This is a genomic window from Streptomyces sp. NRRL S-920 (assembly GCF_000717945.1).
In the GTDB taxonomy this organism is placed as follows: Bacteria; Actinomycetota; Actinomycetes; order Streptomycetales; family Streptomycetaceae; genus Streptomyces; species Streptomyces alboniger.
Genome location: NZ_JODF01000018.1, coordinates 1 through 214,977, shown reverse-complemented (window position 1 = coordinate 214,977; position 214,977 = coordinate 1). Strand labels below are relative to the sequence as shown.

Below are 214,977 nucleotides of genomic sequence, written 5' to 3'. Positions count from 1 at the left end.
TCTCGGCGCGGGGCAGACGGGCGGGTGGGTGGGATAGCGATCCGCCGCGAAGCAGGCGGAAAACCCTCACAGCACTCCCCGGCGGAAGCTGAGCGCACCGTTCCCGCAGAGAAACAACCCGGCCCCGACAGGGAAACACCCACCCCGCAGGCTGCGGAGCATGACATCCACGGCAGTGGTGATCGGCGCGGGCCTGGCCGGCACCCGCGTAACACAGCGCCTGGCCGCAGAGGCCATCGACACCGTACTCATCGGCGAGGAGGAGCACGCCCCGTACAACCGCGTCCTCCTCGCGGAGGTCCTCGCGGGCCGCTACGGCGCGGACGTGATCACCCTGCCCGCCCCCGAAGCCACCACCCTGCGCACCCGCGCGGTCCGCGTCGACCGCGCGGAGCGCCTGGTGCACTGCGAGGACGGCACCGTCGTCCCGTACGGCACCCTGATCCTCGCGACCGGCTCCAACCCGGTCCTGCCGCCGCTGCGCGGCCTGTTCGCGCCGGGCGCCCGCGAGCTGCCCCGGGGCGTGCACGCCTTCCGGACGATGGACGACTGCCTGGCCCTGTCGGGGGCCGTGGCCCCCGGCACCCGCGTCGTCGTCATCGGCGGCGGCCTCCTCGGCGTCTCGGCGGCCCGCGCCCTGGCCCAGCGCGGCGCGCAGGTGGTCCTCACCCAGCAGGCCGAGCGGCTCATGGAGCGCCAGCTGGATCCCGCCTCCTCGGAGCTGGTGCGCCGCCACCTCACCGGCCTCGGCGTCGAGGTGCACACGGAGTGCCGGGTGCGCGGCGTCGGCGTCACGGACGGCGCCGTACGCCATGTGGAGCTGGCCGACGGCTTCGAGCTGGAGACCGAGCTGACCGTCCTGGCCTGCGGCGTACGCCCCCGTACGGGTCTTGCGCTGGCCGCCGGGCTCGACGTGCGCAAGGGGATCGTCGTGGACGACCGGCTGCGCACGTCCGATCCGCACATCAGGGCCGTCGGCGACTGCGCGGAGCACGCGGGCCGCGTCTACGGTCTGGCGACCCCGGCCCTCGAACAGGCCGACGCGCTCGCGGAGGCCCTCATCGGTGGGAAAGACGCCCCCTACACCGGCAGCCGCATGCTCACCCGCCTGACCCTGCCGGGCCCCGGCCCCCTGGACCTCGCCGCGTTCGGCGACCCCGAGCCGCACCCCGACGACGACGTCATCCAGCTCGCGGACGCCACCCGCGGCACCTACCGCAAGGTCGTCGTCCGCGGCGACCGCCTGGTCGGCGGTGTCCTGCTCGGCGACCTCGCCTCGGTGGGCGCGCTGGCCCGCGCCTGGGAGGCCGATGCCCCGCTGCCCGACGACGACAGCCCGCTGCTCCACCTGCTCACCCAACCCCAGGCTCTCGACTTCGTTCGAGCAGGGGAGACCCCTATCGGAGGCCGCTGAGATGCCGAAGCCGAACCCCGCACAGACCCCGGACCGCCGCCCCACGATCGTGCTCGTCGGTCACGGCATGGTCGGCCAGCGCTTCCTGGAGGCCGCCGTCGAGCGCGGGCTCGCGGCGAGCCACCGCATCGTGGTGCTCTGCGAGGAGCCGCGCCCCGCCTACGACCGGGTCCAGCTGACCTCGTACTTCTCGGGCCGCACGCCCGACGAACTCTCGCTCACCGACCGGGCGTTCCTCGACGAGCACGGCATCGAGCTGTACGTCGACGAGCCCGCCGAGAGCTTCGACCGCGCGGCGAAAACGGTCACCGCCCGCTCCGGACGCGTCCTCACCTACGACACGCTCGTGCTCGCCACCGGCTCCTACCCCTTCGTGCCGCCCGTGCCGGGCAAGGACGCGGCGGGCTGTTTCGTCTACCGCACCATCGAGGACCTCCTCGCCATCGAGGAGTACGCGAAGAAGCACGCCACGACGGGCGCGGTGGTCGGCGGCGGTCTGCTCGGCCTGGAGGCGGCGGGCGCGCTGCGCGGGCTCGGACTGGCCACGCACGTCGTGGAGTTCGCGCCCCGCCTGATGCCCGTACAGGTCGACGAGGGCGGCGGCGCGGCGCTCCTGCGCACCATCACCGGTATGGGTCTGACCGTCCACACGGGCACCGGCACGCAGGAGATCGTGACGGGCGAGGACGGCGCGGTGAGCGCCATGAAGCTGTCCGACGGCAGCGAACTGGCGACCGACCTCGTGGTGTTCTCCGCCGGTGTCCGCCCGCGCGACCAGCTCGCCCGCGAGCACGGCCTGGCGGTCGGCGAGCGCGGCGGCATCACCGTCGACGAGCGGTGCCGCACCAGCGACCCGGACGTGTACGCGATCGGCGAGTGCGCGCAGGCCGTGGACGGCCGCGTGTACGGCCTGGTCGCGCCCGGGTACGAGATGGCGCAGACGGCGGCCGCCGCCATCGCCGCCGAGGAGGCCAGCTTCACCGGCGCCGATCTGTCGACCAAGCTGAAGCTCCTCGGCGTCGACGTCGCCTCCTTCGGTGACGCGCACGGCACGGCCGAGGGCTGCCTCGACGTCGTCTACTCCGACTCGCGCTCGGGCACGTACAAGAAGCTGGTGATCGGCGCGGGCGGCGAGCTGCTCGGCGGGATCCTCGTCGGCGACGCGGAGGCGTACGGCCTGCTGCGGCCGCTCACCGGCACCGTCCCGCCGCTGCCCGCCGAGCAGTTGGTGCTGCCCGAGGGCGCGGGCGCTCCCGTGGCGCTCGGCCCCGAGTCGCTGCCGGGCCACGCGGTGATCTGTAGCTGCCACAACGTCACCAAGGACGCCATCCAGGCCTGCGCCACGCTGCCCGAGGTGAAGAAGTGCACCAAGGCCGGTACGGGCTGCGGCAGCTGTGTGAAGGTGATCGGCCGGCTGCTTCCGCAGTCCGGTGACACGGGGCTGTGCGGCTGCTTCGCCCAGACCCGTCAGGAGCTGTACGAGATCGTGCGCGTCCTGCGGATCACGTCGTTCCGAGCGCTCCTCGACGGGCACGGGCGCGAGGCGGCGCGCGGCGGCGAGGGCTGCGAGGTGTGCAAGCCGGCGGTCGGCTCGATCATCGCCTCGCTGGCCCCGACGATCGGCGCCGAGGGGTACGTCCTCGACGGCGAGCAGGCCGCGCTCCAGGACACCAACGACCACTTCCTCGCCAACCTCCAGAGGAACGGCTCCTATTCGGTGGTCCCCCGCATCCCCGGCGGCGAGATCACCCCCGACAAGCTCATCGTCATCGGTGAGGTGGCGCGGGACTTCGGCCTCTATACGAAGATCACCGGCGGTCAGCGCATCGACCTCTTCGGGGCCCGCGTCGAACAACTGCCCATGATCTGGACGCGGTTGGTGGACGCAGGCTTCGAGTCCGGGCACGCGTACGGCAAGGCGCTGCGGACGGTGAAGTCCTGCGTCGGCCAGACCTGGTGCCGCTACGGCGTGCAGGACTCCGTGCGCATGGCCATCGACCTGGAGCTGCGCTACCGGGGCCTGCGCGCCCCGCACAAGCTGAAGTCGGCGGTGTCCGGCTGCGCCCGCGAGTGCGCCGAGGCCCAGTCGAAGGACTTCGGCGTGATCGCCACGGCGAGCGGCTGGAACCTGTACGTGGGCGGCAACGGCGGCGCCACCCCGCGCCACGCCGACCTGCTCGCGCAGGACCTGGGCGACGCCGAACTGGTCCGTCTCATCGACCGGTTCCTGATGTTCTACATCCGCACCGCCGACCGTCTTGAGCGCACGGCGGCCTGGCTGGAGCGGATCGACGGCGGCCTCGACCACGTACGCGACGTGGTCGTCCACGACTCGCTGGGCATCTGCGCCGAACTGGAGGCGCTGATGGCCGACCACGTCACGCACTACCGCGACGAGTGGGCCGAGACCCTCGACGACCCCGAGCGCCTCGCCCGCTTCGTGTCCTTCGTGAACGCGCCGGGCGTGCCGGACCCGACGGTCGGCTTCGTCCCCGAGCGGGACCAGATCAAGCCGGACCTGCCCCTGCTCTCCATCAGCCCCCGGCCCCTGGAAGGAGCCTCCCAATGAGCACCGCCACCGCCACACGTGTCCAACTGCGCCTAGCGGACGACTGGTTCGAGGTCTGCGAGCACGCCCGGCTGACCCCGGGCCGGGGCCTCGCGGCGCTGCTGCCCGACGGCAGCCAGGCCGCGCTCTTCCTCGACCGCGAGGGCCGCGCGTACGCGATCGACAACCGCGATCCGTTCACGGGCGCCGCGGTGCTCTCCCGGGGCCTGCTCGGCTCCCAGGACGGACGGCCGTTCGTCGCGTCGCCGCTCCTCAAGCAGCGGTTCGACCTGGAGACGGGGCGGTGCCTGGACGACGACGAGGTCGCGGTCACCGTCCACCCCGTACGCATTGCCTGATCGGTCACCGTACGCATTACTTGACCGTTCGTTCTGGAAAGCCGTAGAGTCCTCGACGTGGCCAGGACCAAGGAATTCGATCCGGACGCCGCGTTGCAGTCGGCCCTTGAGCTGTTCTGGCGGCGCGGCTACGAGGCGACGTCCATGGCGGACCTCGTCGAGGCGCTCGGCATCGGGCGCGCCAGCATCTACGCGACCTTCGGCAACAAGCACGACCTGTATCTGAAGGCCCTGGAGCGGTACGGCGAGCAGCAGCGGCCCCTCCTGCTCGCCGAGCTGGCGCAGCCCGGCCCGGCACTGCCCGCCGTCCGCGCGGCGGTGCGGCGTTTCGGCGCCGAGGCCACCGCCGACCAGCGCCGCCTGACCGGGTGTTTCGTCACCAACACGGCGGCCGAGCTGGCCCCGCACGACGAGGCGGCCGCCCGGGGCGTCGAGCGCAGCTGGGACCACATCGAGACCCTTCTGCACTCCGCGCTCGTCCGTGCCCGGGCCCAGGGCGAGCTGCCCGAGGACCGCGACCCGCTGATGCTGGCCCGCATGCTGCTCGTCCTGCTCCAGGGTCTGCGCGTGGTCGGCAAGGCGTCCGCGGATCCGGCGCGGGTGCGGGACGCGGTGGAGCAGGCGCTGACCCTCCTGGACTGAGGGACCCGCGCCCCGGCCACGCTTTCGCATGTCTTCGACGCTGAACTTCTCATGCCCTCATACTGAACCGATCAGTCAAGAAAAGAGTTTCTGTCATGACGGTAGTCACCCGTGCCCGCTTCACCGGCCGTACCGCTCTCGTCACCGGCGGCGGATCCGGTCTCGGCCGCGCCATAGCCCTCGCGTTCGCCGCCGAGGGGGCGAACGTCGTCGTGGCCGGCCGCACCGAGGCCCCCCTGAAGGAGACCGTGGCCCTCATCGAGGAGGCGGGCGGCACGGCCCTCGCCGTCACCGCCGACGTCTCCCGCTCGGCCGACCTGGCCGAGCTGGTCGCGGCGGCCGTGGACCGCTTCGGCTCCCTGGACGTCGCCGTCAACAACGCGGGCATCCTGCGCGCCGGGCAGCCGGTCGCCGATCTGCCCGAGGAGGACTGGCGCACGATGCTCGACATCAACGTCACCGGCGTCCTGCTGGCGCTCCAGGCGGAGGTCAGGCAGATGCGTACGCAGGCCGGGGGCGGCGCGATAGTGAACATCGGTTCGACGCTGGGCGCCCACAGCAGCATCCCCGGCATGGCCGCCTACGGCGCGACCAAGGCGGCCGTCTCCGCGCTGAGCCGCGCGGCCGCCGCCGAGCACATCCGTGACGGGGTCCGCGTCAACACCGTCAGCCCGGGCTCCTCCGACACCTCGATGTCGCTCAGGAGCGGCGAGACCGAGGAGGACCGTGCGGCGCGGATGAAGGAGCAGACGCCGTTGGGCCGGGTGTCGACGACCGAGGAAATCGCCGCGGCCGTGCTGTATCTCGCCTCGGACGACTCCGCTTCCGTGGTCGGCGCGGACCTGCTGGTCGACGGCGGCGCGGCGGCCTGAGAGCCCGCCCACCGCAGGTCCGACGCGCCCGCCCACCGCAGGTCCGACGCGACCGCCTACCGCAGGTCCGACGCCTCGAACACCCCCCGCGCCGCCGCCCCGTCGACGCGTGCCGTGAGGCGGTGCAGCTCGGTGCAGCCCGTTCTGAGCAGCCCCGCCTCCCGGGCGTCGCGGGCCCCGCGGTCCAGCCGGTGCAGCAGCAGCGGGTTGTCGACGAGGACGCGCGGGTCCAGTTCGACGCGGTTGCCGAGCGAGTCGCACAGGACGAGGCGGTCGGCGACGCCCTCGTTGTGCCGTACGGCGGTCAGCAGACCGGTGCAGACGTGGCGGCGGCGCACGAGGCCCCGTACGGCGAGCCAGCCGGGGCCCGCCGTCACCCGCGCGGGGTGCAGCACCACGTACAGGAGTACGGAGAGTCCCGCCCACAGGGCGAGGCGGGCGCGGCCGAGCGTGCCGTTGGCCAGGTCGAGGAGGACCACGAGCACGAGCAGCCCGAGCGAGCAGAGGACCGCCGCCCGCACGTCCGCCACCCAGTTCCGGTCGATCACGGTCTGCGCCGCGCCCACGTAAACGCCCTCGCCCCGCGCCGTGCCGCGCCCGGCGGGCTCCCGTGTCGTCCCGTTGTGTCCCATGTGCGGCACGCTAGGGCGGCCGTGCGGCCCGGGGCCCCGGCGTTGACGCGCCGCATACACCCGGGCGGCCTCCCTTGACGGAACGCTGACACTCGGCCGCAACGCCCCTGTCGTAATCACCCCGCATGGTTGATCGTTGGGCCGATACGTACGAGAAAGACATGTACGGCAACTCCGACCTCACGCAGGGGGACGACGGGCATGACCATCAGCCGCAGGACACTGCTCGCAACCGGCGCCGCGCTCGGACTGCTCACCGCGTGTGGGTCCAACACCGGCCGTGGCGGCGGGGGTTCGGGCGGCAACGGCCCGCGGCTCGCGCAGTGGTACCACCAGTACGGCGAGGCGGGCACCGAGCAGGCCGTGAAGCGGTACGCCGCCGCGTACGACAAGGCGGACGTCGCCGTGCAGTGGCGGCCCGGCAACTACGACGAGCAGACCGCCGCGGCGCTGCTCACCGACTCCGGGCCCGATGTCTTCGAGGTCAACGGCCCCAGTCTGGACCAGATCCGGGGCGGCCAGGTCGTCGACCTCACCGACCTCTTCGAGGGCGTACGGGACGACTTCAACCCCGCGGTCCTCGCCCCGAAGACGCACGACGGGAGGATCTGGGCCATCCCCCAGGTCGTCGACATGCAGCTGCTCTACTACCGCAAGAGCCTGCTCGACGACGCCGGGGTGCGGCCGCCGAGGAGTCTGGACGAGCTGGTCGACGCGGCGAAGGCGCTGACCACGAAGGACGTGAAGGGCCTCTTCCTCGGCAACGACGGCGGGGCGGGCGCGCTCGGCGTCACCCCGCTGTACGCGGCGGGCCTGTCCTGCGTCACGAAGGACGGCGAGGTCGGCTTCGACGACCCGGCCGCCGCCCGCGCCCTCGGCAAGCTGCGCCAGCTGTACGCCGACAAGTCGCTGCTGCTGGGCGCGCCCGCCGACTGGTCGGACCCGTCGGCGTTCACACAGGAGCTGACCGCCATGCAGTGGTGCGGCCTGTGGGCGCTGCCCGCGGTCAGGAAGGAGCTGGGTGACGACTTCGGTGTCCTCGCGCTGCCCGCCGACGGTCCGGACGGCAGGCCCGCGCTGCCCGTGGGGGCGTACGGCGCCGCGGTGAGCGCCCGCAGCGACCACAAGAAGGAGGCGAAGGACTTCCTGAAGTGGCTGTGGATCGACAAGGAGGAGTACCAGGAGGACTTCGCGCTCTCCTACGGCTTCCACATCCCGGCCAGGCTCTCCCTCGCCAAGAAGGCCGACGAGCTGAAGGAGGGCCCGGCCGCGGACGCCGTGCGCTACTCCACCGAGTACGGCTACGCCGAGCCGCTGCTGTGGACGCCCGCGAGCCGCACCGCGTACCAGGACGCGCTGAGCCGGATCATCAAGTCCGGCGCCGATCCGGACAGCGAGCTGAAGTCCGTCGTGCGCACGGTCCGCGCGGAGCTGGCCCGCACCAGGAAGAAGCCGTGAGCCGGTTGCTCGGCACCCAGAACCGCACGCTCTGGTTCTGGGTGTTCGTCGGCCCCTTCGCGCTCGGCCTGGTCCTCTTCACGTACGTACCGCTCGCCTGGAGCGTCTACCTCAGCTTCTTCGACGCCCACAACACCGTCTCGCCGACGGACTTCGTCGGCCTCGACAACTACACGTCGATGCTGCGGAACGACGCGTTCACCGACAGTCTCGTCACCTTCGCGGTCTTCTCGGCGTTCATCGTGCCGACGACGTTCGCGCTGTCGCTCGCGCTCGCGCTGATGGTGAACAGGACGCGCCGCGCTCAGGCGTTCTTCCGGTCGGTCTTCTTCCTCCCCGCGGCGTGCAGTTACGTCGTGGCGGCCCTGATCTGGAAACTGTCGATCTTCAACGGGGTGCGGTTCGGGCTCGCCAACACCGTCCTCGGCTGGTTCGGCGCCGACCAGGTCGCCTGGCTCTCGACCACCCAGCCGCCCTGGTACTGGCTGGTCATCGTCACCGTGCGGCTGTGGCTGCAAGCGGGCTTCTACATGATCCTGTTCCTGGCGGGCCTCCAGCGGATCCCGCCCACCCTCTACGAGGCGGCGGCGGTGGACGGGGCGCGGCCCGGCTGGCAGGTGCTGCGCCACATCACGCTCCCGCAGCTGCGCGCGACCTCGGTCGCCGTGACGCTGCTGCTCGTCATCAACGCCTTCCAGGCCTTCGACGAGTTCTACAACCTGCTCTCGGACTCCCGCGGCTACCCGCCCTACGCCCGTCCGCCGCTCGTCTACCTCTACTACACGGCGCTCGGCCAGGGGCAGAACCTCGGGCTCGGCAGCGCGGGCGCGGTGATCCTCGCGCTGATCATCGCGGTGGTCACGGTCGGCCAGGCACGCTGGTTCGGCCTCGGCGGGAAGGAGGACTGAGCACGATGGACGACGCCCTGGTCCGGGTGGGCCGCGCGCTGCGGGTGGTCCTGCTGGTCACCCTCGCGCTGCTCTTCCTGATCCCCTTCTACCTCCTCGTACGCAACGGCCTCGCGTCCGAGGACGACATCACCTCCCCCGACTGGACGTTCTTCCCGTCCACCCTGCACTGGTCGAACCTCTCGGAGCTGTTCGCCGACCCGGCGGTGCCGATGGCGCGCGCCCTGCTCAACTCGACGCTGATCGCGGTCGCGACGACCCTCGGCACCCTCCTCCTCGCCTCGCTCGCCGGGTACGGCCTGGCGCGCATCCCCTACCGCCACGCCGACCGGGTCTTCTACGCGATCCTCGGCACGATGATGGTCCCGGCCGCCGTCACCTTCGTCCCGAGCTTCGTCCTCGTCTCGTCCCTCGGCTGGGTCTCGACGCTGCGCGGCCTGATCGTCCCGACGCTCTTCTCGGCCTTCGCGTGCTTCGTCTTCCGGCAGTACTTCCTGGGTTTCCCGAGGGAGCTGGAGGACGCGGCACGCGTGGACGGCCTCGGCTACTGGCGTACGTACTGGCGTGTGGTCGTCCCGAACTCCCGCCCCGTCTTCGCGGCCGTCGGCACGATCGTGTTCATCGGCGCGTGGAACTCCTTCCTGTGGCCCCTGGTGATCGGCCAGGACCGCGACGCGTGGACGGTCCAGGTGGCGCTGGCGACGTTCACGACATCGCAGGTCATCCGCCTGCACGAACTGTTCGTCGCGGCGGCCGTCTCGATCGTGCCGCTGCTGGTGGTGTTCCTGTTCTTCCAGCGGTGGATCGTGGCGGGGGTGGAGCGGTCGGGGATCGACGACTAGCGGAGCCCGTCAGGCGGGTTCCGTCATGTCCTCCATGAGTTCGGGGAGCTTGCGCAGCCTGGAGACCGTCTGGTTGAGGAGGCGTACCGTCGCGTCGGCCTGCTGCCGCCCGATGGGTCGGCCGACGGAGGTGGCACGGGCCTGCTCCCTCAGCTTCTCCAGGAGGTCGCCGGCTTCGGCGGACGCCTGGTGCAGCCGGCGGATGCGGTCCTCGACGCGGATCACCAGGGCGTCGACGGTGGGCTCCTCGGCCGGGTCCGGGGTCGGAGTCGGGTTCGGGGTCGGGTCCGGCTCCTTGGCCTCCGCGGGTTCCAGGGCCCCCACCGGCTCCTCGACCGCAGGCTCCTGGAGCGACGACGGCCAGCGGCCGGGCGTGGGAAGGGTGGCCGGTGCCGAGGGGGCCGGGGCGGGGCCCGACGGCGCCGCCGACTTGCGGCGCCGCGTGCCGTTCTCCTTCGGGAACTCCCTGTCGAACCAGAAGGCGGACATCTCCCGGCCCGGCATCGCCTTCCCCGAGACGCTGACCTGCCACGGCATCCGGTCACCGTCGTCCATCGCGGCGACCAGCTCCTTCAGCACCCCCACCGCCATCATGCGGCTCTTCTCGTACCGCAGGGCCTGGAGCGAGTTCGTCACGCCGCGCCGGGAGCGGCGCATCCGCTCCCCCGTGTCGCCGATCATCTCCTGGCCGTCGAGCGAGCCCCGGTCGGCCTCGATGATGCCGAAGGAGGCCAGCCAGTGGGCGGCCCGGTAGGAGACCAGTTCCTCGAAGGCGGCGTCGTCGGTGTCCGCGGTCGCGAGCAGGTCCGGGAGCCTGCGCCCGGAGAGGACGATGCCCTCCCGGGCCTTGGTGCCGAAGATCTGCCCGATGCGCGGGTTCCAGGGCTTCGGGTAGCTCTCGGAGGTGAGGGCCGACCAGGTCGTGGCGCGCTGATGGATCTCCGTCTTGCTGAGCTGGGAGGGCGGGTTCTCGCTGAGCGCGCGCCGCAGCAGGTGCCGCCTGGTCGCGTCCGCGGGGAACAGTTCCTGGAGCAGCTTCATGGACCGCAGGTCGCGCAGTTCGGAGACCGCCATGTCCGGGGTGGCGTCGGGGAGTTCCCGGATGGGGGCGAGACCGGACAGCACCTCCGCCGTCTTCTCGCCCATCACGCCCTGGGCCACGTACATGCCCAGCACGCTGCGCCCGAGCGCACGCGAACGGTTGATGGGGTCGAACTCCAGCGGCGGATGCACGTGGTCGCGGCGGTTGTTCATCTGCACGATGCGGTAGAGCCGCTGCGGGGTCGGTGTGCCGATCACCAGATGGGCGTCCACCACGGCGATGGCCGCCGCGCGACGGGCCCGTGAACCGCTCGTGGGGTCGAGGTCGTCCGCCGCCTCCCCGTACTCCTTGTTGAGCAGAGCGGAGAATTCCGTGAGCCAGACATGGGGGTCGTGGATGACGTCGTCGCCGTCCCTGCCCAGCTTCTCCGCGGGGACACCGGCCAGCACCTCACCGGAACTCAACCGGAAAATCGACTGACGCTTTTGCGTTCGATTGTTTCCGCGGACGGCCATCCAGCCCCAATAGGCGGAAGGGTGCCGCGGATTGCCGTCGGAGTCCTTCTCCGGTTCCTCTTCCAGGCGCACCTGCTGGGGGACGTACATTCCGGGGTCCTGCTGACCGTTGAGGACGAGATCCTCCTCCAGGTCGTAGGGTCGGACCCGGTCCACGCGCATGAGGGCGTTCGCCGCGTCCTCCGCGTTCATCATCAGCGCGTGCCGGTTGGGGACCACGCTCTCCAGGGCGGCGAGATAGGTCTCGCTGCCGTCGCCGACGACTCCCTTCCAAGGCCGCACCGGGGCCAGCGTCCGCTCCGTGGACTGCCCCACTGTCGGGTCGGCCATGGAGCGCCAGATCGAACTGATCCGTTCGTTGTGCCCCCACTGCACGCCCCCGACGCCGTGCATGCGGACCAGGGCGAGGACCATGTCACCGGCGTCGGTACGCACGCGGCGCACCGCGCTCCCCTTGAGCCTGCGTACGCCATTGGCGTCCGCCTCGCTCAGTGTCTCCTCGGGGTCGACGATGAACGGGGCCACGTTCTCCAGCGCCCCGCGGGGCAGGTTGACCCCGTCGGTCGCCAACACGGCCTCGATCCAGGCCTCTTGCCGGTCCCGTGACACCGGCGCCGGAAATGGCCTCTCGGCGGTGAGCTGCCCCATACCGCGTCTCCCCTGCTGTTTCTTTTCGGCCTCCGTCGATCGGAGACCGGTGAGGGCAACACGCTCGCAGGGTCAACTCGCCATTCATAGCATGGTGTTATTAGCAAAACCCTTCGAGCGGCGGCATGACGCGCTTACGGCGGCATGACGCGCTTAGGAAAACAAAGGGAGGGGGGCGAGGAGCGGACAATTTCCGAACACATTTACGCCATTGACTATGCGCCCCTGACTATGCAAAGGCCCCGCGATATTCGCTCACGCCCCACCCACCGCCGTCAGCAACGCCAACGGCGCCGCCGCCGACCGCGACTCCAGGACGCACGCGTGCGGATACGGCACCGGCACCGGGTACGCCCCCTTGTCGTAGCCCGCGAGGACTTCCGGGAGGCGCCCGTCCGCCGTACCGGCGGCACAGATGAGGGCGCGGGCGACCGTGCGGGCCTCGTCGTGCAGGCCGTAGCGCGCGAGGCCCAGCGCGATCAGCGCGTTGTCGTGCGGCCACACCGAGCCCCGGTGGTACGACAGCGGGTGGAACGCGGGCTGCCCGGCCGCGACCGTCCGCACGCCCCAGCCCGAGAAGAAGTCGGGCTCCAGGAGGCGGCGGCCCACCGTCTCGCCGTACTCCTTGTCGAGCAGCCCGGACCACAGCAGATGCCCCGCGTCCGAGGCGAGCGCGTCGGCCTGGCGGCCCTCGCCGTCCAGGGCGAGCGCGGGAAAGCCCTGCCCCGGCATCCAGAAGTCCCGCTGGAAGCGGTCCCGCAGATCGCCCGCCGTCTGCGCGAGCAGATCCGCGTACACCGTGTCGTCCCAGACGGTCCGCGCCAGCCAGGCGGTGCGGCACAGGGCGTCGTACGCGTAGCCCTGCGCACCCGCCGCCATGACCGGCCCGCTCGCCCGGGTGCCGTCGGCGGAGCAGATCGCGCCGGGCGAGTCCTTCCAGTTCTGGTTGGCGAGGCCGCCCTCGTCCGCGCGGTAGACGAGGTAGCCGCGCGAGGTGAGCCCGCCGTGGTCGAGCATCCAGCCGACGGCGGCGCGGGCGGCGGGCTCCAGGCGGCGGGCGAGCGCGCGGTCCCCGGTGTGTTCCGTGTACGCGCCGAGCAGCACGAGGAAGAGCGGCGTCGCGTCGACCGAGCCGTAGTAGCGCCCGAACGGCACCTGCCCGAAGTGCGCGAGTTCGCCCTGCCGCACCTCGTGGACGATCTTCCCTGGCTGGGCGACGGCGCCCGCGACGGCCTCGGCGGCCTGCGTCGCGGCCAGCGCGGGCAGCGTCGCGGCGGCCAGGCGCGGCACATACGGGAGCGTGAAGAGCGAGGTCAGCAGGGCGTCGCGGCCCAGCAGCGTGAGGAACCACGGCACGCCCGCGCCGGGCACGCGCAACTCCTCGCCGTCCGGTCCCGGCGCCGGGACCTGGAGCACGGCGAGGTCCGCGAGACCGCGCGCGCAGGCGTCGGCGAGCGCGGGCCACCGGGTGGGCAGGGTGACGCCGGACACGAAGTCCGCCTGGCAGGCGGCCTGTTGGCGTACCGCCTCGGCGGGCGAGCCCGGTACGCGGGGCCCGGCCGACTCGTGCGGATAGGCGGCGGCACTCAGTGCCACCTCGGTCGAGCCGTGCGGTTCCAGCTCCAGCGTCCATACGAGGCGACGCGCGCCGCCGCCGGTCTCCTCGACGGCGTCGGGGCCCGGGTCGGCCGTCACCGCCGTCCGCGCCCGCCATTCACCGCGCCGGTAACGGAACTCGACCCCCGCGAGACCGGCACCACGGCGCCCCTCACGTCCCTCGTCCCCGCCGCCTCCCTCGACTTCCTCGTGGATCGGCCGCCGGGACCTGACCGCGCCCTGTTTGGCGTAGGTCCGGTGGTCGGCGCGCAGTTCGAACTGGTCGGTGAAGTCGGCGTCCACGGTCAGCGCGATGTGCACCCGCGTCGGCACCGGCCGGTTGCTCACCACCCGCAGGGCCTCCACGAGGGCGCCGTCGGACACGGCCTGTTCGCGCAGGATCGTGTACGCGGGCGGCTCCTGGCGGCCGCCGCGCGGCACGAGTACGCAGCGCGCCGCGCCGGCGCCTGCCTCCGAGGTGTCCACCGGGGCGAGGACCTCGGGCACGGCCCCGTCGACGGTCAGCTGCCAGCGGCTCAGGTGCCGTGCGTCGCGTACGAACAGGCCGTCCGGGCCCGCGCCGCCCCCGCGCACCCCGCCGACCCCGCTGATGTCGCCGCCCGCGCCGACGGCCGCGAACGTCCGCCCCCGCACCAGCAGCCGATGCCGGTCGCTCATGTCCGCACCTCTTCCTTCCGCAGCAGATCGAGGGTGAGCGCGGCCGTCCAGCCGAAGCGGCGTGCGCCGCGGCCCGCGCCGGTGTACGGATCCACGTACTCGGCGAAGTCCGACGCGTCCGCCGCATCGAGCATGGCCGCGCGCAGCCCGTCCGCCAGGGACAGCTCGCCGTGCAGCCGAAGGCCCTTCGCCACCAGCCAGTTGGTGTTGAACCACGCGGGCCCGCGCCAGTAGCGGCGGGGGTCGAAGGCGGGTCCGGTCAGGTCGTAGCTGGGCACGAGCCGCGTCGCGCCGCCGAGCCCGAAGTGCGGGCCGCACGCGGTGCGCACCAGCGCCGCGGCGACGGCGGGCGGCAGGGCGGGCAGCACGAGCGGGATCAGGCCGGTGACGCCGCGCTCGGTGATGAGCCGGTCCGAGCGCAGGTCGCGGCAGAGGAAGAGGGCGCGGGCCGGGTCCCACAGGCGGGCCACCAGGGTGTCCGTGAGGGCGCGGGCCCGTTCGCGGCGCTCGCTCGACCCGCGCTCCGTGCCGTCCAACTCGGCCTCGATCAGGGCGAGTGCGTACTCGGAGGTGATCAGCAGGGCGTTGAAGGCGGGGTCCTCGACGGAGAACGCGCCGGGGTCGCGTCCCGCGTCCTCGTAGCCCTGGTCGCGGTACTGGGCGGCGAGCCGCACATACCGTCCGTAGTCCGTGTCGGTCGGCCGGTCCCCGGGCGCCCCGTGGTCGAGGTCCGCGCGGCGGAAGGCGCCCGGGTCGGCAGGCTCGACGCGGCTCAACGGACCGTCCCAGCAGGGGCTGTTGTCCATGCCCTGCTCCCACGGGTGCAGCACGGCGGCGAGTCCCGCGCCGCCCGCGTCCCTGGCGGTCATGAGGTAGCGGTGCCAGGCGGCGAGGCGGGGACGGAGGCGGGCGAGGAAGGAGCGGGCGCGGGAGAGGCCGGGGTCCGCGCGGTGCACGAGCCAGGCGGCGAGGGCGTGGACGGGCGGCTGCACGATGCCGGAGGTCTGCACGCCGCCCGGCGCCCCCGCCCGGCGGCCCGCCGTGGTGGAGCGCCAGAAGTCGGGGCCGGGGAAGTAGGCGCCGAGCGGGACGGCGTCGTTGAACACGATGTGCGGGACGCGTCCGTCGCCCCACTGGGCGGCCAGCAGTGTCTCCAGCTCCAACTGGGCGCGCAGCGGGGAAAGGTGACGCAGTCCGATCGCGATGAACGCGGAGTCCCAGGACCACTGGTGCGGATACAGCGCCCGGGACGGCACGGTCGAGGTGCCGGTCCAGTTGGTCCACAGGACCTCGGCCGCGCGCTCCCGCAGCGGGTCCGCGGTGCGGTGAGCGGTCGGCTGAGTGGTGGTGCCGCGGTCCACACGGATCTCCCGAAGGCTGTCGACGTCTCGTCAGTTCGGTGGCGCTCACCCTAGGGTTACGCGTACTTCACACGCAAAACCCAATATGTAACGCTGAGTTGAGGAGCACAAGGGGTGCGGCCGGGCGCCCCCGGGGAGGCTCTCGGCCCGGACCGCCCGTACGGTGAGCGCCAGCGGAGACATGTTCGAACGGGAGACCCGTATGCCCACGAGAGGCCCCGCCCACGGGGAGGGACCCGTGGGCGCGCGCCCGCGCGCCCACCCCGGCCACCAGCCCGGCGCCGGTGAGCTGCTGGAGCTGGTGCGCAGCGGGCGGGCCACCACCCGAGGCGCCCTCCAGGAGGCCACCGGCCTCTCGCGGGCCACCGTGGGGCAGCGGCTCGGGCGGCTGTTCCGGGCCGGGTGGGTGCGGGAGGGGGCCGGCGGGCCGGTGGAGTCGCCGCTCGGGGGGCGGCCCGCGATCCGGCTGGAGTTCGACGAGACGCACGCCGTCGTGCTGGCCGCCGCCCTGGAGACCCGGCACGCCCGCGCCGCGCTGCTCACCCTCGGCGGCGGGATCCTCGCCGAGCGGTCGGGCCCCCTCGCCGTCGAGGACGGGCCCGACGCCGTCCTCGACGCGCTGGGCGCCCACTTCGGCGCACTGCTGCGGGAGACCGGGCGGCCCGCCGCGACGGTGTGCGGCATCGGGCTCGCGGTGCCGGGCCCGGTGGACACCGGGACGGGCCGCGTGGTCCAGCCGCCGATCATGCCGGGCTGGGACGGCTACGACATACGGGGCCGCCTGCGCGAGGCGTTCGTCGTACACACGGACGCGACGGGAACGCGGCCCGCCCCATCCACCACCGCCCCCTTTGATGCGGCCGCCCCCTCCAGCCTCTCCGACCCCTCCGACCCCTCCGCCCTCCCCGTCCTCGTCGACAACGACGCCAACCTCATGGCGTACGGCGAACAGCACACGCACTACCCGCACTGCTCCGCCTTCGCCCTGGTCAAGGTCTCCACCGGGATCGGCGCGGGCGTCGTCGTGGGCGGCTCGGTCTACCGGGGCGTCGACGGCGGCGCGGGCGACATCGGCCACATCCGGGTGCCCGAGGGAGCGGACGCACTGTGCAAGTGCGGCTCCTACGGCTGTCTCGCCGCCGTCGCCAGCGGCCGTGCCGTGGCCCGCAGGCTGACGGAGGCGGGCGTCCCCGCGGCCTCCGGGTCGGATGTGCGGGCGCTCCTGGAGGCCGGGCACCCGACGGCCCTCGGGTTCGCGCGTGACGCGGGGCGGCACGTGGGCGAGGTCCTGGCGACCGTCGTCACCCTTCTGAACCCGGGCGTTCTGATGATCGCGGGAGATCTGGCCGGAACCGCCTTCCTGACCGGCGTACGCGAGCTGCTCTACCAGCGGGCCCTGCCCCGCTCCACCGCTCATCTGGACGTGGTCACCTCGCGCCTCGGCGACCGCGCGGCGCTGATCGGCGCGGGAACGCTGGTGGTGGAGCACCTGTACGCCCCGGAGCGTGCGGAGGAGCGGCTCGCCGCGCTCGGCGCGTGAGGCCGACCCGGCGGACCCGGCGGACCCGGCGGACCCGGCGGACCCGGCGGACCCGGCGGACCCGGAGCGCCGTCTCCCGCAGTGAACGACGCCGTCCGGATGCTGACATCCGGGCCCTTCAAACGGCGTGATTCTCGCCACCCCTGATAGCCCTTGCGCTCAGATGAGCGCTCTCGGGGCGACTGCACTTCTCCAAGGGGTGGCACTCAGTGCCAATGCTCGATCATTCATGAAGTGAACTCACATCTGAGATCTGTCCGCTCGTTTGAGCGTTTCTCGGGGTCTACGGGGGTTGAGAGTTCAATACTTGAACACAAGCCACTCCCCCTCCCTACCGCTGAGTCACTTTCGATCTAGCGGCGGACGGGTGGTTACGGCCGCATGACGCGCAAGTGGACGTACCCAGGTGCCTTCGATCTGGGTATGTTCCTCGCCGTCAGGGCAGCCACCGAGTCCTCGAGGAGTCGAGACCCGTGTCGGAAAACAAAGATCTCCACGTAGCTCACACGAGTGAGACGACCGAGGCGACCGAGGGGGTGAAGTTCGTTTACGACTTCACCGAGGGCAACAAGGACCTCAAGGACCTTCTCGGCGGCAAGGGCGCGAACCTCGCCGAGATGACCAACCTCGGGCTGCCCGTCCCTCCGGGCTTCACCATCACCACCGAGGCGTGCAAGACGTACCTCGACAGCGGTGAGGAGCCCGGCGAGCTGCGCGACGAGGTCAGCGCCCACCTGGACGCCCTTGAGCGGAAGATGGGCAAGAAGCTGGGTCAGGCCGACGACCCGCTGCTCGTCTCCGTCCGCTCGGGCGCCAAGTTCTCGATGCCCGGCATGATGGACACGGTCCTGAACATCGGGCTCTCCGACAAGTCGGTGACCGGGCTCGCCAAGCAGTCCGGCGACGACCGCTTCGCGTGGGACTCCTACCGCCGGCTCATCCAGATGTTCGGCAAGACCGTCCTCGGTGTCGACGGCGACCTCTTCGAGGAGGCGCTGGAGAAGGCCAAGGAGGCCAAGAAGGTCACGGTCGACACCGACCTGGAGGCCGCCGACCTCAAGAAGCTGGTCACCAAGTTCAAGAAGATCGTCAAGACGGAGGCCGGGCGGGACTTCCCGCAGGACCCGCGCGAGCAGATGGACCTCGCGATCCGCTCGGTCTTCGAGTCGTGGAACACCGACCGCGCCAAGCTCTACCGCCGCCAGGAGCGCATCCCCGGCGACCTCGGCACGGCCGTCAACGTCTGCTCGATGGTCTTCGGCAACCTCGGCCCGGACTCCGGTACGGGCGTCGCGTTCACCCGCGACCCGGCCAGCGGCCACCAGGGCGTGTACGGCGACTACCTCCAGAACGCGCAGGGCGAGGACGTCGTGGCGGGCATCCGCAACACCGTCCCGCTCGCCGATCTGGAGCAGATCGACAAGAAGTCGTACGACCAGCTCATGCAGATCATGGAGACCCTTGAGACGCACTACAAGGATCTCTGCGACATCGAGTTCACCATCGAGCGCGGCCAGCTCTGGATGCTCCAGACCCGCGTCGGCAAGCGCACCGCGGGTGCCGCCTTCCGCATCGCGACGCAGCTCGTGGACCAGGGCCTGATCGACGAGGCCGAGGCGCTCCAGCGCGTCAACGGCGCCCAGCTCGCGCAGCTGATGTTCCCCCGCTTCGACGAGAGCGCCAAGGTCGAGCAGCTCGGCCGGGGCATCGCCGCGTCGCCGGGCGCGGCCGTGGGCAAGGCGGTCTTCGACTCGTACACCGCGATCAAGTGGTCGCGTTCGGGCGAGAAGGTCATCCTGATCCGCCGCGAGACCAACCCCGACGACCTCGACGGCATGATCGCCGCCGAGGGCATCCTGACCTCGCGCGGCGGCAAGACCTCGCACGCCGCCGTCGTGGCGCGCGGCATGGGCAAGACCTGTGTCTGCGGCGCCGAGGACCTGGAGGTCGACACCAAGCGGCGCCGGATGACGGTCGGCTCCACGGTCGTCGAGGAGGGCGACGTCGTCTCCATCGACGGCTCGACGGGCAAGGTGTACCTGGGCGAGGTGCCCGTGGTCCCCTCGCCGGTCGTCGAGTACTTCGAGGGCCGCATGCACGCGGGTGCCGACGACGCCGACGAGCTGGTCGCCGCCGTGCACCGGATCATGGCGTACGCGGACCGGGTACGCCGCCTGCGCGTACGCGCCAACGCCGACAACGCCGAGGACGCGCTGCGCGCCCGCCGCTTCGGCGCGCAGGGCATCGGCCTGTGCCGCACCGAGCACATGTTCCTCGGTGAGCGGCGCGAGATGGTCGAGCGGCTGATCCTCGCCGACGCGGACGACGAGCGCGAGGACGCACTGAAGCAGCTGCTCCCGCTCCAGAAGCGGGACTTCGTGGAGCTGTTCGAGGCGATGGACGGCCTCCCGGTCACCGTCCGCCTCCTGGACCCGCCGCTGCACGAGTTCCTCCCGGACATCACGGAGCTGTCCGTGCGGGTCGCGCTCGCCGAGTCCCGCAAGGACGCCAACGAGAACGACCTGCGCCTGCTCCAGGCCGTGCACCGCCTGCACGAGCAGAACCCGATGCTGGGCCTGCGCGGGGTGCGCCTCGGTCTCGTCATCCCCGGCCTGTTCACCATGCAGGTCCGCGCGATCGCCGAGGCGGCGGCCGAGCGGAAGAACGCCAAGGGCGACCCGCGCGCGGAGATCATGATTCCGCTCGTCGGCACGGTCCAGGAGCTGGAGATCGTCCGCGAGGAGGCCGAGCAGGTCATCGCGGAGGTCATCGAGTCCACCGGCGTCGACCTGAAGCTGGCGCTGGGCACGATGATCGAGCTGCCGCGCGCCGCGCTGACGGCCGACCAGATCGCGGAGGCGGCCGAGTTCTTCTCCTTCGGTACGAACGACCTCACGCAGACCGTCTGGGGCTTCTCCCGCGACGACGTGGAGGCGAGCTTCTTCACCGCGTACCTGGAGAAGGGCATCTTCGGGGTCTCGCCGTTCGAGACGATCGACAAGGACGGCGTGGGCAAGCTGGTGAAGGACGCGGTCAAGGCCGGCCGCGCCACGCGCCCCGACCTGAAGCTCGGCGTCTGCGGCGAGCACGGCGGCGACCCGGAGTCCGTGCACTTCTTCCACGAGGTGGGTTTGGACTACGTCTCCTGCTCCCCGTTCCGCATCCCGGTGGCCCGCCTGGAGGCCGGCCGCGCGGCCTCGCACTCGGTGGGCAGCGACCACCGGTAGAGCCCACCACGAACCCCGGGACCGCCGCCGTGTCCCCGACCCTCAGTACCGATGCGGCGACGGTCCCGGTCCACGATGAAGGGGCGGCACCCTGTGCGGGGGTGCCGCCCCTTCGGGCGTCCTCAGCGGAGCCGGATTCCCGCTCTGTTCCTCGCGACGTTCCGCGTCTTCCTGGTGTGGGCCGACTCGGCGAGCAGGGCGAGTAACGGCGGGGACTGCGCGTTCTCGGCGAGGAGGCGCTGCATCCAGTCCGTGGCCTCCGCCAGCTCGGCCGGGGTCGGCATGTGACCGTCCTTGACGGACAGGTAGAACAGCCAGTCGTGGACGCGGCGGCGGATGAATGCGCGGAACCCCTCCGTCTTGAGCCGGTCGATCTCCGGCAGCAGTCCGTCCGACCACTGCCGGAATTCAGCAGGACCGCTCACCTTCATCGCGATCCTGTCCACGAAGGCGACCACCGCCGTCTTGGACGCCTGCTCGTTGGGCTCGCGCAGGATCGTGGCGACGATCGCGCGGTCCCGGTCGCGGCTCCGGGAGTCAGCGGTCACCGAGACGACGCGCTGGTACGCGGCCGATCGGACGTGCTCGTCCGCGACGGCGCCGTCGACGTCCACGTCGAGGATGCCGGCCTCCGCCAGCAGCCCGGCCACATCCGAACGCAAGGTCATCGCTTCACCCCTCCCCGCGGGGTGCCGTGCGGCCCCGCGTTACACGATCTCCGGCATCGTCTCCAGCGCGTGACTGGAGGATTCCACCATGTCGCGGACCATGTCGTCCGGGTGCCTGGAAGGAGGGGGCGGGGGGCAGGGCCCGCGCGAGTTCGTCCGGGGGTACGCCCGTCGCCTTCAGGATCGCGTGCGCCGAGGCCGACTCCACCTCGGCGAGCGCCGCCAGCCTGCGCTCAAGCACGGGGTTCGGGAGGACCTTTTCGGGCCTTGGCCGCCTCGCGCAGGTAGCGGTGCAGGAGCAGGTGGAGCGTGGCGCCCGGCGGCGGGCGCGCGGGATCGAGCGCACGAAGGATCGACGTCAGCCAGTCGGTCAGGCCCCGTCCCGCCAGGCCCAGTTCGGGCCAGGTGGTCGAGCGCAGCTGCTCCCCGAGATAGTGGGCGCGCTCGAACACCTTGCGGCCCGGCGTCATGGGGTGGGGGGCGTCGACCGGCCCGTACGTGCTCTCCAGCGCCGGAGCACGGCGTTCCGCCAGGGTGCAGAAGAGCGACAGATGGACGTGGGTCACCCTGACCTTCGACCACCCCCTGACCTCGACGGAGGTGGACCGGCTCCAGCGGAGCACCGACGCGCAGGCCGCCGTGCGGGTGCCGCCCGGCGTCGCCCAGGCCCATGACCGCGAACGGAAGCTGGCGTTCGACAAGTCGTCGGACCCCGAGGTCGGCGCGCTCCTCGCCGTACTGGCGGCGGCGGTGCCCGCGGGCGGGCGGATCCTGGAGACGGGCACCGGGGCGGGCATGGGCCTCGCCTGGATCGCGCCCGGGCTCGGGGACCGCGAGGACGTGGAGGTGCTCAGCGTGGAACTGGACGCCGAGCGCGCCGCGTCGGTGCGCGCCGCGGGGCTGGCGCCCGGGACGTCCGTCCTGGTGGGCGACGCCCTTGAACTCATCGGCTCCCAAGGAACGTTCGACCTGGTCTTCGCCGACACCCCGAGCGCCAAGACGACGGGCCTCGCCGACATCCTCGACGCGCTGCGGCCCGGCGGCGCGCTCCTGATCGACGACATCGCCGACGCCACCCACCCCGAGAGCTACACCCGGATCACGACCCTGCGCGAACGGCTCTTCGGCGACCCCCGCCTGGTCGTCGCCGAACTCACCTGCTCGACAGGGATGTTCCTGGCCACGCGACGCCGGACGCAGGACTGACGCCGAAGGGACCTCAGCCCCCCGACGTGTCCAGCTCCGCGTCCTCGCTCACGCCCGCGCAGTCGTAGGGGTCCTTCAGCCAGCCGTCCGGCAGGACCACGCGGTTGTTGCCCGAGGTGCGGCCGCGGGGGCCGTCCGCGCCGGCGGGCCACTCCTGGTCGAGGTCCAGCTCACCGAGGCCGTCCTCCAGTTCGGCCAGCGAGGAGGTGACCGCGAGGCGCTTGCGCATCTCCGAGCCGACCGCGAAGCCCTTCAGGTACCAGGCCACGTGCTTGCGGAAGTCGATGACCCCGCGCGACTCGTCGCCGATCCACTCGCCGAGCAGCGTCGCGTGGCGGAGCATGACCCGGGAGACCTCGCGCAGGCCGGGGGCCTTGGGAGCGCCCGTGCCCTCGAAGGCGGCGACGAGGTCGGCGAAGAGCCAGGGGCGGCCGAGGCAGCCGCGGCCGACGACGACGCCGTCGCAGCCCGTCTCGTTCATCATGCGGACCGCGTCGGCGGCCGACCAGATGTCGCCGTTGCCGAGCACCGGGATCTCGGGGACGTGCTCCTTGAGGCGGGCGATGGCGTCCCAGTCGGCCGTGCCGCCGTAGTGCTGGGCGGCCGTCCTGCCGTGCAGCGCGATGGCGGTGACGCCCTCCTCGACCGCGATGCGGCCAGCGTCGAGGAAGGTGATGTGGTCGTCGTCGATGCCCTTGCGCATCTTCATGGTCACGGGGAGGTCGCCCGCGCCGCTGACGGCTTCCTTCAGGATCGCGCGCAGCAGGTGGCGCTTGTACGGGAGCGCGGAGCCGCCGCCCTTGCGGGTGACCTTGGGGACGGGGCAGCCGAAGTTCAGGTCGATGTGGTCGGCCAGGTCCTCCTCCGCGATCATGCGGACGGCCTTGCCGACGGTCGCCGGATCGACGCCGTACAGCTGGATCGAGCGCGGCTTCTCCGTCGCGTCGAAGTGGATCAGCTGCATCGTCTTCTCGTTGCGCTCCACCAGGGCGCGCGTGGTGATCATCTCGCTGACGAAGAGGCCCTTGCCGCCGGAGAACTCCCGGCACAGCGTCCTGAACGGCGCGTTCGTGATGCCCGCCATGGGGGCGAGCACGACGGGCGGCTGGACGGGGTGCGGGCCGATCGTAAGGGGCTGGGACGGCATCGGTGATCTCCGGGACGGACGACGGGACCCTCTATTGTCCCTCACTCTCCCGGCTCCCCCTGCCCCTCACTCCCCCGGCTCCCCCGACAGCTCGGCCAGCCGCTCCAGGCGGGCCTCCGTCTCGTCGTCGGCGGGCACGTACGCGATGAGCCGGTGCGCCTGCGTCAGCGGGGCCATCCACAGCATGCGGTGCTCAAGGCGCAGCAGGCCCACCCGCGGGTGCTGGTACCGCTTGACGTGCGGGACCATCGTCGCCACCTCGTGCCGCTCCCACAGCTCGCGGAACTCCGCGGACACCCCGAGCAGCCGGTCCCGCAGCTCCTTCCAGGCGGGCTCGGCGCCGTGCTCGGCCATGGCCCCGCGGAACTTGGCGGTCAGGTCGCGCAGCATCTCGTCCCGGTCCAGGAACGTCTCGCGCCAGCGCGGGCTGGTGGCGAGGAGCCACAGGCAGTTGCGGTCGCGCGGCTCCATCGCGTCGAAGTCGCCGAAGACGTGCGTCCAGGAGCGGTTGTGGGCGAGGACGTCGTAGCGGCCGTTCTGCACGGTGGCCGGGTAGGGGGCGACGCGGTGCATGAGCCTGCGGACCGGCGCGGAGAGCGCGGAGCACTCGGCCTCGGGCCGCGGGTCGACGGCACCGGCGAGGGCGAAGAGGTGGGCGCGTTCGCTCGGGTCCATGAGCAGCGCCCGCGCGATCGCGTCGAGGACCTGCGCGGACACCTTGATGGGGCGGGCCTGCTCCAGCCACGTGTACCAGGTGACGCCCACCGCGGAGAGCTGCGCGACCTCCTCGCGGCGCAGCCCCGGCGTGCGGCGCCGGGTGCCGCGCGGCAGCCCCGCCTGCTCGGGCGTGACGCGCTCGCGGCGGCTGCGCAGGAAGGCGGCGAGTTCTTGTCTGCGGATGTCCGCACCGGCGTCCGGTGCCGCGGCCGTCATGGTCATGGATCAAGGCTGCCGGATGCCGCAGCCTGTTTCCAGGTGCGCCTGGTACCAGGATAAGGAGACTCTGGTACCCCCCTGGGGCCGGGAAGATCGTCGTAGACGTGACTCTTACGACTACCGACGAAACGCCCCGCGCAGCCGGACCGACCACCCCCGCCACCCCCTCCCCCCTCACCCCCCTAGGCCTGCTCACCGTCCTCCTCGGCGCCTCCCTCTCCAGCATCGACTTCTTCATCGTCAACGTCGCCCTCCCCAGCATCGAGCGCGACCTGCACGCCTCGCCCGCCACGCTGGAGATGGTCGTCGCCGGTTACGCGGTCGCGTACGCCGTGCTGCTCGTCCTCGGCGGGCGGCTCGGTGACACGTACGGGCGCGGGAAGCTCTTCCTGTGGGGCGTCGGCGCCTTCGGCCTGACCTCGCTGGCCTGCGGGCTCGCACCCGGCGCGTGGTGGCTGGTCGGGGCCCGGATGGCACAGGGCGCGGCCTCCGCGCTGATGCTGCCGCAGGTCCTCGCCACCATCCACGCCACGACGCGGGGCGAGCGGCGCGCGCGGGCCGTCGCGCTGTACGGCTCGGTGAGCGGGCTCGGAGTCGTCCTCGGGCAGGTGCTCGGCGGTGTCCTGGTCGCCGCCGATCTGGGGGGCACGGGCTGGCGCATGGCGTTCCTGGTGAACGTGCCGGTCGCGGTGGCCGCACTGCTCTGCGCCGTGCGTTCGGTTCCGGACAGCCGGGCGGAGCAGCCCCGGCGCGGCGACCTCGGCGGCACGCTCCTGCTCGGCTCCGCGCTGACCGCTCTGCTGCTCCCCCTCTCCGAGGGGCGGGCCACGGGCTGGCCGCTCTGGTCGGTCCTGCTGCTCGCCGCCGCGCCGCTGCTCGGCTGGGCGTTCGCGGCCGTCGAGCGGCGGGCGGAGGACACCGGGGGCAGCCCGCTGCTGCCGCCGTCGCTGCTGCGCGAGCCCGGCGTGCGGCTCGGCTTCGCCCTCGGCCTGCCGATCTTCATCGGGTTCAGCGGCTGGATGTTCGTCAGTGCCGTAACCCTCCAGCAAGGGCTCGGTTACGGCGCGCTCAAGGCGGGCCTGACGCTGATCCCCATGGGTCTGACGCAGTTCGCCGCGTCGATGCTCGCCCCGCGCGTCGCCGCGCGGCTCGGCGGCCGGGCGATGACAGTGGCCGCGCTGGTGCACGGCTCGGGCCTGCTGGTGCTCGCGCTGACGGTCCTGTGGGTGCCGTGGGCCTCGCTCACCCCACTCGCCCTCGCGCCGGGCCTCGCCCTGTGCGGCCTCGGCCAGGGAGTCGAACTCGCCCTCTACTACCGGATCGTCCTCGCCGCCGTCCCGGCCGCCCGCGCGGGGGCGGGCAGTGGTCTGGCGGCGACCGTGCAGCAGTCGTGCCTCGCGGTGGGCGTGGCGACGGTCGGCTCGCTCTTCCTGTCCCTGATCCCGGCGCTCGGCATGAGGAGGGCCTTCACGGCCGTGCTCGGCGTGCAGCTGGCGGGCCTGCTCGGTCTGGCGCTGCTCAGCCTGCGGCTGCCGCGCCGCCTCTCATGAGCCCACGGGCCGCCCTCGGGCGCCCCGCGGCGCCCACCCCGCCGAGAGCTACCGTCGTATACATGCCCCATGAACCTACTGACCGCCGTAGGCTGCTGGTCCTCGCGATCTGCTGCATGAGCCTGCTGATCGTCAGCCTCGACAACACCGTCCTGAACGTCGCGCTCCCCACCATGCGCGAGGAGTTCGACGCGAGCGTCTCGGGTATGCAGTGGACGATCGACGCGTACACGCTCGTCCTCGCCTCGCTCCTCATGCTCGCGGGCTCGACCGCCGACCGGATCGGCCGCCGCAGGGTCTTCCAGGCGGGTCTGATCGTGTTCACCCTCGGCTCGGTGCTCTGCTCGCTGGCTCCCGACCTGGAATCGCTGGTGGCGTTCCGCATGATCCAGGCGGTGGGCGGCTCGATGCTCAACCCCGTCGCGATGTCGATCATCACGAACACCTTCACCGAGCCCCGCGAGCGGGCCCGCGCCATCGGCGTCTGGGGCGGTGTCGTCGGCATCTCCATGGCGGCGGGCCCGCTGGTCGGCGGGCTGCTCGTGGACTCGGTCGGCTGGCGCTCGATCTTCTGGGTCAATCTGCCGGTCGGCCTCGCCGCGCTCGTCCTGACCATGCGGTACGTCCCCGAGTCCCGCGCCCCTCACCCCCGCCGCCCCGACCCGGTCGGGCAGCTCCTGGTGATCGTGCTGCTCGGCGCACTGACGTACGCGATCATCGAGGCGCCCGCCGCGGGCTGGACGTCACCGCTGATCCTCGCCTTCGCGGGTGCGGCGCTGCTGGCCCTGCTCGGTCTGCTGGCCTACGAGCCGCGCCGCGCGGAGCCCCTCATCGACCTGCGCTTCTTCCGCTCGGCGCCGTTCAGCGGGGCGACGGTGATCGCGGTCTGCGCGTTCGCGTCGCTCGGCGGTTTCCTCTTCCTGTCGACCCTGTTCCTCCAGGACGTACGTGGCCTCGACGCGTTGCACGCCGGCCTGTGGATGCTGCCGATGGCGGCCATGACGCTGGTCTGCGCGCCGCTGTCGGGCCGCTTGGTCGGCAGCCGCGGGCCGCGCCTCTCGCTGCTGATCGCGGGGGTGGCGATGACGGCATCGGGCGTCCTCTTCGCCGCGTTCGAGGCGGAGAACACGGGCGGGACCCGTTTCCTCGGATACGTCCTGTTCGGCCTGGGCTTCGGTTTCGCCAACGCGCCGATCACCAACACCGCCGTCGCCGGGATGCCGCGCGCCCAGGCGGGCGTCGCCGCGGCCGTCGCCTCCACCAGCCGCCAGATCGGCCAGACGCTGGGCGTCGCGGTGATCGGCGCGGTCCTGGCGTCGGGCGTCGCCTCGTCGTCGTACGCCACCGACTTCACGGAGGCGAGCCGGCCCGCCTGGTGGATCATCGCGGGCTGCGGATGCGCGGTGCTGCTGCTCGGGGCGGTGACGAGCGGGCGGTGGGCGCGGGGGACCGCGGAGCGGACGGCGGAGCGGCTGGGCGGATGACGGATGACAGGTGACAGGTGACGCACGACGAATGACAGACGACGGGTGACAGATGACGGATGACAGATATTGAAATCTGTCATCCGTCATGTCATGGTGGACGCATGCGTACTCTCACCCTCGGAACCACCGGCCCCCGCACCTCCGCCCTCGGCCTCGGCTGCATGGGCATGTCCGCGCTCTACGGAGAGGCGGACCGCACGGAGTCCATCGCGACCATCCACGCCGCCCTCGAAGCGGGCGTCACGCTCCTGGACACCGGCGACTTCTACGCCATGGGGCACAACGAACTGCTGATCGGCGAGGCCCTGCGCACCGCCCCCGCCGCCCGCCGCGAGCAGGCCCTCACCAGCGTCAAGTTCGGCGCCCTGCGCGACCCGGACGGCGGCTGGTCGGGGTACGACGGGCGTCCGGCGGCCGTCAAGAACTTCGCCGCGTACTCGCTCCAGCGCCTCGGCGTCGACCACATCGACATCTACCGCATCGCCCGCATCGACCCCGACGTGCCGGTCGAGGAGACGGTCGGCGCCATCGCGGAGCTGGTCGAGAAGGGGCACGTCCGGCACATCGGCCTCTCCGAGGTCGGCGCCGAGACGATCCGCCGGGCGGCGGCCACGGCCCCCATCAGCGACCTCCAGATCGAGTACTCCCTCATCTCCCGCGGCATCGAGGCGCGCATCCTGCCGACAGCCGCCGAGCTGGGCATCGGCGTCACGGCGTACGGGGTGCTCTCCCGCGGCCTGATCTCCGGGCACTTCACCCGCGACCGGAAGCTGGCCGCGAACGACTTCCGTGCGATGAGCCCCCGCTTCCAGGGCGAGAACCTCGACCGCAACCTCGACCTGGTCGACGCCCTGCGGAAGATCGCCGACGAGAAGGGCGTCAGCGTCGCGCAGACCGCCATCGCCTGGGTGCTCGCGCAGGGCCCCCGGCACGGCGCGGCCGTCGTGCCGCTGGTCGGCGCGCGCCGCCGGGACCGCCTCGCGGAGGCGCTGGGCGCCCTGGACGTGACGCTCGACGCGGGCGACCTCGCCGCGATCGAGGCGGCCGTCCCCGCGGACGCGGCGGCCGGCGCGCGCTATCCGCAGGCACAGATGGCACACCTCGACAGCGAGCACTGATCCGTCCCCGGTACGGTCTAGCCATGGCAGCGACCACGGCCCCCCTGACCCCCGAGCGCATCCTCGAAGCGACCGAGGAGATGCTGCGCAGGCACGGCGCGGCCAGGGCCACGGTCGTCGACGTGGCCCGCGCCCTCGGGGTGAGCCACGGGACGGTGTACCGCCACTTCCGTACGAAGGCGGAGCTGCGCGGCGCGGTGACGCGGCGCTGGCTGGACCGTACCTCCGAGACGCTCTCCGGAATCGTCAGCGGCGCCGAGCCTCCCGGGGCGAAGCTCCGCCACTGGCTCGCGGGCCTCTTCGAGGCCAAGCAGCACAAGGCGGGCGACGATCCCGAACTCTTCGCCACGTACTCGGTCCTGGTCGCCGAGAACAGCGACGTGGTGGACGACCACATCGCCGACCTCACGGGCCAGCTCACGGCGATCATCCAGGAGGGTGTGGACAAGGGGGACTTCGCCTCCCCCGACCCCGCGGTCTCGGCCCGCGCGGTCTTCGACGCGACGAGCCGCTTCCACGACCCCGCCTACGCCCCGCAGTGGTCCCGCCCGGGCATCGAGGACGCGTTCGCGGCGGTCCTGGACCTGACCTTGCGCGGTCTACGGGCCTAGGGCCTGGCCGTGAAGTCCCGTCGTTCGCCCGGTGGGTGGGCGTCGCGGCGCAGGCGGGATTCGCGGACGCGCCCTAGGGCGTGTCCGGCCCCGACGGATCCACCGTCGCCTGGTGCTCCCGCGCCAAGTGCTCCTCGGCCTTGAGCCACGGCAGGAACCGCGTCTTCCAGCGCCACCCGCAGGTGCCACAGCTCAACTGCCGCCGCACGCCCGCCCTTCGGACCTCGATGACGTGCTCGCGCCCATGCTGGTCCCACCGTCTGACCCTGCTCGTGGCCGTTGGAAGCATGCGCTCAGTGTGCACAGAAGCCCCCGGTTCCATAACCCGGAACCGGGGGCTTCTGGCGGTCTGGCTCAGGTGGAGCGTCAGCAGCCCACGAGACGCGTCGCGAGGTAGCCCTCGATCTGGTCGAGGGACACGCGCTCCTGCTTCATCGAGTCACGCTCGCGCACCGTCACCGCGTTGTCGTCGAGGGTGTCGAAGTCGACCGTCACGCAGTACGGCGTGCCGATCTCGTCCTGGCGGCGGTAGCGGCGGCCGATGGCGCCCGCGTCGTCGAACTCGATGTTCCAGTTCTGGCGGAGAGCGGTGGCCAGGCCCTTGGCCTTGGGGGACAGCTCCGGGTTCCTCGAAAGGGGAAGGACCGCGACCTTCACCGGGGCGATGCGGTGGTCGAAGCGCATGACCGTCCGCTTCTCCAGCTTGCCCTTGGCGTTCGGCGCCTCGTCCTCGATGTAGGAGTCGAGGAGGAAGGCGAGCATGGTGCGGCCGACACCGGCGGCGGGCTCGATGACGTACGGAGTCCAGCGCTCGCCGGCCTCCTGGTCGAAGTAGGACAGGTCCTGGCCGGACGCCTTGGAGTGCGCGGACAGGTCGTAGTCGGTGCGGTTGGCGACGCCTTCCAGCTCGCCCCACTCGCTGCCGCCGAACTGGAAGCGGTACTCGATGTCAGCGGTGCGCTTGGAGTAGTGGGAGAGCTTCTCCTTCGGGTGCTCGTACCACCGCATGTTCTCCTCGCGCAGGCCGAGGCCGGTGTACCAGTTCCAGCGCTGCTCCATCCAGTATTCCTGCCACTGCTCGTCCTCGCCCGGCTTGACGAAGAACTCCATCTCCATCTGCTCGAACTCACGGGTGCGGAAGATGAAGTTGCCGGGCGTGATCTCGTTGCGGAAGGACTTGCCCATCTGCGCGATGCCGAACGGCGGCTTGCGGCGCGAGGTCTGCTGGACCTGGGCGAAGTTGGTGAAGATGCCCTGCGCGGTCTCGGGGCGCAGGTAGGCGACGGAGCCGCTGTCCTGGGTGGGGCCGAGGTGGGTGGAGAGCAGGCCGGAGAACTGCTTGGGCTCGGTGAACTGGCCCTTGGTGCCGCAGTTGGGGCAGTTGATGTCCGCGAGGCTCTCCGGGGCGCGGCCCTTCTTCTCCTCGTACGACTCCTCCAGGTGGTCCGCGCGGAAGCGCTTGTGGCAGGAGGTGCACTCGGTGAGCGGGTCGGAGAAGGTCGCGACATGGCCGGAGGCCTGCCAGACCTCGCTCGCCAGGATCACGGACGAGTCGATGCCGACGACATCTTCGCGCGAGGTGACCATGTAGCGCCACCACTGGCGCTTGAGGTTCTCCTTCAGCTCGACGCCCAGCGGTCCGTAGTCCCAGGCGGCGCGCTGGCCGCCGTAGATCTCACTGCACGGGAAAACGAAGCCACGGCGCTTGCTCAGGCTGACGATGGTGTCGATCTTGTCGGCGGCCACGGTGCTCTCTTCATAAGACGGTGGGCGAGGCGAATGCCTCAGGTTACCGGCGGCCTGACCCCCCTAATCAAATCGGTTCCCCATAAGCGGTCCCAGCCCCTCCGCCGAGGCTCTCGTCGGGACCCCGACCGGGCCCCTCTCCGCACCTCTTGTTGACAATCGTTTCCACATTTGTTGAAAATGAGTGTCATGAACGTACGACGACGCCTCATACCCACCGCCGCCCTCGCCTCCGCGACGGTCCTCGGTCTCACGGCCCTGACCGCCTGCTCCTCCACCGCGGACGGCAAGGACGGCAAGCTCGACGTGGTGGCGTCGTTCTACCCCATGCAGTACCTCGCGGAGCAGATCGGCGGCGGCCACGTCTCCGTCACCACGCTCACCGAGCCCGGCCAGGAGCCCCACGACCTCGACGTCTCCGCCAAGCAGCGCGGGGAACTCGAGGAGTCCGACGTCGCCCTGTACCTCAAGGGCCTCCAGCCCGCCGTCGACGACGCGATCGACCAGTCCGGCATCAGGACCAAGGTCGACGCCGCCTCCCTCACCAGCATGGAGAAGCACGGCACCGAGGTCGGCGGCCACGAGGAAGAGGGCCACGAGGGCCACGACCACGGCCACGACCACGAGGGCTCCGACCCCCACATCTGGCTCGACCCGGTGAAGTACGCCGAGGTCGCCAAGGGCGTCGGCAAGGCGCTGGAGAAGGCCGACCCGGACCACGCGGCGACGTACAAGAAGAACACCGCGAAGCTCGTGAAGAACCTCGATGGCTTGAACAAGCGCTTCGAAGACGGCCTGAAGAACACCAAGGCGGACTCCCGGGTCTTCATCACCACCCACGCCGCCTTCGGCTACCTCGCCGAGCGCTACGGCCTCACCGAGGAGGCCATCAGCGGCCTGGACCCCGAGGGCGAGCCGAGCGCCAAGCGCGTCAAGGACCTCCAGAAGATGGCGAAGGAGGACGGCGTGACCACCGTCTTCTACGAGACGCTCGTCAGCGACGAGACGGCCAGGACCCTGGCGAAGGACGCCCAGCTCAAGACCGACGTACTCGACCCGATCGAGGGCATCACCAAGAAGTCCAGGGGCGAGGACTACATCCAGGTCATGGACTCCAACCTCAAGGCCCTCCAGAAGGCCCTGGGCGCCAAGTGACCCCACCCCCTGTGGCTACGGAGGCACGAGCCATGAGCAAGCACACCGCATCCGCATCCACATCCGCATCCGGTGACACGGAAGCCGTGATATCCCTGCGCAAGGTGACGGCCGAGCTGGGCTCGCGCCCCGTGCTGCGCGGCATCGACCTCACCGTCGGACGCGGCGAGGTCGTCGCCCTGCTCGGCGCCAACGGCTCGGGCAAGTCCACGGCGGTCCGCACGATCATCGGCCAGGTCCCCGTCACCGGCGGCGACGTGGAGATCTTCGGCACCGCCCGCCGCCGCTTCCGCGACTGGGCCCGCGTCGGTTACGTCCCGCAGCGCACCACCGCCGCGGGCGGCGTCCCCGCCACGATCAACGAGGTCGTCACCTCCGGCCGCCTCTCCCGCGCCCGCTTCGGCCTGCTCCGCAAGGCCGACCGCGAGGCCGTGGCCCGCGCCATCGACCTGGTGGGCCTCGCCGACCGCGCCAAGGACTCCGTGAACGCCCTCTCGGGCGGCCAGCACCAGCGCGTCCTGATCGCCCGCGCGCTGGCCTCCGAGCCGGAACTGCTGATCATGGACGAGCCGATGGCGGGCGTCGACCTGGCCAGCCAGGAGGTCCTCGCGGCCACCCTGCGCCAGCAGGTCGCCAAGGGCACCTCGGTGCTGCTCGTCCTCCATGAACTGGGGCCCCTGGAGCCGCTGATCGACCGTGCCGTGGTGCTGCGCGACGGCTGCGTCCTGCACGACGGGCCGCCCCCGCGCGCGGTCGGCCAGCACGCGCTGCCCGGCCACGACCACGTCCACCCGCACGACGCCGACGCCGAGCCGGTCCGCACCGGCCTGCTGACCTGACCGAGGGCGAGCAAGAACGATGGAAATCCTCGAGTACGCCTTCATGCAGCGGGCCCTGCTCGCCGCCGTCCTGGTCGGCATCACCGCGCCCGCCGTCGGCATCTACCTCGTCCAGCGCCGCCAGGCCCTGATGGGCGACGGCATCGGCCACGTGGCGATGACGGGCGTGGGCCTCGGCTTCCTGCTCTCGGCCTCGCCCGTGTGGATGGCGACGGCGGTCGCGATCGTCGGCGCCGTCGTGATGGAGCTGATCCGCTGGTACGGCAAGACGCGCGGCGACATCGCCCTCGCGATGCTGTTCTACGGCGGTATGGCGGGCGGCGTCATGTTCATCAACCTCGCCCCCGGCGGGTCGAACGCGAACCTCCAGTCGTACCTCTTCGGATCCCTCTCGACCGTCTCCGAGGAGGACGTATCGGCGATCTGCCTGCTCGCCGCGTTTGTGGTCCTCGTCACGGTCGGCCTGCGCCGCCAGCTCTTCGCGGTCAGCCAGGACGAGGAGTTCGCGCGCGTGACGGGCCTCCCGGTGCGCGCCCTGAACCTCCTCACCGCCGTCACCGCGGCGGTCACGGTGACCGTCGCCATGCGCGTCGTGGGCCTGCTCCTGGTCTCCGCGCTGATGGTGGTGCCGGTGGCGGCCGCCCAGCAGCTCACCCGCAGCTTCGCGGCGACCTTCGCGATCTCGGTGGCGATCGGCATCGCGGTGACGATCGGCGGCACGGCGACCTCGTACTACCAGGACGTCCCGCCCGGCGCGACCATCGTGCTGCTCACCATCGGCGTCTTCATCGCCCTGACGGTCCTCGCGACGCCACTGGCCAGGCGCAGGGCGCGGGCCAAGGCCGCGGCGGAGGCGGCGGGCGACCCGGCGGAGTGCTCGGTTCCGGCCCAGCCGGTGGCCAGGACCTGACCTGGCCCGTGGCCGACCTGGCACAATGGCCCGGCAGGCCCAGACCAGAGCGCAGACGCGAGGAGACAACCGTGGGAGCCCCGGTTCGAGGCAGGTCCACCCGCCAGCGCGCGGCAGTGGCCGCGGCACTCGACGACGTGGACGAGTTCCGCAGTGCGCAGGAGCTGCACGACATGCTCAAGCACAAGGGCGACTCGGTCGGTCTGACCACGGTCTACCGCACGCTCCAGTCGCTGGCCGACGCCGGCGAGGTGGACGCGCTGCGCACCAGCGAGGGCGAGACGGTCTACCGCCGCTGCTCGACGGGAGAGCACCACCACCACCTGGTCTGCCGCGTCTGCGGCAAGGCCGTCGAGGTGGAGGGCCCCGCGGTGGAGAAGTGGGCCGACACGATCGCCGCCGAGCACGGCTTCGTGAACGTGGCGCACACGGTCGAGATCTTCGGTACGTGCGCGGAGTGCGCGAGCAAGTAGGCATACGTACGTGGATGGGGGGCCCGCGCTGTGACAGCGCGGGCCCCCTCACTCACGTATGCCCGACTAGCTCTCGGCGATCTGCTGCTCGTTCGGGATCGCCCCGCCGAAGCGGCGGTCGCGTGAGGCGTATTCGAGACAAGCGCGCCACAGGTCGCGGCGGTCGAAGTCCGGCCACAGCACGTCCTGGAAGACCATCTCCGCGTACGCGCTCTGCCAGAGCAGGTAGTTGGAGGTGCGCTGCTCGCCGCTGGGCCGCAGGAACAGGTCGACGTCCGGCATGTCCGGGTAGTACAGGTACTTCGCGAAGGTCTTCTCGCTGACCTTGGCGGGGTCGAGCCGGCCCGCCCGCACGTCTTCCGCGAGGGCCTGGGCGGCGTCCGCGATCTCGGCGCGGCCGCCGTAGTTCATGCAGAAGTACAGGGTGAGCTTGTCGTTGTCCTTGGTCTGCTCCTGGGAGATCTCCAGCTCCTTGGCGACCGACTTCCACAGCTTGGGCATGCGGCCCACCCAGCGCACGCGGATGCCGAGATCGTCGAGCTGGTCGCGGGTCTTGCGGATGAAGTCGCGGTTGAAGTTCATCAGGAACTTCACCTCGTCCGGGGAGCGCTTCCAGTTCTCGGTGGAGAAGGCGTAGAGCGAGATCGCGCCGACGCCCATCTCGATGCCGCCCTGGAGGACGTCGAGGACGCGCTCGGCGCCCACCTTGTGCCCCTCGGTACGCGGCAGCCCGCGCTCCTTGGCCCACCGTCCGTTGCCGTCCATGACGATGGCGACGTGCTTCGGCACCAGCTCACCGGGGATCTTCGGCGGCCGTACGCCCGTGGGGTGCGGCTCCGGGGTCTTGTACTCGCGGCGGGACCGGCCGAGGATTCCGCGTCGTGCCATGGGGCTCTCTCTCCTACGTGACTTGAGGGTGGTGCGGGGTGGTACTGGTACTGCTCAGCTTTTCTCCACGTACCGCAGGGAGCGCAACCCGCGCTCCAGATGCCAGTGCAGATAGGCCGAAACCAGCCCGCTGCCCTCGCGCGCGTGCCGCGCCTCGCACGCGTCCGCGGTCTCCCAGTCGCCGGTGAGCAGCGCGCCGAGCAGGGTGAGGGTCTCCGCGGACGGTACGACGCTGCCGGGCACCCGGCAGTCGACGCAGACCGAGCCGCCCGCCGCGACCGAGAAGAAGCGGTTGGGGCCCGGCATGCCGCACTTCGCGCAGTCGTTGAAGCTGGGCGCGTAGCCGTTCACGGCGAGGGAGCGCAGCAGGAAGGCGTCGAGGACGAGGTGCGGCGCGTGCTCACCGCGGGCGAGCACGCGCAGCCCGCCCACCAGCAGCAGATACTGCTGCACGGCGGGCTCGCCCTCGTTGTCGGTGAACCGTTCCGCCGTCTCCAGCATGGCCGTGCCGGCGGTGTAGCGGGCGTAGTCGGAGGCGATCCCGCTGCCGTACGGCGCGATGGTCTCACTCTGCGTACAGAGGGGCAGCCCGCGTCCGACGAGTTCGCTGCCGCGCGCGAAGAACTGCACGTCGACGTGGGAGAAGGGTTCGAGCCGGGCCCCGAACTTGGACTTGGTGCGCCGCACCCCGCGCGCCACCGCGCGTACCCGCCCGTGACCGCGCGTGAGCAACGTGATGATCCGGTCCGCCTCACCCAGCTTCTGGGTGCGCAGCACGATGCCGTCGTCGCGGAACAGACTCATGGGGCCATTCTCGCGTACGGCGGGGGATGCCGGGTGCGTCGGGGCGGTCAGGGCACCTCCCCCCGGCTACGGGCGTTCGCGTACGCCGTCGCCGCGCGCAGGCGCTCCGCGGCGGTCGCCGTGCGGACGGCCTCCGGGTCGCAGTCCCATTCGCGGCCCCCTCCGTAGGGGCGCAGCTGGACGTACGGACCCTCGTGGCCCATCACCCTGCCGACGCGCCCGTTACGGGTGTCGACGACGTACGAGCCGACGGGGAGGTTCGCGGGAAGGTTCACGGCGCACTCCTCAGCGCGGCGGCGAGGCGTGCCGCCACGTCGAGGGAACATCCGCCCAATTCAATGAGCGGACAGGGTGCCTCCCTGGCGATCGTCGCGGGATCGATCCGCAGGGACGGCAAGGTAATTTCCGCTCGCGCGAGTGCGGCGCGCAATTCCCTCAATGTTTCCTCCGCCTGTTCGACGCATGCCACTGCGTGGCGCTTCGATTCCGCCGTCACCTGACTCCCCTTCGCTTCCGGATTTCACTCTTCGCACCCCTACGGTGACGCCCTGCGCCTACACTCGGCAGGGGTCTGCCCGCTACAACTGCGGGGCAGTGGAAGGCGGTTGGCCGTGGCCAATGGTTCACGACAGGCGGCGTGGGAGTTCTTCGGCGCGGAGCTGAAGCGGCGGCGCGAGGAGGCCGGGATGACCCAGTCGGCACTGGGTGCGCTGGTTTTCGTCTCCGGCGGTTACATCGGCCAATTCGAACAGGCTATTCGTAAGCCGCAGCTGGATGTGGCGGAGCGGATCGACGAGGTCCTGCAAACCGACGGCTTTTTCGAGCGAATGTGCCGGAAGCTGATCAAAGAGACTCCTTATGCGGAGTACTTCGCGCACGTGGCGGAACTGGAGCGGCTTGCCACGGAGATCTGCGACTTCGCGCCGGCTGTGGTTCCGGGGCTTCTCCAAACGCCGGAGTACGCACGCGCAGTGTTCCTGGCGAGCCACCCGTTCGCCACGGACGACTACGTCGAGGAGAGAGTCAAGGCCCGCATAGACCGTGCGCACATCCTCAAGGGCGCTACACGGCCCGTGTATTGGGTGATCCTGCACGAAACCGCTCTGCGCACCCCTGTCGGGGGCCCGGCGGCCATGGTCCAGCAGTTGGAGCACATCGCCGCCACGGTGCGTGAGCGCCGGGCGATGGTGCAGGTGCTGCCATTCTCTGCCGGGGCCTACCCGAGCATGGGCAAGATGCTGAAGCTCATGGAGTTCCCGGACGCCCCGCCTACCGCCTATACAGAGGGCGTGCTTTCGGGGAACCTGCTGGATGATCCGGCCGTGGTGAAGCAGGTACAGGCGGCATACGATCAACTCAGGGCCGCTGCGCTGTCACCGGAGGCGTCCCTGGCCCTGATCGGTTCGGCGGCGGAGGACTACAGACAATGCGTGAGTACGACCTGAGCGCCGCCCGCTGGCGCAAGAGCAGTTACAGCGGCGGAGACAGCGGTGAATGCGTCGAGGTCGCCGACGGAGTCCCCGGCGTTGTCCCGGTACGGGACAGCAAGGCCCCCGAGGGCCCCGCCCTGATCATCGGCGCCCCCGCCTGGCAGGCATTCGTCAGCGGCACGCTCAGGTCAGTTCCACGACCAGCATGATCACCGCCCCGGCCAGCACCACCACACCCACCGCCCGCTCCAGCCTGTAGCCGGCGCGATTGGGCTCCGTGGCGTCGTAGTCCTTCACGAACGGCTTCTGGAGAGGGCGGTTCACCCTCCACAGGAGCCGCGGCTTCGCCACCTGGACTGCCGCCACGACGATGAACACGCACAGGAACGCCACAACCATGAAGGGGACCCCTCTCCGGCTCCTTCGGGCTCGCACAGCCCGGTGGAATCCACGCTGCCCCCGAACAGGTCCCTGACACGCCGCAGCTGTCAGGAGAAGCGGTCGGACAGCGCCTGCGTGTCGGCGTAGGACGGGAGGCCCGCCGGGAGGGCGGCGCCGTCCCGCACCGACTCGGCCGCCGCGACAGCGCCCCGCAGCGCCGCGCGGAACAGCAGCGAGCCGCAACTGACGCGCCGCACACCGGCCGCGGCGAGTTCGGGGAGGGACGGCCCCTCGGGCGAGTGCAGGATGTTGAGAGGTGCGGCGAACTTCGAGGCCAGCCGGGTGATGACCCGCACGTCCCGCAGGCCCGGCACGAACAGGCCGTCCGAGCCCGCCTGTTCGTACGCGGCGAGCCGGTCCTCGGTCTGCGCCGCATGGTCCCCCGGCAGCCAGTACGTATCCGTGCGAGCGTTGATGAAGAGGCGGCCGTCCGTGGCCCCCTTCACGGCCCGGAGCACCGCGCACTGCCGTTCGAGGTCGGCGAGCGTGCCGTCTCCGCGGCCGTCCTCGATGTTCACGCCCACGATCCCCGCGTCCGCCAACTCCACCGCGAGCGCGGCGACTTCCTCGGGGCGGTCGCTGAAGCCGCCCTCGATGTCGACGCTGACCAGGACGTCGAGGCGGGCGAGACCGCGGGCGAGCCGGAGGGTCTCCTCGCGGGCGGCGCCCGACCCGTTCCCGTCGGGCAGCCCCGCCGCGGCGGCCACCCCGAGACTGGTCGTCCCGACCGCCCGGAAGCCGGCGGCGGCCAGGGCGGCGGCCGACGCGTGGTCCCAGGCGTTGGGGAGCAGGAGGGGCGCACCGGGCGAGCGGTGCAGGTCGCGGAAGTGCTCGTAGCGAAGTGTCATGGCCCGACCGTACGGGCGCACCCCGGCGACCGGCGCCGTAACCGGCTCAGTAGCCGACGCCGCCTGGCCCTGCGTCCAACGCCTCTACGCGGACAGCGAGTTCAACTGGCCCGCGAGGAACTGGCCGTGCTTGTGCGGTCAATAATCCCATCTGATCCCTTCTATTTAATTCAGGGGTGACGGTTTTCGATGGGCGCGCCGGGGAGTTACGAGGCGCGACGGCATTTCGACTAGTCTGGTCCGAAGGTTCCCGAATGCGGACATCCGACCAGGCCATCTCGGTGCCATTATCTTCATACATGAGGGTCGAATGACAGACTCAGTTGACTTCCGAATGTCCAGGAATCCCCTTGCCGTTGTCGGTATCGCCGGGATGTTTCCAGAGGCACGCGATGTCCGCGAATTCTGGAGCAATGTGCTGGCGGGGCGGGACTGCATCACCGAAGTCCCCGAAAGTCATTGGCGAATCGACGAGCACTACGATCCCGACATGTTCGCGGAGGACAAGACATACGCCCGCCGTGGTGGATTCCTGCCCGCCGCCGTCTTCGATCCGGCCGAACACGCGATTCCACCGGCTGCACTTGACTCCATCGGCCTGGTCCAGCTCCTGAGCCTGGAGGTGGCGAAGGAAGTACTGCGGGACGCCGGTTGCGAGGAGGCGCCCTGGTACGACCCTTCGCGCACCGGCGTCATGCTCGGCGTATGCGGGCAGAACACCACGATGTTCCCGCTCGGCTCACGCCTCTACGGTCCGGTCGTGCGTGAGGCGGCCCTCAGTGTCGGCCTGTCGGAGCGGGAAGCCCTCGAAATCGAGAGGCGGTTCAAGGCGGCGTCTCCCGCATGGACCGAGGACAGCTTTCCCGGAATCCTGCCGAACGTGGTCTCCGGCCGCATCGCGAACCGCTTCAACCTGGGCGCCGCGAACTGCACCGTCGACGCGGCGTGCGCCAGCTCCCTGGCGGCCCTGCGTATGGCCGCGAGTGAACTCGTCGAGCACCGGGCCGATTTGATGATCACCGGCGGCTGTGACGCCGACAATTCACTCACGGCGTTCATGTGCTTCAGCAAGACGCCCGCACTGTCCCCGAGCGGACACATCAAGCCTTTCGACGCCTCGGCGGACGGGACGCTGATCGGCGAGGGAATCGGCATGCTGGCACTCAAGCGGCTTGCGGACGCCGAGCGTGACGGTAACCGCGTCTACGCCGTTCTTCGTGGCCTCGGGGGGTCCAGCGACGGGCGGACGAACAGTATGTACGCGCCCTCCGGCCAAGGACAATTGCGGGCGCTTCGCCGCGCCTATGCCGATGCTGAATTCAGTGCGGACTGCGTGGAACTGATCGAGGCACACGGAACCGGCACAGCCGTGGGGGATTCCGTCGAACTCACGGCCCTGCAAACGCTTTTGGGGGACTCCGCCCGGACCCGCAGCGTCGCGATCGGGAGTGTGAAGTCCCAGGTCGGCCACACCAAGGCGGCGGCCGGGGCCGTGGGTCTCATCAAGGCCGCACTCGCGCTGCACCACAAGGTCCTGCCGCCGACCATCAACGTGGACACCGTCAATGACGCGGCCGACGGCGCGCTGTACGTCAACACGCGGACCCGGCCATGGGTGCTCGACCCACACCGCCCCGTGCGCCGCGGGGCCGTATCGGCCTTCGGGTTCGGGGGCGTCAATTTCCACGCCGTCCTGGAGGAGCACCGCACCGCGGACCAGGAGGCGCTGACGTTGCACAGCGTTCCGCGGGCGCGGCTGTGGCACGCCCCTGACACGGAAGCCCTGCTGCGCCAGTTGCGCGAAGGCACGGAAGCGGAATCCGGCGGGCCCATCCCCGCCCACCACGTACGCCTGGGAATTCTCGCCGCCGACGAGGCGGAACTGGCCGCCCTGATCGCGCGGAGCGCCGAGGCCATCGAGTCCGCCCCGGGCCGCGACGACTGGAGCCTGCCCGGCAAGGCCTACTACCGCCGTGCAGCGATGCCGACGGGTTCCAAGGTGGCCGCGCTCTTCTCCGGCCAGGGCAGCCAGTACGAGAACATGGGCCTGGAAGCGCTCGTCGGCATTCCTCCCGTGCGGCGCGCCTTCGACGAGGCCAACATGCGGTGGCAGGACGAGGAGGAGACCCTCGCGCAGGCGGTCTACCCGCCCCCGGGGCAGCGTGCGGTCCCTGCCACGCTGCAACGCACCTCGTACGCGCAGTGCGCGGTCGTGGCCCTGGCGATGGGGCAGTTCCGGTATCTGCGCGAGGTGGGCCTCCTTCCCCAGGGGCTGCTCGGCCACAGCTGCGGCGAGCTGACCGCGCTGTGGGCCGCCGACAGCCTCACCGACGAGGGGTGCCTCGCCCTGACGCGTGAGCGTGGCCGGGCCATGGAACCGCCGGTGGGCTCCGGGGACGACCCGGGGGCGATGGCCGCGGCACGTATGTCCTTGGAGCGCTGGGAGGACATGGCCGCAGACCATCCCGGCCTGACCCTCTGCAACATCAACGCCGTGGACGAGATCGTGGTCGGAGGCCCGACGGACGCGGTCCGGGCGTTCACCGACTTCTGCGCGACCGTGGACATCGCCTCCCACCGGCTCCCGGTCGCCGCCGCGTTCCACACTCCCCTGGTCGAGCACGCCGTCGACGGCTTCAGCCGGGCCGTGGAGCGTGTGGGCGTCGCCCGGCCGCAGGTCCCCGTCCTGGCGAACACGCCGGGCGCCCGTTACGGCGACGACCTCCCGGCCAACAACCGCACGCTCGTCGAGCAGATGGTGCGGCCCGTGGACTTCGCCGGCCGGGTGCGGGAGCTGTACGCGGAGGGCTTCCGCGTCTTCGTGGAGTGCGGGCCCAAGCAGGTGCTGACGCGCCTGGTCCAGCGGACCCTGGACGGGGCCGACGTGGAGGTCGTCGCCACCGACGCCGGGCCGGGAGGCGACAGCGCGGCCTCCTTGAAGTGCGCCGCGCTACGGCTGGCGGTCCTCGGCATGGACATCCGCGACATCAACCGTTACGACGCGCCTGCCGCCGCGCCCCGTGCCGCTGCCGCCTCTCCCGTGGCCAGGCTGCTGGAGGGGCCGTCGTTCGCGGTGACAGCCTGCCGTGACCGGTACGACGCCGCGCTGAACGAGCCTTTCGAGCGCACCCCCGCCACGCCCGCACCCGCCACACCCGCACCTGCCATGCCCGCACCCGCCGTGGCGGCGCCGCGCTCGGCACCTGCCGCGGGGGAGCACGTCCTGGTGGAGGCGGCCACCAGGCACCTGGAGCTGCATACGCAGTACGTGGAGGGCCAGTTGCACACGGCCCGCAGCCTGACCGGTCTACTGGAAGGCGGGCGGGCCGAGAACTCCGGCAGGTCGCTGCTGCGCGAGGTGGAGGCCGTCCGCGACCACGGCGTGGCACTGAGCCGGGCTCACATCCGCGCGCAGGAAGTGCTCCTCGACTTCGCCCGCCTGGGCCTCGGGACCGCCCAGGAACCCTCACCGCCGCCCCCCGCCACTGGTGCCGAGGAGCCGGACAACTTCGTACCCTCCGCGCCCGAGGCCGTACCCGCCCAGGCACGAGGAGAAGCGGAGGAGCAGACTGCCGAAGCCCTGCCCCAGCCGAGGTCCGCCCCACCCGCCCCGGAACCTCCCGCGCCCGCCGCTCCCGAGGAGCCGCTGGAGCAGATCGAGGTGGAACGGACGCTGCGGGAGCTGGTCGCGGAGAAGACCGGCTACACCTTCGAGATGGTCGACCCCACCCTGGACATCCAGAACGAGCTGGGCATCGACTCACTGAAGCAGGTGGAGATCGCGTCGGAGGCGTGGCGCCGCTACCCCTCCCTGCCGCGCGACGAGATCTACCGCTTCGCGCAGGCCCGCACGGTCCGTGAGCTGTCGGCCGTCCTCATCGAGGTCGCCGCCGCCTCGGCGGATGTCCTGGCCGCCCCCGACACACACACCGGGGAGCCTGCCGCGCCGCTGCCTGTCGGCCGGGCCTGCTGGACACTTGATCCCCTGCCCGCAGCGGACGTCCTCGCCGACGCTTACGGGCCACACCCCGCCGCACTCCTCCTCGATGACCGAAGCGCCCTGGCCGACGCCCTCGCCGACGCGCTGTCAGCCCGTGGGTGGGACGTCCGCCGGCTCGTACTGCCGGGGGCGGGCGCGCCCGGCGACGGCCACTGCGAACTCGCCGACTGGACTGAGGACACACTGCGCGAACAGCTCGCCAAGGCCACCGCCTCCGCGCAGGGGCTGGGACTGTGCGTGCTGCCGGTCGCCCGGGGGCGGAGTGCCGACACCGACGCCGCACTCGCCCGGCTGAGCCATGCCGTGCTGGTCGCCAAGCACGTGGTGCCCGCTCTCAAGCAGACGGCCGCCGCGGGCCACCGGGCCGCTTTCATGGCCGTCACGCAGTTGGACGGGGCGCTGGGGCTCGCGGGTTCGGACGGACTGGGGCACGAGGCGTTGTTCGGCGGTCTGGGCGGCCTGATCAAGGCACTCGCGGTGGAGGAGCCGAGTCTGTACTTCCGCGTCCTTGACTGCGCTCCCCATCTCCATCCGAAGGAGGTGGCCGCGCGGTTCCTCGGCGAGATGACCGATGCCGCCGCCCTGACGGAGATCGGCTGGGACGGCGCGGTGCGGCGCACGCCGACGCTGACCACGGGCCCCAGCGACCTGCTGCCCCTGGGCGCGGCATCGCACGGCGTGGCAGCGGACGACCTTCTGGTGGTGACAGGAGGAGCGCGGGGCATCACCGCCTGGTGCCTGGAGGCGCTCGCCACCCAGCAGCCGTGCGGATTGATCCTGCTGGGCCGCACCCGCCTGGAGGAGCTTCCCGAAGAACCGGGAACCCGCGAGCCGCTCGACGCGGAGGCCGGGGATCTGGACCAGCAACGGGAGATGCACGCCACGCTCGCCGCCCTGCGCGCGGCAGGCGCCGATGTCACCTACCTCGCGGCGGACGTCGGTGACGCGGAGGCGGTCCGGGCCGCGCTCGCCCCGTACGCCGGTCGTGTCACCGGTGTGCTCCACGGCGCCGGAATCCTGGCCGACCAGCCGCTGGCGGAGAAGAAGCCGCAGGACATCGCGCGAGTGGTGGGGACCAAGCTCGCGGGCCTCGCCAACGTCCTGGCCGCCCTGGAGCCGGAGAACCTGCGCCACCTGGTCGTCTTCACCTCGGTGTCCGGGATCTACGGCAACGGGCGCCAGACGGACTACGCGATGGCCAACGAAGCCCTCAACCGGTTCGCCTGCGCCTGGAAGAAGGGACATCCCACCACCCGCGTGGCGGCGATGGCCTGGGGGCCCTGGCGCGGCGGCATGGCTTCGGGACGGGCCCAGGAACTCTTCACCCAGCTCGGTGTGCCTCTCCTGAGCCGCGAGGAGGGCTGTGCCCACTTCGTCCAGCAGATGGCTCCCGCACGCGGCGATGACATGGTGACGGTCATCGGCCCATTGGCCTCGTTCTTCCGGCCCTCTGCGCCACCCCGGCAGATGGAAGTGGTGCGGGAGCTGTCCGGCCTCGCCGCCGAGCCCGTACTCCGTGATCACAGCATCGACGGGCGGCCGGTGCTGCCCATGACCGCGGCCGTCGGATGGGGCATCAACCTGGTCGAACGCGCGTACGCCGACAGGCCGGTGACGCGGATCCGTGACTTCTACGTCCGCAAGGGGCTTGTCCTCGACGGCTCCGAGCCGCCACGCGCACGCGTGACCATGCTCGGCGCAGACAGCCGTACCGACGGCGTCTCGGTCGCGGTCCATGACGACGGCCCCAGCCGACGGCTCCGCTACGAAGGCGCCTTCGCCATGACGGCGGACGGCGCCGCCCCACCCCGTATGCGGCTCCCCGAGGACCTGGAACACCTGGAACACCTGGGGGCCGAGGACGACTCCCACCACCCCGCGTACGCGGACGGATTCCTTTTCCACGGGCCGCTGTTGCGAGGGCTCGGCCGCGTACTGAGTGAGGACGACACCCGCCTGGTCGTCGCGGCGAGGCTCCAGGACCCCTCGCTGGCCCGTGGGGCGTACTCCGGCGCCCTGTACAGCCCGGCGTCGGCCGATCTGCTCCTCCAGGCGGCGGCCCTTCTGGGCAGACGGTTGTGCGGCCACCGCTGCCTGCCGGTCTCCGTCGAACAGGTGGACCTGTTCGACTCGTTGCCCGATGACGAACCGTTCGTCATCGTCGTCGAGTTTGTGGCTCAGGACCCCCTGGAACTCACCTGCACGGTCTCCGCGTGCACTCCGCGGGGTGACGTCCTTCAGCGCTGGAAGGGCCTCAAAGGAATCGTGGCCGTGCCGGAACTCGCCACCCGCGCGGCGTGGCCCGTGCCCGCGCCCGCCGATCTCTGACGGCGAACGCCCCCACTCCGAGCGAAGAGACCATGGACGATCTCCAGTTTCACGGACCCCCTGTCGTAGTCCCCTGGTGGCCGGAAGAGAGTGCCGGGAATCCGGTCGCCCCGGCATGCGCCTCGCCCGCTCCTGTACCGGCCGCCCGGTCCTGCCCCGGGGCCCCGGTGAGCGTGGCGCGGGAACTCGCGGGCCTTGTCCATACCGCCCATGAGACGGCCCTGCGGGCCCATCAAGCACTTGAGGAGTGGGCGCTCGCAGGCGCCGCCCGGGCAACCCCGGGGGCGTCGGCAGCGGTCACCCCGGGGGCGCCGGCACCGGTCACCCCAGTGCTGCCGGCAGCCGTCATCGAAGCCGGGGAGGCGGCGCGGCGTACGCCCGCTCGGGAGGCCGGTGGCTTCCTGCGGGCGAGCGTCACCTATCGGCACGACGGCGAGCTGCCGTCCGCCGCCGTACTGCGTGCCGACACCACGCCCGCCACAGAGGGCGCGGGATCCTGGGGTTGGACCGTGCACCACGGCGCGGCGCTCCTGGCCGAGGCACACGGCCTGGCGGGTGAAGGCGCGAGGCAGGCAGCGGCCTGGCCGGTCCGGCCGGTGCCCGGCGAGAGCCGCCAGTTCCGTGCCCTGGCCCGCGCCACACGCGACCACCTCGGCCCGGCGGACGTGAAGATGATGTCCGCCGAGCGCCCGGGGAGCCTGTGCCGCGTGACGGAGGCCACCCACTCCGGCGCCGAGACGGGCCGGTTCCACCTGGGTCGTCTGACGGCCACCGTCGACCTCGGCCCCGGCGGTTCAAGTGGGGGCTGGCCGGCGCTGCTCGACGCCGCCTGGCAGGCGCTGCACCTCCACGCACTGCACCAGGGGCTGCACACCTGCCTGGTCCGACCCGCTCTGCTGCCCTGGGCGGGCAAGAACACGGAGATCGAAGTCCTGGACACGGCACAACTCACCGGCTCGCTCACGCTGGAGGCGGACATCGCGGCGATCGGCCTTGTCCCCCGCCCCCATGTGGTCGCCGACATGCGCGTCCACACCGCTCGGGGCCTCCTCGCCCGGCTGCACAACGTGGCCGTGATCCTGCGGGAGAGGCCGGGCACCCCGGTGGGGCCCGGAGCCGCCGCACGACAGGGTTCAGGGGATGAGACACCCCCGATTGCCAACGAGCTGCACATGGCGCATGCCGCCGAAGGAGACCTGCACGTCGCCTACGGCTCCCCCGTCGACGCGGCACAGCCGAAGATCCGCCCCCGCCTGCCCCGGGGCGACCTGCTCATGCTGGACCGGCTGCTCACCGCTCCCCCCGCCGATGGCGAGGGCTCGCCGGAATCCGTATACGTCACCGAGTACGACGTGCCGGCGGCCCCCTGGTACGTCCGGGAGAACGGGGGCACGGTCCCCCACCTCATGTACCTGGAGTCCTCGCTCCAAGCCGCGGCCTTCGTCGGGGGCGCGCTGGGTGCCAGCCTTGAGTTCCCCGGCGAGAACGTCACCGTCCGCAATCTTGAGGGCCAGGACCACATGGTGCGCCAGGCCGATCTGCTCGGGCGCACCGTACGTCAGCGCACCAGGATCCTCGCTCGTACTCCGTTGCCCGGCGCGGTACTTCAGCGGTACGCGTACGAACTCAGCGTGGACGACGAGGTGTTCTACCGAGGGGAGAGCGTCCACGGCTTCTTCACCGAGAGCGCCCTTGCCAGTCAGCAGGGCATGGACGGGGGCCGCATCGTCCCTCCGTGGCTGAGACGCCAGGCGCCGGACGCCGTGCACACGGTCCGGCCCGACCTGTCGGCACTTCCCGTGGGACAGGGGCGTTTCGCCTTCCTGTCGGGGACCGAGAGCGAGCTGGTGCGCGACGGCGGCACCCACGGCCGGGGATACCTGCTGTGCACCAAACCGGTGCGTGCGGACGACTGGTACTTCGCCCACCACTTCCTCAACGACCCCGTCATGCCCGGCTCTTGCGGGGTCGAGCTGCTGATCCAGATGGTGAAGGGCTACCTGCTGTGCACCGGCGCCGTCGACGAGAAGGAGCTGCACGCCCTGCGCACACCGCCCGGTGCGGAACTCCGGTGGACCTACCGGGGGCAGATCCTGCCGCGGCACCACGAGGTGCAGGCGGAGATCCATCTGCGCCGGATCCACCGGGCCGGCGAGGGCCTTACGGCCTGGGCCGACGGCAGCGTCTGGCGCGACGGCCTGCGCATCTACGCGGTCGACAACATCGTCCTCCAGGTGGGCGACAGTTCCGGAGAGCAGGTGGGTCACCCATGATGGCGTCGGACCACCCCGGCGTACGCTTCGACCCCGTCGATGTCCGTGCGCTCCTGTGCGAGCTGGATCAGCCGTGTTTCGTCGTCCGCCAGGAGGGACGGATCGGGGTCGTCGCCGAACGTCCCGGCGCCGGTTCCGGGACACAGGTCCTGGCCGCGGCCTCACCGGTCAGCACCCGCGCGCTGGGTGCCCCGCGTTTCCTCGCGCGGCACGGAGTGCGGCAGCCCTACATGGCGGGGTCGATGGCGGGCGGCATCTCGTCCGAGGAACTGGTGGTCGCCCTTGCCCGCTCCGGCCACCTGGCGTCCTTCGGCGCGGCCGGTCTCCCCACCGGCCGTGTCGAGCAGGCGCTGCGACGGCTGCGCCGGGACCTCCCGGATCTTCCCTGGGCCTGCAACCTCATCCACGACCCGGCCGACCCGGCGTCGGAACGCCGGACGGTGGACCTCTGCCTGCACCACCAGGTGGCGTGCGTCGAGGCGTCCGCCTTCCTCCAGCCGACGGCGGAGCTGGTCCGTTACCGCGCGGCGGGACTGCGCTGGGCACCGGACGGAGCCGTGCACACCGGCAACCGCGTCATCGCGAAGGTCTCGCAGCCCAGCACCGCCGAGTTCTTCCTGCGGCCACCCCCCGCCGAACTCCTGACCGAACTCGCCCACCAGGGGCGTATCACCGCCGAGCAGGCAGAACTGGCCGCGCGGGTGGCGCTGGCCGACGACATCACCGTGGAAGCCGATTCCGCCGGGCACACCGACCGGCGCCCGCTGGTCACCCAACTGCCCCTGATCATCGCCCTGCGGGACCGCGAGGCGGCGGCCGGGCGTCCCGGCGGGGTCGTCGGCGTCGGCGCGGCCGGTGGCATCGGCACTCCCCAGGCCGCGTTCGGTGCCTTCGCCATGGGGGCGGACTACATCGTCACCGGCTCCATCAACCAGGCATGCGCCGAAGCGGGCACCTCGCCCGCGGTAAAGACCATGCTCGCCGAAGCCGGGCCCGGCGACTACGCGATGGCCCCCGCCGCCGACATGTTCGAAATGGGAGTCGATGTACAGGTCCTCAAACGGGGGACCCTGTTCCCTGGCCGGGCCGCGTGGCTCTACCGGCTCTACCGCGAGCACGCGAGCCTTGAGGACCTGCCCGCGAGCGACCTCAAGCGGCTGGAGGAACAGATCCTGCGCCGCCCCGTGGGCCAGGCGTGGTCGGACGTGGCCGCCTACCTCGCACAGCACCGGCCCGACCAGGCGGCACTCGCCGCGCACACGCCCAAGCTCCGTATGGCCCTGCTCTTCCGCTGGTATCTGGGACTCTCCTCACGCTGGGCCGCTCAAGGCGCCCCGGACCGTGGCGGCGACTACCAGATCTGGTGCGGCCCGGCGATGAGCGCGTTCAACGCCTGGGTCCGTGGCACGCTCTGGCAGGGCCCCGACCATCGGCACGCCCCGGACATCGCCCGGGCGCTGCTGTCCGGCGCGGCCTACCACAGCCGCCTCGCCCAGCTGCGCTTCGCGGGTGTCGGCCTGCCTTCTCTGTGCGGCACCTACCCCGCCCCCGGTGCGGTACCGCCCGCGGGCGCCTCCCTCCGACCCCAAGGGACGGCGCTCCCCTCACTCGTCACGAGCTGAAGAAGGGCTCTTTCGCTCCCATGCTGCAAATCGACCCGTTCTGGTCCTACGGGATCGGGGCGGGCTGTGCACTGGCCACCGCCACCGGGCTGCGTGCCGCCCATGGTGACGGCACGCGCCAAGAGGCCATCCGGGACCGGGGGCTGCTGGCCACCCTGCTCTTCATGGGGATGCTGTTCATCCCCATGGGCATGTGGCTGGCCACGCGGTTCCCCGACTGGGAGACCATGTACGCCTGGCACGCCGTCCCGCCGTGGGCACTGGCGGCCTTCAGCGCGGGCCTCGTGGTCTGCGCCGCAGCGGGCTACCTGCTCACTCACGGGCTGCTGGTCCGAGGCAAGCTGTGGAGCGCCTGCCTGCAATTCGTCCTGGCCTACGTCGCCGTCTTCTGCACGCTCATCCATGGCTGGGACGGCACCGGTCTGCGCCGCTTCCTCGCCACCGCGCCCGCCGCCTTCACCTCCCCGACGCCGACCACGGCCGAACTCATCCAGTGGCTGCGGTCCCCCATCGCCGAGACGCTGTTCTGGATGGGTCTCGTGCTGATCCCGGCCCTCCTGGCGGTGAACGTCCGGCTTCGAACGGGGGGCACGGGCATGGTCCTGCGGGCGACGATGGTCATCCTGGGCCCGTGCCTCGCGCTCGCCGTCTCGGCATGCCTGGCCGTCACGGTGTTCGGCGCACTCCTCGGCGGTGCGGCGTGGACCGCTCTCGCCGTCGCCGTCCTGCATCCCCGCGGCGCGCTGGCCGCGGTGTGCCGACGTATCGCCCTGCCCGCCGCACCTCCGCCCCGCCGGGAAGAAGCCTTTGGAGGCCAGCATCGTCACGCCGGACGGTGACCGTGATCGCGTCACCGTGACAAGCGCCTTCTCGGGCCTTCCCATGCTCTGCCTTCCCCTCTCCTGCGCGGCGGACGTCCGTCCCACCGTCGACCGGGCCCGTTGCGCCCAGGAGGCGTGGGGGCCGACACCGGCCGCTGAGCGCACGCGGTGGCTCATGCGTCTGCGCGCGGACCTCAGGGCCCACAGCGCCTGGCTGGGGTCCGTCGTCCAGCACGCCGGCGGGCTCGGGCCGCGCGATTGCGTCGCCGAACTCCGCCAGGCGGACAAGGTGTTGCTCCATGCGGTCAAGGTCCTGCGGGCGTCGTCGGGCCTGCGGCAGGCCCTGCACGCCGTACGGCCCCGCCCGGCCCCGGGCCCGTACGGCGGCCCGCACAGACCGGCCGTGATCTCCTCGCGCGTGCATGAGGGGCGGCCCCTGGCCTCCCTCCTCGAAGGCGCCCTGCCCGCCCTTGTGGGTGGCAGCGCCGTCGTCACCGAGGTGGACGTCCGCAGCGCCGTGCCCGCGCTCGCGGTGAGACTCCTGGCGCGGGGGGCCGGTCTGCCCCGGCACGTCTGGCAGTTGCTGCCGAACCAGGGCTCCGAGCGGGCTACCGCGGGGGATCTGCGAGCGGTACTGGACGAACACGCGGACGACGTCGCCCCGCAATGCTGTCTGCGCGGCACCTCGGGGTCAGGGAACGCGGGGACGCGGGCTCCGGGTCTTCTCGTGCTGCGGCACGACGGATGCTCCCGTGCGGCCGCCCAGGCAGCGGTCGACGCCTGCTTCTCGCGTGCCGGCCGGATGTGCTCGACCACCCCGCTCATCGCGGTGCACGCCGATCGACGAGCCGAGTTCCTGCGACAACTCATCGACCGGGCGGCCCGGTTCACCCCGGAAACCACGCTCCCCGGCCGGGGACAACTCACCCTCATGCGCGATTGGTCCGCCACCGTCGCGGCATCCGGTGCTCTGCCTCTACTGCCGAACAGTTATACCGACGGTACGACGCCACCCGTCCCGGAGCCGGTCGCCCTCCTCGACGACAGTGCCTGGTACCAGAGGCTCCCCGAACTCCCTCCGGCCGGCCCGGTCGCGATCGTCACCACCTTCACCCGCTGGTCCGGGGCGCTGGCGCTCGCCCGTCACACCGGTACCCACCTCAGCGTCTTCACCCGCACGCGTGCCGCGCAGCTGGTTCCTCAGTTCGCGGGGCTGCCCGCGTCCCGGATCGGATTCAACCGGGCGTCGTCGCCCACCCCGGCCTGGGGCGGACCGGGCGCGCACTCCTGACCGGGGCCGATGGTCGTGCCGTCGGTGGTGGCGTGATCGGCACGGGCCCACAGACCCGTCGCGTGAACATCGCTCAAGTAGAGGTAGGGCAAGGGCAAGGGAGGCAGTGCGGCCGTGGAGAGGGCCATGGGCAGCAGGCCGAAGACGCGGCCCCTGAGCCACGTCGCGGCGAACCGCACGTCACCGGAGAGGGTGATGCGACGGGCCGCCGTGCAGGAGCCGGGCGCGCGGCCCGAACCCTGGTAGCCGATACGGGCGTTGTCCAGGGTGACACTCGCGGCGCGGCACACGTCGCTCCCCAGGGGGCAGTACATGGCGGTGACGGTGAGGCCGGTGGCACGCAGCGTCGCCCCGCGCGGGGACCGGCCGCCCGGCACAGCGGCCTTGAAGCATGCCAGAACGGCTCGTGCGGCTCTCGCTCGCGCCGCTCTCGCGGGAGCGGCGGCAGGGAGATCCGCTGCCGTACACGAGTCCACGGGCGCGGCTGCCGTCGCGGGGGCCCTGCGCACGGGCGGCACGGGCGGTACGGCGGGATCGGCACCGGCGGAGACGGGGAGGAGACCGAGTACGCAGGTGGCGCAGAGGAGCAGCGCCGCGCGCCGTCGTCTCACTCGTCCACTCACCACGCGGCGTCGACGGCCTCGTCGACCGATACCGGTGCCGCCTCGGATCCGCCCTCGTCCTTTCTCCACGCCAGGGCGAGCGAGCCGCCGAGCAGAGCGAGAAACATGCCGATCAGGAAGCCGCCGAGGTTGGCGAGCGGGTAGGACAGCAGTCCGAGGACGAGGGCGGCCGCACCGCTCGTGGTGGCGTTGGCGGGGCGTACCCATAGGTGTGCGGCGCAGGCCAGCAGGGCGGCGGCCAGGAGGACCGCGCCGGCGCCGCTGATCCCCTGAAGGCCCAGCAGGCTGGGGCGGGCGAGCGGGAAGGACCCCAGTTCGGCGGCGGCCAGGGCGAGCACGAGGCAGGCGGCCACGGGGCGCGGGCGACGAGGCGGGGTGGAAGCCGCGCTCACGTGCATGGCTGCTCCCCCCGGCGGACGGACATGTCGGCGCCCGCGAGGGAGAACATCCCCGCCGTCAGCGACCAGGCCTTCAGGCGCATGTTCTCGATGGACAGCTTGCGGGCCTGTTGCCCGTACGTGCCCGCCGGGCCGGTGACCCCCGAGCCGTTCAGCGTGGCGGCATCTCGGCCCATCTCGACTGATTTGTACGTCATGTCCCCGGTCAGGCGGGTCAGGTCGAGCGCCAGGTGCTCGGCGCGCACCGGCTCGGGCGCGCCGGAGCGGATGACCAGAGTGGCGGTGCCGAACGGGGAGCGTGTCACCGCCGACTGACACAGGCCGCTGATCCGCGCGCTGCGGATGCCGACGACCGCCACCGGGTGGCGGGTGCCTTCTCCGTCGGCGCGGAAGGAGGCGAACTGGGTGGCACCGGTAGCCTCCAGCCGCTCGGCCGTAACGGTGAACGGGCTGCCCGCGACAGCGAAGGAGACCGGGATCTCGGCCGCGGTCGTCGTGACGACGGTCCCGGCTCCCAGCGTCAGCGCCGCACCGAAGACGAGGGTGAAGCGCCGCCATCTGATGCGGCCGCGACGCCGGCCCGCCCGCGCACCCCGGCGCTTCGACGGCGAACGGGATGTCGTTGCTTCCATGGAGTGTGTCCCTCGTGCCGGCGCGTGTGGTGCGAGCGTTCTGCCACCTGCGCAACGCGGTTCCGAGGGCGGGCGTCACCACGGCCTACCCGAACGGCCGTACCGACGGCGGCTGCCGCGCCTCGCGGTCGGCGCGGCCGGTCACGCGGCCCGGCGGGCCCGCTGCTCGTATCCGGCGAGGCGGACGCAGACGGTCAGGCCGTGGATGGCCTGCTCCAGTTCCGCGAGGCCCGGGTAGCTGGGGGCGATGCGGATGACGGTGTCGCGCGGGTCGTCGCCGTAGGGGTGCGTGGCACCGGCCGGGGTCAGTACGATGCCGGCCTCCGCGGCGCGGCGCACGACGTCCTTGGCGCAGCCGTCGGGGACCTGGAGGGTCACGAAGTAGCCGCCCAGGGGCGAGGTCCAGGTCGCGAGGCCGGTGCCGCCGAGTTCCGCGTCGAGGATCCGCGCGACCGCCTCGAACTTGGGCTGGAGCAGCGCGCGCTGGCGCTCCATGTGGGCCCGCACACCGTCGGCGCCGCGCAGGAACATCACGTGCCGCAGCTGGTTGATCTTGTCGGGGCCGATCGAGCGCTTCTGGTTGTTGGCGAGGAGCCACTTCACGTTGGCGGGCGAGGAGCCGAAGAAGGCGACGCCCGCGCCCGCGGCGGTGATCTTGGAGGTGGAGCCGAAGACGAACGCGCGGTCCGGGTTCCCGGCCTCGGCGCAGGCGCCGAGGAGGTCGGCGATCTCGGTGGGCTCGTCGGTGAGGTGGTGGACGGCGTAGGCGTTGTCCCAGAAGATCCGGAAGTCGGGGGCGGCGGTCTCCATGCGGGCGAGCCGGGCGACGGTCTCGTCGCTGTAGGAGACGCCGTCCGGGTTGCTGTACTTGGGCACGCACCAGATGCCCTTGACCGCGGGGTTCCCGGCGGCGAGCCGCTCGACCTCGTCCATGTCGGGCCCGTCGGCCGTCATCGGCACGGGGATCATGTCGATGCCGAACCGCTCGCAGAGCGAGAAGTGCCGGTCGTAGCCGGGCACGGGGCACAGGAACGCGATGGGCTCCTGGTCCACCCAGCGGGACTCGGCGCCGGGCAGCTTCCCGAGCAGGGCGTGCACGAGGCAGTCGTGCATCAGCTCCAGGCTGGAGTTGCCGAGCGCGAGGAGCTGCCCGGCGGGGACCTGGAGCAGCTCGGCGAAGATCTCGCGCAGCTCGGGCAGGCCCTGGAGGCCGCCGTAGTTGCGTACGTCGGTACCGTCGGCGGCGGTGTGCCGCCCGCCGGGCAGGCTCAGCAGGTCCTCGCTGAGGTCGAGCTGCTCCGGCGCGGGCTTGCCACGGGTGAGGTCGAGGGAGAGCCCGCGCGCGGCGAGGTCCTCGTAGTCCTTCCGGGCCCGCTCCAGAAGCCCGTCCAGGGCCGGGGCGTCGGGGCTCAGCTCGGTGGTCATGGTGTTGCCTCTCGCAGGTACGGCTCGGGGGGGGCGTTTCGGTGCGGTCGCTCCGTCGCGCCTGCCGAGAATACAAACCGGTGCCTCGCCGTGCCCCGGACGCCCGCTCCACGAGACCGGCGACCCGGCCCGAACAAGACCCGCGGTGGGCCTTGTCCCCGCCGGACGGCCCCGCTCATCAATGGGGGTGAAATGCCGTGTGCGGGGCCTTGACCGGCCTCCGCGCCCCTCCTATGGTCGCCACGCCACCCACGACGTAGGACGTGGGATCTCTCAAGGGAGACAAGGGAGACACCGTGAGCGACCTGATCCCTCGAACCGCCGCGCGGCACGACCCCGGGCCGGACCGCCGGTCCGTCCTCGGATACGCCGCCGCGCTCGGCGCGGCCACCGCCGTCACCACCACGCTCTCCGCCTGTTCCTCGGGGCCCGAGTCCACCAACGAGTCCGGAGAAGGCGGCACGGGCGGCGACTCCACGCTCACGGCCGTCATCGGCTACGGCAACGACGGCAGCTGGGACCCCACCCAGACCGCCTCCGCCTTCGCCATGGCGGGCAACGAACACATCTACGAAGGTCTGCTCGGCACCGACCCGATCACCCGTGAGCCCTATGCCGCGCTCGCCACCGAGATCCCGGCCGACCTCAAGGCGACCACGTGGGCGTTCGCCCTGCGGCCGGGCGCCCGGTGGCACGACGGCAAGCCCGTCACCGCCGACGACGTGGTGTTCGTCTTCGACCGGATCCTGGACCCGAGGACGCAGACCCTGGCCAAGGGGTTCTTCGCGAGCTGGCTGAAGGAGGTCAGGAAGGTCGACGCGACGAACGTGGAGCTGATCCTGAAGTTCCCCTTCCCCGACGGCGCCGCCCGCCTCTCCCTCGCGAAGATCATGCCGAAGCACGTCTTCTCCAAGCCCGGGGCCTGGGAGGACGCGACGAGGGGCAAGGCGGTGGGCTCCGGGCCGTACCGGCAGACCGCGCACCACCCGAAGTCGAACACCACCTTCGAGGCCTTCGAGGACTACAACGGCCCGCGCAAGGCCGCCTTCAAGAAGATGAACTGGCTGACGATCGTGGACGCCGCGCCGCGCGTCGCGAAGATCTCCGGGGCCGGCGCGGACGCGGAGATCGCCGACAACATCCCGTACGCCAACATCGGGCAGCTCAAGAAGAGCGGCATGAGCGTCGAGGGCGGCGCCGGGATGAACAACCTCTTCCTGCTCTTCAACACCGCGCACAAGCCGTTCGACGACGTACGCGTACGCCAGGCGCTGCACTACGCCATCGACCGCGACAAGATGATCGAGGCCGCGCTGAGGGGCCACGGCAAGGCGGCGACCTCGTTCCTCAACGAGGCCAACCCCTCCTACCGGCCCGCGAGAACCGTCTACGCGTACGACGTGCTGAAGGCGCGCAAACTCCTCAAGCAGGCCGGGGTCGGCGAGCTGAAGGTCAACCTCATGGCCGTGAACGTGAGTTGGATCGTCGACTGCCTGCCCACCATCCAGGACGGCTGGGAGAAGATCGGCGTCGAGGTCACCCTCGACCCGCAGGAGACCACCGCCGTCTTCACCAAGCTCGACCAGAAGAAGGACTTCCAGGTGGTCGCGGCCGCCTCGAACCCCAACCAGTTCGGGCTCGACGCCGACCTGATCATGCACTACAACTACGGCCCCGAGAACCTGTGGATGGGCTACGCCCGCTGGGCCCAGAACCCCACCGCCAAGAAGCTCTTCAAGGACATGGCGCAGGCCACCCGCGAACCCGAGGCGGGCCGCAAGAAGGCCATGATCCAGGAGTACATCGACGTGATCGCCGAGCAGGCGGTGCTCTATCCCGTCGTACACAACGAACTCATGACGGCCTGGGACCCCAAGAAGATCACCGGCGTCCGGGCCCAGCCGTACCCGGGGATCAACCTCCTCCAGGCCAAGTGGGCCTGAAGCAGCACCGGTTCGGGAGGCGCACGCCGTGACCGCAGTCCTCAGAATCCTCGCCCGCCGTATCGCCCTGCTCGTCCCGCTGCTGCTCGGCATCGTGCTCTTCGTCTTCCTCGTGATGCGGTTCTCGGACGTCGACCCGGCCTCCGCGTTCTTCCAGGGCGCCAACCCGACCCCCGAGCAACTGCACGCTTTCCGCGAGGAGAACGGGCTCCTCGATCCGCTGCCCGTGCGCTATCTCGCCTTCGTGGGGGACCTGCTCCAGGGCGACATGGGGATCAGCGTCCTCAACCGCTCCCCCGTCCTCGACCAGGTCACCACCGCCCTGCCGCTCACCATGCAGCTGACGTTCCTCGGGCTCGGCATCGCGGTCGTCCTCTCCCTCACCCTCGGCGTGACCGCCGCGATCCACCGCGACCGGCTGCCGGACCAGCTCATCCGCGTGGTCTCCCTGACCGGCGTCGCGGCGCCCGGCTTCTGGCTGGCGCTGCTGATGATCCAGTACCTCGCGGTGGACCTCGGCTGGTTCCCGACCGGCGGTTACATCAACCCCGCCGACTCCCTCACCGGCTGGCTCAGGACCATGACCCTGCCCGCCCTCGCGCTCTCCCTGCCGGTGGCGGCCGGGCTCACCCGCGTCATCCGCACGGCCGTCGTCGAGGAGCTGGACAAGGACTACGTCCGTACGGCCATCGGCAGCGGCCTGCCCCCGGTGGTGGTCGTCGGCCGGAACGTCCTGCGCAACGCCCTCATCAACCCGCTCACCGTGCTCGGCCTGCGCGTCGGCTATCTGCTGGGCGGCGCCGTCGTCATCGAGACGATCTTCTCGCTGCCGGGGATGGGCAAGCTGATGATCGACGCCGTGAAGAACGGCGACCCGGCCGTCGTCCAGGGCGTCGTCATCACCACGGCCGTCGGCTTCGTCGTCGTCAACCTCGTCATCGACATCCTGCACCTCCTGGTCAACCCGCGCCTGAGGGGGACGAGTTGATGCTCATGTCGCACAAGAGGCTCGCGGACCGGCTCTCGGTCCCCGGCATCCGCCTGCGCTCCCTGCGCAAGCTGCCCGTCCTGTCCCGGGTCGCGGTCGGCGTCATCGGCGTCGTCGTCCTGGTCGCGCTCCTCGCCCCGCTCATCGCCCCGCACGACCCACTGGACCAGCAGCCCCAGGCCGACGGCACCGGACACCCCTCCGCCCGCCACTGGATGGGCCAGGACAGCCTCGGCCGCGACATCCTCAGCCGGCTGATGTACGGGGCACGCTGGTCGCTGGCCATCGGGCTCGGCGCGACGCTGCTCGCCCTGATCGCCGGCGCGCTGATCGGCGCGGTCGCCGCGACCTCCCGCAAGGCGGTCGACGAGACGCTGATGCGCTGCCTGGACGTCGTCATGGCGTTCCCCGGCATCGCGCTCGCCGCCGTGCTCGTCGCGGTCTTCGGCGGCGGCATCACCGTACTGATCTGCGCGATCGCCTTCCTGTTCACCCCGCCGATCGCCCGGGTCGTCCGGGCCAACGTCCTCGACCAGTACGGCGAGGACTACGTCACCGCCGAACGCGTCGTCGGCGCCCGCACCCCGCACATCCTGATCCGGCACGTCGCCGTGAACTGCGCGGCGCCCATCCTGGTCTTCTGCACCGTGCAGGTCGCCGAGGCCATCGTCTTCGAGGCGTCGCTCTCCTTCATCGGCGCGGGCGTCCGGCCGCCCGACCCGTCGTGGGGCAGCGTCATCGCCGACGGCAAGAACATGGTGCTGATCGGCGGCTGGTGGGCGACCGTCTTCCCCGGCCTCCTCATGCTGCTCACGGTGCTCGCCCTGAACATCCTCTCCGAGGGCGTCTCGGACGCGTGGGCGGCACCCTCCACCCGCGACGTGCCGGGCACGGCCCACGAGGAGGACCCCCTCGAAGCCCCCGAACCGGGCACGGGCGAGGTCCTCGAACTCCCCGGCCTCGCCGAGGCCTCGGACCGGTTGCGGGCGCGGGCCCGGCCCCTGCCGTCCGGGGCGCCGGTCCTCGACGTACGCGACCTGCGCATCGCCTTCCCCGGGCGGCACGACGGCGTGGACATCGTGGACGGCATCTCCTTCGACGTGCGCCCCGGTGAGGTCCTCGGCCTGGTCGGCGAGTCGGGCTGCGGCAAGTCGCTGACGGCCCTGACCGTGATGGGCCTGGAACCCAGGGGCGCCCGCGTCCGGGGCGGCGTCACCTTCGACGGCCAGGAGCTGACCGGCCTGCCGGCGCGGGCCCGGCGCCGCCTGCTCGGCCACCACATGGCGATGATCTACCAGGACGCCCTGTCCTCGCTGAATCCCGCGATGACGGTCCGTTCCCAGCTCAAGCAGGTCGTACGGAGAGGTGGCCGCCGCACGCCCGCCGCCCTCCTGGAACTGGTCGGCCTGGACCCGGAACGGACGCTGCGCAGCTACCCGCACGAGCTGTCCGGCGGCCAGCGCCAGCGCGTACTGATCGCCATGGCCCTCTCCCGCGAGCCGAAACTGATCATCGCCGACGAGCCGACGACGGCACTCGACGTCACCGTGCAGGCGCAGATCATCGAGCTGCTGCTGAGGCTCCGCGAGGAGCTGGGCTTCGCACTGATCCTCGTCTCGCACGACCTGGCCCTCGTCGCCGATGTCACCGATCGGGTGGTGGTGATGTACGGCGGTCAGATCGTGGAGACGGGCGTGACCGCCGACCTGGTGGGCGCCCCCTCGCACCACTACACGCGGGGCCTGCTCGGCTCGGTGCTCTCCCTGGAGTCGGCGGCGCAACGGCTCACGCAGATCAAGGGCGTGGTCCCCTCCCCCGCCGACTTCCCCCCGGGCTGCCGCTTCACGGACCGCTGCCCGTTGGCATCGCAGGTGTGCCAGCAGGAGGCTCCGGCGCTGGTGGGCCCGGCGACCCACGAGACGGCATGCCACCATCCGGCGCCCCGCAGTGGAGCGCCCCGAACTGGAGCGCCCCGAAGGGGCGCGGGGAACTGCGCGCCCAGCCCCCACGAGCCCGCACCCGGGGAGCACACGTGACCACCCCCCTGCTCTGCTTGAACGACGTGCACGTCACACACCGGGCCCGCTCCGGAGGGCTGTTCTCCCGGGGCCAGGTCCACGCCCTCACAGGGGCAGACCTGAAAATCGCCCCCGGCGAGACCCTCGGCGTGGTCGGCGAATCAGGCTGCGGCAAGTCCACCCTGGCAAAGGTCCTACTCGGCGTACAGCACCCCACAAGCGGAACGGTGACTTTCAGAGGCAGGGACCTCTGGACGATGCCCCCCGCCAAGAGGCGGACGGAGATCGGCACCCGTACCGGCATGATCTTCCAGGACCCGTCGACCGCCCTGAACCGCAGACTGTCGATCAGGCAGATCCTCCGCGACCCCCTGGACATACACAAACGCGGTACTCCGACCGAACGCGACGCCCGCGTGCGCGAGTTGATGGATCTGGTCGGCCTGCCCAAGGCCCTCGCCGACGGCCTCCCGGGCCAACTGTCCGGCGGACAACGCCAACGCGTCGCGATCGCCCGCGCGCTGGCCCTCGAACCGGAGCTGGTCGTCGCCGACGAACCGACCAGCGCGCTCGACGTGTCCGTGCGCGCCCAGATCCTCAACCTCCTCCTGGATTTGAAGGAACGCCTCGGGCTCGCCCTGGTGTTCGTCTCGCACGACATCCAGACCGTGCGCAGGATGAGCGACCGTGTCATCACCATGTACCTGGGGCGGATCGTGGAGGAGGCCCCCGCCGCCGAGATCCTGGACCGCGCCCGGCACCCGTACACGCGCGCCCTGTTCTCGGCCACGCCGGGCCTGCTCGACCCCATCGACCCGATCCCGCTGGCCGGGCCGGTGCCGTCGGCGACCCGGCCGCCGAGCGGCTGCCCGTTCCGTACGCGCTGCTGGAAGGCGGACGGCGTGTGCGCCGAGGTGATGCCGGACCCGGAGCGGGCGGGCGTCGGGCACCTGTTCCGTTGCCATCACCCGGTGGACGAAGGACAGTCGACCCACGAACTCGCCACGCAGGCCGCCGCCACGGCTCACGGCCCCGCCGACACGGCCAAGGATCCAAGGGAGCGCCCATGACCCTGCCCACCCCGCTGACCGGTGTCGTCCCGCCCGTCTGCACCCCGCTGACACCGGACCGCGAGGTGGACACCGCCTCCCTCGTCCGGCTCGTCGACCACTTGATCGAAGGCGGCGTCGACGGTCTCTTCGTCCTCGGCTCCACCTCGGAGGTCGCGTACCTGACGGACCGGCAGCGGGCCCTCGTCGTCGACACGGTCGTACGCCATGTGGGCGGCCGCCTCCCCGTCCTCGCGGGCGCGATCGACATGACCACGCCCCGCGTCCTCGATCACGTGCGGGCGCTCACCGAGGCGGGCGCGGACGCGGCCGTCGTCACCGCGCCCTTCTACACGCGTACCCACCCGGCCGAGATCGCCCGCCACTTCCGGCTGGTCGCGAGCGCCTCCGCGGTGCCGGTCCTCGCGTACGACCTGCCGGTCTCGGTGCACACGAAGCTGAGCGCGGAACTGGTCCTCGAACTGGCCGCGGACGGCGTGCTCGCGGGCCTGAAGGACTCCAGCGGTGCCGAGGGCGCCTTTCGCAGCGTGCTTCTCGGCAGGCGGGCCGTGCCGGTCCCCTTCAGTGTGCTGACCGGTTCGGAGGTGACGGTCGACGCGGCGCTCGCGATGGGCGCGGACGGTGTCGTGCCGGGGCTCGGCAATGTCGACCCCGCCGGGTACGTACGTCTCTACGCCGCCTGCCGCGAGGGCGACTGGGAGCGGGCGCGGGCCGAACAGGAGCGGTTGTGCGGCCTGTTCGGGATGGTGACGGCGGGCGACCCGGGCCGGATGGGCGGCAGCTCGTCGGCGCTGGGCGCCTTCAAGGCGGCGCTGCACCTGCGCGGCGTGATCGCCTGCCCGGCGACGGCGGAACCGCAGATCCCGCTGTCACCGAGGGAGACGGAAAAGGTGGGCAAGCACTTGGCAGCGGCGGGGCTGCTCTGACCCCGGCTCCGGGGTCCGCGTCTCGTCGTAGCGGAGGCGCCCTCACGCCCCCGGTGAGACCAGCCCCGACTCATAGGCCACGATGACCAGTTGCGCCCGGTCGCGGGCGGCCAGCTTGCCCATGATGCGGCTCACATGCGTCTTCGCGGTGAGCGGACTCAGGCCCAGCGTCTCGGCGATCTCCGTGTTGTTCAGGCCCCGCGCCACCAGCGCGAGGACCTGCCGTTCGCGGTCCGAGAGGCCGTCGGGGCCGCCGGTCGCCCTCAGTCCGGGGGTGTCCGGCGACCGCAGCACCCGGGCGATCAGCCGCGAGGTGGGCCCTGGCGAGAGCAGGGACTCCCCGGCGGCGACCGTGCGGATGGCCTCCAGGAGTTCGGCGGGCCTGGTGTCCTTGACCAGGAACCCGGACGCGCCCGCCCGCAATGCGTCGACCACGTGCTCGTCCGTGTCGTACGTCGTCAGCATCAGCACTTTCACGCCCGCCAGGTCCTCGTCCGCCGCGAGCAGCCGCGTCGCCTCGATCCCGTCGAGGTCGGGCATGCGGATGTCCATGACGACGAGGTCGGCCCGTGCGGAGCGGGCCAGGTCGACCGCCGAGCGCCCCGTGCCCGCCTGCCCCACGACCTCCATGTCGGGCGCCGAGTCGACGAGCATCGCGAACGCCGCGCGCACCAGCGTCTGGTCGTCGGCGAGCAACACGCGGATGGTCATGTCAGGCCTCCCAGGGACGCGGGCGCGAGGGGCAGCACCGCGGACACCAGGAAACCGCCCCCGGGCCGCGGCCCCGCCTCCAGGGTCCCGCCTACGGTACGGGCCCGCTCCCGCATCCCGACGAGCCCGTAACCGGGGGTGCCCGCGGGCTCCTCGGCGCCGACGCCGTCGTCGGCGACCGTCACGCTCAGCGCCGCGTCCGCCGCGCGTATGTCCACCCGGACGGTGAGGTCGGGGCCCGCGTGCCGCACGGCGTTGGTCAGCGCCTCCTGCACGATGCGGTAGGCGGCGGCGCCCACGGCGGGCGGCGCCTGGCACTCGGCCACGGTCAGCTCGACGCGGGCCCCCGCGGTGCGGGCCGCGTCGGCGAGGTCGGGCAGGGAGCCGAGGCCGGGCAGCGGGCCCCTGGCCTCGTCTTCGTCTCCTTCGTCGGTGCCGGACCGCAACACCTCCAGGGTGGCGCGGAGTTCACCGCGGGCGGTGCGGCAGGTCTCGGCGACGTCGTCCAGCGCCTTGGCGACGGCCGCGCGGTCCAGGCGGTCCGGGTCGGCGGCCAGGACGTGCGCGGCGACGGACGTCTGGACGCCGACGAGGGTGATGCTGTGCGCCAGCAGGTCGTGCAGGTCGCGGGCGACCCGCAGCCGTTCCTCGGCGACCCGGCGGCGTGCCTCCTCCTCCCGCGTGCGCTCGGCCCGCTCGGCGCGTTCGACGACGGAGGCGACGTACTGGCGGTGGATGCGGACGTAAACGCCGAGCAGCAGGAAGGAGACGATCCAGCCGGTGATGCGCAGGGACTCGGCGCCCTCGGCCATGCCCTCGGAGAACTTGACGCTCAGCATGATGCCGATGACCCCGGCCCCGATGAGGACGGCGTTGCGGGGCCGGGTGCGGGAGGCCACGGTGAACAGGCCGGCCATCGAGACGGCCATGGGAGCGGTGTGGTTGGCGTCGAGCGAGTGGTAGGTCAGCAGGATCGCCATCAGGACGAACATGACGCGTATCGGGGCGCGCCGGCGCCACACGATGGTGATGTGCGCGGCGAGCAGCAGCGCCCAGCCGAGCGGGCCGGGCGGGTCGCCGTTGTCCCGCACGACCCGCACGACGACGACGGCGCTCGCGGCCATGGCCAGCGCGAACAGGACGTCGGTGCGCAGCCGTTCGCCGGGGGCGGCGGGGCCGAGGACGCGCTCGATGAGGTTGCGGCGAGCGGGGTCCTGCGCGCTGTCCTGGCCAGGGTCGGGTGAGTCCACCGGCCCATCTTCGGGTACGCGGGCGCCCCTCCGGGAGAGGAGGGGCGCCCTCAGCAGGGGCCGGATCAAGGCGAGGGGACCCGAACGCGGTCGGCCCCGGGTGCGGCGGGGGCCGCGGGGCGGGGCCGGGACAGCGGGCCGGGCCACCACACCTTGCGGCCGAGCGCCACGCTCGCGCTCGTCACCAGGTACGTACGCACCAGGAAGGTGTCGAGGAGTACGCCGACCGCGATGACGAAGCCCAGTTCGACGAGTTGGACGAGCGGCATGTTGGTGAGCACGGCGAACGTCGCGGCGAGGACGAGGCCCGCGGAGGCGATGACGCCGCCGGTGGTGCGCAGGGCGGTGAGCGCGGCCGCGCCCGGCTCGGCGCCCTTCAGGCTCTCCTCCCTCATCCGGTGCATCAGGAAGATGCCGTAGTCGACGCCGAGGGCGACGAGGAAGACGAAGGACAGCAGGCCGAGCCCCGGGTCGGTGCCCTCGAACCCGAAAATCGGTTCGAAGACAAGGCCCGCGATGCCCAGCGAGGCGCCCCATACGGCGACGACCGCGGCGAGCAGCAGCAGGGGGGCGACGAGGCTGCGCAGCAGGGCTACGAGGATCAGCAGCACGGCCGCGAGGACGAGCGGCACGACGAGGGCGCGGTCGCGGGAGTTGGTGTCCTTCAGGTCGAGTTGCTGGGCGCTGGATCCACCGACGTACGACCCGTCGAGTCCGTCCCGCAGCGCCTTGATGGTGGCGGTCTCCCCCGGGGTCTCGGGCGCGGCGGAGGCGATCACGGAGATCTCGGTCCAGCCCTTGGCGGTACGTCCCTTCTGCGCGCTGTCGACGCCCTTGGTGCCGCGGATCTCGGCGAGGGCGCCGGGGGCGTCCCGCGCCGGGGTCATGACGGTGATGGGCTGGCTGCCGCGTTCGGGGTAGGCGGCGGCGAGGGTCTCCATGGCCGCCACCGAGTCGGGGGTCTTGGTGAAGGAGTCCTCCTGCTTGAGGGAGCCCGGCAGGTTGAAGGCGCCGAGGGCGAGCGCGCCGAGCAGGACGGCTCCCGAGGCGAGGACCGCGTAGGGCCTGCGTCCGGCCGAGCTGCCCATGGCGGCGAAGAGCGAGCGCCGCTGCTTGGGCGCGCTGCCGAAGGCGGGGATCAGCGGCCAGAACACGCGTCGGCCGAGGAGCACCAGGACGGCCGGCAGCAGTGTCAGCATGGCCACGAGCGCGCTCAGCACGCCGACGGTGCCGAGCGGGCCCATGCCCCGGCTGCTGTTGAGGTCGGCGGCGAGCAGGCAGAGCAGCCCGGCGGCGACGGTCCCGGAGGAGGCGAGCACGGCGGGTCCGCAGCCGCGCAGGGCTGCGACCATGGCGTCGTAGGGCTGTTCGATCCTGCGGAGTTCCTCGCGGTAGCGGGCGACGAGGAGCAGGGCGTAGTCGGTGCCCGCGCCGAAGACGAGGATGGTCATGATGCCGCTGCTCTGCCCGCTGACGGAGGTCCCGAAGGCCTGGTTGAGTCCGTAGGCGGCGGCCATCGCGAAGTAGTCCGCGACGCCGGCGACGGCGAGCGGTACGAGCCACAGGAACGGGCTGCGGTAGATGAGGACGAGCAGCAGCGCGACGACGCCCGCGGTGGTGTAGAGCAGGGGGCCGCCGAGCGCGTTGTAGACCTCGCTCGCGTCGGTGTCGAAGGCACCGCCGCCGCCGACGTCGACGCTCAGCCCGCCGTCGTCCCTGGCGATGTCCCGTACGTCGTTGACGAGGGCGTCCCGCTTCTCCTCGTCCTGTCCCGGCTCGGTGGAGGCGACGGGGTACATCAGTGTGGTGCCGTCCTTGGAGGGCACGCCCCTGGGCTCGGCGACGAGCTTGTGGGCCCCCGCTATCTCGGCGACCTGCTTCGCCGCGGTTTCGCGGTCGGCGGGGGTCAGCCCACTGTCCCGGTGATAGACGAGGACCAGTTCGGTGGCCTCGCCGCCCGGCAACTGGTCCTGGATCCTGGCGACTTCGGTCGAGTCCGCGCTCGCCGGGAGATAGTCGACGGGCCGGTCCTTCTGGACGTCGGAGAGCTTGGCGGCGAAGGGCGAGGCGAGCGCGAGGACGACGATCCACAGCCCCAGGAACACCCAGGGGACGGCTCGTCGCCGCCGATGCGACGTGGTGATGGACGGTGCGGCCCCCATGACGGGCCTCCTTCGGCAAGGGGTGACGTGTCGGGGTCAACCCTTCCGGGGAGCGGCCCCCGTGCCGTCGGGCGCGGGGCCGAGGTGGCGGCTACGCCACGGGGAGGCCGGGGGCGGCGACTACTCCCGGCGGAGTACGCGCGGACTGTGGCGCCCGGGTGTCAGGACGGTGTGCGCGGCGTCAGGACGGTGTGCGCGCCGCCACCAGCAGGCGCGTCACGTCCTCCGCGCAGATCGTCAGCGCGCAGCCCGCGGTGGCGAGGACATCGCGCTCAGCGGGGGTGTAGGGGCCGTCGGCCAGGGCGATCCGCGCGCCCTGGAGGAGCAGCGCCTCACGTCCCGCGGGGGCGAGGTGCGGGGCCAGGGGGCCGAGCGCCTCGTGGAGTTCTATGGCGAGGCCGGGTCCGCAGTCGGGCTCGGTGGCGCGGCCGGTGTCGGCGGCGAGCGCGTCGACGAGGGCGACGAGCTGCTCGCCGGTGCAGTCGTCGTGGCCCGCGGCACGCAGGGTGCCGACGGCCGTGTCGAGGGTGGAGCGCGAGGTGGTGCCGCCCGTGGAGAGGACGGCGACGACGACGGTGTGGACGGCGTCGCGGAGCATCGCGGAGAGCCGCGTGGTGGTGGGGTGGTCCAGGACGTCGGGATCGAAGAGGTCCTGGCAGGCGGCGCACTGGACGACGGGGCCCGCGGCGCCGCGCGGCACCAGGGGCAGGCCGAGCAGGACGAAGCGGCGTCGGCCGGTGAGCCGCTGGTAGTTGCGGTCGCCGCCGCAGGCGGGGCAGAAGAACTCGCCGTCGCCGACGGCGTCCCAGGCGGTGTTCATGCCGATCACCCGCCTGCACAGGGCCCGCCCGCGGGATACCGGTTTGGCCGAGATGCGGGCTTGTCGGCCTTCTCGTCCATGATCTGGCAGCACCACGCACCTCCGTAACTCCCCGGCTGCATTGCCGTGTTGGCGTGATGTTAGCCACATCGATGATGTGGCGTCAGCACCCTCGTACAGGAGAGCGAGCCGGAGGTGGCCGGGAGACGACGCGGCCCCGCCCGCCGAACAGGCGGACGGGGCCGGTGGAGCGCCGGGGTGCGGACTAGCGTGCCGCGCGGTTGACGGCGGAGACGACGGCCTTCAGGGAGGCGCGTGTGGTGTTGGCGTCGATGCCGATGCCCCACAGCACCTTGTCGCCGATCGCGCACTCGATGTACGAGGCGGCCTGCGCGGACGCGCCCTCGCTCATCGTGTGCTCCTGGTAGTCCAGCAGGCGTACGTCGATGCCGATGCCCTGGAGCGCGTCGAAGAACGCGGAGATCGGGCCGTTGCCGGACCCGGTCAGCACGGTGTCCGCGCCGTCCAGCGTGGCCTCGACGGTGAGGGTGTCGACGCCGTCCGTGTCGGTCGTCGTCTGACCGTTCTTGACCTGAATCCGACCCCAGGGATTCTCGGGGTTGGGCAGGTACTCGTCCTGGAAGACGCTCCAGATCGCGCCCGGGGTGACCTCGCCGCCCTCGGTGTCGGTCTTCACCTGGATGATCCTGGAGAACTCGATCTGCATGCGGCGCGGCAGGTCCAGCTTGTGGTCGTTCTTCAGGACGTACGCGACGCCGCCCTTGCCGGACTGCGAGTTGACGCGGATGACGGCCTCGTAGGAGCGGCCGACGTCCTTGGGGTCGATGGGCAGGTAGGGCACGGCCCACTCGATGTCGTCGACGGTCTTGCCCTGGCTCGCCGCGCGCTTCTCCAGCGCGTCGAAGCCCTTCTTGATGGCGTCCTGGTGGGAGCCGGAGAAGGCGGTGTAGACGAGGTCGCCCGCGTAGGGGTGGCGGGGGTGGACCTCCATCTGCGTGCAGTACTCGTACACGCGCCGCACCTCGTCGATGTCCGAGAAGTCGATCTGCGGGTCGACGCCCTGGCTGAAGAGGTTCATGCCCAGGGTGACCAGGTCGACGTTGCCGGTGCGCTCGCCCTGCCCGAACAGGCAGCCCTCGACGCGGTCGCCGCCCGCCATGACGGCCAGCTCGGCGGCGGCGACGGCGGTGCCGCGGTCGTTGTGCGGGTGGATGGACAGGCAGACGAACTCGCGCCGGGAGAGGTTGCGGGACATCCACTCGAAGCGGTCCGCGTGGGTGGAGGGCGTGGACCGCTCGACCGTGGCGGGCAGGTTCAGGATGATCTCGCGCTCGGCGTCGGGCTGCCAGACGTCCATGACGCCCTCGCAGACCTCCAGGGCGAAGTCCAGCTCGGTGTCGGTGAAGATCTCGGGGCTGTACTGGTATCCGAACATCGTACGGTCGTCCAGCAGCTTGTCCGCGTACTCCATGACCAGCCGCGTGCCGTCGACGGCGATCTGCTTGACGGCGTCGCGCGAGCCGCGGAAGACGACGTCGCGCCAGACGGGCGCGGTCGCGTTGTACAGGTGGACGGTGGCGCGGCGGGCGCCCTTCAGGGACTCCACCGTGCGTTCGATCAGCTCTTCACGCGCCTGCGTCAGGACGGAGATCGTCACGTCCTCGGGGATCGCGTCCTCGTCCTCGACGATCGAGCGTACGAAATCGAAGTCGGTCTGGCCCGAGGAGGGGAAGCCGACCTCGATCTCCTTGTAGCCCATGCGTACCAGCAGGTCGAACATGGCGCGCTTGCGGGCCGGGGACATCGGGTCGATCAGCGCTTGGTTGCCGTCGCGCAGGTCCGTGGAGAGCCAGCGGGGTGCGACCGTGATGCGGTTGTCCGGCCAGGTGCGGTCGGGGATGGCGACCTGCTCGTACCGGCCGTACTTGTGGATCGGCAGGGAGGTGGGGCGCTGGAAGTTCGGCATCTGCGGGGCTCCTCGGAAGTGTCCTGAAGGACGGCCGACGGTCTTAGCGCAACGCCGAACTCCGCGGGGAGGGGGTCGGCCTCGACTACAGGCCCTCGCCGCGGCAGCTAAGGAGAAGCAGCCCGAATCGCATGATGTGCCGCAGCCTAGCCGAGCCGCGCTCTGTGCGCGGGCCCGTATCAGTATGCGGGACCGCGCCGGATTAAACGCCTGGTGGTGATCTATCCCTCTATTTCAGCAATCATGGTGGCAGGTAGTGACAGCGGCATGACCCAGTGCCACATTGCCGCCATGACCGCCAAACCGTCGGGCTTCGAGCCCGTCTTCTGCACCATCGTGCCGCCCCACGTCCTGGACCAGCTCGCCCGCAGCCAGGATCCCGCACTCGCCGTCCCCGCCCGCCGCACCCTGGAGCGGGACGCCGCCGAGCGCACCCGCCGCCGGCTGACGACCGTCATCGGCGCGCCCGGCGTCGCCGCGCCGAAGGACGCCGCGGCGGACAAGCCGCACCGCACCATCCACGACGCCAAGCACCGCACGGAGCTGCCCGGCCGCAAGGTGCGCGCCGAGGGCGAGAAGCCCGGCAAGGACGCCACCGTCAACCGCGCCTACGCGGGGCTGGGCGCGACGTTCGAACTGTTCCAGAAGTCGTACGAGCGCAACTCCATCGACGGCAACGGCCTGCCGCTGGTCGCGACCGTGCACTACGGCGAGGACTACGGAAACGCCTTCTGGAACGGCGAGCAGATGGTCTTCGGCGACGGCGACAAGGAGATCTTCCTGGACTTCACGATCCCCGTGGACGTCATCGGCCACGAACTGACCCACGGCGTCGTGCAGTACACAGCGAACCTCACGTACTTCGGCCAGCCCGGCGCCCTGAACGAGTCGATGGCGGACGTCTTCGGCTCGATGATCAAGCAGTACACGCTCGGCCAGACCGCGCACGAGGCCGACTGGCTGATCGGCGCGGGCCTGCTCGCCCCGCGCGTCACCGGCAAGGCGCTGCGCTCCATGAAGGAGCCCGGCACGGCGTACGACGACGACGTGCTCGGCAAGGACCCGCAGCCCGCCGACATGGACCACTACGTCCGCACGGGCCGCGACAACGGCGGTGTGCACATCAACTCCGGCATCCCCAACCGCGCCTTCTACCTGGTGGCCGACGCGCTCGGCGGCCACTCGTGGGAGCGGGCGGGACACATCTGGTACGCGGTGCTGACCGGCGGCGAGCTGGCGCAGGACGCGTCGTTCGAGGACTTCGCGAAGCTGACGGTGGCCACGGCCCGCCAGAAGTACGGCGACGGCGAGGAGCTGAAGGCCGTCGTCGACGCGTGGGCCACCGTCAAGGTGCCGGTGCCCAAGGCCGCCGCCAACGGCTGACGGCGCGCTACCGGGAGCCCGCGCGGTGGAGTAGACAGGACCCATGCGTATCCAGGTGAAGCGCACAGGAGGTTTCGCGGGCATCGACCGGCACGCCGAGGTGGACACCTCGACGCTGGCCGATGCCCCCGAATGGCACGCGCTGGCCGAACAGGCCTTGGCCGACGGCCGCGGCACGCCACCCCTGGGGGTGCCGGACGGCTTCAACTACCAGCTGACGGTGGACGGACGCACGGTGTACTGCGCGGACCCGCGGCTGACCGAGCCGCAGCGGAAGCTGATCTCGCGGGTCCTGAAGGAGGGCACGTAGCGACCCCGCGGGGCACGGAGCGGGGCACACAGCGGACCCGGCGGGAAACCTGAGCTTTGTTCATCTTCTCGCCGCACGCCCATTGACTTCCGTACCCGGCGGTACGGAGGATCCCGCCCATGGCAGCGACCGCGGCGAGCCCGATACCCCCCTTCCCCCGCGACTTCCTGTGGGGCGTGGCCACCTCGGCCCACCAGATCGAGGGCGCCGCCGCCGAGCGCGGCGCCTGCGTCTGGGACGCCTTCACAGCCGTGCCGGGGAACGTGAAGGACGGCACGACCGCCGCCGTGGCATGCGACCACTACCACCGCTACCGCGAGGACGTGGCGCTCGTCCGCGGCCTCGGCGTGGACGCCTACCGCTTCTCCGTCTCCTGGCCGCGCGTCCTGCCCACGGGCGCGGGCCGGGTGAACGCGGTGGGCCTGGACTTCTACGACCGCCTCGTCGACGAGCTGTGCGCGGCGGGCGTACGCCCCGTCCCCACCCTCTTCCACTGGGACACCCCGCTGGCCGTGCAGGAGGCGGGCGGCTGGCTGAGCCGTGACACCGCCGAGCGCTTCGCCGCGTACGCGGCCGTGGTCGCGGCCCGCATCGGCGACCGCGTCACGAAGTGGATCACCCTCAACGAACCCGCGGAACACACCCTGCTCGGCCACGCCCTGGGCGAGCACGCACCCGGCCGGCGGCTCCTGTTCGACGCGCTGCCGGCCGCCCACCACCAGCTGCTCGCGCACGGCCTCGCGGTACGGGCGCTGCGCGCGGCGGGCGCGCGGGACATCGGGATCGCCAACTCGCACGGCCCGACCTGGCCCGCGTCGGCCACCGACGAGGACACCGAGGCGGCCGGCCTCTACGACGTACTCCTCAACCGCCTCTTCGCCGACCCCCTGCTCCTGGGCCGATACCCGGACGGCTTCGGGGAGTTGATGCCGTCGGACGACCTCACGGCGGACCTCGGCGTCATCTCGGAGCCCCTGGACTGGTACGGGATCAACTTCTACCAGCCGACGAAGGTGGGCGCCCCGCTCCCGCACACCACCGAGTACTCCGGCCTCACGCTCCCGCCCGAACTCCCCTTCGCGCCACGGCCGATCGAGGGCTACCCCGTCACGGACTTCGGCTGGCCCGTCGTCCCCGACGCCCTCCCGGAACTCCTCACCGCCTTCCGCGACCGCTACGGCGACCGCCTCCCGCCGCTCGTCATCACCGAGAACGGCTGCTCGTACGAGGGTCTCGACGACCAGGAGCGGATCGCCTACCTGGACGGCCATCTACGGGCCCTGCACCGGGCGCTTCAGGCGGGTGTGGACGTACGCGGCTACTTCGTCTGGTCGCTGATGGACAACTTCGAGTGGGCGGAGGGGTACCGACGGCGCTTCGGGCTCGTCCACATCGACTACGCCACGCTGGAGCGCACCCCGAAGGCGTCCTACCACTGGCTGCGCGAGGTGCTGCGGGCGCAGCGCGCATGACCGCGGGGCAGACGGCCGCCAGCGCCCTGCGGGAGCCCACCGAGCGGGTCGGCGGGGGCTGGACGGGTGCCCTGGCGCTGGCCAACGGCGCGATCTGGGTGGGCTGGTACGGCCCGCTCCAGATCCTGCTCGCCGTGCAGGCCGAGGAGCTGGCCCCGGCGGGCACCTCGAAGGAGACGGTGCTCGCCTGGGTCACCGGCGTCGGCGCGGTCGTCTCGCTCGCCGCGAACCCCCTGTTCGGCGCGGTGTCCGACCGCACCACCGCGCGCTGGGGCCGGCGCACCCCGTGGATCGTGGCGGGCACGGCGGGCGGCGCCGCCTCCCTCCTGCTGCTCTCGGCGGCGGGCTCCGTGGGGGCGATGGCGGCGGGCTGGTGCCTGGTGCAGCTCACCCTGAACGCCGCGTTCGCCGCGGTCACGGCGGCCGTCCCGGACCGTGTGCCGCGCGGCCAGCGCGGCTCGGTGGGCGGCTGGCTGGGGGCGGCGCAACTGCTCGGCGTGGTCGTGGGGACGGGCCTCGCGACCCTGGCGGGCGGCACCGTCGCGGGATACGCGGCGTGCGCGCTCTTCACGGTGGCGGGCGTGCTGCCCTACGTCGTACGCCACCGCGATCTGCGCCTGGCCGCCGCCGACCGGCCCCCGTGGAACGGGCGTAGCTTCCTCGCGGGCTTCTGGCTGAGCCCCCGCCGCCATCCGGACCTGGGCTGGGCCTGGCTGACCCGCTTCCTGATCAACGTCAGCAACTCCCTGGTGCTGCTGTATCTCCTCTACTTCCTCCGGGACCGCCTGCACCACGCGGACCCGGAGGCAGGCGTGCTGGTCCTGACCGCGGTGAACGGCGTGACGATGCTCGCGACCGTCGTGGCGGGCGGCGCCTGGTCGGACCGGGTGGGCCGCCGCAAGCCGTTCGTGATCTGGTCGGGCACGCTGATGGCGGCGGCGACGGGGCTGCTCGCCCTCTGGCAGACCTGGCCGGGGGCGCTCGTCGCGGCGGCGCTCCTCGGCGTCGGCTTCGGCGTCTTCACCTCGGTGGACTTCGCCCTGATGACGGACGTCCTGCCCAGGGCGGCGGACCGCGGCAAGGACCTCGGCGTCATCAACATCGCCAACTCCCTCCCCCAGGTGGCGGCGCCGGCACTGGCGGCCCCACTGGTCACCCACCTGGGCGGCTACCGGGCCCTGTACCTGACGGCGGCGGTGCTCGGCCTGGCGGGGGCGGTGCTGGTGACGCGGATCAAGGGGGTGCGCTGAGCTAGAAGCCGAGTTTCCGCAGCTGCCGAGGATCCCGCTGCCAGTCCTTGGCGACCTTCACGTGCAGGTCGAGGAAGACGGGCGTACCGAGAAGTGCCTCGATCTGCTTGCGGGACTTGATGCCGACGTCCTTGAGCCGCTTGCCCTTGGGACCGATGATGATCCCCTTCTGGCTGGGCCGCTCGATGTAGACGAACGCGTGGATGTCGAGCAGCGGCTTGTCCGCGGGCCGGTCCTCGCGCGGCAGCATCTCCTCGACCACCACCGCGATCGAGTGCGGCAGCTCGTCCCGTACGCCTTCGAGCGCGGCCTCGCGGATCAGCTCGGCCACCATGACCTGCTCGGGCTCGTCCGTGAGGTCGCCCTCGGGGTAGAGCGGCGGGCCCTCGGGAAGCAGCGGCACGATCAGATCGGCGAGCAGGCCGACCTGCTGGTCGCCCACGGCCGAGACCGGCACGATCTCGGCCCACTCGAAGCCCAGCTCCTTGCCGAGCTGGTCGATGGCGATGAGCTGCTCGGCGAGCGTCTTGCTGTCGACGAGGTCGGTCTTGGTGACGATCGCGATCTTCGGCGTCTTCTTGATGGACGCCAGTTCCTTGGCGATGAACCGGTCGCCGGGGCCGAGCTTCTCGTTCGCGGGCAGACAGAAGCCGATGACGTCGACCTCGGCCCAGGTGGTGCGTACGACGTCGTTCAGCCGCTCGCCGAGCAGCGTGCGCGGCTTGTGGAGCCCGGGGGTGTCCACCAGGATCATCTGGGCGTCGGGCCGGTGCACGATGCCGCGCACCGTGTGCCGCGTGGTCTGCGGCTGGTCCGCGGTGATCGCGACCTTCTTGCCGACCAGAGCGTTCGTGAGGGTGGACTTGCCCGCGTTGGGGCGGCCGACGAAGCAGGCGAAACCGGCGCGGTGGACGGCCTCGGACGGCTCGGCTGATGACGGGGTACGAACGCTCATGGCGCCCATTGTCCCTGATCCCGCGAGCCCCGCCGTACCGCGAGGGCGGCGGGGCCGTCGAAAACGGCCTCAGCCCGCCGCGAGCCGCTCCCGTACCTGACCGTCGGAGCCCGCCAGAAACACCGGCGTACCGGCCCCGCCGAGGTCCCGCACGGCGGCCAGATCCTCCGCGGGGAGCGCCTGCGCCCCGGAGACGACCGCGGCGGCCTCCAGCGACTCGGCCCCGGAGGCGACCGCCATCGCCACCGCGGTCCTGAGCGCGGAGAGCTGGAGGGACTCCAGAGCCACGGTCCCCGCCACGTACGTACGTCCTGTCTCGTCCCGCACGGCCGCCCCCTCGGGCACGCCGTTGCGGGCGCGGGCCGAACGGGCGAGGGTGACGATCTTGCGGTCCTCGGGACCGAGGTCGGTGCTCTGAGTCATGGCACGAGCATAAAGAGCCCCGCACCTGCCTCCGGAGTCACCCCGCACTCGCCCCCGAAGGTGACGCCACCCGCCCCCTCAGGGCCGATCGAGCCGCAGCCGCAGCGCCCGCGGCAGCCCCGCGACCACCAGGTCGTACGAGTCCTCGATGAGTTCCCTGAGCTGCGCCTCGGGGAGGTCACCGTCGGCCGTGACGGTATTCCAGTGGCGCTTGTTCATGTGGTAGCCCGGCACGATCTCCGGGTGCGCGGCCCGCAGTTGGACCGCCAGGTCCGGATCGCACTTGAGGTTGACGGTGAGGGGGCGCGCGCCCAGCGCCGAGAGCGCGAACATCTTCCCCGCCACCTTGAAGACCGAGGTCTCCGGATTGAACGGGAAGTCCTCCACCACGTCGTTGAAGGACAGGCAGAACGCCCGCAGCTCCTCGGGGCTCATCCGGCCTGCCCCTCCTCGGTCGAGCCCGCGGGCTCGACCGGCTCCACGAGCACCGTCACGATCTTGTTCCGGCGGCCCGCGGCGGACTCCGCGGTGAGCGCCAGCTCGCGGCCGTCCGGCAGCGGTACGACCGCCGAGGCGCCCGCGATCGGGACGCGGCCCAGCCGCTTGGCGAGCAGCCCGCCGACCGTCTCGACGTCCTCGTCGTCGAACTCGTCGAGGCCGAACAGTTCCCCGAGGTCGCCGATGTCGAGCCGGGCCGTCACGCGGTAGCAGCCGTCGGCCAGCTCCTCCACGGGCGGCAGCTCACGGTCGTACTCGTCGGTGATCTCCCCGACGATCTCCTCCAGGATGTCCTCGATGGTCACGATGCCGGCCGTGCCGCCGTACTCGTCGATGACCACGGCGACGTGGTTGCGCTCCTGCTGCATCTCGCGGAGCAGGTCGCCCGCGTTCTTCGTGTCGGGCACGAAGGTCGCCGGGCGCATCGCCGTCGACACCAGCTCGGACTCGGCGTCGCGGTTGATGTGCGTCTTGCGGGCCAGGTCCTTCAGATAGACCATGCCGACGACGTCGTCCTCGCTCTCGCCCGTGACCGGTATGCGCGAGAAGCCGGAGCGCAGGGCGAGGGTGAGGGCCTGGCGGATCGTCTTGAAGCGTTCGATGGCGACGAGGTCGGTGCGGGGCACCATCACCTCGCGCACCAGGGTGTCGCCCAGCTCGAAGACGGAGTGCACCATGCGGCGCTCCTCGTCCTCGATCAGGGACTCCTTCTCGGCGAGGTCGACCATCGCGCGCAGCTCGGCCTCGGAGGCGAACGGGCCGCGCCTGAAGCCCTTGCCGGGCGTGAGGGCGTTGCCGATGAGGATCAGCAGGGGCGGGATCGGGCCCATCACACGGGCCAGCGGCAGCAGGACGTACGCCGCGGCGGTCGCGGTGTTCAGCGGGTGCTGGCGGCCGATGGTGCGCGGCGAGACGCCGACGGCGACGTAGCTGACGAGGACCATCACGCCGATGGCGATCGCGAGGGCCTCCCAGGTCTTGTCGAACTCCTTCAGGCAGGCGTACGTGACCAGGGCCGACGCGGCCATCTCGCACGCCACGCGGACGAGCAGCGCCACGTTGAGATAGCGGGTCGGGTCGGCGGCGACCTGGGCGAGCTTCGCGCTGCCGCGCCGCCCCGACCGGACCGCCTCGTCGGCACGGAAGCTGGAGACGCGGGCGATGCCCGCCTCGGCGCAGGCCGCGAGCCAGGCCACGACGACCAGGGCGACGGCCCCGGCGATCAGCTGGAAGCTCATGGCGCTAGGAGACGGTGGGCGCCGGGGAGGGGCCGGTCAGGCCCTTCTCCGCGCGCCAGCCGTCGACGATGGCCGCCTGGAGACCGAACATCTCGGCCTTCTCGTCGGGCTCCTCGTGGTCGTAGCCGAGCAGGTGCAGCACGCCGTGGACGGTGAGCAGTTGCAGCTCCTCGTCCATGGAGTGCTGCGTCGGGGCGTCCTTGCCCTGCTGGGTGGCGACCTCGGGGCAGAGCACGATGTCGCCGAGGAGGCCCTGCGGGGGCTCGTCGTCGTCCTTCATGGGCGGGCGCAGCTCGTCCATGGGGAAGGACATGACGTCCGTGGGTCCGGGCAGGTCCATCCACTGGATGTGCAGCTGCTCCATGGCGCCGGCGTCCACGACGATCACCGACAGCTCGGAGAGCGGGTGGATGCGCATCCGCGCGAGGGCGTAGCGGGCGATGTCGAGGATCGCCTGCTCGTCGACCTCGGTTCCGGATTCGTTGTTGACGTCGATCGACATGGTGGTGCTGGTCTACTTCCCGTCGCGGCTGTCGTGCTGCTCGTACGCGTCGACGATACGGCCGACCAGCTTGTGCCGTACGACATCGTGGGACGTGAGCCGGGAGAAGTGGATGTCCTCCACGCCCTCCAGGATCTGCTGGACCTCGCGCAGGCCGCTCTTGGTGCCGCCCGGCAGGTCGACCTGGGTGACGTCACCGGTGATGACGATCTTGGAGTCGAAGCCGAGGCGGGTGAGGAACATCTTCATCTGCTCGGCGCTGGTGTTCTGCGCCTCGTCGAGGATGATGAACGCGTCGTTCAGCGTGCGGCCGCGCATGTACGCGAGCGGGGCGACCTCGATCGTGCCCGCCGCCATCAGGCGCGGGATCGAGTCCGGGTCGAGCATGTCGTGCAGCGCGTCGTAGAGCGGGCGGAGGTAGGGGTCGATCTTCTCGTACAGGGTGCCGGGCAGGAAGCCGAGGCGCTCGCCCGCCTCGACCGCGGGCCGGGTCAGGATGATGCGGTTGACCTGCTTGGACTGGAGGGCCTGGACGGCCTTGGCCATGGCCAGGTACGTCTTGCCCGTGCCCGCGGGGCCGATTCCGAAGACGATGGTGTGCTTGTCGATCGCGTCGACGTACCGCTTCTGGTTCAGCGTCTTGGGGCGGATGGTGCGGCCGCGGGAGGAGAGGATGTTCTGCGTGAGGACCTCGGCGGGGGTCTCCTCCGCGCCGCTGCCGCTCTCGTCCGCCCTCAGCATGGCGATCGAGCGTTCCACTGCGTCCTCCGTCATCGGCTGACCGGTGCGGAGCACCAGCATCATCTGGTCGAACAGGCGCTGGATGAGGGCGACTTCGTGGGCCGCGCCCACGGCGCTGATCTCGTTGCCCCGGACGTGGATGTCGGCCCCCGGGAAGGCCTTCTCGATCACCCGCAGCAGGGCGTCGCCCGAACCGAGGACGGTCACCATCGGGTGCTTCGCCGGAACGGCGAAGTGGGCGCGCGCCTGGTCCTGTGCGGCGGTGTGAGTTGTCGGTGTCTGAGTCATGGGCCGGCTCTGAAGGCCTGCTCATCCTCCTCGTACGGGGCTGGGGGGCCGCGTGAACCTTGCACTGCCAAGGGTACGACGCGGCACTGACAGAGCCGTAGGGCTTTTCTCTGCCGTCCGGGCTACGCGGCGCCATCCTGGGCTACGCGGATCGGAAGCCGATCGTCGGTACCGCCCTGCGCAGGGGCCAGGGGCGGCTCGCCGCCGGGAGCAGGGCCTCCAGGAAGCTGTACCGCCGCAGCGCCGCCGGATCCTGCTCGTCGAACTCCCGTACGCGCCGCCACCACGCCCCCACCTCGGCCCACCCGGGCGCGGACAGGGATCCGCCGAACTCCTGTACGGAGAGCGCCGCGGTGAGTCCGGCGAACGCCAGCCGGTCGGCCAGCGGCCAGTCCGCCAGCGTCCCGGTGACGAAGCCCGCCACGAAGACGTCCCCGGCCCCGGTGGGATCCAGCGCCTCCACCTCGATCGCGGGCACCTCCGCGGTCTCCCCGGTCCGCCCGTCCACCGCGTACGCACCGTCCGCACCGAGGGTCACCACGGCGAGCGGCACATGCTCGGTCAGCGCCCGCGCGGCCGCCCGCGGGCACGACGTACGGGTGTAGCGCATCGCCTCTTCCGCGTTCGGCAGGAACGCCTCGCAGTGCGCCAGGTCGGGCAGTGCCGCGAGGTCCCAGCGGCCGGTGTCGTCCCAGCCCACGTCGGCGAAGATCCGCGTACCGCTGCGGGCGGCCCGCGCGATCCAGGGCGCGTGCGTGCCGGGCGTCAGCGAGGCGATGGCGGCACGCGCGCGTGGCGGGCAGGAGGGGGCGCCGCCGTCCGGCGCGTCGGCGTCCGGCGGCGGCTCGTGGCCGTGGCTGACCATGGTCCGCTCGCCCTCGTACGCCATGGAGACGGTCACCGGGGTGTGCCAGCCGGGCACGGTCCTCGACGAGGTGAGGTCGATGCCCTCGCCCCCTTCGAGGGTGTCCCAGCAGTACTCCCCGTAGTGGTCGTCGCCGAAGGCGGCGGCCAGTGAGGTGTGCAGGCCGAGCCGGGCGAGCGCGGTCGCCATGTTGGCGACGCCGCCAGGACTGGACCCCATGCCGCGCGCCCAGGACTCGGTCCCGCGCACCGGCGCGGAGTCCAGGCCGGTGAAGATGATGTCGAGGAAGACCGTGCCGGTGAGGTAGACATCGCAGTCCGGGTCGCCGGCTCTGCGGGCCGCCTTCAGCGGGTCGACGGTGGGCTGTACGGGTACGACCATGCAGGCAACGTAACGGACGATCCCCACCGGGGGCCGGGCTTACCGGCGTGCCGCCGCGTCAGCGCCCCGTCTCCCCGAGCAGCGCGGCGCTAAAGCTCGGCCTCGATCAGGTCCGCCGCCCGCGAGGCACCTCCCTCGCCCCGCACCTCCGCCCTCAGCCGCGCGCAGCGCTCCGCGACTTCGGGATCCGAGGTCAGCTCCAGGAGCGCCGCCCGTAGCGCGTCCGCCGTGGCGTCCGCGGTGTCGATCCTGCGGGCGACGCCCAGTTGCACCAGCCGGTCCGCGTTCAGCGGCTGCTCGGCCCCCTGTGGCACGGCGATCATCGGGACCCCGCAGAAGAGCCCCTCGGAGCTGCTCCCCATGCCCGCGTGGGTGACGAACGCGTCGGCCTGCTCCAGGACGGCCAACTGCGGTACCCAGGAACGCACTTCGATGTTGGCGGGGATGTCTCCCAGCTCGACCGGGTCCACGTGCCTGCCGACCTGGAGGACGACATGCCAACCCGCGAGCCCCCCGAAGGCGGCCACGCACCGCCGGTAGAACGCGGGTTGGTCGGTGTACGCCGAGCCGAGCGAGACCAGCAGCACCTTCTCGGCGCCCGCCGGACGCGTCCAGCTCCCCTGCCGCGCGAGCCGGTCCCCGAGGCAGGGCCCGACGAAGTCGACGTGCGGGCCGACCGTCTCGGCGTGCGGCTGCATGGCCCGCGGGATCGTGGCCAGCGCCCGCGGCGGTACGCCGGAGAACCGGCCGACGTCGAGCGTGGTGGCCCCGCACCCGGCGAGCCAGTCCTTGAAGCGGGCCTCCAGGGCAGCGGCCCCCGGCAGCCGCGCGAGGGCCGCGCCGATGTCCTCCTGGTAGCCGCCCCAGGCCACATAGGTCGGCGACAGCTGCACGAGCGGCCGCCCCTGGGCCTCGGCGAGCGCACGGGCGACGTACGCGCCGACGTCGTAGAGGTAGAGGTCCGCGGGGTCGTCGTCGTACGCCGCGCGCAGCCGCGGGAGCACCGCCATCGCGTCGTCGAGGAAGAGCGCGCCGACCTCGATGGGGTCGTCGGGCCAGATGTTGTCGCGGTGCGGGAGCGTCGAGTCGTACGGGACGAGTTCGGCGCCGGTGGGCTCGATCAGGTGGGCGGCGGCCGGGTCGTTGGCGTACGTGACGCGGTGGCCGCGTGCGGCCAGCTCACGGACGATCTCCAGGCTGGGCAGCACATGGCTGACCATCGGGACGCCGATCATGGCGATATGGGCACGGCGGCGGGCGGGGCCACGGGATGGCATGAGGGATCCTTCGGCGACAGAAAGCTACGGATGCGGACACGGCGGGCCGCCGCCTCGGCCCCGAAGGGCGGGCGGGGCCACGGGAGGCCGTGTCAGCCGTAGATCTGCGCGATGGTGTCCATGCCGGGACCGTAGCCCCGGGCCCGTCGGTCAGTCGAACGAATAAGCCTCGACCTCGGCGAGGTAGCGCGCCCGCAGCGCCTCGTCGGCGGCGTCCCGGTCGAGGAAGGCCGCCTCGAAGGAGTTCCGCGCCAGGGTGCGCAGCCGCTCCTGGTCGATGCCGAGCGCCTCGCGGACGGCGTGGAAGGTGTCGTCGACGTACCCGCCGAAGTAGGCGGGGTCGTCGGAGTTGACCGTGCACATCAGTCCGGCGTCCATCATCCGCGCCAGCGGGTGCTCCTCAAGTACGTCGATGGCGCGCAGCCGGACGTTCGACAGCGGGCACAGGGTGAGCGGCACCCGCTCGCGGACCAGGCGCTCGACCAGCTCCGGGTCCTCCATGCAGCGCAGCCCGTGGTCGATGCGCTCGACGCGCAGCAGGTCCAGGGAGTCGGTGATGTAGGCGGGCGGGCCCTCCTCGCCGGCGTGGGCGACGAGCCGCAGGCCCAGCGCGGCGGCGGCCTCGTACACCTCCTTGAACTTGGCCGGCGGGTGGCCGACCTCCGCCGAGTCGAGGCCGACGCCGATGATCCGGTCGAGGTACGGCTCGGCGGCCCGCAGGGTCTCCATCGCGGACTCGGCGGACTGGTCGCGCAGGAAGCACATGATGAGCCGGGTGGAGACGCCGTGCCGCTCCTCGCTCCGGTCCAGCGCGCGGGCCAGGCCCTCGATGACGGTGGCGAGGGGCACGCCGCGCGCGATGTGCGCCTGGGGGTCGAAGAAGATCTCCGCGTGCCGTACGCCCTGGGCGGCGGCGCGCGCGAGGTAGGCGTCGGCGAGGTCCTCGAAGTCGGCCTCGGTGCGCAGCACGGCCATCAGGCCGTAGTAGAGGTCGAGGAAGGACTGGAGGTCGTCGAAGAGGTAGGCCTTGCGCAGCTCCTCGGTGTCGGCGTAGGGCAGTTCGACGCCGTTGCGCGCGGCGAGTTCGAAGGCGAGTTCGGGTTCGAGGGTGCCTTCGATGTGGAGGTGGAGTTCGGCCTTGGGGATCGGCATGGTGCGGTCTCGCTCGGGTCGTTCGGGTGGGGGGTTCAGGTCCGCTTGGGCAGCGGGACGCGCAACAGGTCGCGCGCGATGGTCAGTTCGCCGTCGAACCCGGCGGCGCGGGCCTGCTGTTCGTAGCACCCGGGATCGGAGTAGCGCTGGCTGAAATGCGTCAGTACGAGATGCCGCACCCCCGCGTCGACGGCGACGCGCGCCGCCTGACCGGCCGTCAAGTGGCCGTGGTCGATGGCCAGTCGCTCGTCCTCGTCGAGGAACGTCGACTCGATGACGAGCATGTCGCAGCCCTCGGCGAGCGCGTACACGCCGTCGCAGAGCCGGGTGTCCATCACAAAGGCGAACCGCTGGCCGCGCCGCACCTCGCTGACCTCTTCCAGTGTGACGCCGCCGAGGACGCCCTCCTTCTGGAGCCGCCCGACGTCGGGTCCCCTGATGCCGCGCTCGGCGAGCAGCCGGGGCAGCATGCGGCGTCCGTCCGGTTCGGTCAGGCGGTAGCCGTACGACTCGACGGGGTGGGAGAGCTTCATCGCGTCGAGGGTGTACGAGGGGGCGGCGGCCAGCGGCCCGTCGGCGGCGACCGGGGCCTCGGTGAGCGCCACGGTCTCGCGGTAGGCCGTGGCGTACCGCAGCCGGTCGAAGAAGCGCTGCCCCGAGGCCGGGAAGTGGGCGGTGACCGGGTGCGGGACCCGGTCGAGGTTGATGCGCTGGATCACCCCGGCGAGGCCGAGGGAGTGGTCGCCGTGGAAGTGCGTCACGCAGATGCGGTGCAGGTCGTGGGCGGCGACCCCGGCGCGCAGCATCTGCCGCTGCGTGCCCTCGCCGGGGTCGAAGAGGATGCCCTGGCCGTCCCAGAGCAGGACGTAGCCGTTGTGGTTGCGATGCCGGGTCGGGACCTGGCTGGCGGTGCCGAGCACCACCAGTTCACGTGCGGACAAGAGGTGGTGGCCCCGCTATCCGGGAGGCCACTGGAGGCCGCGGCCGCCCAGGACGTGCGCGTGCGCGTGGAAGACGGTCTGACCGGCGCCCGCACCGGTGTTGAAGACGATGCGGTAGCTCTCCGCGCCCTCCTCGGCGGCGACCGCCTGGGCCTCCCGCAGCACGTCCGCGGCGATCTGCGGCTCGGCGGCGGCCAGCGCGGCGGCGTCGGGGTGGTGCGCCTTGGGGATCACCAGGACGTGGGTCGGTGCCTGGGGGTTGATGTCGCGGAAGGCGATGGTCGTCTCGGTCTCCCGCACCACGGTCGCCGGCACCTCACCCACGGCGATCTTGCAGAACAAGCAGTCGCTTCGCGCTTCGCCCGCCATGGGTCCGGCCTCCTCGTGAACAGTGATCGGTACGCACGGAATGCTATCCCTCGCCGCGGCGCGGGGCCTATGGCGCCCCGGGGAGGTCCGGCGCCGTCTTGGCGGGGTTCTCCGCGAGGACGGCGAGCGCGATCCGCACGGCCTCGTCCAACTGCGGGTCGCGGCCCGCCGCGTAGTCGTCCGGGGTGGTCACGACCTCGACGTCGGGGGCGACGCCGTGGTTCTCGACGCCCCATCCGGGGCCCTCCATCCAGAACGCGTACTTCGGCTGGGTCACCAGCGTCCCGTCGACCAGGTGGTAGCGGCTGTCGATGCCGACGACGCCGCCCCAGGTGCGGGTGCCGACGACGGGGCCGATGCCGAGCGCCCTGATCGCGGCGTTGACGATGTCGCCGTCGGACCCGGAGAACTCGTTGGCGACGGCGACGACGGGGCCGCGCGGCGCGTCCAGGGGGTAGCTGAGGGGCCGTGAGCCGCGGGGCAGGTCCCAGCCGACGACGCGGCGTGCCAGCTTCTCCACGACGAGCTGCGAGGTGTGCCCGCCGCCGTTCTCGCGGACGTCCACGACCAGGCCCTCGCGGGCGACCTCGACGCGCAGGTCGCGGTGGATCTGGGCCCAGCCGGGCGCCTGCATGTCGGGGACGTGGAGGTAGCCGAGGCGGCCGCCCGAGCGCTCGTGGACATGGCGCCGCCGGTCGGCGACCCAGGCGTGATAGCGCAGGGGCTCCTCGTCGTCGACGGGGACCACCACGGCGTGCCGCGGGTCTCCGCCGCCCGACGGCGAGACGGTCAGTTCGACGGGCTTGCCCGCGGTGCCGACGAGGAGCGGCCCGGGGCCCGTGACGGGGTCGACGGGCCGGCCGTTGACCTCGATCACCGCGTCCCCCGGGCGGACCGCGACGCCGGGGGCCGCGAGCGGCGACTGCGCGGCGGGGTCGGAGGTCTCCGAGGGGAGGATGTGGTCGATGCGCCACTGGCCGTCGGCGCCGCGCGAGAGGTCGGCGCCGAGGAGGCCCTGGCGGTGGACGGAGCCGCCGCCCCCGCCGGGGGTGACGTACGCGTGCGAGGTGCCCAGTTCGCCCTGGACCTCCCAGAGCAGGTCGACGAGGTCGTCGTGGGTGGCGACGCGGTCGAGCACCGGGCGGTAGCGCTCCAGTACGGCGTCCCAGTCGACGCCGCCCATGTCGGGCCGCCAGAAGTTGTCCCGCATGAGGCGGCCCGCCTCCTCGTACATCTGGCGCCACTCGGCGGCCGGGTCGACGGTGTGGCGGATCCGGGAGAGGTCGACGGTGATGTTCGACTCGCTGTCCTCGTCGCCGGAGGCCCGCCGGTCGCTGGGCACCACCTTCAGCTTGCCGTCCGTCCACAGCAGGACCCGCTTGCCGTCGCCGCTCACCGCGAAGTGGTCGGCGTCGGCGGCCAGTTCCTCCACGTGGCGCTGGGCGAGGTCGTAGCGCTCCAGCTCGCTGTGCGGCTCCGGGTCGGCGGGGGTGGCCCGGGAGGCGCCGAGCACGCCGCGCACCGGGTGGCGCAGCCAGAGCAGGCCGTCCTTGGCGGCGCGCAGCGTGGTGTAGCGGGCGGCCTCGACGGGGAAGGGGACGATGCGGTCGGCGAGCCCGTCGAAGTCGATGCGGGTGACGGGCGCGCCCTCGCTGTCGGGTGTCTCGGCGCCGGGGCTGTCCTGCCCCTCGAAGGGCCTGCCGTGCCGCTGCGGCCCGAAGGGGGAGGGGGTGGCCGCGGCGAGGGTGATCAGGTAGGGCCGTGAGCCCCCGACGAAGGCGAGATCGAACACGTGCTCGTCGTAGACCGGGTCGAAGGCGCGGGCCGACAGGAACGCGAGGTGCTTGCCGTCGAGGGTGAACGCGGGCGCGTAGTCACGGAAGCGCAATGGGGTCGCCTCGGACACCGACAGGTCGGCGGTGTTGGCGAGTCTGAGCTGGCGCAGCGGGCGCGGGCCGGGGTGGGACCAGGCGAGCCAGGCGGAGTCGGGTGAGAAGACGAGCCCGGTGACCTCGCCGTCCGCGCTGCGGTCGACCTCGCGGACCTCGCCGCTCTCCCGCTCGACGAGCAGGACGCGCCCGTCGTGCGAGGCGACGGCGGCGCGGCCGCCGTCCGGTGACATGGCGAGCGAGAGGACCCGGCCGAGCTGTCCCGCGGCGAGCCTGCGGGGGGTCGCGCCGGGCGCGGGGCCGGTGGCGGGGGCGAATTCCAGCGCCTCGTCGCCCTCGGCGTCGGTCACCCACACCACGTGCTCCTCACCGGCCACGCGGAAGGTGCGGGGCAGCCGGGCGCGCACCCCCGGCGTGGCGGCGAGCGCGCGGGCGGGCCCCTCGCGGTGGGTGATCCAGTGCACGGAGCCGCGCACGGATACGGCGCTGCCGCGGCCGGTGTGGTCGGGCGCGGCGGCCCCGAACCAGCGGGCGGCGGACACGGGGTGCGGCTGGAGGTCGGCGCGCTGGCCGCCGAGGCGGATGTCGAGGCGGCGCGGCTCGGCGCCGGACAGGTCGTTGAGGAGCCAGAGCCGACCGGCGCTCGTATAGATCACGCGGGTGCCGTCGGTGGCGGCGTGCCGGGCGTAGAAATCGTCGATGGGCGTGTGGCGGCGCAGGTCGGAGCCGTCGGGCAGCGAGGAGTACAGGGCGCCGACGTCTTCGTGGTCGGAGAGGAAGGCGATGCGGTCCCCCACCCACAGCGGGTACTCGATGTTCCCGTCGAGGTCCGCGTGCAGGCGTACGAATTCGGCGTCCGCCGCCTCGCGGATCCACAGCTTGCCCGCGGTGCCGCCGCGGTACCGCTTCCACCAGGCGGCCTCGCGGCCCATGGGGGCGGAGAGCAGCAGGACCTGCCCGTCGGGGCCGTGCGCGGCGTCGCCGACCAGGCCGTAGGGCAGGGTGGCCGCGGGGCCGCCGTCCAGCGGCACGGCCCGCGCCCAGCTGCGGCGCAGGGAGGCCTGGCCCGCCGCGCTGACGGCGAGGACCTGCCCGTCCGGGGTCCAGCCGCGCACGCCCGTCTTCCATGTGCCCCAGTACGTCAGCCTCTTGGCGGGGCCGCCGTCGACGGGCGCGATGTGCACCTCGGGTGCCCCGTCGCGGGTGGACGTCCAGGCGACGGTCGTGCCGTCCGGGGAGAAGCGGGGGTGGTTCACGGGCATGTTGTCGGCGCTCACCCGCCAGGCGCGGCCCCCGTCGAGGGGGGCGACCCAGACGTCGTCCTCAGCCGTGAAGGCGGTCAACTCGCCGTGGATGTGCGGATACCGGAGGTACGCAGTCTGAGTCACACCACCCAGCCTAGGCAGGCAGCGGGCGGCCCGGCAGCGGTTTGGATCACTTCGTCCCCGGCCGCCCGCCGGTGCCCGCCGGTCACTTCCCCGGGGCGCAGTCGCAGGTCGCGGGCGGCGGCGGGGTGACGGTCACCGTGACGGTGGTGGTGGGGCCGGGCTCCGGCTCGTCGTGGGAGGGCGGCGGGGAACCGGACGGCGGGGAGGGCTTGCCGTCGCCGTCGCCGTCGTCCGCCCCGCAGTTGCCGAGGACGTCGACCTGGAACCACTCCTTGCCCTCGACCTTGGCGGTGAGGTTGCCGCGTACGCACTTGCCGTCGACGACGGCGCGCACCTTGCCCGTGATGGTGATGTCCTTGCCGCCCTCGGACTCGCCCTGGCAGTCCACCTCGACGACGGACTCGGGCGTCGGAGCGCCGCTCTTGGGCGTCACCCGGTCCTGGTAGCGGGCCGTGCAGCTGAGCCACGCCACGTCGAGACGCTGTCGCTCCAGCGCCTTTGTGCCCATCTCGTCGACGGTGAGCGCGACCGCGGAGGTGTTCAACCCCCCGCCTACGGGCTCACACGCGCCGGCCCCCAGCGCGGCGGCGCCGACGAGCCCGACGGCGCCCAGGATGGGCCTTCGCCGTTTCCATACGTTCCGCTGCTGTAACCGCCTCAATGCCCCCATAGGCGGCAGGGTGCCACCCCGTGCGCCGGTGCGGTAGACCGCTTGCGGCCATCTGTCGACCCGCGCCCGCCGGGCGGGTGTCAGGACCAGCGGCCGGTGCGTCCGAGGAGCAGCGCGGTCGCCGCGGTCCCTGCGGTCGACGTACGCAGCACGCTGCGCCCGAGGCGGTACGGCTTGGCGCCCGCCTCGGCGAAGGCCGCCAACTCGTCCGGGGAGACGCCCCCTTCGGGCCCGACGACGAGAACGATCCGCCCGCTCGCCGGCAGTTCCGCGGTGGCCAGCGGCTCGCTGCCCTCCTCGTGCAGGACGGCCGCGAAGTCGGCGTCCGCGAGGAGGGCGGCGACCTGCTTGGTGGACGCCGCGTCCGCCACCTCCGGGAAGCGCACGCGGCGCGACTGCTTGCCCGCCTCGCGCGCGGTGGCCCGCCACTTGGCCAGCGCCTTGAGGCCGCGCTCGCCCTTCCACTGCGTGATGCAGCGCGACGCGGTCCACGGCACGACCGCGTCGACGCCGGTCTCCGTCATGGTCTCGACGGCGAGTTCACCGCGGTCGCCCTTGGGCAGCGCCTGGACGACGGTGATCCGCGGCTGCGCCTCGGGCTCCTCGGCCACGGAGCCCATCGTCACCACGAGCCGGTCCTTGCCCTCCGTCTCCAGGACCACGCACTGCGCCCACCGTCCGGCGCCGTCGGTCAGGACGACGTCCTCACCGGCGCGCAGCCGCTTCACGGAGACGGCGTGCCGCCCCTCGGGCCCATCGAGTACGTACCGTCCGCCGCCGCGCACATGCGCGTCGAACCGCTCGACGACAAACACGGGGGCGGTCACGCCGCACCGTCCCGCGTCGACGCGCCCTGGGCCTCGGCCAGTTCGGCCGCGAGGACCTCCACGAGCTGTCCGGCGGGCAGTTCCCTGGCGAGCCGGTGGCCCTGCCCGGCCCAGAGCGCCATGCCCTGCGCGTCACCGGCCTTCGCGGCGGCCTTGCGCAGGCCGCTGGTGAGGTGGTGCACCTGGGGGTAGGCGGCGGGCGCGTACGGGCCGTGCTCGCGCATGAAGCGGTTGACGAGGCCGCGCGCGGGCCGCCCGGAGAACGCCCGGGTCAGCTCGGTCCGCAGGAACATCGGATTGGTCATGGCCTGCTTGTGCAGGTGGTTGGCGCCCGACTCCGGGGTGACCAGGAACGCCGTGCCGAGCTGAGCGGCGTCCGCGCCGGCCGCGAGCACCGCGGCGATCTGCGCGCCGCGCATCAGGCCGCCCGTGGCGACGATGGGAATCTGCGCGGTCTCGCGGACCTGCGTGATGAGGGAGAGCAGCCCGATCCCGGCGCCGTCGGCCTCGGGGTTGTCCTTGTGGGTGCCCTGGTGCCCGCCCGCCTCTATGCCCTGCACGCAGACGGCGTCGGCACCGGCCCACTGGGCGGCCTGGGCCTCCTCGGGCGTGGTGACGGTGACGACGGTGACGGTGCCGACGCGCGCGAACGAGTCGAGGACGTCGCGGGTCGGGCAGCCGAAGGTGAAGGAGACGACCGGCACCGGGTCGTCGAGCAGGATCGCGAGCTTGGCGTCGTACCCGTCGTCGCGCCCGCTGTCCGGGTCGCCGAGCTGCGTCTCGTACCAGGTGGCCTCACCGGCGAGCTGGCTGCGGTACACCTCGACGGCCGCGGCGTCCGCGTACTCGGGCTGCGGCATGAAGAGATTGACGCCGAAGGGCCGCGAGGTCAGGCCCCGCACCTGCTTGACCTCCTGGTACATCCCGTCGGCGGTCTTGTACCCGGCGGCGAGGAACCCCAGCCCACCGGCCTCGGAAACGGCCGCGACCAACTGCGGACAGGAGGCACCGCCCGCCATGGGGGCCTGCACGATCGGAAGGCGACACAGCTCGGTCAACACGGAGGACATAACGGCATCGTGCCACGCCCCCACCCCCCAACCGAACCACCCCCCACAAGGGGCACGGGGGAAGCCCGTAAGGGCCGCAGGGGAAGCCCCGCAAGGGGCGCACGGGAGGCCCCGTAAGGGGCGCGGGGCTGTGACACAAGCGGCTCCGCCGCGGGGCGCGAGCAGCCCCGTAAGGGGCGCGGGGAACTGCGCGAGCAACCACAACGCCCCCGCAGAAGGCCAACAAAGCGCCCCCGGCACGGGAAGAATCCCGCCACCGGGGGCAGAGCGACACCGCCCAAGGCGCTACCGCCCGTTAAACGCATCCTTCAGCCGAGAGAAAAGCCCCTGCTGCCCCGGCTGAAACTGCCCCGTAGGCCGCTCCTCGCCCCGCAGCTGCGCAAGCTCCCGCAGCACCCGCTCCTGCTCGGGATCGAGCTTCGTCGGCGTGAGCACCTCGACGTGCACGATGAGGTCACCGCGCCCACCGCCCCGCAGATGCGTGATGCCACGCCCGTGCAGCGGGATCGACTGCCCGGACTGGGTGCCGGGGCGGATGTCGACCTCCTCCATGCCGTCGAGCGTCTTCAGCGGCACCTTCGTGCCGAGCGCCGCCGCCGTCATCGGGATGGTGACCGTGCAGTGCAGGTCGTCGCCGCGCCGCTGGAAGACGTCGTGCGGCAGCTCGTGGATCTCGACGTAGAGGTCACCGGCGGGCCCGCCACCGGGCCCGACCTCGCCCTCGCCCGCGAGCTGGATCCGCGTGCCGTTGTCCACACCGGCGGGGATCTTCACCGTCAGCGTCCGGCGCGAGCGGACGCGGCCGTCACCGGCGCACTCCGGGCACGGCGTCGGCACGACCGTGCCGAACCCCTGGCACTGCGGGCACGGCCGCGAGGTCATGACCTGGCCGAGGAAGGACCGCGTGACCTGCGACACCTCACCGCGGCCGCGGCACATGTCACACGTCTGAGCGGACGTGCCCGGCGCGGCACCCTCACCGCTACAGGTCGTACACACCACGGCGGTGTCGACCTGGATGTCCTTGGTGGTCCCGAAGGCGGCCTCGTCGAGGTCGATCTCCAGCCGGATCATGGCGTCCTGTCCGCGACGCGTGCGCGAGCGCGGTCCGCGCTGCGACGCCGTCCCGAAGAACGCGTCCATGATGTCGGAGAAGTTGCCGAAGCCACCGGCGCCGAAGCCGCCCGCGCCTCCGCCGCCCGCCTGGGACAGGGGGTCGCCGCCGAGGTCGTAGACCTGCTTCTTCTGCGGGTCCGACAACACCTCGTACGCGGCGTTGATCTCCTTGAAGCGCTCCTGAGTCTTCGGGTCCGGATTCACATCCGGGTGAAGCTCACGCGCCAGCCTCCGGAAGGCCTTCTTGATCTCGTCCTGGGAAGCGTCGCGGCGCACGCCGAGTACGGCGTAGTAGTCCGTGGCCACTTACGACTCCGCCAGGATCTGTCCGACGTAACGTGCCACTGCGCGTACTGCTCCCATCGTTCCCGGATAGTCCATGCGGGTCGGTCCGACCACGCCTAGTTTCGCGACTGCCTCGCTCCCCGAACCGTAGCCGACCGAGACCACGGAGGTGGAGCTGAGGCCCTCATGGGCGTTCTCATGACCGATCCGTACGGCCATGCCCGAATCCTGCACCTCACCAAGCAACTTGAGGAGCACGACCTGCTCCTCAAGGGCTTCGAGAACGGGCCGGATCGTGAGGGGAAAGTCATGTCCGAAGCGGGTGAGATTGGCGGTCCCGCCGATCATCAGCCGCTCCTCGGTCTCCTCGACGAGTGTTTCGAGGAGGGTGGAGAGGACCGTCGCGACCGTACCGCGGTCCTCGGTCTCGAAGCTCTCGGGCAGGTCCTGCACCAGCTGCGGCACGTCCGCGAAGCGGCGGCCCGCGACCCTGCTGTTGAGCCGCGCCCGCAGGTCCGCGAGCGACGTCTCACCGAAGGGCGCCGGACAGTCGATCATGCGCTGCTCGACCCGGCCCGTGTCCGTGATCAGTACGAGCATCAGCCGGGCCGGAGCGAGCGAGAGCAGTTCCACGTGCCGCACCGTCGACCGCGTGAGCGACGGGTACTGCACGACGGCGACCTGCCGGGTCAGCTGCGCGAGCAGCCGGACCGTGCGCCCCACCACGTCGTCGAGGTCGACGGCGCCGTCGAGGAAGTTCTGGATGGCGCGGCGCTCGGGCGCGGTCATCGGCTTGACGCCCGCGAGCTTGTCGACGAAGAGGCGGTAGCCCTTGTCCGTCGGGATGCGCCCGGCGCTGGTGTGGGGCTGGGCGATGAACCCCTCCTCCTCCAGCGCCGCCATGTCGTTGCGCACCGTGGCCGGGGAGACGCCGAGACTGTGCCGCTCGGTGAGCGCCTTGGAGCCGACCGGCTCCTCCGTCCCGACATAGTCGTGGACGATGGCGCGCAGCACTTCGAGCCTGCGTTCACTGAGCATCGCGCACACCTCCAGCCGTCATCCGTCGCGGTGGTCCCCTGCCTGGCACTCAACGCGGGTGAGTGCCAGCCTGTCAAAAGGTCAGTGTACGGCCGTCGGGTACGGCCCCGGCAAGGCCGGACGCCACCGAACCCCATCGAGCCGTCCGGGCCCGCCCGACCGGCCGTGCCGAGGCGCACCGCAGCGGCTAGCGTCACCGTATGGATGTGGAACCGGCATGGGAAGCCGCGGGCTGGGAACGGCTCGCGCCGCGGGTGGGCCGGTGCCGCCTGCCGGTGTGGGACTGCACGGCGGGGCTCGTCGTCGGCGACGACGCCGCTCTGATGATCGAGGCGGGGTCGAGCCTGGCGGAGGGCGCGGCGCTGCGGACGCGGGCCGGGGAGATCCTCGGCGGGGGCCGCCGCGTGACACATCTCGCGTTGACGCACCCGCACTTCGACCACGTCCTCGGGGCCGCGGCCTTCGCGGGGGTGGAGGTGTACGGCGCGGTGGGCATCGACACGGTGTTCGCCAGGGGCGCCGACGAGCTGCGGGCGGACGCGGTGCGGCACGGCGCGGACCCCCGGGCCGCGGCGGAGGCGGCGGACCTCCTCATCCACCCGCGCCACCTGGTGTCCGGCGAGTGGACGCTCGACCTCGGCGGCGGCGTGCAGGTCCTCCTCGCGAACGTGGGCCCCGGCCATACGGGCCACGACCTGGTGGTCCTGGTGCCCGGCGGCGACGGCGGGCGGGAGATCGTCTTCTGCGGCGACCTGGTCGAGGAGTCGGGTCAACCGCAGGCCGGTCCGGACGCGGTGCCCTCGCAGTGGCCGGCGGCGCTGGACCGGCTCCTCGGCCTGGGCGGGGAGGACGCGCGGTACGTGCCGGGGCACGGCGCGGTGGTGGACGCGGCTTTTGTCCGTGCGCAACGCGCCACACTGGCGGCTCGTTTCGGCGTGTCGTAGCGGGCGGTCCGCGCCTTCTTCCTATCGTCGGCGGAATGCGCCCACCCGTCTCCCGCCGCCACCCCGCCGAGGGCCCTTTGGGCCCGCAGCGCCGTATGTACTCCGCTGATCTCACGCCGCCGTGGAAGAAGCCGAAGCCCGTACCGGAGGTGGCGGCGGAGGCCGGCCTCGTGGTGGAGGAGCTGAGCACGGGTTTCTGCGGGGCGGTGATCCGCTGCGAGAAGACGGCGCAGGGCCCGACGGTGACGCTGGAGGACCGCTTCGGCAAGCACCGGGTCTTCCCGATGGAGCCTCGGGGTTTCCTCCTGGAGGGCAGGACGGTCACGCTCGTGCGCCCCTCGACGGCTCCGGCTTCCCCCGTACGTCCTTCTCGCACCGCGTCCGGCTCGGTGGCCGTCCCCGGGGCGCGGGCCAGGGTCGCCCGGGCCGGCCGCATCTACGTGGAGGGCCGCCACGACGCGGAGTTGGTCGAGAGAGTATGGGGTGACGACCTGCGCATCGAGGGCGTGGTCGTCGAATACCTGGAGGGCATCGACGACCTGCCCGCGATCGTCGCGGAGTTCTCCCCGGGCCCCGACGCGCGCCTCGGCGTCCTGGTGGACCACCTGGTCCCCGGCTCCAAGGAGTCCCGCATCGCGGCCCAGGTCACCGGCGCGCACGCCTTGGTGGTCGGCCACCCCTACATCGACGTGTGGGAGGCGGTGAAGCCGTCCTCGGTCGGCATCGAGGCGTGGCCCAGGGTGCCGAGGGGGCGGGACTGGAAGACGGGCGTGTGCGAGGCGCTGGGCTGGCCGTCGAACACGGGGGCGGCGTGGCAGCGGGTCCTGGGCTCGGTGCGCAGCTACAAGGACCTGGAGCCGGCGCTTCTCGGCCGCGTCGAGGAACTGATCGATTTCGTCACGCTCCCGTAGCGGGACCTGGCCCCTGGGCCTCGGGGCACTTTCACGACGTCTCCCACCCGCCCGTTTACCCCGCATCAACCACTCCCGCAGAGCCCACCCAGAGACCGAGCGGGCGGGTGGGAGAGCGAGCGCCGGGCGCCCCCGACGGGCAGAGGCGGTGGAGGCGCGGAGCTAAAGCCGCAGCCCCCGCGCCGCAGCCTCAGGCGCCCCGCCGGCATCAGTCGACCAGGTCCCGTACCACCCCGTCCGCCAACAAGCGCCCCCGCAACGTAAGCACCGCACGCCCGCCCTCGTAGGGCCCGGGCTCCAGCAGCCCCTCCGCCAGCGCCCGGCGCGCAGCCGAGAGCCCCGCCTCCTTGAGGAGGGAAAGCGGGCAGCCCTCGCGCAGCCGCAGCTCCAGCAGGATCCGCTCGACCCTGCGGTCCTCCGCGGACAGCACCTCCCGCCCGGCCCCGGGCGACCGCCCCGCCGCGAGGGCCGACGCGTACGCCCCGGGGTGTTTCACGTTCCACCAGCGCACGCCCCCGGCGTGGCTGTGCGCCCCGGGCCCGGCCCCCCACCAGTCGGCGCCCCGCCAGTACAGCTCGTTGTGCAGGCACCGGCCCGCCTCGGAGGTGGCCCAGTTGGAGACCTCGTACCACTCGAAGCCCGCGGCCCCCAGCACCTCGTCCGCGATCAGATACCGGTCCGCGTGGACGTCGTCGTCCGTCATCGGGACCTCGCCGCGCCGGATCCGCCGCGCCAGCTGCGTACCCTCCTCCACGATCAGGGCGTACGCGCTGACGTGGTCGGGACCGGCCCCGATCGCCGCGTCCAGCGAGGCCCGCCAGTCCTCGTCCGTCTCCCCCGGCGTGCCGTAGATCAGGTCGAGGTTGACATGGTCGAAGCCCGCCGCCCGCGCCTCGGCGACGCACGCCTCGGGCCGGCCCGGCGTATGCGTACGTTCGAGCACCTTCAGCACGTGCTGTCGCGCGCTCTGCATGCCGAAGGAGACCCGGTTGAAGCCTCCTTCGCGCAGCTCGCTCAGATACGCCGTGTCGACCGACTCCGGGTTCGCCTCGGTCGTGATCTCCGCGTCGTCCGCGAGCCCGAACTCGTCCCGGACGGCCGCCAGCATGCGTACGAGATCGCCCGCGGCCAGCAGCGTCGGCGTACCGCCCCCGACGAACACGGTCCGCACGGGCCGCGGGTCGTCGCCGAGGACCTTGCGGGCGAGGCGCACCTCGTCGACGAGGGTGTCCGCGTAGTTGTCGCGCGAGGCGAGCACACCGCCGGAGCCGCGCAGCTCGGTCGCGGTGTAGGTGTTGAAGTCGCAGTAGCCGCAGCGCGTGGCGCAGTACGGAACGTGCAGGTAGAAGCCGAGGGGGCGGGAGGCCGCGCCCTCCAGGGCGGACGCGGGCAGCGCGCCGTCCTCGGGCATGGGCTCACCATCGGGCAGTGCGGAAGGCATACGTCGATTGTCCCGCACCACGGGCCACCCCCCACCCAGCCCGGCACGAGACACGCCCCACCCGAGCCGCCACGGAACCAGCCCGCCCGAACCGCCACGGAACAAGCCCCACCCAGCCCGCCACGGAACAAGCGCTACCTGGCCGGCAGGGAACAACCCCCACCCGACCCAGCACGGAACACCCCCCACCAGCCCGCCCGAACCACCAGCGACCAGCCCGCCTAAAGCACCAGCGACTACTCCGCCTGAAGCACCAGCAACGCCATATCGTCATCCGGCGGCCGCTCCGAGAACTCATGTACGAGCCGACGGATCCGCTCCGCCACGAGCCCCGCGTCGAGCCCCGCGCAGTCCGCGAAGGCGCGTGCCAGGCCCTCGCCGTCGTCGAACTGGAGACGCCCCGCGCGCCGCTCGGTCACGCCGTCCGTGACGCACAGCAGCGTGTCGCCGGTCCGCAGGTCGAAGCTCTCGCTCGTGTACGTCTCGTCGTCGACGACCCCGAGCAGCATCTGCGGGGACGCCGCCGCCCGCACCTCACCCTCCGGCGACAGGAGCAGCGGCAGCGGATGCCCGGCGCACGCGATGGTGCAGCGCACGCCCCCTTCGTACGGGATCAGCTCGCCGTAGAGGAGGGAGAGGAAGCGGGAGGTGGCCCCGTCGGACGGCACGCCCCGGCCACCCGCGACGGCGACGACCGCGGCCGCCGCGTCCGCCGCCTCGGTCGCGTCGTCGAGGAGCAGTTGGTTGAGGCGGTCGAGGACCTCCGCGACCTGGTAGCCCTCGCGGGCGAGCAGCCGCAGCCAGGGCCGGGCGAGGCCGATGACGACGGCGGCCTCGGGCCCCTTGCCCTGGACGTCGCCGAGCGCGAAGCACCAGCGCCCGTCGCCCGCCTGGAACACGTCGTAGAAGTCGCCGCCGGGCCCGCCCTTGTCCCGCGGCTCGTACACGAGAGCGCTCTGGACGCCGGGGATCTGCGCGACCTTGCTGGGCAGCAGCCCGCGCTGGAGGATCTGGCTGATGTTGGCCTGGCGCTGGTAGCGGCGGGCCGTGCTGACGGCGAGGGCGACGCGGCGGCTGAAGTCCTCGATGAGGCCGGTGACCTCGTCGGGGAAGCGGACAAGGCCGACCCGGCCGATCAGCAGCGTGCCGAGCGTGCGGCCGCCCGCGGTCAGGCGGTACGCGAGTGCCGTGCCGGACGTCCCGCCCGCCGACGTATCGCCGGGCCAGGGGACGGGGCAGGCGCCCGAGCCCAGCGCTTCGGGCAGTAGGGGCGGGTCCTTCTCCAGGACGCGGCGCAGCTCCTCCATGCGGTGCTCGCTGGTGTGCCAGACGCGGGCGAGCCGGGCGCCCGGTGCGCCGGGGACGGTGCGGGAGGGGCCCTCGGAGGCGTCGTCGAGCCAGACCGCGCACCAGTCGGCGAGCCGCGGCACGAGCAGCTGTCCGGCGAGGGCGGCCACCAGGTCCTCGTCGAACTGCCCGGCGAGCAGGTCGGACGCCTCCGCGAGGAAGCTGAGCGCGCCGCGGTTGACCCACTCCATGTCGTGGGTGACCCGCTTGGGCAGCGGCGCGAGGATCTCGGCGGCACACAGCCCGCGCTGGAGCGTCTGCTCGCTCGCGTACGGATCCGGCTCGTGGCCGGCCCGGACGCCCTCGACGGGCAGCCGGGCCCAGACGGTCTTGGTGCCCGTGCGGTAGGTGATGCCCCAGGACTCGGAGAGGGTCGCGACGAGTTGCAGCCCCCGGCCGTACTCGGGGGTGCCGCTGGGCAGCGGCTTCGGCTCGCCGCGCACGGCGCGGGAGGGGTGGTGGTCGGAGACCTCGATGACGAGGGCGTCCGTGTCCTCGCCCGGCCCGGCCTCGTCGAGGCGGCACAGCAGTTCGACGTCCGTACCCGCGTGCACGACGGCGTTGGTGACCAGCTCGCTGACCAGCAGCACGGCGTCGTCGCTGACGCGGGCGGTGAGACCGGCCGCCACGGGGACGCCAAGACCGGACCAGTCGGCGAGGGCCACGCGCACGAACTGGCGTGCGTCGGCCGGCGCCTGGGGGTTTCCGGGCAACGACGTACGCGCTACCGCCGGTGGCCCGGGGCCTCCCGGGTCCTTGGCGGGGGCACGGAATTCGGCCTCCCCTTGCACGGGAAAGAACCCCACGGTACGGCTCCTGAGCAGTTCGGGCGAATACGCCTCAGGCGACACCGACAGGGTGACAGACTGACCGCGCCCATAAGCGCCGAGTCACCGAAGTGGGCCCGCTATGAGTGAGAACAGTGCTACGCCCGCGCTCGGACCCGGCCGGATCCCGGCCCCGGCGCCACCCCCGCCCTCCGCCGGGGCGGCCGGGCCCGCCCCGGCCACCGACCACGATCTGCGCACCTTGCTGGCCGCCATGCGCGCCGCGCGGGACGGGGACTTCACGAAGGTGGCGCCGGCCGGCGAGGGCGTCACCGCCGAGCTGTACGCGGTCTTCAACGAAATGCTCGACCGCTCGCTCCACTTCGACGGTGAACTGATCCGCGTCCGCCGGGAGATCATCCGGCACGGCCGCCTGGACGAACGGTTCACCCCCAGTCCGGGGCAGGGCAGATGGGCCGCCCGCATCCAGGAGGCCAACTCCCTGCTCGACTCCCTGGTGGCCCCGGCCGCCAACGCCACGCGGGTGCTCAACGCGGTGGCGGGCGGCGACCTCACCCAGCGCGTCGACCTGCACGACGGCAGCCGTGAACTGCGGGGCGATCTGCGCCGCCTGGGCCGTGCCGTCAATACGATGGTCGACCAGCTCTCCCTCTTCACCGGCGAGGTCACGCGCGTCGCCCGCGAGGTGGGAACGGAGGGGCGGCTCGGCGGGCGCGCCAAGGTGCGGGGCCTTTCGGGCAGTTGGCGTGATGTGACGGAGGCCGTCAACACGATGGCGTCCCGGCTGACCGCCCAGGTCCGGGACATCGCCCTGGTGACCACGGCGGTGGCGCAGGGCGACCTGACGCGCACGGTGACGGTGGAGGCGACCGGCGAGCTGCTGGAGCTGAAACTGACCGTGAACACCATGGTCGAGCAGTTGTCCGCCGAAGGACCTCACCGACAACGTCAACTTCATGGCGTCGAACCTCACCTCCCAGGTCCGCAACATCGCCCAGGTCACCACCGCCGTCGCCAACGGCGACCTGAGCCAGAAGATCACCGTCGACGCCCGGGGCGAGATCCTGGAGCTGAAGTCGACGGTGAACACGATGGTCGACCAGCTCTCCGCCTTCGCCGACGAGGTCACCCGCGTCGCCCGTGAGGTCGGCACGGAAGGCAATCTGGGCGGGCGGGCCCAGGTGCGGGGCGTGTCCGGCGTATGGAAGGACCTCACCGACAACGTCAACTTCATGGCCGACAACCTCACCTCCCAGGTGCGGAACATCGCGCTCGTGTCGACGGCCGTCGCCCAGGGCGACCTCGGCAAGAAGATCACGGTGGAGGCGAAGGGCGAGATCCTGGAGCTGAAGTCGACGATCAACAGAAGGACCTCACCGACAACGTCAACTTCATGGCGTCGAACCTCACCTCCCAGGTCCGCAACATCGCCCAGGTCACCACCGCCGTCGCCAACGGCGACCTCTCCAAGATGATCACGGTCACCGCGCGCGGCGAGATCCTGGAGCTGAAGGACACCGTCAACACGATGGTGGAGCAGCTGCGCGCCTTCGCCGACGAGGTGACGCGCGTGGCCCGCGAGGTCGGCACGGACGGGCGGCTCGGCGGCCGCGCGCAGGTCCTGGGCGTCTCGGGCGTGTGGAAGGACCTCACCGACAACGTCAACTACATGGCGGACAACCTCACGGGCCAGGTCCGCAACATCGCGCAGGTCGCCACCGCCGTCGCCCAGGGCGACCTCTCCAAGAAGATCGACGTGGACGCGCGCGGCGAGATCCTGGAGCTGAAGACCACCATCAACACCATGGTGGACACGCTCTCGTCGTTCTCCTCCGAGGTCACGCGCGTGGCCCGGGAGGTCGGCTCCGAGGGCCAGCTGGGCGGGCAGGCCCGGGTCGAGGGGGTCTACGGCACCTGGAAGCGCCTGACGACGAACGTGAACGAGCTGGCGCTGAACCTCACCACCCAGGTCCGCGCGATCGCCGAGGTCGCCTCCGCCGTGGCCCAGGGCGACATGACCCGTGCCATCACCGTCGAGACGCGCGGCGAGGTCACGGACCTCAAGGACAACATCAACCTCATGGTCTCCAACCTCCGCGAGACCACCCGCGCCAAGGACTGGCTGGAGTCCAACCTCGCCCGCCTCGCGGGCCTGATGCAGGGCCACCGCGATCTGATGGAGGTCGCCGATCTGATCCTGCGCGAGCTGACCCCGCTGGTGAACGCCCAGTACGGCGCCTTCTTCCTGGCGGACCCCGACACCGCGGAGAGCCCGGCGCCCACCCAGGTGACGGCGAAGGGCCTCGCCTTCATCGCGGGGTACGGCGCGGCGCAGGACTCGGTGATCGACACCGGGGGGATGCCCGCGCAGGGGCTGGTGCGCCAGGCGGCGCTGGAGAAGAAGCGCATCCTCGTGGAGAACGTCCCGCCGGACTACATCAAGATCCACTCGGGGCTCGGCGACGCGGCCCCCGCCACCGTGGTGATCATCCCGATCCTCTTCGAGGACAAGCTGCTCGGCGTGATCGAGCTGGCCACGTTCTCCCGCTTCTCCGACGTCCACCTGGCCTTCTTCGACCAGTTCGTGAACACCATCGGCGTCGCGATCAACACCATCATCGCCAACTCCCGTACGGAGTCCCTCCTCGGCGAGTCCCAGCGCCTGGCCACCCAGCTCCAGGAGCGCTCGGACGAACTCCAGCGCCAGCAGGCCGAGCTGCGCCGCTCCAACGCCGAACTGGAGGAGAAGGCGGCGCTGCTCGCCACCAGCTCCCAGTACAAGTCGGAGTTCCTGGCGAACATGTCGCACGAGCTGCGTACGCCGCTCAACTCCCTGCTGATCCTGGCCCGGCTGCTCTCCGACAACCCGGACGGACACCTCTCCGACCAGGAGGTGCAGTTCGCGACGACGATCCACCGCTCGGGCTCCGACCTCCTCCAGCTGATCAACGACATCCTGGACCTGTCGAAGATCGAGGCCGGCCGGATGGACGTACGCCCGAAGAAGCTCCCGTTGATCAAGGTCCTCGACTACGTCCACGCGACGTTCCGCCCGCTCACGCTGGACCGGGGCCTGGCCTTCGACGTCTCGGTCGGCGAGGACGTCCCGCGCGAGATGTTCTCGGACGAGCAGCGCCTCCAGCAGATCCTGCGCAACCTCCTGTCGAACGCGGTCAAGTTCACCTCGGCGGGCCGGGTCGAACTGCGGGTCAGCCGCGTCACCAACACCGCGGGCGACCGGCTGCTCCACGACAACGACGACCTCCTCTGCTTCGCCGTCAGCGACACCGGCATCGGCATCCCCGCCGAGCAACTGCCGGTGATCTTCGAGGCGTTCCAGCAGGCCGACGGCACCACCAACCGCAAGTACGGCGGCACCGGCCTCGGCCTCTCCATCAGCCGGGAGATCGCGGGCCTGCTCGGCGGCCGCATCACCGCCGAGAGCAACCCCGGTCAGGGCTCCACCTTCTCGCTGTACGTGCCCGTGGTGCACCCGGGCCACGGCGCGGCCGCCGTCGCGTACGCCGCGTCCCACATCCAGCACCTGCCGGAGCCGCAGGAGCACGCCGCGCAGCGGCCGCACACCAGCCTCGAACCCGACGACAGCTGGCCCACCCCCACCAAGCTGGAGGAGTGGAAGGAGGGCCGCGCGGGCCGCTTACTGCCGGGCCGCCGGGTGCTCATCGTCGACGACGACATCCGCAACGTCTTCGCGCTCACCCACGTACTGAGCCGCGTCGGCATGCCCGTCCTGTACGCGGAGAACGGCCGCGAGGGCATCGAGACCCTGGAGCGCAACCCCGACGTCGACATCGTCCTGATGGACATCATGATGCCGGAGATGGACGGCTACGAGACCATGGCCGCCATCCGCCGCAGTCCCCGCTGGCGGGGCCTGCCCATCGTGGCCCTCACCGCGAAGGCCATGCCGGGAGACCGCGAGAAGGCCATCTCCCAGGGCGCCACCGACTACGTCCCCAAGCCCGTGGACGTGGATCAGCTCCTCGGTGTCGTCTGCACCCTGCTGGATCCGGAGAGCGCGACCACCGACGAACAGTCCGTGCCCCCCGGTCCGGCCACCCTCGCCCCGGAGCAGGCCGGCTCTCCAGGAGAGAGCACCGCTTCGCCGGCCACCGATTGAGGCACCCTTGCTATGAGCGCAGAGCCCCTGACCGACCACCGAGCGAGCATCCTCCTTGTCGACGACATGGAGGACAATCTGATGGCCCTCGAAGCAGTCCTCGGGTCCCTGAACGAGCCGCTGGTGCGGGCTCGTTCGGGAGAGGAGGCGATGAAGGCGATCCTGCGGCAGCGGTTCGCCGTGATCCTCCTGGATGTCCGGATGCCGGGCATGGACGGCTTCGAGACCGCGGCGAACATCAAACGCCTCGACCAGACCAAGGACGTGCCCATCATCTTCCTGACGGGCACCGACCACGACGCCGGATACGCCTTCCGGGGCTATGCGACGGGCGCCGCGGACTTCCTCACCAAGCCGTTCGACCCCTGGGTGCTGCGCGCCAAGGTCACGGTCTTCCTGGAACTGCACCGCAAGAACCGCCAGCTGGAGCGGATACTGGCCCGCGAGCAGCTCCAGTTCGACGAGCTGGCCGCGCGCCTGTCCGCGATCGAGGCGCACATGGCGGCGAGCAGCCTCAAGGACGTCCTGGAGCTGCGCCACCATGTGACGCACATGGAGAAGCTGGTACAGGAGATGCGCCACGGACGCGGCCACTAGCTGTGGGCGAGCCCTGGGCCAGCTCTGGGCCGGCCCAGGGCTCGCCCAGGGCGTGTCCGGCGGGACGGGCGGGCCTCAGGCCTCGCGTGAGCCCGCGTACATCTCGTCGATCAGGTGCTTGTACTGCCGTTCGACGACCGGGCGCTTCAGCTTCAGGCTGGGCGTCAGCTCGCCGTGCTCGACGTCCAGGTCGCGCGGCAGGAGGCGGAACTTCTTGATGGTCTGCCAGCGCTGGAGGCCTTCGTTGAGCTGCTTCACATAGCCCTCGACCAGCTCGACCGTGGCGGGGGCCGCGCAGACCTCGGCGTAGGACTTGCCGCCCAGGCCGTTCTCCTCGGCCCAGGCCAGGATCGCGGGCTCGTCGAGGGAGATCAGCGCGGTGCAGAAGTTCTTGTCGGCGCCGTGCACCAGGATGTTGGAGACGTACGGACACACGGCCTTGAACTGACCCTCGACCTCGGCCGGCGCGACGTACTTGCCGCCGGAGGTCTTAATGAGGTCCTTCTTGCGGTCGGTGATCCGCAGGTAGCCGTCGACGGACAGCTCGCCGATGTCACCGGTGTGGAACCACCCGTCGGACTCCAGGACCTCGGCCGTCTTCTCCGGAAGGCCGTGGTAGCCCTCCATGATGCCGGGGCCGCGCAGCAGGATCTCGCCGTCGTCGGCGATGCGCACCTCGGTGCCGGGCAGCGGCTTGCCGACGGTGCCGGTGCGGTAGGCCTCGCCGGGGTTCACGAAGGAGGCCGCGGAGGTCTCGGTGAGGCCGTACCCCTCCAGGACGTGGATGCCGGCGCCCGCGAAGAAGTATCCGATGTCGGGCGCGAGCGCCGCCGATCCGGAGACGGCGGCGCGCAGCCGCCCGCCGAAGGCCTCACGCAGCTTGGAGTAGACGAGCGAGTCGGCGACCTTGTGCTTGGCCCGCAGCCCGAAGGGCACCGAGGCGTTGCCGGTCCTGCGGAAGTTGTCCTGGCTGACCTTCGCGTACTCGCGGGCGACGTCCGCGGCCCACAGGAAGATCTTGTACTTGGCCCCACCGGCGGCCCTGGCCTTGGCGGCGACGCCGTTGTAGACCTTCTCGAAGATGCGGGGCACGGAGGCCATGTACGTCGGCTGCACCACCGGCAGATTCTCGATGATCTTGTCCACGCGGCCGTCGACGGCGGTGACGTGCCCCAGCTCGATCTGCCCGGAGGTCAGCACCTTGCCGAAGACGTGCGCGAGCGGCAGCCACAGGTACTGCACGTCGTCGGGGCCGAGGAGGCCGGTCGCGGCGATGGCCTTCGCCATGTACGACCAGTTGTCCTGCGGCAGACGCACGCCCTTGGGGCGGCCCGTGGTGCCGGAGGTGTAGATGATCGTGGCGAGCTGCTCCTTGGAGATCGCCGCGACCCGCTCCTTGACGGCCTCGGGGTTCTTCTCCAGATGGGCGGCGCCCCGGACCTCCAGCTCGGCGAGCGTGAGCACCCAGCCCTCCGGGTCGCCCTCGCCGCCGCTCACGCCCTCGGGGTCGATCACGACGACGTGCCGCAGCTCGGGCAGCTCGGCCCGCTTCTCGCGCGCCTTGGCGAGCTGGGCCGCGTTCTCGGCGATCAGCACCCGGCTGCCGGAGTCGGCGAGGATGTACGCGGACTCCTCGGCGTTGGTCTGCGGGTAGACGGTCGTGGTGGCCGCGCCCGCGCACATGATGCCGAGGTCGGCCAGGATCCACTCGACGCGCGTGGAGCTGGCCAGGGCCACCCGGTCCTCGGGGCGCAGCCCCAGCCCGATGAGGCCCGCGGCGATGGCGAAGACGCGGTCGGCGGCCTGCGACCAGCTGAGCGCCTTCCAGACGTCGGGGCCCTCGCCGGACGGGGCCGGGACCGGGTAACGGTAGGCCTCGCCGTCCGGCGTGGCCGCCACGCGCTCCAGGAAGAGATGCGCCACCGAGGGCGGACGGTTCTCGATCAAGGTCTGTGTGTCGCTCACGACATCCTCCGGGCCCACGACGGTGCGGCGATCTGGCTGGCGGCGGCTCTGCTTCTTACGTCTGCTGCTGCCCTGTCGGCCACTTGTTTAACTTGCGAGTAACCTGCGGGTGGAGATCAGAGTAGAGCGCCGACGCCCGGCGCGTAAGGGGCAGCTACCCCTCACTTCCTCCGGACACCGAAATCCCCCGGACGCTCACACGAACGGGCCCGGCGCGTCGTACGCACCGGGCCCGTGTGGCAGCGGCAGAGCCGCGACCGGGGAGGCTACCTCTTCACGGAGGGCTACTTCTTCGCCTTGCCCGGACCGCTGTCGTCGCTGGAGAGCACCGCGATGAAGGCCTCCTGCGGCACCTCGACGGAGCCGACCATCTTCATCCGCTTCTTGCCCTCCTTCTGCTTCTCCAGGAGCTTGCGCTTACGGGAGATGTCACCGCCGTAGCACTTGGCGAGGACGTCCTTGCGGATGGCGCGGATGGTCTCGCGGGCGATGACCCGGGAGCCGATCGCGGCCTGCACCGGCACCTCGAAGGCCTGCCGCGGGATCAGCTCACGCAGCTTGGCGACGAGCCGCACGCCGTACGCGTACGCCTGGTCCTTGTGCGTGACCGCCGAGAAGGCGTCGACCTTGTCGCCGTGCAGCAGGATGTCGACCTTGACGAGCTGGGCCGACTGCTCGCCCGTGGGCTCGTAGTCCAGCGAGGCGTACCCGCGGGTCTTCGACTTCAGCTGGTCGAAGAAGTCGAAGACGATCTCGGCGAGCGGCAGGGTGTAGCGGATCTCGACGCGGTCCTCGGAGAGGTAGTCCATGCCGAGCATGACGCCGCGCCGGTTCTGGCACAGCTCCATGATCGAGCCGATGAACTCGCTGGGCGCGAGGATCGTGGCGCGTACGACGGGCTCGTAGACCTCGTCGATCTTCCCCTCGGGGAATTCACTCGGGTTGGTGACCGTGTGCTCGGTGCCGTCCTCCATGATCACGCGGTAGACCACGTTGGGGGCGGTGGCGATCAGGTCGAGCCCGAACTCGCGTTCCAGACGCTCCCGGATCACGTCCAGGTGCAGCAGCCCGAGGAAGCCGACGCGGAAGCCGAAGCCGAGCGCGGCCGAGGTCTCCGGCTCGTACACCAGCGCGGCGTCGTTGAGCTGGAGCTTGTCGAGGGCCTCGCGCAGGTCCGGGTACTCCGAGCCGTCCAGCGGATACAGACCCGAGAACACCATCGGCTTCGGGTCCTTGTAACCGCCGAGGGCCTCGGTGGCGCCCTTGTGCAGGGAGGTGATCGTGTCACCGACCTTGGACTGACGGACGTCCTTCACGCCGGTGATGATGTAGCCCACCTCGCCGACGCCGATGCCGTCGGCCGGGGTCATCTCGGGGGACGACACACCGATCTCCAGCAGCTCGTGCGTGGCCCCGGTGGACATCATCCGGATCCGCTCACGCTTGTTGAGCTGACCGTCGACCACTCGTACGTACGTCACGACGCCGCGGTAGGAGTCGTAGACCGAGTCGAAGATCATCGCGCGCGCGGGGGCGTCGGCGACGCCGACCGGCGGCGGGATCTCGGCGACGACCTTGTCGAGCAGCGCCTCGACACCCATGCCGGTCTTCGCGGAGACCTTCAGGACGTCGGCGGGGTCGCAGCCGATGAGGTTGGCCAGCTCCTCGGAGAACTTCTCCGGCTGGGCCGCCGGCAGGTCGATCTTGTTGAGGACCGGAATGATCTTGAGGTCGTTCTCCATCGCCAGGTACAGGTTGGCGAGAGTCTGCGCCTCGATGCCCTGGGCCGCGTCGACCAAGAGGACCGTGCCCTCGCAGGCCGCGAGCGAACGTGAGACTTCATACGTGAAGTCCACGTGGCCCGGGGTGTCGATCATGTTGAGGATGTGGGTACTGCCCTGGTCCGGGCCCTCGTTCGGGGCCCAGGGCAGACGCACCGCCTGGGACTTGATCGTGATGCCGCGCTCGCGCTCGATGTCCATGCGGTCGAGGTACTGAGCACGCATCTGCCGCTGCTCCACCACCCCGGTGAGCTGGAGCATGCGGTCGGCGAGCGTGGACTTGCCGTGGTCGATGTGCGCGATGATGCAGAAATTGCGGATCAGAGCCGGGTCGGTACGGCTCGGCTCGGGCACATTGTTAGGGGTCGCGGGCACGCAGGGTCCTGTCTCTTGAGGCGCCTGTAGCCTCGGGTCGGATCTATACGTAGCTTCCATCGTCCCATGGGTGGCGCACTGCGCTCGGTTTGGGCCGGTCCGATGGTGGCTGGTACCGTGGGCAGCTGTGTCTCGTAGCCCTCTCAAGCGTCGAGACGCGTGTCATCACACTCATCTGTACCTGAACCTGAGAAGGCTCTTTCGTGGCGAACATCAAGTCCCAGATCAAGCGGATCAAGACCAACGAGAAGGCGCGTCAGCGCAACAAGGCGGTCAAGTCTTCCCTGAAGACCGCGATCCGCAAGGCCCGCGAGGCCGTTGCCGCCGGTGACGCCCAGAAGGCCGCCGAGCTGACCCGTGAGGCCACGCGCCAGCTCGACAAGGCCGTCTCCAAGGGTGTCATCCACAAGAACCAGGCCGCCAACAAGAAGTCGGCGCTTGCGACGAAGGCCGCGTCTCTCAAGGGCTGAAGCCTTTACCCCGGCTAGTACGCCGGGGAGCTGATCAATCCTCCCGCGAGGGTAATTCGAGCCCTCTACCTCGAATCGCGGACAGACCACGCAGTACGCCACGCTGCGACAGTGCCCCCGGCCCACTCCGGGGGCATTGCTGTGTCTGGGGCTCTATCACGTGGGCCTGTCACCTGGGGTCTGTGGCTGGCCTGCGGGGATTGCGGGCGCGGCAGGAGTGCCCGAGGAGTGCCCCGTCAGGGGCGCGGGGAACTGCGCGACAAGCCACGGACTACCCGCACGGACGGGTGCCGGGAACAGCGCGCCCGGCCCCGAGCCGAGCGGAGCCCCCCGCAGACGACTAGGCCCCCCGGCCCGGCAAGGGCGTCAGCGGCGTCCGGCCCGAGCCGCCCGCGCAACGGCGACGACCGCCTTCTCCAAGGCGTACTCGGGATCATCGCCCCCGCCCTTGACCCCCGCATCGGCCGCCGCGACAGCCGCAATCGCCGAAGCCACCCCATCCGGGGTCCACCCCCGCATCTGCTGACGCACCCGGTCGATCTTCCAGGGCGGCATACCCAGCTCCCGAGCGAGATCGGCCGGACGCCCACCCCGCGCGGAGGAGAGCTTGCCAATGGCGCGCACGCCCTGCGCGAGGGCACTGGTGATCATGACGGGAGCGACCCCGGTCGACAGCGACCAGCGCAACGCTTCCAGCGCCTCGGCGGCCCGCCCCTCCACCGCCCGGTCGGCGACCGTGAAGCTGGAGGCCTCCGCCCGGCCCGTGTAGTACCGCCCGACGACAGCCTCGTCGATCGTGCCCTCCACGTCCGCCACCAGCTGCGACACCGCGGAGGCCAGCTCACGCAGATCGCTGCCGATCGAGTCGACCAGGGCCTGGCACGCCTCAGGGGTCGCCGAACGCCCCAGCACCCGGAACTCGCTCCGCACGAACGCGAGCCGGTCCGCGGGCTTGGTCATCTTGGGACAGGCGACCTCGCGCGCACCCGCCTTGCGCGCGGCGTCGAGCAGCCCCTTGCCCTTGGCGCCGCCCGCGTGCAGCAGGACGAGGGTGATCTCCTCGACGGGCGCCCCGAGATACCCCTTCACGTCCTTGACCGTGTCGGCGGGCAGATCCTGCGCGTTCCGCACGATGACGACCTTGCGCTCGGCGAAGAGCGAGGGGCTGGTCAGCTCGGCGAGCGTGCCGGGCTGCAACTGGTCGGGGGTGAGGTCGCGCACATCCGTGTCCGCGTCGGAGGCACGGGCGGCCGCCACCACCTCCTGCACGGCACGGTCGAGGAGCAGGTCCTCCTGCCCCACGGCGAGCGTGAGGGGAGCGAGCGGATCGTCGTGAGCTGTCTTCCTGGCCATCGCGGTCAAGCATCCCACGCGCCACTGACAGCCGGTCCCGGACGCCGTTGCCGGACGCCGGTCCCGGTATCGGAGAATGGACCGGTGAACGACGTACGACATGTCCTGGTGCTGCCCGACCGCGATGCCGCGGAGGAAGTCGCCGAAGAACTCCCCGACCGGTTCGGCGTCGCCGAGGAACCCCAGCTCGTCCGGGACGCGTTGGCCGGTGAGGACGACGCCGAGGACGCCCAGTGGCTGGTCGTGGTCGAGGACCCCGAGTCCCGCCTGGACCGCGCCGCGCTCGACGAACTGGCCGCCGAGCACGAGGGCTGGCTGGAGGCCCCCTAGGCCTTGGGAATCCCTAGGCCCGAGGACGCCCTAAGCCTTGGGGATGACCTGGATGTCGAGGTCGATCGTGATGCTGTGCCCGACAGCGGCGATACCGCGCGCCAGCATCGTCTGCCAGGTGATCGTGAAGTCGTCGCGGTGCAGTTCGGTGGTGGCGCGGCAGGCCACGCGGGTCTCGCCCTCCAGCCCCTGACCGACCCCGAGATACTCGGTGTCCAAGGTGACCGTGCGCGTCACGCCGTGCAGCGTCAGACCGCCGGATATGGCCCAACGGCTGCCGCCCTTGTGCACGAAACGGTCGCTGTAGAACTCCATCGTCGGGAACCGCCCCACATCGAGGAAGTCACCGGAGCGCAGATGGTCGTCGCGCATCTGCACCCCCGTGTCGATGGAGGCCGCGTCGATGACGACGTGCATCGCGGAGTCCTCCATGCGCTCCCCCATCCGGATAGCGCCCGCGAAGCTGTTGAACCGGCCGTGGATCCGGGCGAGACCGATGTGTCTTGCGGTGAAGCCCACGGAGGAGTGCAGGGGGTCGACCTCCCAGTCGCCGGGCTCGGGAAGCGCCGGGGGCTGGGCGACCTGGAGCGTCACATCGCCGAGCGAGGCATGAGCCTCCTCGCCGACCGTGGCACTCGCCCGGTACGGAGTGAACCCTTCCGCCGAGACCATGAGCCGGTAGTCCCCCGCCGGAACGGTGGTGACGAACGACCCGTAGGGATCCGTCCCGCCACCGACCACCTTGCGGCCCATCGCGTCACTGACGGCGAATTCCGCGTTCCGCACGGGCTCGTTGACGGGGTCGAGCACCCGGCAGCTGAGCACCCCCGCGTTCGGCGGAACCGTGAACGCCGACATGGGTCCCGTCCGTCCCACCCGATTCGTACGGTTTCCCAGCCAACGGCCGATCACGCGCGACACACCCCCGCGTTCCTTGACAACACCTGCAAACTGCAACGAAGAGGCATTCGATCACCGTTGCGGCATTCGATGCAACACGGCCGTACATCACGGGAATGCTGACGATGCGCTGGAAGTGTCGCGAGTAGCCCGAATTGGTAGCCCCTCCCTTCTCGTTTTACCAGGTCAAACGGTGTTCCCGGCGGTAGCGGCGCAGGGCACCACAGCTCGGATCAGCCCGGGGCGCCATGGTTCGGATCAGCCCGGGGCGCCATGGCTCGGATCAGCCCGCCTCGGCTAGGGCGGCCGCGTGGCCGCTTCCAGCCGGGGCGACGCCCGCGCGCCGGAAGCCACCACCGCGACCGAGCCGTCCACGTCCGTGCGCAGCACCTGGGCCCCTCCCGCCCGCAGGGCCGCGACCGTGACAGGCGCGGGGTGGCCGTACGAGTTGTCCGCGCCGCAGGAGATCAGCGCCAGCCTCGGCGCCGCCCTGCGCAGCAGCTCCGGATCCTGGTGGGCCGAACCGTGATGGGCCACTTTGAGGACATCCACGGAGGCGAGCGACGCGGCGGCCGGGCTGCGCAGCAGGGCACGCTGGCCGGGCGGCTCCAGGTCCCCGAGGAGCAGCAGACTCAGTCCCGCGGTGCGCACGAGCAGCGTGACGCTCGCGTCGTTCGGTCCCTCGGGTGGCGGCGCCGGGCCCGCCGGGGGCCACAGGACCTGCCAGTCCAGGGCTCCCGCGCGCCGCCGCTCGCCCGCCACGGCCCGGGTCACCGGGACCTTCTCGGCAGCCGCTTGCTCCCTCACGAACTCCGCCTGCTCCGGTGGCTCCTGGAACCCCGTCGTCTGGATCACCCCCACCTCGCGCCCCCGGAGCACTCCCGGCAGCCCCGCGACATGGTCGGCGTGGAAGTGCGTGAGCAGCACCAGCGGCACCCGGGTGATGCCGAGCGAGCGAAGGCACCGATCGGCCGCCACCGGGTCGGGCCCCGCGTCGACGACCACCCCCGTGCCCTCCCCCGCCGCCAGCACCGTGGCGTCGCCCTGGCCCACGTCGCACATCACCATGCGCCACCCCGGCGGCGGCCAGCCCGCGATCACCCGGGTGAGGGGCGGCGGCTGGACGATCGCCAGGAGGAGCAGCAGGGCGCAGGCCCCGGCGAGCCACGGACGCCGCGCGAGTCCCCGGCCTGCCAGGACGAGCACCACAGTGGCGAGCGCGAGCAGCAGGCCGCCGCGCCAACCGCCCGGCCAGTCGATGCCGCTGCCGGGCAGCACCGCGCCGGTGCGGGCGATCTCCGCGATCCACTCGGTGGGCCAACTCGCGCCCCACGCCAGTGCCTCGGCGACCGGCATCGCCACCGGCGCCGAGGCCAGCGCGGCGAAGCCGAGCACGGTGGCGGGCGCGACCGCGAACTCCGCGAGCAGATTGCACGGCACCGCTACCAGGCTCACCCGGGCGGCGAGGACGGCGACGACGGGCGCGCACACCGCCTGCGCCGCGGCCGCGGCGGCCAGCGCGTCGGCACACCGCGGCGGCATCCCGCGTCGGCGTAGCGCCGCACTCCAGCGTGGCGCCAGGGTGAGCAGGGCTCCGGTGGCGAGTACGGAGAGCAAGAAGCCGTAGCTACGGGCCAGCCACGGGTCGTACAGGACGAGCAGCAGCACAGCGGCGGCCAGCGCCGGGATCAGCGATCTGCGTCTGCCGGTGGCGATGGCGAGGAGTGCGATCAGTCCGCAGGCCGCGGCCCTCAGCACGCTCGGGTCCGGGCGGCAGACGATGACGAAGCCGAGGGTGAGCAGCCCGCCCAGCAGCGCGGTCGTGCGTAGTGGGATGCCCAACTTCGGCGCGAGGCCGCGTCGTTCGACCCGCTGTGCCGTGCCGGGCGGTCCGATGAGCAGCACGAGGACGATCGTGAGATTCGCGCCGCTGACGGCGAGCAAGTGCGTCAGGTCGGTGTCCTTGAACGCCTGCTCAAGCTCGGTGGGCAGCCGTGAGGTGTCCCCGACCACCAGTCCCGGCAGCAGCGCGCGGGCGTCGGCCGACAGGTCTTCCGTGGCCTCGCGCAGCCCGCTCCGCAACTCCCCGGCGAGCCGCTGTGCCCCGGACGGCGCCCCGACCACCCTGGGCGCCTGCTCGCCCGACACCCTGAACACGGCCGCGGTCCTGTTCCCCTCCGGCAACGGCGGAGCCAACCTCCCTTGCGCCCGTAGCCGCGTGGAGGGCAGCAGCGTGAGCCAGGGGTCGCCGGGGTGACCAACACCCGCCGGCCGGTCGCCCGGCGCCCTCACCTCCGCTCCCCGGCCACCCGGCAGGTACGGCGGCTTCGCGGGCCCCGAGGCCTCTCCCCGCACCACGACCAGCACCGGTGCCCGTGTCACCGCCACCGTGCCGTCCGCCTGCGTGACACGGACAACGTCGGCGTCCAGGACGACAGTGGGCGGCATCGCGTGGGCGCTCGCGACGCGGGGCCGCACGCGCCGAGGGTCGGACGTGACCTCCAGCTCCGCCTCCACCTCGGCGAATTCGCTCGCCAGGGCGGGGATCGGGCCCCGGTGCAGATCCGCCCCGTGCAAGGCCGCGGAGCCCGCGGAGGCGGCGGCGCAGAACAGGGTCGCGGCCACCGACAACCGCGCCCGGGCATACCGCCGACCGGCGCCCCGCCCGCGCGGCGACCACCCCCGCCGCCCACCCGGAGTCCCGCCCGGGGGCGCGGGCCCGACCCCGATCCCAGTCGTCCACGTGATCAGCAACGCGCCCGCCACCGCCACACAGACCACCACCGTGGCGACCACCCACCGTGGCGGCGCGTCCAGCATGAGCGCCGCCGCCAGCCACGCCGCTAACGCGGGTGGCACCAGGCGGAGATCGACCGGCCCCTCCTGCCGTGGGTGCGAGGCGCCGAGGCGGTGGCCCGATGAGACGTGGACCGCCGCACGCGTGCCTCCGCTCCCAGATCGCGGCGTCATGGCCGTACAAGATCCTGGAGATCGGCGAAGCGTCGGTCGCCGATGCCGTTGACCTCGCGCAGCTCTTCGACGGAGCGGAAACCGCCGTGCTCTGTGCGGTAGTCGATGATGTGCTGCGCCAACACGGGCCCGACCCCCGGCAGTTCGTCGAGCTGCTCCGCGGTCGCCGTGTTCAGTCCGACGGGGCCCGTGGCGGCCGCCCCCGGCCCGGCTCCTACCGGGCCCGACCCCGCCGCGGCACCGGCTCCGCCCGGACCGGTGGCCGCGGCCGGCTCTCCGACCACCACCTGCTCACCGTCCATCAGGAACCGCGCGCGGTTGAGGCCGCCCATGTCCGTACCGGGCCGGGCCCCGCCCGCGGCGCGCAGCGCGTCGGCCACCCGGGACCCGGCGGGGAGCCGGTGCACGCCGGGACGGCGGACCTTCCCACTGACGTCGACGACGATCGCGCCACCACCCGCACCGGTCACCGCACCGGCCGCACCACTCCCGCCCGCCGGTGTGCGCCCCGCCTCGGCCGGGGCCCCCGGCGAGGGAGCCGGTCGCGCCCCGTGCTCGGAGGCCGCGCCCGCCGAGCGCACGACGTCCGGCGCCTCGACGGGCCGCGTCCGCCCCGCCCAGAAGTGCTGCGCGGCGAAGACCACGGCGACGGCGAGGACCACGACGAGCGCGACCACGCCCCGCCGTTCGAGCCCGCACCGCGACTGGAGCCACACCGGCAACCGCTCCCGTACGGCAAGGCCCATCCGCTCCCGCCGCGAGGGTCCGGCCCGCTCCGCCCCCTTCGAAGCCGCCTCCGTCTCCTCCAGGTCCTCCCCGGCAGCCCCTTCCCAGGTCTCCTCCCGCCGGGCCCACCCCGGCACGGGCGGAGCCGGACGCGCCACACCCCCGCCCCCGCCCCCGCTGCCCGGCAACAGCGACATATCCGCGGCCGCCACGTCCAACGGGCGTGAGGAAGGCGGGGGTTGTGGCTCGGTGAAAAGTCTCTCCGCGCGCAACCGCACCGCCTCCGCCGAGGCATGGCCGCGCCGGACCCGGCGGGCGTGACGCCGCTGCGCGCGGCCGTCGGACGCGGGGGCGCGACCAGGGCCGCTCGTCGCGGAAACTGTCCGAGAAGGTGATCGAAGTGAGGTCATGCCGACGACGTTAGGCACTGCCGCGACATTATGTTGATCTTGGTCAATTCCCGTGGACTACCCGGCAGTTGTGGATAACTTCGTCACCCACACGTGGGACAGAGCCGGTTCTCACCGAGGCGAGACCACAACCCCCAACAACCCCGGCCCGGTGTGCGCCCCGATCACCGCGCCCACCTCGCTGACGTGCAGTTCCCCGAGCCCCGGCAGCCGCTCGCGCAGGCGGTCCGCGAGGGCCGACGCCCGGTCCGGCGCCGCCAGATGATGAACCGCGATGTCAACCCGGCCCGTACCGGCGCGTTCGACGACGATCTCCTCCAGGCGGGCGATCGCCTTCGACGCCGTCCGCACCTTCTCCAACATGTCGATGCGGCCGCCGTCCAGCTTCAGGAGGGGCTTCACGGCGAGCGCAGAGCCCAACAGCGCCTGCGCGGCGCCGATACGGCCGCCCCTGCGCAGATAGTCGAGGGTGTCGACGTAGAAGTACGCGGACGTGCCCGCGGCGCGCTTCTCGGCGGCCGCCACCACCTCCTCCACCGGATCGCCCGCCTCGGCGGCCTCCGCGGCCGCGACGGCGCAGAAGCCGAGGGCCATCGCGACCATGCCGGTGTCCACCACCCGCACCGGCACCGGAGCGTCCTTCGCGGCGAGGACCGCCGCGTCGTACGTACCGGAGAACTCGGCGGACAGATGCAGCGAGACGATGGCCGTGGCGCCCGCCTCGGCCACCTTCCTGTACGTCTCGGCGAAGACCTCGGGGCTGGGCCGGGACGTCGTCACCGGCTTCCGCTTCTGCAACGCCAGGGCGAGGGAGCGTGCCGAGATCTCGGTGCCCTCCTCCAGCGCCTGGTCTCCCAGGACCACGGTCAGGGGCACCGCGGTGATGCCGTGCCGCTCCATCGTCCGCTGCGGCAGATAGGCCGTGGAATCCGTGACGATCGCGACATGGCGGGACATGGGCTGGACACTACCCGCCCGGGCCGCCGGGCGGCAGCCCGGCCCCTGCTCGCCCCTTCCCCGGGAGGAGGTGCCCCGCGTCATGGGCGGCTCAGGTCGTGCTCTCGGGCTTGGCCTTCTTCTCCCATGGATACGTGGGCGTCTGCGAAGGCGGCGTGATCGCCGGACGCGTGGGCTCCTGGGACGCCTGCGGTGCGGGCTCGGACCAGGTCTGCTCCGCGTCCTTGCCGGGCTGCGCGGCGGCGGGCTCGGGCCAGGCTTCGGGGGCCCGCGCGGGGGGCGGCTCCGTCGCCCAGTGCCGCAGGGCGCCCGCCTCCATGTCGATCTGCGTGCTCAACGAGTCCAGGTCGTCGCCCGCGAACCGGTGGGCACGGTCGCGCGCCGACCACCGCAGCGAGTCCGCCGCCTTGGTGATCTGTTCCGTACGCTCCCTCAGCTCGGGGAGCCGCTCGGCCAGGGCCGCCTTGTCCGGGTCACGCTCCAGCCGCCGCAGCTCACCGTCCAGCTCGTGCCCGTGCGCGCTGAGCCGGTCGAACAGGCCGAGGGACTCCTTCAGGGAGACATCCTCGACGGCGCCCGCCTTCAGGACGTCCTGCGTGGCCCGCATCGACGTGCGCAACGACAGCCGCAGCTGGGCCAGTTCACCCGAGGCGCCGACCTGGGTGAAGCTCTTCGCGCGAAGGGTGGTGTCCTCCACCGTGCGGCGGGCCTCCGAGATGGTGCGGTCCACACCCCGCTTGGCGGCCTTGACGACCTTCACCGTGGCATACACCCCCAGCACCAGGAACAGCACGACGAGCAGCGCCACGATCACGCCCACGGCTTCCATGACGCCCCTCTCCGAGTCCGGTCCGATCCGCTCCCGCGGTGCCCCCTCCACCGTAAACGGAGAAGGCAGGCCGGAGGTTCCATCCGAACCCCCAACCTGCCCTTAAGGGAAGACCCCTATGCCACTGATCCGCCAGGGGCCGGTCCGCTACGCCGGAACGATGTTCACCAGCTTCGGAGCCCGCACGATCACCTTGCGGATGCCCGCGCCGTCCAGTGCGGCCACGACCTTCTCATCGGCCAGGGCCACCTTCTCCAGCTCCGCGTCGGAGATCGACGGCGGGACCTCCAGACGTGCCTTGACCTTGCCCTTGATCTGCACGACGCAGGTCACGGACTCGTCCACGACGTACGCCGGGTCGGCGACCGGGAAGTCCTGGTGGACGACCGATTCGGTGTGGCCCAGCTTGCGCCACAGCTCCTCGGCGACGTGCGGGGCCAGCGGCGCGATCAGCAGCACCAGGCGCTCGGCGACCGACCTCGGCACCGCGCCGCCCGCCTTCGTCAGGTGGTTGTTCAGCTCGGTGATCTTGGCGATGGCGGTGTTGAACCGCATGCCGTCCAGGTCCTGGCGGACCCCGTCGATCGCCTTGTGCAGGGCGCGCAGCGTGGCCTCGTCGATGTCGGCCTCGGCGACGTCCGTGACGGTGACCTCACCGGTCGACTCGTCGACGATCAGGCGCCACAGGCGCTGCAACAGGCGGTACTGGCCGACGACCGCGCGGGTGTCCCAGGGGCGGGACACGTCCAGGGGGCCCATCGCCATCTCGTACAGGCGCAGGGTGTCCGCGCCGTACTCGTCGCAGATCTCGTCCGGCGTGACGGCGTTCTTCAGGGACTTGCCCATCTTGCCCAGCTCGCGCTTGACCGGCTCGCCCTCGAAGAAGAACGTCCCGTCGCGCTCCTCGACCTCGGTCGCCGGCACCGGGAAACCGCGGCTGTCCCGGTAGACGTACGCCTGGATCATGCCCTGGTTGTAGAGCTTGTGGAACGGCTCGGCGGACGAGATGTGCCCCAGGTCGAACAGGATCTTGGACCAGAAACGCGCGTACAGCAGGTGCAGCACCGCGTGCTCGGCGCCGCCCACGTACAGGTCGACGCCGCCGGTCGGCTGTCCCGCGCGCGGGCCCATCCAGTACTGCTCGACGGCGGGGTCGACCAGCTGCTGGTCGTTGCGCGGGTCCAGGTAGCGCAGTTCGTACCAGCACGAACCGGCCCAGTTGGGCATGGTGTTGGTCTCGCGGCGGTACTTCTTCGGACCGTCGCCCAGGTCCAGGGTGACGTTGACCCAGTCCTCGTTGCGGGACAGCGGGGTCTCCGGGGAGGTGTCCGCGTCGTCCGGGTCGAAGGTGCGCGGCGAGTAGTCGTCGACCTCCGGCAGCTCCAGGGGCAGCATCGACTCGGGCAGCGAGTGGGCGACGCCGTCCTCGTCGTAGACGATCGGGAAGGGCTCGCCCCAGTAGCGCTGGCGGCTGAACAGCCAGTCGCGCAGGCGGAAGTTGACGGTGCCCTCGCCGATGCCGCGCGTGGCCAGCCAGCCGGTGATGCGCGCCTTGGCGTCGACGACGTCCAGGCCGTCCAGGGAGAACTCCGCGTTCGCGGAGTTGATCAGCTTCGCTTCGTGCGAGACGAAGGCGTCGTCCCAGGTGGCGGTGTCGGTGCCGCGGCCGTCCGACGGCTCGACCACGCAGCGCATCGGCAGGTGGAAGGCGCGCGCGAAGGCGAAGTCGCGGCTGTCGTGCGCCGGGACGGCCATGATCGCGCCGGTGCCGTAGCCCATCAGGACGTAGTCGGCGATGAAGACCGGGACCTGCTCGCCGCTGACCGGGTTGGTGGCGTAGACGCCGGTGAAGACGCCGGTCTTCTCCTTGGCGTCGGCCTGGCGCTCGACGTCGGACTTCGACGCGGCGAGGGCGCGGTACTTGGCGACGGCCTCGGCGGGCGTGGCGTGGCCGCCGGTCCACACCTCGTGGGTGCCCTCGGGCCAGGCCGCCGGGACGACCTTGTCGACCAGCTCGTGCTCGGGCGCCAGGACCATGTAGGTCGAGCCGAACAGGGTGTCCTGGCGGGTGGTGAAGACGGTGATCGCGTCGCCCTCGGTACCCACGGGGAAGTTGACCCGCGCGCCTTCGGAGCGGCCGATCCAGTTGCGCTGCTGGAGCTTGATGGCGTCGGGCCAGTCCAGCGCGTCCAGGTCGTCCAGCAGGCGGTCGGCGTACGCGGTGATGCGCATGTTCCACTGGCGCAGCTTGGCCTTGAAGACGGGGAAGTTGCCGCGCTCGGAGCGGCCGTCGGCGGTGACCTCCTCGTTGGCCAGGACGGTGCCCAGCCCCGGGCACCAGTTGACGGGCGCGTCGGAGGCGTAGGCCAGGCGGTACTGGCTCAGCACCTCGGCGCGCTCCGAGGCGTGCAGCTCGCTCCACGCGCGCGTGGAGCCCGGTACCGCACGCTCACCGCCGTCGAACTGCGCGACCAGGTCGGCGATCGGGCGGGCCTTCTTGACGTCGGCGTCGTACCAGGAGTTGAAGATCTGGACGAAGATCCACTGGGTCCACTTGTAGTAGTCCGGATCGATCGTCGCGAACGAACGCCGCTTGTCGTGCCCCAGACCCAGGGAGCGCAGCTGGGCCTTCATGTTCTCGATGTTGGCCTCGGTGGAGACCCGGGGGTGCGTGCCCGTCTGCACGGCGTACTGCTCGGCGGGCAGGCCGAAGGCGTCGAAGCCCAGGGTGTGCAGGACGTTGTGGCCGGTCATGCGCTGGAAGCGCGCGAAGACGTCCGTGGCGATGTACCCCAGGGGGTGGCCGACGTGCAGGCCCGCTCCGGAGGGGTACGGGAACATGTCCATGATGAACTTCTTGGGCTTGGCGACCAGCGCGGCCTGTGCCTCGTTCCGCGCGGCCATGTCACCGCTCGGGTTCGGCGCCTCGTAGGTGCCCTCGGCGTCCCAGAAGTCCTGCCAGCGTGCCTCGATCTCAGCGGCCAGAGCGGCCGTGTAGCGGTGCGGCGCGGCCACCTCGGAGGCGGCAGCAGAATTCGTCTCGCTCATGATCCTCAAAGCTCCATCGATCGTCTCTGCCTACGGAATTGACCGTGCTGGCCAAATGAAAAAGCCCCTCGCACAGGAGGGGACGCCGCGCCGATTCCGACCGCGATTCACCGGCGGTCGGGACTGATCAGCGCGGCCCGCTAAGCAGAAGGCGTACGGCACGCATGGCGTCAGGGTACCGCAGCGCCCGCGCGGCCCGCGACGAGGTCACGCGGGCGGCGGCGAGACCCCTCCCACCGACCCTTGGCCAATGGTTACTCCGCGTACCGCCCACTATCGGGGCAACACCAAGACCACATCGCACTTAGATAACAACGCAATAACTCAAACCCCGTACCCGCTGGTATGGAGCGACTTAGCATGCGGCGGACCGAACCATTTCGGAGCCGCCCCATGAACCCTCTGCACCCTCATCGCCAGAGCCGTCCTCTCGGCACCCGAGCGCAGCTCCAGCGCCGTCTGCTCGGCACCGGAGCCCTGCTCCTGATACCCCTGCTCGTCGTCGTGGGCAGCGACGCCTTCCGGGCCGCCCTGGACTTCACCACCGGCGTCCTGTGCCTGGTCTCCCTCACCGCCGCCGTGGTCTGGGGCCTGGTCGCCACCGACCGTCTCTTCCTGCGCTCGCGCCAGCGACTGCTCGCCCAGGCCGTGCACCGGGCCACAGCGGTCGCCTCCGTCGGCTTCCTGCTGCTGCACGGCACCGTCAAGGTCGCCCTGGACCACGTCTCGCTCCTCGGCGCCCTCGTGCCCTTCGGGCTCGGTGTCACCGGCACCGCCGGGCTGATCGGCCTCGGCTCGCTCGCGGGCCTGCTCATGGTGGCCACGAGCGTCACCGGCGCCCTGCGCAGCGCCTTCGCCTCCCCCGCGCGGATCGCCTCGCGCTGGCGGTCGCTGCACATGCTGGCCTACCCCGCCTGGTGCGCGGCGCTGATCCACGGCCTGTACGCGGGCCGCCCGCCGAAGCCGTGGGTCATCACCCTGTACTGCCTGTGCCTGGTCGCGGTCGCCGGGGCCGTCGCCCTGCGCGCGGCGCCGCCGCCGATCAAGCGGATGGTCGCCTCCCGGATCCTGGCCCTGCTGGAACCCGACCGGGGGGCTCCGCCCCGCGGCCGGCCACGCGCGCGGGACACCGCCTCCAGCCCGCTCCCCGGCACGGCCCCCGACTTCACGGCCGCCCCCGATCCCGTCGTCGGCATCTCCGCGGCCTACCGCGCACTGGCCGAGCCGCCACGCCACGCGCCCCTCGCCGAGCCCGCGGAGGGCTGGCCCGTCCCCTGTCCGCCCCCGCCCGCCGAGTCCCCGTACGTGGCGCCCCAGCCCACGTACGACACCATGCCCCAGCCCGTCTACGACCTCTCCTACGACTACCGCACCGCGTACGACAGCGGCCCCGCCACCGAACCGCTGCCCCGGCCCTTCCAGGCCCCCAGCTCGGGCGAGCCCTGGAACGCCGGCACCGGAGGCCATCCTTGAACGCGCCGCTCCCCGACGTCCCCGAAGTCCGCGTCGTCGGTCTCCCCCTCCTCACATCCGGCTTCGACCTGGTCGAACGCCTGGATCTGACCATGCATCTGAAGGTGCACGGCCCGCTGGAACCAATGGCGGGCGAGCCGCTCGCCCGCCTCGCCGAGCAGATCGCGCTGCGCGGCCGGGGCGGCGCCGGCTTCCCCTTCGCCCGGAAGCTGCGGGCCGTCGCCGACGCGGCGATACGCCGCGGCGTGCGCCCCGTAGTGGTCGTCAACGGCAGCGAGGACGAACCGGCCTGCCGCAAGGACACCGTCCTGATCAACCGCGCCCCGCACCTGATCCTGGACGGCGCCCTGCTCGCCGCGGAGGCCATCGGCGCCCGCACCCTCGTCATCGGCGTGACGCGCGACTCCACCGAGGCCTCGATGAGCAGCGCCCTCGCCGAGCGCGGCCTCGGCAACCGCCGCGGATCGGCGCTCCGCGCGCGTGTGCAGCGCAATCCGGTACGGATGGTCACCGGGGAGTCCTCCGCCCTGGTGCGCTCGGCCGACGGCGGCCCCCCGCTGCCGCCGGGCCGCAAGGTGCGTACGTCCGACTCCGGAGTGGGCGGCGCGCCCACCCTGCTCTCCAACGCGGAGACCTTCGCGCAGCTCGCCATCGCCGCCCGGACCGGCGCGGACCGCTACTGCCGCACCGGCCTGCGCGACGAGCCGGGCACGGTCCTGCTGACCCTCTCCGGAGCGGTCACCCGGCCGATGGTCGTCGAGGTGCCCACGGGAGTGCCCCTGCGGTACGTCCTTCAGCTCGCCGGCGCCCCACCGCTCCCCCAGGGCGTGCTGACGGGCGGGTACCACGGCAAGTGGCTCGACAGCGTCACGGCGCACGACGCGGTCGTCTCCCGCGCCTCCCTGGAGGCCTGCGGAGGCGCGCTCGGCGCGGGCGCGATCCTGCCGATCGGCGAGGACACCTGCCCCCTCGGGGAGTCGCTGCGCGTCGCGCACTGGCTCGCCGCGGAAAGCTCCGGCCAGTGCGGCCCCTGCTACCTCGGCCTCCCGGCGGCGGCGCGCGGCCTCGCGGAGGTCCTGGACGGGGGCGGCCCGACCGCCCTCGAAGCGCTGCGCGAGGTGACCCGTGCCGTGAAGAGGCGCGGCGCCTGCAAGCATCCCGACGGCTCGGCGGCCTTCCTGGAGTCGTCGATCGCGGCGTTCACCGACGACCTCGCGGCGCATGTCCTGGGCAGTGGTTGCGGCCGTCCCGTGACGGGTGTCCTGCCCCTCCAGGCGGAGGCTCCCCCGGCCCAGGCGCCCAGTGGCCGCAAGCTGGCCGTCGACTGGACGCTCTGCCAGGGGCACGGCCTGTGCGCGGATATCGTCCCGGAGCTGATCCAGCTCGGCCCGGACGGCTTCCCCGCCGTGGCGGAGGCCGCCGTACCGCGCTACTCCGAAGCGCGCGCCTCCCGCGCCGTGCGCCGCTGCCCGGCGCTCGCCCTGCGCATCGAGGAGGACCCGGAGGCGGCGCCACCGGCCCGTCCCGAGCGGCCCGCCGCGCTCCCGCCCGGCCGGCGCCGCAGGGCGCTGGGCAGCGGTCGGGAGTGACGAGAAGGTCCGCTACGACAGCGGGACCCCAGAGAGGAACGACAAAGAAATGAGAGCGGGCCACCCGATCCGGGTGGCCCGCTCTCATGTGCTGTGGAGCTAAGGAGAATTGAACTCCTGACCTCCTGCATGCCATGCAGGCGCTCTACCAACTGAGCTATAGCCCCTTGCTGTGTCCGCCCGGTTTCCCCGGCGGCTCCGCCAACATTACACGGTCATCCGGGTGCTCCACCAAATCGGTTCCGGTCTGGGCCGATACCGCCCGATAAGGCCGGTACTGTCAGCCTCCGTGACCGTGATCGCGTTCGCCGCCGCCCGCCGCCGCGTGCCCCTGGCCGCCGGGGCCTGTCTGCTCTCGTTCACGGCCTTCTGGCTGGCCCAGCGCGCCGCCGACGTCTCGATGATCGACCTGATGGTCTACCGGGCCGAGGGCGAGACCGTGCGCGCGGGCGGCGACCTGTACGCCCTGCGCACCACCGAAGCCCATCTGCCGACGACCTACCCGCCGTTCGCCGCGCTCCTGTTCACCCCGCTGACGCTCCTGGACATCCCGGACATGCGCGCGCTCGCGACGCTCGGGAACCTGCTCCTCCTCGTCGTGTTCGTATCGCTCTCCCTGCGGTTCGTCGGTGAGGCCCGGCACGCGCGCGTGGAGAACGTCCTGTGGGTGTCCGCGCTCGCCGTCTGGTGCGAGCCGGTGTGGACGACCCTGCGCTACGGACAGGTCAACCTGCTGCTCGCCGTCCTCGTCCTGGGGGACCTGTCCCGGCGCCCCGGCCACCGCTGGGCGGGCCTGGGCATCGGCGTCGCCGCCGCGATCAAGCTCACTCCCGCACTCTTCGCGGTGTTCCTGGTGCTGACCGGGGGCGCCGAGGCGCTGCGGCGCGGTGTGTGGCGACCCGCGGTGCGCCACGCGTGCGTGGCGGCCGTCTCGTTCGCGGGCGCGACGCTCCTCGCGGCCGCCGTCCTGCCCTACGACTCGTGGCGGTTCTGGACCCGGATGGTCTTCGACGCGGGCCGGGTCGGGCTCGCGGAGGACACCGCGAACCAGTCCCTGCGCGGTGTCCTCGCCCGGCTCCTGCACACCCCGGAGCCCGGCGCGCGGTGGGCGGCGGTCGCGGCGGCGTGCTGCGCGCTCGGCCTGGCGGTCGCGGTGGCCGCCGCGCTGCGCGGGGAGCGGGCCAGGGCCGCGCTCTGCTGTGCGGCGACGGCGCTCCTGGTGAGCCCGGTGTCGTGGTCGCACCACTGGGTGTGGTGCGTGCCCATGGTGCTGCTCCTGGGGGCCGAGGCGGCCCGCCGCGGGGGCCGGGCCCGGTGGGCGGCCACCGCAGCCGCGTCCCTGGTCTTCTGCTCGTACGCCCTGTGGTGGGTGCCGCACGGGCCGGGGCGGCTCGAACTCGGCCAGAATTATGGCCAGATGACGCTGTCCGCCCTCTACGTAGTGACCGCTTTGGGGTTCCTGCTGGTCGGCGTCACGCGGTGGCGAACGAGTAGAACCGCTTGAGGGTGCAGTGCTCGTCGAGCAGCCGGCCGTAGATCGGCTCCCCTTCGAGTTCGCGGTAGGTCTCGATGGGGTCGCCTTTTATGATCAGCGCCCGCGCACACTCCTCGCACCAGTACTGGTATTCGTTGTTGACCGGCTCCATGTCGCGGACGATGGGTGTGCCACTGCCGCACCAATCGCATTTCCGCCTGTGTGCACCCATCGATCAGCTCCAGCTGTGGCCGCAGGCGGTGCAGACATAACTGACCCCGCCGTTGTCACCGAGTACCTGGGCGACGTGGGCCGAGCCGCAGGAAGGGCAGTTGAGGAGGGCGCCGAGCGCGGCACGTACTCGTGTCGCCGCGTCGTCGAAGAGGCGGTCGACCTCTTCGAGGATGCTCGCAGGCATCGCGCTCTCCCTCCCGTCGGGCTGCGTCACCTTCCGGCTGTCCGATTCTGCCACGCTCCGAGCGGCCCGGTCAGCGAGGCATTCGTACCAGTCCGGACACGGCGCCGAGCACGGCCACCGCCGAGAGCGCGTAGCAGCACACCAGGAGCGCGCTCCCGGATGAATACGCCCCGGCGCCCCCCTGCGACTCAATCCGGTTCAAGAAGAGCGCTCCGAAGCAGGCGACTCCGGTCAGCTGGCCGAGCTGCGTGACCGTGGCGAGGAGGCCGCTGGCGTCGGCCGCGTCCTCGGCGCGCACCGTGGCGAGCGCCCGTGTGAGCGTCGGCCCGAAGCCGAGCGAGAGCCCCGCGCCGACGCCGACGAAGGCCACGTACAGCCAGAGACCGCCGTCACCGCCGTCGCGCAGCAGCAGACCCACGGCGGCCGTCGACACGGCGGTCAGCGCGAAACCGCCGGGAATCAGCGGCCTTTGGACCGCCTGGGGCCAGCGGCGCCAGGTCAGGCCGACCAGGCCGAAGACCGCGGCGGTCGGTGCGAAGGTGAGACCGGCGCGCAGCGCGCTGTGGCCGAGGCCGCCCTGGACGTGCAGGGTGAGCACGAAAAGGAAGCCCGCGTTGGCGGCCATCACCGCGGTGACCCGGAACACGGCGAGGCCCATGCCCGGTGTCCGCAGGACCCGCGGCGCGATCAGCGGCGCCCCGCCCCGGCGGGCGAGCCGCGACTCGTAGGCGCAGAACAGCGCGAAGAGGAGCGCGGCGGCGGTCAGTGAGAGCCAGGGCCACAGCGGCCAGTCCTCCTCCTCGCCGAGGACGAGCGGCACGGTGAACAGCGACACGGCGGCGCCGAGCAGCACCAGCCCCGGCAGATCGAGGCCGCGCGCCCGCCCCGCCGCGCGCTCCGCGTCGTCGTCGCGCGGCAGCACGCGCGCCGCGAGGAGGAGCAGGACCACGCCGACCGGCACGTTCACCAGGAACACCGGCCGCCAGCCGGTGCCGAACAGGTCGGCGCTGACGAGGACCCCGCCGAGCACCTGCCCGGCGGCGGCACCGGTCGCGAGGACCGCCGAGTACGCGCCGAGCGCCTTCACCCGCGCCTCGCCGGCGAAGTTCCGCTGGATCAGGCTGAGCACCTGGGGGATGAGGAGGGCGGAGCCCGCGCCCTGGAGCAGTCGGAAGGCGGTCAACTCCCCGGCCCCCCTGGCGAGTCCGCAGGCGAGCGAGGCCACGGTGAAGACCGTGAGGCCCACGAGGTACATCCGCCGGTGTCCGAGGCGGTCGCCGAGCCGGGCGCCGGTGATCAGGAGCACCGCGTACGTGATGGTGTAACCGGCGATGACCAGCTGCAACCCGGCGCCGGACGCGTGCAGTTCGGTGCGGATGGTGGGGGCCGCGACATTGACGATGAAGACGTCGAGCAGCGCCATGAACTGGGCGGCCAGCACGACCGCGAGGAACCGTCCGCGGCGATTGTCAGTGCCGGGGGCTTTACTGAGTGCGGGAGTTGAACCCGCGGGGGCGGGTGAGGTGGTCGTTGTCATGCCGTCGAGCGTGCGGACGATCGAGTACGGGTAACGAGAGCCCGCTGATGCTGGTACTGACAGCACCTGGCAGGGGCCGGGGCGGGCGCGGACGATGGGGGCGTGACGACGATGACGGGGACGACCGGGATCCGGGGACAGGCACAGGAGCGGACGCGGCAGACAGCGGCCCCGCTGCGGCGAGCAGAGGACGCACGGGCAGCGACTTCGCAGCCCCCGCCGGAACAGACACAGCCCCCGGCCACCCAGTGGCGCCCCCCGGAACAGACACAGGCAACCGCCCCACAGGCCCCGCCGCGCCACACACAGGCAACCGCCCCGCAGGCCTCGCCGGGCCACACACAGGCAACCGCCCCGCAGCCCCAGCGCCCGCCGGACCAGACACACCCCCCAACCACCCAGCGGCGCCGGCCCGAGCTGGCCGCCTTTCTGCGTGGCCGCCGGGCCCGGGTGACACCGGCCGACGTGGGCATGGCCCCGGGTCTGCGCCGCCGTACTCCGGGGCTGCGCCGTGAGGAGGTCGCCCAGCTCTCCGGAGTCGGCGTCACCTGGTACACCTGGCTCGAACAGGGGCGTCCGATCAACGCGTCGCCCCAGGTCCTGGACGCCGTGGCACGCACCCTGCGCCTGGACCGGCCCGAGCGCGAGCATCTGTACCACCTGGCCGAGGTGCCGTACGCCCCGGACCGCGAGGCGGCGGCGGGGGCGGTGGACCCGGAGATCCAGGGCATCATCGACGCCGTCGACCCCCACCCCGCGGTGGTCTACAACGCGCGCTACGACATCCTCGCCACCAACCCCGCCTACCGCGATCTGTTCGTCATCGAACAGCCCCCCACGAGCGGTGTCGCGAACGTGCTGTGGTCACTGTTCACCGTGCCCGCGCGGGACTGCCCGCTGGTCTTCCGCGATGCGGAGCTGCCGGTGATGGTGGCGACCCTGCGCAGCGCGTACGGACGGCATGTGGGCGAGCCCGAATGGGAGGGCTTCATCCATGCCCTGTCCGCCGCGAGCCCGTACTTCGCGCAGCTCTGGAAGAGCGGCGATGTGCTGCCGCCCGGTCCTCGGGTGAAGACGTTCCGGCACAAGGCGATCGGCGAGCTGCGTATGTCGTCGGTCTCCCTGAGCATCAACGGCATGCCCGAGTCCCGGATCGTCGTCTACACCCCGGACGACGACGAGAGCCGCCGGCACACGGCCGAGCTGCGGGAGAGACGGCTGAGGAGAGACGGCTAAGGAGAGGGGCGGAAAGAGAAAATCCCGCCCCCTGACGGGGACGGGATTTCCAAACTGTGGAGCTAAGGAGAATTGAACTCCTGACCTCCTGCATGCCATGCAGGCGCTCTACCAACTGAGCTATAGCCCCTTGCGCCATGCGACGAGAGCCGCATGATGTTTCGCCCCGCTCGGCGGGGCGAACAAGAAGAACTTTAGCCTGCGACCAGCCGGAATGTGAAATCCGGGTCCGGCCGCCCACCTGAGCGGCTCGGAGGGCGCTCAGTCGTCGTCGCCGAGCACCGGCTCCGGCAACGTGCCGGCGTTGTGTTCGAGCAGGCGCCAGCCGCGCGCGCCCTGGCCGAGGACCGACCAGCAGCAGTTGGAGAGCCCGCCGAGCCCTTCCCAGTGGTGGGAGTCCAGACCGAGGAGGCGACCGATCGTGGTGCGGATGGTGCCGCCGTGGCTGACCACCACCAGCGTGCCGTTGTCGGGCAGCTTCTCGGCGTGGCGCAGGACGATGGGCGCGGCCCGGTCGGCGACCTCGGTCTCCAGCTCGCCACCGCCGCGGCGCACCGGCTCACCGCGCTTCCACGCGGCGTACTGGTCGCCGAAGCGCGCGATGATCTCCTCGTGCGTCAGGCCCTGCCACTTACCGGCGTACGTCTCCCGAAGGCCCTGCTCGTACGTGACGGGGAGGCCAGTGACGGCGGCCAGCTCGCCCGCCGTGGCCGCCGCCCGCTTGAGGTCGGAGGCGACGATCGCGTCCGGCTTCAAGGAGGCCAGCAGCCGGGCGGCGCGCCTGGCCTGGGCTATGCCCGTCTCGGTCAGCTCGATGTCCGTGGAGCCCTGGAAGCGGCGCTCCAGATTCCAGGCCGTCTGGCCGTGCCGCCACAGGATGATCCGGCAGCCGCGGTTGCTCACCGAAGCTCACCGTCCAGGTCAGCCTCCTCCGCGGCCCGCTGCTCGGCGTGCTCGGCGCCCTTGCCGCGGGTCGCCTTGGCGTCCTCGGGCAGCGCGATCTCGGGGCAGTCCTTCCACAGGCGCTCGAGGGCGTAGAAGACCCGCTCCTCGCTGTGCTGGACGTGCACCACGATGTCGACGTAGTCGAGGAGGATCCAGCGCGCGTCGCGGTCGCCCTCGCGGCGGACCGGCTTGGCGCCGAGCTGCTTGTTCAGCTGCTCCTCGATCTCGTCGACGATCGACTTGACCTGGCGGTCGTTGGGCGCGGAGGCGAGCAGAAAGGCGTCGGTGATCGACAGCACGTCGCTGACGTCGTACGCGATGATGTCGTGCGCGAGCTTGTCGGCAGCCGCCTGGGCGGCGACGTTGATGAGCTCGATGGAGCGGTCCGTGGCGGTCACTGGTGAGCTTTCCTTCAGATGGTCAAGACACCTCAAGGGTCTCACGGACCGCCACCCGCACCCCAGACGATTACGTCACCGCCTCCGTCGGCCCCCTCTCGCCCCGCTCTCACCCCGCCTTGTAGTCCTGGCCGAGGACCACGGACACATCGGCGTTCGGTGCGGTCCTGCCCTTGCGGACCGCGCTGGTCGGCAGGCCGAGGGTCTTGGCGACCTCGGTGGCCTGTGCCTTCTTGGCCGCGTCGGCGTAGGTGACCTGCGAGGTGGGCTGGGCGGCGGAGCCGGCGCCGCTGTCGATGAAGGCGTAGCCGCCGTTGACCAGGGAGACCCGGGCCTCCTGGGCCGCGCTCTTCGCCCCGGAGGCGTTCTTGACGCCGACCCGCACGGCCGCGCCGTTGTCCGGGCTCTTCACCGCGCCGCCGAGGAGGTCCTTGACCACGCTGTCGCCGGCCTTCTCGGACAGGGTGCCGTCCGCCCGCACCGGCAGCAGCGTCGTCCTGTAGTCGCCGCCCTTCGCACGGTCGGCGAGCTTGGCGAGGAAGGTGCCGAGGTCCTTCTCCTTGAGCGAGGGGTCGAGGATCAGACCGAGCGACTCCACGGTGGTCGTGGCCCCCCGCGCGTCCGACGACAGTTTGCGCAGGATGCCCCGCATGACCTGGCCGAAGCGGGCGAGCTGCGCGCTCTCGTCCTCGCCCGGGGCGCGGTAGGTGGCGTAGGCGACGGCCATCTCGCCGCTGAGGGTCTGCTGCTCGCCCTTCTTCACCAGGGGCGCTTCACCCTTTTTCGCCTTCGGCTCGGGCACGTCGGCGTTCGTGTCGATGTCGATGTTGCCGACGAGTTCGACGAGGTTGTTGAGGAACGGCGTGTCCAGGCGCCAGGTGCCCTCGACCTCGGTGCCGAGGACGGTGTCGATCGACTCGCGCGTGCCCGTCGAACCGTCGTCGTCGACGGACTTGCCGAGCGTCGTCGCGCTGCCGTTGTCGTCGGAGACGGCGAGGGAGTTGGGCAGCAGCACGGTGGCGCCCTGCCCGGTGGTGCTGTTGTCGACCAGGAGCGCGGTGGAGGTGCCGCCGCCCTTGGTGTTGTGCAGATGGACGACGATCACGTCGCGCTTCTGCGGTCCGGACGCGTCGGCCGCGGCGCCCTTGCCGTCCGACTGGCCCGGCAGCTCGCCCGCGAACCAGAGGTAGCCGACGCCGCCCGCGATCACCAGGGCGAGCACCACGACGAGCGCGACGACGCGGGAGCGTCCGCGCCGCTTGGCCTCCTCGCGCCGCTCGGTGCGGCTCTCGGTGAACTTCAGCCAGTCGATGACGTCTTCGGAGTCCTCGTCCGGCTCCTCGATGAAGGAGAACTGCTCGGTCTTGTACTCGGGCCGCGACGCACGCGGCTCGGGCTCGGACGCACGCGGCTCCGGCACCCGTTCCGGTTCGGGTCCGGGCTCGGGCCGAGGCGGTTGAGGCTGCTGCTGGGGCACCCAGGCCTGTTCGTAGGACGGGGACGGGGTGGCGGGCGTACCGCCGTACGAGTCATACGTACCCGCACCCGTACCTGTGCCCGTACCCATGCCCGTGCCGTAGGAGGCGTCGTAGCCCTGCTGCTGCCCACCCGCATACGGGTCGTACCCGTACCCCTGAGACTGCTGAGACACGTGCGGCTGCTGGGGCACTTGCGGCTGCTGAGGCACCTGCTGGTACACCGGCCGCCCGTACTCGTCATACCCGACGACCTCGTACTGGTCGGCCGCGTACGGGTCGGCCGCGTACTCACCCACGTACTCGCCCGCATACGGATCACTGCCCGCATACGGGTCGTACTGTCGGTCGTTCACCGGGTGCCCCTCTCGGCTCATTCGCCGCGGTACAGCTCGCGCTTGTCGATATAACGCACCACACCGTCCGGCACCAGATACCAGACAGGGTCACCCTTGGCGACCCGCGCGCGGCAGTCCGTGGACGAGATGGCGAGGGCCGGGACCTCCACGAGGGAGACACCGCCCTTGGGGAGTCCGGGGTCGGCCAGGGTGTGGCCGGGCCGGGTGACCCCGATGAAGTGCGCGAGGGAGAACAGCTCCTCCGTGTCCCGCCAGGTGAGGATCTGGCCGAGGGCGTCGGCGCCCGTGATGAAGAAGAGGTCCGTGTCGGGGTTGAGGGCCCGCAGGTCCCGCAGCGTGTCCGTGGTGTAGGTCGCTCCGCCGCGGTCGATGTCGATGCGGCTCACCGAGAACTGTGGGTTCTCGGCGGTCGCGATGACCGTCATCAGGTAGCGGTCCTCGGCCGCGGACACCTGTTTGTCGCTCTTCTGCCACGGCTGCCCGGTCGGTACGAACACCACCTCGTCGAGGTGGAATTGCGCGGCGACCTCGCTGGCCGCCACGAGGTGTCCGTGGTGGATCGGGTCGAACGTGCCGCCCATGACGCCGAGGCGGCGCTTGCCGTTGCTCACCGGACCGGTCCCCGGACCGGTAGGCATGTCCTGCTCTCCCATGCGTGCAGACCCTACCGGCCCGGTCGAGGGGCCCTGCTCCGGCCGTCAGCCATAAAACGTCAGGCGTCGGCCATCAGCCATCGGCCGTCAGCCATCGGCCGTCTCAGCGGTCGCGGTTGAAGCGGGTGGTGATCCACAGGAGCAGCAGGAGCGCGACGAACGCGCCGCCGCCGGTGAGGAGGGGGCTGAGGCTTTCGTGGTCGCCACCGTGCTCGCCGCCCTCGGAGGCGAGAGTGACCAGCTGGGCGGCGGTGCTGTGGAGGCTCATCTCAGGCAGGACCTATCCGGGGGTGGGATGGACATAAGGACTTCCGGGCCATCGTAAGCGGGGGCCCGGCCTCGGCTCACGCCGACTCAGCTCTTGTGGCCCTCACCGCCACCCGGCCGCCCCTCACCGCCCTGTCGGTCCTCGCCCCCGCTCCCGCCCTCGTCCTCGCCCCTGCGGTACCCGCGCAGCAGGAACCACCCCACCAGGACACACCCGACGACCATGACGATCAGCACGATCCGCAGCAGATTGCCCGGCCCCTGCTGCTGCGCGGCCTTGGCCGCTTCGGTGAGCCAGTCGGGCCCAGGGTTGTGCTCCATGACGGAAGACTCCTTCTGTGTGCTGCCCTGTCACGGTATCTCCGCCTAGGCTGGACCCCACCTCGGGGGCACAAGGGGACGACACATGGGGGAATCGGCATGACCGACGGCAACCACCACAGCGGCGAGGGCGACGAGCGGGTGCCCAGCCGTCAGCGCAGGCGCTTCCCCGGGATCTCGTCTCGTGCCTACGAGCATCCGGCGGACCGCTCGGCTCTGGTGGCCCTGCGCAGGCTCAGCGGATTCGACACGGTCTTCAAGGCGCTCAGCGGCCTGCTGCCCGAGCGGAGCCTCAGGCTCCTTTTCCTGTCGGACTCCGTACGGGTATCCGACGCGCAGTTCGCGCACCTCAACACCATGCTGCGGGACGCCTGTTACATCCTGGACCTGGAGAAGGTCCCGCCGATGTACGTCAACCAGGACCCGAATCCGAACGCGATGTGCATCGGCCTCGACGAGCCGATCATCGTCGTCACCACGGGCCTGGTCGAACTGCTCGACGAGGAGGAGATGCGGGCGGTCGTCGGCCACGAGGTGGGCCACGCCCTCTCCGGGCACGCCGTCTACCGCACGATCCTGCTGTTCCTCACCAACCTCGCGCTGAAGGTCGCGTGGATCCCGCTGGGCAATGTCGCGATCATGGCGATCGTGACGGCGCTGCGGGAGTGGTTCCGCAAGTCCGAGCTGTCCGCGGACCGCGCGGGCCTCCTGGTGGGCCAGGACATCAAGGCCTCCATGCGGGGCCTGATGAAGCTCGCGGGCGGCAACCACCTGCACGAGATGAACGTGGACGCGTTCCTGGAGCAGGCCGAGGAGTACGAGGCCGGGGGCGACCTGCGCGACTCGGTCCTGAAGATCCTGAACATGCTGCCGCGTACGCACCCCTTCGCCACCGTGCGCGCCGCCGAGCTGAAGAAGTGGGCCGAGTCCCGCGACTTCCAGCGGATCATGGACGGCCACTACCCGCGCCGCGACGAGGACAAGGACACCTCGGTCTCCGACTCCTTCCGGCAGTCGGCCGCCTCGTACGCGGACGACGTACGCAACAGCAAGGACCCGCTGATGAAGCTGGTCAGTGATATCGCTGGCGGCGCGGGCGACCTGGGCGGCAAGCTGCGGGGGAAGTTCACGGGGCAGGACACCGACCGCCCCTCGGACGACAAGTAACTGGGTCACCGCGTCACAGCGAAGGCTGGGCGGCGGCCGCCAGCGACCCGCACAGCGCCGTCGCGCCCCCCGTGGCGTACGGATCGGTGCCGGGCGGGCCGCCCGTCCCCGCCCGCTGCCCGGCGAGCAGCGGCCGTAAGTGGTTCGCGGAGTCGGCCGCGCAGGTGAGCGGCCCCGCCTGGGTGGCGGAGGAGAGCAGCTCGGCCCGGTGCATCCGCAGGTCGTCGCGGTCGAAGCGGAAGTGCAGCTCGCGGCGGACGGTGAACAGCGACGCCGCCGCCTCGTCGCCGACGCGCTTCAGCGCGTACGCGAACGTATGGTCCGAGGTCACTTCGAGCGTGTTCTTGTCCGCCTCGACGACCCGCAGCGTGCCCTCGACCCTGACCCGCCGGTCGGCGAGCGCGGTCCGCGCCGGGTCGAACCGCACCAGCCAGCCGGTGGGCGCGTGCCGGCCGTCGGCGGCCGGGCGCGCGAAACTCCGGTCGAACTGGGCGAGTTGCTGAGGGTCGAGCAGCAGCCGCACGGAGCGCGGCGAGCCGCCGGTGAGCGTGTCCGGGTCGAGGGAGGACTCGACCAGATAGTCCTTGGCGGTGGTCAGGGCGGACGTCACCTGGCTGTCCGAGAAGTGCGCGGTGCGGTGCGCGGCGGGCAGGCCGATACCGGCGGCGCCCACCCGGAACCGTGCGGCGGGGCTGTGCGCGTAGAGGTCGGTGATCCTCGCGGAGCCGGGCACGCGGCCGTGCGGGGCGAGCGGTATCACCGTCATCCGCAGCGGCTCGGGGCGCTTGGCCGCGGGGCTCTGGTACGGATGCCGTATGCCCATGTAGATCGCCGTACCGAAGGCCAGGGCGATCAGCACGACGAGGAAGAGGGCCTGCCGGGACAGGCTCCGGTGGAGCGCGGGGCGGCGGCGCACGGCGCGCGCGTGGTCGCTCATGCGCTCCTGTGCGGAGAACTCCTGGAGGCGCGCAGCCCGCACGAACGACTCGTCGAAGACAACGGATCGGTACTCGTCGTCGCCACCGCTGGGAGCGTCCTCGGGCGTCCCGGCGGGTGGGTCTCCTGGCCCGCCCATACCTTCAGGGTAGGTCTCCGGACGGTCAGGTAAACGCGCTGGTACGCGACAAGTTCTGACGGCTCCTCATGGGGTGCGCGGCACCGCGGGGGCGGCTGACTGGCCGAAATCCGCGGATGCCGAGGGGCGGGAGGAGGCCTCCCTCTCGGCCTTGTCGCCGCTCTGTCCCACTTCGGTGGAGGCGGGCGCGGGCACGCGGTCCTGGCGGCCCGATGAGGTGCCGCGGTAGACGGCGGTGAAGGAGAGGGCGACCATGCCGACGCCCATCAGGAGGGCGAGCATCCAGGCGACGGGGCGGTGCCAGCGGGCGCGGCCGAGGTTGCGGCCGGGGCGGCCGTAGCCCCCCTCGGGGGTGTCGTGTTCGTAGGCCTCGTCGAGGTCGTCGTGGCCGAATTCGCCGCCGTCGGGGCCGAAGCCGTCGTCGTAGAAGTCGTCGTCCCCGCCGTCGTGGCCGAGGCGCCGGGTGCGGGCTCGGCGGGCCTCGGCCTCGGAGGCTTCGGCGCGCGCCTGGGCGGCGGCCAACAGGCGCTCCACCGCGGTCGGTTCATGGATCTCGGCGGCTCGTACGAAGTCCTCGTCGAAGACCACGGAGGCGAACTCTTCGTCCGCACCCCCGCGGTCGCGGTCGTCGTCGGGCTCCCAGCCGTCGGGGAACGACGGCGTGCCCCCCACGTCCTCCGGCACCCCTCCAGCGTAGCCCTGGAAGGGGTGATTTGGGCAGCCGGAAAGGGAATTCAGCGGATGTGGCCGTCGCCCGTGACGATGTACTTGGTCGAGGTCAGCTCGGGCAGCCCCATCGGGCCGCGCGCGTGGAGCTTCTGGGTGGAGATGCCGATCTCGGCACCGAAGCCGAACTGCCCGCCGTCGGTGAAGCGCGTCGAGGCGTTCACGGCGACCGTGGTGGAGTCGACGAGCTGCGTGAAGCGGCGGGCGGCCTGCTGCGAGGTGGTGACGATGGCCTCGGTGTGGCCCGAGGTCCACAGCCGGATGTGCTCGACGGCCTGCTCCAGGGTGTCGACGACGGCGGCCGCGATGTCGTACGAGAGGTACTCGGTCTCCCAGTCCTCGGTGGTCGCGGGCACGACGGTGGCCTTGGAGGCGTCCTTGTACGTGAGCACGCGCTCGTCGGCGTGCACGGTGACGCCGGCCTCGGCGAGGGCGGCGAGGGCGCGCGGCAGGAACGCGTCGGCGATGTCCTTGTGGACGAGCAGCGTCTCGGCGGCGTTGCAGACGCTGGGCCGCTGCGCCTTGGAGTTGATCAGGATGTCGACGGCCATGTCGAGATCGGCGGCGGCGTCCACGTAGACGTGGCAGTTGCCGGTGCCGGTCTCGATGACCGGGACGGTGGACTCCTCGACGACGGTCTTGATCAGCGAGGCGCCGCCGCGCGGGATCAGCACGTCGACGAGTCCGCGGGCGCGCATCAACTCCCTTACGGAGTCCCGGCTCTCGCCCGGGACGAGCTGGACGGCGTCCGCGGGGAGGCCGGCGCCGTGCACCGCGTCGCGCAGGACGCGCACGAGCGCGGTGTTCGACTCGTACGCCGATGACGAGCCGCGCAGCAGGACGGCGTTGCCGGACTTCAGGCAGAGGGCGGCCGCGTCCACGGTGACGTTCGGGCGGGCCTCGTAGATGATGCCGACCACGCCGAGGGGGACGCGGACCTGGCGCAGGTCGATGCCGTTGGGGAGCGTGGAGCCGCGGACGACCTCGCCGACCGGGTCGGGCAGGGCGGCCACGTCGCGCACGTCGGCGGCGATGGCGCGGACCCGCTCGGGGGTGAGGGTGAGCCGGTCCACGATCGACTCGCTGGTCCCGGCCTCGCGGGCGCGCGCGGTGTCCTTGGCGTTGGCCTCGACGATCTCGGCGGTCCGCACCTCCAGGGCGTCGGCGATCGCGAGGAGCGCGTCGTCCTTGGCCGCGCGGGGCAGCGGCGCGAGCGTGGCGGCGGCGCCGCGGGCGCGGTAGGCGGCCTGGGCGACCGGCGAGAGGTTGTCGTAGGGCGAGACGGGAGAGAGCGACGTCATATCCGCAGGGTAATCCCCGGGCGCGGGGCATCCACCCGGTATTCCAGTCCCCGAGACCGCGGGGCGGCGGCCGTGGGACGACGGCTCAAAACAGGCGCCGGTCCCCGGGCCGCGAAACGGCGATCAGAACGGATGTACGCCGACCGGTGTGGCCGGAAGCGGCCCGTACCCCTCCGCGATCCGCTGGTGATACGTGTCGCGGTCGATCACCTCAAGCCCCACGATCTCCCACGGCGGCAGCCGCGCGCTCTGCCGGTGCTCACCCCACAGCCGCAGCGCGACCGCGGCGGCGTCGTGCAGATCGCGGGCCTCTTCCCAGTAGCGGATCTCGGCGTGGTCCGGGGCGTACCGGCTGGTGAGGAGAAAGGGGTGGTCGTGGGCGAGCTGTTCGAGTCCTCGCCTGACCTCGCCCAAGGGGGCCTCGGTGCCCGAGACGCTCAGCGTGACGTGCCACAGACGGGGCGCCTCCACCGCGTCGCCCTCCCCGCTCTCGTGCGCCTCCCCCTCGTGCCCGGCGTGCGCCTCGCTCTCGTACGCCTCTCCCGCGGCGACGCTCGTCAGCGCCCGCTCAGCCGAGCCGCGGGCCGCCGCCCCAGGGCGCACTCGTCTCACGTCGGCCTCCTTTACGCAATGTCGGTGCGGATACGCAACGGTCGTGCGGAACTGTCTTCAACAAAGTTGAGCAGGCCAAGGGGGTCCGCGGGGCGCTTTTGGGGAGTTTCACCTCGCGCGGACCGTCCGGCCCGGGCCGATCGCGATGCTTTTCGGCCGAGGCCGGTGTGACGCGTGGGACGGGTGATCCGACGCGACCTGGGGCTTTCGGAGCGCCTATCCGTGGAGCGGAACGAGGTCGTCCCGGTGCACGACCTCCCGCTCGTACGCAGGTCCGAGTTCTCGCGCGAGATCCCGCGTGGAGCGGCCGAGGAGCTGCGGCAGCTCCTTCGCGTCGAAGTTCACCAGGCCGCGCGCGACGGGCCTCCCCCGGACGTCCCGCAGCTCGACCGGGTCGCCCGCGGCGAAGTCCCCCTCGACCGAGGCGATGCCCGCGGGCAGCAGCGATTTGCGCCCCTCGACGACCGCCCGCACCGCCCCGTCGTCGAGCGTGAGGGCTCCGCGCGGCTCGGAGGCGTGCTGGAGCCACAGCAGCCGGTCGGCGGAGCGGCGGCCGGTGCGGTGGAAGTACGTGCCCGTGGCGCGGCCCGCGAGGGCGTCACCGGCCTGGCTCGCGGAGGTCAGGACGACCGGGATCCCGGCGGCCGCGGCGATCCGGGCGGCCTCGACCTTGGTGACCATGCCGCCGGTGCCGACGCCGGCCTTGCCCGCGCTGCCGATCTGGACGTGCTCTATGTCGGCGGGCCCGGTCACCTCGGAGATCCGGGAGGTGCCCGGCTTGGCCGGGTCGCCGTCGTACAGGCCGTCGACGTCGGAGAGCAGGACGAGCAGGTCGGCGTGGACGAGGTGGGCGACGAGGGCGGCGAGCCGGTCGTTGTCGCCGAAGCGGATCTCGTCGGTGGCCACCGTGTCGTTCTCGTTCACCACGGGGAGCGCGCCCATCGCGAGCAGCTGGTCCAGGGTGCGGGAGGCGTTGCGGTGGTGGGCGCGGCGGGCCATGTCGTCGGAGGTGAGGAGCACCTGGCCGACGCGTACGCCGTAGCGCGCGAAGGACGCGGTGTAGCGGGCCACGAGCAGGCCCTGGCCGACGCTCGCGGCGGCCTGCTGGCGGGCCAGGTCCTTCGGGCGCCGTACGAGGCCGAGCGGGGCGAGGCCCGCGGCGATGGCTCCGGAGGAGACGAGCACGATCTCGCGCTCGCCGCCGCTGCGGCTCTTGGCCAGGGCGTCCACGAGGGCGTCGACGCGGTCGGCGTCCAGGCCCCCCGACGCTGTGGTCAGGGACGAGGATCCGACCTTGACGACGACCCGCTGGGCCTCTGCCACCGACTGCCTTGCCGCTGTCACGCGCTTCCCCACATTGTCCCGATGTCCCGGATCTGCAATCTACGTGAGGATGCGCAGGGCGCGCGCACCTGTTCCGCGGAGCGGGACCCGGCGGCTCGGGGCGCCCGCCGCTGACCCGCGAGGGGAAAAACACCCCCGAGGTTCAGTCTCCTTTGCCCCTTTATCAGGTGATTGACGTCACGGAAGATTGCTAGGGAGCCACCGCGCGTCATACGGTCAGTGGTCGACTTCCCCCCATTCCCTCTTCATCCCCGCCAGGAGCCCACGCCCGTGCCCTCTGCCGGACTCGTCCCTCGACGCATCGTGCAGCTCTCAGCGCTGTTCGCGATGCTCGCGCTCTTCACGGCCCAGCTCGTGACCGCGCTGCTCCCCTACGTCCCGGTGTTCATCGCCGCGGCCGCCGCGAACCTCGCGCTCGACATCTATCTCCAGTACAAGCAGCCGGGCCTCCTGTCGCTCCTTGGCAAGATCCGCTTCGACGTCACGGTCCGCCAGCTCCTGCGCGACATGCTGGTCCTGGTCGGCCTGCTGCGCATCGACGGCATAGAGCCGCTCGCCGAGCAGTCGCCGCTGACGATCACCCTGCTCGCGTTCTACGCCCTGCACTTCGGCTGCCAGGCCGTCGCCGTGATGGTGCGCCGCACCCGCGCGCTGCCGATCGTCACGCGCAACATCGACACCTCCGCGCTGCACCTGACGGCGGCCCCGCCGCGGATCCTCTCGCGCCGCCAGGCCCACCGCCTGCTCACGTTCTCGGTGCCCACGACGGTCGGCCTGCTGCTCACCGCGGCGACCACCGACGCGTACTGGGGCGGCATCGGCGTCGGCATCTCCCTCGCGCTCATAAGCGGTGGCGCCCTCTACCTCGCCACCTGGCTGCTGCCCAGGAAGCGGGCGAAGAACGACGAGCGGGTCATGGAGTGGCTCGACCAGTGGCTGGCCGACTACAAGCCGACCGTGGGCATGTACTTCTCGGGCGGCTCCACGTCCGCGTACCAGGCGAACATGTGGCTCTCCACACTCTCCAAGCTCGACGGCAAGCCGCTGATCGTGCTGCGCGAGCGGTTCATGGTGCAGAAGATCGACGCCACCGACGTCCCGATCATCTGCTTCCCGAAGGTCGCGACGATGTTCTCCCTGGAGACCTCGACGCTGAAGATGCTGCTGCACCCGGCGAACGCCGCGAAGACCTCGCAGGTCCTGCGCATCCCGACGATCAAGCACGCCTTCATCAACCACGGCGAGAGCGACAAGCTGTCCTCCTGCAACCCGTACGCGAAGGCCTACGACGAGGTGTGGGTGGCGGGCCCCGCGGCCCGCGACCGCTACCAGCTCGCGGACATCGGCGTCGACGACAAGGACGTGGTCGAGGTGGGCCGCCCCCAGCTCTCCCCGATCCTGCCGTTCGCGGGCGCGCCCACGGGCCCGTTCACGACCGTTCTGTACGCCCCCACCTGGGAGGGCTGGGACGGCAACCCCGGCAACACCTCGGTGGTCCTGGCCGGTGAGAACATCGTCCGCGAGCTGCTCGCCGACCCGGGCGTGCGGCTGCTCTACAAGCCGCACCCGATGACCGGCTCGCAGGACCCGCGCGCGGGCGCCGCCAACGAACGCATCAAGGCGATGATCCTCGCGGCCAACGCCAAGCGCTCGGGCGCCCGCCCCGGCCCCGAGGCCGCGGCCGAGCTGGAGCGCCGTACCGCCGCCCTGGACGAGCTGACCGCGCGCAAGTTCCGCAAGAGCGCGGACGAACAGGAGCGGATGATGCTCCAGGGCGCTCCGGACGGCGACGCGCAGGCCGCGGTGGCCGAGGCGACGGCCGCGTGGGAGGCGGCGTTCTGGGCGTCCTTCCCCGAGTGGGAGCACCAGATCATCACGTCCGCGCGCCCGGCGATCTTCTCCTGCTTCAACCAGGCGGACCTGCTGATCAGCGACGTCTCCTCGGTCGTCTCCGACTGGCTGAGCAGCGAGAAGCCGTACGCCGTCGCCAACACGGCGGGCATGTCCGAGGCGGAGTTCCGCGCGAGCTTCCCGACGGTGTCCGCGGCGACGATCCTGACGCCCGAGGCGGACGGCGTGGCGGCCCTTCTGAAGGCCGTACGCGCCCCGGAGCTGGACTCCCACGCGGAGGCCCGCGCCGAGCTGAAGGAGCACCTCCTGGGCCCCTCGGACCCGCCGTCCCTGGCCCGCTTCAACGCCGCGGCCCTGGCCCTGTGCGCCAAGGCCGACGCCCGCCGCGCCCGCATGGCCTCCCGCATCGACGCGGAGATCCCCGGCCAGCGCGTCGCGGAAGAGGCGGCGGAGGAGACGGCGCAGGATCCTTCGGAGTCGAACGGCGCGGAGGACTCGGTCTCCGCGTAGCCCCCTGACGCACACAGAAGGGCCCCGGAGCAAAAGCTCCGGGGCCCTTTCGTATAGCTGCTGTGGGCAATCGTGCCGCAGGGCGGCACGGGTGGGCACAGCCCCCGGCGCCGGGCACCGCCCAAGCGGGCAGCACCCCGGAATCCGCCCAGGGCGCCCCGCCAGCCCCCGCCTAGAACGGCTCGAAGTCGTCGTACTCCCGCTGCGCGTCGTCCCGCTCCGCCTCACGGTCCTTGCGGCGCTGCGCGGCCGGACGGGGCGCCTCAAGGCGGTGGTCCTCGCCACGGCGGCCCAGCATCTCGGCGCCCGCCATCATCGTCGGCTCCCAGTCGAAGACGACCGCGTTCTCCTCCGGGCCGATGGCGACGCCGTCGCCGGCGCGGGCGCCCGCCTTCATCAGCTGGTCCTCGACGCCGAGGCGGTTGAGGCGGTCCGCGAGGTAGCCGACGGCCTCGTCGTTGTTGAAGTCGGTCTGACGGATCCAGCGCTCGGGCTTCTCACCGCGCACGCGGTAGATGCCGTCCTCCTCTCGGGTGACCGTGAAGCCGGAGTCGTCGACGGCCTTGGGACGGATGACGATGCGGGTCGCCTCCTCCTTGGGCTTCGCGGCACGCGCGGCGGCGACCAGCTCGGCCAGACCGAAGGACAGCTCCTTGAGGCCCTTGTGGGCGACGGCCGACACCTCGAAGACGCGGTAGCCGCGCGCCTCCAGGTCGGGCCGGACCATCTCGGCGAGGTCCTGCCCGTCGGGCACGTCGATCTTGTTGAGGACGACGATGCGCGGACGGTTCTCCAGGCCCGCGCCGTACAGCCGCAGCTCCTCCTCGATGACGTCGAGGTCGGAGACGGGGTCGCGGTCGGACTCCAGGGTCGCCGTGTCGAGTACGTGCACGAGCACGCTGCACCGCTCGACGTGCCGCAGGAACTCCAGGCCGAGGCCGCGGCCCTGGCTCGCGCCCGGGATGAGGCCGGGCACGTCGGCGACGGTGTAGACGGTCGAGCCCGCCGTCACCACGCCGAGGTTCGGGACGAGCGTCGTGAAGGGGTAGTCCGCGATCTTCGGCTTCGCCGCGCTCAGCACGGAGATCAGCGAGGACTTGCCGGCGCTCGGGTAGCCCACCAGGGCGACGTCGGCGACGGTCTTCAGCTCCAGGACGAGGTCCCGCTCCTCGCCCGGCACACCGAGCAGCGCGAAGCCGGGGGCCTTGCGCCGGGCGGAGGCGAGCGCCGCGTTGCCGAGGCCGCCGCGGCCGCCCTGGCCGGCGACGAAGGTGGTGCCCTGGCCGACCATGTCGGCGAGGACGTTGCCCTCGCGGTCCATGACGACCGTGCCGTCGGGGACGGGCAGGACGAGGTCCTGGCCGTCCTTGCCGGAGCGGTTGTCACCGGCGCCGGGCTGGCCGTTGGTGGCCTTGCGGTGCGGGCTGTGGTGGTAGTCGAGCAGCGTGGTGACGTCCTGGTCGACGACCAGGATCACGTCACCGCCACGGCCGCCGTTGCCGCCGTCCGGGCCGCCGAGCGGCTTGAACTTCTCACGGTGAACGGAGGCACAGCCGTGGCCTCCGCTACCCGCGGCGACATGCAGCTCGACGCGGTCCACGAAGGTGGTCATGGTTCAGTGCCTCCAGAAGAAACGTGCGGGGGGTGTCTCTTGCGTAACACGCGAAAGGCGGACCCGCTTCCCCGCCGGGGAAGTGAGGTCCGCCTCGCGAAAAGAACCGATCAGGCGACCGGAACGATGTTCACGACCTTGCGGCCACGGTGCGTGCCGAACTCGACCGCGCCCGCGTCCAGCGCGAACAGGGTGTCGTCCTTGCCGCGGCCGACGCCCGAACCCGGGTGGAAGTGGGTGCCGCGCTGGCGGACCAGGATCTCACCGGCGTTGACGACCTGACCGCCGAAGCGCTTCACGCCGAGCCGCTGAGCATTGGAGTCGCGACCGTTCCGAGTGGACGATGCGCCCTTCTTGTGTGCCATCTTGTCTCAGTCCCTTACTTCGCAGCCGTGGGGATACCGGTGACCTTGATCGCCGTGTACTGCTGGCGGTGACCCTGGCGACGGCGGTAGCCGGTCTTGTTCTTGTACCGAAGGATGTCGATCTTGGCACCCTTGTGGTGGTCCACGACCTCGGCGGTGACCTTGATGCCGGCCAGGACCCACGGGTCGCTGGTGACGGAGTCGCCGTCGACAACGAGCAGGGTCGAGAGCTCGACCGTGTCGCCAACCTTGGCCGTGGGAATCTTGTCAACCTCAACGATGTCGTCGACAGCAACCTTGTGCTGGCGACCACCGCTGCGCACGATGGCGTACACGCGGATCTCTCTCTCGCTCGGAACGGGACCCCCGCAGTCCAGCCACCCACGAAGGCGGGCGGCCTCTCCCCAACCCGGGACAGTGCCCACGGTCTGGGAGGAAAAGGGTTTACAGGGGGCGGGCGTGCATAGGAACACGCCGACGGTCAAGGTTACGGGGCCCGCCCTGAAGGGTCAAACCGGGCCCCCGGTCCCCCGCTCACCCGGGCGGCCCGCACCGTCACGTGGTCGGCTTCTCACCGTCCGGCGGCAGCGGCTTGACGCCCTTGCACAGGTCGGTCGTGTCGGAGGCGCCCGGCCAGGCCAGGGCCCCCGTGCGGTTGAAGTGCGAGCGGTAGGTGTCGTGCACCGAGTCGTCGTCGACCTTGACGATCGCCTCGTCGTTCTCGCGCAGCGCGGGCGCCGTGTAGTTCTGCGAGCCCGTGAAGGAGACCTTGTTCCGCTTGCCGTCGTACATGCCGTCGATGAGCAGGTACTTCGAGTGGATGATGTAGGGCGTGATCAGCTTGGCGCCGGGGTTCAGCGGGTCCCTGTCGTCGTTGTAGCAGCGCACGGAGGGGCCACCGGGCTGGTGGAGCTGCTCCCAGGTGCCGGGGGTGCCGCCCTGGCTCTTGGCGCTGTCCGTCTCGGCGTACAGGATGCTGACGTCGCAGCCGGCCTTCTTCAGGGAGACCAGCTTGTCGGCGATCTGCTTGCGCGTGATCTTGAAGATGGCGGCGCGGACCTTGGTGCGCTGGGTCACGCCCGCCGAGTCCCGGTAGGTGCACCGGATGTTGTTCATGACCGAGTACATGGTGTCGGTCTCGTTGACCGTGCCGTTGCGCGGGAAGAAGTACGCCTTGTAGCGGCCGCTGCTGACCGTGCGGTAGTCCCAGCCCTGCCAGTCCTTGCCGAGCATGTCCGTGAAGTACTCGGCGTACGCGTCGTACATGGCGGGGTTGTTCGGCAGCAGCAGCGCGTCGTTGAAGAACTTCGTGTGCGCGGAGGGCGTCGAGTTCGACGTGGTCTGTACGACGACGTCCCTGGCCCCCTCGACCTGCGAGAACAGCCAGAACTTGTTGTGCATGATCGACTTGCCGTACCGCGGGTCGCCCAGGCAGGACTTGCCCGCCGGGCACATCGCCACGAAGGACGGCTTGCTCCTGCTCGTGCCGAGCCCGGCCACCAGCTTGGTGTACGCCATGTTCGCGGGCCGGTCGCTCTTGCTCGACTCGTCCAGCAGGACCTGGACGTGCACGCCGCGCTTCTTGGCGTTCACCAGCGCCTCGACGATCGGCGCCTCCCACACGTGGTAGACCGCGACCTTGATCGTCGAGCCCGGCACCGCCGAGTTCGTCAGCTGGATCAGCCGGGTGCGGATCGCGTGCTGCTGGTCGACGCCGGCCTTCGGATCGTTGAAGATCGGGCCCTCGGTCCAGGTCGGCGTCGTGTCCGCCGAAGCGGTGCCCACCGACCCCGCGGCCTGGATCCCCGCGGCCGACAGGACCGTGGCCAGCGCCACCGCCTGGCGTCCGCCCTTGACCGGCTTCGCCGCACGGTGTCGTCCCGTGCCCCGCAGGCGCACGTGCGCCATCTGTCATCCCTCCCCGACGAGGGCGCGCCGTCTCCCCAACAAGCGCGCCGACATCCCTGTTGATCCGTCAGACCGCATGAGTTTTGCAGGTGTTGTCCGCGCGCTCAAAGTCGAGGGGTGCCGCTTCACGCTTTCGAGCTGTGACGGTGCGTTTCCCGGACACGCCGGTGCCCCCCTGCTCAAGCCCTACGGCCGAACAGGGGGGCACCGGGTCCGCGAAGCGGTCAGCCCTCGCTGGAGGCGGTGGCCGAGACACCGGACGGCTTCTGCTCCGCCGCCGCTGCCTTCTTCGCCGTCGCCTTCGACGCCTTCTTGGCCGTCGTCTTCTTGGCGGCCGTCTTCTTGGCCGCGGTCTTCTTGGCGGCCGTCTTCTTGGCGGGCGCCTTCTTCGCGGCCTTACGCGCCGTCTTCTTGGCCGGAGCCGCTTCCTCGGCGGGAGCCTCGGCCTCGGCCGCGGGCTTCTCCGCCTCGGTCTTCGCGGGCTCGGCCTTCACGGCCTCGGCCTTCTCCGCCGACGGGACGACCACGACGGCCGCCTCCTCGGACGCGGTCGGCGCGGTGGCCTTGCGCACCGCGCGGCGCCGCGGACGGGCCGGGGCGGCGTCGGCGACGGGCGCCTCGGCCACGGGCTCGGCCACCGGCTCGGCGGCGGGCTCCGCCTTGGGCGCCGGGGCCACGACGACCTCGGCGCTCTCCGGTTCGGCGCTCTGCGCGACCTTCGGCGAACCGGCGGGCGACGTCGCCTTGCGGACGGCACGACGGCGCGTACGTCCCTTCGGCGCGGCGTCCTCCACGGGGGCCTCGGTGTGTGCCTCGTGCGCCTCGTGCGCCGCCTCGACGGCCTGGGGGGTGCCGACCATCGGGTCCTCGGCGGCGGGCGCCGCGGTGCGCGCGGCGTCGGAGCCGACGACCGGGACCTCGGCCCTCACGGCCTGCTCCTCCGCCTCGGCCCTCGCGGCCCGTCCGGCGGCCCGCTCGGCTGCCTTCTCCGCGGCCTTGGCCCTCTTGCCCGACCGCTTCGAAGGCTCCGCCTTGGGAGCCTCCTCCTGCGGAGCCTCGGCGGGAGCGGCCTCGGCGCGGGGAGCGCCCGCGGGGGCCGAGGCCCGCCGCGTCGCCCTGCGCCGGGAGCGGCCACCGCGCGAAGCGGCGGCCTCGGCCTCGGCCGCGCTGCTGTACAGCTCCTCGTCCGGGACGAACTCGGGCTCGGGCAGCGCCACCGGGGCGGCGACCTCCGCGGCGATCTCGTCCGCGGTCTCGATGGCCTGCTCGACGGCCTCGACGGCCTCGATGTCGTCGACGCCCTCGGCCTCGTGCTCGTGACCGTGGTCCTGGTGGTCCACGCCGCCACGCCCGCGCTTCTTGCGCTTGCCGCCGCCACCGGCGGCGGCGGGCTGCTCCATGTGCACGATGACGCCGCGGCCGTTGCAGTGCACGCAGGTCTCGGAGAAGGACTCCAGGAGCCCCTGACCGACCCGCTTACGGGTCATCTGCACCAGGCCGAGCGAGGTGACCTCGGCGACCTGGTGCTTCGTACGGTCACGGCCGAGGCATTCGAGCAGCCGGCGCAGGACCAGATCGCGGTTGGACTCCAGGACCATGTCGATGAAGTCGATGACGACGATGCCGCCCAGGTCGCGCAGCCGCAGCTGGCGCACGATCTCCTCGGCCGCTTCGAGGTTGTTCCTCGTCACGGTCTCTTCGAGGTTGCCGCCCTGACCGGTGAACTTGCCGGTGTTGACGTCGACGACGATCATCGCCTCGGTCTTGTCGATCACCAGCGAGCCGCCGCTGGGCAGCCAGACCTTGCGGTCCAGGGCCTTCGCGAGCTGCTCGTCGATGCGGTACGTCGCGAAGACGTCGACCTCGGAGGTCCACCTCGAGAGGCGGTCGGCCAGGTCGGGCGCGACGTGCGAGACGTATCCGTGGATGGTCTGCCACGCGTCGTCACCGCTCACGATGACCTTGGAGAAGTCCTCGTTGAAGATGTCGCGGACGACACGGACGGTCATGTCCGGCTCGCCGTACAGCAGGCTCGGCGAGCTGGTGGAGATCGCCTTCGCCTTCTTCTGGATCTCTTCCCACTGCCCCTGGAGACGCTCGACGTCACGGCGCAGCTCGTCCTCGCTCGCGCCCTCGGCGGCGGTGCGCACGATGACGCCCGCGTCCTCGGGGACGATCTTCTTGAGGATGGTCTTCAGACGCGCGCGCTCGGTGTCGGGCAGCTTGCGGCTGATGCCGGTCATCGACCCCTCGGGGACGTAGACCAGATAGCGGCCGGGCAGCGAGACCTGGCTGGTCAGGCGGGCGCCCTTGTGGCCGATCGGGTCCTTGGTGACCTGGACGAGGACCGACTGGCCGGACTTCAGCGCGGACTCGATGCGCCGGGGGCCGTTGGCCATGCCGAGCGCTTCGAAGTTGACCTCACCGGCGTACAGGACGGCGTTGCGCCCCTTGCCGATGTCGATGAACGCGGCCTCCATGGAGGGCAGCACGTTCTGCACCTTGCCGAGGTAGACGTTCCCGACGTACGAGGTCGCCTGTTCCTTGTTGACGTAGTGCTCGACGAGGACGTTGTCCTCAAGGACGCCGATCTGGGTGCGCTCGCCGTTCTGGCGTACGACCATCACGCGCTCGACGGCCTCGCGGCGCGCGAGGAACTCCGCCTCGGTGATGATCGGCACCCGGCGGCGGCCCTGCTCGCGGCCCTCGCGGCGGCGCTGCTTCTTGGCCTCCAGACGGGTCGAGCCCTTGATGGACGTGACCTCGTCGACGCCGGTACCCAGCTCGCGCTCTTCCTTCTTGCGCGGCTCCCGGACCTTCACGACCGTACGCTCCGGGTCGCCGTCGCCCGGCTCGCCCTCGGCGGAGTCACCGGCACGGCGACGACGGCGGCGACGGCGACGGCTGCTGCTGGAGCCGGATCCGCCGTTGTCCGAGGTCGCGTCCTCCGCGTCGTCCTCGGCGTCCTCGGCGGCCTGCTCGGCGGTGTCCTCGGCGTCCTGCTCCGCCTGCTCGGCGGCGGTGTCGTCGTCGGCGTCGGCCGTGGTGTCGTTCTGCTCGTCGTCCTGGTCGGCCAGGTCACCGCGGCGACGGCGGCGGCCACCGCGACGGCGCCTGCGGCCCTGGCGCTCGCCCGAGTCCTCCGCGTCGTCGTCGGAGTCGGCCTGCTCGGCGGCCGTGTCCTCGGCCTCCTCGGCCTGCTGCTCCTCGACGGCTGCCGGGGCGGCCTTGACCGGCTCCCGCTCCTCGACGGCGGCGGGCTGCTCCTCCGCGGCCCGACGGCGGCGACGGCGGCGCGGCGCCGTCTCCTCCTCCGCCACGGGGGCGGCGGGCTCCTCGACGGACTCCTCGGCGGCCTCGGCGGCGGCCGCGGCGGCGGCGGTCTCCGGCGTCTGGAACATCGGCGCGGCGAACACCGGCGCCTGGAAGACGGCGACGGCGGGACGGGCGGGCTTGCGGCCGCCGCCCTCACCGGACGTGTCGGCGCTCTGGGCCTTGCGGGCCTTGTGACCGGCGGGCGCGGAGAATCCGACGGCCGCGGTCTTACGGGTGGCGCGACGGCGACGGCCACGGGGGGCGTCGTCGTCCACGGGCTCGGCGGAGGCCTCCTCGACCGGCGCGGGCTGCTGCTGAGCGGCCTGCTCGGTGGCGGTGGTCTCCTCGGGCTTCTCGGCGGCCTTCGGCTCACCGGCGGGCGCGGAGGCACTACGGGTGGCGCGGCGGCGCGAGCGGCGCGGCGCGGCCTCCTCGGCGACCGGCTCGGCCTCCTCGACCTCAGCGGCGGCCACGGCAGGCGCAGGCTCGACGACGGCGGGCGCCTCGGCGGAGGCCTTCGGCTCCCCGGCGGGCGCGGAGGCACGGCGGGTGGCGCGACGGCGAGCACGCGGCGCGGGAGCGGCTTCCTCCTCGGCAGCGGGCGCGGCCTCGACATCCACGGAACCCTCGGCGGCGACCTCCACGGCCTCGGCGACCTCAGCGGCCTGCGGAGCACCGGCAGGAGCGGAGGCACGGCGGGCGGCACGACGGCGCGTACGCGGCGCCGGGGCGGCCTCCTCAGCCTCCGGGGTCTCCTCCGCGACAGGCGCGGAAGCCTCGGCGGCGGGCGCGGCGGCCTCGGGCACCTCAGCGGCGGCCTTCGGCTCACCAGCGGGCGCGGAGGCACGGCGGGTGGCGCGACGGCGAGCACGCGGCGCGGGAGCGGCTTCCTCCTCGGCAGCGGGCGCGACCTCGACATCCACGGAACCCTCGGCGGCGACCTCCACGGCCTCGGCGACCTCAGCGGCCTGCGGAGCACCGGCAGGAGCGGAGGCACGGCGAGCGGCGCGACGGCGAGCACGCGGCGCCGGGGCGGCCTCCTCGGCGGGCGCGGGGGCCTCGGCCGTGGCGGCCTCCTCGGCCTCGGTCACGTCTTCGGCGGCGGGGGTGGCCGGTATGGCCGGGGCCGCGGCCTCGGTGGTGCCCGCGGGCGGTCCCGCGGGGCGCGACGCGGCGCGGCGCCTGCGGCGCGGCGGCAGGGTGTCGCTGGGGGTGTTGTTCTGCGAGCCCTCAGTGGGTTCGGTCGGCTCAAGCATGCGGGCGGTTCTCCCGTCACGCTCCCGGGCGCCGCGCCTGGTCCGGTGATGTCCGCGGCTCGCGCTAGGTGCGCGGGGCCGCCATCCGGGGGCGGGGCGCCGCACGGGAGCTCTCTATGTCTTGTCTCGCCGGTTCCGTACGCCCAAATGCGGACGGCCTGGCGAAAGTCTCGGTCAGTGCGCTGCCCGACCCAGGTGGCTCCCGAGTACGAGGGCTGCGCGGTGACGTACGTCCTTAGCGGGGGCCTTCCGGCACCGGCGCCTTCGCGGCGGCAGATACGGCGGCCGTGGGTGGGGCGGCCGTGACTGCCTCGCGGTCGGGCGCGAGCGGGTCGGTCACCGTGCCGGTCTCTTCATCGAAAAGCCCCTGCGCCAGCCTGGTCACCGCTGCGGGGACCGGCGGCGCCAGGTCGGCCACGGCTCGGAGACCGGACAGGACGTCGTCAGGTCGTACGGCAGGTGTCAGATGCCGAACAACCAGCCGCAGTATCGCACAGGGCTTGTCGCTCGGCCTATCGGTGTCGTGCGCGAGCGCCTCACCATCGGTGACCGCTTCCAGGCTCACCACGGCCTCGCGCGCGTCGAACGTACGCATGCCGTTCTTCGTGCGGCGCTGCACCTCGACCGTCTCCGCGGCGCGGAACAGCTCGGCCGCGCGCTGTGCCTGTGCGGGCTCCACGCCGTCGAGGCGCAGCTCCCAGACGGAGGCGGTCAGCCGGTCGGCGAGGCCCGAGGTGCGGGACTCGACGGCGTCGGTGATGTCGAGGCCGTCCGGCAGCGATTCGTTCAGCAGCTCGCGCAGCTGGTCGGGGTCGCGCGGCGCGGTGAGCGCGATCTCCAGGTACTCGGCCTCACTGCCCGTGCCGGTGGGTGCGGCATTGGCGTACGACACCTTCGGGTGCGGGGTGAACCCCGCCGAGTACGCCATGGGCACCTCGGCGCGGCGCAGCGCTCGCTCGAAGGCGCGCTGGAAGTCACGGTGGCTGGTGAACCGGAGGCGGCCGCGCTTGGTGTAGCGCAGGCGGATGCGCTGCACCGCGGGTGCGGGCGGCGGGCCTTCGGGCTGTCGCTTGCCCAGTGTCGTTCAGTCCTTCGTGAGTGCGGTCGTACTGCTACCTAGAGTACGTGTCCCGGGCGCGTCAGGTTCCCGCCGGGCCACCGGAACGGGCACGGCCTCTCCAGGCCCCGCCCCCACCGGCACCGGCTGCCTCGGTGCCCCGAACAGCATGCGCCGTACGTCGGCCCGCGCCTGTCGCACGCTCTCGCGCGCGGAGGTGAGGGCCTGCCGGGTGGCGCGGCGCACCTCCTTGACGGCTCTGGCGGCGGGGCGCCATACGGCGTCGCGGACCACGTGCCCGACGGGGGTGAGGACGGTCCGGTAGACCCACCGCACCGGCTCGACGAAGATCCACCGAAGGAGTTTCGCGAGGAACCGGCCGATGACGAGGGAGATGTGCCCGGCGACGCGCCAGGCGTGGCCGAGGGCGTCACCGATCTCCCGCGCCACGACGGCGACGGCCCGCCCGAGGGGCGCGAGCACCCAGCGCCACAGGGCGACGACGGGCGCGACGAAGATCCAGCGGAACAGCGCCGATACGACGGTCCAGATGCCGCGCGCGAGCCACGCGATGCCGTGCCCGAGCGGCGTCAGGACCGCCCGGTACAGCCACACCGCGGGGATCACGATCAGCACCCGGCCCAGCCAGGCGAGACCCGCGCCGACCGGCACGACCACATACCGCCACAGCCCCACCCACGGCCACACGAAGACCGCCTTGAACAGCCACGTCAGCACGGCGCCGATGCCGCGCCCGGCGGCCGCCGCTCCGCTGCCGATGACCCTCGCCAGCCAGGCGATGCCGTGCCCGACCGGTGTCAGCACGCGCGCGTAGAACCACGCGGCCGGGATCGCGACGAGGTGGCGCCACAGCCACGCGCAGCCCGCGCCGACGCCGAGCGCCAGCCAGGCGATGCCGTGCCCGAGCGGCGTCAGGACCGCCCGGTAGAACCACACCACCGGCGTCACGACGAGCACCCGGCCCAGCCAGGCGAGACCCGCGCCGACCGGCACGACCACATACCGCCACAGCCCCACCCACGGCCACACGAACACGGCCTTGAACAGCCACGTCAGCACGGCGCCGATGGCACGCCCGACCGGGCGGACGCCCCGGTAGTAGAGGAAGCGGCCGCAGACGGTGAGCGCGTCCCAGACCAGGCGTACGGGCACGACGAGCACGAGCACGACGATCCGCACCGGCAGTCGGATCGCGACGGCGAGACAGCCCTCCGCCTGCGGAGGGTGCCGGTCGGCCTGCCCCGGTGGGGGCTGCTGGGCAGCCTCGTGGGGAGGTCGTTTTTCCAGGTCCATGCTGTCCTAGACGCGCGGGAGTCCGGTTCGGATCCAGTACCGCAGCTTTCCGCCCCGCTCGTCCTCGAAGACACCGCCCGACGCCTCGATGACCTTGCGCGAGCCGGTGTTGTCGGTGTCGCAGGTCACCAGGACGGATTCCAGGCCGAGTCCGGCCGCGTACGGCAGGCAGGCGCGCAGCATCTCGGTGGCGTGGCCGCGGCGGCGCGCGGTGGGGCGGACGTCGTAGCCGATGTGGCCGCCGTACTCGCGCAGGAAGCGGGTGGCGATGGAGTGCCGGACGGTGACGCGGCCGAGGTAGTCGCCGCCGTCGACGTACCAGAGGGTCGTGACGGGGACGGCGAGCGGCCCCTCGGAGCGCGCGGCGGCAGCGGCGGTCTCGGCGAGGTAGCGCTCGAAGACGGCGGGGTCGTGCCACTTCTCGCCGTAGTCGCGCAGGGTGCGGCCGAGGGTGGTGTCGTCGTCGGGCCCGCCCCGCCCCTCGGCCCGGAACTCCTCCATCGCGGCGATGTAGGAGCGGTGGACCAGGGCGGTGGGCGGGACGAGCCGGGGCACGTACGGCTACTTGACGACCGTGAGCGGCAGCAGCTTCTTGCCGGTGGGGCCGATCTGGATCTCCGTCTGCATGGCGGGGCACACGCCGCAGTCGAAGCACGGCGTCCAGCGGCAGTCCTCGACCTCGGTCTCGTCGAGCGAGTCCTGCCAGTCCTCCCAGAGCCAGTCCTTGTCGAGACCGGAGTCCAGGTGGTCCCAGGGCAGGACCTCCTCGTACGTACGCTCACGCGTGGTGTACCAGTCGACGTCGACGCCCATCTCGGGCAGCGCCTTGTCGGCGCAGGCCATCCACCTGTCGTAGCTGAAGTACTCGCGCCAGCCGTCGAAGCGGCCGCCGTCCTCGTAGACGGCGCGGATGACGGCGCCGATGCGGCGGTCGCCGCGGGAGAGCAGGCCCTCGACGATGCCGGGCTTGCCGTCGTGGTAGCGGAAGCCGATCGAACGGCCGTACTTCTTGTCGCCGCGGATCTTGTCGCGGAGCTTCGCCAGCCGGGCGTCGGTCTCCTCGGAGGAAAGCTGCGGGGCCCACTGGAACGGCGTGTGCGGCTTGGGCACGAAGCCGCCGATCGACACCGTGCAGCGGATGTCGTTCGAACCGGAGACCTCACGGCCCTTGGCGATGACCTTCGTCGCCATGTCGGCGATCTGGAGGACGTCCTCGTCGGTCTCGGTGGGCAGGCCGCACATGAAGTACAGCTTCACCTGCCGCCAGCCGTTGCCGTACGCCGTCGAGACGGTGCGGATGAGGTCGTCCTCGGACACCATCTTGTTGATGACCTTGCGCATGCGCTCGGAGCCGCCCTCGGGGGCGAAGGTCAGGCCCGACCTGCGGCCGTTCCTGGTCAGTTCGTTCGCCAGGTCCACGTTGAAGGCGTCGACGCGGGTCGAGGGGAGGGACAGGCCGATCTTGTCCTCCTCGTACCGGTCGGCGAGGCCCTTGGCCACGTCGGCGATCTCGCTGTGGTCCGCGGAGGAGAGCGAGAGCAGGCCGACCTCTTCGAAGCCGGTCGCCTTGAGACCCTTCTCGACCATGTCGCCGATGCCGGTGATGCTTCGCTCCCGCACGGGGCGCGTGATCATGCCGGCCTGGCAGAAACGGCAGCCGCGGGTGCAGCCGCGGAAGATCTCGACGGACATCCGCTCGTGGACGGTCTCGGCGAGCGGGACGAGGGGCTGCTTGGGGTAGGGCCACTCGTCGAGGTCCATGACGGTGTGCTTGGACACGCGCCACGGCACGCCGCTGCGGTTCGGGACGACGCGGCCGATGCGGCCGTCCGGGAGGTACTCGACGTCGTAGAAGGCCGGGATGTAGACCGAGCCGGTCTTCGCGAGGCGGAGCAGGACCTCCTCGCGGCCGCCGGGGCGGCCCTCCGCCTTCCAGGCGCGGACGATCTCCGTCATGTCGAGCACGGCCTGCTCGCCGTCGCCGATGATCGCGGCGTCGATGAAGTCGGCGATCGGCTCGGGGTTGAAGGCGGCGTGGCCGCCGGCGAGCACGATCGGGTCCTCGACGGTGCGGTCCTTGGACTCCAGCGGGATGCCCGCGAGGTCCAGGGCGGTCAGCATGTTGGTGTAGCCCAGCTCGGTGGAGAAGCTGAGCCCGAACACGTCGAAGGCCTTCACCGGGCGGTGGGCGTCCACCGTGAACTGCGGGACCTGGTGCTCGCGCATCAGCGCCTCCAGGTCCGGCCACACGCTGTACGTGCGCTCGGCGAGGACGCCGGGGCGTTCGTTGAGGACCTCGTACAGGATCATGACGCCCTGGTTGGGCAGTCCGACCTCGTACGCGTCCGGGTACATGAGCGCCCAGCGGACGTCACACTCGTCCCAGTCCTTGACGGTGGAGTTGAGCTCTCCGCCGACGTACTGGATGGGCTTCTGGACATGCGGGAGAAGCGCTTCCAGGCGTGGGAAGACCGACTCGACAGGCATCGCGAGATCTCTCATGAGCTGGCAGGGGTGACCATCAAGCGTACCCCGGTGTTCAGCTGCCGAGCGCCGCCCGCAGTTTCCGCCGGGACGCCTCGGCCCACACCCCCGGCAGTTCCCGCTCCCGGTCCGCCGCGCTCGCCTCCTCCTGGCCGTACAGGAGGCCCCAGGTAAACGCGGTCTCGCCCGCGAGGTGGGCCTGGACGGCCAGGGCGCGCAGGGCCTCGCGGGCGACCACGCTGTCCTGGTGGCCGCCGAGGACGGTCTGGACGGACTTCATCCGCTTCGCGAACCGTTTGGCGGGCTTGCCGAGCGCGGGGACGGCGGCCTCGCCCGCGTACCGGGCGCGCTTGGCGGCCTTGCGGGCCTCGTGCATGGCCCGGTCGCGCTCGTCGCCGGGGGCCAGCGCGAGAGCGTGTTCGACGCGGGTCGCGAGGCGGGCGTAGTCCTTCAGGAGCGCCTTGGGCAGCGCCTTGGCGGGCGGCGCGGAGGCGGCGGGGCGCAGCGGGGGCTCGGCGAGCAGCGCGTCGATGGTGTTGAGGAGGGTGAGGTAGCGCCTGCTTTCGAGTAGGGCGACCGTCCTGCGCCGTGAGCCGGTGCGGCGGGTGACGGACCAGACGCGCAGCCGCCCGCGCACCGGGCCGAGCAGGAGCGTCTTGGGGAGCGCCTCGACGCGGGCGACCAGGCGGTCGGTGAGGACTTCCTGGTCGCGGTCGACGCCCAGCTCCCCCGCGAGCCACTTCAGCTCGTCGCCCACGGGGTCGGTGACCGTACGGTCGAGGACCTTTCGGTACGACTTGAAGGCGCTGCGCATCCGGCGGGTGGCGACCCGCATCTGGTGCACGGAGTCGGGCAGGTCGCGGCGGACGGCGGGGTCGAGCGAGACGATCGCGTCGCGCTGGGCGCGGAGGTAGGCGACGGCGTGGTCGCCCGCGGTGCCGGTCCCCTCCCCGACGGCCTCCCGCACCGCCTCGGCCACGGCCTCGCTCTTGCCGGCCGGCTTGCCCGCGCCGACCGCTCCCTCGGCGGGGCGGACCTCGTCGGCCGCGGCCTTCTTGGCCTTGCGCCCCTTGGAGGCGGCCTCCTTGGGGGCGGACTTCTTGGAGACAGCCTCCTGGGGCGCGGTCTCCTTCAGCGCCCTGGCCAGTTTCGAGGAGGCGGTGGACCGTCGTACGCCCGCCTTCCTCAGCTTCTTCTCGACCTTGTCCAGGAGCGCGGGATCGCAGCCGTCGGCCAGTTCCACCTCGATCTCGGACCATTCGGCCGTGCCGCCGCCCGGGGTGAGCCGCTCCGCGATCACTCCGTCGACGCTGACCTCGGCGAGCAGCGCGCCCTTCGCGTCGACGAGGTGGCGCAGCTTCCGCGCGGACAGCAGGCGGACGACGGGTACGAGGTCGGCCTCGCGGACGCGGGAGCGCACGAGGCCGAGCAGGGAGCGCGGCACGGTGTCGGAGAGCGGCTCGTGGACCTCGTCCCGTACGCCCTGCGCGAGCGAGACCGGCAGCTTCAGGTGCCAGCCCTCGTCGGCGCCGCCGGTGCGGCGGCGCAGGGTGATGGAGGCGGCGGCGAGGCGCTGGTCGGAGGTGTCCCAGTAGACGGCGTCCAGTTCGACGACGCCCTTGTCGAGGACGTCCCCGACCCCGGCCACCCCGCTGAGATCGGGCAGCTCCGCGTCCGCCCCGTCGACGTCGTACTTCCGCTCGATCTCGCGCTTCGTCTCCGCCATGAATTGAATCTAGACGCGAAACGCGAGACCAAACATGCCCGCGACGGGACTTCCGGCACGGCGTTACGCGGACATCGGCCGCTGCACCTTGATCGACTGGAGCAGACCGACGGCCACCCAGACCGCGAACATCGACGAGCCTCCGTACGACACGAAGGGCAGCGGAAGGCCCGCCACCGGCATGATGCCGAGGGTCATCCCGATGTTCTCGAAGGACTGGAAGGCGAACCAGGCGATGATTCCGGCGGCGACGATCGTGCCGTACAGCTCGGTCGTCTCGCGGGCGATGCGGCAGGCACGCCACAGGACGACGCCGAGGAGGAGCAGGATGGCGCCCGCGCCGACGAAGCCGAGTTCCTCGCCCGCCACGGTGAAGACGAAGTCCGTCTGCTGCTCGGGGACGAACTGGCCGGTGGTCTGGGAGCCCTTGGTCAGGCCGGTGCCGGTCAGGCCGCCCGAACCGATGGCGATGCGGGCCTGGTTGGTGTTGTAGCCGACGCCCGCCGGGTCGAGCGCGGGGTTGGCGAAGGCCGCGAAGCGAGCGATCTGGTAGTCGTCGAGGACCCCGAGCTGCCATATGGCGACGCCCCCGGCGACGCCGGTGCCGAGGAGCCCGAAGACCCAGCGGTTGGAGGCGCCCGAGGCGAGCAGGACGCCGAGCACGATCATCACCATGACCATGACCGAGCCGAGGTCGGGCATCAGCATGACGATCGCGATCGGCACGGCGGCGAGGCCGAGGGCCTGCACCACCGTGCGGTGGTCGGGGTGCTCGCGGTCGCCCGCGTCGACGCGGGCGGCGAGCAGCATCGCCATGCCCAGGATGATCGTGACCTTCACGAACTCGGAGGGCTGGAGGGAGAAGCCGCCGCCGAGGACGATCCACGCGTGCGCGCCGTTGATGGTCGCGCCGAGCGGGGTGAGCACGAGCAGCACCAGGAAGACGGAGATGCCGTAGAGGATCGGCACCGCCGTGCGCAGCGTGCGGTGGCCGAGCCAGACGGTGCCGATCATCAGGGCGAAGCCGATGCCGGTGTTCAGGACGTGCTTGAGCGCGAAGGAGTACGGGTCGTCGCCGACCAGCTCGGTGCGGTTGCGGGTCGCGGAGTAGACGAGCGCGGTGCCGATCCCGGAGAGCGCGATCGCCGCGAGGAGCATCGGCCAGTCGAGCCTGCGCACTATCGAGTCGCGGGCCAGCAGGCGGGAGATGTTGGAGCGTTCGGGGCCGTACCCGGAGACGGAGAAGCCACTGCCGGTCATCAGTCACGCCTCCAGGCGGCCGGGGCCCCGGCCAGCTCCTGCTGGCCCTGCTGATCCTGCGGGTCCCGCGGGTCCTGCTGCCCCGGTGGGTCCTGCTGCTCCTGCTGGCCCTCCGGCGGCTCGGTCGCCTCGGGCTTGTACGGCTTGACCTTCGGGGCGTCGATGGAGCCGTCGGCCTCGATCTTCGGCAGGGTCTTCTGCGGCTCGGGCAGCAGCGCCTTCTTCCGGTCCTGGTTGCCGCTGTCGTCGAGGCCGTAGATCGCGTCGTAGATCTTGCGGACGGCGGGTCCCGAGGCGCCCGATCCCGTACCGCCCTGGGAGATCGTCATGACGATCGTGTAGTCCTTGGTGTACGTCGCGAACCAGGAGGTGGTCTGCTTGCCGTAGACCTCCGCCGTACCCGTCTTGGCGTGCATCGGGATCTTGTCCTGCGGCCAGCCACCGAACCGCCACGCGGCCGTACCGCGCGTCGCGACGTCCGCGAGGGCACCGTCTATGTCCTTGCGCAGCGCGGCGTCCATGGGCAGCTTGCCGTGTGCCTTGGGCTTGATCTCCTCGATGTGCCTGCCGTCGGCGCTGATGATCGCCTTGCCGACGGTGGGGTCGTACATGGTGCCGCCGTTGGCGATGGCGGAGTAGATGGTGGCCATCTGGATGGGGGTGACGAGGGTGTCGCCCTGGCCGATGGAGTAGTTGACGGAGTCACCGGCGCGCATCTTCATGCCTTCGAGGCAGTTCTCGTACGCGATGCGCTCGGAGTACTCGCCGCCCTTCTTGCCCTGCTTGCACCAGGCGTCCTTGTTGGCCTTCCAGTAGTCCTTCTTCCACTGGCGGTCGGGGACGCGGCCGGTGACCTCGTTGGGCAGGTCGATGCCGGTCTCCTTGCCGAGGCCGAACTGGTGGGCCGTCCGGTAGAACCAGTCCTTGGCGTCGGGCCTCGGCTTGTTGCCGCCGTCCTTGTTCCACTGGTCGTGCGCGAGCTTGTAGAAGACGGTGTCGCAGGAGACTTCGAGGGCCTGGCCGAGGGTGATGGAGCCGTGGCCCTTGGACTCGAAGTTCTTGAAGGTCTGGCCGCCGATCGAGTACGAACTGGGGCAGGGGTAGCGGCCGTTGAAGTCGTAGCCCGCGTTCACGGCGGCGGCCGTCGGGATGACCTTGAAGATCGAGCCGGGGGCCGCCTGGCCCTGGATGGCGCGGTTGAGCAGCGGGTAGTTGGACTTCTTGCCGGTGAGCTTGGCGTAGTCCTTGCCGGAGATGCCGCCGACCCAGGCGTTCGGGTCGTACGTCGGGTTGGAGGCCATGGAGACGATGCGGCCGGTCTTGTTCTCCATGACGACGACGGCGCCCGCGTCGGCCTTGTAGTTCTCGCCGGTGTTCTTGTCGAACTCGCCGCGCGCCTTCTCCATCGCGTCGTTCAGCCAGTACTCGGAGACGGCCTGGACGCGCGCGTCGATGCTGGTGACGACGTTGGCGCCCGGCTTGGCCTCGTCGGACTCGGCCTTGCCGATGACACGGCCGAGGTTGTCGACCTCGTAGCGGGTGACGCCGGCCTTGCCGCGCAGCTGCTTGTCGTACGTCCGTTCGAGCCCGGAGCGGCCGACCTGGTCGGAGCGGAGGAACGGGGAGTCGGTGTCCTTGGCCTTGTTGATCTCGTCGTCGGTGACGGGCGAGAGGTAGCCGAGGACCTGCGCGGTGTTGGACTTGCCGGGCGCGGGGTAGCGGCGCACGGCGGTGGGCTCGGCGGTGATGCCGGGGAAGTCCTCGGAGCGCTCGCGGATCTGGAGGGCCTGCTTGGGCGTGGCCTCGTCGGTGATCGGGATGGGCTGGTAGGGCGAGCCGTTCCAGCAGGGCTGGGGGGTCTTGGAGTCGCAGAGGCGGACCTTGTCGGCGACGTCCTTGGGGTCCATGGCGAGGACGTCGGCGAGCTTGGCGAGGACCGCCTTGCCGTCGTCCTTCATCTTCATCAGGTCCGTGCGGGACGCGGAGACGACCAGGCGGGTGTGGTTGTCGGCGATCGGCACTCCGCGGGCGTCCAGGATCGAGCCGCGTACGGCGGGCTGGACGACCTGCTGGACGTGGTTGCCGGAGGCCTCCTTGGCGTACTCCTCGCCGTTGCGGACCTGGAGGTACCAGAGGCGGCCGCCGAGGGTGAGCAGGAGGGAGACGACGAGGATCTGGATGATGATGAGACGGATCTGGACGCGTGGGGTCCGCCCGGTCTCCGGGATGTTGGTCACTGCTCCCCTCCCCTGGCGTGGTCCGTGCAGTGCTCCGCCCTCACAGGCGCTTGACCCCCTTGATGCGTCCGGCGCGCGCGACCCGGGCCTTGGCCGCCTTGGCCCGCAGTCCGCCGCGCTGGTTGCCGATGCTCAGCCCGGTGCCGGAGGCGAGCCAGCCCGAGGAGACGTCGGCGGCCTTGTTGGCCGGGGAGCCCTCGCCCAGCGGGTCGTTCTCGGCGCGTCTGGCGAGCGCGATGATCAGCGGCACGGTGAAGGGCGCGAGGATCAGGTCGTAGAGCGCGGCGGTGAAGAGCAGCCCGACCAGGCCCACGTGGCGGGCGGCGGTGTCCCCGACGAGGGCGCCCACGCCCGCGTACAGCAGGGTCGAGCCGAGGGCGGCGCTGACGACCACGAGGAGCGGACCGGCGGCGGAGCGCAGCCGACCGCTCTCGGGCTTGGCGAGGCCCGCGAGGTAGCCGACGACGCAGAGCACGAGGGCGTACCGCCCGGCGGCGTGGTCGGCGGGCGGGGCCAGGTCGGACAGGAGGCCCGCGCCGAAGCCGATGAGGGCCCCGCCGACGTGGCCGTAGACCAGGGCGAGGCCGAGGACGGTGAGCAGCACCAGGTCCGGTACGGCGCCCGGCAGCTGGAGCCGGGCCAGGACGCTGACCTGGATGACCAGGGCGACGACGACCAGGGTGGTGGAGAGCAGGATTCGGTTGAAGCGCATGGGTCCGGTCTCCTACTGCTCGTCGCCGTCGGCGGCGCCGTCGGCCGGCGGCTTTCCCGACGGGGTGGCCGTGACGGTCACCGTCGGGGTCGGCTTGGGCTTCTCGGGCTTGGGCGGCAGGACCATGTCGCGCGGGTCCTTGCGGGGCGCCTCGACGACGACGCCGACGATGTCGAGCTTGGTGAACCCGACGTACGGCTTCACGTAGACGGTGCGGGTGAGGTCGCCGCCCGAGGGGTCGACGCGGACGACCTCGCCGACGGGCACGCCCGGCACGAACGGCTTGTCCTTCTGCGAGCCGAAGGTGACGAGGCGGTCGCCCTTCTTGACCTTGGCCTTGCCGTTGAGCAGCTGGACGGAGAGCGGGCGGTCGCCCTGGCCGGTGGCGAAGCCCAGCTCGTCGGTCTTCTCCAGGCGGGTGCCGACGGTGAAGTCGGGGTCGTTGGCGAGCAGGACGGTCGCGGTGTTCGGGCCGACGGTCGTGACGCGGCCGACCAGGCCGTCGCTGTTCAGGACGGTCATGTCGCGCTTGAGTCCGTCGTTCGCGCCGGCGTCGATGGTGACGGTCCAGGAGAAGCCCTGGGCCGCTCCTATGCCGATGACCTCGGCGCCCTTGATGCCGTACTGTCCCGCGCCCGCCGTCTTGAGCATGCCGTCGAGCTGGCGCACGCGGCTGCGGTTGCGGTCGTCGCTGCCGAGCTTCGCCTTCAACGCGGCGTTCTGCCGCTCCAGTTCGGCGATGCGGTCGTGGCGTTCGCCGGAGTCACGGACCGCGCCGATGGCGTTGCCGATCGGGTCCACGGCGGAGGACATCCCCTCCTCGACCGGGCCGAAGACGGTGGCGGCGGCCTGGCGGGCACCGTCGACCGGCGAGTCCTCACCGCCGCGGATGTCCACCGTGATCAAAGCGAACGCGATGGCGATCAGCAGCACCAGGAGCAGCCGGCTCTCTCGTGTGTCCCTCACGTGCGGCGGCGTGCCTTCCTCAATCGGATTCCGTGGAATCTGCGCGTTCCACGAGGTTCTGGGGAATTCTTCTGCCTTGCCTGAATTCTTCTCTTGCCTCTATATCAACGATCCGCCGCACGAGGTGGCAGGCACTCGTACGGCGGATGTTCTCGCGTCAGATCATCTGCGCGGCTGGGCGTCCAGCACCTGCTGCAACGCCTCGAACTCCTCGACACACTTTCCGGAGCCGAGCGCCACGCTGTCCAGCGGGTCCTCGGCGATGTGGATCGGCATGCCGGTCTCGCGGCGCAGCCGCTCGTCGAGGCCGCGCAGCAGGGCGCCGCCGCCGGTCAGGACGATGCCGCGGTCCATCACGTCGCCGGACAGCTCGGGCGGGCACTTGTCGAGGGTGGTCTTGACCGCGTCCACGATCGCGTTGACCGGCTCCTCGATGGCCTTGCGGACCTCGGCGGCGGAGATGACGACGGTCTTGGGCAGCCCGGAGACCAGGTCGCGGCCGCGGATCTCGGTGTGCTCGTCGGCGTCCATGTCGTACGCCGAACCGATGGTGATCTTGATCTGCTCGGCCGTGCGCTCACCGAGGAGGAGGGAGTACTCCTTCTTGATGTGCTGGATGATCGCGTTGTCCAGCTCGTCGCCGGCGACGCGGATCGACTGTGCCGTGACGATTCCGCCGAGCGAGATGACGGCGACCTCGGTGGTGCCGCCGCCGATGTCCACGACCATGTTGCCGGTGGCCTCGTGGACGGGCAGGCCGGAGCCGATGGCGGCGGCCATGGGCTCCTCGATGATGTGCACCTGGCGCGCGCCGGCCTGCGAGGAGGCCTCGATGACGGCGCGGCGCTCCACTCCGGTGATGCCCGAGGGCACGCAGACGACGACCCGCGGGCGCGCGAGGTAGCGCCGCTTGTGGATCTTCAGGATGAAGTAGCGGAGCATGCGCTCGGTGATCTCGAAGTCGGCGATGACGCCGTCCTTCAGCGGGCGCACCGCGACGATGTTGCCGGGCGTGCGTCCGATCATCTTCTTGGCTTCCGCGCCGACCGCGAGGATGCCACCGGTGTTGGTGTTGATCGCGACGACGGACGGCTCGTTGAGTACGATCCCCCGACCCCTGACGTACACCAGCGTGTTGGCGGTCCCGAGGTCGACAGCCATGTCACGGCCGATGAACGACATGTTGTTCCCCATGAGGATGCGTCTGGCCTTCCCTATTGGAGCTTGTGATGGCTTTTTAGGTAGGCGAGGTGGGTGCTGAGTGGCAGTGGAGGCTTCCATCGTAGTCTCGGCCGCGCGAAGACGGCGCGAGGGTCTTCGCCATTGTCAGCAGATGATGTGCCGCCCCGCTCTTGGAGACGTGCCATCGGGGGCACGCGTTCCCCCGATTGGGGCGCATATCCCGGAGGACGGCCGAATTCCTCCGGCCGTCCGGGGCGGGACGGCACTCCACTGACATGTCGTCAGCGAGTCGCGCGAGAGGCGAGACGCCGGGGCCCGGGGAGTTACGCCAGACCCGGGAAGAAGATCTTCAGCTCGCGCTCGGCGGACTCCTCGGAGTCCGAGGCGTGGATCAGGTTCTCCCGGACGATCACGCCGAAGTCGCCGCGGATGGAGCCGGGCGCGGCGGCGATCGGGTCGGTCGGGCCGGCCAGCGCGCGCACGCCCTCGATGACGCGCTCACCCTCGACGACCAGGGCGACGACGGGGCCGGAGGCCATGAAGCCCATCAGCGGCTCGTAGAACGGCTTGCCCTTGTGCTCGCCGTAGTGCTGCTCCAGGGTCTCCTGGTCCAGCGAACGCAGCTCCAGCGCGGAGATCGTCCAGCCCGCCTTGCGCTCGATCCGGCCGATGATCTCCCCGATCAGGCCACGACGGACGGCGTCGGGCTTCAGCAGGACGAGGGTGCGCTGGCTCATGTGCGGCTCCAAGGGTTCGTGATCTCTGAGATCAAGGTGGGATGCGCCGCACGATACCGACTCGCTGTGGGCAGTCGTTCCGCAGGGCGGAACAGGTGGGCACAGCGCTTCAGCTCCGGGCCACCGGACCAGAGGCGTCAAGCAGTGTCGGCCTCGGGGCCAGCCTGTGCGGCGAACCTAGCCTTCGCCTCGTCGATCTGCCGCCCGAAATGGACCGAAGCCCACCACAGGGCGGCGAAGACCGCGCCCATGAAGAACATCACCGGCACCACGAAACCGCTCGCGATCAGCGCGATCTGGAGGGCCCAGCCCAGCTGCACCCCGCCGGGCCGCGTGATCACACCGCACAGCAGCACGCTCAGCAGCATCGCGACGCCGCAGACCGTCCAGACCGTGCCCATCGAGAGGTCGGGGTCCTTCATGGCGACCAGACCGGCGAAGCCGATGACGAAGAACTCGCCGATCAGCGTCGAAGCGCAGAGCGTACGCACAGCAGTCAGCCCCTTCCCAGGAGCAGCCGGGCCTCGCCGACCGTGATGACGGAACCGGTGACCAGGACGCCGCCGCCCGCGAACTCGCCCTCCTCCTCGGCGAGGGTGATCGCGGCCTCCAGCGCGTCCGGCAGCCGCGGCTCGACCTGGACGCGGTCGTCGCCGAAGACCTCGACGGCGATCGCGGCCAGCTCGTCGGCGTCCATCGCGCGGTGGCTGGTGTTCTGCGTGATGACGACCTCGGCGAAGATCGGCTCGAAGGCCTCAAGGAGGCCCCGCATGTCCTTGCCGTCGCTGGCGCCGATTACGCCGATGAGATTGCTGAAGTCGAAGACCTCGCTGATGGCGGCGGCGGTGGCGCGGGCGCCCGCGGGGTTGTGCGCGGCGTCCAGGACGACGGTGGGCGAGCGGCGGACGACCTCCAGGCGGCCCGGCGAGGAGACCGTGGCGAACGCCTTGCGGATGGTGTCGATGTCCAGCGGGCGGGCGTGCTGCGAGCCGATGCCGAAGAACGCCTCGACGGCGGCGAGCGCCACCGCGGCGTTGTGCGCCTGGTGCTCGCCGTGCAGGGGCAGGAAGACTTCCTCGTACTCCCCGCCCAGGCCGCGGAGCGTCAGGAGCTGGCCGCCGACCGCGACCCGGCGGGCGACGACGCCGAACTCCAGGCCCTCGCGGGCGACCGTGGCGTCGACCTCGACGGCCTTCTTCAGGAGGACCTGGGCCGCGTCCACCGGCTGCTGGGCCATGATCACCGTGGCGTCCGGCTTGATGATGCCGGCCTTCTCCGCGGCGATCTCCCCGGTGGTGGAGCCCAGCCGGTCCGTGTGGTCCAGGTCGATGGGGGTGATGACGGCGACGGAGCCGTCGATCACGTTCGTCGCGTCCCAGCTGCCGCCCATGCCGACCTCGACGACGGCCACGTCCACGGGGGCGTCCGCGAAGGCCGCGTACGCCATGCCGGTGAGGACCTCGAAGAAGGAGAGCCTGTACTCCTGCCGGGCGTCGACCATCTCCACGTACGGCTTGATGTCGTTGTACGTCTCCACGAAGCGCTCGGCCTCGATGGGGGCGCCGTCCAGGCTGATCCGCTCGGTGATCGACTGGACGTGGGGCGAGGTGTACCGCCCGGTGCGCAGCTCGAAGGCGGAGAACAGGGCCTCGATCATGCGGGCCGTGGACGTCTTGCCGTTCGTCCCCGTGATGTGGATCGAGGGGTACGCGCGCTGGGGCTCGCCCAGGACGTCCATCAGCGCGGCGATACGGCTGACGGAGGGCTCCAGCTTCGTCTCGCCCCAGCGGCCCGCCAGCTCCGTCTCGACCTCGCGCAGCGCCCTGTCCACCTCCGGGTCGGCGGGCCGGGCGGGGATGTCGCCCTGCGGCGGGCCCGCCAGGGTGCGCAGGGTGCGGCTGCCCGCCTCGATGACGGCGAGGTCGGGGTCCCTGTCGGTCTCGGCGCCGACGATCTCCTCGAAGGCCTCGTCGTCGGCGGGGCGGTCGGCGTGCTCGTCGTGCGGGGGGAGGTCACTCACGTACGCCAGTCTACGGAGCGCCACCGGCACTCGGCGTCCGGACCTGTCGGCCGGGTCGTCGGGACCTTCGGCCCGTCCGATTCGGGACTTTGGTCCCTCCGCTCGCCGGGACCGCCCGGCAAACTTGGCGATCATGGACATAGGTATCGACCTCGGCACTGCGAACACCCTCCTCTACGTGCGCGGCAAGGGGATCGTGCTCAACGAGCCGTCCGTGGTCGCCGTGCGGGCCGACAGGGGAGGCAAGAGCGGGGTGCTCGCCGTCGGGACGGAGGCCAAGGAGACGATCGGGCGCACTCCCGGGTCCATCACCGCGATCCGCCCGCTGCGCGACGGAGTGATCAGCGACTACGAGGCCGCCGAGGAGATGATCCGGCACTTCGTGCGCAAGGCCGTGCCCGGCAGGCGGCCCCGCATCCGCATGGTCGTGTGCGTGCCGAGCGGGGTCACCCCCGTCGAACGGCGGGCCATCGTCCACGCCTCGCAGCGGGCCGGGGCGCGCGCCGTCCACCTCGTGGAGGAGCCGATGGCCGCCGCGATCGGGGCGGGGCTGCCGGTCGGCGAGCCGCGCGGGTCGATGGTCGTGGACATCGGGGGCGGCACGAGCGAGGTCGCGGTCATCTCGCTGGGCGGGATCGTCACGGCGCAGTCGCTCCGGGTGGGCGGCGACCGGCTCGACGCGGCGATCACCGACTTCGTCCGCAAGGAGCACTCGCTCCTCGTGGGTGAGCGCACCGCCGAGGACATCAAGGTCGCGATCGGCTCCGCCTGGCCCGTGCCGGGGCGGGAGGACTTCGAGGACCGGACGTTCACCGTGCGGGGCCGGGAGAAGGTGGCCGGGCTGCCGAAGACCGTGGACCTGACGGTGCGGGAGGTGCGGGGCGCGCTCGACGAGCCCGTCGAGCACATCATCGCGGCGGTGAAGACCACGCTGGAGGAGTGCCCGCCGGAGCTGTCCGGCGACATCATGGAGCACGGCATCGTCCTGACGGGCGGCGGCGCGCTGCTCCCGGGCCTCGACCTGCGGATCGCCTCCGCCACGGGCATCCCGGTCTTCGTCGCCGAGGATCCGCTGGACAGTGTGGCGCTGGGGTGCGGCAAGTGCGTGGAGGACTTCGACGGCTTGGAGAGGGTGATGTCGGCGGCGTAGCGGGTGACGCCCGGGTGGGTCTCTGCCCCTTCGGACGGGTGAGTTCGGGGTGACGGGTGGGTGGGGTGGGAAAGGTTCTTGCGGCCACGGAGGCTCAGGCCAGCTCCCCCGCGGGCAGGCACGCAGTCACCTCGTACGCCCCGCCCACCGGTCCCGCCGAAAACTCACCGCCCACGGCGAGCACCCGCTCCGCCATCCCCGTCGTCCCGCTCCCCGAGGAAACCGGCGCCGACTTGGGCGCCGCGGCCGGCAGCGCGTTGCGGACGGCGATGCCGAGGCGGCCGTCCACCACGTCCACCCGGACGGTGACCCGCTCCCCCGGAGCGTGCTTCGCCGCGTTCGTCAGGCACTCCTGGACCACCCGGTGCACGGCCGCCTGCCGCAGCGGCGAGAGCCGGTGGGCCGCGGGGGCCACCAGCAGCTCCACGGGGCTGCCCGCGCGCCCGCTGCGCTCGGCGAGTTCGGGAAGGGCGTCGAGACCGGGCGTGGGCGCCCCGTCGAGACCCCGCTGCACGATGATCTCGTTCAGCATCCGATGCGCACTGCGCGCCGTCTCGGAAAGCTCCTCGAACCCCTCCTCGAAGGGCCCGCCGGAGGCCCGGCGCGCCAGCACCTGGGAGCGCACGCTCAGCAGCGTCAGCTCGCGCCCGACGAAGTCGTGCACGTCCCGTGCGATGCGGGCCCGCTCCTGTTGGACGGCGTGCAGCGTGTCCGTCTCCGCGCGCTGCGCCTCCAGCGCGTGGACCAGGTCCTGCCGGTTCGCGGCGACACCGACGCCCGCCGCGAGCACACCGACCGGCACGACGAGGCTCAGGAACTCGCTGAGCGTCTCGCCCCGGTGCGGCGGCCAGCCGGGCAGCAGGAACATCACGTAGGCGAACGCGACGTACCCGATGACGCCGAGCGTCCCGGCCCGGCGCCCGCGGTAGCGGCCGAGGGAGTACAGCGCGAACTGCGCCAGCGTCAGCTCGTGCAGCCAGCCCAGCAGCCCCAGCGCGACGGCGTACGGCAGCCAGGGTGCCGCGCGGCGCAGCAGCAGGGACGCCGCGCCCGCCGTCAGGACGAGCGCGGCCGTCGGTCCGGTGAGGGAGTTGTCCGCCGCCGCGAGGCCCGGCACGTCCAGGCTCATCAGCGCCAGCGCGCTCAGCACGGTGAGCAGGTCCAGGGTCCCGGTCGCCTTGCCCCAGCGCTCGGCGAGGCGACGGCCGATGGCCGCCGCCTGGCGTATCGCCTGGGCGGCGGGGCGGGCGTGCATGCCCTCCATCATCCAAGGTCTTTCGGCCCGATTCATCGGACTTATGGCCCTGATTTGGTGATTTGCGGCACTGACTCGCACGGCCTCGCGGCGCGGCTGACGGGCCCCGGCTGGTACCGGGGGTCAGATCTGACCATGTGGTATGCCCAGAATTCCGCCCGGCGGACCCATCAGCTCGCCGGTGACGCCGGGGTCCTGCTGTGGACCGCGCTGTGGGCCACCGCCGCCGTCATCGCGTACCGGCTGGCGTGTCTGCTCGCCCTCCCCCGCGCCCTCCAGGAGCACAGGGCCCCGCTGCCCCTGGTGGGCGGGCGCGTCGACACGGCCCTTCGCCGCGTGGCGGACGCCGTCGACGCCATGGACCCGGTGGCCGTGCGCACCGCCGTCGCCGTGGGCGCCCTCGCCCTGTTCGTCGTACCCGTGGGCCTGGTGCTCGTGGTCTGGCTGCCGCGTCGGCTCCGCTGGATCCGCCAGGCGGGCGCGGCGCGGGACCTCGCCGCCTCGGACGACGGCCGTGACCTGCTGGCCCTGCGTTCGCTGCTCAGGCCCCTGGAAGAGGTGGCCGTCACCGCCTCGGAGATTCCGGGCGCGACGCCGGGCAGCCTCGCCTGGGGCTGGCGGCACGGCGATCCGGAGATCCTGGACGCCCTGGCGGGCGCGGAGCTGGAGCGGCTCGGCCTTGAGCCCCCGGCCCCGCGCGAGGGCCCGGCCGAGGTCTTCGAGCCGGTCGACCTCATCGCGCCCGCGGGCCCGGCCGACGAGCGGGCCGCGGACCGCCACGCCATCGGCTGACCTCGTCATCGGCTGACCTCGTACGACGAAGGCTCCCGGGTCCGTCTGCCGGTCCCGGGAGCCTTCGCTGACAAGGTGCCTACGCGGCGGGCAGGGCCGCCAGCTGGGCCGTCAGGCGGGCGATGTCGGCCTCCGCCTTGGTGAGGCGGCCGCGGATCTTGTCGACGACCTGGTCGGGCGCCTTCGCGAGGAACGCTTCGTTGCCCAGCTTCGCCTCGGCCTGCGCCTTCTCCTTCTCGGCGGCGGCGAGGTCCTTGGCGAGGCGCTTGCGCTCGGCGGCCACGTCGATCGTGCCGGACAGGTCGAGCGCGACCGTGGCGCCCGAGACCGGCAGCGTCGCCGTCGCCGTGAAGGCGTCGCCCTCCGGCAGGAGGCGAAGCAGCTGGCGGATGGCGGCCTCGTGCGGGGCGAGGGCCGTGCCGTCCAGGGTCAGGCGGGCCGGGACCTTCTGGCCCGGCTGGAGACCCTGGTCGGCGCGGAAGCGGCGGACCTCGGTGATGACCTGCTGGAGCGTCTCGATCTCCCGCTCGGCCCCGGCGTCGCGGAAGCCGCTGTCGGCCGGCCAGTCGGCGATGACGAGCGACTCGCCGCCGGTCAGCGCCGTCCAGAGCGTCTCCGTCACGAACGGCACGATCGGGTGGAGCAGACGCAGGGTGACGTCGAGGACCTCGCCGAGGACGCGGGCCGAGACCTTCGCGCCCTCGCCGCCCGCCATGAACGTCGTCTTGGACAGCTCGACGTACCAGTCGAAGACCTCGTCCCACGCGAAGTGGAAGAGGGCGTCGGAGAGCTTGGCGAACTGGTAGTCGTCGTAGAGCGCGTCGACTTCGGCGACCGTCGCGTTCAGCCGGGACAGGACCCAGCGGTCGGTGGCGGACAGCTCCTCGGCCGGGGGCAGTTCGCCCTCGATCGTGGCGCCGTTCATCATCGCGAAGCGCGTGGCGTTCCAGATCTTGTTGGCGAAGTTGCGCGAGCCCTGGACCCAGTCCTCGCCGATCGGCACGTCCGTGCCCGGGTTGGCGCCGCGGGCCAGGGTGAAGCGCAGGGCGTCCGAGCCGTACTTGTCCATCCAGTCCAGCGGGTTGACCGCGTTGCCGAAGGACTTCGACATCTTCTTGCCGAACTGGTCTCGGACCATGCCGTGCAGCACGATCGTGTGGAACGGCGGGGTGCCGTCCATCGCGTACAGGCCGAACATCATCATCCGGGCGACCCAGAAGAAGAGGATGTCGTAGCCGGTGACGAGGACCGAGTTCGGGTAGAACTTCGCGAGCGAATCGGTCTGCTCGGGCCAGCCCAGCGTGGAGAACGGCCACAGGCCGGAGGAGAACCACGTGTCGAGCACGTCGTTGTCCTGGCGCCAGCCCTCGCCCGTGGGGGCCTCGTCGTCGGGGCCGACGCAGACGACCTCGCCGTTCGGGCCGTACCAGACGGGGATGCGGTGGCCCCACCAGAGCTGGCGCGAGATGCACCAGTCGTGGAGGTTGTCGACCCAGTCGAAGTACCGCTTCTCCATCTCCTGCGGGTGGATCTTGACCTTGCCGTCGCGGACCGCGTCACCGGCGGCCTTCGCGAGCGGGCCGACCTTGACCCACCACTGCATCGACAGGCGCGGCTCGATGGTGGTCTTGCAGCGCGAGCAGTGGCCGACCGAGTGCGTGTACGGGCGCTTCTCGGCGACGACGCGGCCCTCGGCGCGCAGCGCGCCGACGATGGCGGAGCGGGCCTCCAGGCGGTCCAGGCCCTGGAAGGGGCCGTGCGCGGTGATGACGGCGTGCTCGTCCATGACCGCGATGTTCGGCAGGCTGTGGCGCTGGCCGATCTCGAAGTCGTTCGGGTCGTGGGCCGGGGTCACCTTGACGGCGCCGGTGCCGAACTCGGGGTCGACGTGCTCGTCCGCGACGACGGGGATCGTACGGTCGGTCAGCGGCAGCTTGATCTGCTTGCCGACCAGGTGCTTGTACCGCTCGTCGTCGGGGTGGACCGCGACGGCCGTGTCACCGAGCATCGTCTCGGCGCGGGTGGTGGCGACGACGAGCGTCTCCTCCCCCTCGCCGTACGTGATCGACACCAGCTCGCCGTCGTCGTCCTGGTACTCGACCTCGATGTCGGAGATCGCCGTCAGACAGCGCGGGCACCAGTTGATGATGCGCTCGGCGCGGTAGATCAGCTCGTCGTCGTAGAGCTTCTTGAAGATGGTCTGGACGGCCTGCGAGAGGCCCTCGTCCATGGTGAAGCGCTCGCGCTCCCAGTCGACGCCGTCGCCGAGGCGGCGCATCTGGCCGGAGATCTGGCCGCCGGACTCGCCCTTCCACTTCCAGACGCGCTCGATGAACGCCTCGCGTCCGAGGTCGTGGCGGGACTTGCCCTCCTTGCCCAGCTCGCGCTCGACGACGTTCTGCGTGGCGATGCCTGCGTGATCCATGCCCGGCTGCCACAGCGTCTCGAAGCCCTGCATGCGCTTGCGGCGGGTGAGGGCGTCGATGAGCGTGTGCTCGAAGGCGTGGCCCAGGTGGAGCGCGCCCGTGACGTTCGGCGGGGGGATGACGACGGTGTACGGAGGCTTCTCGCTCTTCTCGTCGGCGGAGAAGTAACCCCGTTCTACCCAGCGCTCGTACAGCGGCCCCTCTACCTCGGCCGGCGCGTACTGGGTCGGCAGTTCGGGAGTGGTCGCTGGGGGCTGCTGCTGAGCGTTGTCGGTCACGCGGTCAGTTTAGAGGGGCCCGGGGCCGGTCCCGAAACCGGAATGTTCGACCGCCCCGGGCACCGCGCGGCGGCGCCGCCGGCTTCCGGCCACGTCCGTGCTCTGGCACAGCCCTTCAACAACTGCGCATCGATCCGCTACGACGGTGCCGCTCCCGCCGCTCGTCCGACAGGATGTTCGGAACGCGTAAGCCTCGGGAGGGAACCCCAGTAATGAGCTACAACCAGCCGGGCCCGTACGGCGGGCAGCAGCCCCAGCAGCCCGGCCCGTACGGCCAGCCGCCGCAGGCGCCCCAGCCCGGCTACGGGTATCCCCAGCAGGCCCCTTACGGGCAGGTCCCGCCCCCGCCCCCCGGCGGCGGCAAGAACAGGACCGGCCTCGTCATCGCGGCGGTCGCCGCGGTCGCCGCCGCCGCGGTCGGCGGCTACTTCCTGCTCGCGGGCGGCGACGACGACAAGGGCGGCGGCAAGAGCGGCGGTTCCTCGAACGTGGCGGACGGCGGAGGCGGTGAATCCGGCCTCAAGGACGACGGCCCGCACAAGCTGACGGCGCCGGAGACGGTGCTGACCGATTACAAGAAGGACCCGAGCCGCACCGGCGGGCTGAACAGCGTCGACCCCGAGAAGGCCGAGGCGGCCGGCGTGCAGAACCCCAAGGATGTGAAGGCCCAGTACCAGTCGGGCAGCAAGGACAACCCGCTGGCGCAGAAGGTGCTGACCTTCGGCGGGGTCTACGGCGACATCGAGGACCCGGAGAAGGTCGTGGACCACATGTTCACGACCGCCGCGCAGAAGGCCGAGGACGGCACCACCGGCCAGGGCGGCGAGAAGGTCACGATGGTCGGCAGCCCGAAGGAGTACAAGCCCGCCCAGCTCGACGGCGCGGTCCTCAAGTGCCAGGAGATGAAGATCGACCTGGGCAGCGGCGCGGGCACCGCGGGGGCCACCGCCGGATCCACCGCGGGCTCCGGCGCCGGGTCCTCGGGACCCAGTGAGATGTCCGCCGCGACCTGCATCTGGGGCGATCACAGCACCCTTGGCTACATCGTCACCACGGACGTGGCGAGCGCGCTGTCCGGCCAGGGCGCGGACCTCGACGAGGCCGCGACGACAACGGCCCGGTTCCGCGGGGAAGTCCGCGTCAAGATCTGACGCGCGGCGGGCCGCGCGGCCCGTCGGCCCCGGGGTCAGGGCCCGGTCACCCGATCGGGCCCTCTTGCGTCAGGATGTCGGGAACACATAAGCGTTTCGGAGGGGAACCCCATGAGCTACAACCAGCCGGGCCCGTACGGCGGGCAGCAGCCCCAGCAGCCCGGCCCGTACGGCGGCGGACAGCCCCCGCAGCCGGGCCCCTACGGCGGCCAGCCGCCCCAGCAGCCCGGCCCCTACGGGCAGCCGCCCCAGGCACCCCAGCCCGGCTACGGCTACCCCCAGCAGGCACCCCCGCCGCAGCCCGGTTACGGCTACCCGCAGCAGGCCCCGCAGCAGGGCGGCTACAGCCAGCCCCAGCAGCCCGGCCCCTACGGGCAGGTCCCCCCGCAGGCCCCTTACGGGCAGGTCCCGCCCCCGCCGCCCGGTGGAGGCGGTGGCAAGAAGGCCGGCCTGATCATCGGCGGCATCGCCGTGGTCGCGGCCCTCGGCGTCGGCGCGTACTTCGTCCTCGGCGGCAGCGACAGCGGTGGCAGCGGCGGCGGTTCCTCCTCCGTGGCGGACGACGGGGCGCACAAGCTCATCACGCCCGAGACGCTGCTCACCGACTACAAGAAGGACAGCGGCCAGAGCGGGGGCTTCAACGACAGCGACATCGCGGCCGCCAAGAAGGCCGGTGTGAAGAACCCCGAGGACGTCAGCGCCGGATACAAGTCGGGGGACGAGAGCAATCCCCTGGCGCAGAAGGCCATCCAGTTCATGGGTGTCTACGGACAGGTCGCCGACCCGGGCAAGGTCGTCGACGGCATGTTCGCCAAGGTCAAGAAGGACTCCAAGGAGCCCGGCGCGCAGACGGGCAAGCTGGTCGGCAGCCCCAAGGACTTCAGCACGGACGACGTCGTGCTCAAGTGCCAGGAGTCCGTGATCAAGAACGATGGCCCGAGTGCCGGCACGTCGTCCGGCCCCAAGGAGATCCGCATGCCGGTCTGCATCTGGGGCGACCGCAGCACCGTCGCGGTCGTCGTGCCCATCGAGGTCGCCAACGCCATGGCGGGCAAGGTCTCGCTCGACGACGCCTCGGCCACCGCGCTCAAGGTCCGCAAGGAAGTCCGCGTCAAGCTCTGACGCCGGCACGCAGCACCACGCGGCACGCACCGCCGCACCACCAACGAGGGGAACCCCGACGCAGTGAGCTACCACCAGCCCGGCCCGTACGGCGGCCAGCCGCCCCAGCAGCCCGGCCCCTACGGGCAGCCGCCCCAGGCCCCGCAGCCGGGCTACGGCTACCCCCAGCAGGCGCCCCAGGCCCCGTACGGGCAGCCGCCCCAGGCCCCCTTCGGGCAGTACCAGGCGCCCGCGCAGGGCGGCGGAGGCAAGAAGGCCGGGCTCATCATCGGTGCCGTGGTGGTCGTGGCCGCCGCTGCCGTCGGCGGGTACTTCCTCTTCGCCGGGGGCGACAGCTCCTCCGTCGCCGACGACGGCAAGACGTACAAGCTGACGGCCCCCGCGACCGTCCTCGGCAGCTTCAAGAAGCTTGAGGGCTCCGGCGGCGGCATGTCGTCCAGCGACCTCAAGGACCTGGAGAAGCAGGGCGTCAGCGACCCCAAGGACGTGTACGCCGCCTACCAGTACGGCGAGGGCGCGACCATGCAGACCTTCAACTACTCGGGTGTGTACGGCAAGGTCGAGGACCCGGAGAAGGTCGTCGACGCGATGTTCGCCGAGATGGAGCGGAAGTCGATGAACGGCTCCGACGGGGCCATGAAACTCATCGGCGACCCCGAGGAGTTCACGCCGGACGGCTTCGAGAACGGCGTCATGAAGTGCCAGAAGGCCGAGTACAAGATGGGCGAGGTCGACCCGGGCGGCGAGGGCATCCCCAACAGCTTCCAGACGCCGATGTGCGTCTGGGGGGACCACAGCACCGTCGCGTACGCCGTGTACTCCGACGCCGCCGCGACCGGCAGCGGCAAGAACATCTCGCTGGATAACGTCGCCACCCAGGTCGCCAACCTCCGCGACGACGTCCGCGTCGAGGTCAAGTAGGCCGACTGGGCCGAGTAGGTCAAGTAGCCCTCACCACACGCGAAGGGGCGCCCGGCGATCGAATCGCCGGGCGCCCCTTTCTGGCTCGGTACCTACGCGGACTTCTGCTCCCCGGCACCCGGTCCCCGCGCCTCGCGCGGCACCAGCGTCGGGTTCACGTTCGACCGGACGACGTCCGCCGTGATGACGACGCGGGCGACGTCCTTGCGGGACGGCACCTCGTACATCACCGACTGGAGGACCTCCTCCATGATGGCGCGCAGGCCGCGCGCGCCGGTCTGGCGGAGGATCGCCTGGTCCGCGATGGCCTCAAGGGCCTCGCGCTCGAAGTCCAGCTCCACGCCGTCGAGTTCGAACAGGCGCTGGTACTGCTTCACGAGGGCGTTGCGCGGCTCCACGAGGATCTGGAGCAGGGCCTCGCGGTCGAGGTTGTGGACCGAGGTGATCACGGGGAGGCGGCCGATGAACTCGGGGATCATCCCGAACTTCACCAGGTCCTCCGGCATGATGTCCTCGAACTGGTCCTTCTCCTCCAGCTCGCGCTTGGAGCGGATGGTGGCGCCGAAGCCGATGCCCTTGGCGCCCGCCCTCGACTCGATGATCTTTTCGAGGCCGGCGAAGGCGCCGCCCACGATGAAGAGCACGTTCGTCGTGTCGATCTGGATGAACTCCTGGTGCGGGTGCTTGCGGCCGCCCTGCGGCGGGACCGAGGCGGTGGTGCCCTCCAGGATCTTCAGCAGCGCCTGCTGGACGCCCTCTCCGCTCACGTCGCGCGTGATCGAGGGGTTCTCGCTCTTGCGGGCCACCTTGTCGATCTCGTCGATGTAGATGATCCCGGTCTCGGCCTTCTTGACGTCGTAGTCGGCCGCCTGGATCAGCTTGAGCAGGATGTTCTCGACGTCCTCGCCGACATAGCCCGCTTCCGTCAGCGCCGTCGCGTCCGCGATGGCGAACGGGACGTTCAGCATGCGGGCGAGTGTCTGCGCCAGGAGTGTCTTGCCGGACCCGGTCGGGCCGAGCAGCAGGATGTTGGACTTGGCGAGTTCGATCGCGTCGTCGCGGCCCTGCGCGCCGCCGTTCTCTCCCGCCTGGACCCGCTTGTAGTGGTTGTACACCGCTACCGAGAGGGCCTTCTTCGCGGGCTCCTGGCCCACGACGTAGCCCTCAAGGAATTCGTAGATCTCGCGAGGCTTGGGCAGTTCCTCCCAGCGGACCTCGCTCGTCTCCGCGAGCTCTTCCTCGATGATCTCGTTACAGAGGTCGATGCACTCGTCGCAGATGTACACACCGGGGCCTGCGATGAGCTTTTTGACCTGCTTCTGACTCTTTCCGCAGAACGAGCACTTGAGCAGATCGCCGCCGTCACCGATGCGTGCCACGAGGTGCTTCCCCTTCGCCTGGGAGACGCCACGTTCAGCGGCTCCTGGTGCCTCTATCCGACGGTACCTTGCCGGGCCCCCCGTTCGGGCCCCCCTTGGCACGGTTCACTTCGACGCGAGTCGTACGCGAACCATGCCAAGGAGCGGCAGATGCTACAGCGCCGGGTCAGGCGACCGCGGAATTGTTCATCTTCCGGGTGGAGATGATCTGGTCGACGAGGCCGTACGCGAGCGCGTCCTCGGCCGTGAGGATCTTGTCGCGCTCGATGTCGTCGCGGATCTTCTCGATCGGCGTCGTGGAGTGCTTGGCCAGCATGTCCTCCAGCTGCGCGCGCATCCGGAGGATTTCGTTGGCGGCGATCTCCAGGTCGGAGACCTGACCGCGGCCGGTCTCGCTGTAGGGCTGGTGGATCAGGACGCGCGCGTTCGGCAGCGCCATGCGCTTGCCCGGCGTGCCGGCCGCGAGGAGGACCGCGGCGGCCGAGGCGGCCTGGCCCATGCAGACGGTCTGCACGTCCGGCTTCACGAACTGCATCGTGTCGTAGATGGCCGTGAGGGCCGTGAACGAGCCGCCGGGGCTGTTGATGTAGATGGAGATGTCGCGGTCCGGGTCCATCGACTCCAGGCACAGGAGCTGCGCCATGACGTCGTTGGCGGAGGCGTCGTCGATCTGCACGCCGAGGAAGATCACGCGCTCCTCGAAGAGCTTCGCGTACGGGTCGTACTCGCGCACGCCCTGCGAGGTGCGCTCGACGAAGCGCGGGATGACGTAGCGGGACTCGGCGCGGGCGCCGGTGAACTCGGCCTGGGCGGCCGGGCCGAGCTCGGCCTGGGTGCGGGCGTAGAGGCCGCTGCCGGGGTGGTTGTTCATCTGTCTTGGTCTCCTGAGGAGCGGGGGCTGAGGTTTCGGCTGACGGGGCGCTGAGGGGTGCCTCAGGCTCCGGTGCCGCCCCCGCCCGGCATGCCGGCGGCGGTGGGCATGATGTCGTCGATGAGGCCGTACTCCTTGGCCTCCTGCGGGTCGAACCAGCGGTCGCGGTCCGAGTCGCGGGTGATCTGCTCGACGGTCTGGCCGGTGTGGTGAGCGGTCAGCTCGGCCATCCGCTTCTTGGTGTGCAGCAGCCGCTCGGCGTGGATCTTGATGTCCGACGCGGAGCCCGCCAGGCCCGCGGAGGGCTGGTGGATCAGGATCTCGGCGTTCGGCAGGGCGAAGCGCTTGCCGGGCGTGCCGGCGCTGAGCAGGAACTGGCCCATGGAGGCGGCCATGCCCATCGCGATCGTCACCACGTCGTTCTTGATGTACTGCATGGTGTCGTAAACGGCCATGCCGGCCGTGATCGAGCCGCCGGGGCTGTTGATGTAGAGGAAAATGTCCTTGTCGGGCTCCGCGGCGAGGAGCAACAGCTGCGCGGTGATCTTGTTGGCGATGTCGTCGTCCACGGCCTGGCCGAGGAAGATGATCCGCTCGCCGAGCAGCCGGTTGTAGACCTGGTCGCCGAGGCCACCACCGATGGAGGGGTCGCCGGCGGCGGAGGGCATCAGATTCGTCACGTATCCACCTGCTCGTCTTACGACGGCGCCGGGCCGTCTCACGTCTTCAGCTGGGGCTGGGACCCCGCGTGCCAGCCGCTCCGGGGCGGCTTAGGGGACTCCCCTGCCCTCGTATTCATGGACCCTAACGCGCGGGGTCCCTCCGGGAATCCCGGAGACGTAACTGTTCGCTGTGAGCGCAGGTACTGGCGGGGGCGCCTATGAGCGGGCCTCGGATCAGCCCCGTCAGGGGCGCGGGGAACTGCGCGAGCAACCCCGTACAAGCCGCACTCGCCGTGGAGCCCGCGGCGGGCAGACGCGACCGCGGCCCGGCGGGGGCTGAGCGCGCAGTTCCCCGCGCCCCTTACGGGGCACGACTGTGGGCCCCCGGGATCGAGATCCCGGGGGCCCACAGTACGTACGTCAGAGCTACGAGGCTCAGGCCTCGGTCTTCTCCTCGGCGGGGGCGTCGGAGGCCTCGGCCTCGTCCTCGTCCTCGTCGCTGAGGTCCACGACCTCACCCTTCGTGTCCTTGACCGTGGCGGCCTCGACGACGACCGCGAGGGCCTTGCCGCGGGCGACCTCGCCGACCAGCATCGGGACCTGGCCGCCCTCGACGACGGCCTGGGCGAACTGGTCGGGGGACATGCCGGAGGACTGCGCGCGACGCATGAGGTGCTCGGTCAGCTCCTCCTGGTTCACGTTCAGCTTCTCCTTGTTGACCAGCTCGTCGAGGACGAACTGCGTCTTGATGCCCTTCTCGGCCTGCGCCTTGGTCTCGGCGTCGAACTCTTCCTCGGTCTTGCCCTGGATCTCCAGGTACTTGGCGAGGTCGAGGCCCATCTGGCCGAGCTGGTGGTTCACCAGGTTGTGCTTGCGGGTCTGGATCTCGTCCGCGAGGAGCTTCTCGGGGACGGGGACCTCGACCAGCTCGAGCAGCTTCTCCAGGACGCGCTCCTGGGCCTGCGTGGCCTGGTCGTACTGCTTCATGTTCTCGAGGCGCTTGCGGCTGTCGGCCTTCAGCTCCTCAAGGGTGTCGAACTCCGACGCCAGCTGGGCGAAGTCGTCGTCCAGCTCGGGCAGTTCGCGCTTGGCGACCTGGGTGACCTTGACGGTGACCTCGGACTCCTTGCCCGCGGCCGAGCCGCCCTTCAGCTCGGAGGTGAAGGTGGCCTCGCCACCGGCCTCCAGGCCCTTGACGGCGTCGTCGATGCCTTCGAGAAGCTCACCGGAGCCGATGGTGTAGGAGACGCCGGACGCGACGCCGTCCTCCAGGACCTCGCCGTCGACCTTGGCCTGGAGGTCGATCGTCACGACGTCGCCGTCCTCGGCGGCACGCTCGACGGGGGACGTGGAGGCGAAGCGCTCGCGCAGCTCCTCGACGGCCTTGTCGACGTCCTCGTCGCTGACCTCGACCGCGTCGACCTCGACCTCGATGCCGGAGTAGTCCGGGATCTCGATGGCCGGGCGGACGTCGACCTCGGCGGTGAAGTTGAGGGTCTCGTTGTCCTTCAGCTCGGTGATGTCCACCTCGGGCTGGCCCAGGACGTTCAGCTCGGCCTCGTTGACGGCCTCGGTGTAGAACTTCGGGAGCGCGTCGTTGACGGCCTCTTCGAGGACGGCGCCGCGGCCGAACCGCTGGTCGATGACTCGGGCCGGGATCTTGCCCTTGCGGAAGCCCTTCACCGTGACCTGCTGGTTGATCTTCTTGTAGGCCGCGTCGAGGCTTTCCTTGAGCTCCTCGAAGGGCACCTCAACAGTGAGCCGAACCCGAGTCGGGTTCAGGGTCTCCACGGCGCTCTTCACGGTTCGGTCTCCTTGGGGCTGACTGCTTGGGATTCTGCCCGGCTCAGAGACACACGGGCACACAGCTTGCATAGTAACGGCAAGCGGCAGCCGAGCCACAATGCGATCTTGTGAGGGAGATCCTGCTGGTCGGGGTGGCGGGATTTGAACCCACGGCCTTCCGCTCCCAAAGCGGACGCGCTACCAAGCTGCGCCACACCCCGTCGGTGCGACACGTAGGGTACATGCCCCCAGGCCGTATGACCCCCGGTCGAGCGTGGTTGCGAGAAGGGGGGTGTGCGGCGGACGCCGTCGACCCGCTACGATGCCTGTCGTAGCCGCGGCCCGAGGGCCCCGGTGCACCGTGCGGGCGTAGCTCAATGGTAGAGCCCTAGTCTTCCAAACTAGCTACGCGGGTTCGATTCCCGTCGCCCGCTCTCGTCAGTCCGCCGGCCCGGTCCGCTGAATCCAGCGACCGGGCCGTCGGCGTTCCCGCCCGGCCCGGTCAGAAGCTGACCGAGATCAGAAGCTGATCGAGTTGATCGTCTCAGCGAGCTGGTTCAGGAATCTGTTTATGGAGGGCGCCATGCCCGTCGAGGCCAGGAAGAAGCCGAAGAGCACCGCGACTATCGCGGGCCCCGCCTTGAGCGATCCCCCACGGATCAGCACTACGAGGATGATCGCCAACAGCAGCACCACTGACAGCGAAATGGCCACACTGATCACACCTTAGGTCGGTCGCTCTCCCGGCCCGGGGGGTACGACCCCGCACACCCCCGCCACCGACCATCGTGCCACCAACCCGCCCGCTGTATGCGGCCGCTGACACATAGTCGGCCAACCCGCGCGGACCCGGCCTGCGGGGCACGGCAATTCGACCACCCCCGGGCAACGGGAATTCAACGTGACCGTTGCCATCGCCACACACGGTGTTCGCAGGAAATTCGAATTGTCGCGGAGGGCACATCGAGGGCTCCCCGCCGACCGACCAAACGGACATTCCGGCGGAGTCGCCTGCGGGCGTTATGCACCATTTAAGCCGGATGAATTGTGACGTATGGGACGCCATACAGTCACATCTCTTTGTCTACTGAAGAGATTCGCGGGTACGTGGGCCCGATAAGCGGTAAACGCCTCAGGGATTGACAGGGATTGAGTTGACGAAATCGGCGAGGGTTTTACGAAGACAGCGCCGCGACGCTAGGGTGCGTCAGATGTTCCACGCTGCCACCACCCCCGTAGGCGCAGTGCGGTCCCGGATCGTCTCACCGAGTTCTTGGTGGGAGGGCCTGTGACCAACTCGGTGCACCCGCACGGACGCCACCGGGCGCCGCTCCCCCCGGCCCAGGTGCCGGCGGCCGGACCCCCGCCCCCACGCACCCCCTATCCGACCCCGCAGGCCGCCACCGCTCCCCCCGCCCCGACCGGCCATCGCGCCGCCCCGACCGGCCACCGCGCCGCCGCCCGTGCGGCCGCCCGCTCGGGGAAGCCCGCCAAGCAGCGCGACGCGTTCTTCGACAACGCCAAGTACCTGGCGATCGTCCTCGTGGCGATGGCCCACGCGTGGGAACCCCTGACGGATCACAGCCGCGCCGCCGAGGCGCTGTACATGACCGTCTACACCTTCCACATGCCGGCGTTCATCCTGATCTCCGGCTACTTCTCGCGCAGCTTCGACATGCGGCCCGACCGCCTGCGGCGCCTGGTGACCGGTGTCGCCGTGCCGTACGTGATCTTCGAGGTCGCGTACACCCTCTTCAAGCGCTGGGCGGACGACGACCCGTCCCAGCCGATCAGCCTGCTCGATCCCTGGTACCTCACCTGGTTCCTGGTCGCGCTCTTCGTGTGGCGGCTCACCGTGCCGCTCTGGAAGATCGTGCGCTGGCCGCTGCCGCTGGCCCTGGCCATCGCCATGCTCGCCGTGATCTCCCCGGACATCGGTGACGACCTCGACCTCCAGCGCGTCCTCCAGTTCCTGCCGTTCTTCGTACTCGGCCTCTTCATGAAGCCCGAGCACTTCCAGCTGGTGCGCCGCCGCGAGGTGCGGATCCTGTCCGTGCCGGTCTTCGCCGCCGCGGTGCTGCTCGCCTACTGGGCCGCGCCCCGTATGACGTCCGTGTGGTTCTACCGCCGGGACAGCGCCCAGGAGCTGGGCGTGCCGTGGTGGGTCGGCATCGTGATGACGCTGGCGCTCTTCGGCTGTTCCGTGGTGCTCACCGCGTGCTTCTTCGCGTGGGTGCCGCGCCGCAAGATGTGGTTCACGATCCTCGGCGCGGGCACGCTGTACGGCTATCTGCTGCACGGCTTCCTCGCCAAGGGCTCCCGGTTCTGGGGCTGGTTCGAGGAGTACGAGTGGCTGCACAAGCCGCTCGGCGAGATCTTCGTGACGGTGGTGGCGGGGACCGTGGTCACGCTGCTGTGCACGCCTCCCGTGCAGCGGATGTTCCGCTTCGCGATGGAGCCCAGGATGGAGTGGGCCTTCAAGCGGGACGCGGCGGAGCTGGCCCGGGAACGGACCAGGTCCGCCTGAGGAAGCAGGCTCAGAACGCCCGACGGTGTGCTTCACCGTCGGGCGTTCGTCATGCCGTGGACTTCAGGGCCCGCCGTGCCGGGATCGTCGTCGCGGCCAGGCCGAGGAGCAGGATCGCGGCCACGAAGGAGCCGTAGACCAGCGGGGGGATGTACGGGGATTCGCCGGTCAGGCCGTTCATCATCGGGACGAGGGTGGCGAGGGCGATCGCCGAGCCGATGACGATGCCCGCGACGGCGACGATCAGGGCCTCCCAGCGGATCATCCGCAGCACCTGGCGGCGCGTGGAGCCGATCAGGCGCAGGGTGCCCAGTTCGCGGCGGCGGTCGAGGACCGTCATCACCAGGGTGTTGACGGCGGCGACGGCCGCGAAGCCGCCGAGGACGGCCGCCATCGTGGTGTTGGCCCAGGCGTTCAGCTCCCGGTCCAGGGACTGGGCGGTGGCGTAGCCGTCGCGGTCCTTGAGGGTGCCGAGGCCCGAGAGGTCCCGCGCCGAGCCGCCCCTGGCCCACAGTTCGGTGCTGAAGGCCGAGGTGACGTGCTGCTTCAGGTCGGCGGCGGGCAGGGTCACCTGGGAGAGGCCGAGGCCCCTGCCGTACGTCGCCACGATCCTCGGCGATGCCTTGGTGCCGTCGGGCAGGTGGAGGGCGAGGCGGTCGCCGGTTTGGACGTGGGCGGAGCGGGCGAGCGCGGCGTCCACGGCGATCTCGCCCCTGCGGAGCGTGAGGGTGCCCGTCTTGACCGAGAGGTCCTGGACCTTGGCGAGGTCGGCGGCGGTGCCGGTGATGCCCTGCGTCGACGCCGACTGGAGCCAGCGGTCGCCGCCCGAGCCGACGGGGACGAGCACGGACGTCTTGAGGAGGCCGACGGCGGAGGTGACCCCGTCGGTGCCCCGCGCCTCGGCGAGCGCGCCCGGGGCGAGCCCGGTGTCGGAGGTGACGATGTGGTCGGCGGTGATGCCCTCGCGCTGCTGGTCGGCGGCGACCCGGTCCTCGCTGGTGTGCATGAAGACCAGGACGGAGGAGAACGCCATGGCGAGCACGATCGGGGTGATCGCGGAGGCCAGCCGGCGGGCGTTCGTACGGGAGTTGGCGGCGGCGAGGAAGCCGGACGCGTCGGCGCCGCGCAGCGGGAGGCCGAACAGGGAGGCGCAGGCGCGGGCCACGAGCGGGCCGAGCAGGGCCACGGCGAGCATGAAGAGCATGACGACGCCGAGTGCCGCGTTCGCCGCGTCGTCGCCGCTGGTGCTCGCGGCGATCCCGGAGAGGGCCGCGCCGCCGACCGCGGCGGCGACGCCGAGCGGCGTACGGATCCAGCCGAGCCGCACCCGCTCCACGGAGGCCTCGCTCAGCGCCTGGCCGGGCTTGATGCGGGAGGGGCGGCGGGCGGCCATGAATCCGGCGCCGAGCGCGGTCAGGACGGCGACGCCGACGGCGGCGGCGAGCGGGAGGGGCGAGAGGGACAGGTCGACGGCCTCCGGGATCGCGCCCTTCTCCTTGAGCTGCCCGAACCACCAGGTGGCCAGGGCGATTCCGGGGAGCACGCCGACCGCTCCCGCGAGGGGCGCGACGAGCAGGGTCTCGGTGGCGATGGTGCGGCGGATCTGCCGCGGGGTGGTGCCGATGGCGCGCAGCAGCGCGTACTCGCGGGCGCGCTGGCCGACGGAGAGCGCGACGGTTCCCGCGGCGGTGAACACGGCGGTGAGGGCGGCGATGCCGCCGAAGGAGCCGCCGAGCGCGGTCAGCATCTCCTTGGCGTAGGCGAGCGCGGAGCTTTCGGCGGCGCCCCGGTCGTCGCCGGTGTGGACCTCGGCCTTGCCGCCGATGGCCTGCGCCACCTGGGACTTGAGGGTGGCGTCCGATACGCCCGCCTTGGGCAGGACGGCGACGGCGTCGATCCGCCCCGGGTGCCCGGAGAGGCGTACGGCTTCGGAGTCGGCGAACCAGGCGGTGGCCGGGCCGCCTTGAGCGGCCCGCACCGTGCCCGACACGCGGAAGTCGCGCGGGCCGTCCGCCGTGGTGAGCGTGACGCGGTCGCCGACGGCGGCGCCGGGCGTGGCGAGGGCCACCTCGCCGGGGTGCGGGGCGCGGCCCGCGCCGAGCTTCTCGCCGGTGAAGGCGGTGGAGCCCCAGCCGTGCGCGGTGACGTCCTTGCCGCCGGACCGGACGGGGAAGGTGACGTCGGCGACGGCGGCGCGGGCGCCGGGTGCCGAGGCGGCCTTGGCGACCAGGGACGCGTCGAGCCGGGCGCGGTCGGGCAGCGGGGTGGAGGACTCGGAGCGGGACTCGCCGCTGCCGGTGACGAAGTGGACCTCCTGGTCGGCGGCGGCCACGACCGGCGCGCCCGCGTAACGCGTGGGCGGCACGGAGGCGCGCAGGCCGGTCTCCAGGAGGATCCCGCAGGCGGCCACGATCAGCGAGGCCATCATCAGCGCGACGAAGGTCCCGGCGAACGCGGCGGGTTTGAAGCGGATCGCGGCGCGGGCCAGGCCGTTGGGCACGAACGCCATCACGCGGCCACGCGCGCGTAGGCCGGAGCCGTCAGCGCGGTCATGCGGGCCGCGATCTGCGCGGCGGAGGCGTGCTCAAGGCGGTCGACGATCGAGCCGTCGGCGAGGAAGAGCACGCGGTCGGCGTAGGCGGCGGCGGACGGGTCGTGGGTGACCATGACGACGGTGGCGCCCATCATGTCCACGGCCGAGCGCAGCAGGCCGAGGATCTCGGTGGCGGTGGTGGTGTCCAGGGCGCCGGTCGGCTCGTCGGCGAAGATCACGTCGGGCTCGGTGATCAGGGCGCGGGCGATGGCGACGCGCTGCTGCTGGCCGCCGGACAGCTCGCCGGGGCGGCGGCCTCCCTTGTCGCCGAGGCCGACGCGGGCCAGCATCTCGGCGGCCTTGCGGCGGTCGGGGCGGCGGCCCGCGAGCCGCATGGGCAGTACGACGTTCTGCTCGACGGTCAGCGAGGGCAGCAGGTTGAACGCCTGGAAGACGAAGCCGAGGCGGGTGCGGCGCAGGGCGGTGAGCTTGTTCTCGCTCATGCCGGTGATCTCGGTACCGCCGAGGTGCACGGTGCCCGAGCTGGCCCGGTCGAGGCCCGCCGCGCACTGGAGGAACGTGGACTTGCCGGATCCGGAGGGCCCCATGACGGCGGTGAAGCTGCCGCGCGGCAGGGCGAGGTCGATGCCCGCAAGCGCGTGCACGGACCCGGCGCCACGCCCGTACTGGCGGCGGACACCGCGCAGTTCGACGGCCCAGTCGCCGATCCGGGCGCTCGGCACCGAGGGCGTCACGACCGCTCCCGCGCGCTCTTCGGTCCGGTTCTTCCGTCGCAGCCCCATGGCTGTGCCGCCTTCCGTTCGTACGTTCGTGCACCGCTGGTCGATGTCTCGAACCTACGGATCAAGGGGCGGTACGGACCATGAGGACGGCTGGCGAACCGGGGGTAGGGCTACCCCCCCTTTCCGTAGCGGGGATTGAGGCATTCGCCGGACCGGATGGCGACAGTGCGCTTACGCTTGAACACTGTCCGAAATCACCTCTCCGTGACGCTGGGGGATGGCATGACTCAGCCCCGCGCGCTCGACGCGAGCGCCTCACCACTCGACTACTACGGCGCCGAATTACGCCGCCTGAGAGAAGCCGCCGGGCTGAGCCAGGCGCAGTTGGGCGACTGCATCTTCTGTACGGGGTCCCTGGTGGGCCAGATCGAGACAACGAAGCGGGTGCCCACGCGGGAGTTCTCCGAGCGGGTGGACGCGGCGTTGGGGACGGGGGGTCAGCTGTCACGCCTCGTCGGCCTCGTCCTGCGCAGCCAGTTGCCCAGCTGGTTCCAGGCGTACGCGGAAATGGAGGCACGGGCCGCGTATATCTCCACCTTTCAGGCACAGTTGGTGTACGGGCTTCTCCAGACGGAGTCGTATGCGCGGTCCGTGCTCGGCGTCATGACGGATGACAACCTGGACGCGCGGACGGCGGCCCGCATGGAGCGCCAACGCCTCCTCCAGCGGGAAAACCCGCCGCTGCTCTGGGTGGTGCTCAGCGAAGCCGTCCTGCACCAGGAGATCGGCGGCCGCGCCGTCATGCGGGAGCAACTGGCCCACCTGTTGAAGTTCCAGGGCAGCCAGTGGGTGAACCTCCAGATCTTGCCGTTCACGGCAGGTCAACACGCGGGGCTGCCCGGCACGTTCAACACCCTCCGCTTCGAGAGCGACCCCGACCTCATCTACACCGAGGACTTCGTACAGGGGCACATGACGGCTCATCCCGAGAAGGTCAAGGAAAGCTCTCTTCGTTACGCTCGCTTGCAGGCATCCGCCCTCTCCGTGGAGGATTCGGCGGCACTGATCGCGCGCGTGATGGAGGAACGGTATGGGGATCAACCAGCGGCTGGCGGGCGCGACATGGCGTAAGTCGAGCTACAGCAGTGATACCGGGGGCGACTGCGTCGAGTGCGCGCCGCTCGGCGCCGCCGCCTGGCACAAGTCGTCGTACAGCGGCGACACCGGCGGCGCGTGCGTCGAGGTCGCCGACCTCACCGCCCACGTCGCCATACGCGACTCCAAGAACCCCGAGGGCCCGGCCTTCAGCGTCGCGCCCGGCGCCTTCGCGGCGTTCGTCTCGGCGGCGGCGGAAGGCAGCGTATGAGCCGGGCGTGGCGGACCACTGTTTCCTTCGGGTAGAGTGGATCTTGAGCCGGTCGCCGCTTCTCGCGGTATCCGGAGACGCGTCGGTGGTCCAAGGAAAGACGCCCCGCTTCCTGCGGGGAAATGCAGGTGCAAGGCCTGCCCGGCGCTCCATCAAGGCCCGTACACGTTCAGCGTGTACGGGCCTTTTCGTTGTCCAGCGGCGGCGTCCAGTGGCGGCCGGTCGGCCAGTTGGTACGGCTCACGCCTCCCGGCAGATCAGCAGCAGCGCCCTGTCGTCGTTCACGTCCTTCGCGACGGCCTCGATGAGGTGCCAGGCCGCGCCGTGGAAGCCGCCCGCGACATAGCGGTCGGCCTCCCCGGTGAGGCGGTCGATGCCCTCGGCGATGTCACGGTCCGAGGTCTCCACCAGACCGTCGGTGAAGAGCATCAGGACGTCGCCGGGGCGCAGCAGGCCCTTGACGGGGTCGAACTGGGCGCCGTCGTACACCCCGAGGAGCGGGCCCTGGCCCGTCTTCTCCTCCCAGCGGCCGCTGCCCGCGCTGAGCTGGAGGCCCGGCGGGTGGCCGGCCGAGAAGAGTTCGTAGTCGCCGGTCTCCAGGTCCAGGACCAGGTGGATGGAGGTCGCGAAGCCCTCGTCCCAGTCCTGGCGGAGCAGATAGCCGTTGGCGGCCGGCAGGAAGGAGTGCGGGGGCAGCGAACCGAGGAGGCCGCCGAAGGCGCCGGACAGGAGCAGGGCGCGTGAGCCCGCGTCCATGCCCTTGCCGGACACGTCGGTGAGAACGACCTCCAGGGTGCGCCCGCCGTTCGTACGGGCCGCGACGACGAAGTCACCGGAGAAGGACTGCCCGCCCGCCGGGCGCAGCGCCATCTCGCGGTGCCAGCCGCGCGGCAGCTTCGGCAGCTTGCTCTGGACGCGGATCCGCTCGCGCAGGTCGAAGAGCATCGTGCCGCCGCCGCGCCAGGGCACACCGACCCGGCTGCGGAACTGGGCGATGACCAGCCCGAAGAAGCCGCAGGCCGCCACCACGAGGACCACGCCCGGCGTGACGCGCGAGGGCCCCTCGGCGTACGGGCCGAGCTGCACGGACTCCACGATCAGCGCCACCGCGGACGCCGCGTACAGGCCGAGGAGGCTGGCGGGGCGCAGCAGCAGTCCGCCCGCGACGATGGGCAGGACGAGGGCGGCGGGCGCGCACCACACGTTGTTGACGATCGTGCCGCAGGTGAGCAGCGGGACAGTGACGAGCAGACCGGCCAGGGCGACCCAGTCGGAGCCGTCGCCGCGGAAGTAGTCGACCCCTGATTTGCGCAGCACGTTGCGGGCCCGGTGCAGCCGCTTCTTCATCCGGGCCGTGAACGTGTCGGCTTCCGCCCGCCGCACGCGGCGCTCGCGCCGTGCTTCTCGTACTGCCATCGCTCGTGGACCTTATCCACCGGGCCGCTCACTTCGCACGGGAGGTCCCTCTTGTTCCCCCGGAAATCCCCTCGCACCGGGCCGTATCGGCCTGGTACCCATGGCATATGACTACAGACTTACGGGTGCTCACCGAGGCCGACTGGGAGACGTGGTACGCGACGCTGGAGCTGGCCTTCGGCGGTGTCGCCGAGTCGCCCGAGGAGCGGGAGCTGTGGCGCGCGCTCACCGAGCCCGACCGGTCGATCGGCGTGTGGGACGGCGACGCGTGCGTGGGCACGGCCGGGGCGTTCTCCTTCCGCCTCGCGGTGCCGGGCGGCGCCCTGGTGGACGCGGCGGGCGTGACGATGGTGGGCGTGGCGGCCACGCACCGGCGGCGCGGCATCCTGACGTCGATGATGCGGCGGCAGTTGGACGACGTACGCGCGCGGGGCGAGTGCCTGGCCGTGCTGACCGCCTCCGAGCCGGTCATCTACGGCCGGTTCGGGTACGGCGCGGCCACCTCGCAGCTGAAGGCGACCATCGACACGAGCCGGGTGAGCCTGACCGTCCCGGCCGGTACGGATGACGTACGGCTGCGGTACGCGAAGCCGGCCGAGGTCCACGACGCGTGCGAGAAGCTGTACGCGCGCCAGGTCACCGGGCGCCCCGGCATGCTGGCCCGGCAGCCCGGCTGGGAGCGGCTCGGGCTGCTGGACCCGCCGGGCGAGCGGGGCGGCGCGTCACCTCTCCAGTGCGTGGTCGCCGAGCGGCACGGTGAGCGGGGCGTGGAGCTTGTCGGGTACGCGCGGTTCGCCGTGAAGCCCGAGTGGGAGTGGAAGGGGCCCAAGGGCGCGGTCCGCCTGCGTGACCTGGAGGCGCTGGACCCGGCGGCGTACGCGGCGCTGTGGCGGTTCCTCTTCGACATCGACCTGACGTCGACGGTCGTCGCCCGCAACCGCCCGGTGGACGATCCGCTGGTCCAGCTCGTCTCGGACGTCCGGCGGTGCGAGATCACGGTCGTGGACTCGCTGTACGTACGCCTCGTCGACGTGGGCGCGGCACTGGAGGCACGTACGTATCAGGCGCCCCTGGACGTGGTGTTCGAGGTCGAGGACGCCTTCTGCCCCTGGAACGCGGGGCGCTGGCGGCTCACCGGCGACGCCAAGGGCGCCTCGTGCGAGCGCACGCGGGACCCGGCCGACCTCGCCCTTTCGGTACGGGAGCTGGGCGCCGCGTATCTCGGCGGCGTGTCCCTGTCGTCGCTCGCGGGCGCGGGGCGGGTGCGGGAGCTGCGGCGGGGCGCGCTGGCCGAGGCCTCGGTGGCCTTCACGTCGGACGCGGCGCCTTGGCTGCCGCATGGGTTCTAGCCGGGGGCCTCAGGCGGCGGGCTGGGCTGCCGGGGCCTGCTCCGGGGGCTGTTCCGCGGTCTTGACCTTGCGGGTGGCGAGGTAGAGGGCGATCAGCCAGAAGATGATCGATCCGCCGAGGAAGACGTTGATGGCGAGGATCATCCAGCGGCGCTCGACACCGCGGTTGAAGGCGACGAGCGACGGCAGCAGGTAGATCGCGCCGATGGCGACCGACACCACGATGGCGACCAGCGCGCCGATGTCACCGAACATCACTTACTCCCCGAGGGTCGCTGGCAGCCGGGGCACCAGAAGAGATTGCGGGCGGCGAGACCGGCCGTGCGGATCTCGCCGCCACAGATATGGCAGGGCATGTTCGCCCTGCGGTACACGTATACCTCGCCGCCGTGGTCGTCCACACGCGGCGGGCGGCCCATCGCCTCCGGGGTGTGCTCGGGCCGGACGGTGTCGATGCGGTTGAGGCGCACGCCCTCGCGCATCAGTGCGACGAGATCCGCCCAGATCGCGCTCCACTGGGCCTCGGTGAGGTCCTTGCCCTGGAGGTAGGGGTCGATGCCGTGCCGGAAGAGGACCTCGGCGCGGTACACATTGCCGACCCCGGAGACGATCTTCTGGTCCATCAGCAGCGCGGCGACGGTGGTGCGGCTGCGGGAGATCCTGCGATACGCCTTGCCCGGGTCGTCCCCCGCCCTGAGGGGGTCGGGGCCCAGACGCTCGTGTATCGCCCGCTTCTCGTCGTCCGTGATGAGCGCGCAGGTGGTCGGGCCGCGCAGGTCGGAGTAGTACGCGTCGTTCAGCAGGCGCAGGCGGACGGTGTCGGTGGGCGGCGGGGCGGGGCTCTCGCCGAGGGCGTACTTGCCGAAGAGGCCGAGGTGGATGTGGACCCAGTCGCCTCCCCCGAACCCCAGGAAGAGGTGCTTGCCGTGGGCCTCGGCGGTTTCCATCACCCGGCCGTCGACCAGCGCGGCGCTGTCGGAGAACTTGCCTTGGGGACTGGTCGCCCGGACTGGACGGTCCTGGAACCGGTTCCGATGCTCGTGCGCTAGGCGGTGGATGGTGTGCCCCTCCGGCACGGGGTCCCTCCGGGGGTTGAGCGGAAATCGCCTCAAGGGCTCGTCCTCAAACGCCGGACGGGCTGACATGGCAGCGCCGCCCGGCGAAGGGTGACGCTACTGCTGGGGGTGCCCCGCCGGGATAGGCGGAAGGACGCCCGTCGTCTCGTAGGCCGACAGCATGTCGATGCGGCGAGTGTGACGCTCCTCACCCGAGTACGCCGTACCCAGGAAGATCTCGACGAACTTCGTCGCCTCCTCCTGCGTGTGCATCCGCCCGCCGATCGAGATGACGTTCGCGTCATTGTGCTCGCGCCCGAGCGCAGCGGTCTGCTCGCTCCAGGCCAGCGCCGCGCGGACGCCCTTGACCTTGTTCGCGGCGATCTGCTCGCCGTTGCCCGAGCCGCCGATGACGATGCCGAGGGCGTCGGGGTCCGCGGCCGTCCTCTCCGCGGCGCGCAGGCAGAACGGCGGGTAGTCGTCCTGGGCGTCATAGATGTGGGGCCCGCAGTCGACGGGCTCGTGGCCGTGGCTCTTGAGCCATTCGACCAGGTGGTTCTTGAGTTCGTAGCCGGCATGATCCGAGCCGAGGTACACGCGCATGCGTCCGAGTGTGGCACGCCGCACGGCGGGCGGCGGCGACCGGGGCCGGGCCATCGGGACCAAGGTCCAGGCCAAAGGGCCGGAAAGCAACGATCCGGATTCAGGACTTCCGTCCCGATCGCTCCTGAGTTTGAATGCGAGGGCTCGTGACCCGAGAACTTAAGGATTCGTCCATGACCTCGCAACCCTCCCTTGCGAAGGCAGACAGCAACCCCTCATCCCCTGGGGAACCGCAGTCTGGCGGCACTGGTGACACCGGCGACGGCCTGAAAGCGGGTCTCAAGAACCGCCACCTCTCCATGATCGCGATCGGCGGTGTGATCGGCGCCGGTCTCTTCGTCGGCTCCAGTTCCGGCATCGCCGCCGCAGGACCCGCGATCCTCATCTCGTACGCCCTCGTCGGCACGATGGTCGTCCTCGTGATGCGGATGCTCGGCGAGATGGCCGCCGCCCGGCCCACCTCCGGCTCCTTCTCCACCTACGCCGACCAGGCACTCGGCCGCTGGGCCGGCTTCTCCATCGGCTGGCTCTACTGGTTCTTCTGGGTCGTCGTGCTCGCGGTGGAGGCCACCGCCGGTGCCGTGATCCTCAACGGCTGGATACCCGCCGTCCCGCAGTGGGGCTGGGCGCTCATCGTGATGGTGGTGCTCACCGCGACGAACCTCGTCTCGGTCGGCTCGTACGGCGAGTTCGAGTTCTGGTTCGCCGGGATCAAGGTCGTCGCGATCGGCGGCTTCGTCGTCATCGGTCTGCTCGCCGTCTTCGGCCTGCTGCCCGGCTCCGACAACCCGGGCGCCGGATTCGCGCACCTCACGGACGCGGGCGGCTTCATGCCCAAGGGCGCGGGCGCCATCCTCACCGGTGTGCTCATGGTCGTCTTCTCCTTCATGGGCAGCGAGATCGTCACGCTGGCCGCCGGTGAGTCCGAGGACCCGCAGCGCGCGGTCACCAAGGCGACGAACAGCGTCATCTGGCGCATCGGCGTCTTCTACCTGGGCTCGATCCTCGTCGTGATCACGCTCCTGCCGTGGAACGACAAGTCGATCACCGAGCACGGCAGCTACGTCGCCGCGCTGAACTCGATCGGCATCCCGCACGCCGGTCAGGTCATGAACGTCATCGTCCTCACGGCCGTGCTCTCCTGCCTCAACTCCGGGCTCTACACCGCCTCCCGCATGGCCTTCTCGCTCGGCCAGCGCGGCGACGCGCCCAAGGCCTTCGCGCGCACCAACGAGCGCGGCGTGCCCCGGGCCGCCATCCTCGGCTCCGTCGTCTTCGGTTTCGTCGCCGTCTGGTTCAACTACCAGTGGAAGGACACCGTCTTCGACTTCCTGCTCAACTCGTCGGGCGCGGTGGCCCTGTTCGTCTGGCTGATGATCTGCTTCACGCAGCTGCGGATGCGCGGCATCATCCTGCGCGAGGAGCCGGAGAAGCTCGTCGTGAAGATGTGGCTCTTCCCGTACCTGACGTGGGTGACGATCGCGATGATCTCGTTCGTCCTCGTCTACATGCTGACCGACGAGACCGGGCGCAAGCAGGTGCTGCTCTCGCTCCTGGCGGCCGCGTTCGTGGTCGTGTTCTCGGTGGTGCGCGAGAAGGTCCGGCCCCGCGAGCAGGTCGGAGCCTGACATTCCGTCCGGGGTCCCGTGATTAGTTGACGGTGGTTGTCAGCTTTTCGCGGGACCCTCTCCGTTGTTCGGACAGACGTACGCGGCTCAGGCGTACGCGGCACAACGGAGGCACCCGTGGATCTCATCGACCAGCGACTCGTGTTCCGGCCCGGCGACGCCGGGTACGAGGACGAACTCGCCGGATTCCAGACCGGTTTCGTAACGCGGCCCGACCTCGTCGTCGGCGCCACGAGCGCCGAGGACGTCGTCGCGGCCGTGTCGTACGCTGCCGGGCAGGGCCTGCCCGTAGGGGTGCAGGCCACCGGGCACGGGCTTCCCGGCGCCTCCGAGGGCGGAGTCCTGATCAGTACGCGGCGCATGGACACCGTCCGGGTCGACGCCGACGCCCGGACCGTCACCGTGGGCGCCGGTGCCCGCTGGGGCCAGGTCGTCGAGGCCGCGGCGCCCCACGGGCTCGCCCCACTGAACGGCTCGGCGCCGGGCGTGGGTGTCGTCTCGTACACGCTGGGCGGCGGCCTGCCCATCCTGGCCAGGGAGTTCGGATACGCGGCCGACCACGTCCGCTCGCTGGACGTCGTCACGGCCGACGGCGCCCCGCGCCATGTCACCGCCGACAGCGCCCCCGAGCTGTTCTGGGGCCTGCTCGGCGGCGGCGCGAACCTCGGCGTGGTCACGGAGCTGGAGATCGGCCTGGTGCCGGTGGCGAGGCTCTACGGCGGGTCCCTCGCGTTCGACGGGCGTACGACGCCGCCGGACGCCCTGCTGCGCGGCTACGAGGAGTGGACGCGGACCCTGCCCGATGAGCTGACCTCCTCGCTGGCGGCGGTGGTCTACCCCGACATCCCCCAGCTCCCGCCGCACCTGCGGGGCCGCTACCTCGTCTCGGTGCGCGTCGCGTTCACGGGAGCGGCGGCCGAGGGCGAGCGGCTCGTGGCGCCGCTGCGCGCGCTCGGGCCCGCCGTGTCGGACACGCTGCGGGAGATGCCGTACACCGAGAGCCCCACCATTCACAGCGACCCGGACTTCCCGCACGCGTACTACGGGGACAGTGTGCTGCTGAGCGGCCTCGACGCCGCCGCGGCCGGTGAACTGCTCGCGCTGACCGGGCCGGACGCCGATGCCATGCACGTCGTCCAGATCAACCACCTGGGCGGGGCGCTCGCGCGGCCCGCGCCGAACGCGGTGCCCTTCCGCGAGGCCGGCTGGCTCGTGCGGATCCTCTCCCCGCTGGACGGCACGGACATCGAGGCGGCGCGGAAACTGCACGCGCGGGCGTTCGGGTGCGTGGCGGGGCAGAGGCTCGGGCGGTCCCTCAACTTCGCGTTCGGCGGTGCCGACCGCCCCCAGGGGCTGTACGACGCGCAAACGCGGAAGAGGCTCGCCGAGTTGAAGGCCACGTACGACCCGGCGAACCTCTTCAGGCGGAACTACAGCGTCATTTAGCGGTCGAGCAGCTTCCAGGCCGTGGGCAGCGCGCCCATCGCGAGGGCGGCCTTCAGGGCGTCGCCGATCAGGAAGGGCGTGAGCCCGGCGGCGACGGCCTGGGTCAGCGACATGCCGGTCGCGGCGGCGAGGTAGGGGACACCGACCGCGTAGATGATCGCGGAGCCGAGCACCATCGTGCCCGCCATGCGCGCCACGGAACGGTCGGCGCCGCGGCGGGCGAGGGCGCCCACGACCGTGGCGGCGAGCAGCATGCCGAGGATGTAGCCGAGGGTGGGGAGCGCGGCGCCCGACGTCGCCTGCGCGAACCACGGCATGCCGGCCATACCGACCACGGCGTACAGCGCGAGGGAGAGGAAGCCGCGACGGGCGCCGAGCGAGGTGCCGACGAGCAGCGCGGCGAAGGTCTGCCCGGTCACCGGAACGGGCGAGCCCGGCACGGGCACCGCGATCTGGGCGGCGATCCCGGTGAGCGCGGCGCCACCGAGCACGAGGGCCGCGTCCTTCACGCGGGACGCGGGCAGCAGGTCGGCGAGGACCTGGCCGGGGCGGGTGGTGGCAGCGGCGATGCTCATCGGGACTCCGCGAGGACGTGGGGAGGTTGGGACGCGACGACGCTATCCCAGGCGGGAGCGCCCCCACAGCGGCTCCGGGCGACAACCCGGGGGCGGGGCCTTGGTGGGCTCCGTACAAAGAGCGCCGCGTACACCCCGTACGGCGTGACGCTCGTCACGGAGGTCGGCGGGTGGGTGCCCCGTTTTGCGCGGAGGGCTGCCGCCCGGGGAGACTGTGGGGTCCCACCAAAGTCTTCTGTGAACCTGAGAGCAGCGCTGAGCACCATGCACGACGCACCCCCCGATGAATCGGCACCCGGCACCGGGGAACCGCTCGGCGGCGGGCTCAAGCAGCGGCACCTCACCATGCTCGGGCTCGGCGGGGTCATCGGGGCCGGGCTCTTCGTGGGGTCGGGGGCGGGGATCGCGGTCGCGGGGCCCGGGATCGTCGTCTCGTATCTGATCGCGGGCGCGCTGGCGATGTGCGTGATGCGGATGCTGGGCGAGATGTCGGCGGCGATGCCCGCGTCGGGGTCGTTCTCCGTGCACGCGGAGCGGGCGCTCGGCCGCTGGGCCGGGTTCAGCGTCGGCTGGCTCTACTGGTTCCTGCTGGTGGTCGTGCTCGCCGTGGAGGCGACCGGCGCCGCGCAGATCGCGAACGGCTGGGCGCCCGCGGTCCCGCAGTGGGCCTGGGTGCTGATCTTCATGCTCGTCTTCACGGGCGCCAACCTCGCGGCGGTGAAGAACTTCGGCGAGTTCGAGTTCTGGTTCGCGGCGCTGAAGATCTTCGCGATCGTGGCGTTCCTGGTGCTCGGGCTGCTGGCGATCTTCGGGGTGCTGCCGGACACCGACCCCACGGGCCTCACCCACCTCACCGGTGACGGCGGTTTCCTGCCCAACGGCTGGGCGGGCGTGATCTCCGGGGTCCTCGCGGTCGTCTTCGCCTTCGGCGGCCTGGAGGTCGTCACGATCGCGGCCGCCGAGTCCGACGACCCGGTCCGCTCGGTCGCCCGCGCGGTGCGCAGCGCCGTCTACCGCATCCTCTTCTTCTACGTCGGCTCGATGCTGGTCATCGTGACCGTGCTGCCGTGGACCGCGCAGCGGGCGGGGGCCAGCCCGTACGTCACGGTGCTCGACTCCATCGGCGTGCCGTCCGCCGGGACGATCATGAACATCGTGGTGTTCGTGGCCCTGCTCTCGGCGCTCAACGCCAATCTCTACGGGTCCTCCCGGATGGTGTTCTCCCTCGCCGAGCGCGGCGAGGCACCGAAGGCGCTCCTGAAGGTGTCCGGCGGCGGGGTGCCGCGCCGCGCGGTCCTCGCCTCGGTCGCGTTCGGCTTCGTATCGGTCGCACTCAATCTGAAGTGGCCCGACTCGGTCTTTCTCTACATGCTCAACTCGGTCGGCGCGGTGCTGCTGTTCGTCTGGGCGCTCATCGCGGTGTCCCAGCTGCGGCTGCGGCGGCGCATCGAGCGCGAGGCCCCGGAGCGGCTGGTGCTGCGGATGTGGGCCTTCCCGTATCTGACCTGGGTGGCGCTGGCCGCGATGGCCGCCGTGCTCGGCCTGATGCTGACCGACGACGGGGCGCGGCCGCAGCTTCTGTGGTCGGCGGGCGCGACGGGGCTCGTGCTGGCGGTGGCGGGGCTGCGGGAGTGGCGCGCGCGGCGTGCGTGAAGTTTCCGTGAACGTGGTGTGTCTCTTTCTTCACGGGGTGTAGGCGTCGTGTCCGTATAGCGGTCAGCCATTCCCTGTCAGCGGTGCCGGACTTCAGACTGTGGGCCCGCTCGACCCCGTTCGAGCCCGCTCGAACTCAGCTCGATCCTCGTTTGTCCCTCTTTGTTTGTCCCCCGCTCGTCTCCCCGTCTCGGCTAGTGAACAGGGCACGCCCATGTCTCGGACGTCCAGCTCCCAGGACGCAGCACCAGCACCTGACCCGGCAGCACCTGATGCGGCACCCAAGGCCGACTCCCCGCTCGTCCACGGCCTCAAGCAGCGGCACCTCTCCATGATCGCCCTCGGCGGCGTGATCGGCGCCGGTCTCTTCGTGGGCTCCGGGGCGGGCATCGCCGCGGCGGGGCCCTCGATCGTCCTCGCCTACGCGATATCCGGCGCGCTCGTCATGCTCGTGATGCGCATGCTGGGCGAGATGTCGGCCGCCAACCCGGCCTCCGGCTCCTTCTCCGTCCACGCCGAGCGGGCCATCGGCCCCTGGGCGGGCTTCACCGCGGGCTGGGGCTTCTGGTTCCTGCTCTGCGTCGCCGTCGGCCTTGAGGGCATCGGCGCCGCGAACATCATGGTGGGCTGGTTCCCCGACAGCCCGCAGTGGGCCTGGGTCGCCCTGTTCATGCTGGTGTTCTGCGGCGCGAACCTGACGGCCGTGAAGAACTTCGGCGAGTTCGAGTTCTGGTTCGCCGCCCTCAAGGTCGGCGCCATCACGCTCTTCCTCGGCATCGGCACCCTCGCCATCCTCGGCATCCTGCCCGGCTCGGACGCCCCGGCCCCCGGCCTCGGCAACCTCACCGGCGACGGCGGCTTCATGCCGAACGGCACGGACGGCCTGATCATCGGCCTCCTCGCCTCGGTCTTCGCGTACGGCGGTCTGGAGACCGTCACCATCGCGGCCGCCGAGTCCGAGAACCCGGTCCACAGCGTCGCCAAGGCCGTGCGCACGGCGATGTGGCGCATCGCCCTCTTCTACGTCGGCTCCATGCTCGTCGTCGTCACCCTGCTTCCCTGGGACAACAAGGAAGTCGTGGCCAAGGGCCCCTACGTCGCCACCCTGGACCACCTCGGCATCCCCGGCGCCGGCCAGATCATGAACGTCATCGTCCTGATCGCCCTGCTCTCCGCGATGAACGCCAACATCTACGGCGCCTCCCGCATGTCGTACTCCCTGATCGAGCGCGGCCAGGGCCCCAAGGTGCTCGGCCGAGTCGACAGCGGCGTGCCGCGCCTGGCCGTCCTCGCCTCCTCGGTCTTCGGCTTCGTCTGCGTACTGCTCAGCTACTGGAGCCCCGACAAGGTCTTCCCCTGGCTGCTCAACATGATCGGCGCGATGATCCTGGTCGTCTGGATCTTCATCGCCGTCTCGCAGCTGATCCTGCGCCGCAGGACGGAACGCGAGGAGCCGCAGAAGCTCGTGGTGAAGATGTGGGCGTACCCCTTCCTCACCTGGGTGGCGCTGGCCGGGATGGCGTACATCTTCTACCTGATGACGGAACAGCCGGACACGCGCAAGCAGCTCCTGGCGACGGGGGCGCTGACGCTGTGCCTCGCGATCATCGGGTTCGTGCGGCAGCGGCTGGCGGAGCGGTCGGTGGCCGCGGTCGCCGAGTAGGACATCGATACGTACGCGAAGGGGCCCGGGGTCGTCATCGACCCCGGGCCCCTTGGCATATCCGGCGTACCCGGCGGTCCTAGGACGAAGGGCTGATCAACTTCCCGGGACTCCTGCTGCTAGCCTGCACTTGCATAGAGGTTGCAATAAGCGCTTGGAACAAGCAGAGCAGCAGTCGGAGGGCTCGGACATGGCCATTTACACGCTTCCAGAACTTCCGTACGACTACGCGGCGCTCGAGCCGGTCATCAACCCCCAGATCATCGAGCTGCACCACGACAAGCACCACGCGGCGTATGTGAAGGGCGCGAACGACACCCTTGAGCAGCTGGAGGAGGCGCGCGACAAGGAGACGTGGGGTGCCATCAACGGCCTGGAGAAGAACCTGGCCTTCCACCTCTCCGGCCACATCCTGCACAGCATCTACTGGCACAACATGAACAGCCCCAAGGACGGTGGCGGCGGTGAGCCGCTGGCTGCCGACGGTGTCGGCGAGCTGGCGGACGCCATCGCCGAGTCCTTCGGCTCCTTCGCCAAGTTCAAGGCCCAGCTGACCAAGGCCTCGGCGACCACGCAGGGTTCGGGCTGGGGCGTGCTCGCCTACGAGCCGCTCAGCGGCCGCCTCATCGTCGAGCAGGTCTACGACCACCAGGGCAACGTCGGCCAGGGCTCCACGCCGATCCTGGTCTTCGACGCCTGGGAGCACGCCTTCTACCTCCAGTACAAGAACCAGAAGGTCGACTTCATCGAGGCCATGTGGCAGGTCGTCAACTGGCAGGACGTCGCCAAGCGTTACGAGGCCGCCAAGCAGCGCGTGAACAGCCTGCTGCTGACCCCGTGAGCCAGGGCTGTCGGCCGCTCCCCCGGTGACAGCCCGTGAACGCCCTGCCTCGTGATCGTCTTCTCAACTTTCGCCGAGGCAGGCGGATGAAGGAAAGGCCCCCGTGAGGACGTGACTCACGGGGGCCTTTCGGTTGCCGTACTGGTGCGTCTGCCGTACCGGTGCGTCAGTCGAAGATCGGGCCCTGCGTACGCGTGCGCTTGATCTCGTAGAAGCCCGGCGTCGACGCGACGAGCAGCGTGCCGTCCCACAGGCGGGCCGCGGCCTCGCCCTTGGGGGCCGGGGTGACGACCGGGCCGAAGAAGGCGACCTGCTCGCCGTCGGCGCCGGGGACGGCGATGACGGGCGTGCCGACTTCCTGGCCGACCTTGTCGATGCCCTCCTTGTGGGAGGCGCGCAGCTCGGTGTCGTAGGCGTCGGAGTCCATGTAGTCCGCGAGGTCGGCGGGCAGCCCGATGTCCTCCAGGGCCCCGACGACAGCCTCGCGGGTGACGCCCTCGCCGCGGTTGTGGATACGGGTGCCGAGCGCGGTGTAGAGCTTGCCGGTGATCTCCTCGCCGTGCTTCTGCTGGGCGGCGATGACGACGCGCACCGGCCCCCAGGCCTCGTTCGCGAGCATCTCGCGGTAGTCCTTCGGAAGCTGGTCGAGCTTGTCCTCGTTCAGCACGGCGAGGCTCATCACGTGCCAGCGGACCTCGACGTCACGGAGCTTCTCCACTTCGAGCATCCAGCGCGACGCCATCCACGCCCAGGGGCACAGCGGGTCGAACCAGAAATCGACCGGGGTCTTGCCGGTGTTCTCGGACATGTCTCTCCCTAGGGGATGTGTTCGGCGCTCGGGGAGGGGAACGTCGGGGGTCGGCCAGGGCATTCCCGGATGTCGGCCGCCGGGGCCCCATGCGAGGATCGTAGGCATTCGAGATGCCAGTCATGCGAGTCACAAGGGAGTGCCGCCCGTGCCCGGTGAGAATCTGTCCCGCGACGAGGCCCGCGAGAGGGCCGCGCTGCTGTCCGTCGACGGCTACGAGGTCTTTCTGGACCTGCGCTCGGCGCTCGGCGAGAGCGGTCAGGAGCCGCGCACGTTCCGCTCGGTGACCACGATCCGCTTCCGCGCCGAGCCCGGCGCCGCGAGCTTCGCGGACCTGGTGGCGCCGAGCGTCACGGCCCTCTGTCTGAACGGCAAGGACCTGGACCCCGCCCAGGCCTTCGACGGCACCAGGATCGCGCTGGAGGACCTGGCCGAGGAGAACGAACTGGTGGTGGACGCCCAGTGCGCCTACAGCCGCACCGGTGAGGGCATGCACCGCTTCGTCGACCCCGAGGACGGCGAGGTCTACCTCTACACGCAGTACGAGCCCGCCGACGCCCGCCGCGTCTTCGCGAACTTCGAACAGCCCGACCTGAAGGCGCCCTACCGCTTCGAGGTGAAGGCCCCCGAGGGCTGGACGGTCTGGTCGAACGGCGTGGGTGAACTGACCGACGGCGTATGGCGCTTCGCCGAGACCAAGCCGATCTCCACGTACATCACGGCGGTCGTGGCCGGCCCGTACCACCACGTGACCGACTCCTACGAGCGCGTCCTCGACGACGGCACGCGCCTGGAGATCCCCCTCGGCGCGATGTGCCGCAAGGGCCTCGCCCCGCACTTCGACGCCGACGACGTCTTCCTGGTGACCAAGCAGGGCCTGGACTTCTTCCACGACAACTTCGACTACCCCTACCCCTTCGGGAAGTACGACCAGGCGTTCGTGCCGGAGTACAACCTGGGCGCGATGGAGAACCCCGGCCTGGTCACGTTCCGCGAGGAGTTCATCTTCCGCGGCAAGGTGACCCAGGCGTCGTACGAGCGCCGGGCCAACGTGATCCTCCACGAGATGGCCCACATGTGGTTCGGCGACCTGGTCACCATGCGGTGGTGGGACGACCTGTGGCTCAAGGAGTCCTTCGCCGACTTCATGGGCTCCTTCTCGATGGTCGAGGCGACCCGCTTCACCAACGGCTGGATCACCTTCGCCAACAACCGCAAGGCGTGGGCCTACCGCGCCGACCAGCTGCCCTCCACGCACCCCGTCACGGCCGACATCCGCGACCTGGAGGACGCCAAGCTCAACTTCGACGGGATCACGTACGCCAAGGGCGCCTCGGTCCTCAAGCAACTCGTCGCCTATGTGGGACGCGACGCCTTCCTGGAGGGCGCCCGCCGCTACTTCAAGCGCCACGCCTACGGCAACACGGTCCTCGGCGACCTGCTGTCGGTCCTGGAGGAGACGTCCGGGCGCGACATGGCCTCCTGGTCGCGGTCCTGGCTCCAGACAGCCGGTGTCAACTCCCTCACCCCGCAGGTCATCCTGAACGCGGAGGGCCGGATCACCGAGCTGTCCGTGCTCCAGGAGGCCGCCGAGTCCCACCCCGAGCTGCGCCCGCACCGGGTGGCGGTGGGCCTGTACCGCAGGGCGGCCGGCGGCGAGCTGGAGCGGTACGCCCGCGCCGAGATCGACGTCGAGGGCCCGCGCACGGTGGTGGCCGAGCTGGCCGGGGAGGCGGCGCCCGAGCTGATCCTGGCCAACGACGACGACCTGACGTACTGCAAGGTCCGCTTCGACGAGAACTCCCTCGCGACGCTGCGGGAGCACCTCGGCGACATCGCCGACCCGCTGGCCCGGGCGCTGTGCTGGTCGGCGCTGTGGAACCTCACGCGGGACGGGCTGATGCCGGCCCGTGACTTCATCGGCCTGGTGCTGCGTTTCGCGGGGCGCGAGAGCGACATCGGCGTGTTGCAGATGCTGCACGCGTGGACCAACTCCGCCCTCACGCACTACGCCGCGCCCGACTGGCGCGAGGAGGGCGGCCGGGCGCTCGCCGAGGGGGCGCTGCGAGAGCTGCGGATCGCCGAGCCGGGCAGCCAGCATCAGCTGACGTGGGCGCGGTTCTTCGCGGCGGTGGCCTCCTCGGCGGCCGACCTGCAACTGCTCCAGGGCCTGCTGGCCGGCACGGCCAGGATCGACGGCCTGGACGTCGACCAGGAGCTGCGCTGGGCACTCCTCGGCCCGCTGGCCGCGCACGGGGCCGCCGGTGAGGACGTCCTCGCGGCCGAGCTGGCCCGGGACGACACGGCTTCCGGCAAGCGGCACCACGTGCGGTGCCTGGCCGCGCGGCCCTCGGCGGCGGTCAAGGCGCAGGCGTGGGCCGCCGTGGTGGAGTCGGACGCGCTGTCCAACGCGCTGGTCGAGGCGACGATCGCGGGGTTCGCCCAGCCGTCGCAGCGGGAGCTGATCGCTCCTTACGTCTCGAAGTACTTCGACGCGATCGAGCGGGTCTGGTCGGAGCGGTCCATCCAGATCGGCATGGATGTGGTGCGGGGCCTGTTCCCGTACCTGCAAGACGACGAGAGCACGCTGGCGGCGACGGACGAGTGGCTCACCACCCACGCCTCGTCGGCACCGGCCCTGCGCCGCCTGGTCCTGGAGGCCAGGGACGACCTCGCTCGCGCGCTGCGCGCACAGGCTTGCGACGCGGGGGCCTAGCCGGAGATCATCGGCAGTCGAACGCTCGTGCTTTAGGGCGAGCTTGTCCGGGTTTGTCGACGGATCTGTAACAGCGGTTAGAGGGCGGAGCGGCCGAGGGAACGACCCCGGCATGAACCACGACGCCCCGCCCTCCCCGCTCCCCCTCCAGCCCCTCTCCCACATCCGGCCCCGCGTCCTCAGCAGCGCCCAGCTCCGCGAGCACGGGGTCTCCGCCGCCGACGCCGGTGCCCACTGCCGCCCCGGTGGGCCCTGGCGGCAACTCCTGCCGGGCGTATGCCTGTTGCACCCCGGCCCGCCGACCACCGAGGAGCGGCTGCACGGCGCCCTGCTGTACGCGGGGCGCCCGCCCGCCCGCGAGGCGCGAGCCGTGCCCGCGCAGCCCGGCGCGGGCGAGCAGCACGCCCCGTACGGCGACGCGATGATCACGGGCCTCGCGGCGCTCACCCTGCACCGCTTCTCGTCCGCTCCCCCGCTGCTCTCCCAGGACCGCATCGACGTCCTGGTGCCCCGCACCCGCCGTCTGCGGTCCGTCGGCTTCGTCCGGCTGATGCGCGGCGCCGCGCTGCCGACTCCCCAGCAGATCACGGGCGTTCCCGTGGCCCCCGTGCCCCGCGCACTGGCCGACGCGGTGGCGCAGCTCACCGAGGCGGGTGCCGTACGGCGGCTGCTGACCGAGGCGGTGCGCGGCGGGCACTGCGAACCCGCCGCGATCGTGCGGGAGTTGAGTTACGCACGGCTGCTGGCTCTGCCGCACGTCGTGGACGCGGTGGACTCGCTGCTCGCCGAGGGGCGGGCCATCGCGGAGGACCGGCTGTACCGGCTGGTCGCCGAGCACGGCCTGCCCGACCCGCTGTGGAACGTCGATCTGCGGCTGCCCGGTGGCCCGCACCTCGGTGGCGTCGACGCCTTCTGGCCGGAGCAGGCCGTCGCCGTAGAGCTGGACACCCGCGCGCCCCGCCAAGGCCTGCGCCAGGACTTGTGCCAGGACGACGACGCCCTGTGGTCCGAGTACGCCCGCAAGCGCGAGCACTTGGAGCGGCTCGGCATCACCGTCGTACACATCACCCCGAAGAAGCTCAGGGACTCGGCGGAGCAGCAGGCGACTGTCCTGCGGACGGCGCTGATGGCGTCGAACGACCGCGAACCGGCGGCGTACGTCGTGGTGCTCCCCCGTTAGCCGTCGTGGTGCTCCCCGTTAGCGGCCCCTACCGCGCCTCAGCCCTTGCGCAGCACCAGCTCCGTGTTCCGGTCGCCCGCCTCGCCGCCCAGCGCGGGCTTCGCGCCGGGGGCGTTGAAGGACAGTTCGCGGTAGAGCGCGGCGAGACCGGTCTGGGAGAGGTCGGCGAAATCCGTGCGGTGCGGGGCGGCGGATTCGATGAGGGTGGTGAGGACGGAGACCGTGCCGTCGTGGTTGTCGGCCAGCTCGACGACCCGCGCCAGCTGCGGAAAGTCGATGTGCGAGGCCGTCGAGATCTCCCAGAAGGACCCGTGCGGGGTGCGGTGCGGGGTGATGGCGTTCTTGTGGCTGTGGCCGTTGACCCAGGCGAGGACGGAGCGGTGGCGGCCGAGCAGCGCGAGGACCTCCTCGCCGCCGTGCCGGGCCTCACCGGGGTGCGCCGGATCGTGGCGGAGGTTGCGCATGGTCCGGCTGGTGTGGTGACTGAGGACGACGACGTAGGAAGGCCCGCCCGCGCGGCGTTCGTTGGCGGCCAGCTCCCGCTCCAGCCAGCGCAGTTGGGCGGTGCCCAGCGAGCCCTCGTAGTGGCCGCCGGGGTCGGTGGTGTCCAGGCTGATGCCGAGCACGTCGTCGCTGACGCGGAAGGAGTAGTACTGGGTGGCCGACGCGAGGTTCTCCTGGGTGTAGCCGTGGCCGACCGGGCCCGCGCCCGCGTGGGCGGGAGCCAGGTGCGCCAGGACGTACTCGGCGGGCGTGAAGGGCGCCCGGGACTCGTCGGGCGTGATGGACCGCATGCGCCGCGCCTCGCTCTTGAGGAGTTCCTTGAAGTGGGCGCCCTTGGGGTCGCGCCCCTTCTTCACGGCCTTCCACAGGGCGGCGCCCCGCGTCTCTTCCAGGGACATCAACTTCTTGCCGCCGACGGCGAATTCGGTGAAGTACGCGTCCTTGGGCGCCCAGCAGCCGCCGGGCAGCGCGTCGTGGTTGCCGACCGTGGAGTACCAGGGCAGGTCGAGGCCGGGGCTGTTGACCTCGCGGACGGCGGCGTCGAGGAAGCCGGGCAGCCGCGGGAAGCCGAGCGCCTTGTCGGCGTCGCGCAGGGCGTCGTCCGGGTGCCAGTACAGCTTGAGGCCGCTGTCCTGCACGCCTTCGTAGCGGCGCGGGTCACCGGTGTTGGGGGTGATGCGGCCGCCGCTCATCACCTTGAGGAACCAGTCCAGTTCGGTGCGGGAGTTGTTGTCGGTGTTGTCGCCGGTCGTCACGACGCAGTGCAGGGGGGCGCCGGTGGCGGGGGCGCCGCGCAGGGCGTTGACGCGCTCGACGAGGGAGACGGCGCCGGCCACCGAGAGGGACTCGTGGGGCCGCCAGGCGCTCGCCGTCTGTGCGCGCAAGTACTCGTACCGCAGCGGGTGTTGTACGTCGACCAGGTGCAGGTCGGTGAATTGCACGAAGGCGGCGAGCGCGGTCCTGCGCCCCTCCCGCCCCGGTTTCGGCGCCGCGAGGTCACCGCGCACCACGCGCGGCCAACCGGGCCCATCGCCGAGCCGCCGGTAGCCGGAGGTGCCGCGCGCGGCGGCGGTGGTGAGCAGCGTGGTGCCGCTCTTGTACGGGGCGAGGGGCGCGGCGGGTGCCTGCCGGGAGCGCGGGACGGCGGCGTGCCCCGCGGGTGAGGCGTTGCCGGAACCGGCGCCGGGGCCCAGCGCGTAGCCGATGCCCGCGGAGAGGGTGACCGCTCCGGTGGCGGCGAGGAGGGCGCGGCGGTCGAGGCGGCCCGCGGCGCCGGCCGCGACGGAGGCGGCTCCCGCGGCGGCCGTGGCGGATGCGGCAGTTGCGGTGGCGACAGAGCGTATGCGCGGCATGCGCGGTCTCCCCGAGTGCGAACGCGTCGGCAGTGGTCGCGGGGGGGGTCCGGGACCTGGTTGCGGCCCGCGGATTTCCCGCTCGTACTGGATCGTTGGCATCGGGGGTGACCTGCGTGTGAACGAGACCGCAACGGGCAGCGCCGATCACCGTACGTGGATCACCGGGCACCCCGCGCGGTCATCGGACTCTTTCCACGCGGAGGGGAAGCGGTCACTCCATGTTCACCTTCCGGGGAAGGGGAGGCTCGTCGCGGGCTCACCGGCCGGGGTCGGCGGCGCGGTCGATGTGGCCGTCGGCGGGGCGGGAGCGCCACAGGGCGAGGCCGATGTCGACGAGTCCGACACGGTCGAGGTGTGGCACGGACTCCAGCGCGTGCCAGGCCGCGAGGTCCGTGGAGCCCTCGGTCTCGTGCCGCAGTTCGCCGCCGGTGACCCGCCCCTCGTACAGGATGCGCAGCCCGTGGAAGTCGGCGACGGCGCCGAGCCTGCGGGGGTAGCGGCGGCGCAACGAGTCGACGCCGAGGAGCGCCACCGGTTCGACGACGTACCCGGTCTCCTCGTCGGCCTCGCGGATCACGGTGTCGTAGGGATCCTCGCCGTGGTCCATGCCGCCCCCGGGCAGCGTCCAGCGTTTGCTGCCGTCGCCCGCTACCCAGCGGGCGAGCAGCACCTGTCCGTCGCGTACGCATACGGCGTAGGCCGCCACCCGGAGTTCTTTCTGCACGGGGTCGACGCTAGGCGGTCCATCCGTCGCCCGCCGTTCATCCGCGAGTTCGCCGTGGCCTGTCGCGCGGTTCCCCGCCCTCCTTCCGGGGGCGGGGCCGTTCCCCCATGTCCCCCTATAACCAGCCATGTCCTCGATGGCGCATGGCGGAATTGCGTCACGCCCTGATCACAGCTCGGACAACTCTCCCCAAACAGCTGTCACTTACGTAAGGCTGAGCGGTCATCCGGCCCCGAATTCCGGACCTTCTCGAAGGGTGGGCCGGATGAACCCTCCTTCCCGACCTTCACGTACAGGGATGCCGATGCCCAGATCCAGTTCCAGCGCGAGACACGCGCCCCGCCTCGCGATAGCCGTCGGCCTCACCGCCGCGCTCTGCGCGACCGGGGCCGCACCCATGGCCTTCGCGGCGGACGACGCCCCCGTGCCCGAGCCCAAGTCCGCCGCGGCGAAGCTCGGTGCGGCCGACGCGGACCTGCTCGCCGACGCCAAGGCGGACGGCGACAAGACGGTCACGATGATGGTCGCGACCGCCCCCGGCGCCACCGAGCAGGTCGCCGACCAGCTCGACGGCGTCAAGGGCGGCTCGGTCGGCCGCACCTACGACAAGCTCGGCTACGTCCGCGCGACCGTGCCGACCGGCAAGGCGGACGCCGCGATCAAGTCGGCCGCGAAGCTGTCGTCCGTGCACGCCATCGACCTGCGGCACGAGATCGAACTGGACGACCCGACCCCCGCCGCCGACCGCGCCAAGGGCGCGAAGCCCGGTGCGAGGGGCACGTACCCGGGCCCGGACAAGAACACCCCCGCGAAGAACCCGTACAACCCGTCCGCCGAGACCGGCGCCGTCGACTTCGTGAAGAAGCACCCGAAGGCCGACGGCCGCGGCGTCACCATCGGTGTCCTCGACTCGGGCATCGACCTCGGCCACCCGGCGCTGCGGAAGACCACCACCGGCGAGCGCAAGATCACCGACTGGGTGACCGCGACCGACCCGATCGTGGACGCGGACGGCACCTGGCGCCGGATGACCAACCCGGTCACCGGCCCCGTCTTCACCTGGGACAGCGAGACGTGGAAGGCCCCGGCGGGCACCTTCCAGGTCAACCGCTTCCGTGAGTCGGCCACCACCGGCGGCGACGCCAAGGGCGACCTCAACCGCGACGGCGACACCACCGACAGCTGGGGCCTCCTGTACGACCCGGCGGCCGGCACGGTGCGCGTCGACCTGAACGACAACAAGGACTTCACCGACGACGAGACGATGAAGCCGTACAAGGACGGCCACCAGGTCGCCTACTTCGGCAAGGACGACCCGGCGACCGACGTCGTCGAGCGCATCCCGTTCGTCGTCGAGATCCGCAAGGACGTGCCCACCGACCCGTACGGCGGCGACTGGGTCGGCAAGAAGGCCGACTTCGTCAACGTCGGCCTCATCGAGTCCGAGCACGGCACGCACGTCGCGGGCATCACCGCGGCCAACGGCCTGTTCGGCGGCAGGATGAACGGCGCGGCACCCGGCGCCAAGCTGGTCTCCTCGCGCGCCTGCACCTGGTCCGGCGGCTGCACCAACGTCGCGCTGACCGAGGGCATGATCGACCTCGTCACCAAGCGCGGCGTGGACATCGTCAACATGTCGATCGGCGGTCTGCCGGCGCTCAACGACGGCAACAACGCGCGCGCCGCGCTCTACACCCGCCTCATCGACACCTACGGCGTGCAGCTCGTGGTGTCCGCGGGCAACTCCGGCCCCGGCGCCAACACCATCGGTGACCCGAGCCTCGCCGACAAGGTCATCTCGGTCGGCGCCGCCATCTCCAAGGAGACGTGGGCCGCCAACTACGGCTCCGCCGTGGAGAAGAAGTACGCGATGATGAACTTCTCCTCGCGCGGTCCGCGCGAGGACGGCGGCTTCACGCCGGTCATCTCGGCGCCGGGCTCGGCCATCAACACCACGCAGACCTGGCTGCCGGGCTCCGCGGTCACCGAGGCGGGCTACCAACTGCCCGCCGGCTACTCGATGTTGCAGGGTACGTCGATGGCCTCCCCGCAGGCCGCGGGCGCCTCGGCGCTGCTGCTCTCCGCCGCCGAGCGCGAGAAGATCGACCTCACCCCGGCGAAGCTGCGCACCGCGCTGACGTCCACCGCGAACCACATCCGCGGTGAGCAGGCGTACGCGCAGGGCACCGGCCTGATCGACGTCGTCGACGCCTGGGACGCCATCGAGGACGGCGCGAAGGCCCACACGTACACGGTGAAGGCCCCGGTCGACACCGCCCTGGACCAGGAGCTGAAGAAGCCCGGCACCGGCATCTACGACCGTGAGGGCGGCCTGCGGGCCGGCCAGAAGCGGACGTACGACGTCACGATCACCCGTACCTCGGGCCCGGACCGCGGCATCCGCCACGAGCTGGACCTGGCCAAGAACCACGAGGGCACCTTCCGCCTCCTCGGCAAGGGTGACGTCACGCTGCCGCTGAACGAGCCGGTCACCGTGCGGGTCCAGGCGAAGGCCAGGTCGGCCGGTCTGCACAGCGCGATCCTGACCGTCGACGACGAGCGCACCGAGGGCATCGACCAGCAGATCATGTCGACGGTCGTCGTCTCGGCGCCACTCGCCAAGCCCTCGTTCTCGTACGAGGCCGACGGCTCGGTGCAGCGCAACAGCACCAAGTCGTACTTCGTGACCGTGCCCAAGGGCGCCAAGTCCCTCGAAGTCGCCCTCGGCGGCCTGAAGGACAAGAGCCAGACGCGGTTCATAGCGGTGCACCCCTACGGCGTCCCGGTCGACTCCACGTCGTCGCTGGTCTGCTACCCGAACTACGAGAACCCGGCCAACACCTGCCGCCCGGACCTGCGTTCGTACGCCGAGCCGCAGCCCGGCGTCTGGGAGATCGAGGTCGAGTCGCGCCGCACGTCGCCGCTGCTCGACAACCCGTACAAGCTGAAGGTCTCCGCGCTCGGCGTCGACTTCGACCCGGCCGTGCAGACGCTCCCCGAGGCGAAGGTCGGCACCCCCGCGCCCGTCGCCTGGAAGGCCGTGAACAAGTTCGCCGCGGTCGACGGCAAGCTGAGGGGCGGCTCGCTCGGTTCCGCCAAGTCGGCGCGGCCCACCATCGGCCAGGGCGCCACGCAGACCAGCACGGTGGTCGTGCCCGAGGGCGCGGAGCGGCTCGACGTCGCCATCGGCTCGCCCGCGGACGTCGCCGCCGACCTGGACCTGGCCGTCAAGAAGGACGGCAAGGTCGTCGGCTCGTCGGCGGAGGGCGACTCGGAGGAGACGGTGAGCCTGTCGAAGCCGGCCGCCGGTACGTACACGATCGAGGTCGTGGGCTACTCGGTGCCGACCGGCTCGACCGCGTACGACTACCGGGACGTGTTCTTCTCGGGCGCGCTCGGCAAGGTCACGGTCGACGAGTCGAAGCAGGTCAAGCTCGGCAGCGGCGACTCGGCGCAGGTCGAGGCCAAGGTCGAGGCGAAGGCCCCGGCGGCCGAGGGTCGTGAGCTGTTCGGCGAGGTGTCCCTGCTGAACGCGGGCGGCACGGTCGCGGGCAACGGCAGCGTGAAGATCGAGAAGGTTACGCCGTAGGTCCAGTAGGTCCAGCGGTGTCCTGGGGCGCCGGGCAGGCTCGGTCGAGCCCGCCCGGCGCCTTTCTCATCGGCCCTCGCACCGGATCTTCGCCGCGCCCGGCAGGGCCTTGAGGACCGTGCGGCGCAGGCTGTCGCGGTCCTTGCCCGTGGACCAGTTGTCGGGGTGGGACTCGCCCCGGGGGATGGTGATCATGACGCGGTCGCCCTTCTCCAGGCGGGGGTCCACGTCCTCGTCCATGGGGAAGGTGAGCGTCCGGGCCCCGGACCCCGGCTTGTAGTAGCGGGTCACGTCGAGCGTGATCCGGTCGCGCGCGGCGCCCGGCACCGCCTCGACCGCCGTGACCGTGCCCTCCACGATGAGCCGCGAGCACGCCACGAGACCCTCCGCGGTCAGCGACCCCGCCGCCCCGCCGTCTCCGTCCCGCTCACTCCTCCCGTCCGGCGCCGCCCCCTTGGCGCTGCCCGCGCCCGCGTCGTACTCGGCGGCGCCGGGACCGGCCTCCACCGCGAGCCAGGCGAGCCCCCCGACCAAGGCCGCGGCCACCGCGGCGGCCACCGCGCCGAGCGCGACGGTGACGCGGCGGCGGGCCGCACGCGGCCTCAGCGGAACGACGACCGGCGCCGCGGACCCGGCGGAAGCCGCCAGCGCCTCGCCGACGATCCCCAGCCGCTCCCTCAGCAGGGCCACGTCCGCCACGGCCGCCGCGTGCTCGGCGGCGAAGGCGGGGTCGCGCAGCGCCTCCCGCGGAACGGGGTCGTCCGTGATCGCCGCCATCAGCGCGTCGAAGTCGTTGTTGCCGGGCACCGTCACACCACCTCCCCTTCGTGCAGCCGAGCCCGCAGGAGCCGTACCGCCGTGTGCAGCCTGCTCTTGACCGTGCCCTCCGGAATGCCCAGTTCATCCGCTATCGCCCGTACCGGCAGATCGGCGTAGAAGCGCAGCACCACGACCTGCCGCTGGGCGTCCGGCAGCTCGCCGAGGCCCTGCGCCACCGCCATCGACAGCGCCCGCGACTCGGCGCCGTCCTCGTCGGTCGCCTCCCGCCACAGCACGGAGAGCCGCTCGCCGAGCCGCTCCTGCCTGCGCCGGGCCCGGTGCCAGTCCATGGCGAGGTTGGAGGCGACGACGGCCGCCCACGCGGACACGTCACGCGGCGCCTCGCGCCCGTCGGCCGCCCGCTCCAGGAGCTTCAGCCTGACCTGCTGCACGCCGTCCGGCAGATCGGCGTGCGGCACGCCGCCGAGCGCGAGCACCGCCCGCACCCGGTCCTCCTGAGCCGCGTCCAGCGGATCCGCCGCCTGCCCCTGCGGCGCGCGGCGCACTCTCCTGCGCGGCAATGTCGCCCTCCCGTCCCCCCGTTTCCCCTACGACGCCCCGGCGGCCCGGAACGTTCACGGCGGGAGCGGGCGAATGTGGCGTCCCGCACCTCGGACAATGGATTGGACAAGCCGGGCCCGGACAGACGCATGATGGAGCCACCCCCCACAGACCGGCCGAGGTCACGAGGCCGCACGCACATACGGAGGAAGTCCCTGTGAAGGTCGGAATCGTCGGAGCCACCGGTCAGGTCGGCAAGGTCATGCGCAAGATCCTCGTCGAGCGGAAGTTCCCGGTCGACGAGCTGCGCCTGTTCGCCTCGGCCCGCAGCGCCGGCACGGTCGTGGACGGCGTGACCGTCGAGGACGCCTCCACCGCCGACTACTCCGGCCTGGACATCGTGCTGTTCTCGGCCGGTGGCGCCACTTCCAAGGCCCTCGCCGAGCGGGTCGCCTCGCAGGGCGCGGTCGTGATCGACAACTCCTCCGCCTGGCGCATGGACCCCGAGGTCCCCCTCGTCGTCTCCGAGGTCAACCCGCACGCGGTGGCGAACCGCCCCAAGGGCATCATCGCCAACCCGAACTGCACGACGATGGCCGCGATGCCCGTCCTCAAGCCGCTGCACGCCGAGGCGGGCCTCGAAGCGCTGGTCGTCGCCACCTACCAGGCGGTGTCCGGCTCCGGTCTCGCCGGGGTGGACGAGCTGTTCGAGCAGGTCAAGAAGGTCGGCGAGGACGCCCCGAAGCTGACGCACGACGGCTCCGCGGTCGACTTCCCCGAGCCGGACAAGTACGTGGCGCCGATCGCGTACAACGTCCTGCCGATGGCGGGCTCCATCGTCGACGACGGTCTGAACGAGACCGACGAGGAGCAGAAGCTGCGCAACGAATCGCGCAAGATCCTGGAGATCCCGGAGCTGAAGGTCTCCGGCACCTGCGTGCGCGTGCCCGTCTTCACCGGGCACTCCCTCCAGGTCAACGCCCGTTTCGCACGTCCGCTGAGCCCCGAGCGCGCCACCGAGCTGCTCTCGAAGGCCGAGGGTGTCGTCGTCACGGACGTGCCCACGCCGCTGGTCGCCGCGGGCAAGGACGACTCCTTCGTGGGCCGCATCCGCAAGGACGAGACGGTCGACAACGGCCTGGCGTTCTTCATCTCCGACGACAACCTCCGCAAGGGCGCGGCGCTGAACGCCGTGCAGATCGCGGAGCTGGTCGCGGCCGAGCTGAAGGGCTGATCCCGGCCACGTCCCGACGGGGGCGGTCACCCTTCGCGGGTGGCCGCCCCTTTCACGTACGTCCCTGTCGTACGCCCTTCGCGCATGCCACGGCCACCAGCGCGAGGCCGGCGAGGGCGCCGCCCAACCACAGCGCGTCCCCGGCCCCGCGGCTGTCCGCGACCCGGCCGCCCGCGAACGCGCCGAGCGCGATCGCCACGTTGAACACCCCGGCGAAGAGCGCCGACGCCGCCTCGCGGGCGTGCGGGGCGGCGGCCATCACCCAGTTCTGGGCGGAGACCGACACCCCGCCGTACGCCAGGCCCCACGCCACGAGCAGCGCCGCCGACGCCAGGAGCGAGCCGCCCGCGGGCACCAGCAGCAGCACCACCGTGCCGAGCCCGGCGCAGATGGCGAGCAGCGCCCGGCGGGGATCGCGAGCCGCTACGGCGCCGCCCGCGAAGTTGCCGACGATGCCTGCCGTCCCGTAGGCGAGGAGCAGTCCGCTGATCAGCCCGGCACCGATCCCCGGCACGCGCTCAAGGACGGGGCGGACGTAGGTGTACGCGGCGAAGTGCCCGGTGACCAGCAGCGTGACGGCGAGCAGCCCGGCCCGCAGCCGCCCGATCCGCAGCAGTCCGGCGAAGGCGCCGAGCCGGACTCCCTCGCGTGCGGGCAGCTTCGGCAGCACCGTGGCGAGCAGCGCGGCGACGGACAGGGCGAGCGCGGCGAGGGCCGCGAAGCCCCAGCGCCAGCCCGCCAGTTCACCCAGGAGCGTGCCCGCGGGGACGCCCAGCACGGACGCCACGGCGATTCCGCTGAAGATCACCGCGGTGGCCCGCCCCGCGGCCTCCTCCCGGACCAGGCGCACCCCGAGCCCGGCGGCGATGGCCCACACGCCACCGATGCAGACGCCGACCAGGACGCGCGCGACGAGCAGGACGCCGAAGGCGGGGGCGAGCGCGGAGGCCAGATTGGCGGCGGCGAGCAGCGCCATCAGTACGCACAGGACCGTACGCCGGTCCGCGCGGCGCACGGCGACGGGCAGCAGCAGGGCGGCGAGCGCCGCGACGAGGCCGGGCAGGGTGACGGCGAGACCGGCGGTGCCGTCCGAGACACGCAGGCCCGAGCCGATGGAGGTGAGGAGGCCGACGGGAAGCATCTCGGTGGTGACGACGGAGAAGGTCGCGGCCGCCACGGCGAGGACGGCGGGACCGCCCCGCTGCCGGGGCACCGCCGCCGGGGGTGTGGGGAGTCGGGTGCTCTGAGACATGACATCCACCCTGTGGCGCGGCCGGACGGGGAACAACGCCGAAGATCTCATCCTTGTATGAGCCGGGCTCATCGATGGGAGGGGCCCGGGAGGAGCGTCGTACGGACATGAACGGGCTTGAGATCCGGGAGCTGGAGTGCTTCCTCGCGCTCTCCGAGGAACTGCACTTCGGGCGGGCGGGGGAGCGGCTGTACGTGTCGCAGAGCCGCGTCAGCCAGCTGCTCGCCGCCCTGGAGCGCAGGATCGGCGCGCGGCTCGTCGAGCGTACGAGCCGCCGGGTCCGGCTGACCCCGCTCGGGACGCGTTTCCTCAGCGAACTCCGTCCCGCCTACGAGCAGTTGTCGTCGACGGTCGAGCGGGCGAGGGCGGCGGCGCGGGGCGTCGAGGGCACGCTGCGGATCGGCTTCCAGGGGACCGCGGACGCGCGGCTGATGGCAGCGATCGCGGCCTTCCAGGAGCGGCATCCCGGCTGTGTGACGGAGATCGTGGAAGTCCCCTTCGCCGATCCGTTCGGGGCGGTGCGGCACGGGGAGGTGGACGCGGCGATCGTGCTGCTGCCGGTCGCCGAGCCGGATCTGGTGCTCGGCCCGGTCTTCTCCAGCGAGCGGCAGACCGTCGCGGTGTCGGTACGGCACGCCTTCGCGGGGCGGGCCTCGCTCACCGCGGCGGAGCTGGAGGGGACCCCGCTGATCGCCGCGACGGGACCGGCCCCCGCGTACTGGCGTACGGCGCACGCCCCTTCGGACACGCCCGCGCCCGCGGTCCGCACGCTCCAGGAAGGGCTGACGCTGGTGGCGGCGGACCGGGGCGCGATGCTGCTGTGCCGTCCGACAGCGGAGTACCACGGCCGCAAGGACGTCGTCTTCGTGCCGGTCGACGGGTTGCCGGACTCGGTGCTGGGGATGGTGTGGCACCGGGACGGCGGGACGGCGCGGGTACGGGAGTTCGCACGGGCGCTGTCCGGTGCCGACGCCGGTGCCGTCACCAGTGAGGCCTGATCACGCGTCCCTGCGCACCTCGAAGTGGAAGCAGCCGTACTCCACGGCGCGGACGTGCACGAGGACGACCTCCGGGTCGGCGAAGGCCTCGTCGAAGGCGGCGTCGAAGCCCTTCGTCTCCTCCGCGGGGATCTCCAGCAGGCGCCCGCCGACGATGCGCCCCTCGGCGTTGTAGCGGCGGACCGTCCGCAGGGCCCCCGCCCGGGAGTAGGGGTAGCCGGCACGCTCCCGGGCCGGCCCTTCGCAGGGGTCGGCGTGGATGAAGACGGGCCCCTGCTCGTCGTAGGCGCCGGGCCGCGCACCGCTCTCGGCGGCCCAGCGGCGCAAGGGCGCGTACGACACAAGAGCGACCCGCTCCCCGGGCTCGACGGCCCGCAGACAGCACCGCAAAGGGTCACCGCCCTCGGGGTCGACGTACGCAACGCAGGGCCGCCCCGCGTCATCGACGTCACGGAGCTGGGCGAGGGCGTCAGGGGTGATGGGGCGGGGGGTGTAAGCGGTGGTCATGGGTCGAGCGTCGCGCGTGGGGCGGGGGCGGGGCTGGCGGATTTCGGACATCGAGCTGGGGAATTCAAGCCCGTCCGGCGTTTGAGGACGAACTCGGCGGAGCCGGTGACAGGGCCGGTTCAAGGCCCCAGGCCAGTGGTCCGCCGGTACGCCGCGTCCAGCGCGGCCAGCTCCTGCGGGGTCAGGACGTCCTCCACCCGCTCGAAGCCGTCGGGGGCCCGCTCCGCGACCGCTTGGAGGACGCGGTCGGCCGGCATGTCGCGGTTGGCGAGGACCACCGCGTTGGCCGCCTCCCTGCGCACCTCCTCGTAGGCCCGCAGCCCCGCCTCCCGGTCCGGCGAGGCGTACGCGAGGCAGCGGGCGAGGACGCCCGCGTCGAGGATCGCCTGGGAGCCGCCGCTGGACCCCACGGGGTACATGGGGTGCGCCGCGTCGCCGAGCAGGGTCACCGGGCCGCGGCCCCACCACGCCAGCGGATCCCGGTCCACCATCGGGTACTCCAGGATGTGCCGCGTGGCGGCGAACAGCGCGGGGACGTCGAGGTCGGCGACGCGCCACCCCGCGTAGTGCGGCAGGACGTCCGAGAGCCGCCCGGAGCGGTTCCAGTCGGCGGGCCCCGCCATGGCGTGGTGGTGCGCCCGTGGGTACCGCACCTCCGCCACCCAGTTGAGCACCGCCCTGCCCCGCTCCTGGGCGGGCCGCGAGATCGGGTAGACGACGAGTTTGGCGGCGGCGTTGCTGCCCGCGATGGCGACCGTCCGCCCGCCGAGCACGGGATGCCATTCGGCGACGCCGCGCCACATCCGGACGCCGCTCCACCGCGGCGGCCCCTCGCCGGGGTGCAGCATGGCCCGGACCGCCGAGTGCAGCCCGTCCGCCCCGACCAGGGCCCGCGCCCGCACCGCGTACTCCCGGCCGCGCGCCACGTCCCGCAGGATCACCCGCAGCACGCCGCCCTCGTGCTCGGCGAGGCGGACGAAGGCGGTGCCGGTGCGCACCGCGTGGTCGCCGAGCCGGTCGCGCACCGCGGCGAGGAGGAGCAGCTGGAGGGCGCCGCGGTGGAGGGAGTACTGCGGCCAGTGGTGGCCGTCCGCGAGGCCGCGCGGCTCGCTCCAGATGCGGTTGCCGTGCCGGTCGAAGTGGGTCATGGCGTCCGGCGCGACCGCGGTCGCGGCCAGCTCGGCGCCGAGCCCGAGAGCGGTCAACTCCCGTACGGCGTACGGAAGCAGGTTGATGCCGACCCCCGCGGGCCGCAGCTCGTCGACGGCGTCCACCACGCGCACCTCGATGCCCGCCGCGTGCAGGCCGAGCGCGGCGGTGAGCCCTCCGATGCCGGCGCCCGCCACCAGTACGTCGGTCATGGCCGCCGCGCGGCCGGACCGGCGCGGCCCGGCCCCTCGATCCCCAGCATCTCCCACATCCCCCTGTGGTCCCGGCGGCCCCGGCGCTCCCGGTCGGCCGCCCAGTGGCCGCGCGCCCGGCCGGTGACGCGGGCCGTGGTCGGCGGCCCGCCCGGGCCGGGGCGGTGGCGCGGAGCGTAGCGGCACGGCAGCGGGAGAACAATGGCCCGGGCGGGCGTGCGAACCCGCATGGAAGGATGGCCGGAAACACCACAAGTGACCTACTCGTCGTACCCGAGGAGATGACCGCGTGCCCGGCACCAATCTGACCCGCGAAGAGGCGCAGCAGAGAGCGAAGCTGCTGACCGTTGACTCGTACGAGATCGAGCTGGATCTCTCCGGAGCACAGGAGGGCGGCACCTATCGGTCCGTGACCACGGTGCGCTTCGACTCCGCGGAGGGCGGCGCGGAGACCTTCATCGACCTGGTGGCCCCCGCGGTCCACGAGGTCGTCCTGAACGGCCACGCGCTGGACGTGGCCGCGGTGTTCCGCGACTCGCGCATCGCGCTGAAGCACCTGGCGGCGGGCCCCAACGAACTGAGGGTCGTCGCCGACTGCGAGTACACCAACACCGGTGAGGGCCTGCACCGCTTCGTCGACCCGGTCGACCAGCAGGCCTACCTCTACACGCAGTTCGAGGTGCCGGACGCGCGCCGCGTGTTCGCGAGCTTCGAGCAGCCGGACCTCAAGGCCACGTTCCGGTTCACGGTGAAGGCGCCGAGCGGCTGGACGGTCATCTCCAACTCGCCGACGCCCGAGCCCAAGGACGACGTCTGGTTCTTCGAGCCGACGCCGCGCATCTCCTCGTACATCACGGCCCTGATCGTCGGCCCGTACCACTCGGTGCACTCCTCGTACGAGGGCCCGAACGGCCAGTCGGTGCCGCTCGGCATCTACTGCCGGCCCTCGCTCGCCGAGTTCCTCGACTCGGACGCGATCTTCGAGGTGACGCGGCAGGGCTTCGACTGGTTCCAGGAGAAGTTCGACTACGCGTACCCCTTCGCGAAGTACGACCAGCTCTTCGTGCCGGAGTTCAACGCGGGCGCGATGGAGAACGCGGGCGCGGTGACCATCCGCGACCAGTACGTGTTCCGTTCGAAGGTGACGGACGCGGCGTACGAGACGCGTGCGGAGACCATCCTCCACGAGCTGGCCCACATGTGGTTCGGCGACCTGGTGACGATGGAGTGGTGGAACGACCTCTGGCTGAACGAGTCGTTCGCGACGTACACGTCGATCGCCTGCCAGGCGTACGCGGAGGGCTCGCGCTGGCCGCACTCCTGGACGACGTTCGCCAACTCGATGAAGACGTGGGCGTACCGCCAGGACCAGCTGCCGTCCACGCACCCGATCATGGCGGACATCCGCGACCTGGACGACGTCCTCGTCAACTTCGACGGCATCACGTACGCGAAGGGCGCGAGCGTCCTCAAGCAGCTCGTCGCCTATGTCGGCATGGACGAGTTCTTCCGGGGCGTGCAGGCGTACTTCAAGGCGCACGCGTTCGGCAACACGCGCCTGTCGGACCTCCTCGGCGCCCTGGAGGAGACCAGTGGGCGCGACCTGAAGACGTGGTCGAAGAAGTGGCTGGAGACGGCGGGCATCAACGTGCTGCGCCCGGTCGTGGACGTCGACACGAAGGGCGTCATCACGTCCTTCGCCGTCAAGCAGGAGGCCCCGGCGCTCCCCGCGGGCGCGAAGGGCGAGTCGACGCTGCGGCCGCACCGGATCGCGATCGGCCTCTACGACCTGGACGAGGCGTCCGGCAAGCTGGTGCGCACGGACCGCGTGGAGCTGGACGTCGACGGTGAGCTGACGGCGGTGGACGCGCTGGTGGGCAAGGCCCGCCCGGCGGTGATCCTGCTGAACGACGACGACCTCTCGTACGCCAAGGTCCGCCTGGACGCCGAGTCGCTGGCGTTCGTCACCGACCACATCGGCGACTTCGAGGCGTCGCTGCCGCGGGCGCTGTGCTGGGCCTCCGCCTGGGACATGACGCGTGACGCGGAGCTGCCGACGCGGGACTACCTCTCCCTGGTCCTGTCCGGCATCGGCAAGGAGTCCGACATCGGGGTCGTGCAGTCGCTGCACCGCCAGGTGAAGCTGGCGCTCGACCTGTACGCGGCGCCGGCCCGCCGCGAGGAGGCGCTGACCCGCTGGACGGAGGCCACCCTCACCCACCTCCGCTCGGCCGAGCCGGGCAGCGACCACCAGCTGGCGTGGGCGCGGGCCTTCGCGGCGACGGCCCGCACGGACGCCGAACTCTCCCTCCTCGAACGCCTGCTTGACGGCTCGGAGTCGATCGAGGGCCTGGCCGTGGACACCGAGCTGCGCTGGGCGTTCGTGGGCCGGCTGGCGGCGACGGGACGTCTCGACGAGGCGGGGATCGCGGCGGAGCTGGAGCGGGACAAGACGGCCGCGGGCGAGCGCCACGCGGCGTCGGCGCGGGCGGCGCGGCCGACCGCGGAGGCCAAGGCCGCGGCGTGGGCCTCGGTCGTCGAGTCCGACACCCTGCCCAACGCGGTCCAGGAGGCGGTGATCGGCGGCTTCGTCCAGACGGACCAGCGGGAGCTGCTCGCCCCCTACACGGAGAAGTTCTTCGCCTCGGTCAAGGAGGCGTGGGACTCCCGCTCCCACGAGATGGCCCAGCAGATCGCCCTCGGCCTCTACCCGTCCCTCCAGGTCTCCCGGGCCACGCTGGACGCCACGGACGCCTGGCTCGCCTCGACGACCCCGTCGGCGGCCCTGCGCCGCCTGATCACGGAGTCACGGGCGGGCGTGGAGCGGGCGCTGCGGGCACGGGACGCCGACGCGTAGCCCTCGGGCCGGGCGGGGGGGGCGGGTGTCTGGGCCCCTGCCGGGCGGGGCGGGCCTTGCCT

At 71.5% G+C, this 214,977-nt stretch carries 173 protein-coding genes, 4 tRNA genes and 1 pseudogene; 68 read left to right on the top strand and 110 right to left on the bottom strand.

Annotated features, from left to right (window positions below; translation table 11 throughout):
* Positions 1-160 precede the first annotated feature (160 nt).
* The 5 genes from IG54_RS0116260 (at position 161) to IG54_RS0116240 (ending at position 5,835) form a co-directional block, all read left to right on the top strand.
* A complete protein-coding gene (locus IG54_RS0116260; RefSeq protein ID WP_051819541.1) occupies positions 161-1,414 on the top strand; it encodes an NAD(P)/FAD-dependent oxidoreductase in 1,254 nt (417 codons plus the stop codon).
* A 1-nt stretch (position 1,415) separates the two neighbouring features.
* On the top strand, positions 1,416-3,983 hold the full coding sequence (gene nirB / locus IG54_RS0116255) for a nitrite reductase large subunit NirB (protein WP_030783685.1): 2,568 nt from the start codon (positions 1,416-1,418) through the stop codon (positions 3,981-3,983).
* Complete coding sequence (gene nirD, locus IG54_RS0116250; protein ID WP_030783683.1) at positions 3,980-4,321, top strand: nitrite reductase small subunit NirD; 342 nt, start codon at positions 3,980-3,982, stop codon at positions 4,319-4,321. Before nirB ends, nirD begins: the two co-directional genes overlap by 4 nt.
* A 57-nt stretch (positions 4,322-4,378) precedes the next feature.
* Positions 4,379-4,963, top strand: a complete 585-nt coding sequence (locus tag IG54_RS0116245; protein WP_030783681.1) for a TetR/AcrR family transcriptional regulator — start codon at positions 4,379-4,381, stop codon at positions 4,961-4,963.
* 95 nt (positions 4,964-5,058) lie between these two features.
* Positions 5,059-5,835 carry an SDR family NAD(P)-dependent oxidoreductase gene (locus IG54_RS0116240; RefSeq protein WP_030783679.1) on the top strand — a complete coding sequence of 259 codons (777 nt, stop codon included), beginning with the start codon at positions 5,059-5,061 and terminating at the stop codon, positions 5,833-5,835.
* Positions 5,836-5,891: 56 nt separating this feature from the next.
* On the opposite strand, the gene IG54_RS0116235 is transcribed toward IG54_RS0116240, so the two are convergent.
* Positions 5,892-6,467, bottom strand: a complete 576-nt coding sequence (locus IG54_RS0116235; RefSeq protein WP_037897195.1) for a hypothetical protein — start codon at positions 6,465-6,467, stop codon at positions 5,892-5,894.
* A 201-nt stretch (positions 6,468-6,668) separates the two neighbouring features.
* On the opposite strand from IG54_RS0116235, the gene IG54_RS0116230 reads away from it, so the two are divergent.
* From IG54_RS0116230 to IG54_RS0116220, 3 genes are read left to right on the top strand one after another with little or no spacing between them, the layout of a single operon-like run.
* Complete coding sequence (locus IG54_RS0116230; RefSeq protein ID WP_030783674.1) at positions 6,669-7,925, top strand: ABC transporter substrate-binding protein; 1,257 nt, start codon at positions 6,669-6,671, stop codon at positions 7,923-7,925.
* Positions 7,922-8,833, top strand: a complete 912-nt coding sequence (locus IG54_RS0116225) for a carbohydrate ABC transporter permease (protein ID WP_030783672.1) — start codon at positions 7,922-7,924, stop codon at positions 8,831-8,833. Before IG54_RS0116230 ends, IG54_RS0116225 begins: the two co-directional genes overlap by 4 nt.
* Positions 8,834-8,838: 5 nt before the next feature.
* On the top strand, positions 8,839-9,675 hold the full coding sequence (locus IG54_RS0116220) for a carbohydrate ABC transporter permease (protein WP_030783670.1): 837 nt from the start codon (positions 8,839-8,841) through the stop codon (positions 9,673-9,675).
* Between the two features lie 9 nt (positions 9,676-9,684).
* Here the strand turns inward: IG54_RS0116220 and IG54_RS0116215 are convergent, their stop codons facing one another.
* From IG54_RS0116215 to IG54_RS0116205, 3 genes are all read right to left on the bottom strand, one after another.
* A complete protein-coding gene (locus IG54_RS0116215) occupies positions 9,685-11,880 on the bottom strand; it encodes a hypothetical protein (RefSeq protein ID WP_030783668.1) in 2,196 nt (731 codons plus the stop codon).
* A 255-nt stretch (positions 11,881-12,135) separates the two neighbouring features.
* The gene (locus tag IG54_RS0116210; RefSeq protein ID WP_030783665.1) at positions 12,136-14,154 is read right to left on the bottom strand and encodes a glycogen debranching N-terminal domain-containing protein; all 2,019 of its coding nucleotides are present in this window, start codon (positions 14,152-14,154) and stop codon (positions 12,136-12,138) included.
* Complete coding sequence (locus IG54_RS0116205; protein ID WP_106977017.1) at positions 14,151-15,515, bottom strand: MGH1-like glycoside hydrolase domain-containing protein; 1,365 nt, start codon at positions 15,513-15,515, stop codon at positions 14,151-14,153. The genes IG54_RS0116210 and IG54_RS0116205 overlap by 4 nt, the downstream gene beginning before the upstream one ends.
* Positions 15,516-15,717: 202 nt before the next feature.
* On the opposite strand from IG54_RS0116205, the gene IG54_RS0116200 reads away from it, so the two are divergent.
* Positions 15,718-17,055, top strand: a complete 1,338-nt coding sequence (locus tag IG54_RS0116200; RefSeq protein WP_078594164.1) for an ROK family protein — start codon at positions 15,718-15,720, stop codon at positions 17,053-17,055.
* 536 nt (positions 17,056-17,591) lie between these two features.
* Positions 17,592-20,282: a pyruvate, phosphate dikinase gene (gene ppdK, locus IG54_RS0116195; RefSeq protein WP_106977016.1), complete on the top strand. Its 2,691-nt coding sequence runs from the start codon at positions 17,592-17,594 to the stop codon at positions 20,280-20,282.
* Between the two features lie 122 nt (positions 20,283-20,404).
* Here ppdK and IG54_RS0116190 read toward each other — a convergent pair whose 3' ends face one another.
* Positions 20,405-20,950 carry a hypothetical protein gene (locus tag IG54_RS0116190; RefSeq protein ID WP_030783652.1) on the bottom strand — a complete coding sequence of 182 codons (546 nt, stop codon included), beginning with the start codon at positions 20,948-20,950 and terminating at the stop codon, positions 20,405-20,407.
* Positions 20,951-21,183: 233 nt separating this feature from the next.
* Positions 21,184-21,516 carry a hypothetical protein gene (locus IG54_RS0116185; RefSeq protein ID WP_158708878.1) on the bottom strand — a complete coding sequence of 111 codons (333 nt, stop codon included), beginning with the start codon at positions 21,514-21,516 and terminating at the stop codon, positions 21,184-21,186.
* Between IG54_RS0116185 and IG54_RS0116180 the strand changes: the two genes are divergently transcribed.
* Positions 21,485-22,156: an O-methyltransferase gene (locus IG54_RS0116180; protein ID WP_051819540.1), complete on the top strand. Its 672-nt coding sequence runs from the start codon at positions 21,485-21,487 to the stop codon at positions 22,154-22,156. The genes IG54_RS0116185 and IG54_RS0116180 overlap by 32 nt on opposite strands.
* A gap of 13 nt (positions 22,157-22,169) precedes the next feature.
* On the opposite strand, the gene dusB is transcribed toward IG54_RS0116180, so the two are convergent.
* Both dusB and IG54_RS0116170 read right to left on the bottom strand, forming a co-directional pair.
* Entirely contained in the window at positions 22,170-23,303 is a 1,134-nt protein-coding gene (gene dusB / locus IG54_RS0116175; RefSeq protein ID WP_030783644.1) for a tRNA dihydrouridine synthase DusB, read from the bottom strand.
* A gap of 66 nt (positions 23,304-23,369) precedes the next feature.
* A complete protein-coding gene (locus IG54_RS0116170; RefSeq protein WP_037897231.1) occupies positions 23,370-24,236 on the bottom strand; it encodes a helix-turn-helix transcriptional regulator in 867 nt (288 codons plus the stop codon).
* A 107-nt stretch (positions 24,237-24,343) separates the two neighbouring features.
* Between IG54_RS0116170 and IG54_RS0116165 the strand changes: the two genes are divergently transcribed.
* From IG54_RS0116165 to IG54_RS0116150, 4 genes are all read left to right on the top strand, one after another.
* Positions 24,344-25,789, top strand: a complete 1,446-nt coding sequence (locus IG54_RS0116165) for an MFS transporter (protein ID WP_030783639.1) — start codon at positions 24,344-24,346, stop codon at positions 25,787-25,789.
* Between the two features lie 62 nt (positions 25,790-25,851).
* The gene (locus IG54_RS0116160) at positions 25,852-27,273 is read left to right on the top strand and encodes an MFS transporter (RefSeq protein ID WP_030783637.1); all 1,422 of its coding nucleotides are present in this window, start codon (positions 25,852-25,854) and stop codon (positions 27,271-27,273) included.
* A gap of 104 nt (positions 27,274-27,377) precedes the next feature.
* Positions 27,378-28,394, top strand: a complete 1,017-nt coding sequence (locus IG54_RS0116155) for an aldo/keto reductase (protein WP_030783633.1) — start codon at positions 27,378-27,380, stop codon at positions 28,392-28,394.
* Positions 28,395-28,417: 23 nt separating this feature from the next.
* Entirely contained in the window at positions 28,418-29,005 is a 588-nt protein-coding gene (locus tag IG54_RS0116150) for a TetR family transcriptional regulator (protein WP_030783630.1), read from the top strand.
* 73 nt (positions 29,006-29,078) lie between these two features.
* On the opposite strand, the gene IG54_RS0116145 is transcribed toward IG54_RS0116150, so the two are convergent.
* Both IG54_RS0116145 and IG54_RS0116140 read right to left on the bottom strand, forming a co-directional pair.
* Complete coding sequence (locus IG54_RS0116145; protein WP_030783628.1) at positions 29,079-29,294, bottom strand: hypothetical protein; 216 nt, start codon at positions 29,292-29,294, stop codon at positions 29,079-29,081.
* A 77-nt stretch (positions 29,295-29,371) separates the two neighbouring features.
* Positions 29,372-30,751, bottom strand: coding sequence for a glycine--tRNA ligase (locus tag IG54_RS0116140; protein WP_030783625.1), 1,380 nt, complete (start codon positions 30,749-30,751; stop codon positions 29,372-29,374).
* 189 nt (positions 30,752-30,940) lie between these two features.
* Between IG54_RS0116140 and IG54_RS0116135 the strand changes: the two genes are divergently transcribed.
* The 4 genes from IG54_RS0116135 to IG54_RS0116120 all read left to right on the top strand — a co-directional run bounded on the left by IG54_RS0116135 (position 30,941) and on the right by IG54_RS0116120 (position 34,128).
* The gene (locus IG54_RS0116135; RefSeq protein ID WP_030783622.1) at positions 30,941-31,906 is read left to right on the top strand and encodes a metal ABC transporter substrate-binding protein; all 966 of its coding nucleotides are present in this window, start codon (positions 30,941-30,943) and stop codon (positions 31,904-31,906) included.
* Positions 31,907-31,938: 32 nt separating this feature from the next.
* Complete coding sequence (locus tag IG54_RS0116130; RefSeq protein WP_051819539.1) at positions 31,939-32,745, top strand: metal ABC transporter ATP-binding protein; 807 nt, start codon at positions 31,939-31,941, stop codon at positions 32,743-32,745.
* Positions 32,746-32,764: 19 nt separating this feature from the next.
* On the top strand, positions 32,765-33,655 hold the full coding sequence (locus IG54_RS0116125) for a metal ABC transporter permease (protein ID WP_030783617.1): 891 nt from the start codon (positions 32,765-32,767) through the stop codon (positions 33,653-33,655).
* 71 nt (positions 33,656-33,726) lie between these two features.
* Complete coding sequence (locus IG54_RS0116120; RefSeq protein ID WP_030783615.1) at positions 33,727-34,128, top strand: Fur family transcriptional regulator; 402 nt, start codon at positions 33,727-33,729, stop codon at positions 34,126-34,128.
* 66 nt (positions 34,129-34,194) lie between these two features.
* On the opposite strand, the gene IG54_RS0116115 is transcribed toward IG54_RS0116120, so the two are convergent.
* The 4 genes from IG54_RS0116115 to IG54_RS40275 are packed head-to-tail and all read right to left on the bottom strand — an operon-like array spanning position 34,195 to position 36,316.
* Positions 34,195-35,016, bottom strand: coding sequence for an isoprenyl transferase (locus tag IG54_RS0116115; protein WP_030783612.1), 822 nt, complete (start codon positions 35,014-35,016; stop codon positions 34,195-34,197).
* Positions 35,017-35,070: 54 nt separating this feature from the next.
* Positions 35,071-35,820: a DNA repair protein RecO gene (gene recO / locus IG54_RS0116110; protein WP_030783609.1), complete on the bottom strand. Its 750-nt coding sequence runs from the start codon at positions 35,818-35,820 to the stop codon at positions 35,071-35,073.
* A gap of 47 nt (positions 35,821-35,867) precedes the next feature.
* Positions 35,868-36,095, bottom strand: coding sequence for a hypothetical protein (locus tag IG54_RS0116105; protein ID WP_030783606.1), 228 nt, complete (start codon positions 36,093-36,095; stop codon positions 35,868-35,870).
* Positions 36,092-36,316 (bottom strand): hypothetical protein, encoded by a 225-nt coding sequence (locus IG54_RS40275; RefSeq protein WP_158708877.1) that lies wholly within the window; start codon positions 36,314-36,316, stop codon positions 36,092-36,094. Before IG54_RS40275 ends, IG54_RS0116105 begins: the two co-directional genes overlap by 4 nt.
* 115 nt (positions 36,317-36,431) lie before the next feature.
* Here IG54_RS40275 and IG54_RS0116100 point away from each other — a divergent pair, with 115 nt between their 5' ends.
* Positions 36,432-37,265, top strand: coding sequence for a helix-turn-helix domain-containing protein (locus IG54_RS0116100; RefSeq protein WP_030783602.1), 834 nt, complete (start codon positions 36,432-36,434; stop codon positions 37,263-37,265).
* Positions 37,247-37,459, top strand: a complete 213-nt coding sequence (locus IG54_RS40270) for a DUF397 domain-containing protein (protein WP_078594144.1) — start codon at positions 37,247-37,249, stop codon at positions 37,457-37,459. Before IG54_RS0116100 ends, IG54_RS40270 begins: the two co-directional genes overlap by 19 nt.
* Here the strand turns inward: IG54_RS40270 and IG54_RS0116095 are convergent.
* The gene (locus tag IG54_RS0116095; protein ID WP_030783599.1) at positions 37,434-37,649 is read right to left on the bottom strand and encodes a DUF6199 family natural product biosynthesis protein; all 216 of its coding nucleotides are present in this window, start codon (positions 37,647-37,649) and stop codon (positions 37,434-37,436) included. The two genes, IG54_RS40270 and IG54_RS0116095, sit on opposite strands and share 26 nt — an antisense overlap.
* An 89-nt stretch (positions 37,650-37,738) precedes the next feature.
* Entirely contained in the window at positions 37,739-38,539 is an 801-nt protein-coding gene (locus IG54_RS0116090; RefSeq protein WP_030783596.1) for an isocitrate lyase/PEP mutase family protein, read from the bottom strand.
* Positions 38,540-38,849: 310 nt separating this feature from the next.
* On the opposite strand from IG54_RS0116090, the gene IG54_RS39655 reads away from it, so the two are divergent.
* The 5 genes from IG54_RS39655 (at position 38,850) to IG54_RS0116065 (ending at position 50,874) form a co-directional block, all read left to right on the top strand.
* Complete coding sequence (locus tag IG54_RS39655; RefSeq protein WP_063756227.1) at positions 38,850-44,867, top strand: type I polyketide synthase; 6,018 nt, start codon at positions 38,850-38,852, stop codon at positions 44,865-44,867.
* Between the two features lie 329 nt (positions 44,868-45,196).
* Entirely contained in the window at positions 45,197-47,140 is a 1,944-nt protein-coding gene (locus IG54_RS0116080) for a hypothetical protein (protein WP_051819538.1), read from the top strand.
* Complete coding sequence (locus IG54_RS0116075) at positions 47,137-48,762, top strand: PfaD family polyunsaturated fatty acid/polyketide biosynthesis protein (protein WP_051819537.1); 1,626 nt, start codon at positions 47,137-47,139, stop codon at positions 48,760-48,762. Before IG54_RS0116080 ends, IG54_RS0116075 begins: the two co-directional genes overlap by 4 nt.
* A 20-nt stretch (positions 48,763-48,782) precedes the next feature.
* Entirely contained in the window at positions 48,783-49,601 is an 819-nt protein-coding gene (locus IG54_RS0116070; protein WP_030783585.1) for a hypothetical protein, read from the top strand.
* On the top strand, positions 49,570-50,874 hold the full coding sequence (locus IG54_RS0116065) for an aldehyde dehydrogenase family protein (protein ID WP_051819536.1): 1,305 nt from the start codon (positions 49,570-49,572) through the stop codon (positions 50,872-50,874). Before IG54_RS0116070 ends, IG54_RS0116065 begins: the two co-directional genes overlap by 32 nt.
* On the opposite strand, the gene IG54_RS0116060 is transcribed toward IG54_RS0116065, so the two are convergent.
* The 4 genes from IG54_RS0116060 to IG54_RS0116045 all read right to left on the bottom strand — a co-directional run bounded on the left by IG54_RS0116060 (position 50,784) and on the right by IG54_RS0116045 (position 53,952).
* Positions 50,784-51,485, bottom strand: a complete 702-nt coding sequence (locus tag IG54_RS0116060; RefSeq protein ID WP_158708874.1) for a hypothetical protein — start codon at positions 51,483-51,485, stop codon at positions 50,784-50,786. The two genes, IG54_RS0116065 and IG54_RS0116060, sit on opposite strands and share 91 nt — an antisense overlap.
* Before the next feature lie 8 nt (positions 51,486-51,493).
* On the bottom strand, positions 51,494-51,889 hold the full coding sequence (locus IG54_RS0116055; protein WP_199809545.1) for a DUF6114 domain-containing protein: 396 nt from the start codon (positions 51,887-51,889) through the stop codon (positions 51,494-51,496).
* Positions 51,886-52,527, bottom strand: a complete 642-nt coding sequence (locus IG54_RS0116050; RefSeq protein ID WP_051819534.1) for a DUF6230 family protein — start codon at positions 52,525-52,527, stop codon at positions 51,886-51,888. Before IG54_RS0116050 ends, IG54_RS0116055 begins: the two co-directional genes overlap by 4 nt.
* A gap of 141 nt (positions 52,528-52,668) precedes the next feature.
* Positions 52,669-53,952 carry an aminotransferase class I/II-fold pyridoxal phosphate-dependent enzyme gene (locus IG54_RS0116045; RefSeq protein ID WP_030783567.1) on the bottom strand — a complete coding sequence of 428 codons (1,284 nt, stop codon included), beginning with the start codon at positions 53,950-53,952 and terminating at the stop codon, positions 52,669-52,671.
* Between the two features lie 305 nt (positions 53,953-54,257).
* Here IG54_RS0116045 and IG54_RS0116040 point away from each other — a divergent pair, with 305 nt between their 5' ends.
* Genes IG54_RS0116040 through IG54_RS0116020 form a run of 5 tightly spaced genes read left to right on the top strand, consistent with a single transcriptional unit; the run spans position 54,258 to position 60,897 of the window.
* Complete coding sequence (locus IG54_RS0116040) at positions 54,258-55,895, top strand: ABC transporter substrate-binding protein (RefSeq protein ID WP_420712258.1); 1,638 nt, start codon at positions 54,258-54,260, stop codon at positions 55,893-55,895.
* Between the two features lie 28 nt (positions 55,896-55,923).
* Positions 55,924-56,883, top strand: coding sequence for an ABC transporter permease (locus tag IG54_RS0116035; RefSeq protein WP_030783561.1), 960 nt, complete (start codon positions 55,924-55,926; stop codon positions 56,881-56,883).
* Entirely contained in the window at positions 56,883-58,919 is a 2,037-nt protein-coding gene (locus tag IG54_RS0116030) for a dipeptide/oligopeptide/nickel ABC transporter permease/ATP-binding protein (RefSeq protein WP_078594142.1), read from the top strand. Before IG54_RS0116035 ends, IG54_RS0116030 begins: the two co-directional genes overlap by 1 nt.
* Entirely contained in the window at positions 58,808-59,971 is a 1,164-nt protein-coding gene (locus IG54_RS0116025; RefSeq protein ID WP_078594140.1) for an ABC transporter ATP-binding protein, read from the top strand. Before IG54_RS0116030 ends, IG54_RS0116025 begins: the two co-directional genes overlap by 112 nt.
* A complete protein-coding gene (locus IG54_RS0116020) occupies positions 59,968-60,897 on the top strand; it encodes a dihydrodipicolinate synthase family protein (protein WP_030783552.1) in 930 nt (309 codons plus the stop codon). Before IG54_RS0116025 ends, IG54_RS0116020 begins: the two co-directional genes overlap by 4 nt.
* 42 nt (positions 60,898-60,939) lie before the next feature.
* Here the strand turns inward: IG54_RS0116020 and IG54_RS0116015 are convergent, their stop codons facing one another.
* The 5 genes from IG54_RS0116015 to leuA all read right to left on the bottom strand — a co-directional run bounded on the left by IG54_RS0116015 (position 60,940) and on the right by leuA (position 67,827).
* Positions 60,940-61,608 carry a response regulator gene (locus IG54_RS0116015; protein ID WP_030783549.1) on the bottom strand — a complete coding sequence of 223 codons (669 nt, stop codon included), beginning with the start codon at positions 61,606-61,608 and terminating at the stop codon, positions 60,940-60,942.
* Positions 61,605-62,858: a sensor histidine kinase gene (locus IG54_RS0116010; protein WP_078594158.1), complete on the bottom strand. Its 1,254-nt coding sequence runs from the start codon at positions 62,856-62,858 to the stop codon at positions 61,605-61,607. Before IG54_RS0116010 ends, IG54_RS0116015 begins: the two co-directional genes overlap by 4 nt.
* Positions 62,859-62,923: 65 nt before the next feature.
* Positions 62,924-65,020 (bottom strand): MMPL family transporter, encoded by a 2,097-nt coding sequence (locus tag IG54_RS0116005; protein ID WP_030783544.1) that lies wholly within the window; start codon positions 65,018-65,020, stop codon positions 62,924-62,926.
* A gap of 181 nt (positions 65,021-65,201) precedes the next feature.
* Complete coding sequence (locus tag IG54_RS0116000) at positions 65,202-65,933, bottom strand: TerB family tellurite resistance protein (protein ID WP_420712257.1); 732 nt, start codon at positions 65,931-65,933, stop codon at positions 65,202-65,204.
* Between the two features lie 172 nt (positions 65,934-66,105).
* Complete coding sequence (gene leuA / locus IG54_RS0115995) at positions 66,106-67,827, bottom strand: 2-isopropylmalate synthase (protein WP_030783538.1); 1,722 nt, start codon at positions 67,825-67,827, stop codon at positions 66,106-66,108.
* Between the two features lie 291 nt (positions 67,828-68,118).
* On the opposite strand from leuA, the gene IG54_RS0115990 reads away from it, so the two are divergent.
* The 4 genes from IG54_RS0115990 (at position 68,119) to IG54_RS0115975 (ending at position 72,242) form a co-directional block, all read left to right on the top strand.
* The gene (locus tag IG54_RS0115990) at positions 68,119-69,210 is read left to right on the top strand and encodes a M4 family metallopeptidase (RefSeq protein ID WP_030783534.1); all 1,092 of its coding nucleotides are present in this window, start codon (positions 68,119-68,121) and stop codon (positions 69,208-69,210) included.
* Positions 69,211-69,253: 43 nt separating this feature from the next.
* Positions 69,254-69,520 carry a protealysin inhibitor emfourin gene (locus tag IG54_RS0115985; protein ID WP_030783532.1) on the top strand — a complete coding sequence of 89 codons (267 nt, stop codon included), beginning with the start codon at positions 69,254-69,256 and terminating at the stop codon, positions 69,518-69,520.
* Between the two features lie 119 nt (positions 69,521-69,639).
* Positions 69,640-70,992: a GH1 family beta-glucosidase gene (locus IG54_RS0115980; RefSeq protein WP_030783529.1), complete on the top strand. Its 1,353-nt coding sequence runs from the start codon at positions 69,640-69,642 to the stop codon at positions 70,990-70,992.
* The gene (locus tag IG54_RS0115975) at positions 70,989-72,242 is read left to right on the top strand and encodes an MFS transporter (protein ID WP_030783526.1); all 1,254 of its coding nucleotides are present in this window, start codon (positions 70,989-70,991) and stop codon (positions 72,240-72,242) included. Before IG54_RS0115980 ends, IG54_RS0115975 begins: the two co-directional genes overlap by 4 nt.
* A gap of 1 nt (position 72,243) precedes the next feature.
* Here the strand turns inward: IG54_RS0115975 and era are convergent, their stop codons facing one another.
* From era to hrcA, 17 genes are all read right to left on the bottom strand, one after another.
* Positions 72,244-73,206: a GTPase Era gene (era, locus tag IG54_RS0115970; protein ID WP_030783523.1), complete on the bottom strand. Its 963-nt coding sequence runs from the start codon at positions 73,204-73,206 to the stop codon at positions 72,244-72,246.
* A 60-nt stretch (positions 73,207-73,266) separates the two neighbouring features.
* On the bottom strand, positions 73,267-73,620 hold the full coding sequence (locus IG54_RS0115965) for a cytidine deaminase (protein WP_030783520.1): 354 nt from the start codon (positions 73,618-73,620) through the stop codon (positions 73,267-73,269).
* A gap of 78 nt (positions 73,621-73,698) precedes the next feature.
* A complete protein-coding gene (locus tag IG54_RS0115960; RefSeq protein WP_030783517.1) occupies positions 73,699-74,055 on the bottom strand; it encodes an MmcQ/YjbR family DNA-binding protein in 357 nt (118 codons plus the stop codon).
* Positions 74,052-75,356: a hemolysin family protein gene (locus IG54_RS0115955; RefSeq protein WP_030783514.1), complete on the bottom strand. Its 1,305-nt coding sequence runs from the start codon at positions 75,354-75,356 to the stop codon at positions 74,052-74,054. The genes IG54_RS0115960 and IG54_RS0115955 overlap by 4 nt, the downstream gene beginning before the upstream one ends.
* Positions 75,357-75,360: 4 nt before the next feature.
* The gene (ybeY, locus tag IG54_RS0115950) at positions 75,361-75,858 is read right to left on the bottom strand and encodes an rRNA maturation RNase YbeY (RefSeq protein ID WP_030783511.1); all 498 of its coding nucleotides are present in this window, start codon (positions 75,856-75,858) and stop codon (positions 75,361-75,363) included.
* Positions 75,859-75,870: 12 nt separating this feature from the next.
* Entirely contained in the window at positions 75,871-76,887 is a 1,017-nt protein-coding gene (locus tag IG54_RS0115945; protein WP_030783507.1) for a PhoH family protein, read from the bottom strand.
* Between the two features lie 142 nt (positions 76,888-77,029).
* Entirely contained in the window at positions 77,030-78,133 is a 1,104-nt protein-coding gene (locus tag IG54_RS0115940; RefSeq protein WP_030783503.1) for a carbohydrate kinase family protein, read from the bottom strand.
* Positions 78,134-78,222: 89 nt separating this feature from the next.
* The gene (locus IG54_RS0115935; protein WP_037897189.1) at positions 78,223-79,410 is read right to left on the bottom strand and encodes a macrolide family glycosyltransferase; all 1,188 of its coding nucleotides are present in this window, start codon (positions 79,408-79,410) and stop codon (positions 78,223-78,225) included.
* Positions 79,411-79,560: 150 nt separating this feature from the next.
* The gene (locus tag IG54_RS0115930) at positions 79,561-80,562 is read right to left on the bottom strand and encodes an adenosine deaminase (protein ID WP_030783496.1); all 1,002 of its coding nucleotides are present in this window, start codon (positions 80,560-80,562) and stop codon (positions 79,561-79,563) included.
* 35 nt (positions 80,563-80,597) lie between these two features.
* Positions 80,598-81,503 carry a ribonuclease Z gene (locus IG54_RS0115925; RefSeq protein ID WP_030783493.1) on the bottom strand — a complete coding sequence of 302 codons (906 nt, stop codon included), beginning with the start codon at positions 81,501-81,503 and terminating at the stop codon, positions 80,598-80,600.
* 15 nt (positions 81,504-81,518) lie between these two features.
* Positions 81,519-81,872, bottom strand: a complete 354-nt coding sequence (locus IG54_RS0115920) for a histidine triad nucleotide-binding protein (protein WP_030783491.1) — start codon at positions 81,870-81,872, stop codon at positions 81,519-81,521.
* A 67-nt stretch (positions 81,873-81,939) separates the two neighbouring features.
* On the bottom strand, positions 81,940-85,149 hold the full coding sequence (locus IG54_RS0115915) for a S41 family peptidase (protein WP_030783487.1): 3,210 nt from the start codon (positions 85,147-85,149) through the stop codon (positions 81,940-81,942).
* 82 nt (positions 85,150-85,231) lie between these two features.
* Positions 85,232-85,693, bottom strand: coding sequence for a hypothetical protein (locus IG54_RS0115910; RefSeq protein WP_234336185.1), 462 nt, complete (start codon positions 85,691-85,693; stop codon positions 85,232-85,234).
* A 206-nt stretch (positions 85,694-85,899) separates the two neighbouring features.
* Positions 85,900-86,646, bottom strand: coding sequence for a 16S rRNA (uracil(1498)-N(3))-methyltransferase (locus IG54_RS0115905; RefSeq protein WP_030783481.1), 747 nt, complete (start codon positions 86,644-86,646; stop codon positions 85,900-85,902).
* Complete coding sequence (locus IG54_RS0115900) at positions 86,643-87,716, bottom strand: nitronate monooxygenase (RefSeq protein WP_030783478.1); 1,074 nt, start codon at positions 87,714-87,716, stop codon at positions 86,643-86,645. The genes IG54_RS0115905 and IG54_RS0115900 overlap by 4 nt, the downstream gene beginning before the upstream one ends.
* A 285-nt stretch (positions 87,717-88,001) precedes the next feature.
* Positions 88,002-89,138 (bottom strand): molecular chaperone DnaJ, encoded by a 1,137-nt coding sequence (dnaJ, locus tag IG54_RS0115895; RefSeq protein ID WP_030783475.1) that lies wholly within the window; start codon positions 89,136-89,138, stop codon positions 88,002-88,004.
* Positions 89,139-90,155 (bottom strand): heat-inducible transcriptional repressor HrcA, encoded by a 1,017-nt coding sequence (hrcA, locus tag IG54_RS0115890; protein ID WP_030783472.1) that lies wholly within the window; start codon positions 90,153-90,155, stop codon positions 89,139-89,141.
* A gap of 200 nt (positions 90,156-90,355) precedes the next feature.
* Here hrcA and IG54_RS0115885 point away from each other — a divergent pair, with 200 nt between their 5' ends.
* Together IG54_RS0115885 and IG54_RS0115880 are read left to right on the top strand one after the other, a co-directional pair.
* Entirely contained in the window at positions 90,356-91,099 is a 744-nt protein-coding gene (locus tag IG54_RS0115885) for an MBL fold metallo-hydrolase (RefSeq protein ID WP_030783469.1), read from the top strand.
* 35 nt (positions 91,100-91,134) lie between these two features.
* On the top strand, positions 91,135-92,010 hold the full coding sequence (locus tag IG54_RS0115880) for a DUF3097 domain-containing protein (RefSeq protein ID WP_051819532.1): 876 nt from the start codon (positions 91,135-91,137) through the stop codon (positions 92,008-92,010).
* 208 nt (positions 92,011-92,218) lie between these two features.
* On the opposite strand, the gene hemW is transcribed toward IG54_RS0115880, so the two are convergent.
* The gene (gene hemW, locus IG54_RS0115875; protein WP_030783463.1) at positions 92,219-93,451 is read right to left on the bottom strand and encodes a radical SAM family heme chaperone HemW; all 1,233 of its coding nucleotides are present in this window, start codon (positions 93,449-93,451) and stop codon (positions 92,219-92,221) included.
* A gap of 236 nt (positions 93,452-93,687) precedes the next feature.
* The gene (locus tag IG54_RS0115870; RefSeq protein ID WP_199809543.1) at positions 93,688-95,604 is read right to left on the bottom strand and encodes a SpoIIE family protein phosphatase; all 1,917 of its coding nucleotides are present in this window, start codon (positions 95,602-95,604) and stop codon (positions 93,688-93,690) included.
* A gap of 235 nt (positions 95,605-95,839) precedes the next feature.
* On the opposite strand from IG54_RS0115870, the pseudogene IG54_RS37985 reads away from it, so the two are divergent.
* Positions 95,840-99,727 (top strand): annotated as a pseudogene (locus IG54_RS37985) (HAMP domain-containing protein).
* Between the two features lie 12 nt (positions 99,728-99,739).
* Positions 99,740-100,324 carry a response regulator gene (locus IG54_RS0115860; protein ID WP_030783457.1) on the top strand — a complete coding sequence of 195 codons (585 nt, stop codon included), beginning with the start codon at positions 99,740-99,742 and terminating at the stop codon, positions 100,322-100,324.
* Between the two features lie 75 nt (positions 100,325-100,399).
* Here the strand turns inward: IG54_RS0115860 and IG54_RS0115855 are convergent, their stop codons facing one another.
* Both IG54_RS0115855 and lepA read right to left on the bottom strand, forming a co-directional pair.
* Entirely contained in the window at positions 100,400-102,289 is a 1,890-nt protein-coding gene (locus IG54_RS0115855; protein ID WP_030783454.1) for an AMP-dependent synthetase/ligase, read from the bottom strand.
* Positions 102,290-102,573: 284 nt separating this feature from the next.
* On the bottom strand, positions 102,574-104,445 hold the full coding sequence (gene lepA, locus IG54_RS0115850; protein ID WP_030783452.1) for a translation elongation factor 4: 1,872 nt from the start codon (positions 104,443-104,445) through the stop codon (positions 102,574-102,576).
* A gap of 203 nt (positions 104,446-104,648) precedes the next feature.
* Here lepA and rpsT point away from each other — a divergent pair, with 203 nt between their 5' ends.
* Entirely contained in the window at positions 104,649-104,915 is a 267-nt protein-coding gene (rpsT, locus tag IG54_RS0115845; protein ID WP_030783448.1) for a 30S ribosomal protein S20, read from the top strand.
* Between the two features lie 366 nt (positions 104,916-105,281).
* Here rpsT and holA read toward each other — a convergent pair whose 3' ends face one another.
* Positions 105,282-106,268, bottom strand: a complete 987-nt coding sequence (gene holA, locus IG54_RS0115840) for a DNA polymerase III subunit delta (protein ID WP_030783446.1) — start codon at positions 106,266-106,268, stop codon at positions 105,282-105,284.
* Between the two features lie 84 nt (positions 106,269-106,352).
* Between holA and IG54_RS0115835 the strand changes: the two genes are divergently transcribed.
* A complete protein-coding gene (locus IG54_RS0115835; RefSeq protein ID WP_030783443.1) occupies positions 106,353-106,598 on the top strand; it encodes a hypothetical protein in 246 nt (81 codons plus the stop codon).
* A 30-nt stretch (positions 106,599-106,628) separates the two neighbouring features.
* Here the strand turns inward: IG54_RS0115835 and IG54_RS0115830 are convergent, their stop codons facing one another.
* The 6 genes from IG54_RS0115830 to leuS all read right to left on the bottom strand — a co-directional run bounded on the left by IG54_RS0115830 (position 106,629) and on the right by leuS (position 116,438).
* Complete coding sequence (locus tag IG54_RS0115830; RefSeq protein ID WP_030783440.1) at positions 106,629-107,510, bottom strand: YceI family protein; 882 nt, start codon at positions 107,508-107,510, stop codon at positions 106,629-106,631.
* A gap of 285 nt (positions 107,511-107,795) precedes the next feature.
* Positions 107,796-110,468: a ComEC/Rec2 family competence protein gene (locus IG54_RS0115825; RefSeq protein WP_051819531.1), complete on the bottom strand. Its 2,673-nt coding sequence runs from the start codon at positions 110,466-110,468 to the stop codon at positions 107,796-107,798.
* The gene (locus tag IG54_RS0115820) at positions 110,465-111,604 is read right to left on the bottom strand and encodes a ComEA family DNA-binding protein (protein ID WP_078594156.1); all 1,140 of its coding nucleotides are present in this window, start codon (positions 111,602-111,604) and stop codon (positions 110,465-110,467) included. The genes IG54_RS0115825 and IG54_RS0115820 overlap by 4 nt, the downstream gene beginning before the upstream one ends.
* Before the next feature lie 111 nt (positions 111,605-111,715).
* Entirely contained in the window at positions 111,716-112,561 is an 846-nt protein-coding gene (locus IG54_RS0115815; protein WP_030783431.1) for a DegV family protein, read from the bottom strand.
* A gap of 91 nt (positions 112,562-112,652) precedes the next feature.
* Complete coding sequence (locus IG54_RS0115810; RefSeq protein WP_030783428.1) at positions 112,653-113,390, bottom strand: hypothetical protein; 738 nt, start codon at positions 113,388-113,390, stop codon at positions 112,653-112,655.
* Between the two features lie 147 nt (positions 113,391-113,537).
* The gene (gene leuS, locus IG54_RS0115805) at positions 113,538-116,438 is read right to left on the bottom strand and encodes a leucine--tRNA ligase (protein ID WP_030783425.1); all 2,901 of its coding nucleotides are present in this window, start codon (positions 116,436-116,438) and stop codon (positions 113,538-113,540) included.
* A 393-nt stretch (positions 116,439-116,831) separates the two neighbouring features.
* Here leuS and IG54_RS0115800 point away from each other — a divergent pair, with 393 nt between their 5' ends.
* The gene (locus IG54_RS0115800) at positions 116,832-117,911 is read left to right on the top strand and encodes a hypothetical protein (protein ID WP_234336184.1); all 1,080 of its coding nucleotides are present in this window, start codon (positions 116,832-116,834) and stop codon (positions 117,909-117,911) included.
* Complete coding sequence (locus IG54_RS0115795; RefSeq protein ID WP_030783419.1) at positions 117,908-119,500, top strand: NADH-quinone oxidoreductase subunit NuoF family protein; 1,593 nt, start codon at positions 117,908-117,910, stop codon at positions 119,498-119,500. The genes IG54_RS0115800 and IG54_RS0115795 overlap by 4 nt, the downstream gene beginning before the upstream one ends.
* Before the next feature lie 94 nt (positions 119,501-119,594).
* On the opposite strand, the gene IG54_RS0115790 is transcribed toward IG54_RS0115795, so the two are convergent.
* Positions 119,595-119,667: transfer RNA gene (locus tag IG54_RS0115790), tRNA-Ala, on the bottom strand.
* 122 nt (positions 119,668-119,789) lie between these two features.
* Here IG54_RS0115790 and IG54_RS0115785 point away from each other — a divergent pair.
* Positions 119,790-121,004: a glycosyltransferase 87 family protein gene (locus IG54_RS0115785; RefSeq protein ID WP_030783416.1), complete on the top strand. Its 1,215-nt coding sequence runs from the start codon at positions 119,790-119,792 to the stop codon at positions 121,002-121,004.
* Here IG54_RS0115785 and IG54_RS0115780 read toward each other — a convergent pair.
* The 3 genes from IG54_RS0115780 to IG54_RS0115770 form a co-directional block, all read right to left on the bottom strand.
* Positions 120,973-121,206 carry a hypothetical protein gene (locus tag IG54_RS0115780; RefSeq protein ID WP_030783413.1) on the bottom strand — a complete coding sequence of 78 codons (234 nt, stop codon included), beginning with the start codon at positions 121,204-121,206 and terminating at the stop codon, positions 120,973-120,975. The two genes, IG54_RS0115785 and IG54_RS0115780, sit on opposite strands and share 32 nt — an antisense overlap.
* 3 nt (positions 121,207-121,209) lie before the next feature.
* Positions 121,210-121,392 (bottom strand): hypothetical protein, encoded by a 183-nt coding sequence (locus tag IG54_RS0115775; protein WP_030783411.1) that lies wholly within the window; start codon positions 121,390-121,392, stop codon positions 121,210-121,212.
* Between the two features lie 70 nt (positions 121,393-121,462).
* A complete protein-coding gene (locus tag IG54_RS0115770; RefSeq protein ID WP_078594136.1) occupies positions 121,463-122,929 on the bottom strand; it encodes an MFS transporter in 1,467 nt (488 codons plus the stop codon).
* A 417-nt stretch (positions 122,930-123,346) separates the two neighbouring features.
* Here IG54_RS0115770 and IG54_RS0115765 point away from each other — a divergent pair, with 417 nt between their 5' ends.
* The gene (locus IG54_RS0115765; protein WP_078594154.1) at positions 123,347-124,165 is read left to right on the top strand and encodes a helix-turn-helix transcriptional regulator; all 819 of its coding nucleotides are present in this window, start codon (positions 123,347-123,349) and stop codon (positions 124,163-124,165) included.
* Positions 124,166-124,222: 57 nt separating this feature from the next.
* On the opposite strand, the gene IG54_RS0115760 is transcribed toward IG54_RS0115765, so the two are convergent.
* The 7 genes from IG54_RS0115760 to IG54_RS37980 all read right to left on the bottom strand — a co-directional run bounded on the left by IG54_RS0115760 (position 124,223) and on the right by IG54_RS37980 (position 128,583).
* Positions 124,223-124,295, bottom strand: a tRNA-Ala gene (locus IG54_RS0115760).
* A gap of 131 nt (positions 124,296-124,426) precedes the next feature.
* Positions 124,427-125,068: a histidine phosphatase family protein gene (locus IG54_RS0115755; protein WP_030783401.1), complete on the bottom strand. Its 642-nt coding sequence runs from the start codon at positions 125,066-125,068 to the stop codon at positions 124,427-124,429.
* Positions 125,065-125,508, bottom strand: a complete 444-nt coding sequence (rsfS, locus tag IG54_RS0115750; protein ID WP_030783398.1) for a ribosome silencing factor — start codon at positions 125,506-125,508, stop codon at positions 125,065-125,067. The genes IG54_RS0115755 and rsfS overlap by 4 nt, the downstream gene beginning before the upstream one ends.
* A gap of 109 nt (positions 125,509-125,617) precedes the next feature.
* Entirely contained in the window at positions 125,618-127,339 is a 1,722-nt protein-coding gene (locus IG54_RS0115745) for an LCP family protein (protein ID WP_234336182.1), read from the bottom strand.
* Between the two features lie 17 nt (positions 127,340-127,356).
* Positions 127,357-127,995: a nicotinate-nucleotide adenylyltransferase gene (nadD, locus tag IG54_RS0115740; RefSeq protein WP_030783394.1), complete on the bottom strand. Its 639-nt coding sequence runs from the start codon at positions 127,993-127,995 to the stop codon at positions 127,357-127,359.
* A gap of 103 nt (positions 127,996-128,098) precedes the next feature.
* Positions 128,099-128,263, bottom strand: coding sequence for a hypothetical protein (locus IG54_RS42520; RefSeq protein ID WP_030783390.1), 165 nt, complete (start codon positions 128,261-128,263; stop codon positions 128,099-128,101).
* Positions 128,264-128,349: 86 nt separating this feature from the next.
* On the bottom strand, positions 128,350-128,583 hold the full coding sequence (locus IG54_RS37980; protein WP_037897180.1) for a hypothetical protein: 234 nt from the start codon (positions 128,581-128,583) through the stop codon (positions 128,350-128,352).
* Positions 128,584-128,682: 99 nt separating this feature from the next.
* On the opposite strand from IG54_RS37980, the gene IG54_RS0115725 reads away from it, so the two are divergent.
* On the top strand, positions 128,683-129,750 hold the full coding sequence (locus IG54_RS0115725; protein ID WP_030783387.1) for a M48 family metallopeptidase: 1,068 nt from the start codon (positions 128,683-128,685) through the stop codon (positions 129,748-129,750).
* A 13-nt stretch (positions 129,751-129,763) separates the two neighbouring features.
* Here the strand turns inward: IG54_RS0115725 and IG54_RS0115720 are convergent, their stop codons facing one another.
* From IG54_RS0115720 to proB, 5 genes are all read right to left on the bottom strand, one after another.
* Entirely contained in the window at positions 129,764-130,825 is a 1,062-nt protein-coding gene (locus tag IG54_RS0115720; protein WP_030783384.1) for a hypothetical protein, read from the bottom strand.
* Positions 130,826-130,891: 66 nt separating this feature from the next.
* Positions 130,892-131,509 carry a hypothetical protein gene (locus IG54_RS0115715; RefSeq protein ID WP_030783381.1) on the bottom strand — a complete coding sequence of 206 codons (618 nt, stop codon included), beginning with the start codon at positions 131,507-131,509 and terminating at the stop codon, positions 130,892-130,894.
* Positions 131,510-131,559: 50 nt separating this feature from the next.
* Positions 131,560-132,852 carry a glutamate-5-semialdehyde dehydrogenase gene (locus tag IG54_RS0115710; protein WP_030783378.1) on the bottom strand — a complete coding sequence of 431 codons (1,293 nt, stop codon included), beginning with the start codon at positions 132,850-132,852 and terminating at the stop codon, positions 131,560-131,562.
* Between the two features lie 123 nt (positions 132,853-132,975).
* Positions 132,976-133,455 carry a hypothetical protein gene (locus IG54_RS0115705; RefSeq protein ID WP_037897177.1) on the bottom strand — a complete coding sequence of 160 codons (480 nt, stop codon included), beginning with the start codon at positions 133,453-133,455 and terminating at the stop codon, positions 132,976-132,978.
* Between the two features lie 225 nt (positions 133,456-133,680).
* Positions 133,681-134,808: a glutamate 5-kinase gene (gene proB, locus IG54_RS0115700; protein ID WP_078594132.1), complete on the bottom strand. Its 1,128-nt coding sequence runs from the start codon at positions 134,806-134,808 to the stop codon at positions 133,681-133,683.
* A gap of 270 nt (positions 134,809-135,078) precedes the next feature.
* Here proB and IG54_RS0115695 point away from each other — a divergent pair, with 270 nt between their 5' ends.
* Positions 135,079-137,169: a hypothetical protein gene (locus IG54_RS0115695; protein WP_030783368.1), complete on the top strand. Its 2,091-nt coding sequence runs from the start codon at positions 135,079-135,081 to the stop codon at positions 137,167-137,169.
* 172 nt (positions 137,170-137,341) lie between these two features.
* Here the strand turns inward: IG54_RS0115695 and obgE are convergent, their stop codons facing one another.
* The 18 genes from obgE to folC all read right to left on the bottom strand — a co-directional run bounded on the left by obgE (position 137,342) and on the right by folC (position 161,320).
* A complete protein-coding gene (gene obgE / locus IG54_RS0115690) occupies positions 137,342-138,781 on the bottom strand; it encodes a GTPase ObgE (RefSeq protein WP_030783364.1) in 1,440 nt (479 codons plus the stop codon).
* Between the two features lie 110 nt (positions 138,782-138,891).
* Entirely contained in the window at positions 138,892-139,146 is a 255-nt protein-coding gene (rpmA, locus tag IG54_RS0115685; RefSeq protein ID WP_010986870.1) for a 50S ribosomal protein L27, read from the bottom strand.
* Between the two features lie 14 nt (positions 139,147-139,160).
* Positions 139,161-139,481 carry a 50S ribosomal protein L21 gene (gene rplU, locus IG54_RS0115680; RefSeq protein ID WP_028813461.1) on the bottom strand — a complete coding sequence of 107 codons (321 nt, stop codon included), beginning with the start codon at positions 139,479-139,481 and terminating at the stop codon, positions 139,161-139,163.
* Positions 139,482-139,701: 220 nt separating this feature from the next.
* Entirely contained in the window at positions 139,702-141,054 is a 1,353-nt protein-coding gene (locus IG54_RS0115675; protein WP_030783355.1) for a phospholipase D-like domain-containing protein, read from the bottom strand.
* 224 nt (positions 141,055-141,278) lie between these two features.
* Positions 141,279-145,625 carry an Rne/Rng family ribonuclease gene (locus IG54_RS0115670; RefSeq protein WP_030783352.1) on the bottom strand — a complete coding sequence of 1,449 codons (4,347 nt, stop codon included), beginning with the start codon at positions 145,623-145,625 and terminating at the stop codon, positions 141,279-141,281.
* A 235-nt stretch (positions 145,626-145,860) separates the two neighbouring features.
* Positions 145,861-146,661, bottom strand: a complete 801-nt coding sequence (locus tag IG54_RS0115665) for a TIGR03936 family radical SAM-associated protein (protein WP_030783349.1) — start codon at positions 146,659-146,661, stop codon at positions 145,861-145,863.
* A gap of 48 nt (positions 146,662-146,709) precedes the next feature.
* Positions 146,710-147,996 (bottom strand): hypothetical protein, encoded by a 1,287-nt coding sequence (locus tag IG54_RS0115660; RefSeq protein ID WP_030783346.1) that lies wholly within the window; start codon positions 147,994-147,996, stop codon positions 146,710-146,712.
* A 6-nt stretch (positions 147,997-148,002) separates the two neighbouring features.
* Positions 148,003-148,551: a GNAT family N-acetyltransferase gene (locus tag IG54_RS0115655; protein ID WP_030783343.1), complete on the bottom strand. Its 549-nt coding sequence runs from the start codon at positions 148,549-148,551 to the stop codon at positions 148,003-148,005.
* Between the two features lie 6 nt (positions 148,552-148,557).
* A complete protein-coding gene (locus tag IG54_RS0115650) occupies positions 148,558-150,483 on the bottom strand; it encodes a TIGR03960 family B12-binding radical SAM protein (RefSeq protein ID WP_030783340.1) in 1,926 nt (641 codons plus the stop codon).
* A 52-nt stretch (positions 150,484-150,535) separates the two neighbouring features.
* Positions 150,536-152,206 carry a CYTH and CHAD domain-containing protein gene (locus tag IG54_RS0115645; RefSeq protein ID WP_030783338.1) on the bottom strand — a complete coding sequence of 557 codons (1,671 nt, stop codon included), beginning with the start codon at positions 152,204-152,206 and terminating at the stop codon, positions 150,536-150,538.
* 63 nt (positions 152,207-152,269) lie between these two features.
* Positions 152,270-153,466: a rod shape-determining protein RodA gene (gene rodA, locus IG54_RS0115640; protein ID WP_030783336.1), complete on the bottom strand. Its 1,197-nt coding sequence runs from the start codon at positions 153,464-153,466 to the stop codon at positions 152,270-152,272.
* A complete protein-coding gene (mrdA, locus tag IG54_RS0115635) occupies positions 153,466-155,703 on the bottom strand; it encodes a penicillin-binding protein 2 (protein ID WP_078594130.1) in 2,238 nt (745 codons plus the stop codon). The genes rodA and mrdA overlap by 1 nt, the downstream gene beginning before the upstream one ends.
* Before the next feature lie 40 nt (positions 155,704-155,743).
* Positions 155,744-156,415 carry a rod shape-determining protein MreD gene (gene mreD, locus IG54_RS0115630; protein ID WP_030783329.1) on the bottom strand — a complete coding sequence of 224 codons (672 nt, stop codon included), beginning with the start codon at positions 156,413-156,415 and terminating at the stop codon, positions 155,744-155,746.
* 12 nt (positions 156,416-156,427) lie between these two features.
* Positions 156,428-157,381, bottom strand: a complete 954-nt coding sequence (gene mreC, locus IG54_RS0115625) for a rod shape-determining protein MreC (protein ID WP_037897167.1) — start codon at positions 157,379-157,381, stop codon at positions 156,428-156,430.
* A 162-nt stretch (positions 157,382-157,543) separates the two neighbouring features.
* Positions 157,544-158,563, bottom strand: a complete 1,020-nt coding sequence (locus tag IG54_RS0115620; protein WP_030362602.1) for a rod shape-determining protein — start codon at positions 158,561-158,563, stop codon at positions 157,544-157,546.
* A gap of 323 nt (positions 158,564-158,886) precedes the next feature.
* The gene (gene ndk, locus IG54_RS0115615; protein WP_030783313.1) at positions 158,887-159,300 is read right to left on the bottom strand and encodes a nucleoside-diphosphate kinase; all 414 of its coding nucleotides are present in this window, start codon (positions 159,298-159,300) and stop codon (positions 158,887-158,889) included.
* A gap of 137 nt (positions 159,301-159,437) precedes the next feature.
* Entirely contained in the window at positions 159,438-159,791 is a 354-nt protein-coding gene (locus IG54_RS0115610; protein WP_030783310.1) for a DUF4233 domain-containing protein, read from the bottom strand.
* Positions 159,792-159,796: 5 nt separating this feature from the next.
* Entirely contained in the window at positions 159,797-161,320 is a 1,524-nt protein-coding gene (gene folC / locus IG54_RS0115605; RefSeq protein WP_030783307.1) for a bifunctional tetrahydrofolate synthase/dihydrofolate synthase, read from the bottom strand.
* A gap of 133 nt (positions 161,321-161,453) precedes the next feature.
* On the opposite strand from folC, the gene IG54_RS0115600 reads away from it, so the two are divergent.
* The gene (locus tag IG54_RS0115600) at positions 161,454-162,470 is read left to right on the top strand and encodes a rod shape-determining protein (protein WP_199809542.1); all 1,017 of its coding nucleotides are present in this window, start codon (positions 161,454-161,456) and stop codon (positions 162,468-162,470) included.
* 94 nt (positions 162,471-162,564) lie between these two features.
* On the opposite strand, the gene IG54_RS0115595 is transcribed toward IG54_RS0115600, so the two are convergent.
* On the bottom strand, positions 162,565-163,725 hold the full coding sequence (locus tag IG54_RS0115595) for a sensor histidine kinase (RefSeq protein WP_030783303.1): 1,161 nt from the start codon (positions 163,723-163,725) through the stop codon (positions 162,565-162,567).
* A gap of 135 nt (positions 163,726-163,860) precedes the next feature.
* Between IG54_RS0115595 and IG54_RS0115590 the strand changes: the two genes are divergently transcribed.
* The gene (locus tag IG54_RS0115590) at positions 163,861-164,517 is read left to right on the top strand and encodes a hypothetical protein (RefSeq protein ID WP_063756225.1); all 657 of its coding nucleotides are present in this window, start codon (positions 163,861-163,863) and stop codon (positions 164,515-164,517) included.
* A 79-nt stretch (positions 164,518-164,596) separates the two neighbouring features.
* Here the strand turns inward: IG54_RS0115590 and IG54_RS0115585 are convergent, their stop codons facing one another.
* Complete coding sequence (locus IG54_RS0115585) at positions 164,597-167,221, bottom strand: valine--tRNA ligase (protein ID WP_030783297.1); 2,625 nt, start codon at positions 167,219-167,221, stop codon at positions 164,597-164,599.
* Positions 167,222-167,433: 212 nt separating this feature from the next.
* On the opposite strand from IG54_RS0115585, the gene IG54_RS0115580 reads away from it, so the two are divergent.
* The 3 genes from IG54_RS0115580 (at position 167,434) to IG54_RS0115570 (ending at position 170,415) form a co-directional block, all read left to right on the top strand.
* Positions 167,434-168,372: a hypothetical protein gene (locus IG54_RS0115580; protein ID WP_030783294.1), complete on the top strand. Its 939-nt coding sequence runs from the start codon at positions 167,434-167,436 to the stop codon at positions 168,370-168,372.
* Between the two features lie 111 nt (positions 168,373-168,483).
* The gene (locus tag IG54_RS0115575) at positions 168,484-169,494 is read left to right on the top strand and encodes a hypothetical protein (protein ID WP_030783291.1); all 1,011 of its coding nucleotides are present in this window, start codon (positions 168,484-168,486) and stop codon (positions 169,492-169,494) included.
* Between the two features lie 63 nt (positions 169,495-169,557).
* Entirely contained in the window at positions 169,558-170,415 is an 858-nt protein-coding gene (locus IG54_RS0115570) for a hypothetical protein (protein WP_030783288.1), read from the top strand.
* A 92-nt stretch (positions 170,416-170,507) separates the two neighbouring features.
* On the opposite strand, the gene clpX is transcribed toward IG54_RS0115570, so the two are convergent.
* The 5 genes from clpX to IG54_RS0115545 all read right to left on the bottom strand — a co-directional run bounded on the left by clpX (position 170,508) and on the right by IG54_RS0115545 (position 175,333).
* Positions 170,508-171,794 (bottom strand): ATP-dependent Clp protease ATP-binding subunit ClpX, encoded by a 1,287-nt coding sequence (gene clpX, locus IG54_RS0115565; RefSeq protein ID WP_030783285.1) that lies wholly within the window; start codon positions 171,792-171,794, stop codon positions 170,508-170,510.
* A 166-nt stretch (positions 171,795-171,960) separates the two neighbouring features.
* Positions 171,961-172,665, bottom strand: a complete 705-nt coding sequence (locus IG54_RS0115560) for an ATP-dependent Clp protease proteolytic subunit (protein WP_030783282.1) — start codon at positions 172,663-172,665, stop codon at positions 171,961-171,963.
* A gap of 62 nt (positions 172,666-172,727) precedes the next feature.
* The gene (locus IG54_RS0115555; RefSeq protein ID WP_030783279.1) at positions 172,728-173,333 is read right to left on the bottom strand and encodes an ATP-dependent Clp protease proteolytic subunit; all 606 of its coding nucleotides are present in this window, start codon (positions 173,331-173,333) and stop codon (positions 172,728-172,730) included.
* A 429-nt stretch (positions 173,334-173,762) separates the two neighbouring features.
* Complete coding sequence (gene tig / locus IG54_RS0115550; RefSeq protein WP_030783276.1) at positions 173,763-175,130, bottom strand: trigger factor; 1,368 nt, start codon at positions 175,128-175,130, stop codon at positions 173,763-173,765.
* Between the two features lie 126 nt (positions 175,131-175,256).
* Positions 175,257-175,333, bottom strand: a tRNA-Pro gene (locus IG54_RS0115545).
* Between the two features lie 142 nt (positions 175,334-175,475).
* Here IG54_RS0115545 and IG54_RS0115540 point away from each other — a divergent pair.
* A tRNA-Gly gene (locus IG54_RS0115540) sits at positions 175,476-175,546 on the top strand.
* Between the two features lie 85 nt (positions 175,547-175,631).
* Here IG54_RS0115540 and IG54_RS0115535 read toward each other — a convergent pair.
* Positions 175,632-175,826, bottom strand: coding sequence for a hypothetical protein (locus IG54_RS0115535; RefSeq protein WP_030783273.1), 195 nt, complete (start codon positions 175,824-175,826; stop codon positions 175,632-175,634).
* Positions 175,827-176,400: 574 nt separating this feature from the next.
* Between IG54_RS0115535 and IG54_RS0115530 the strand changes: the two genes are divergently transcribed.
* The gene (locus tag IG54_RS0115530) at positions 176,401-177,639 is read left to right on the top strand and encodes an acyltransferase family protein (protein WP_030783269.1); all 1,239 of its coding nucleotides are present in this window, start codon (positions 176,401-176,403) and stop codon (positions 177,637-177,639) included.
* Between the two features lie 49 nt (positions 177,640-177,688).
* On the opposite strand, the gene IG54_RS0115525 is transcribed toward IG54_RS0115530, so the two are convergent.
* Together IG54_RS0115525 and IG54_RS0115520 are read right to left on the bottom strand one after the other, a co-directional pair.
* Positions 177,689-180,148 (bottom strand): ABC transporter permease, encoded by a 2,460-nt coding sequence (locus IG54_RS0115525; protein ID WP_030783266.1) that lies wholly within the window; start codon positions 180,146-180,148, stop codon positions 177,689-177,691.
* Positions 180,148-180,975, bottom strand: coding sequence for an ABC transporter ATP-binding protein (locus tag IG54_RS0115520; RefSeq protein ID WP_030783264.1), 828 nt, complete (start codon positions 180,973-180,975; stop codon positions 180,148-180,150). Before IG54_RS0115520 ends, IG54_RS0115525 begins: the two co-directional genes overlap by 1 nt.
* Before the next feature lie 222 nt (positions 180,976-181,197).
* On the opposite strand from IG54_RS0115520, the gene IG54_RS0115515 reads away from it, so the two are divergent.
* Together IG54_RS0115515 and IG54_RS0115510 are read left to right on the top strand one after the other, a co-directional pair.
* On the top strand, positions 181,198-182,046 hold the full coding sequence (locus tag IG54_RS0115515; protein ID WP_030783261.1) for a helix-turn-helix domain-containing protein: 849 nt from the start codon (positions 181,198-181,200) through the stop codon (positions 182,044-182,046).
* The gene (locus IG54_RS0115510) at positions 182,006-182,281 is read left to right on the top strand and encodes a DUF397 domain-containing protein (protein ID WP_030783258.1); all 276 of its coding nucleotides are present in this window, start codon (positions 182,006-182,008) and stop codon (positions 182,279-182,281) included. The genes IG54_RS0115515 and IG54_RS0115510 overlap by 41 nt, the downstream gene beginning before the upstream one ends.
* A gap of 240 nt (positions 182,282-182,521) precedes the next feature.
* Here IG54_RS0115510 and IG54_RS0115500 read toward each other — a convergent pair whose 3' ends face one another.
* Positions 182,522-183,697 carry a PP2C family protein-serine/threonine phosphatase gene (locus IG54_RS0115500; RefSeq protein WP_030783255.1) on the bottom strand — a complete coding sequence of 392 codons (1,176 nt, stop codon included), beginning with the start codon at positions 183,695-183,697 and terminating at the stop codon, positions 182,522-182,524.
* 107 nt (positions 183,698-183,804) lie between these two features.
* Between IG54_RS0115500 and IG54_RS0115495 the strand changes: the two genes are divergently transcribed.
* Positions 183,805-185,046 carry a GNAT family N-acetyltransferase gene (locus IG54_RS0115495; protein ID WP_030783252.1) on the top strand — a complete coding sequence of 414 codons (1,242 nt, stop codon included), beginning with the start codon at positions 183,805-183,807 and terminating at the stop codon, positions 185,044-185,046.
* A gap of 9 nt (positions 185,047-185,055) precedes the next feature.
* Here IG54_RS0115495 and IG54_RS37970 read toward each other — a convergent pair whose 3' ends face one another.
* From IG54_RS37970 to IG54_RS0115480, 3 genes are all read right to left on the bottom strand, one after another.
* Positions 185,056-185,301, bottom strand: coding sequence for a superinfection immunity protein (locus IG54_RS37970; protein ID WP_037897165.1), 246 nt, complete (start codon positions 185,299-185,301; stop codon positions 185,056-185,058).
* On the bottom strand, positions 185,301-186,122 hold the full coding sequence (locus IG54_RS0115485) for an Fpg/Nei family DNA glycosylase (protein WP_030783250.1): 822 nt from the start codon (positions 186,120-186,122) through the stop codon (positions 185,301-185,303). Before IG54_RS0115485 ends, IG54_RS37970 begins: the two co-directional genes overlap by 1 nt.
* Positions 186,123-186,218: 96 nt before the next feature.
* Positions 186,219-186,704 (bottom strand): ribose-5-phosphate isomerase, encoded by a 486-nt coding sequence (locus IG54_RS0115480; RefSeq protein ID WP_030783248.1) that lies wholly within the window; start codon positions 186,702-186,704, stop codon positions 186,219-186,221.
* A gap of 173 nt (positions 186,705-186,877) precedes the next feature.
* Here IG54_RS0115480 and IG54_RS0115475 point away from each other — a divergent pair, with 173 nt between their 5' ends.
* Together IG54_RS0115475 and IG54_RS0115470 are read left to right on the top strand one after the other, a co-directional pair.
* Positions 186,878-188,332 carry an amino acid permease gene (locus IG54_RS0115475; protein ID WP_030783246.1) on the top strand — a complete coding sequence of 485 codons (1,455 nt, stop codon included), beginning with the start codon at positions 186,878-186,880 and terminating at the stop codon, positions 188,330-188,332.
* 126 nt (positions 188,333-188,458) lie between these two features.
* Positions 188,459-189,778: an FAD-binding oxidoreductase gene (locus IG54_RS0115470; RefSeq protein ID WP_037897200.1), complete on the top strand. Its 1,320-nt coding sequence runs from the start codon at positions 188,459-188,461 to the stop codon at positions 189,776-189,778.
* On the opposite strand, the gene IG54_RS0115465 is transcribed toward IG54_RS0115470, so the two are convergent.
* A complete protein-coding gene (locus tag IG54_RS0115465; protein WP_030783243.1) occupies positions 189,775-190,353 on the bottom strand; it encodes a biotin transporter BioY in 579 nt (192 codons plus the stop codon). The genes IG54_RS0115470 and IG54_RS0115465 overlap by 4 nt on opposite strands.
* A 264-nt stretch (positions 190,354-190,617) precedes the next feature.
* Between IG54_RS0115465 and IG54_RS0115460 the strand changes: the two genes are divergently transcribed.
* The 3 genes from IG54_RS0115460 (at position 190,618) to IG54_RS0115450 (ending at position 194,510) form a co-directional block, all read left to right on the top strand.
* On the top strand, positions 190,618-192,006 hold the full coding sequence (locus IG54_RS0115460; protein WP_030783241.1) for an amino acid permease: 1,389 nt from the start codon (positions 190,618-190,620) through the stop codon (positions 192,004-192,006).
* Positions 192,007-192,220: 214 nt separating this feature from the next.
* Positions 192,221-193,669 carry an amino acid permease gene (locus IG54_RS0115455; RefSeq protein WP_030783239.1) on the top strand — a complete coding sequence of 483 codons (1,449 nt, stop codon included), beginning with the start codon at positions 192,221-192,223 and terminating at the stop codon, positions 193,667-193,669.
* 190 nt (positions 193,670-193,859) lie between these two features.
* Complete coding sequence (locus IG54_RS0115450; RefSeq protein ID WP_030783236.1) at positions 193,860-194,510, top strand: superoxide dismutase; 651 nt, start codon at positions 193,860-193,862, stop codon at positions 194,508-194,510.
* Between the two features lie 166 nt (positions 194,511-194,676).
* On the opposite strand, the gene IG54_RS0115445 is transcribed toward IG54_RS0115450, so the two are convergent.
* Positions 194,677-195,318 (bottom strand): DsbA family protein, encoded by a 642-nt coding sequence (locus IG54_RS0115445; RefSeq protein ID WP_030783234.1) that lies wholly within the window; start codon positions 195,316-195,318, stop codon positions 194,677-194,679.
* 148 nt (positions 195,319-195,466) lie between these two features.
* Here IG54_RS0115445 and pepN (IG54_RS0115440) point away from each other — a divergent pair, with 148 nt between their 5' ends.
* Positions 195,467-198,034, top strand: a complete 2,568-nt coding sequence (gene pepN / locus IG54_RS0115440; RefSeq protein WP_030783232.1) for an aminopeptidase N — start codon at positions 195,467-195,469, stop codon at positions 198,032-198,034.
* Between the two features lie 112 nt (positions 198,035-198,146).
* The gene (locus IG54_RS0115435; protein WP_030783230.1) at positions 198,147-199,214 is read left to right on the top strand and encodes a hypothetical protein; all 1,068 of its coding nucleotides are present in this window, start codon (positions 198,147-198,149) and stop codon (positions 199,212-199,214) included.
* 38 nt (positions 199,215-199,252) lie between these two features.
* On the opposite strand, the gene IG54_RS0115430 is transcribed toward IG54_RS0115435, so the two are convergent.
* Entirely contained in the window at positions 199,253-201,070 is a 1,818-nt protein-coding gene (locus tag IG54_RS0115430; RefSeq protein WP_030783228.1) for a TIGR03767 family metallophosphoesterase, read from the bottom strand.
* Between the two features lie 259 nt (positions 201,071-201,329).
* Positions 201,330-201,797: an NUDIX hydrolase gene (locus IG54_RS0115425; protein ID WP_030783226.1), complete on the bottom strand. Its 468-nt coding sequence runs from the start codon at positions 201,795-201,797 to the stop codon at positions 201,330-201,332.
* Between the two features lie 304 nt (positions 201,798-202,101).
* Between IG54_RS0115425 and IG54_RS0115420 the strand changes: the two genes are divergently transcribed.
* Positions 202,102-205,386 (top strand): S8 family serine peptidase, encoded by a 3,285-nt coding sequence (locus IG54_RS0115420; protein WP_234336181.1) that lies wholly within the window; start codon positions 202,102-202,104, stop codon positions 205,384-205,386.
* Positions 205,387-205,452: 66 nt separating this feature from the next.
* Here the strand turns inward: IG54_RS0115420 and IG54_RS42015 are convergent, their stop codons facing one another.
* Positions 205,453-206,193: a hypothetical protein gene (locus IG54_RS42015; RefSeq protein ID WP_234336179.1), complete on the bottom strand. Its 741-nt coding sequence runs from the start codon at positions 206,191-206,193 to the stop codon at positions 205,453-205,455.
* Positions 206,194-206,195: 2 nt separating this feature from the next.
* Complete coding sequence (locus tag IG54_RS0115410) at positions 206,196-206,711, bottom strand: sigma-70 family RNA polymerase sigma factor (RefSeq protein ID WP_030783218.1); 516 nt, start codon at positions 206,709-206,711, stop codon at positions 206,196-206,198.
* A gap of 212 nt (positions 206,712-206,923) precedes the next feature.
* Between IG54_RS0115410 and IG54_RS0115405 the strand changes: the two genes are divergently transcribed.
* The gene (locus IG54_RS0115405) at positions 206,924-207,940 is read left to right on the top strand and encodes an aspartate-semialdehyde dehydrogenase (RefSeq protein ID WP_030783215.1); all 1,017 of its coding nucleotides are present in this window, start codon (positions 206,924-206,926) and stop codon (positions 207,938-207,940) included.
* A gap of 52 nt (positions 207,941-207,992) precedes the next feature.
* Here the strand turns inward: IG54_RS0115405 and IG54_RS0115400 are convergent, their stop codons facing one another.
* Positions 207,993-209,192 (bottom strand): MFS transporter, encoded by a 1,200-nt coding sequence (locus IG54_RS0115400; RefSeq protein ID WP_051819542.1) that lies wholly within the window; start codon positions 209,190-209,192, stop codon positions 207,993-207,995.
* Between the two features lie 107 nt (positions 209,193-209,299).
* On the opposite strand from IG54_RS0115400, the gene IG54_RS0115395 reads away from it, so the two are divergent.
* Positions 209,300-210,190 carry a LysR family transcriptional regulator gene (locus IG54_RS0115395; RefSeq protein WP_030783210.1) on the top strand — a complete coding sequence of 297 codons (891 nt, stop codon included), beginning with the start codon at positions 209,300-209,302 and terminating at the stop codon, positions 210,188-210,190.
* Here IG54_RS0115395 and IG54_RS0115390 read toward each other — a convergent pair whose 3' ends face one another.
* Entirely contained in the window at positions 210,191-210,697 is a 507-nt protein-coding gene (locus IG54_RS0115390; RefSeq protein WP_030783207.1) for a DUF1203 domain-containing protein, read from the bottom strand.
* 119 nt (positions 210,698-210,816) lie between these two features.
* Entirely contained in the window at positions 210,817-212,058 is a 1,242-nt protein-coding gene (locus IG54_RS0115385; protein ID WP_030783204.1) for a flavin-dependent oxidoreductase, read from the bottom strand.
* A 289-nt stretch (positions 212,059-212,347) separates the two neighbouring features.
* Here IG54_RS0115385 and pepN (IG54_RS0115380) point away from each other — a divergent pair, with 289 nt between their 5' ends.
* The gene (gene pepN / locus IG54_RS0115380; RefSeq protein WP_030783202.1) at positions 212,348-214,915 is read left to right on the top strand and encodes an aminopeptidase N; all 2,568 of its coding nucleotides are present in this window, start codon (positions 212,348-212,350) and stop codon (positions 214,913-214,915) included.
* Positions 214,916-214,977: the final 62 nt, after the last annotated feature.

What these genes read in the sequence shown, in the direction of transcription:
- IG54_RS0115780 (WP_030783413.1), bottom strand. Translation starts at nt 121,206, where the DNA reads ATGGGTGCACACAGGCGGAAATGCGATTGGTGCGGCAGTGGCACACCC.
- IG54_RS0115555 (WP_030783279.1), bottom strand. Translation starts at nt 173,333, where the DNA reads ATGCCCTCCGCCGCCGGCGACCCCTCCATCGGTGGTGGCCTCGGCGAC.
- IG54_RS0115395 (WP_030783210.1), top strand. Translation starts at nt 209,300, where the DNA reads ATGAACGGGCTTGAGATCCGGGAGCTGGAGTGCTTCCTCGCGCTCTCC.
- IG54_RS0115710 (WP_030783378.1), bottom strand. Translation starts at nt 132,852, where the DNA reads ATGACGTCGCTCTCTCCCGTCTCGCCCTACGACAACCTCTCGCCGGTC.
- IG54_RS0115775 (WP_030783411.1), bottom strand. Translation starts at nt 121,392, where the DNA reads ATGCCTGCGAGCATCCTCGAAGAGGTCGACCGCCTCTTCGACGACGCG.
- IG54_RS0115980 (WP_030783529.1), top strand. Translation starts at nt 69,640, where the DNA reads ATGGCAGCGACCGCGGCGAGCCCGATACCCCCCTTCCCCCGCGACTTC.
- IG54_RS0116070 (WP_030783585.1), top strand. Translation starts at nt 48,783, where the DNA reads ATGCTGCAAATCGACCCGTTCTGGTCCTACGGGATCGGGGCGGGCTGT.
- obgE (WP_030783364.1), bottom strand. Translation starts at nt 138,781, where the DNA reads ATGACCACCTTCGTGGACCGCGTCGAGCTGCATGTCGCCGCGGGTAGC.
- IG54_RS39655 (WP_063756227.1), top strand. Translation starts at nt 38,850, where the DNA reads ATGACAGACTCAGTTGACTTCCGAATGTCCAGGAATCCCCTTGCCGTT.
- mreD (WP_030783329.1), bottom strand. Translation starts at nt 156,415, where the DNA reads ATGCGCTTCAACCGAATCCTGCTCTCCACCACCCTGGTCGTCGTCGCC.
- IG54_RS0115675 (WP_030783355.1), bottom strand. Translation starts at nt 141,054, where the DNA reads ATGGCGCACGTGCGCCTGCGGGGCACGGGACGACACCGTGCGGCGAAG.
- IG54_RS0116160 (WP_030783637.1), top strand. Translation starts at nt 25,852, where the DNA reads ATGCCCCATGAACCTACTGACCGCCGTAGGCTGCTGGTCCTCGCGATC.
- era (WP_030783523.1), bottom strand. Translation starts at nt 73,206, where the DNA reads ATGGGCGCCATGAGCGTTCGTACCCCGTCATCAGCCGAGCCGTCCGAG.
- IG54_RS0116125 (WP_030783617.1), top strand. Translation starts at nt 32,765, where the DNA reads ATGGAAATCCTCGAGTACGCCTTCATGCAGCGGGCCCTGCTCGCCGCC.
- IG54_RS0115940 (WP_030783503.1), bottom strand. Translation starts at nt 78,133, where the DNA reads ATGGTCGTACCCGTACAGCCCACCGTCGACCCGCTGAAGGCGGCCCGC.
- IG54_RS0115955 (WP_030783514.1), bottom strand. Translation starts at nt 75,356, where the DNA reads ATGAGCTTCCAGCTGATCGCCGGGGCCGTCGCCCTGGTCGTCGTGGCC.
- IG54_RS0116215 (WP_030783668.1), bottom strand. Translation starts at nt 11,880, where the DNA reads ATGGGGCAGCTCACCGCCGAGAGGCCATTTCCGGCGCCGGTGTCACGG.
- IG54_RS0115660 (WP_030783346.1), bottom strand. Translation starts at nt 147,996, where the DNA reads ATGGACCTGGAAAAACGACCTCCCCACGAGGCTGCCCAGCAGCCCCCA.
- IG54_RS0115390 (WP_030783207.1), bottom strand. Translation starts at nt 210,697, where the DNA reads ATGACCACCGCTTACACCCCCCGCCCCATCACCCCTGACGCCCTCGCC.
- IG54_RS0115460 (WP_030783241.1), top strand. Translation starts at nt 190,618, where the DNA reads ATGCACGACGCACCCCCCGATGAATCGGCACCCGGCACCGGGGAACCG.
- IG54_RS0116115 (WP_030783612.1), bottom strand. Translation starts at nt 35,016, where the DNA reads ATGGCACGACGCGGAATCCTCGGCCGGTCCCGCCGCGAGTACAAGACC.
- holA (WP_030783446.1), bottom strand. Translation starts at nt 106,268, where the DNA reads ATGGCCAGGAAGACAGCTCACGACGATCCGCTCGCTCCCCTCACGCTC.
- nirB (WP_030783685.1), top strand. Translation starts at nt 1,416, where the DNA reads ATGCCGAAGCCGAACCCCGCACAGACCCCGGACCGCCGCCCCACGATC.
- IG54_RS0116210 (WP_030783665.1), bottom strand. Translation starts at nt 14,154, where the DNA reads ATGAGCGACCGGCATCGGCTGCTGGTGCGGGGGCGGACGTTCGCGGCC.
- IG54_RS0115650 (WP_030783340.1), bottom strand. Translation starts at nt 150,483, where the DNA reads ATGCCTGTCGAGTCGGTCTTCCCACGCCTGGAAGCGCTTCTCCCGCAT.
- IG54_RS0115990 (WP_030783534.1), top strand. Translation starts at nt 68,119, where the DNA reads ATGACCGCCAAACCGTCGGGCTTCGAGCCCGTCTTCTGCACCATCGTG.
- IG54_RS0116200 (WP_078594164.1), top strand. Translation starts at nt 15,718, where the DNA reads ATGCCCACGAGAGGCCCCGCCCACGGGGAGGGACCCGTGGGCGCGCGC.
- hemW (WP_030783463.1), bottom strand. Translation starts at nt 93,451, where the DNA reads ATGCCTTCCGCACTGCCCGATGGTGAGCCCATGCCCGAGGACGGCGCG.
- IG54_RS0115815 (WP_030783431.1), bottom strand. Translation starts at nt 112,561, where the DNA reads ATGTCCCGCCATGTCGCGATCGTCACGGATTCCACGGCCTATCTGCCG.
- IG54_RS0115960 (WP_030783517.1), bottom strand. Translation starts at nt 74,055, where the DNA reads ATGAGCCCCGAGGAGCTGCGGGCGTTCTGCCTGTCCTTCAACGACGTG.
- IG54_RS0115975 (WP_030783526.1), top strand. Translation starts at nt 70,989, where the DNA reads ATGACCGCGGGGCAGACGGCCGCCAGCGCCCTGCGGGAGCCCACCGAG.
- hrcA (WP_030783472.1), bottom strand. Translation starts at nt 90,155, where the DNA reads ATGCTCAGTGAACGCAGGCTCGAAGTGCTGCGCGCCATCGTCCACGAC.
- IG54_RS0115575 (WP_030783291.1), top strand. Translation starts at nt 168,484, where the DNA reads ATGAGCTACAACCAGCCGGGCCCGTACGGCGGGCAGCAGCCCCAGCAG.
- IG54_RS0115645 (WP_030783338.1), bottom strand. Translation starts at nt 152,206, where the DNA reads ATGGCGGAGACGAAGCGCGAGATCGAGCGGAAGTACGACGTCGACGGG.
- IG54_RS37980 (WP_037897180.1), bottom strand. Translation starts at nt 128,583, where the DNA reads ATGGAGCACAACCCTGGGCCCGACTGGCTCACCGAAGCGGCCAAGGCC.
- IG54_RS0115670 (WP_030783352.1), bottom strand. Translation starts at nt 145,625, where the DNA reads ATGCTTGAGCCGACCGAACCCACTGAGGGCTCGCAGAACAACACCCCC.
- IG54_RS0116220 (WP_030783670.1), top strand. Translation starts at nt 8,839, where the DNA reads ATGGACGACGCCCTGGTCCGGGTGGGCCGCGCGCTGCGGGTGGTCCTG.
- IG54_RS0115445 (WP_030783234.1), bottom strand. Translation starts at nt 195,318, where the DNA reads ATGTCCGAGAACACCGGCAAGACCCCGGTCGATTTCTGGTTCGACCCG.
- IG54_RS0115820 (WP_078594156.1), bottom strand. Translation starts at nt 111,604, where the DNA reads ATGACCTCACTTCGATCACCTTCTCGGACAGTTTCCGCGACGAGCGGC.
- IG54_RS0115920 (WP_030783491.1), bottom strand. Translation starts at nt 81,872, where the DNA reads ATGGCGGGCGAAGCGCGAAGCGACTGCTTGTTCTGCAAGATCGCCGTG.
- IG54_RS0115420 (WP_234336181.1), top strand. Translation starts at nt 202,102, where the DNA reads ATGCCCAGATCCAGTTCCAGCGCGAGACACGCGCCCCGCCTCGCGATA.
- IG54_RS0115430 (WP_030783228.1), bottom strand. Translation starts at nt 201,070, where the DNA reads ATGCCGCGCATACGCTCTGTCGCCACCGCAACTGCCGCATCCGCCACG.
- IG54_RS0116020 (WP_030783552.1), top strand. Translation starts at nt 59,968, where the DNA reads ATGACCCTGCCCACCCCGCTGACCGGTGTCGTCCCGCCCGTCTGCACC.
- IG54_RS0116170 (WP_037897231.1), bottom strand. Translation starts at nt 24,236, where the DNA reads ATGACGGCCGCGGCACCGGACGCCGGTGCGGACATCCGCAGACAAGAA.
- IG54_RS0116260 (WP_051819541.1), top strand. Translation starts at nt 161, where the DNA reads ATGACATCCACGGCAGTGGTGATCGGCGCGGGCCTGGCCGGCACCCGC.
- IG54_RS0116145 (WP_030783628.1), bottom strand. Translation starts at nt 29,294, where the DNA reads ATGCTTCCAACGGCCACGAGCAGGGTCAGACGGTGGGACCAGCATGGG.
- IG54_RS0115965 (WP_030783520.1), bottom strand. Translation starts at nt 73,620, where the DNA reads ATGACTCAGAGCACCGACCTCGGTCCCGAGGACCGCAAGATCGTCACC.
- rpmA (WP_010986870.1), bottom strand. Translation starts at nt 139,146, where the DNA reads ATGGCACACAAGAAGGGCGCATCGTCCACTCGGAACGGTCGCGACTCC.
- IG54_RS0115900 (WP_030783478.1), bottom strand. Translation starts at nt 87,716, where the DNA reads ATGTCCTCCGTGTTGACCGAGCTGTGTCGCCTTCCGATCGTGCAGGCC.
- IG54_RS0115880 (WP_051819532.1), top strand. Translation starts at nt 91,135, where the DNA reads ATGCGCCCACCCGTCTCCCGCCGCCACCCCGCCGAGGGCCCTTTGGGC.
- IG54_RS0116150 (WP_030783630.1), top strand. Translation starts at nt 28,418, where the DNA reads ATGGCAGCGACCACGGCCCCCCTGACCCCCGAGCGCATCCTCGAAGCG.
- IG54_RS0115560 (WP_030783282.1), bottom strand. Translation starts at nt 172,665, where the DNA reads ATGAACAACCACCCCGGCAGCGGCCTCTACGCCCGCACCCAGGCCGAG.
- IG54_RS0115515 (WP_030783261.1), top strand. Translation starts at nt 181,198, where the DNA reads ATGACTCAGCCCCGCGCGCTCGACGCGAGCGCCTCACCACTCGACTAC.
- IG54_RS0115825 (WP_051819531.1), bottom strand. Translation starts at nt 110,468, where the DNA reads ATGACGCCGCGATCTGGGAGCGGAGGCACGCGTGCGGCGGTCCACGTC.
- IG54_RS0115725 (WP_030783387.1), top strand. Translation starts at nt 128,683, where the DNA reads ATGACCGACGGCAACCACCACAGCGGCGAGGGCGACGAGCGGGTGCCC.
- IG54_RS0116130 (WP_051819539.1), top strand. Translation starts at nt 31,939, where the DNA reads ATGAGCAAGCACACCGCATCCGCATCCACATCCGCATCCGGTGACACG.
- rodA (WP_030783336.1), bottom strand. Translation starts at nt 153,466, where the DNA reads ATGACCGGCAGTGGCTTCTCCGTCTCCGGGTACGGCCCCGAACGCTCC.
- IG54_RS0115495 (WP_030783252.1), top strand. Translation starts at nt 183,805, where the DNA reads ATGACTACAGACTTACGGGTGCTCACCGAGGCCGACTGGGAGACGTGG.
- nadD (WP_030783394.1), bottom strand. Translation starts at nt 127,995, where the DNA reads ATGGGAGAGCAGGACATGCCTACCGGTCCGGGGACCGGTCCGGTGAGC.
- IG54_RS0115600 (WP_199809542.1), top strand. Translation starts at nt 161,454, where the DNA reads ATGGACATAGGTATCGACCTCGGCACTGCGAACACCCTCCTCTACGTG.
- IG54_RS0115860 (WP_030783457.1), top strand. Translation starts at nt 99,740, where the DNA reads ATGAGCGCAGAGCCCCTGACCGACCACCGAGCGAGCATCCTCCTTGTC.
- IG54_RS0116045 (WP_030783567.1), bottom strand. Translation starts at nt 53,952, where the DNA reads ATGACCACCGAGCTGAGCCCCGACGCCCCGGCCCTGGACGGGCTTCTG.
- IG54_RS0115985 (WP_030783532.1), top strand. Translation starts at nt 69,254, where the DNA reads ATGCGTATCCAGGTGAAGCGCACAGGAGGTTTCGCGGGCATCGACCGG.
- IG54_RS42520 (WP_030783390.1), bottom strand. Translation starts at nt 128,263, where the DNA reads ATGAGCCTCCACAGCACCGCCGCCCAGCTGGTCACTCTCGCCTCCGAG.
- IG54_RS0115595 (WP_030783303.1), bottom strand. Translation starts at nt 163,725, where the DNA reads ATGCACGCCCGCCCCGCCGCCCAGGCGATACGCCAGGCGGCGGCCATC.
- IG54_RS0116005 (WP_030783544.1), bottom strand. Translation starts at nt 65,020, where the DNA reads ATGGGGGCCGCACCGTCCATCACCACGTCGCATCGGCGGCGACGAGCC.
- dusB (WP_030783644.1), bottom strand. Translation starts at nt 23,303, where the DNA reads ATGCCGTCCCAGCCCCTTACGATCGGCCCGCACCCCGTCCAGCCGCCC.
- leuA (WP_030783538.1), bottom strand. Translation starts at nt 67,827, where the DNA reads ATGCCGAACTTCCAGCGCCCCACCTCCCTGCCGATCCACAAGTACGGC.
- IG54_RS0116230 (WP_030783674.1), top strand. Translation starts at nt 6,669, where the DNA reads ATGACCATCAGCCGCAGGACACTGCTCGCAACCGGCGCCGCGCTCGGA.
- IG54_RS0115800 (WP_234336184.1), top strand. Translation starts at nt 116,832, where the DNA reads ATGAACCCTCTGCACCCTCATCGCCAGAGCCGTCCTCTCGGCACCCGA.
- IG54_RS0116015 (WP_030783549.1), bottom strand. Translation starts at nt 61,608, where the DNA reads ATGACCATCCGCGTGTTGCTCGCCGACGACCAGACGCTGGTGCGCGCG.
- IG54_RS0115455 (WP_030783239.1), top strand. Translation starts at nt 192,221, where the DNA reads ATGTCTCGGACGTCCAGCTCCCAGGACGCAGCACCAGCACCTGACCCG.
- IG54_RS0116090 (WP_030783596.1), bottom strand. Translation starts at nt 38,539, where the DNA reads ATGACACTTCGCTACGAGCACTTCCGCGACCTGCACCGCTCGCCCGGT.
- IG54_RS0116235 (WP_037897195.1), bottom strand. Translation starts at nt 6,467, where the DNA reads ATGGGACACAACGGGACGACACGGGAGCCCGCCGGGCGCGGCACGGCG.
- ndk (WP_030783313.1), bottom strand. Translation starts at nt 159,300, where the DNA reads ATGAGCCAGCGCACCCTCGTCCTGCTGAAGCCCGACGCCGTCCGTCGT.
- IG54_RS0115885 (WP_030783469.1), top strand. Translation starts at nt 90,356, where the DNA reads ATGGATGTGGAACCGGCATGGGAAGCCGCGGGCTGGGAACGGCTCGCG.
- IG54_RS0116095 (WP_030783599.1), bottom strand. Translation starts at nt 37,649, where the DNA reads ATGGTTGTGGCGTTCCTGTGCGTGTTCATCGTCGTGGCGGCAGTCCAG.
- ybeY (WP_030783511.1), bottom strand. Translation starts at nt 75,858, where the DNA reads ATGTCGATCGACGTCAACAACGAATCCGGAACCGAGGTCGACGAGCAG.
- IG54_RS0115720 (WP_030783384.1), bottom strand. Translation starts at nt 130,825, where the DNA reads ATGGGCGGGCCAGGAGACCCACCCGCCGGGACGCCCGAGGACGCTCCC.
- recO (WP_030783609.1), bottom strand. Translation starts at nt 35,820, where the DNA reads ATGAGTCTGTTCCGCGACGACGGCATCGTGCTGCGCACCCAGAAGCTG.
- IG54_RS0116155 (WP_030783633.1), top strand. Translation starts at nt 27,378, where the DNA reads ATGCGTACTCTCACCCTCGGAACCACCGGCCCCCGCACCTCCGCCCTC.
- IG54_RS0115935 (WP_037897189.1), bottom strand. Translation starts at nt 79,410, where the DNA reads ATGCCATCCCGTGGCCCCGCCCGCCGCCGTGCCCATATCGCCATGATC.
- IG54_RS0115930 (WP_030783496.1), bottom strand. Translation starts at nt 80,562, where the DNA reads ATGCCGATCCCCAAGGCCGAACTCCACCTCCACATCGAAGGCACCCTC.
- IG54_RS0115450 (WP_030783236.1), top strand. Translation starts at nt 193,860, where the DNA reads ATGGCCATTTACACGCTTCCAGAACTTCCGTACGACTACGCGGCGCTC.
- IG54_RS0115465 (WP_030783243.1), bottom strand. Translation starts at nt 190,353, where the DNA reads ATGAGCATCGCCGCTGCCACCACCCGCCCCGGCCAGGTCCTCGCCGAC.
- IG54_RS0115620 (WP_030362602.1), bottom strand. Translation starts at nt 158,563, where the DNA reads ATGTCGTTCATCGGCCGTGACATGGCTGTCGACCTCGGGACCGCCAAC.
- IG54_RS0116240 (WP_030783679.1), top strand. Translation starts at nt 5,059, where the DNA reads ATGACGGTAGTCACCCGTGCCCGCTTCACCGGCCGTACCGCTCTCGTC.
- IG54_RS0115525 (WP_030783266.1), bottom strand. Translation starts at nt 180,148, where the DNA reads ATGGCGTTCGTGCCCAACGGCCTGGCCCGCGCCGCGATCCGCTTCAAA.
- IG54_RS37970 (WP_037897165.1), bottom strand. Translation starts at nt 185,301, where the DNA reads ATGTTCGGTGACATCGGCGCGCTGGTCGCCATCGTGGTGTCGGTCGCC.
- IG54_RS0115435 (WP_030783230.1), top strand. Translation starts at nt 198,147, where the DNA reads ATGAACCACGACGCCCCGCCCTCCCCGCTCCCCCTCCAGCCCCTCTCC.
- leuS (WP_030783425.1), bottom strand. Translation starts at nt 116,438, where the DNA reads ATGAGCGAGACGAATTCTGCTGCCGCCTCCGAGGTGGCCGCGCCGCAC.
- IG54_RS0115590 (WP_063756225.1), top strand. Translation starts at nt 163,861, where the DNA reads ATGTGGTATGCCCAGAATTCCGCCCGGCGGACCCATCAGCTCGCCGGT.
- IG54_RS0116190 (WP_030783652.1), bottom strand. Translation starts at nt 20,950, where the DNA reads ATGACCTTGCGTTCGGATGTGGCCGGGCTGCTGGCGGAGGCCGGCATC.
- IG54_RS0115510 (WP_030783258.1), top strand. Translation starts at nt 182,006, where the DNA reads ATGGGGATCAACCAGCGGCTGGCGGGCGCGACATGGCGTAAGTCGAGC.
- nirD (WP_030783683.1), top strand. Translation starts at nt 3,980, where the DNA reads ATGAGCACCGCCACCGCCACACGTGTCCAACTGCGCCTAGCGGACGAC.
- IG54_RS0115770 (WP_078594136.1), bottom strand. Translation starts at nt 122,929, where the DNA reads ATGACAACGACCACCTCACCCGCCCCCGCGGGTTCAACTCCCGCACTC.
- IG54_RS0116050 (WP_051819534.1), bottom strand. Translation starts at nt 52,527, where the DNA reads ATGGAAGCAACGACATCCCGTTCGCCGTCGAAGCGCCGGGGTGCGCGG.
- IG54_RS0115945 (WP_030783507.1), bottom strand. Translation starts at nt 76,887, where the DNA reads ATGACTCAGACACCGACAACTCACACCGCCGCACAGGACCAGGCGCGC.
- IG54_RS0116030 (WP_078594142.1), top strand. Translation starts at nt 56,883, where the DNA reads ATGCTCATGTCGCACAAGAGGCTCGCGGACCGGCTCTCGGTCCCCGGC.
- IG54_RS0115520 (WP_030783264.1), bottom strand. Translation starts at nt 180,975, where the DNA reads ATGGGGCTGCGACGGAAGAACCGGACCGAAGAGCGCGCGGGAGCGGTC.
- IG54_RS0116075 (WP_051819537.1), top strand. Translation starts at nt 47,137, where the DNA reads ATGATGGCGTCGGACCACCCCGGCGTACGCTTCGACCCCGTCGATGTC.
- IG54_RS0115580 (WP_030783294.1), top strand. Translation starts at nt 167,434, where the DNA reads ATGAGCTACAACCAGCCGGGCCCGTACGGCGGGCAGCAGCCCCAGCAG.
- IG54_RS0116025 (WP_078594140.1), top strand. Translation starts at nt 58,808, where the DNA reads ATGCCACCATCCGGCGCCCCGCAGTGGAGCGCCCCGAACTGGAGCGCC.
- IG54_RS0115480 (WP_030783248.1), bottom strand. Translation starts at nt 186,704, where the DNA reads ATGCGCGTGTACCTCGGCTCGGATCATGCCGGCTACGAACTCAAGAAC.
- IG54_RS0115500 (WP_030783255.1), bottom strand. Translation starts at nt 183,697, where the DNA reads ATGGCAGTACGAGAAGCACGGCGCGAGCGCCGCGTGCGGCGGGCGGAA.
- IG54_RS40270 (WP_078594144.1), top strand. Translation starts at nt 37,247, where the DNA reads ATGCGTGAGTACGACCTGAGCGCCGCCCGCTGGCGCAAGAGCAGTTAC.
- IG54_RS0115810 (WP_030783428.1), bottom strand. Translation starts at nt 113,390, where the DNA reads ATGGAAGCCGTGGGCGTGATCGTGGCGCTGCTCGTCGTGCTGTTCCTG.
- IG54_RS0115385 (WP_030783204.1), bottom strand. Translation starts at nt 212,058, where the DNA reads ATGACCGACGTACTGGTGGCGGGCGCCGGCATCGGAGGGCTCACCGCC.
- IG54_RS0115400 (WP_051819542.1), bottom strand. Translation starts at nt 209,192, where the DNA reads ATGTCTCAGAGCACCCGACTCCCCACACCCCCGGCGGCGGTGCCCCGG.
- IG54_RS0115475 (WP_030783246.1), top strand. Translation starts at nt 186,878, where the DNA reads ATGACCTCGCAACCCTCCCTTGCGAAGGCAGACAGCAACCCCTCATCC.
- IG54_RS0116135 (WP_030783622.1), top strand. Translation starts at nt 30,941, where the DNA reads ATGAACGTACGACGACGCCTCATACCCACCGCCGCCCTCGCCTCCGCG.